The 230686-nt window shown below is 54.8% G+C and carries 210 protein-coding genes, 2 tRNA genes, 1 other RNA gene, 2 pseudogenes and 1 CRISPR repeat array (2 of these 216 cut by a window edge); of the genes and pseudogenes, 108 read left to right on the top strand and 107 right to left on the bottom strand.

All coding sequences use genetic code 11. The annotated features are described in order from the left end of the window. From ACEPPP_RS01755 to ACEPPP_RS01745, 3 genes are all read left to right on the top strand, one after another. A protein-coding gene (locus ACEPPP_RS01755) for a hypothetical protein (protein WP_374089347.1) crosses the window boundary here: on the top strand, positions 1-660 show its 3' portion. 756 nt of this gene lie to the left of the window's left edge; the window shows 660 of its 1416 coding nt (coding positions 757-1416); its start codon lies off the left edge, out of view; its stop codon occupies positions 658-660. A 266-nt stretch (positions 661-926) separates the two neighbouring features. Beyond that, a complete protein-coding gene (locus tag ACEPPP_RS01750) occupies positions 927-1418 on the top strand; it encodes a hypothetical protein (protein WP_374089346.1) in 492 nt (163 codons plus the stop codon). 35 nt (positions 1419-1453) lie between these two features. Beyond that, the gene (locus ACEPPP_RS01745; RefSeq protein ID WP_374089345.1) at positions 1454-1693 is read left to right on the top strand and encodes a helix-turn-helix domain-containing protein; all 240 of its coding nucleotides are present in this window, start codon (positions 1454-1456) and stop codon (positions 1691-1693) included. Between the two features lie 132 nt (positions 1694-1825). Here ACEPPP_RS01745 and ACEPPP_RS01740 read toward each other — a convergent pair whose 3' ends face one another. Then, positions 1826-2266 carry a hypothetical protein gene (locus tag ACEPPP_RS01740; protein WP_374089344.1) on the bottom strand — a complete coding sequence of 147 codons (441 nt, stop codon included), beginning with the start codon at positions 2264-2266 and terminating at the stop codon, positions 1826-1828. 58 nt (positions 2267-2324) lie between these two features. Between ACEPPP_RS01740 and ACEPPP_RS01735 the strand changes: the two genes are divergently transcribed. Together ACEPPP_RS01735 and ACEPPP_RS01730 are read left to right on the top strand one after the other, a co-directional pair. Continuing rightward, complete coding sequence (locus ACEPPP_RS01735; protein ID WP_374089343.1) at positions 2325-2501, top strand: hypothetical protein; 177 nt, start codon at positions 2325-2327, stop codon at positions 2499-2501. A gap of 692 nt (positions 2502-3193) precedes the next feature. Continuing rightward, on the top strand, positions 3194-3919 hold the full coding sequence (locus ACEPPP_RS01730) for a DUF4405 domain-containing protein (RefSeq protein WP_374089342.1): 726 nt from the start codon (positions 3194-3196) through the stop codon (positions 3917-3919). Positions 3920-4043: 124 nt separating this feature from the next. Here the strand turns inward: ACEPPP_RS01730 and ACEPPP_RS01725 are convergent, their stop codons facing one another. The 6 genes from ACEPPP_RS01725 to ACEPPP_RS01700 all read right to left on the bottom strand — a co-directional run bounded on the left by ACEPPP_RS01725 (position 4044) and on the right by ACEPPP_RS01700 (position 14002). After that, entirely contained in the window at positions 4044-4427 is a 384-nt protein-coding gene (locus ACEPPP_RS01725) for a DUF302 domain-containing protein (RefSeq protein ID WP_374089341.1), read from the bottom strand. 80 nt (positions 4428-4507) lie between these two features. Then, entirely contained in the window at positions 4508-6985 is a 2478-nt protein-coding gene (locus ACEPPP_RS01720) for an acyl-CoA dehydrogenase (RefSeq protein WP_374089340.1), read from the bottom strand. Between the two features lie 163 nt (positions 6986-7148). Further along, a complete protein-coding gene (locus ACEPPP_RS01715) occupies positions 7149-9467 on the bottom strand; it encodes a 3-hydroxyacyl-CoA dehydrogenase NAD-binding domain-containing protein (RefSeq protein WP_374089339.1) in 2319 nt (772 codons plus the stop codon). Then, on the bottom strand, positions 9464-10603 hold the full coding sequence (locus tag ACEPPP_RS01710) for an acetyl-CoA C-acyltransferase (RefSeq protein ID WP_374089338.1): 1140 nt from the start codon (positions 10601-10603) through the stop codon (positions 9464-9466). The genes ACEPPP_RS01715 and ACEPPP_RS01710 overlap by 4 nt, the downstream gene beginning before the upstream one ends. 112 nt (positions 10604-10715) lie before the next feature. After that, positions 10716-13043: an alpha/beta fold hydrolase gene (locus ACEPPP_RS01705; protein WP_374089337.1), complete on the bottom strand. Its 2328-nt coding sequence runs from the start codon at positions 13041-13043 to the stop codon at positions 10716-10718. A 14-nt stretch (positions 13044-13057) separates the two neighbouring features. Further along, positions 13058-14002, bottom strand: a complete 945-nt coding sequence (locus ACEPPP_RS01700; protein ID WP_374089336.1) for a VacJ family lipoprotein — start codon at positions 14000-14002, stop codon at positions 13058-13060. A 138-nt stretch (positions 14003-14140) separates the two neighbouring features. Here ACEPPP_RS01700 and ACEPPP_RS01695 point away from each other — a divergent pair, with 138 nt between their 5' ends. Further along, positions 14141-16822 carry a GNAT family N-acetyltransferase gene (locus tag ACEPPP_RS01695; protein ID WP_374089335.1) on the top strand — a complete coding sequence of 894 codons (2682 nt, stop codon included), beginning with the start codon at positions 14141-14143 and terminating at the stop codon, positions 16820-16822. 132 nt (positions 16823-16954) lie between these two features. Here the strand turns inward: ACEPPP_RS01695 and ACEPPP_RS01690 are convergent, their stop codons facing one another. The 19 genes from ACEPPP_RS01690 to hslV all read right to left on the bottom strand — a co-directional run bounded on the left by ACEPPP_RS01690 (position 16955) and on the right by hslV (position 41609). Then, a complete protein-coding gene (locus tag ACEPPP_RS01690) occupies positions 16955-17350 on the bottom strand; it encodes a bacteriohemerythrin (protein ID WP_374089334.1) in 396 nt (131 codons plus the stop codon). A gap of 163 nt (positions 17351-17513) precedes the next feature. Next, positions 17514-19322: an ATP-binding protein gene (locus ACEPPP_RS01685; RefSeq protein WP_374089333.1), complete on the bottom strand. Its 1809-nt coding sequence runs from the start codon at positions 19320-19322 to the stop codon at positions 17514-17516. 14 nt (positions 19323-19336) lie between these two features. Next, the gene (locus tag ACEPPP_RS01680; RefSeq protein WP_374089332.1) at positions 19337-20038 is read right to left on the bottom strand and encodes a response regulator; all 702 of its coding nucleotides are present in this window, start codon (positions 20036-20038) and stop codon (positions 19337-19339) included. Between the two features lie 106 nt (positions 20039-20144). Then, the gene (locus ACEPPP_RS01675; RefSeq protein ID WP_374089331.1) at positions 20145-25280 is read right to left on the bottom strand and encodes an AAA family ATPase; all 5136 of its coding nucleotides are present in this window, start codon (positions 25278-25280) and stop codon (positions 20145-20147) included. 142 nt (positions 25281-25422) lie between these two features. Then, positions 25423-26115: a hypothetical protein gene (locus tag ACEPPP_RS01670; RefSeq protein WP_374089330.1), complete on the bottom strand. Its 693-nt coding sequence runs from the start codon at positions 26113-26115 to the stop codon at positions 25423-25425. A 163-nt stretch (positions 26116-26278) separates the two neighbouring features. Then, positions 26279-26662: a hypothetical protein gene (locus tag ACEPPP_RS01665; protein WP_374089329.1), complete on the bottom strand. Its 384-nt coding sequence runs from the start codon at positions 26660-26662 to the stop codon at positions 26279-26281. Positions 26663-26966: 304 nt separating this feature from the next. Then, positions 26967-27578, bottom strand: coding sequence for a response regulator transcription factor (locus ACEPPP_RS01660; protein ID WP_374089328.1), 612 nt, complete (start codon positions 27576-27578; stop codon positions 26967-26969). After that, entirely contained in the window at positions 27575-29815 is a 2241-nt protein-coding gene (locus ACEPPP_RS01655) for a PAS domain S-box protein (RefSeq protein ID WP_374089327.1), read from the bottom strand. The genes ACEPPP_RS01660 and ACEPPP_RS01655 overlap by 4 nt, the downstream gene beginning before the upstream one ends. 402 nt (positions 29816-30217) lie before the next feature. Then, positions 30218-31030, bottom strand: a complete 813-nt coding sequence (gene dapB, locus ACEPPP_RS01650) for a 4-hydroxy-tetrahydrodipicolinate reductase (protein ID WP_374089326.1) — start codon at positions 31028-31030, stop codon at positions 30218-30220. Between the two features lie 5 nt (positions 31031-31035). Next, on the bottom strand, positions 31036-32169 hold the full coding sequence (gene dnaJ, locus ACEPPP_RS01645; protein WP_374089325.1) for a molecular chaperone DnaJ: 1134 nt from the start codon (positions 32167-32169) through the stop codon (positions 31036-31038). A 123-nt stretch (positions 32170-32292) separates the two neighbouring features. Then, on the bottom strand, positions 32293-34221 hold the full coding sequence (dnaK, locus tag ACEPPP_RS01640) for a molecular chaperone DnaK (RefSeq protein ID WP_374089324.1): 1929 nt from the start codon (positions 34219-34221) through the stop codon (positions 32293-32295). A 72-nt stretch (positions 34222-34293) separates the two neighbouring features. Next, positions 34294-34932 (bottom strand): nucleotide exchange factor GrpE, encoded by a 639-nt coding sequence (gene grpE / locus ACEPPP_RS01635; RefSeq protein ID WP_374089323.1) that lies wholly within the window; start codon positions 34930-34932, stop codon positions 34294-34296. Positions 34933-34996: 64 nt separating this feature from the next. After that, entirely contained in the window at positions 34997-36052 is a 1056-nt protein-coding gene (hrcA, locus tag ACEPPP_RS01630; protein ID WP_374089322.1) for a heat-inducible transcriptional repressor HrcA, read from the bottom strand. A gap of 235 nt (positions 36053-36287) precedes the next feature. Continuing rightward, complete coding sequence (ubiB, locus tag ACEPPP_RS01625; RefSeq protein ID WP_374089321.1) at positions 36288-37838, bottom strand: ubiquinone biosynthesis regulatory protein kinase UbiB; 1551 nt, start codon at positions 37836-37838, stop codon at positions 36288-36290. Positions 37839-37878: 40 nt separating this feature from the next. Further along, complete coding sequence (locus ACEPPP_RS01620; protein WP_374089320.1) at positions 37879-38514, bottom strand: SCP2 domain-containing protein; 636 nt, start codon at positions 38512-38514, stop codon at positions 37879-37881. 1 nt (position 38515) lies between these two features. Continuing rightward, entirely contained in the window at positions 38516-39265 is a 750-nt protein-coding gene (gene ubiE, locus ACEPPP_RS01615) for a bifunctional demethylmenaquinone methyltransferase/2-methoxy-6-polyprenyl-1,4-benzoquinol methylase UbiE (protein ID WP_374089319.1), read from the bottom strand. A gap of 3 nt (positions 39266-39268) precedes the next feature. Further along, positions 39269-39661, bottom strand: a complete 393-nt coding sequence (locus ACEPPP_RS01610; RefSeq protein ID WP_374089318.1) for a gamma-butyrobetaine hydroxylase-like domain-containing protein — start codon at positions 39659-39661, stop codon at positions 39269-39271. Positions 39662-39731: 70 nt separating this feature from the next. Next, the gene (gene hslU / locus ACEPPP_RS01605) at positions 39732-41057 is read right to left on the bottom strand and encodes an ATP-dependent protease ATPase subunit HslU (RefSeq protein ID WP_374089317.1); all 1326 of its coding nucleotides are present in this window, start codon (positions 41055-41057) and stop codon (positions 39732-39734) included. A 3-nt stretch (positions 41058-41060) separates the two neighbouring features. After that, positions 41061-41609, bottom strand: a complete 549-nt coding sequence (gene hslV, locus ACEPPP_RS01600) for an ATP-dependent protease subunit HslV (protein WP_374089316.1) — start codon at positions 41607-41609, stop codon at positions 41061-41063. A gap of 162 nt (positions 41610-41771) precedes the next feature. Here hslV and ACEPPP_RS01595 point away from each other — a divergent pair, with 162 nt between their 5' ends. Then, positions 41772-42410 (top strand): DUF4126 domain-containing protein, encoded by a 639-nt coding sequence (locus ACEPPP_RS01595; protein ID WP_374089315.1) that lies wholly within the window; start codon positions 41772-41774, stop codon positions 42408-42410. An 83-nt stretch (positions 42411-42493) separates the two neighbouring features. Then, positions 42494-43594 carry an autotransporter strand-loop-strand O-heptosyltransferase gene (locus ACEPPP_RS01590; RefSeq protein ID WP_374089314.1) on the top strand — a complete coding sequence of 367 codons (1101 nt, stop codon included), beginning with the start codon at positions 42494-42496 and terminating at the stop codon, positions 43592-43594. Between the two features lie 80 nt (positions 43595-43674). Here ACEPPP_RS01590 and ACEPPP_RS01585 read toward each other — a convergent pair whose 3' ends face one another. After that, entirely contained in the window at positions 43675-43995 is a 321-nt protein-coding gene (locus tag ACEPPP_RS01585) for a hypothetical protein (protein WP_374089313.1), read from the bottom strand. Between ACEPPP_RS01585 and ACEPPP_RS01580 the strand changes: the two genes are divergently transcribed. Beyond that, on the top strand, positions 43982-44308 hold the full coding sequence (locus tag ACEPPP_RS01580; RefSeq protein WP_374089312.1) for a hypothetical protein: 327 nt from the start codon (positions 43982-43984) through the stop codon (positions 44306-44308). The two genes, ACEPPP_RS01585 and ACEPPP_RS01580, sit on opposite strands and share 14 nt — an antisense overlap. A gap of 107 nt (positions 44309-44415) precedes the next feature. On the opposite strand, the gene ACEPPP_RS01575 is transcribed toward ACEPPP_RS01580, so the two are convergent. Further along, positions 44416-45060 (bottom strand): cytochrome b/b6 domain-containing protein, encoded by a 645-nt coding sequence (locus ACEPPP_RS01575; protein ID WP_374089311.1) that lies wholly within the window; start codon positions 45058-45060, stop codon positions 44416-44418. Between the two features lie 376 nt (positions 45061-45436). On the opposite strand from ACEPPP_RS01575, the gene ACEPPP_RS01570 reads away from it, so the two are divergent. From ACEPPP_RS01570 to ACEPPP_RS01555, 4 genes are all read left to right on the top strand, one after another. After that, complete coding sequence (locus ACEPPP_RS01570) at positions 45437-46177, top strand: TorF family putative porin (protein ID WP_374089310.1); 741 nt, start codon at positions 45437-45439, stop codon at positions 46175-46177. A 148-nt stretch (positions 46178-46325) separates the two neighbouring features. Next, a complete protein-coding gene (locus tag ACEPPP_RS01565) occupies positions 46326-46874 on the top strand; it encodes an RNA polymerase sigma factor (protein WP_374089309.1) in 549 nt (182 codons plus the stop codon). Next, positions 46861-47580 carry a hypothetical protein gene (locus ACEPPP_RS01560; RefSeq protein ID WP_374089308.1) on the top strand — a complete coding sequence of 240 codons (720 nt, stop codon included), beginning with the start codon at positions 46861-46863 and terminating at the stop codon, positions 47578-47580. The genes ACEPPP_RS01565 and ACEPPP_RS01560 overlap by 14 nt, the downstream gene beginning before the upstream one ends. Next, a complete protein-coding gene (locus ACEPPP_RS01555) occupies positions 47577-48908 on the top strand; it encodes a S8 family serine peptidase (RefSeq protein WP_374089307.1) in 1332 nt (443 codons plus the stop codon). Before ACEPPP_RS01560 ends, ACEPPP_RS01555 begins: the two co-directional genes overlap by 4 nt. 4 nt (positions 48909-48912) lie before the next feature. Here ACEPPP_RS01555 and ACEPPP_RS01550 read toward each other — a convergent pair whose 3' ends face one another. Next, entirely contained in the window at positions 48913-50256 is a 1344-nt protein-coding gene (locus tag ACEPPP_RS01550; protein WP_374089306.1) for an ATP-binding protein, read from the bottom strand. Then, the gene (locus ACEPPP_RS01545; protein ID WP_374089305.1) at positions 50253-50924 is read right to left on the bottom strand and encodes a response regulator; all 672 of its coding nucleotides are present in this window, start codon (positions 50922-50924) and stop codon (positions 50253-50255) included. The genes ACEPPP_RS01550 and ACEPPP_RS01545 overlap by 4 nt, the downstream gene beginning before the upstream one ends. A 366-nt stretch (positions 50925-51290) precedes the next feature. On the opposite strand from ACEPPP_RS01545, the gene ACEPPP_RS01540 reads away from it, so the two are divergent. Then, complete coding sequence (locus ACEPPP_RS01540; RefSeq protein ID WP_374089304.1) at positions 51291-52649, top strand: hypothetical protein; 1359 nt, start codon at positions 51291-51293, stop codon at positions 52647-52649. Positions 52650-52682: 33 nt separating this feature from the next. After that, positions 52683-53777 (top strand): hypothetical protein, encoded by a 1095-nt coding sequence (locus tag ACEPPP_RS01535; RefSeq protein ID WP_374089303.1) that lies wholly within the window; start codon positions 52683-52685, stop codon positions 53775-53777. A gap of 346 nt (positions 53778-54123) precedes the next feature. Here ACEPPP_RS01535 and ACEPPP_RS01530 read toward each other — a convergent pair whose 3' ends face one another. Continuing rightward, entirely contained in the window at positions 54124-54435 is a 312-nt protein-coding gene (locus ACEPPP_RS01530; RefSeq protein ID WP_374089302.1) for a hypothetical protein, read from the bottom strand. Positions 54436-54801: 366 nt separating this feature from the next. Between ACEPPP_RS01530 and cas1f the strand changes: the two genes are divergently transcribed. From cas1f to cas6f, 6 genes are read left to right on the top strand one after another with little or no spacing between them, the layout of a single operon-like run. Further along, a complete protein-coding gene (gene cas1f, locus ACEPPP_RS01525) occupies positions 54802-55743 on the top strand; it encodes a type I-F CRISPR-associated endonuclease Cas1f (RefSeq protein ID WP_374089301.1) in 942 nt (313 codons plus the stop codon). 2 nt (positions 55744-55745) lie between these two features. Then, positions 55746-59066, top strand: coding sequence for a type I-F CRISPR-associated helicase Cas3f (gene cas3f / locus ACEPPP_RS01520; RefSeq protein ID WP_374089300.1), 3321 nt, complete (start codon positions 55746-55748; stop codon positions 59064-59066). A 12-nt stretch (positions 59067-59078) separates the two neighbouring features. Next, positions 59079-60479 (top strand): type I-F CRISPR-associated protein Csy1, encoded by a 1401-nt coding sequence (locus ACEPPP_RS01515; protein ID WP_374089299.1) that lies wholly within the window; start codon positions 59079-59081, stop codon positions 60477-60479. Next, positions 60476-61399 (top strand): type I-F CRISPR-associated protein Csy2, encoded by a 924-nt coding sequence (csy2, locus tag ACEPPP_RS01510; protein WP_374089298.1) that lies wholly within the window; start codon positions 60476-60478, stop codon positions 61397-61399. Before ACEPPP_RS01515 ends, csy2 begins: the two co-directional genes overlap by 4 nt. A gap of 3 nt (positions 61400-61402) precedes the next feature. Further along, entirely contained in the window at positions 61403-62419 is a 1017-nt protein-coding gene (gene csy3, locus ACEPPP_RS01505; RefSeq protein WP_374089297.1) for a type I-F CRISPR-associated protein Csy3, read from the top strand. A 3-nt stretch (positions 62420-62422) separates the two neighbouring features. Then, positions 62423-63007 carry a type I-F CRISPR-associated endoribonuclease Cas6/Csy4 gene (cas6f, locus tag ACEPPP_RS01500; protein WP_374089296.1) on the top strand — a complete coding sequence of 195 codons (585 nt, stop codon included), beginning with the start codon at positions 62423-62425 and terminating at the stop codon, positions 63005-63007. Between the two features lie 131 nt (positions 63008-63138). Then, a CRISPR array of direct repeats spans positions 63139-65329; the repeat unit is 28 nt; unit sequence GTTCGCTGCCGCGCAGGCAGCTTAGAAA. A gap of 131 nt (positions 65330-65460) precedes the next feature. On the opposite strand, the gene sufT is transcribed toward cas6f, so the two are convergent. From sufT to ACEPPP_RS01475, 5 genes are all read right to left on the bottom strand, one after another. Beyond that, positions 65461-66009, bottom strand: a complete 549-nt coding sequence (gene sufT / locus ACEPPP_RS01495) for a putative Fe-S cluster assembly protein SufT (RefSeq protein ID WP_374089295.1) — start codon at positions 66007-66009, stop codon at positions 65461-65463. 8 nt (positions 66010-66017) lie between these two features. Further along, a complete protein-coding gene (locus ACEPPP_RS01490; RefSeq protein WP_374089294.1) occupies positions 66018-66746 on the bottom strand; it encodes an SDR family NAD(P)-dependent oxidoreductase in 729 nt (242 codons plus the stop codon). Further along, entirely contained in the window at positions 66737-67387 is a 651-nt protein-coding gene (locus ACEPPP_RS01485; protein WP_374090863.1) for an HAD family hydrolase, read from the bottom strand. Before ACEPPP_RS01485 ends, ACEPPP_RS01490 begins: the two co-directional genes overlap by 10 nt. A 23-nt stretch (positions 67388-67410) precedes the next feature. Further along, the gene (ubiG, locus tag ACEPPP_RS01480; RefSeq protein ID WP_374089293.1) at positions 67411-68118 is read right to left on the bottom strand and encodes a bifunctional 2-polyprenyl-6-hydroxyphenol methylase/3-demethylubiquinol 3-O-methyltransferase UbiG; all 708 of its coding nucleotides are present in this window, start codon (positions 68116-68118) and stop codon (positions 67411-67413) included. 169 nt (positions 68119-68287) lie between these two features. Continuing rightward, complete coding sequence (locus ACEPPP_RS01475; RefSeq protein WP_374089292.1) at positions 68288-69598, bottom strand: TRZ/ATZ family hydrolase; 1311 nt, start codon at positions 69596-69598, stop codon at positions 68288-68290. A 59-nt stretch (positions 69599-69657) separates the two neighbouring features. Between ACEPPP_RS01475 and mtnA the strand changes: the two genes are divergently transcribed. Together mtnA and cysZ are read left to right on the top strand one after the other, a co-directional pair. Further along, entirely contained in the window at positions 69658-70698 is a 1041-nt protein-coding gene (gene mtnA / locus ACEPPP_RS01470) for an S-methyl-5-thioribose-1-phosphate isomerase (RefSeq protein ID WP_374089291.1), read from the top strand. Between the two features lie 29 nt (positions 70699-70727). After that, positions 70728-71456 carry a sulfate transporter CysZ gene (gene cysZ / locus ACEPPP_RS01465; RefSeq protein WP_374089290.1) on the top strand — a complete coding sequence of 243 codons (729 nt, stop codon included), beginning with the start codon at positions 70728-70730 and terminating at the stop codon, positions 71454-71456. Between the two features lie 53 nt (positions 71457-71509). On the opposite strand, the gene ACEPPP_RS01460 is transcribed toward cysZ, so the two are convergent. Both ACEPPP_RS01460 and ACEPPP_RS01455 read right to left on the bottom strand, forming a co-directional pair. Further along, positions 71510-71824, bottom strand: coding sequence for an H-NS family nucleoid-associated regulatory protein (locus ACEPPP_RS01460; RefSeq protein WP_374089289.1), 315 nt, complete (start codon positions 71822-71824; stop codon positions 71510-71512). A 613-nt stretch (positions 71825-72437) separates the two neighbouring features. After that, complete coding sequence (locus ACEPPP_RS01455; RefSeq protein ID WP_374089288.1) at positions 72438-72998, bottom strand: DUF2914 domain-containing protein; 561 nt, start codon at positions 72996-72998, stop codon at positions 72438-72440. A gap of 298 nt (positions 72999-73296) precedes the next feature. On the opposite strand from ACEPPP_RS01455, the gene ACEPPP_RS01450 reads away from it, so the two are divergent. The 4 genes from ACEPPP_RS01450 to ACEPPP_RS01435 are packed head-to-tail and all read left to right on the top strand — an operon-like array spanning position 73297 to position 79586. Then, positions 73297-76128 (top strand): 2-oxoglutarate dehydrogenase E1 component, encoded by a 2832-nt coding sequence (locus ACEPPP_RS01450; protein ID WP_374089287.1) that lies wholly within the window; start codon positions 73297-73299, stop codon positions 76126-76128. Position 76129: 1 nt separating this feature from the next. Then, entirely contained in the window at positions 76130-77359 is a 1230-nt protein-coding gene (gene odhB, locus ACEPPP_RS01445; protein WP_374089286.1) for a 2-oxoglutarate dehydrogenase complex dihydrolipoyllysine-residue succinyltransferase, read from the top strand. A 1-nt stretch (position 77360) separates the two neighbouring features. Further along, positions 77361-78806, top strand: coding sequence for a dihydrolipoyl dehydrogenase (lpdA, locus tag ACEPPP_RS01440; RefSeq protein ID WP_374089285.1), 1446 nt, complete (start codon positions 77361-77363; stop codon positions 78804-78806). Between the two features lie 12 nt (positions 78807-78818). Further along, positions 78819-79586 (top strand): hypothetical protein, encoded by a 768-nt coding sequence (locus ACEPPP_RS01435; protein WP_374089284.1) that lies wholly within the window; start codon positions 78819-78821, stop codon positions 79584-79586. Between the two features lie 451 nt (positions 79587-80037). On the opposite strand, the gene ACEPPP_RS01430 is transcribed toward ACEPPP_RS01435, so the two are convergent. From ACEPPP_RS01430 to ACEPPP_RS01420, 3 genes are read right to left on the bottom strand one after another with little or no spacing between them, the layout of a single operon-like run. After that, entirely contained in the window at positions 80038-80907 is an 870-nt protein-coding gene (locus tag ACEPPP_RS01430) for a class I SAM-dependent methyltransferase (RefSeq protein ID WP_374089283.1), read from the bottom strand. Beyond that, complete coding sequence (gene glgP, locus ACEPPP_RS01425) at positions 80895-83414, bottom strand: alpha-glucan family phosphorylase (RefSeq protein ID WP_374089282.1); 2520 nt, start codon at positions 83412-83414, stop codon at positions 80895-80897. The genes ACEPPP_RS01430 and glgP overlap by 13 nt, the downstream gene beginning before the upstream one ends. A gap of 6 nt (positions 83415-83420) precedes the next feature. Continuing rightward, positions 83421-85850: a Lon protease family protein gene (locus tag ACEPPP_RS01420; protein WP_374089281.1), complete on the bottom strand. Its 2430-nt coding sequence runs from the start codon at positions 85848-85850 to the stop codon at positions 83421-83423. Positions 85851-86041: 191 nt separating this feature from the next. On the opposite strand from ACEPPP_RS01420, the gene ACEPPP_RS01415 reads away from it, so the two are divergent. From ACEPPP_RS01415 to ACEPPP_RS01405, 3 genes are all read left to right on the top strand, one after another. Continuing rightward, positions 86042-86989 carry a DnaJ C-terminal domain-containing protein gene (locus ACEPPP_RS01415; RefSeq protein WP_374089280.1) on the top strand — a complete coding sequence of 316 codons (948 nt, stop codon included), beginning with the start codon at positions 86042-86044 and terminating at the stop codon, positions 86987-86989. Then, positions 86986-87288: a chaperone modulator CbpM gene (locus tag ACEPPP_RS01410; protein ID WP_374089279.1), complete on the top strand. Its 303-nt coding sequence runs from the start codon at positions 86986-86988 to the stop codon at positions 87286-87288. Before ACEPPP_RS01415 ends, ACEPPP_RS01410 begins: the two co-directional genes overlap by 4 nt. Positions 87289-87475: 187 nt before the next feature. Then, on the top strand, positions 87476-87838 hold the full coding sequence (locus tag ACEPPP_RS01405) for a hypothetical protein (protein ID WP_374089278.1): 363 nt from the start codon (positions 87476-87478) through the stop codon (positions 87836-87838). A 275-nt stretch (positions 87839-88113) separates the two neighbouring features. Here ACEPPP_RS01405 and ACEPPP_RS01400 read toward each other — a convergent pair whose 3' ends face one another. Beyond that, positions 88114-89874: a DEAD/DEAH box helicase gene (locus ACEPPP_RS01400; protein WP_374089277.1), complete on the bottom strand. Its 1761-nt coding sequence runs from the start codon at positions 89872-89874 to the stop codon at positions 88114-88116. A gap of 199 nt (positions 89875-90073) precedes the next feature. Between ACEPPP_RS01400 and dapA the strand changes: the two genes are divergently transcribed. The 4 genes from dapA to ACEPPP_RS01380 all read left to right on the top strand — a co-directional run bounded on the left by dapA (position 90074) and on the right by ACEPPP_RS01380 (position 96272). Then, positions 90074-90949, top strand: coding sequence for a 4-hydroxy-tetrahydrodipicolinate synthase (gene dapA, locus ACEPPP_RS01395; RefSeq protein WP_374089276.1), 876 nt, complete (start codon positions 90074-90076; stop codon positions 90947-90949). Between the two features lie 6 nt (positions 90950-90955). Continuing rightward, the gene (gene bamC / locus ACEPPP_RS01390; protein ID WP_374089275.1) at positions 90956-91744 is read left to right on the top strand and encodes an outer membrane protein assembly factor BamC; all 789 of its coding nucleotides are present in this window, start codon (positions 90956-90958) and stop codon (positions 91742-91744) included. Between the two features lie 114 nt (positions 91745-91858). After that, complete coding sequence (gene purL / locus ACEPPP_RS01385; protein WP_374089274.1) at positions 91859-95740, top strand: phosphoribosylformylglycinamidine synthase; 3882 nt, start codon at positions 91859-91861, stop codon at positions 95738-95740. A gap of 82 nt (positions 95741-95822) precedes the next feature. Further along, positions 95823-96272, top strand: a complete 450-nt coding sequence (locus tag ACEPPP_RS01380; protein WP_374089273.1) for a hypothetical protein — start codon at positions 95823-95825, stop codon at positions 96270-96272. Here the strand turns inward: ACEPPP_RS01380 and ACEPPP_RS01375 are convergent. The 3 genes from ACEPPP_RS01375 to ACEPPP_RS01365 all read right to left on the bottom strand — a co-directional run bounded on the left by ACEPPP_RS01375 (position 96214) and on the right by ACEPPP_RS01365 (position 98937). Next, positions 96214-96897: a sulfite oxidase heme-binding subunit YedZ gene (locus tag ACEPPP_RS01375; RefSeq protein WP_374089272.1), complete on the bottom strand. Its 684-nt coding sequence runs from the start codon at positions 96895-96897 to the stop codon at positions 96214-96216. The two genes, ACEPPP_RS01380 and ACEPPP_RS01375, sit on opposite strands and share 59 nt — an antisense overlap. 5 nt (positions 96898-96902) lie before the next feature. Further along, positions 96903-97832, bottom strand: coding sequence for a protein-methionine-sulfoxide reductase catalytic subunit MsrP (gene msrP / locus ACEPPP_RS01370; RefSeq protein ID WP_374089270.1), 930 nt, complete (start codon positions 97830-97832; stop codon positions 96903-96905). Between the two features lie 208 nt (positions 97833-98040). Continuing rightward, entirely contained in the window at positions 98041-98937 is an 897-nt protein-coding gene (locus ACEPPP_RS01365; RefSeq protein ID WP_374089268.1) for a hypothetical protein, read from the bottom strand. Positions 98938-99249: 312 nt separating this feature from the next. Here ACEPPP_RS01365 and ACEPPP_RS01360 point away from each other — a divergent pair, with 312 nt between their 5' ends. Both ACEPPP_RS01360 and ACEPPP_RS01355 read left to right on the top strand, forming a co-directional pair. Beyond that, complete coding sequence (locus ACEPPP_RS01360; protein WP_374089267.1) at positions 99250-99462, top strand: hypothetical protein; 213 nt, start codon at positions 99250-99252, stop codon at positions 99460-99462. Further along, positions 99459-100364, top strand: a complete 906-nt coding sequence (locus tag ACEPPP_RS01355) for a hypothetical protein (protein ID WP_374089266.1) — start codon at positions 99459-99461, stop codon at positions 100362-100364. Before ACEPPP_RS01360 ends, ACEPPP_RS01355 begins: the two co-directional genes overlap by 4 nt. 119 nt (positions 100365-100483) lie before the next feature. Here ACEPPP_RS01355 and ACEPPP_RS01350 read toward each other — a convergent pair whose 3' ends face one another. The 17 genes from ACEPPP_RS01350 to ACEPPP_RS01270 form a co-directional block, all read right to left on the bottom strand. Further along, a complete protein-coding gene (locus ACEPPP_RS01350; protein WP_374089265.1) occupies positions 100484-102250 on the bottom strand; it encodes a PKD domain-containing protein in 1767 nt (588 codons plus the stop codon). A 518-nt stretch (positions 102251-102768) separates the two neighbouring features. Continuing rightward, positions 102769-104055: an esterase gene (locus ACEPPP_RS01345; RefSeq protein WP_374089264.1), complete on the bottom strand. Its 1287-nt coding sequence runs from the start codon at positions 104053-104055 to the stop codon at positions 102769-102771. A gap of 223 nt (positions 104056-104278) precedes the next feature. Then, positions 104279-105733, bottom strand: coding sequence for an NADH-quinone oxidoreductase subunit N (locus ACEPPP_RS01340; RefSeq protein WP_374089263.1), 1455 nt, complete (start codon positions 105731-105733; stop codon positions 104279-104281). Then, positions 105733-107229 (bottom strand): NADH-quinone oxidoreductase subunit M, encoded by a 1497-nt coding sequence (gene nuoM / locus ACEPPP_RS01335; protein ID WP_374089262.1) that lies wholly within the window; start codon positions 107227-107229, stop codon positions 105733-105735. The genes ACEPPP_RS01340 and nuoM overlap by 1 nt, the downstream gene beginning before the upstream one ends. Next, entirely contained in the window at positions 107226-109061 is a 1836-nt protein-coding gene (gene nuoL, locus ACEPPP_RS01330) for an NADH-quinone oxidoreductase subunit L (protein ID WP_374089261.1), read from the bottom strand. Before nuoL ends, nuoM begins: the two co-directional genes overlap by 4 nt. A gap of 9 nt (positions 109062-109070) precedes the next feature. After that, the gene (gene nuoK, locus ACEPPP_RS01325) at positions 109071-109379 is read right to left on the bottom strand and encodes an NADH-quinone oxidoreductase subunit NuoK (RefSeq protein ID WP_374089260.1); all 309 of its coding nucleotides are present in this window, start codon (positions 109377-109379) and stop codon (positions 109071-109073) included. Further along, a complete protein-coding gene (gene nuoJ / locus ACEPPP_RS01320; protein WP_374090862.1) occupies positions 109376-109894 on the bottom strand; it encodes an NADH-quinone oxidoreductase subunit J in 519 nt (172 codons plus the stop codon). The genes nuoK and nuoJ overlap by 4 nt, the downstream gene beginning before the upstream one ends. A gap of 11 nt (positions 109895-109905) precedes the next feature. Then, positions 109906-110421, bottom strand: a complete 516-nt coding sequence (gene nuoI / locus ACEPPP_RS01315; RefSeq protein ID WP_374089259.1) for an NADH-quinone oxidoreductase subunit NuoI — start codon at positions 110419-110421, stop codon at positions 109906-109908. Between the two features lie 22 nt (positions 110422-110443). Beyond that, a complete protein-coding gene (nuoH, locus tag ACEPPP_RS01310; RefSeq protein WP_374089258.1) occupies positions 110444-111400 on the bottom strand; it encodes an NADH-quinone oxidoreductase subunit NuoH in 957 nt (318 codons plus the stop codon). Continuing rightward, positions 111400-114105, bottom strand: a complete 2706-nt coding sequence (gene nuoG, locus ACEPPP_RS01305; protein WP_374089257.1) for an NADH-quinone oxidoreductase subunit NuoG — start codon at positions 114103-114105, stop codon at positions 111400-111402. The genes nuoH and nuoG overlap by 1 nt, the downstream gene beginning before the upstream one ends. Then, positions 114105-115397: an NADH-quinone oxidoreductase subunit NuoF gene (gene nuoF / locus ACEPPP_RS01300; protein WP_374089256.1), complete on the bottom strand. Its 1293-nt coding sequence runs from the start codon at positions 115395-115397 to the stop codon at positions 114105-114107. The genes nuoG and nuoF overlap by 1 nt, the downstream gene beginning before the upstream one ends. 15 nt (positions 115398-115412) lie before the next feature. After that, on the bottom strand, positions 115413-115901 hold the full coding sequence (nuoE, locus tag ACEPPP_RS01295; protein WP_374089255.1) for an NADH-quinone oxidoreductase subunit NuoE: 489 nt from the start codon (positions 115899-115901) through the stop codon (positions 115413-115415). A 1-nt stretch (position 115902) separates the two neighbouring features. Then, positions 115903-117669, bottom strand: a complete 1767-nt coding sequence (nuoC, locus tag ACEPPP_RS01290) for an NADH-quinone oxidoreductase subunit C/D (RefSeq protein WP_374089254.1) — start codon at positions 117667-117669, stop codon at positions 115903-115905. 33 nt (positions 117670-117702) lie between these two features. Continuing rightward, the gene (locus tag ACEPPP_RS01285; RefSeq protein WP_374089253.1) at positions 117703-118344 is read right to left on the bottom strand and encodes an NADH-quinone oxidoreductase subunit B; all 642 of its coding nucleotides are present in this window, start codon (positions 118342-118344) and stop codon (positions 117703-117705) included. A gap of 9 nt (positions 118345-118353) precedes the next feature. Beyond that, positions 118354-118767, bottom strand: a complete 414-nt coding sequence (locus ACEPPP_RS01280) for an NADH-quinone oxidoreductase subunit A (RefSeq protein WP_374089252.1) — start codon at positions 118765-118767, stop codon at positions 118354-118356. Between the two features lie 200 nt (positions 118768-118967). Beyond that, complete coding sequence (locus tag ACEPPP_RS01275; protein ID WP_374089251.1) at positions 118968-119861, bottom strand: ribose-phosphate diphosphokinase; 894 nt, start codon at positions 119859-119861, stop codon at positions 118968-118970. A gap of 4 nt (positions 119862-119865) precedes the next feature. Beyond that, positions 119866-121401, bottom strand: coding sequence for a thymidine phosphorylase family protein (locus ACEPPP_RS01270; RefSeq protein ID WP_374089250.1), 1536 nt, complete (start codon positions 121399-121401; stop codon positions 119866-119868). Positions 121402-121592: 191 nt separating this feature from the next. On the opposite strand from ACEPPP_RS01270, the gene ACEPPP_RS01265 reads away from it, so the two are divergent. The 3 genes from ACEPPP_RS01265 (at position 121593) to ACEPPP_RS01255 (ending at position 123620) form a co-directional block, all read left to right on the top strand. After that, a complete protein-coding gene (locus ACEPPP_RS01265) occupies positions 121593-122180 on the top strand; it encodes a DNA-3-methyladenine glycosylase I (protein WP_374089249.1) in 588 nt (195 codons plus the stop codon). 6 nt (positions 122181-122186) lie between these two features. After that, positions 122187-122627, top strand: coding sequence for a VOC family protein (locus ACEPPP_RS01260; protein WP_374089248.1), 441 nt, complete (start codon positions 122187-122189; stop codon positions 122625-122627). Between the two features lie 393 nt (positions 122628-123020). After that, on the top strand, positions 123021-123620 hold the full coding sequence (locus ACEPPP_RS01255; protein WP_374089247.1) for an XRE family transcriptional regulator: 600 nt from the start codon (positions 123021-123023) through the stop codon (positions 123618-123620). 339 nt (positions 123621-123959) lie between these two features. Here the strand turns inward: ACEPPP_RS01255 and ACEPPP_RS01250 are convergent, their stop codons facing one another. Then, complete coding sequence (locus ACEPPP_RS01250; protein WP_374089246.1) at positions 123960-124340, bottom strand: hypothetical protein; 381 nt, start codon at positions 124338-124340, stop codon at positions 123960-123962. A gap of 167 nt (positions 124341-124507) precedes the next feature. Next, positions 124508-125752 carry a hypothetical protein gene (locus tag ACEPPP_RS01245; protein WP_374089245.1) on the bottom strand — a complete coding sequence of 415 codons (1245 nt, stop codon included), beginning with the start codon at positions 125750-125752 and terminating at the stop codon, positions 124508-124510. 91 nt (positions 125753-125843) lie between these two features. On the opposite strand from ACEPPP_RS01245, the gene ACEPPP_RS01240 reads away from it, so the two are divergent. Continuing rightward, positions 125844-127247, top strand: a complete 1404-nt coding sequence (locus tag ACEPPP_RS01240) for a TolC family outer membrane protein (protein WP_374089244.1) — start codon at positions 125844-125846, stop codon at positions 127245-127247. Between the two features lie 3 nt (positions 127248-127250). On the opposite strand, the gene ACEPPP_RS01235 is transcribed toward ACEPPP_RS01240, so the two are convergent. Together ACEPPP_RS01235 and ACEPPP_RS01230 are read right to left on the bottom strand one after the other, a co-directional pair. Continuing rightward, positions 127251-128276: a zinc-dependent alcohol dehydrogenase family protein gene (locus ACEPPP_RS01235; protein WP_374089243.1), complete on the bottom strand. Its 1026-nt coding sequence runs from the start codon at positions 128274-128276 to the stop codon at positions 127251-127253. Between the two features lie 76 nt (positions 128277-128352). Further along, positions 128353-128874, bottom strand: coding sequence for an Hsp20/alpha crystallin family protein (locus tag ACEPPP_RS01230; RefSeq protein ID WP_374089242.1), 522 nt, complete (start codon positions 128872-128874; stop codon positions 128353-128355). Between the two features lie 147 nt (positions 128875-129021). Here ACEPPP_RS01230 and ACEPPP_RS01225 point away from each other — a divergent pair, with 147 nt between their 5' ends. The 10 genes from ACEPPP_RS01225 to ACEPPP_RS01180 all read left to right on the top strand — a co-directional run bounded on the left by ACEPPP_RS01225 (position 129022) and on the right by ACEPPP_RS01180 (position 137262). Then, a complete protein-coding gene (locus ACEPPP_RS01225) occupies positions 129022-130599 on the top strand; it encodes an AAA family ATPase (protein ID WP_374089241.1) in 1578 nt (525 codons plus the stop codon). Positions 130600-130833: 234 nt separating this feature from the next. Next, positions 130834-130986 carry a hypothetical protein gene (locus tag ACEPPP_RS01220; protein WP_374089240.1) on the top strand — a complete coding sequence of 51 codons (153 nt, stop codon included), beginning with the start codon at positions 130834-130836 and terminating at the stop codon, positions 130984-130986. A gap of 9 nt (positions 130987-130995) precedes the next feature. Then, on the top strand, positions 130996-131523 hold the full coding sequence (locus tag ACEPPP_RS01215) for a cytochrome C oxidase subunit II (RefSeq protein ID WP_374089239.1): 528 nt from the start codon (positions 130996-130998) through the stop codon (positions 131521-131523). Beyond that, complete coding sequence (locus ACEPPP_RS01210) at positions 131516-133138, top strand: b(o/a)3-type cytochrome-c oxidase subunit 1 (protein WP_374089238.1); 1623 nt, start codon at positions 131516-131518, stop codon at positions 133136-133138. Before ACEPPP_RS01215 ends, ACEPPP_RS01210 begins: the two co-directional genes overlap by 8 nt. Positions 133139-133140: 2 nt before the next feature. Then, a complete protein-coding gene (locus tag ACEPPP_RS01205) occupies positions 133141-133785 on the top strand; it encodes a cytochrome c (protein WP_374089237.1) in 645 nt (214 codons plus the stop codon). Positions 133786-133921: 136 nt separating this feature from the next. Next, positions 133922-134218, top strand: coding sequence for an antibiotic biosynthesis monooxygenase (locus ACEPPP_RS01200; protein ID WP_374089236.1), 297 nt, complete (start codon positions 133922-133924; stop codon positions 134216-134218). A gap of 78 nt (positions 134219-134296) precedes the next feature. Continuing rightward, positions 134297-134593, top strand: a complete 297-nt coding sequence (locus ACEPPP_RS01195) for an antibiotic biosynthesis monooxygenase (protein ID WP_374089236.1) — start codon at positions 134297-134299, stop codon at positions 134591-134593. Between the two features lie 5 nt (positions 134594-134598). Further along, on the top strand, positions 134599-135792 hold the full coding sequence (locus ACEPPP_RS01190; protein ID WP_374089235.1) for an iron-containing alcohol dehydrogenase: 1194 nt from the start codon (positions 134599-134601) through the stop codon (positions 135790-135792). Between the two features lie 245 nt (positions 135793-136037). After that, positions 136038-136562 (top strand): helix-turn-helix domain-containing protein, encoded by a 525-nt coding sequence (locus ACEPPP_RS01185; protein WP_374088053.1) that lies wholly within the window; start codon positions 136038-136040, stop codon positions 136560-136562. Further along, positions 136501-137262 (top strand): transposase, encoded by a 762-nt coding sequence (locus tag ACEPPP_RS01180; RefSeq protein ID WP_374089234.1) that lies wholly within the window; start codon positions 136501-136503, stop codon positions 137260-137262. The genes ACEPPP_RS01185 and ACEPPP_RS01180 overlap by 62 nt, the downstream gene beginning before the upstream one ends. Positions 137263-137293: 31 nt before the next feature. Here ACEPPP_RS01180 and ACEPPP_RS01175 read toward each other — a convergent pair whose 3' ends face one another. Both ACEPPP_RS01175 and aqpZ read right to left on the bottom strand, forming a co-directional pair. Further along, complete coding sequence (locus ACEPPP_RS01175) at positions 137294-139414, bottom strand: hypothetical protein (RefSeq protein WP_374089233.1); 2121 nt, start codon at positions 139412-139414, stop codon at positions 137294-137296. Between the two features lie 136 nt (positions 139415-139550). Next, complete coding sequence (aqpZ, locus tag ACEPPP_RS01170; RefSeq protein ID WP_374089232.1) at positions 139551-140240, bottom strand: aquaporin Z; 690 nt, start codon at positions 140238-140240, stop codon at positions 139551-139553. A gap of 378 nt (positions 140241-140618) precedes the next feature. On the opposite strand from aqpZ, the gene ACEPPP_RS01165 reads away from it, so the two are divergent. From ACEPPP_RS01165 to ACEPPP_RS01155, 3 genes are read left to right on the top strand one after another with little or no spacing between them, the layout of a single operon-like run. Further along, positions 140619-141308 carry a TIGR04283 family arsenosugar biosynthesis glycosyltransferase gene (locus ACEPPP_RS01165; protein WP_374089231.1) on the top strand — a complete coding sequence of 230 codons (690 nt, stop codon included), beginning with the start codon at positions 140619-140621 and terminating at the stop codon, positions 141306-141308. Beyond that, the gene (locus tag ACEPPP_RS01160; protein ID WP_374089230.1) at positions 141296-142087 is read left to right on the top strand and encodes a sterol desaturase family protein; all 792 of its coding nucleotides are present in this window, start codon (positions 141296-141298) and stop codon (positions 142085-142087) included. The genes ACEPPP_RS01165 and ACEPPP_RS01160 overlap by 13 nt, the downstream gene beginning before the upstream one ends. Further along, the gene (locus ACEPPP_RS01155; protein ID WP_374089229.1) at positions 142088-142729 is read left to right on the top strand and encodes a TIGR04282 family arsenosugar biosynthesis glycosyltransferase; all 642 of its coding nucleotides are present in this window, start codon (positions 142088-142090) and stop codon (positions 142727-142729) included. It begins immediately after the preceding gene. An 11-nt stretch (positions 142730-142740) separates the two neighbouring features. Here ACEPPP_RS01155 and ACEPPP_RS01150 read toward each other — a convergent pair whose 3' ends face one another. Both ACEPPP_RS01150 and ACEPPP_RS01145 read right to left on the bottom strand, forming a co-directional pair. Continuing rightward, a complete protein-coding gene (locus ACEPPP_RS01150) occupies positions 142741-143427 on the bottom strand; it encodes a metallophosphoesterase (RefSeq protein ID WP_374089228.1) in 687 nt (228 codons plus the stop codon). 401 nt (positions 143428-143828) lie between these two features. Next, positions 143829-144943, bottom strand: a pseudogene (locus ACEPPP_RS01145) (IS110 family transposase). Positions 144944-145076: 133 nt separating this feature from the next. On the opposite strand from ACEPPP_RS01145, the gene glmM reads away from it, so the two are divergent. Further along, positions 145077-146453, top strand: a complete 1377-nt coding sequence (gene glmM, locus ACEPPP_RS01140; RefSeq protein ID WP_374089227.1) for a phosphoglucosamine mutase — start codon at positions 145077-145079, stop codon at positions 146451-146453. An 18-nt stretch (positions 146454-146471) separates the two neighbouring features. Here glmM and ACEPPP_RS01135 read toward each other — a convergent pair whose 3' ends face one another. The 3 genes from ACEPPP_RS01135 to grxD all read right to left on the bottom strand — a co-directional run bounded on the left by ACEPPP_RS01135 (position 146472) and on the right by grxD (position 150133). Continuing rightward, a complete protein-coding gene (locus tag ACEPPP_RS01135) occupies positions 146472-147602 on the bottom strand; it encodes an SIS domain-containing protein (RefSeq protein WP_374089226.1) in 1131 nt (376 codons plus the stop codon). Positions 147603-147743: 141 nt separating this feature from the next. Continuing rightward, on the bottom strand, positions 147744-149639 hold the full coding sequence (locus ACEPPP_RS01130; protein WP_374089225.1) for a cytochrome c peroxidase: 1896 nt from the start codon (positions 149637-149639) through the stop codon (positions 147744-147746). Between the two features lie 170 nt (positions 149640-149809). Next, entirely contained in the window at positions 149810-150133 is a 324-nt protein-coding gene (gene grxD, locus ACEPPP_RS01125; protein ID WP_374089224.1) for a Grx4 family monothiol glutaredoxin, read from the bottom strand. Positions 150134-150306: 173 nt separating this feature from the next. On the opposite strand from grxD, the gene ACEPPP_RS01120 reads away from it, so the two are divergent. The 8 genes from ACEPPP_RS01120 to cpdA all read left to right on the top strand — a co-directional run bounded on the left by ACEPPP_RS01120 (position 150307) and on the right by cpdA (position 157791). Next, on the top strand, positions 150307-151494 hold the full coding sequence (locus ACEPPP_RS01120; RefSeq protein WP_374089223.1) for an acetylornithine transaminase: 1188 nt from the start codon (positions 150307-150309) through the stop codon (positions 151492-151494). Next, positions 151491-152393, top strand: a complete 903-nt coding sequence (argF, locus tag ACEPPP_RS01115) for an ornithine carbamoyltransferase (RefSeq protein WP_374089222.1) — start codon at positions 151491-151493, stop codon at positions 152391-152393. The genes ACEPPP_RS01120 and argF overlap by 4 nt, the downstream gene beginning before the upstream one ends. 38 nt (positions 152394-152431) lie before the next feature. Then, on the top strand, positions 152432-153106 hold the full coding sequence (locus tag ACEPPP_RS01110; protein WP_374089221.1) for a TIGR04211 family SH3 domain-containing protein: 675 nt from the start codon (positions 152432-152434) through the stop codon (positions 153104-153106). An 84-nt stretch (positions 153107-153190) separates the two neighbouring features. Beyond that, positions 153191-154888, top strand: a complete 1698-nt coding sequence (gene ilvD, locus ACEPPP_RS01105; protein WP_374089220.1) for a dihydroxy-acid dehydratase — start codon at positions 153191-153193, stop codon at positions 154886-154888. A 253-nt stretch (positions 154889-155141) separates the two neighbouring features. Then, positions 155142-155366, top strand: coding sequence for an addiction module protein (locus ACEPPP_RS01100; protein ID WP_374089219.1), 225 nt, complete (start codon positions 155142-155144; stop codon positions 155364-155366). Then, positions 155363-155653, top strand: a complete 291-nt coding sequence (locus ACEPPP_RS01095; RefSeq protein ID WP_374089218.1) for a type II toxin-antitoxin system RelE/ParE family toxin — start codon at positions 155363-155365, stop codon at positions 155651-155653. The genes ACEPPP_RS01100 and ACEPPP_RS01095 overlap by 4 nt, the downstream gene beginning before the upstream one ends. Positions 155654-155675: 22 nt before the next feature. After that, entirely contained in the window at positions 155676-156992 is a 1317-nt protein-coding gene (gene argA / locus ACEPPP_RS01090; protein WP_374089217.1) for an amino-acid N-acetyltransferase, read from the top strand. Between the two features lie 7 nt (positions 156993-156999). Continuing rightward, positions 157000-157791: a 3',5'-cyclic-AMP phosphodiesterase gene (gene cpdA, locus ACEPPP_RS01085; protein WP_374089216.1), complete on the top strand. Its 792-nt coding sequence runs from the start codon at positions 157000-157002 to the stop codon at positions 157789-157791. A gap of 5 nt (positions 157792-157796) precedes the next feature. Here the strand turns inward: cpdA and ACEPPP_RS01080 are convergent, their stop codons facing one another. Further along, complete coding sequence (locus ACEPPP_RS01080) at positions 157797-158378, bottom strand: RNA pyrophosphohydrolase (RefSeq protein WP_374089215.1); 582 nt, start codon at positions 158376-158378, stop codon at positions 157797-157799. 152 nt (positions 158379-158530) lie between these two features. Here ACEPPP_RS01080 and ACEPPP_RS01075 point away from each other — a divergent pair, with 152 nt between their 5' ends. Beyond that, entirely contained in the window at positions 158531-159217 is a 687-nt protein-coding gene (locus tag ACEPPP_RS01075; RefSeq protein WP_374089214.1) for an HAD family hydrolase, read from the top strand. A 15-nt stretch (positions 159218-159232) separates the two neighbouring features. Further along, a complete protein-coding gene (locus ACEPPP_RS01070) occupies positions 159233-160333 on the top strand; it encodes a transglycosylase SLT domain-containing protein (protein ID WP_374089213.1) in 1101 nt (366 codons plus the stop codon). Positions 160334-160681: 348 nt separating this feature from the next. On the opposite strand, the gene ACEPPP_RS01065 is transcribed toward ACEPPP_RS01070, so the two are convergent. The 3 genes from ACEPPP_RS01065 to ACEPPP_RS01055 all read right to left on the bottom strand — a co-directional run bounded on the left by ACEPPP_RS01065 (position 160682) and on the right by ACEPPP_RS01055 (position 165403). Beyond that, positions 160682-163687 (bottom strand): Tn3 family transposase, encoded by a 3006-nt coding sequence (locus tag ACEPPP_RS01065; protein ID WP_374089212.1) that lies wholly within the window; start codon positions 163685-163687, stop codon positions 160682-160684. A gap of 14 nt (positions 163688-163701) precedes the next feature. Then, positions 163702-164283: a recombinase family protein gene (locus ACEPPP_RS01060; protein ID WP_374090861.1), complete on the bottom strand. Its 582-nt coding sequence runs from the start codon at positions 164281-164283 to the stop codon at positions 163702-163704. Positions 164284-164686: 403 nt separating this feature from the next. Further along, positions 164687-165403, bottom strand: a complete 717-nt coding sequence (locus tag ACEPPP_RS01055; protein ID WP_374089211.1) for a DUF2490 domain-containing protein — start codon at positions 165401-165403, stop codon at positions 164687-164689. 388 nt (positions 165404-165791) lie between these two features. Between ACEPPP_RS01055 and ACEPPP_RS01050 the strand changes: the two genes are divergently transcribed. The 6 genes from ACEPPP_RS01050 (at position 165792) to ACEPPP_RS01025 (ending at position 173583) form a co-directional block, all read left to right on the top strand. After that, entirely contained in the window at positions 165792-166802 is a 1011-nt protein-coding gene (locus tag ACEPPP_RS01050; RefSeq protein ID WP_374089210.1) for a sodium:calcium antiporter, read from the top strand. A gap of 123 nt (positions 166803-166925) precedes the next feature. Then, positions 166926-168101 (top strand): cation:proton antiporter, encoded by a 1176-nt coding sequence (locus tag ACEPPP_RS01045; RefSeq protein ID WP_374089209.1) that lies wholly within the window; start codon positions 166926-166928, stop codon positions 168099-168101. A gap of 401 nt (positions 168102-168502) precedes the next feature. After that, entirely contained in the window at positions 168503-168865 is a 363-nt protein-coding gene (locus tag ACEPPP_RS01040; protein ID WP_374089208.1) for an STAS/SEC14 domain-containing protein, read from the top strand. Positions 168866-168941: 76 nt separating this feature from the next. Further along, complete coding sequence (locus ACEPPP_RS01035; RefSeq protein WP_374089207.1) at positions 168942-171566, top strand: plasma-membrane proton-efflux P-type ATPase; 2625 nt, start codon at positions 168942-168944, stop codon at positions 171564-171566. A gap of 54 nt (positions 171567-171620) precedes the next feature. Then, complete coding sequence (locus ACEPPP_RS01030) at positions 171621-172910, top strand: chloride channel protein (RefSeq protein WP_374089206.1); 1290 nt, start codon at positions 171621-171623, stop codon at positions 172908-172910. Positions 172911-173382: 472 nt separating this feature from the next. Beyond that, positions 173383-173583, top strand: a complete 201-nt coding sequence (locus ACEPPP_RS01025) for a hypothetical protein (RefSeq protein ID WP_374089205.1) — start codon at positions 173383-173385, stop codon at positions 173581-173583. An 11-nt stretch (positions 173584-173594) separates the two neighbouring features. On the opposite strand, the gene ACEPPP_RS01020 is transcribed toward ACEPPP_RS01025, so the two are convergent. Continuing rightward, entirely contained in the window at positions 173595-173795 is a 201-nt protein-coding gene (locus ACEPPP_RS01020; RefSeq protein ID WP_374089204.1) for a hypothetical protein, read from the bottom strand. A gap of 96 nt (positions 173796-173891) precedes the next feature. Between ACEPPP_RS01020 and ACEPPP_RS01015 the strand changes: the two genes are divergently transcribed. Continuing rightward, complete coding sequence (locus tag ACEPPP_RS01015; RefSeq protein WP_374089203.1) at positions 173892-174293, top strand: MerR family transcriptional regulator; 402 nt, start codon at positions 173892-173894, stop codon at positions 174291-174293. 596 nt (positions 174294-174889) lie between these two features. Here the strand turns inward: ACEPPP_RS01015 and ACEPPP_RS01010 are convergent. Further along, positions 174890-175126 carry a hypothetical protein gene (locus ACEPPP_RS01010; protein ID WP_374089202.1) on the bottom strand — a complete coding sequence of 79 codons (237 nt, stop codon included), beginning with the start codon at positions 175124-175126 and terminating at the stop codon, positions 174890-174892. 436 nt (positions 175127-175562) lie between these two features. Here ACEPPP_RS01010 and ACEPPP_RS01005 point away from each other — a divergent pair, with 436 nt between their 5' ends. From ACEPPP_RS01005 to ACEPPP_RS00990, 4 genes are all read left to right on the top strand, one after another. Then, positions 175563-175943: a hypothetical protein gene (locus ACEPPP_RS01005; protein WP_374089201.1), complete on the top strand. Its 381-nt coding sequence runs from the start codon at positions 175563-175565 to the stop codon at positions 175941-175943. A 79-nt stretch (positions 175944-176022) separates the two neighbouring features. Then, complete coding sequence (locus ACEPPP_RS01000; protein ID WP_374089200.1) at positions 176023-177345, top strand: hypothetical protein; 1323 nt, start codon at positions 176023-176025, stop codon at positions 177343-177345. Positions 177346-177356: 11 nt separating this feature from the next. Beyond that, entirely contained in the window at positions 177357-178565 is a 1209-nt protein-coding gene (locus tag ACEPPP_RS00995) for a hypothetical protein (protein ID WP_374089199.1), read from the top strand. Then, positions 178562-179989, top strand: coding sequence for a lipopolysaccharide biosynthesis protein (locus ACEPPP_RS00990; protein WP_374089198.1), 1428 nt, complete (start codon positions 178562-178564; stop codon positions 179987-179989). Before ACEPPP_RS00995 ends, ACEPPP_RS00990 begins: the two co-directional genes overlap by 4 nt. An 85-nt stretch (positions 179990-180074) precedes the next feature. On the opposite strand, the pseudogene ACEPPP_RS00985 reads toward ACEPPP_RS00990, so the two are convergent. Continuing rightward, positions 180075-180431: pseudogene (locus ACEPPP_RS00985) on the bottom strand (IS701 family transposase); the annotation flags it as partial. 873 nt (positions 180432-181304) lie between these two features. Here ACEPPP_RS00985 and ACEPPP_RS00980 point away from each other — a divergent pair. Next, a complete protein-coding gene (locus tag ACEPPP_RS00980; protein ID WP_374089197.1) occupies positions 181305-182330 on the top strand; it encodes an NAD-dependent epimerase/dehydratase family protein in 1026 nt (341 codons plus the stop codon). A gap of 744 nt (positions 182331-183074) precedes the next feature. Here ACEPPP_RS00980 and ACEPPP_RS00975 read toward each other — a convergent pair. After that, positions 183075-183165, bottom strand: a tRNA-Ser gene (locus tag ACEPPP_RS00975). A gap of 368 nt (positions 183166-183533) precedes the next feature. Here ACEPPP_RS00975 and ACEPPP_RS00970 point away from each other — a divergent pair. The 3 genes from ACEPPP_RS00970 (at position 183534) to ACEPPP_RS00960 (ending at position 187055) form a co-directional block, all read left to right on the top strand. Next, positions 183534-185684: an adenosylcobalamin-dependent ribonucleoside-diphosphate reductase gene (locus ACEPPP_RS00970; protein ID WP_374089196.1), complete on the top strand. Its 2151-nt coding sequence runs from the start codon at positions 183534-183536 to the stop codon at positions 185682-185684. A 14-nt stretch (positions 185685-185698) separates the two neighbouring features. After that, positions 185699-186385, top strand: a complete 687-nt coding sequence (locus ACEPPP_RS00965) for an NrdJb (protein ID WP_374089195.1) — start codon at positions 185699-185701, stop codon at positions 186383-186385. 97 nt (positions 186386-186482) lie between these two features. Next, positions 186483-187055 carry a hypothetical protein gene (locus tag ACEPPP_RS00960; protein WP_374089194.1) on the top strand — a complete coding sequence of 191 codons (573 nt, stop codon included), beginning with the start codon at positions 186483-186485 and terminating at the stop codon, positions 187053-187055. Between the two features lie 158 nt (positions 187056-187213). Here ACEPPP_RS00960 and ACEPPP_RS00955 read toward each other — a convergent pair whose 3' ends face one another. The 4 genes from ACEPPP_RS00955 to ACEPPP_RS00940 form a co-directional block, all read right to left on the bottom strand. Further along, positions 187214-187744 carry a transposase gene (locus tag ACEPPP_RS00955; RefSeq protein WP_374089193.1) on the bottom strand — a complete coding sequence of 177 codons (531 nt, stop codon included), beginning with the start codon at positions 187742-187744 and terminating at the stop codon, positions 187214-187216. Between the two features lie 38 nt (positions 187745-187782). Further along, positions 187783-188529: a DUF4410 domain-containing protein gene (locus ACEPPP_RS00950; protein ID WP_374089192.1), complete on the bottom strand. Its 747-nt coding sequence runs from the start codon at positions 188527-188529 to the stop codon at positions 187783-187785. Positions 188530-188734: 205 nt separating this feature from the next. Beyond that, on the bottom strand, positions 188735-189598 hold the full coding sequence (locus tag ACEPPP_RS00945) for a class I SAM-dependent methyltransferase (RefSeq protein WP_374089191.1): 864 nt from the start codon (positions 189596-189598) through the stop codon (positions 188735-188737). Between the two features lie 39 nt (positions 189599-189637). Then, on the bottom strand, positions 189638-189877 hold the full coding sequence (locus ACEPPP_RS00940) for a hypothetical protein (protein WP_374089190.1): 240 nt from the start codon (positions 189875-189877) through the stop codon (positions 189638-189640). A gap of 67 nt (positions 189878-189944) precedes the next feature. On the opposite strand from ACEPPP_RS00940, the gene ACEPPP_RS00935 reads away from it, so the two are divergent. Next, positions 189945-190439, top strand: coding sequence for a DUF421 domain-containing protein (locus ACEPPP_RS00935; protein WP_374089189.1), 495 nt, complete (start codon positions 189945-189947; stop codon positions 190437-190439). Positions 190440-190595: 156 nt separating this feature from the next. On the opposite strand, the gene ACEPPP_RS00930 is transcribed toward ACEPPP_RS00935, so the two are convergent. Further along, a complete protein-coding gene (locus tag ACEPPP_RS00930) occupies positions 190596-190766 on the bottom strand; it encodes a hypothetical protein (RefSeq protein WP_374089188.1) in 171 nt (56 codons plus the stop codon). A gap of 209 nt (positions 190767-190975) precedes the next feature. Beyond that, the gene (locus tag ACEPPP_RS00925; RefSeq protein ID WP_374089187.1) at positions 190976-192625 is read right to left on the bottom strand and encodes an FAD-dependent oxidoreductase; all 1650 of its coding nucleotides are present in this window, start codon (positions 192623-192625) and stop codon (positions 190976-190978) included. Between the two features lie 368 nt (positions 192626-192993). On the opposite strand from ACEPPP_RS00925, the gene fae reads away from it, so the two are divergent. From fae to ACEPPP_RS00890, 7 genes are all read left to right on the top strand, one after another. Continuing rightward, positions 192994-193506 carry a formaldehyde-activating enzyme gene (gene fae, locus ACEPPP_RS00920; RefSeq protein WP_374090860.1) on the top strand — a complete coding sequence of 171 codons (513 nt, stop codon included), beginning with the start codon at positions 192994-192996 and terminating at the stop codon, positions 193504-193506. 154 nt (positions 193507-193660) lie between these two features. After that, positions 193661-194134: a hypothetical protein gene (locus tag ACEPPP_RS00915; RefSeq protein WP_374089186.1), complete on the top strand. Its 474-nt coding sequence runs from the start codon at positions 193661-193663 to the stop codon at positions 194132-194134. A 419-nt stretch (positions 194135-194553) separates the two neighbouring features. Continuing rightward, positions 194554-195036, top strand: a complete 483-nt coding sequence (locus tag ACEPPP_RS00910) for an ion channel (protein ID WP_374089185.1) — start codon at positions 194554-194556, stop codon at positions 195034-195036. Between the two features lie 167 nt (positions 195037-195203). Then, a complete protein-coding gene (locus tag ACEPPP_RS00905) occupies positions 195204-196658 on the top strand; it encodes an IS66 family transposase (protein ID WP_374089184.1) in 1455 nt (484 codons plus the stop codon). Between the two features lie 81 nt (positions 196659-196739). Then, a complete protein-coding gene (locus tag ACEPPP_RS00900) occupies positions 196740-197111 on the top strand; it encodes a DUF167 domain-containing protein (RefSeq protein WP_374089183.1) in 372 nt (123 codons plus the stop codon). Between the two features lie 16 nt (positions 197112-197127). After that, the gene (locus ACEPPP_RS00895; protein ID WP_374089182.1) at positions 197128-197451 is read left to right on the top strand and encodes an EthD family reductase; all 324 of its coding nucleotides are present in this window, start codon (positions 197128-197130) and stop codon (positions 197449-197451) included. 464 nt (positions 197452-197915) lie between these two features. After that, positions 197916-198623: a hypothetical protein gene (locus ACEPPP_RS00890; protein ID WP_374089181.1), complete on the top strand. Its 708-nt coding sequence runs from the start codon at positions 197916-197918 to the stop codon at positions 198621-198623. A gap of 216 nt (positions 198624-198839) precedes the next feature. Here ACEPPP_RS00890 and ACEPPP_RS00885 read toward each other — a convergent pair whose 3' ends face one another. Further along, positions 198840-199463, bottom strand: a complete 624-nt coding sequence (locus ACEPPP_RS00885) for a hypothetical protein (RefSeq protein ID WP_374089180.1) — start codon at positions 199461-199463, stop codon at positions 198840-198842. 185 nt (positions 199464-199648) lie between these two features. Here ACEPPP_RS00885 and ACEPPP_RS00880 point away from each other — a divergent pair, with 185 nt between their 5' ends. The 3 genes from ACEPPP_RS00880 (at position 199649) to ACEPPP_RS00870 (ending at position 201353) form a co-directional block, all read left to right on the top strand. Further along, complete coding sequence (locus ACEPPP_RS00880; protein WP_374089179.1) at positions 199649-200161, top strand: hypothetical protein; 513 nt, start codon at positions 199649-199651, stop codon at positions 200159-200161. 144 nt (positions 200162-200305) lie between these two features. Beyond that, positions 200306-200950: a hypothetical protein gene (locus ACEPPP_RS00875; protein WP_374089178.1), complete on the top strand. Its 645-nt coding sequence runs from the start codon at positions 200306-200308 to the stop codon at positions 200948-200950. Positions 200951-200975: 25 nt separating this feature from the next. Beyond that, positions 200976-201353, top strand: a complete 378-nt coding sequence (locus ACEPPP_RS00870; protein ID WP_374089177.1) for a rhodanese-like domain-containing protein — start codon at positions 200976-200978, stop codon at positions 201351-201353. A gap of 3 nt (positions 201354-201356) precedes the next feature. Here the strand turns inward: ACEPPP_RS00870 and ACEPPP_RS00865 are convergent, their stop codons facing one another. The 5 genes from ACEPPP_RS00865 to ACEPPP_RS00845 all read right to left on the bottom strand — a co-directional run bounded on the left by ACEPPP_RS00865 (position 201357) and on the right by ACEPPP_RS00845 (position 205968). After that, complete coding sequence (locus ACEPPP_RS00865) at positions 201357-201881, bottom strand: nucleoside triphosphate pyrophosphohydrolase family protein (protein ID WP_374089176.1); 525 nt, start codon at positions 201879-201881, stop codon at positions 201357-201359. 102 nt (positions 201882-201983) lie between these two features. Beyond that, complete coding sequence (locus ACEPPP_RS00860; RefSeq protein ID WP_374089175.1) at positions 201984-202319, bottom strand: DUF4359 domain-containing protein; 336 nt, start codon at positions 202317-202319, stop codon at positions 201984-201986. A gap of 73 nt (positions 202320-202392) precedes the next feature. Beyond that, entirely contained in the window at positions 202393-203409 is a 1017-nt protein-coding gene (locus ACEPPP_RS00855) for an agmatine deiminase family protein (protein WP_374089174.1), read from the bottom strand. After that, positions 203406-205085, bottom strand: coding sequence for a DNA repair protein RecN (recN, locus tag ACEPPP_RS00850; protein WP_374089173.1), 1680 nt, complete (start codon positions 205083-205085; stop codon positions 203406-203408). The genes ACEPPP_RS00855 and recN overlap by 4 nt, the downstream gene beginning before the upstream one ends. A 7-nt stretch (positions 205086-205092) precedes the next feature. Next, positions 205093-205968: an NAD(+) kinase gene (locus ACEPPP_RS00845; RefSeq protein ID WP_374089172.1), complete on the bottom strand. Its 876-nt coding sequence runs from the start codon at positions 205966-205968 to the stop codon at positions 205093-205095. Between the two features lie 150 nt (positions 205969-206118). On the opposite strand from ACEPPP_RS00845, the gene ACEPPP_RS00840 reads away from it, so the two are divergent. From ACEPPP_RS00840 to ACEPPP_RS00815, 6 genes are all read left to right on the top strand, one after another. After that, complete coding sequence (locus ACEPPP_RS00840; RefSeq protein WP_374089171.1) at positions 206119-207294, top strand: phosphoglycerate kinase; 1176 nt, start codon at positions 206119-206121, stop codon at positions 207292-207294. A 264-nt stretch (positions 207295-207558) separates the two neighbouring features. Further along, positions 207559-207798, top strand: a complete 240-nt coding sequence (rpoZ, locus tag ACEPPP_RS00835; protein ID WP_374089170.1) for a DNA-directed RNA polymerase subunit omega — start codon at positions 207559-207561, stop codon at positions 207796-207798. A gap of 9 nt (positions 207799-207807) precedes the next feature. Continuing rightward, positions 207808-209976 (top strand): bifunctional (p)ppGpp synthetase/guanosine-3',5'-bis(diphosphate) 3'-pyrophosphohydrolase, encoded by a 2169-nt coding sequence (locus ACEPPP_RS00830; RefSeq protein ID WP_374089169.1) that lies wholly within the window; start codon positions 207808-207810, stop codon positions 209974-209976. Positions 209977-210101: 125 nt separating this feature from the next. Further along, positions 210102-210506 carry a RidA family protein gene (locus tag ACEPPP_RS00825; RefSeq protein ID WP_374089168.1) on the top strand — a complete coding sequence of 135 codons (405 nt, stop codon included), beginning with the start codon at positions 210102-210104 and terminating at the stop codon, positions 210504-210506. A gap of 11 nt (positions 210507-210517) precedes the next feature. Further along, positions 210518-212599: an ATP-dependent DNA helicase RecG gene (gene recG, locus ACEPPP_RS00820; RefSeq protein ID WP_374090859.1), complete on the top strand. Its 2082-nt coding sequence runs from the start codon at positions 210518-210520 to the stop codon at positions 212597-212599. A 6-nt stretch (positions 212600-212605) separates the two neighbouring features. Beyond that, positions 212606-213169 carry a chorismate lyase gene (locus tag ACEPPP_RS00815; protein ID WP_374089167.1) on the top strand — a complete coding sequence of 188 codons (564 nt, stop codon included), beginning with the start codon at positions 212606-212608 and terminating at the stop codon, positions 213167-213169. A 1-nt stretch (position 213170) separates the two neighbouring features. Here ACEPPP_RS00815 and ACEPPP_RS00810 read toward each other — a convergent pair whose 3' ends face one another. Beyond that, positions 213171-213995 carry a thermonuclease family protein gene (locus tag ACEPPP_RS00810; protein ID WP_374089166.1) on the bottom strand — a complete coding sequence of 275 codons (825 nt, stop codon included), beginning with the start codon at positions 213993-213995 and terminating at the stop codon, positions 213171-213173. 96 nt (positions 213996-214091) lie between these two features. Here ACEPPP_RS00810 and dtd point away from each other — a divergent pair, with 96 nt between their 5' ends. Continuing rightward, on the top strand, positions 214092-214532 hold the full coding sequence (dtd, locus tag ACEPPP_RS00805; protein ID WP_374089165.1) for a D-aminoacyl-tRNA deacylase: 441 nt from the start codon (positions 214092-214094) through the stop codon (positions 214530-214532). A 1-nt stretch (position 214533) separates the two neighbouring features. On the opposite strand, the gene ACEPPP_RS00800 is transcribed toward dtd, so the two are convergent. Next, on the bottom strand, positions 214534-214671 hold the full coding sequence (locus ACEPPP_RS00800; RefSeq protein ID WP_374089164.1) for a hypothetical protein: 138 nt from the start codon (positions 214669-214671) through the stop codon (positions 214534-214536). Between the two features lie 88 nt (positions 214672-214759). Between ACEPPP_RS00800 and rraA the strand changes: the two genes are divergently transcribed. Genes rraA through ACEPPP_RS00785 form a run of 3 tightly spaced genes read left to right on the top strand, consistent with a single transcriptional unit; the run spans position 214760 to position 216631 of the window. Continuing rightward, positions 214760-215245: a ribonuclease E activity regulator RraA gene (gene rraA, locus ACEPPP_RS00795; protein WP_374089163.1), complete on the top strand. Its 486-nt coding sequence runs from the start codon at positions 214760-214762 to the stop codon at positions 215243-215245. A gap of 36 nt (positions 215246-215281) precedes the next feature. Next, on the top strand, positions 215282-216232 hold the full coding sequence (ispH, locus tag ACEPPP_RS00790; protein WP_374089162.1) for a 4-hydroxy-3-methylbut-2-enyl diphosphate reductase: 951 nt from the start codon (positions 215282-215284) through the stop codon (positions 216230-216232). Continuing rightward, complete coding sequence (locus ACEPPP_RS00785) at positions 216233-216631, top strand: RNA-binding S4 domain-containing protein (RefSeq protein ID WP_374089161.1); 399 nt, start codon at positions 216233-216235, stop codon at positions 216629-216631. A gap of 219 nt (positions 216632-216850) precedes the next feature. On the opposite strand, the gene ACEPPP_RS00780 is transcribed toward ACEPPP_RS00785, so the two are convergent. Further along, positions 216851-217273, bottom strand: coding sequence for a helix-turn-helix domain-containing protein (locus ACEPPP_RS00780; RefSeq protein WP_374089160.1), 423 nt, complete (start codon positions 217271-217273; stop codon positions 216851-216853). A 136-nt stretch (positions 217274-217409) separates the two neighbouring features. Between ACEPPP_RS00780 and tmpT the strand changes: the two genes are divergently transcribed. The 4 genes from tmpT (at position 217410) to ACEPPP_RS00760 (ending at position 219999) form a co-directional block, all read left to right on the top strand. Further along, positions 217410-218054, top strand: a complete 645-nt coding sequence (tmpT, locus tag ACEPPP_RS00775) for a thiopurine S-methyltransferase (RefSeq protein WP_374089159.1) — start codon at positions 217410-217412, stop codon at positions 218052-218054. After that, positions 218051-218812, top strand: coding sequence for a helix-turn-helix transcriptional regulator (locus ACEPPP_RS00770; protein ID WP_374089158.1), 762 nt, complete (start codon positions 218051-218053; stop codon positions 218810-218812). Before tmpT ends, ACEPPP_RS00770 begins: the two co-directional genes overlap by 4 nt. Before the next feature lie 77 nt (positions 218813-218889). Further along, positions 218890-219351 carry an isoprenylcysteine carboxylmethyltransferase family protein gene (locus ACEPPP_RS00765; RefSeq protein WP_374089157.1) on the top strand — a complete coding sequence of 154 codons (462 nt, stop codon included), beginning with the start codon at positions 218890-218892 and terminating at the stop codon, positions 219349-219351. Positions 219352-219492: 141 nt separating this feature from the next. Then, positions 219493-219999 (top strand): hypothetical protein, encoded by a 507-nt coding sequence (locus ACEPPP_RS00760; protein ID WP_374089156.1) that lies wholly within the window; start codon positions 219493-219495, stop codon positions 219997-219999. Between the two features lie 85 nt (positions 220000-220084). Here ACEPPP_RS00760 and ACEPPP_RS00755 read toward each other — a convergent pair whose 3' ends face one another. Continuing rightward, positions 220085-220846, bottom strand: coding sequence for a transposase (locus ACEPPP_RS00755; protein WP_374088051.1), 762 nt, complete (start codon positions 220844-220846; stop codon positions 220085-220087). Next, positions 220785-221309, bottom strand: a complete 525-nt coding sequence (locus ACEPPP_RS00750; RefSeq protein ID WP_374088053.1) for a helix-turn-helix domain-containing protein — start codon at positions 221307-221309, stop codon at positions 220785-220787. Before ACEPPP_RS00750 ends, ACEPPP_RS00755 begins: the two co-directional genes overlap by 62 nt. Before the next feature lie 346 nt (positions 221310-221655). On the opposite strand from ACEPPP_RS00750, the gene ACEPPP_RS00745 reads away from it, so the two are divergent. Next, on the top strand, positions 221656-221949 hold the full coding sequence (locus tag ACEPPP_RS00745; RefSeq protein WP_374089155.1) for a DJ-1/PfpI family protein: 294 nt from the start codon (positions 221656-221658) through the stop codon (positions 221947-221949). A 409-nt stretch (positions 221950-222358) separates the two neighbouring features. Here the strand turns inward: ACEPPP_RS00745 and ACEPPP_RS00740 are convergent, their stop codons facing one another. From ACEPPP_RS00740 to ACEPPP_RS00725, 4 genes are all read right to left on the bottom strand, one after another. After that, on the bottom strand, positions 222359-222715 hold the full coding sequence (locus ACEPPP_RS00740; RefSeq protein WP_374089154.1) for a hypothetical protein: 357 nt from the start codon (positions 222713-222715) through the stop codon (positions 222359-222361). A 367-nt stretch (positions 222716-223082) separates the two neighbouring features. Continuing rightward, complete coding sequence (locus tag ACEPPP_RS00735) at positions 223083-223415, bottom strand: TusE/DsrC/DsvC family sulfur relay protein (RefSeq protein ID WP_374089153.1); 333 nt, start codon at positions 223413-223415, stop codon at positions 223083-223085. Next, positions 223406-223696 carry a sulfurtransferase complex subunit TusB gene (gene tusB, locus ACEPPP_RS00730; protein ID WP_374089152.1) on the bottom strand — a complete coding sequence of 97 codons (291 nt, stop codon included), beginning with the start codon at positions 223694-223696 and terminating at the stop codon, positions 223406-223408. The genes ACEPPP_RS00735 and tusB overlap by 10 nt, the downstream gene beginning before the upstream one ends. Continuing rightward, the gene (locus ACEPPP_RS00725) at positions 223696-224016 is read right to left on the bottom strand and encodes a multidrug efflux SMR transporter (protein WP_374089151.1); all 321 of its coding nucleotides are present in this window, start codon (positions 224014-224016) and stop codon (positions 223696-223698) included. The genes tusB and ACEPPP_RS00725 overlap by 1 nt, the downstream gene beginning before the upstream one ends. 114 nt (positions 224017-224130) lie before the next feature. Here ACEPPP_RS00725 and ACEPPP_RS00720 point away from each other — a divergent pair, with 114 nt between their 5' ends. After that, positions 224131-225063, top strand: a complete 933-nt coding sequence (locus ACEPPP_RS00720) for a histone deacetylase family protein (protein WP_374089150.1) — start codon at positions 224131-224133, stop codon at positions 225061-225063. Between the two features lie 42 nt (positions 225064-225105). On the opposite strand, the gene ACEPPP_RS00715 is transcribed toward ACEPPP_RS00720, so the two are convergent. From ACEPPP_RS00715 to ACEPPP_RS00705, 3 genes are all read right to left on the bottom strand, one after another. Next, positions 225106-225444: a hypothetical protein gene (locus tag ACEPPP_RS00715; protein ID WP_374089149.1), complete on the bottom strand. Its 339-nt coding sequence runs from the start codon at positions 225442-225444 to the stop codon at positions 225106-225108. Beyond that, on the bottom strand, positions 225441-226859 hold the full coding sequence (locus tag ACEPPP_RS00710; RefSeq protein WP_374089148.1) for a sodium:solute symporter family protein: 1419 nt from the start codon (positions 226857-226859) through the stop codon (positions 225441-225443). Before ACEPPP_RS00710 ends, ACEPPP_RS00715 begins: the two co-directional genes overlap by 4 nt. Positions 226860-227054: 195 nt before the next feature. Continuing rightward, positions 227055-228575: a CHAD domain-containing protein gene (locus ACEPPP_RS00705; protein ID WP_374089147.1), complete on the bottom strand. Its 1521-nt coding sequence runs from the start codon at positions 228573-228575 to the stop codon at positions 227055-227057. Positions 228576-228763: 188 nt separating this feature from the next. Here ACEPPP_RS00705 and ACEPPP_RS00700 point away from each other — a divergent pair, with 188 nt between their 5' ends. Beyond that, a complete protein-coding gene (locus tag ACEPPP_RS00700; protein ID WP_374089146.1) occupies positions 228764-229267 on the top strand; it encodes a histidine phosphatase family protein in 504 nt (167 codons plus the stop codon). 65 nt (positions 229268-229332) lie between these two features. On the opposite strand, the gene ACEPPP_RS00695 is transcribed toward ACEPPP_RS00700, so the two are convergent. After that, positions 229333-229409 (bottom strand) — tRNA-Asp (locus ACEPPP_RS00695). Between the two features lie 330 nt (positions 229410-229739). Here ACEPPP_RS00695 and ssrA point away from each other — a divergent pair. Continuing rightward, positions 229740-230132, top strand: a transfer-messenger RNA (tmRNA) gene (gene ssrA, locus ACEPPP_RS00690). Positions 230133-230307: 175 nt separating this feature from the next. On the opposite strand, the gene ACEPPP_RS00685 is transcribed toward ssrA, so the two are convergent. Further along, positions 230308-230686 carry the final stretch of a hypothetical protein gene (locus ACEPPP_RS00685; RefSeq protein ID WP_374089145.1) on the bottom strand. The gene runs 482 nt beyond the window's last position, so the window shows 379 of its 861 coding nt (coding positions 483-861); the start codon falls outside the window, past its right edge — the gene reads right to left on this strand; its stop codon occupies positions 230308-230310.

Below are 230686 nucleotides of genomic sequence, written 5' to 3'. Positions count from 1 at the left end.
GGCAAGGTCGTAAGCAAGGAAATTTCAGATGTTTACCCTTCGCCGGACGGTAAAGGCTTTGTGTTCAATGTCAGAACCGTAATTGACAAGGGCGGCAAGAAACTCGTTGATGAAGGACCAATGACGCAGTATCGATCATCGAGCCCGGCAGACGACCAGATTAGGGTTGTAGGCGTAGATCAGATTATCCAGCGCATCGAAGGCTATGATGCTATCGGCAAGGTGCTTGAATCCAATCCTGACTTTGTACGCGCGGTTAATGGCGTCGTCGGCAGCCAAGCAAAGGATGGAAAAAAGGACATCACCAAAGTGAAGGTGCCGGTCTACGATTCAAATGGAATGCCCGCTGGGGATAAGGAGGTTCTGTATAACGGGCAGTCATTCATCGATCCCGAAAAGCAGATGAAGGCGCAGGAGGATCAAGCCGAGGCGGCAAAGTGGGCGGCCAATGCGCCGAGTTTGGACGAGAGGCGCAGAAAGGCGGAGTACGTTCTAAATAACCGCAGTCAGTTCAAGGACAGGCCGGATATTATTCAGGCAGCCGAGGCGGCGATGCGGGCGGCCAATATGCCGCAGCGACCAGCGGCACAGTCTAGCCCGCATTTTGCGAATAAGCCTGATCTTTCGCCGGTTCTTGCGAATGTGATGCGCGGCCGGTGAGGAAACCCGCCAGCAATGAAAAGCCCGGAATACCTGGGCTTTTCGTTCGAAAACGGTCAGGGTTCAGCCGCAACGATTGCGGAAAATATTGTGAATACATTTCACGAATAGAAAAAAATTGCGAGGCGAATTCAATCATCGCAAATTTTGAGCGCGGATAGGTTGTGAATCAGATTCACATGACCAAATTCATAATGACATGATCCATCAAACGCTTCAGAATTCAGCCGTCTTGCAACAGCAAGGCCGGGCGTCGAAACCCGATTGTGTACAAGGCGAGAAAGACGCCGCAACCTTGCGGCTTTTTTGTGCGCGTCAGAAACTGCGCGGCGGTTCGTCGTGCAAAAAGTTTATGGCGGACTGTTTGGGCAGCGTTCGGCGCTGGCCGGTTCCTTGTACCCGGCTTTTCGACCCCATGCAGTCCGCCACCCTATACAGTCGAAAAGGTAGGTGGCGGTTTATCCATTCAAAACAAGAAAAATACCATGACATTACCTGCTAACAATCCGTTTAAACATCGTTTCGATTTAGCGCAAGCCCATGACCATATCGCGCTTCAGGATGCGTTTAACGCTATGGCCGGCCGCGCTCAAGGCGTCTTGCTGCTGTTATCTTCACATTTCGAAGGGGAAAGCAGGATAAACGACGAAACAATCTTAAACAGTATCGATGCGGTTTTTCATGACATCAACGATATGAAAGCGGCAATAAGAGCGCACTTTGAAGCCGTCAAGGTAATCAACGGCGCGGCACAGTGAGTAACCCTACCAGATCCACGGAGCCCGGCAGTCAAATGAACCAGCAGGAAATAAAGGTGAAACTCTTGCTCAATAAAGCCGAAGCCAGCGCCGCGCTATCCGTGAGTGTGAGAACGCTTGAGAAGATGACCAACGATGGTATCATCAAGCCGGTTAAAGTTGGTGGCCGTGTACTTTTTAGAGTGTCCGACCTTGAGTCATTTGTTGAATCCTTGGGCGATGGCTCCGCGAAGGAAGAGAAAAAACCGCGCGGCCGGCCAAGATTGGCGGTTTAGGTTAAAGCGCAAGACCCGAAGAGAACCGGCCCTTAGGCCGGTTTTTTTATGCCTAATGATCGATACGTAAGAAACGGAAACTGTGCCGGATTATTCTCCATAGGTGATATGGATACTTGAGCTTTTTCAGGATCATGAATTAGAGTCCGTATACTTGTCTAAACAGGCTTTCCTGATAAGGTAAGCCGCTTGGGTATTATTTACCCCTTTCATGTTTTCAAGAATGCAGTCGTTATAATTGCCCCGTCCAAAAATTAACCATGAGATTAGAGCAACAAATGCGGCTGCCACTAACGCCTTAACTGCTTTTGATTGAGGCAAAAAACCTCTAAAAAATTGGGGTGTGCGTTTATCGTCATCAGTTTGATTGGCCGAATAGTTGGTGCGCCTAAAGCCGCCACCAAGAAAAACAATGGAGCCAATGCTTATTATTGACGCGATAAAAGCCGCCTGAAAGGCTTTTTCACCTGCCGTGTTGACAGTTGGTACGTCTGCAAGAGCAAGAGCGATTACCGAAGTCATGAACCAAGTTGAAAAAAAACCGATTACTATCCCGGTCTTGTGGAGTTTCATTGCTCTTATACATATTCCGCATATTGCATAAGTGATAATCGCTGACGGCAATACTCTCATGAGCAATGAAACAAATAACATGGAACACCTCAAAGACAGAAAAAACATACCTTATGCCCTAGGTGGCTTCATTGTCAATTTAAGTTGTGTTCGTCATTGTTCCTTGGCGGGATTTGGAGAGGGCGATCTGGCGCAACGATTGCGGGGGATTCAAAAATTATTAAATGCTCGCTAAGCAATAACAGTTTGACGGTATTATTGACGGTATTTGCCTTATGCTGTTATTATTTTAAGTTATAAATCAATATTATAAGGCTTAATTCGAGTCAGACCATCGCACCAATTCAAGGTTCTTAGCGAACCGACAAAGTATAAAAAACCCGCAAGCCGCAAGGCTTAGCGGGTTTTTTATTGTCCAGCGCTGTAGGGCATGATGTCATCTACCGCTAACTAGCCTGTAGCCTTGTAGGGTGCGCACCGCGCACCATTCAATAAATCCGAACGGCGGAATATTCGAGCGATTCTAAAGCATTTCGACAGATAATGTATTCCAGTTGCCAAGGGTTCTGGAGTAATTTGGCATCGAAAAGGGGCGCGGTGCGCCCCCTACACAGCTGCAGAATAAAACAATTCATCATCGATTAACAGCCTAATCAATTCAGTTGAGCCTTGTAGGGTGCGCACCGCGCACCATTCAATAAATCCGAACGGCGGAATATTCGAGCGATTCTAAAGCATTTCGACAGATAATGTATTCCAGTTGCCAAGGGTTCTGGAGTGATTTGGCATCGAAAAGGGGCGCGGTGCGCCCCCTACGCGGCTTGGGTAGCAATACGGCCGACTGACCATGGACTCACCGATGCTGTCGGCGGGCAGCGTTGAGACCCGCTTGCAAATGAAGACGACACAATACCAAATGAGGGCATCATGAAGCGCACGGCATTGAATCTGTTGATCGACTTTTTGGCGGCATCCTGCTTTATCGGGATGATCGCAACTGGTTACATCCTGCATTTTCCGTTGCCCCCAGGCACCAACAAGTCCCTGGTTCTGTGGGGATTGATCCGGCATCAGTGGGGCGAGGTGCATTTCTGGATCAGTCTTGCGCTGCTCATCGTTTTGCTGATCCATCTGGTGTTGCACTGGCAGTGGGTGGTCAGCGTGGTTGCGCGGCAATTCGGCGCGGCGAATGCCTGCCAGGTCCGATCTTTTCGGAGCGGCATGATCACGCTGCTGATTGTGAGTGCAATCGTGGGAATGTTTGCCTGGCTGGCTGAGGTTTCCGTCAAACCGCGGGACGTTCCCTGCTGTCCGCCCTCGAAAGCGGCCGTTTCGATAACGCAGGATCCTGCCGCCAAAGCCAAGCCGGCTCAGGTCAGTTTCGAGAAAGACGTCTATCCGATTCTGGAAGTTTCATGTCTTCGTTGCCATGGCCCGGGCATGGCGCAGGGCGGCTTTCGGATTGACCGCAAGGAAGATTTTTTGGGGAAGAACGGCAAAAAAGCCTGGGTGATTCCTGGCAACAGCCAAGAGAGCCCTTTGCTCGGCATGCTTTCCGATCCGAAAGCCGGCGGTGCGCTCGCGGCTAGCCACAGGCTATCCGAACGCGAGCTTAACATCTTGCGCAATTGGATCGACGCCGGCGCCGAATAAGGTTTGGTTGGCAATATTCTTATAATAAAGTCTGCCTTCCACCGCCGGGTTCGTCCAACAACCGGTTCAGATTGTGGTTCGCTTCGCTCACACAATCTAACCTTATTCGTTAAGTGGCGAGCCCTCACTTCGCCTCGTCAACCATTTGCTTGGTTTTTTCCTCAACTTCTGTGGCAATTTGCGCCAATGCGGCATCCTGGGATAACGCCGAAAGCATTTCGGCCGGCTTGATCAGGCCGATCTTCGTTTTACCTTTTTCCGTGAACACCGAGATACGACACGGTAGCGCCATGTTGAGACGCATATCGGTTGACAGAACCTTCGCAGCCTGCCCCGGATTGCAGACCTCGAAAATCTTGCACTGCTCATCAAATGAAATGCCTTTACTGCGGAGGGTGGTTCCTAAGTCGTGGACATGCAGCACCCCGAAACCGTGCCGTTTAACCGCTGAATCAAGGTCCACCGATGCCTGTTCGAATGATTTGCCGGTCTCAACAATGTAGTACATAAGTTACCTCCACTTTTTTTATTATTAGACAACCTTATGACGCAAAACATTCGCTGACGTTAATGCGCCCGATGACGATGTCAGGAGCGCTTAACGCCGGTCAGCTCTTCCGGACTGAAATCGTCGACCGTGATCGCCGCGAGTCTGGCCTGATTGGCTTTGTCGATCAAATCGGCTTCCTGCTGCGTGATAACGCTTTTCGCCAGGGCTTCAGATACCAATTGGGACGGATCGCCTTTGGTCAGCAGCTTTTGTTTTTGCGCCTTCTTGATTTTGGCTTCGATCGGCGCCGCGGCGAGCACCGCTTTAAAGGCGACCTCGATCCGCCCGGTTGCATCGTCCGGTTTATCGTTGATATAGATGCCGTGCGTCAGGCGGTCGCGAACCGGGCTGTCGGCCAGCAGTAGAGAGGCGCATTGGTGAATCAGGTTGTCGTCGGGGGGATTGCAGGGCTTGCCGAGCGGGAAGGCGATCGCACTCAAAAACGCTGCCAAAGGCCGCATGGGCCGTCTCGAGAAGAGCGCGCGCAAAACCCAAATACCCTGCGGCATCGGCAGTTTCCTGAGGATCGCCAGCAAGGATTGCTGTGACTGGTACAGGGTCTGCTGGCACGCCCAGTGCAACAAAGGCAGATCTTCCTTTAGAGAGCCCTGATTCTGGTAATGCTTCAACACACACGAACACAGATACAGATTGCTCAGCGCATCGGCGAAATGTCCGGAGATCCTTTCCTTGCGCTTCAGTGCGCCGCCCAATGTCAAGAGCGCAATATCGGCGAGCACGGCAAAGCCGGCGCTGAGCCGCGCAATTTGGCGGAAATAGGGGCGGGTATTTTCGTCACCAGGCACTTGAATGAAGCGTGCATTGGTCAGTCGCATCCAATAGCTGGTGGCATAGTTGCGCATGAAAAAGCCGATGTGTTCGAAGAAAACCTGATCGAATTGCTTCAGAGCCAGTTCGGCATCGGTCTGGCTCAACGCGGCCATTTCCTTCTGGATATAGGGGTGGCAGCGGATCGCGCCCTGGCCGAAGATCATCATTGTGCGGGTCAGGATGTTCGCGCCCTCGACCGTGATGCTGACCGGTATCACCTGGTACAGGCGGCCGAGATAGTTGCGGGGGCCCATGCAGATGCCGGAGCCGCCCTGAATGTCCATGCCGTCGTTGATCACCTTGCGCATCCTTTCGGTCAGTTCGTATTTCAGGATCGCCGAGATCACCGAGGGTTTTTCGCCCTGATCCAGCGCGGCGCAGGTGACCTTGCGCGCGGCGTCGAGGATATAGGTCTGGCCCGCCATGTGCGCGAGCGGTTCCTCGATGCCTTCGAATTCGCCGATCGGCACGTTGAACTGTTTGCGGATGCGCGCATAGGCGCCGGTATTGCGGCTGGTGAATTTGGCGCCGCCGACGCTGAGTGCGGGCAGCGAGATCGCGCGGCCGGTCGCGAGGCATTGCACCAGCATTTTCCAGCCGTTGCCGACCTGATCGACACCGCCGATGATCCAGTCCATCGGAATGAACACGTCCTTGCCCCAGTTCGGGCCGTTCTGGAACGCCGAATCCAGCGGAAAATGGCGCCGGCCGATCGACACGCCGGGCGTGTCGGTCGGAATCAGCGCGACCGTGATGCCGATAGCCTCCTTATCGCCGAGCAGGTGGTCGGGATCGTAAAGTTTGAAGGCGAGGCCGAGCACGGTTGCGACAGGGCCTAAGGTGATATAGCGCTTTTCCCAGTTCAGGCGAATGCCGAGCGTCTTCTTGCCTTCGAAATCACCGTAGCAGACCACGCCGGTGTCGGGCATTGCGCCCGCATCGCTGCCTGCGTGCGGGCCGGTCAAGGCGAAGGCCGGGATTTCCTCGCCCTTGGCCAGGCGCGGCAGATAATGATTCTTTTGCGCTTCGGTACCGTAGGCGAGCAGCAGTTTGGCGGGCCCCAGCGAGTTCGGCACCATCACGGTCACCGCGGCGGTCGAACTGCGGCTCGATAGCTTCATCACGATTTCGGAGTGCGCCATTTCGGAAAATTCGAGGCCGCCGTATTGCTCCGGGATGATGATGCCGCAAAATTTTTGCTGTTTGATATAGTCCCAGACTTCCTTCGGCAAATCCATCCGGTTGCGGGTGATGTCCCAGTCGTTCAGCATCGCGCAGAGCGTTTCGACCGGGCCGTCGATGAATGCCTGTTCCTCGGCGGAAAGCTTCGCAGGAGGCAGATCCAGCAGCACTTTCCATTCGGGTTTGCCGGAGAACAGTTCCGCATCCCACCAGACCGTGCCGGCTTCGAGCGCTTCCCTTTCGGTCTGCGACATCGGCGGCAAGGCGCTCTTCATCAGCTTGAACATCGGCCGGCTGATCAGCCGCAGACGCAGGCTATCGATGTTCAACGGCATGAAGATGAGCAGGAATGCGGCCCAGAGGCCCTGGCTGAAAGAGTCTAGGTCATGGGTTACCAGATAGGCGGCGAGCCAGAGGCCGATCAATCCTGTCGTGAGTCGCAACGACATTCGGTGGTAACTGGCCGTCAAAACGATCAGGATGAATGTGATAAGCCAGAGCATGATGTTTCTCCTAACATTTGAATGGAGCGCCCATGCCTCATTTTCATGGTGGTTGCCATGCGAGTCAAAGAGCTAACGGTGGGGGCGACGCCCACGTCGCGTATCGAGGCTTTAATCGCGACGTGGGCGCGCTCCCACGAGGGCCTACATTACGCGAGGTTGGCTAATTCCTCAGCGGTTTTCCGGTCTTCAGCATGTGGTCGAGCCTGGCCAGCGTGCCCGGCTGTTTGACCAGTTCGACGAAGGCTTCGCATTCGAGCGCGAGGACGGCCTCTTCGGTCAGAGGCTGGGTGATATCCGTATCGCCGCCGCTCAGCACCCTAGCCAATTGGCCGAGCACCACGAGATCGTAGTCGGTGGCCTTGCCGAGCACATGGTAGGCCTTGACGCCCATGTTCAGCATCACCCGGGCGGTTTTGCCGGGCAACGGATACACGGCCGGCTGCGGCGCGGCATAGTTTTCGGCCAACGCCAACGCCTTCGCTTTCGCATCGGAGAGCAGGCGCAGTTTGTTCATCGTGATGCCGTCGTTCCTGCCCAGATAGAGCAATTCTTTCGCCTCGATCGCCGATTTCGACACGGTCGCGAGGCTGATCGTCTGAAACGCCTTCACGACCGGCGGAATCGGGCCACCCGGCCTTTTCGGCAAGGTCAGCCAGCGGCGTAGATATTCCTTGCAGCCGCCCCAGCCCGGAATCAGGCCGACGCCGACTTCGACCAGCCCCATGTAAAGCTCGGCATGGGCCTGGATCGCATCGCAGTGCAGCAGGATTTCGCAGCCGCCTCCGAGCGCCAGGCCGCTGGGAGCTGCGACGACCGGAAACGGCGCGTATTTCAAGGCCAGATAGGTCTGCTGGCCGGTCGTGATCAACCGGGCGACGCCGGCCCAGTCGTTGTGATCAATCGCGTGCATCAACAGGCCCAGATTCGCGCCGGCCGAGAAATTCTCGCCTTCGTTGTGTATCACCAGCGCCTTGAACCCGCCTTGCACCTTGTCGATGCTTTGCCGGATCAATTCCATGATCTCCATGTCGAGCGTGTTCATCTTGCTGTGGAATTCGAGACAGGCGACGCCGTCGCCCGCATCCCAGAGGCTGGCCGAACGGTTCTGCAACACCGGCGCGCCGCGCAGTTTGACGTCGGAGAGCAACTCGACTCCTTCGGCTCGCTTCACCGGATGATAAGCGCCGTCAAAACCGGTGCAATGCAGTTTGCCGGCCTCGGCTTTGTAGAGCGGTTGTTTACTTGCCAACAGCGCCGGCGCCGGCAGCTTTTCGGACTGCAGTTTGTCGACGAACCCCGCGACGCCGATCCGATCGAGCAATTCGAACGGGCCGAATTTCCAGTTATAGCCGTCGCGCATCGCCGCATCGATCGCGGTGATGTCGTCGCTGATTTCGGGCGCGAGGCTCGCCGCATAACCGAGCGTCTTCGCCATCACCCGCCAGGCAAAGACAGCGGCCGGATCGGCGCTCGATAAGAGAGCCTGGAAGCCTTGTTTTTGCGCTTCGACCAGCGCGCTCAAGTCGGGCTTCTGGGAAGGCGCGTAATTTCCAGTTTTCAGATCGATCGATTCCTTGACCTTGCCGCCATCCTGCTTGTTCAGGCGGTAGAAGCCGCCTTTGCCCTTGCGGCCGGTATAGCCCTCCGAGATCATCTTTTGCACGAGAGACGGCAACGCGCCGAGCCGATGAAAGGCATCGTCCGGCGGCAGGGCCTGGGTCATGCTGGTCAGGATGTGTGGAATCAGGTCGAGGCCGACCAGATCGAGCAGGCCGAAGATGCCGGTTTTCGGAATCCCGAAAGGCAGCGAGATCGCCGCATCGGCCTGTTCGACGGTCAATCCCAGCTCGATTGCTTCATGCAGGCCGCAAAGCGTCCAGTAGATGCCGATCCGGTTGCCGATGAAGCCGGGGGTGTCGTGGCAGGTGACGCAGTTTTTGCCGAGACTCTGATCGGCGAAGCGGCTGACCGCTGCGAGCACGTCAGGACGCGTATCCGGGCTCGAAACCAGTTCCAAAAGGCGCATGTAGCGCGGCGGATTGAAAAAATGGCTGATCAGAAAACGCTGCCGGAAGCTTGCGGGCAGGTCCTTGACCAAGAGGCTGAGGGGCAGGGTGGAGGTGTTCGTGGATATGATGCAGTCGGGCCGGCATACCGCATCGAGTTTTTGATACAGCGATTTTTTGATGCCAGGATGTTCGACCACCGCCTCGATTACCCAGTCTACCTCGGCCAGTTTCGCCAGATCGTCCTCGATATTGCCCGGCGTGATCAATCGCACATTGTCCTTGTGCATGAACGGGGCGGGGTCGGCCTTCAGCAGTTTTTCGATCGCGGCTTTCGCGATCACCGAGCGATCCCCGGCATTTTCCGGCACGATGTCTAGCAGCATCACCTTGCAGCCGGCATTCGCGATATGGGCGGCGATGCTGGCGCCCATCACGCCGGCGCCGATCACGGCAACCTGTTGAATGTTCATCTGATCGCCTCCAGTATCGTCGCGATGCCTTGGCCGCCGCCGATGCATTGGGTCGCGAGCGCATAGCGCTTGCCTTCGCGATACAAAAGGCTGGCCGCCTTGCCGGTGATCCGGGCGCCGGTCGCGCCGAGCGGGTGACCCAAGGCGATCGCGCCGCCGTCAATATTGACCTTGTGCATCGGCACCGGCATCGCTTTCAGAACCGCCAGCGCCTGGGCGGCGAAGGCTTCGTTCAGTTCGACGATGTCGATGTCGTCGAGATCGAGCCGCGCGCGCTGCAGGGCTTTATGGGTGGCGGAAACCGGGCCGATGCCCATGATTTCGGGCGCGCATCCCGACACTGCGATCGCTTTGATGCGCGCGAATTTCGGCAGATCGTGCGCATCGGCGTACTCTTCGTTGCAAACCAGCACCGCCGCCGCGCCGTCGGTCAACGGCGATGACGTGCCGGCGGTGACGGTGCCGTTGGCCTGAAATGCCGGCGCCAATTGCGCCAGGGATGCCGCATTCGAATCGGGGCGCAGGCAGCCGTCCTGATCGACAGGGCCGAGCGGCGTCGTGATCGGAATGATCTCATCGGCAAAAAGATTTTGCAGTTGCGCGGTATAGGTTTTTTGCTGGCTCAACAGCGCGAAGGCTTCCTGTTCTTCGCGCGAAAGATGGTATTGCCTGGCCAGATTCTCGGCCGTATCGCCCATGCTGATATAAGCCTCCGGATATTTTTCATAGAGAACTGGATTCGGCATGTAGTTGAAACCGCCCATCGGTATCCTGGTCATCGATTCGACGCCCGCGCAGATGAAGGCTTCGCCGGCATTCAGTTGAATCGCGCCGGCGGCGATATGGATCGCCTGCATCGACGAGCCGCAGAAACGGTTGACCGTTGCGCCGGCCACGGTGACCGGCAGTCCGGCCAGTTGCCCGATCAGCCGGGCGACATTCATGCCTTGTTCGCCCTCGGGAAAGGCGCAGCCCAGAAGCAGATCTTCGATGTCGTGGGGGTCGATGCCGGTTTTGGCGATCAATCCCTTAATCACCTGGGCGGCAATGTCGTCGGGCCTGACTCTTGCCAGAAAACCCTTGTTTGCCGGGGTAAATGGCGACCGGCAATAGCCGGAGATAACCACATTTTTCATAAACCTGACTCCTGTTTCATTCATGAGATTGCTTTGCGGCCGGGCGAAGACACGGCGGCAAAAAGGGTAGGGCACGGAATGGGTTGATAGGCGCTATGCGGTTTTTTGCTCGCTAACTCCTGCTTTGTGCTGTTCGACTGATTGGGCGGGTGTTTGTTTCATTCACGCAATGGCGGATGAATTCATCGTTAAGATGCCAGGCGCCGTCGATATTTTCCATGATCACGCCATGGCGGTCGGACTTCAATATCTTCAACTGTTTATCCGGCGTTCTCAGTTTATTCATCAATTCCGGCGCGCTTTTGACCGAAACGACCGGGTCGTGATCGCCCTGCATCAATAAGACCGGCAGTTTGATCTTGGGCAGGAACTCGTCCATTTGTTGGATCAACAGCCGCAGTTCGTACAAGCCTCTGACCGGCACATGCCGGTAATTGACGCGAGGATGTTCGGAGATATTCTCAAAAAACGGTTTGACGCCTTCATAAGAGGATACCCAGTCCACGAATCTGTTCGTGCCGTGCAAGAGCGGCACCAGCATGAAGGACGAATTGATGAATTTTAGCGGCACCGCGGCGGCGCTGACGCCGAGGATTTCCGGATGATTTTCGGCGGCGAGTTTCAGCGCTAGCGCACCGCCGGTCGAAAAGCCGGTCACCACGATTTGCCGGCAATGCGCCTTAAGAATTTCGAAGCCTTGCCTGACCGATGCGTACCAGTCTTCCCGGCTTTGGTCGCGCAACGCATAAGGCGACGAGCCGTGCCCTTTCAGCCTGACGCCCATGACCGTATAGCCCTGCTGCGCGAGGTGATCGCCATAGCCTTTCATTTCGGCCGGGCTGGCGAGCAGGCCATGAATCAGCAATACGCCGATGCCGTTGTCCTCGACCGGTTGCAGAAAAAACGGCGACGGGTCTTCGGAGGCGGTTTCGTGGTCGTTTATGTCATCGTAAATCGGTTTGGTGTAGTTGTGCAGTTCCCATTTCAGATCCATCAGTTCGTCTTCGAATTGCCAGGCGGCGATGGCTTCCGGAGCGATCGTATCGCACTCGTCCAGCGCCTTGATCATTGTCTTGCTGACCGCGGCGATCGGTTCGGCTTCGTTGTGGTAAACTGCGATCAGGTTTTCGAGCCGGATCAGATCGAAATCATGTTCCTCGAGCAGTTTCGGTAAAAATCGGTAATAATCGCGGTCTTCCTCGATCAAATCGGTAGATTTGGCGATTTCGATGAAATGTTCGAAGCTTTTGTTGGTGCCGATTTGCAGATTACTGTAATAATTCGGATTCAAAAGGCTCCGGTGCAGATGAATCGACGTATTTTTCTGTAACGTTTTTACGCCGATATAGAGCGCGTTATAAAAAAACTGCCGCTCGAGCGACCGCATGCCGTTTTCAATGCAATGCATGATCAAGGTCGAGGCCAGATGGCTCAGATTGATCGTGACGTTCTCGTAGATCTCCTCCATGTACTGGTTGCGCGTTTCATTCGCGCTCTTTTTCAAATATGCCCCGAGCAACTTGTGTTTCCAGTTTTTCGGCCTGCTCGGCAGCGCAAAAATATCGTCGAGCGAATCCAGTTCGGGCGCGACCTTTTTTTGCAGCAAGCGGGTGCGCCAGTCCCAAGTAGCCAGCGGATTGACCGTTTCGCCCATCCGGATATCCATGTCGGTATTGCGGAAGATGATATTGCCTTCGACCAAAAGCTCCTCGGTCTGGCGCATCGACAGGCCGTTCGAAAACAATTCGACACTGGTCAGTAGCAAGTTTTCGGAAGAGCGGATCGGGTAAAAAGTGATATTGGCAGGGACGATCAGTGTCGGCTTCAGCGCGGAGGTCAAGAGCTGATCGAGGCTGTCGAGTTTCAGTTCTTCCTTCCAGCGCAGCAGCTGCGCGTGATTCTTGTTTTGGTAGGCGGTGCGGACCATGTCCTTGAAAATCTCCACGCCCTGCGCCAATACCGCGGCGCCGGTGTGATGCTTGCGGCGTTCGCCGGTAATTCTGGAATACACGCTGTAATGGCCCTTCACGTCCATCACCCGGTGGTCCTTGACCATGCCGCCTTCCGGAAAGATGATCACCTTGCGGCCGCGCAGAATCTGCGCGGCCAGCAATTGAAACAAGCGCGGGTGATTATGAGGAAACACGCCGACATTGCCCAGATAGCGGGCCAACACATTGTCTTCCTTGAAAAACTCACCGGAGGCGATCGCGCAGCAATAAGCGCCGGACTGTTCGAAGATCAAAAATTGCGGGATGAAGGTTTCGAAACGCGAAAAATGATTGAACAGGAAGATGTCGCCCTTTTCGACCTGTTCATCCGCGTGCAGCTTCATTTTGACGCTGAGCAATTTACGCACTTGATTGAAAATCTTGACCGACCGGTAGTAAAGTCCGGTGTCGATGTCGTTCCAGTTTTCAGGGTAGGACGGTTTGCTCATGGCTTTGCACCTTGTTATTCCGGCGGCGACAATTCCAGTAATCGCCGCGATCGGTTCACGACCGGCGCGGGGCCAGAGTTATCGTTTTGGCGGCCCAAGTCGTTGCCGCCCTGCGTAACCGGCGGCAATCCTGTGTCAGTGCCGGTGGGGGGGGAGGCTTGCGGGGCGCTGACCGGATTTTGCGTACTTTCGGTATTGCCGGTGAGGAGTTCGTCTATGTCGACCTCGTCGTCTTTCTGTTCCGGCGGGTTGCCGTCATAAACCAGATATTCGCGGTTTTGCTGGTAGGCATTTTTGATGAAATCGTAACGGTCGACCGAGGCTTCATCGACAATTTTTTCGGAAGTCAGCAAATCGGCGCGGGTATCGGTGACCTCAACCGCTTTCGCTCCGGTAATCGCCGCACCGACCGCGGCGCTGCTTCCGAACGAGATATAAGTCAAGGGATTCAGCAAGGCATCGCCGAGCAGGCCGACCGCATCGCGCGGCGAACTCGGGCCTAACAACGGCAATACCAGATAATTGCCGGAAGGCACGCCCCAGAAACCCAGGGTCTGGCCAAAGTCTTCATTGTGTTTGGGCAGATCCAGCCTGGATGCGACATCGATAAATCCGCCGACGCCGGCGGTCGTATTGATCAGGAAACGGCTGAGGTCCATGCCGCCTTGCAGCATTTTGAGCTGGAACAAATCGTTCAGCGTGACGCCGATATCGGTGATGTTGCCGAAAAAGTTGGTGATCCCTTGATCGACCGGTTCCGGCACATATTTTTGATAACCCTTCGCGACCGGTTTGATCACCGCCTTGTCCAGACTGTCGTTAAAGCCGTGAACGCTGCGGTTCCAGCCCTCCCACTCATCCTTGGGTTGGGTCGGTTCGGAGGCGCAGCCGCCCAGCAAGATGCCAATGACCAGATTGCCGAGCAGCACGGAATTCAACATCAATTTGTTTTGAAACATAAATTCTCTTATTGTGCGTATTATTTTGATTGATGCATTTTAACTCAGTATAGCGCTTTAGCGGCAATCGAAAACGCGTATTGCACCATTTCAATGCTAAAATTTTTCCCACTCATAGATTTTTACTGCCGGAGCATCATGGGGCCTCATTATCTCAGCCGTTTTTTCTCACCCCGATCGGTCGCGATTGTCGGCGCCTCGGAGCGCCCGGACAGTGTCGGCCACCGACTCTTGCTGAACATGCAGGAGGCGGGGTTCAAGGGCGGCATTTTTCCGGTCAACCTGAAACACGAAATCTTGCTCGGCTATAAGGTTTACCGAGACATCAATTCGATTCCGGAAGATCTCGATCTGGCCGTGATTGCGGTCCCGGCGGCCGCGGTGCCGGCCGTCATGCGGCAATGCGGTGAAAAAGGCGTCAGTAGCGTGATCATCATCAGCGCCGGCTTTGGTGAGCTGGGCGCGGAAGGCAAGCGCCTGCAGGATGAGATTCTGGACATTGCGCACCGCTACGGCATCCGGATAATCGGCCCGAATTGCCTCGGCGTGATTCGCCCGAGCGGCCATTTTAATGCGACCTTCGGCGAGGGCCCGGTCAAGGACGGCAATCTGGCGCTGTTGTCGCAATCGGGCGCGGTCTGCACCGCGATTCTGGACTGGGCGCAAGCCAACGACATCGGCTTTTCGACGGTCGTGTCGATGGGCGGCGCGGCCGACATCGATTTCGGCGAAGTGCTGGATTATCTGGCGCTGGATACCAAAACCACCGGCATCCTGATGTATGTCGAAGGCATCCGCGACGCGCGCCGCTTTCTGAGCGGACTTCGGGTCGCGGCGCGTCTGAAGCCGGTGATTCTGATCAAGTCCGGTCGCCATGAGGCTGGTTGCAAGGCCGCGATGTCGCACACCGGCGCGATGGTCGGCGGCGACGATGTGTTCGATGCGGCGATCGAGCGGGCCGGCGTGGTCAGGGTTTACAGCATCGCCGAACTGTTCTCGGCCGCGCGCATACTGGCGAACAATTATCTGGTCAAACAGGCGCGTTTGGCGATCATCACCAACGCCGGCGGACCCGGCGTGATGAGCACCGACCGCGCCGGCGATGTCGGCGTGACCATGGCCGAACTTAGCCCGGCGAGTATCGATGCCTTGAACCAGGCGCTGCCGGCGCACTGGTCGCACGGCAATCCGATCGACATTCTCGGCGATGCGACCGCCGAGCGCTATCGGAAGGCGCTCGAAGTCTGCTTGCAGGATCCGAATGTGGACGGCGTGCTGGTGATTCTGACGCCGCAGGCGATGACGCATCCGACGCAAATCGCGCAATGCGTGATCGAGGCGGCCAAAACCTGCAGCAAGCCGGTGCTCGCTTCCTGGACCGGCGGCGCCAAGGTCAAGGAGGGCAGGGCGCTGTTTGAAAACAGCCGGGTCGCGCATTTCGACACGCCCGAAGTCGCGGTCGATGCGTTTTCGTTTCTGGCGACCTATCACCACAATCAGATCCTGCTCAAACAGATTCCTTCAGTTTCCGAAGAACTGCGCGCGCCGGATGTGGAAGGCGCGCGCCTGATCATCGAGCGGGTCTTGTCCGAAGGACGGCAGGTGTTGACGACCCAGGAATCGAAAGCGATTCTGGCCGCGTTCCACATTCCGGTTACGCAAACGATCAAGGTCTCCAACGCGAAGGACGCGATGATCGCGGCCGAGTCGATGGGCTTCCCGGTCGTATTGAAGGTGAACATGGCCGAGTTCAGCCATAAAACCGACATCGGCGGCGTCAGGCTGAACATACGCAGTGTGCAGGAAGTATCGCACCTTTATGCCGAAATGGAAGCAGCGATTCGCAAGAAGCATCCGGAAGTCAGCGACATCGTGATGACGGTCGAGCCGATGTACGGCTCGCAGAGCGGCCGCGAATTGATGCTCGGCGTGATTCGCGATCCGGTGTTTGGGCCGGCGATCAGTTTTGGCCTGGGCGGCACCCTGGTCGAAATCTTACGCGACAAGGCGGTCGCGCTGCCGCCGTTGAATGCCTACATGGCCGAGCAGATCATCGCGAAAACGAAGGCCGCGAAATATCTGGCCGCATTCCGGCAATTGCCGCCCGCGCACGGCAAAGCACTGGTCGAAGTCTTGTTGAATATTTCGGTGATGGTCAGCGAACTGCCGGAAATCCTCGAACTCGACATCAATCCGTTGATTGCGGACGAAAACGGTGTGATGGCGGTCGATGCCCGAATCAAGGCGCAACTCTCGCATCAATTGATGCCGTATGCGCACATGGCGATTCATCCTTATCCGCATGAATGGGTCGAGCATTACCAACTGGCCAACGGCATGGGCATCACGATCCGGCCGATTCGTCCGGAAGACGGCGATCTGGAAAAGGATTTCGTGCACCGCCTGTCAGGACGCAGCAAATATTTCCGGTTCATGCAGGCGCTGCAGGAACTGACGCCGGAAATGATCGTGCGTTTCACGCAGATAGACTACGACAGAGAAATGGCGTTTATCGCGGTTTCCGAGCAAGATACCCCGCCAAAGGAATACGGCGTCGGCCGCTACATCGTGAACCCGGACGGCCAGTCGGTCGAATTTGCCTTGGTCGTATCCGATGACTCCCAGTGCATGGGCATCGGCACCCGCCTGATGAAAACCCTGATGCGCACCGCCAAATTCAAAGGCATTGCGTTTATCGAAGGCGAAGTGTTAGCCGTGAACAAGCCGATGCTGTCATTCGTCAGCAAGCTCGGCTTCAGCATCGAAAAAATTCCCGGTGATAACGAGGTCGTGCGCGTGATCAAGGATTTACGGCAATAAGAGGTCTGTCAGGTAGGATGCCGTCCTCCCTCTCCATATCAAGGAGAGGGCCGGGGTGAGGTTGAAAACAATGGGATTGCTTTGCCGGGGTGGAGGCCTTTTATGCCTCCACTCAGGTTGCTTGTTGAGTTTTTACTTCAAAACGACCGAATAACCTTTGTCAAAGGTCGGGATGTGCTGATCCAGCCAGGTTTTGACCATCTGGCCGACTTCTTCGGTGACTTCGGCTTGCCCTGCGTGAAACTTTTTCTGCAAATCCGCGCAGATGTTGACCAGCGCATCATGCTCCGCCTTATGCGCGGCAAAGCCCGCATAATTTGCCGCCGTCATTTCTTTTTCCTCATGCGCAAAATGATCGACCACATACGCGATCAAGTCATCGAGCTGCGAACCCACTGCCGAACGTTCGGCGCCCCCCGTCGCCAGGTCGTACAGTTTGTTCAACTTGCCGAACAAAATTTGGTGTTCTTCGTCAGCAAAGCCTACGTTGGTGCCGAATTGGGCTGCTGTCCAGGTAATTAAAGCCATGATATTTCTCCTCTGTTTTTTGTTATTATTAACCGCACAAATATTATGGTTTTGCTGGAGGCAAAAAGCAACAATTTTTTTATGGTTTTTATCCGGAGGAAGATTATCGCGTAAATTGGTCCGAGACGAATCCTGTTTATTTGCAGGGATAGCTCGGCAGCGGTTAATTCAGCTTGTTTGCAAATTTCGGCTCCAGCAGGTTGCATAACGTAGTTAAATTCAATGGCTTGACCAGATGATGATCGAAACCCGCCTCCTGCGAACGGGTTAAGTCCTCCGCCTGCCCATAGCCGCTTACTGCTATCAGCAGAAGATCGCTCCCATTGGGCAGGCGCCTGATGCATTGAGCCACTTGATAGCCATTCTCTCCGGGCATGCCAATGTCCAGCAGCACCACATCGGGATGAAATGTGTCGATCAGCGTTATGGCCTGCTTACCAGAATCAGCCATCTTGACTTCGTAGCCATTCAGCTCCAGAAGGAGGGCTGTACTCTTCCTTACGTCGGCATCATCGTCCACCACCAGCACCCGCATGCCGGCGTTAGGCGATGGCGTTGGGGTCTCGGAGACAGGACAGGGGGGCGCTTCGATAATCGTCGGTAACCGGACGCTGAAGGTGGAGCCAAGTCCAGCGCCAGGGCTTGATGCCGTTACCCGTCCGCCGTGCATTTCCACTAGCTGCTTGACTAAAGTCAGCCCGATGCCGAGTCCGCCCTGAGATCGCTCCAGGGTACGCGAGCCCTGTTGGAACAGGTCGAAAATCGTCGGCAACAGTTCCGCCGAGATACCCGTGCCGTTGTCCCGCACCTCGATCTCAACTTCGGCCCCGAGCAGTTGGACATTAACCTCGATTCGACCTTTTTCCAAAGAGTATTTGCTCGCATTGTCGAGTAGGTTAAGTAACACTTGAGACAGGCGTACGGAATCGGCCTCCAACAGTATCGGTTGTTCAGGCAGACGAACATCGAGATGTTGTTGTTTGGCCAAGATGAAGCCACGCGCCGTCTCCAAGACTGCCTTAATCACTTCTACAAGGTCGAGCCTTTCTTTCTTCAGTGAAATTTTTCCCTGCACGATACGGGAAACATCCAGTAGATCGTCCACAAGGTGCGTGAGGTGCTTCACTTGCCGCTTGATGATTTCGGTCGCCCAGCCGAGCCGCGGATCTTCCTGCTTCAGCCTATCCAAAATATGGGCGGCGTTGTTGATGGGAGTCAGCGGGTTTCTCAGTTCGTGAGCCAGCATGGCGAGGAATTCATCCTTACGCTGGCTGGCCTCGCGCAAGGCAGCCTTGACCTGTTTGCTAGCTGAGATATCACGGCTCACGGTGGCAAAACCGGCTGGCTCGCCGGTGCTGTCTTTAATGAAGAACACGTTGTAGAGCATCCAGATCTCGGCGCCGCTCTTGAAATGACGGAACCTGATTTCCACATCAGCATGACCCTCGCGTACAACGCGCGGGAAGAATTCATCCAGGATGAAGCGCTGATCTTCGGGGAAGAAAAATTCCTGGACCGGCGTTCGAACGCCCTGCTCCAGGCTGTCGAGGCCGACCAGGCGCATACCGGCTTCGTTGATGTAGAAGGGGGCAAGGTTCATGTCGCACATGCCGATGAACTCCATGCTGTTGTCGGCCAGCGAAACGAACTTTTGCCGTTCGAGCTCAATGTGCTTGCGCTCGGTAATGTCGCGCAGGGCGATGACGTAGCCGGGTTGCCCGTCCCATTCCAGCGGCGCGGAACGCATTTCTGCCCAGGCGAGGCCATTCGGACGGATCAGATTAATGTCCTGATAACTATTTTTATCAGGATTGACTGGAATCGCCAGCGATTGACCGACTATCGGGCTGCGTGCCAGCAGTTTTTCGGCAGCTTGGTTGGCATAGAGCACAACGCCCTGACTATCTACCACCAACACGCCGTCGGTGATAGTGCCGAGAACCAGGTCGAGCTTGGAACGATGAGTGGTCATGGTCGATAAGTTTGTTAAACGATGATGGTTTGTACGCCGACTCCTTTAGCCTCGGTGGTAATGGCCGCGATGACTGAAGGCACCCGCGACAGGTCGCCGAGCAGTTTCAGCACGGGTTCCGGCACATCGCGCACCAGCATCGGCGTTGCAAACACGTCTTTTTCCAGCGCTTTTTCCGGCATGCCCAGTACTTCGACGACATCTAAAACCCAGTGTCCGGGCTCGTAAAGTTTGGCGAGCGCAACGGTAATCTGTTCGACCAGACGGCGGGTTTCGCTGTTCAACGAGACCACGTAGAGGGTTAGAACCAGTTTGTGCGGCGTTGCGCGCCGTGCTTCCTGAGGAAGGGCGTTACGGGCAATCTGGGCGATATTACGAATTTGGTCGGAAGACAGCGGCTTGCTGGCCAGTTCGAACTCAACCCCTTCCTCATGGATGACTTTCAGTTGCTCCATATATTCGGTGGCAAAGGCGGTGACGATATAAATATTCAGCGTTTCGTCAGTGGCTTTCAGACGGCGCAAGGTTTCCACGCCATCCATGCCGGGCATGCGCAGGTCGAGAAAAATCAGGTCTGGACGTTCGGCGAGGGCCATTTCAATGCCTTGCAAACCGTTCTCGGCTTCGCGAACCGAGAAGTTGTCATTTTCCAGAATCAGTTTGAAAGCGCTGCGTACCGCAGGGTCGTCGTCTATTACCAGAATTTTGCTTGCCATATAGCGTGTCTCTTGTGTATTGGAATTTAAATGCTCAAGCATGGGGAAATCTTAGCCGCAAACAAAGCCGCCGTGTCCAAGTCGTGTGTAGTGGGGATTTGAAGGCTCAACCGCGGGGGAATCGTAGTCGCATGCAGCAGCCGTGTCCATGTAAACTCTCTACCTGTATATTGCCTCCGATATCCTGAACCAGACGACGGATAACCGACAAGCCCAGACCGGTCCCTTTTCCAGGAGGTTTGGTGGTAAAAAACGGATCGAAAATTTTGGGTTGCACATCTTGCGGGATGCCGGGGCCATTATCGATTACGCTCAATTCTAACATCCCCTCGATAGGCCTAACGATGATTTTGATTTGTGGTTGCCGGACGTCGGCTAGCGCGTCGCGGGCGTTAAGGAGTAGATTGACCAGAATCTGCTGCAAACTGTCGGCGCTACAGCGGATGGCCGGCAGATCATCGGCGGCATCGACCTCGACAGCGATGCTGTCTTTGCTCAATTCGCCTTCCAGCAGCAACAGCGTTTGCTTGATTACCTCCGCAAGCTTGCTGTTGCCGCTTGGGGTCGACCGGGTGTGGACAAATACCAGCATGTTGCTGACAATCTTCTTGATGCGGTGGATTTGCTGTAGCGCCTGATCGAGAATCTCCTTTGATTTTTTATCGGTGCTTCTGTCCGCGGCGAATTCGACAAAATTCATCACTCCCATAAGCGGGTTGTTGATCTCATGCGCCACACCGCCGACCAGCGTCCCCAATGCCGAAAGTTTTTCCATCTGTAGCATGTGTTCCTGGTTTTTTTGGAGTTGTATGTAGGCCAGTCGGGTTTGTTCCAGGAGGCGGGCGTTTTCCAAGGAAATCGCAGCCTGGGCGGTCAATAGTTCGGTCATATCGGTTTTTTCGGCAGTAAAGACACCGGCAGACAGCCGATTCTCCAGATAGAGCAGGCCGATCAGCTCGTTTTGTTTGATGATCGGCAGGCACAGTACCGACCGCAGCCTGAGTGCCTGTACATCCGGGGTACTCTGAAACTCGCCTTCGGTCATCGCATCATGCAGTAACACTTTTTTACGCGTGCGCAGCACGTAATTGACGATGGCTCGGCTGATGCTGCCGTGGGATTGGTTAAGGCTGAGAGACTGGTGGTTGATGATATGTTTTTTGCCGACATGGCTTTCGGCCGCGACCCGCAGTTCATCCGTCTCCTTGATCAACAGGTAGCCGTGCTGAGCACCCGAGCTTTCCAGCACCACGCTCATGATTTTTTGCATGAGCCGATTCAGATCGACTTCTGCCGACAAGGCCAGCGCCGATTTCATCAGATAATTGAAGTCAAGATTCGGCAGAGTCGCCGGCGCGTCGTGGGCAACGGTCTTTTCGGTGCGAACTGTGTTATCAGGGGCAGTGTAAGGGTGACGCTGCTGCAACAGTGCGTTTTTGCGATCGGCGCGGCACAACCGGTACATGTGGCGTGCCGCACCGTAATAAAGTTCGGCATCGCCTAGATTTCCGACGGCCATCACCTCGGCCAAGGCTTCATATAAATGACCGGTGAGCAGGACGTAGTTTTGTGCCTGGGCGATCGCGATAGCATCCAAATACAAGTTACGGGCGTCGCGCATTTGGTTTTGAGCGCGGGCGATCTCGGCATGAATAAAGGCTAGAAAGGGTTTCAGCAGCGGCCCGAGACGGGCCCAGGTTTCCAGTTCGGCCAAGAGCGGTGCGATTTCCGCTTCAAGCGCCGGCCAGTCGGCGCCCTCCGGCCAACGCAGGCGATTGACGATACGGAAGGCATACCAGAGGCGTTTCAGTACGTTATCGGTCAGACCGTGCAGATAGCGTTCCACCGTTTGCAAAGACACGGCCGCCGCCGCGTAATCGCCCAGATAATGCTGAGCGAAACCCAGCAGGGCAAAATAACTTCCGGAAGTGGCGACATAATTGTCGGCTTCCCAGCGTACCAGTGTTTCGGTCATATCCACCGGCTGGTAATCGGGTTTCATCGGTGCCACCCAGCCGGCCAGCACGGCTTCGGCAAGGCCGACCGAAAAAGACAGCTGGTTCTTGCGAGAGAAGTGCAGGCATTCTTCGGCAGCTTCTTCAACCAGACGCAGATTTTTGCCCTGTACCTGCAAATTCCACATCAACGGTCCATAGGACAGGCCGGCGTTATATAAATCGCCGCAATTCTTGCCGCACTGTATGGCTTTGTGGCAGTAATCGGCGATCTCGGCCGGATGACTGCGCGAATGCATATTGCACCAGACAATGCCATTCATGCCTCGGGTAGCGCCGAAGGTGTTGGGATGTTTTGCACAGAGGTCGTGGGCCATATCCTGGTACAGGAATGCCTGCTCGAACCTGCCCTGTTCGCCGAGGTTGAGGCCCATGATCGAAAACGAATAAATCACTGATTCGTCCATGCCGCCGTGCAGGCAATGCAAGGTAGATTGCGCCGCTGACAGATACAGCTGCGGCACCAGTCCGGACATATAGAGGTCGGGGATTAGCTCGCTGTAGAATGCCAGCTCGATCTTGCTTTTGCGGTCCTGGGTAAAAGGCATATGCAAAATAGTCGACCAGACATCCTCTTGCTGTTCGATTTCCGCCATTAAAGACAACATCTGCTGTTTGGCAATCTCGGGTTGTTCGGGAATTGACTTGTCGAAATAGGCAAGGCCGCGGTTGGCGGTCGCTATGGCCTTGTTGAAATTGCCGAATGAGGACAATGACGTGGTCTGTTCCGCCAGGGCTTCGGCTTTGTCCAGATCGCTGACGGCATGTTCGATGAGATAGTTGATCAGCACTTCCGATCTTTCGTAACGGCCACACATCAGCTCGGTCTTGGCCAGACGCTGGTAAATGCGAAAAGTCAGATCGTAAGCCTGGTGCCAGCAATCGTCCGGCAGATAGTCGTGGGCTTTCTGAAAAAAATCATTGGCGGCATCGCCGGCCAGGGCATCCAGTGCCTTGTTGCCGGCATGGAAGTTGATATTGGCCAGCCGATACGCCAGTTCCTGATCCATGTCCGCCGGACGGCCCAGATTGAGGTGGGCGGCAATGGTAAACAGGTTGTCAAGGGTTTTCAGAGGGGTTCCTGCCGGCACCCCCTGCAGCAGTCGGTTGCCGATGCGCCAGTGGATGGCAGGCTTTACCCCGGGATCGACCTGGCGCAGCACCGCTTCCTGAACCCGATCGTGGACGAACTGCAGATCGGATTTGTTTTCCAGCAGCATGCCCAGGTTCAGTACCGGCTTCAGATCTTCAAACAGTTGTTCGATGCGGATATCCAGCACCAGTGCGACATCTTCGGCACTGAAACGGTTGCCCATACAGGCGCAGTGGTCGAGGATATACAGGGTTTTGAAGGGCAGCTTGCCCACCTTGGAACTGAACAATTCCACCACCGAGGTCGGCATCTGGGTGTCGCGAATCCGCTTGATGTCCCAGTGCCAGTGATGTTCGTCGTCGGTATTCAGCAATTCCTCGTTATACAGCCAGGCCAGGCTTTCGCTGACGAACAGCGGGTTGCCTTCGGTGAGGTGGGCGATAAATTCTGCCAGGTTGGCCGTGGCCTCCAGCGAGGAATCGAGGATATAGGCCACCATCTCGTGACAGTCGGCGTCGGTCAGGGCCTCTACGCGAACTTCCGCGAACGGGCTGTCGGTTTCCTGAATCCTGCGGATCAGCTTACTGAGCGGATGGCTGTTGTCGACTTCATTATGCCGATAGGCGCCCAGGAAAAACAGGAAGGGATGCTCGTGATGGTTGTCGAACAGGTTTTGCAGAAAATCGAATGTTGCGCTGTCGCACCATTGCAGGTCATCGATAAACAGCACCAGCGGATTGTCCTCGCTGGCCAGACAGGCCAGAAATCGGCCGAACAAGTTATTAAAACGGTTGCGGGCTTCCACTGGCGGCAGATGTGGCACTTCCGGCTGTCGGCCGATGATGAATTCCAGTTCCGGCAACACATCGATGATGACGCTGCCGTTGTTTTCCACGACATCGAGTATTTTGGCCCGCCACTGCCGAACCTGACTATCGCTTTCGGTCAAAAAGATGCAGATCAGATTGCGCAGGGCCTGAATCAGAGAACTGTAGGGGATGTTTTTCTGGTATTGGTCGAATTTGCCGGAGGTGAAGTAGCCGCGATTTTTGACGAGGGGTTTTTGCAACTCTTGAATGAGTCGGGTTTTGCCGATGCCAGACAGACCGGAAATAAATACCGAGCGAAATTTGCCGCTGATGACCTCATTGTATTGTTGTTGTATCAGTTGGCTTTCGGCCTGACGGCCCACCATTTTCGAAATAAAGATGACCCGGCGGCTGCGATCGTGCTGACCGACGGTAAATACCGATACGCTGCCCGTGTCGGCGTATTCTTGCTTGCATCGGCTCAGGTCGGCCAGCAAGCCCTGGGCGCTTTGATAACGCTTTTCCGGCTGTTTGACGGTGAGTTTGGCAATAATATCGGCCAAGGCTTGGGGAATCTGTGGCTTGAACTGATTGACTTTAGGCGTTTCCTCGGCCAGGTGCGAGTGAATCAGTTCCAGCGGATCACTGGAAAAAAACGGCAGCTGGCCGGTCAGTAATTCATAGAATACTATCCCTAATGAATACAAATCGGTGGAAAAATCGACTCTATAGTTGATGCGGCCAGTCTGTTCCGGCGAGGTGTAGGCCAAGGTGTGGCGTACAAATTCCGGGTCGTAGATAAAATGGCTGACATCACGAATGTCGAGCGGTGTGATGAAATCGGTCAGTCGCAGGGTCAGTGTCCCCGGTTGTAGCAGAATGTTGTGGGGCTTGATGCCGCCGTGGGTAATACCGGCATCGTGTACCGCTTGCAGCGTACCGGCCAGTGTGCAGGCCAGCGTAAAAAAATCGTTGAGATCGAGTTTGTCTTGCTGTTTCGTCCAACAATTCAGCGGTTGTCCGGCAAACCAGGGCTGAACGATAAAGTGCTGGGTGTCATAGGACTCCAGGGCGATCGGAGTAGAAACCCGCGGATCGTGCAGCACTTTTAGGCGTTCAATTTTCTGGCGCAAATGCCGGGACTGGTCGTCCCAGCTCGACAGCAGTTTCAGCAGTTTGATGATCAACGGCTGGTCAGGGACGTGTTTGTGGTAGCCCTTGAATACCACGGCCTGCAAGCTTTCTCCCAGTTTTTCGGTAACGATGTAGTTGCCCAGTTTAGGCGCGCTTTGCAGTTGATTTTCTTTTGTTGTTGTATCGATCAATTGAGATATGCTCTATCGAACGCAGGGTGATGCCGAGCATGGTAAAGTAAAATTCAGGCCAAAACCAGAGGATTCGCGAGGAGGTCTTAATAAGGGATGAGATTAAACAAACGTCAGAAATGTTTCATACGTCAGAAATGTTTCATAGGCTTTGCGAAGTAGCTGTCCGGCGGACGCCGGATTCAATTGCGTCAATAATGTCATTGCATTCAATCACATTATTCTCATTCGCCAAAATAAAGTCAGCCAACGCTGTAATTGCGAGCCAATTCGGCCGCTCACTCACAAAATTGAATGCCGCCAAAAATAACTCGGTCATTTTTATTTCCCTCAACTCATCACTGTCGATAAAGCACTCAAGATACTCGTTGACAATCTCCAAATCGGATGAGCCGCCATAATACTGCAGTGCATTGACATTCACCAATTCCGGGCTAATGGGTTCATTGTCACGCAGCGCGACATATCTAGCTTCGGCTAAAGGCCCAGCGAGTAGATTGATGATATCGGCTTCGAAGGCATGTTGATAAGTATGCTTTTGTGCAGGTGAAAAATCTTTGGTGGCCTCATCAAGCGATGAGGGCAGGGTATGAATTAAGCGACCGCCTACTACTTTAGCGATATAGTGAGCAGAGGCTTTGCCTAAAAAATCGGATGATTTAACTATATTATTCAACGGATTGATAAAAATCTGAAAACAAATCGGCGGCAGTCCTTTTTGCTGGTTACCAAGATAAATAGCGCTTGCATGTCCTGCTTCATGGATAGCTATTTTCCTGCTCACTTCTTGAAGGATTGGCTTGGTTGTATTTTTTAAATTGTGGTCACGGTTCATGGAGTATCCAATTAATAAAGTAAACGGCCGAAACAGCTGCCTGTATTATCAAAGGGAAAGATAAAACAAGATAAGTAATGAGTGATGTTTCAGAGCAAAATTAAACTCTTCAGAATTTTAAGTTGCTTTATTTGGGTGGGTTAATCAGTTATTCTGTTTGGCTTTAAGCCGCAACCGCTTTGCTTAGCTTTTGCGGCTTTACCAGATGTAGCCTTTGCGAATCGGCTTTCTTCACTTCCATTGAGGTAACGTTCAACGCGGCAACAGACGATAACTCGGCTGATTCTGTCAAAACGAGTTCCTTCTCCTTGTGCATCCACTCGAGGGCTTCTTGCGCCTCCTTGCGTAATTTGAACGGTCCATGAAATACAGCGTGATCGTTAAATCGTCTTACCCGAATTTGTTCTGGCCAGTTGACGACATAATAGCCGGGCACCAAGGCCTGTCCATGGCTGGAGCAATACTTTCGCTGGTAAGACTCCGCGTCGACGAGCCAGAAATCACGTATGACTGCGACAATCTCGAAAATATCGTAATCCGCATCCATAGAGTAGTTCCCCTTGTAATTGAATTAATCAAAACCGGATGCAACCTATACAGGATGATCCACAACTCAGGAAAAGCAACTCGAGGTACCCCCGACCTAGCTAAAAAGAGCATTCGATCTTAACGATCAGCCAAATCCTTTATTTTTGGGGGCACATTTGGAGGAGTGAGCTTCGCCATTGGGGTACATTAAAACGGATATTGGTGCGCGATGAAATACGCGCGTGCGCGTACGTAGGATCACGTATTCAATTCCGGCTAAGGAAATAATGGCAAGATCAGGATCAGCAAGCTCAGGACTTGAGTCAGGGGGGGAAATTGCAGGCTTTGCACAGGCGAGCCAGTTCCAGGGGATTAGTGGTGCCTGTTTTTTTTAAGATCCGGGCACGGTGAATTTCGACGGTACGATAGCTGATGCCAAGTTGCCGGGCGATTTCCTTATTGGGATGGCCCGCCACAACCAAAGACATGATTTCCATTTCGCGGGAGGTAAGACCGTATTGGCTCATACAGAGCGCTTGTTCCGCCGTCTGTTCGTGTATCTGAGTTTCGTGCTGCAGCACTGCTTGTATCCGTTCGATCAACAGGTCCCTTGGAACCGGCTTCGTCAGAAAATCGACCGCTCCCGCCTTGATCGCGCGGACCGTCATAGGAATATCACCAAAAGCGGTGAGAAAAATAATCGGCAAGTGTATTTTGCGGCGGATGAGTTCGGCTTGCAATTCGTCACCGTTCAAGCCCGGCAAGTTGATGTCGAGCAGCAGGCAGCCGGGCTGGCCCGGGCAATAGTTTTGCAGAAAGTCCTCTGCACTCTCGAAAGTCTGGTAAGCAAAACCTGCGGTTTCCATAATCAGTCCAAGACTATGGCGTACCGGATACTCGTCATCGACAATAAAAACACAGAATTGAGTGCTCATGTCACGAAAGGTAAGGTAAAGTGGACACTGATACCGATGTCTGCGTTTTGCTCAGCCCACATTTTTCCTCCGTGAGCTTCGATCAAGGCGCGGCTGATAGCCATGTCCATACCTAAACCTTGGGGTTTGGTCGTGTAGAAGGGTTGGAACATGTTTTTCAAGGTGGCGATATCCGTCACGCATTTTCCGCCGTCACGCACCGTCACCTGCGCCATGGCCGGGGTGTCATCGGTGCTATGTGTGGTTACCGTGATCGTTCCTGCGCTTATTCCACTTTCCTGCATGGATTCGAGGCCATTGCGGAACAAGTTGACCAGTACCTTTTCGAGTTGCAGACTGTTGCCCTTAACCGGCGGCAAGCCCGCTGCGAGCTCCAGTTCTATGTTAAAAGCCTCTAAATGTCCGTCCGCCTTGACTAGATCGAGTGCTTCCTGGGCCAAATAATTGATATCTATCGACTCACTGAGGGTCTCGTCTTTATGCAATACCGTCATTAATTGCCGTATAACGTCCCCGGCGCGCTGTGCTTGCTGGGCGCAAATTTCCACAAGAGGAGAGAGCTTTTCCGGATTTTGGTTGCCGGATCGCAGCATATGTAAAACCACTTCGGAATAAGATGAGATCGCAGCAAGTGGCTGGTGCAGTTCGTGAGCTATGGCGGCCGCCGTCTGGGTGACAACACATAACCGGACCGATTGCTCCATCTTATCGCGTCGCTCTCTCAATTCCTTTTGTTTCTTGTAGTCGGTAATGTCTAAATTTATTCCCAGCATACGCAAGGGGCGGTTATGTTGGTCGCGCAATAATCCGCCGCGAGAGTGAATCCAGCGGTACAAGCCATCTTTGTGACGCAGGCGGAACTCCAATTCGAAGACGGGCAGAAGGCCAGCGATATAGTTCTCAATTGCCGCCAATACCAATGCCCGGTCGTCGGGATGCAGGCGGCTTTCCCATTCTTCCCATCGGTTGAGCAATTCGTTCTCATCAAAGCCGATTTGCCGCTTCCATTCAGGCGATAAGTAGACTGTACTCGTATTCAGATCCCAGTCCCAATACCCCGCTTTCACCTCTTCGATGACAAGGGCGAGTCGCTTCTGGGCAGTGCGCAATTCTTCCTCGGCTGTCCGGCGCGCCGTGATATCCTCGCAGGAAATAATAATACCACCGATCCCTCCTACTTGATTTGTCCAAGGATAAGCGGCCCAACGCAACCAATGCCGGCTTCCGTCCGCTTGGATCCATAAGTCGTCGTCGTTTTTCAGAAACTCCCCTGCTTGTGCTTTAACATGAATCTCTCTCCACTCGGCGGAGATATCAGGATTAACCAAATAGTGGTTATGATCCGTGAGATCATCGTACCCTCGTCCAAACTCTTCGATCCAGCGTCGGCTAGTGACCAAATAGTTCATTTCACGGTCGAACATCGCAATGCTGAGGGGGGCCTGCTCGATGAAGGTCCGAAGCTGAGCTTGGCTCTTCGTTAACGAGTCTTCGAATCGTTTTAGCTCCGTAACATCCCGCAGGATGGCGGTAAACGATTTCTCGCCATTTATCTCGCACTGGGAAATGGTCGCCTCGAGAGGGAACTCTTCGCCATTGGCGCGTAGGCCCGAAATAGAAGCCGACTCACCCATTTTACGGCTGGTGACGCCGAAATTCCCGAAAGCGCGAATATGCGCGTCATGAGCGGCACGAAAGCGTTCGGGAATAAACCTTTCGATAGGTCTCCCGATGGCTTCCTCCGCCGTGCAACCGAACATTTTTTCCGCCGCCGCGTTGAATAGAGTAATACGTTGATCGGCAGCGATTGTGATAATCGCATCCAAAGCCGATTCGACAATCCCGGCATAGCGCTGCCGGCTTTCCTGTAACGCAGCAGTCGACCTCCGATGGAAACTAGTCGTGGCGATCATAACGGCAGAAACAAAGCAAAATCCAGCGTTTAAAATCAATAAATCGTAAGCGCCTGTCCTGGCTGGAAACAAAACAAGGGCATTCACTGCGATCAAGGATAAAGCCATCGCGAGAATACCCGGGTTAGGTCCTAGCCAGAAAGCGGTCTGGATAATCGCGAAAAAAAATAACAAGAACGCTACCCGTTCGCCGATCACCGGAATGGTGTGGGTCGCTATAGCGGCGATCGCGACTGCCAGCACTGCCAATCCGTAGCGCAACCCATAAGGTTGCGCGTCAAAATAAAGGATAACCGATTGAGTTTTGAATCGCGTAAAGTTCATCCGGTATTGCCGTCAATGCTTAAAATGCTCCAAAGAAATCATGAAACATAAACCATATGATAAAACATTCAACTATTAATTCCGCACTGCAAGATAAAACATAATAGCTAACCCGATACGGTCTTGGATTGATGTTAATTCAGTGTGCCGAACTCCAATGGCTGACTAAATCTTGGCATTCGGCAAGGAATTGATCCCTGTGAACACAGGGATCATGGCGACAATAAAGCATAATAGCCGCTATCTCGGAGATCGAGGAAGCCACTAAAATTGGATAGGGACAGTCTGCGTAAAACTGTCCATAAAGTTGAAAAGGCAATTCTAACAACAGCCCTTATTTCGCGGGCTATAGACGTCCACAGGGTGTCCCTATCACCCGTGTCGTCGAAGAAGACTTCGGCTTCAGCCGAGCGCTTTCAAGCCCAAGACGTCCTGCATGTCATAGAGGCCGTTCGGTTTGTCCTTCAGCCACAACGCCGCGCGCACCGCGCCGTTCGCGAAGGTCATCCGGCTGGTCGCCTTGTGGGTGATTTCGACGCGTTCGCCGTCGTCCGCAAACATCACGGTATGATCGCCGACGATGTCGCCCGCGCGAATCGTCGAAAAACCGATCGTCTTGCGCTCGCGCGCGCCGGTATGGCCCTCGCGGCCGTAGATCGCGCAGTCTTTCAGGTCGCGGTCCAGCGTCGCCGCGATCACTTCGCCCATTCTGAGCGCGGTGCCGGACGGCGCGTCGACCTTGTGGCGGTGATGCGCTTCGATGATTTCGATGTCGCTGTCGTCGCCCATCACGCGCGCGGTCATTTCGAGCAGTTTCAGCGACAGGTTCACGCCGACGCTCATGTTCGGCGACAACACGATCGCGACATCCCGGGCGGCTTGCTCGATCGTCCGTTTTTGTTCCGGCGTATAGCCTGTCGTGCCGATTACGATCTTTTTGCCGGCCGCCCGGCATTGTTCGATCAGCGTCATCGAGGTGTCGGGGCGGGTGAAGTCGATCAGAACATCGAATTTATCGAGCACCGCCGACAAGTCGTCGACCACCTGCACGCCGATCGTGCCGAGCCCCGCCAATTCGCCTGCATCCTTGCCGACCGCTGTACTTTCGGGGCGCGATACCGCGGCGGTAAATTCGGCATGGGCCGCCGCATCGGCCGCCTTGACCAAACATGAACCCATGCGGCCGGAGACGCCCGCTACTGCAATTCGAAGCATTTCGCTCATCCTGTCAATTTATCGAAAAAATTTTTCACGCCGTCCATGAACGAATGCTCCTGCGGACTGTGATGCTTGCCGCCGCCCATCAGCGATTCATTCAGCTGCGCGATCAGGTCTTTTTGTTCCTTGGTCAGATGCACCGGAGTTTCGACCTGTACCCGGCACAACAAATCGCCGACCGGGCCGCCGCGCACCGGCTTGACCCCTTTGCCGCGCAGGCGGAACAGCTTGCCGGTTTGGGTTTCGGCCGGAATTTTCAGGCTGACCTTACCGTCCAGGGTCGGCACTTCCAGGTCGCCGCCGAGGCAGGCGGTCGGGAAACTGATCGGCACTTCGCAATACAGATTGGCGCCGTCGCGGGTGAAGATCGAATGCTCCTTCACCTGAATCTGCACATACAGATCGCCCGGTGGTCCTCCCATCTCGCCGGCTTCGCCTTCGCCGGACAGGCGAATACGGTCGCCGGTATCGACGCCGGCCGGAATCTTGGCCGACAGCGTTTTGGTATCCTGCACGCGGCCCTGGCCGTAGCATTTGCCGCACGGATCCTTGATCTGCTTGCCGGTGCCGCGGCAGGTCGGGCAGGTTTGCTGCACCGCAAAGAAGCCTTGCTGCATCCGGACCTGGCCGTGGCCATGACAGGTCGAGCAGATCACCGGCGAGGAACCTTTCTTGGCGCCGCTGCCGGAACATTCGCCGCAGGTCGTCAGCACCTGCACGCGAATCTTCGCTTCGGTGCCGGCGACCGCTTCCTCGAGCGTCAACTCCAGATTGTAGCGCAGGTCGGAGCCGCGCTGCGCGCCGCCGCGTTGTCTGCCGCCGCCGAAAATATCGCCGAACATGTCGCCGAAGACGTCGCTGAAACTGTCCGGGCCGAAGCCGCCGTGACGGCCGCCGCCCATCGACGAATCGACGCCGGCATGGCCGAACTGGTCGTAGGCCGCGCGTTTTTTCGCATCGGACAGGATCTCGTAGGCTTCCTTGATCTGCTTGAATTTGGCTTCGGCCTGTTCGGGATTGTCCTTGTTGCGGTCAGGATGATACTTCATCGCCATCTTGCGATAGCTTTTCTTGATTTCTTCATCGCTGGCGTTCTTGTCCACACCGAGAAGCTTGTAATAATCTTCTTTTGCCATGTGTTGTTATTAATGGGCTTTAAACAAAATTGCAGGAACAGACAATTGCCGGTTCCTGCAAAGATTAATGACGCTAGCAAGGGGATAAGCGCTAACGCGAATCCCCCCGCGATGTGTCAGCCTTTAGCCTTTCTTGTCGTCCTTGACTTCTTCAAATTCCGCATCGACGACGCCGTCATCGGCATGGCTCGAGGCGGAATGTGCGCCGGCATGCTCGCCGCCTTCGGCTGCGCCTTTTTGCGCATAGACGCGCTCGGCCAGTTTGCCTGACAGTTCGGTCAGGTCGTTGGTCTTGCTTTCGATCTCTGACTTGCTGTCGCCTTTGCAGGCTTCTTTCAGTGCTTCGATCGCTTTTTCGATCGCGGCTTTTTCGTCGCTGCCGACCTGGTCGCCCAGTTCCTTGATCGACTTTTCGGTCGCATGGATCAGGCCGTCCGCATGGTTGCGCGCGCCGACCAGTTCGGTCAGTTTACGGTCTTCCTCGGCATGCGCTTCGGCGTCCTTGATCATGCGTTCGACTTCGGCGTCGGACAGACCGCTGGACGCCTTGATCACGATCGATTGCTTCTTGCCCGTCGCCTTGTCTTTCGCCGAGACGTTCAAGATACCGTTCGCGTCGATGTCGAAAGATACTTCGATTTGCGGAATGCCGCGCGGCGCCGGCGGAATGTCGCTCAGGTCGAAACGGCCCAGCGATTTGTTCGCGGAAGCGACTTCACGCTCGCCCTGCAACACATGCACGGTGACCGCGGTTTGGTTGTCGTCGGCGGTCGAGAACACTTGCGACGCATTGGTCGGAATCGTGGTGTTTTTCTCGATCAGCTTGGTCATCACGCCGCCCAGGGTTTCGATGCCCAGAGACAATGGAATCACGTCGAGCAGCAATACGTCCTTGACTTCGCCGCCGAGAACGCCGGCCTGGATCGCCGCGCCGAGCGCGACCGCTTCGTCAGGGTTCACGTCTTTACGCGGTTCCTTGCCGAAAATGGTCTTGACCATTTCCTGCACCTTCGGCATCCGGGTTTGGCCGCCGACCAGGATCACGTCGTCGATTTCGGAGGCTTTGAGGCCTGCGTCTTTCAGCGCGATTTCGCAAGGGCTCTTGGTCTTCAGGATCAAATCCTCGACCAGCGATTCGAGCTTCGCGCGGGTCAGTTTCACGTTCAAGTGCTTCGGCCCGGTCGCATCGGCGGTGATATACGGCAGATTCACGTCGGTTTGCTGGGATGAAGACAGCTCGATCTTGGCTTTTTCGGCCGCTTCTTTCAGACGTTGCAGAGCCAGCGGATCGTTGTGCAGATCGACGCCGCTTTCTTTCTTGAACTCGGTCGCCAGATATTCGATGATGCGTGCGTCGAAGTCTTCGCCGCCGAGGAAGGTGTCGCCGTTGGTCGACAACACTTCGAACTGGTGCTCGCCTTCGATTTCGGCGATTTCGATGATCGAAATATCGAAGGTACCGCCGCCGAGGTCATAGACCGCGATCTTGGTGTCGCCTTTCGGTTTGTCCATGCCGAAAGCCAGCGCCGATGCGGTCGGTTCGTTGATGATACGCTTGACTTCGAGGCCTGCGATACGGCCGGCGTCCTTGGTCGCCTGACGTTGGGAGTCGTTGAAGTAAGCCGGCACGGTGATCACCGCTTCTTTGACTTCTTCACCCAAATACGCTTCGGCGTCTTTTTTCAGCTTCATCAATACGCGTGCGGAGATTTCCGGCGCCGCCATTTTTTTGCCGTGTACCTCGACCCAGGCGTCGCCGTTCTCGGCTTCGACGATCTTATAGGGCACCATGTGGATGTCTTTTTGGACGACATCGTCCTTGAAACGGCGGCCGATCAGACGCTTGATCGCGAACAATGTATTCTTGGGATTGGTGACCGCCTGACGTTTGGCCGATTGGCCGACCAGGACTTCGTCGTCGCTGGTGAAGGCGATGATCGACGGCGTGGTGCGTGCGCCTTCGCTGTTTTCGATCACTTTCGCGACGCCGTTTTCGAGTACCGCGACGCAAGAGTTGGTTGTACCTAAATCGATGCCGATAATTTTAGCCATTGAATGCTCCAGACTTGAATTTGTTTATTAGGGTTGAATTTGTTCTTGTATATGGGGCCTGTTTATTCGAGTTCAAGCCTGTTCGTCGATAATCGGGGGATTCTCTACCGGTTTTTGCGGTGCCTTCGCGACCACCACCATCGCCGGACGCAGCAGGCGCCCGTTCAACAGATAGCCTTTTTGGAAGACGTTCACGACCGTATTCGGTGCGGCGCCTTCGATTTCCTGCACCATCATCGCCTGATGCTGTTCGGCATTGAAAGGCTGGCCCAGCGGGTCGATCGCTTCGATGTTGAATTTGTCGAACACCGCTTCGAACTGTTTCAAGGTCAGTTCGCTGCCTTCGCGGAATTTTTGCACTTCCGGGCTGTCGCCGGTCGCGGCCTGCAAGCCCAACACGAGGCTGTCCAGCACCGGCAACAGGGCTTTCGCGAAATTTTCCAGCGCAAATTTGTGCGCGCTTTCGAGGTCGCGCTGCGTTCTTTTACGCAGGTTATCCATCTCGGCGACCGTTCTGACCGCCTTGTCCCAATTTTCCTGCGCCTTCTTCTCGGCTTCGGCCAGTTTGACCTGCAATTGTTCTATCGTCGGCCCCTCTTGCTCGGTCTGTGCCACTTCCGGCGCTTCGTTTTCCGCAGCGGCCTGGTTTTCGGTGTTTTCCTGCGCCTCGGCCTGTACTTGGGCTTCGGCGTTTTCCTGATTGTTACTCATGCAAAAATTTTCCTGAAAAATAATTAGTCACGCGCATGGTTGCGCACCCAAATCATCATGGTTGTTATGATGGGGATGCGGATTTCGGATTCAAGGCGGCGCTCAACAATTTTGCGGTCACATCGACATACGGAATGATTTTTTCGTACGCCATCCGCGTCGGCCCGATCACCCCGAGTACGCCGACCACTTCGTCGCTGACCGAATAGGAGGCGGTAACCAGGCTGCAATGATCGAAGGCCTGATAGCCGGACTCCTCGCCGATGAAGATCTGCACGCCGTCGGCCTTCATGCATTGATCGAGCAGATGGATCACGCCCTGTTTCTGGCTGAACGCTTCGAACAGGCTCCGCAGGCGGTCGCGGTCGGACAATTCGGAAAAGCCCATCAGATTGGTTTCGCCGCTCAGCACGAAATCTTCTTTCTTGTCGTCAGGGTCGAACGCCAGTTGTGCGATCTGGATCGCATCGAGCATCAACTGGTTCATCTGTTCGCGGTCGTCCTGCAGTTCCTGCAGCACCGCATCGCGCACGGACGCCAGGCTGCGGCCCGAATAGATCGAATTCAGATAATTGGCCGCCTGCTGCAATTCGGCGGGGCTGAACAGGCGCGAGGTGTGAATGATCTTGTTATGCACTTCCTGTTCATTGGTCACGAAGATCACCAGCACGCGCGAATGCGACAAGGGCAGGAATTCGACATGGCGCAGAAACAACGTCTCGCGCTTCGGCAGGGTCACGACGCCGGCCATCTGGGTCAGTTCGGAGAGCAGCCGCGAAGCCGTGCCGAGCGCCTGACTCTGATCGTCGATCGCGGACAGGCTTTCCTGCAGGCGGTTTACTTCGCGTATTTCCAACGGTTTGACCGTCAGCAGACTGTCGACGAATAGCCGGTAACCGCTGACCGTCGGCACCCGGCCCGCGGACGTATGCGGCGAATGGATCAGACCCAGGTCTTCGAGGTCGGCCATTACGTTGCGAATCGTGGCCGGGCTCAGCTTCAAATCGGAATCTTTCGACAGCACGCGCGACCCGACAGGCTGCCCGTCGCTGATATAACGCTCGATCAGGGTCTTCAATAACTGCAACGAGCGTTCATTTAATGGATGCGGATGACTCACACTAACCTCTAACGGAAATCGTTTTTAGCACTCTATTGAGGCGAGTGCCAACAAGGCAAATTAGCAGTTAGACTGTGAGTTGTCAACCGGGATGTGCGCGCCTGCCGCTGCAACGCCTGCGGCGGTGCGGTTCGCGCTATTCTGAAAAAAGACAGGGATGGGGACTGCCGGTCTTAGGCTGAATTTCGCTGGGCGGCGCCAGCGAAATTCAGCCGATTGCCAAGAGGGTGTGAGGTTAGCCGAAAAAGATCGCCGCGCTGATCAATGCCGCGCTGACGAGGATCATCCACTGCGTGGATTGATGATTGGCTTCGATCTGCTTGCGCAGTTCCGCCAGTTCGCGGGTTTGCGCCTCGCTGGTCTGTTTCGCGTAGGCGGCATTGTCGAGCGCCTTGTACAGCAGCGACGGCACTTCGGGAAGTTGCTGGGCGAGTTCCGGGAAGTGTGCCATCAGCTGATTCAGTTTGGCTTTCGGCCCCATTCGTTCCTGGAACCATTTTTCGAGGAAGGGCTTCGCGGTTTGCCATAAATCCAGTTCCGGATAGAGCTGGCGGCCCAGGCCTTCGATGTTCAGCAAGGTTTTCTGCAACAGTACCAGCTGCGGTTGCACATGCATGTCGAAGCGGCGCGCGGTCTGGAACAGGCGCAGCAAGAGCTGGCCGAACGAGATGTCGCGCAGCGGTTTTTCGAAGATCGGTTCGCAGACGCCGCGGATCGCCGATTCGAATTCCTCGATCCGGGTCGAACTCGGTACCCAGCCCGATTCGACGTGCATCCGCGCGACCTTGCGGTAATCTCGATTGAAAAACGCCAGGAAGTTTTCGGCCAGATAATGCTGGTCGGACAACGACAAGGAACCGACGATGCCGAAATCGACCGCGATGTATTTGGCCGGCAGGTCGACGAAAATATTGCCGGGATGCATGTCGGCATGGAAAAAATTGTCTCGGAACACCTGCGTGAAGAAGATCTCGACGCCGCGCTCGGCCAGCAATTTGAAGTCGGCGCCGCCGGCCTTCAATTGTTCGATCTCGCCGACCGGGATGCCTTTGATCCTTTCCATCACCATCACCTTCTGCCGGGACAGCGGCCAATGGATTTCAGGCACATAGATGATGTCCGAGTTTTCGAAGTTGCGCCGCAGTTTGGCCGCGTTCGCCGCTTCCCGGACCAGATCGAGTTCGTCGAGCGTGGTTTTTTCGAATTCGGCGACCACTTCGAGCGCCCTGAGGCGACGCGCGTCCGACCAGAAGCGTTCGGCGAAGCGGGCCAGTTCATAGAGCAGCGCAATATCGGAATGAATGCGGTCCTCGATGTCGGGACGCAGCACCTTGACCACGACGTCTTCGCCGCTGGGCAGCCGGGCGGTGTGCACCTGCGCGACCGAGGCCGAAGCCAGCGGCGTCGGATCGAAGTCGGCGAACGCCTCGTCGATCGGCATGCCGAGTTCCTGCTCGATGATCCGGCGGGCGACCTCGTTCGGGAACGGCGGCACCCGGTCCTGCAGTTTGACCAGTTCGTCGGCGATGTCGTCCGGCAGCAGGTCCTTGCGGGTGGACAGCGCCTGGCCGAATTTGACATAGATCGGCCCGAGGTCCTCAAGCGTCTTGCGGATGCGCACGCCGCGCGGTTCGTTGCGCCTTCTGAGCCAGTAATAAGGCGACAGCGCGGCCAGGAAGCGGACAGGACGGAACAGGTGCGTTTTCAGCACGATTTCATCGAGGCCGTGAAACACCAGGACCCAATTGATATGGATCAAGCGGAATAAGATTCTAGGATTGATCACGTTCAGTTAGTCGCGGTCAGGTGAGGGCGCAGGCTCGGCATCATTCGCTTTGCGCAAGGGGCTTCCGGGTTAAGGCGGCTTCGAGGCGTTCGATTCGGCTGTTCAGACGGTCGAAATCGGCGCGCAGTTCATCGACATGGCGATAAAAAATATCGGCTTCGGGATTTGCCGGCAGATCGCGCGTTTCTTCCTGCAGAAATTCGCTCAAATTCAGTTCGAAAGATTTGATCGATTGCTTCGTCCAGCCGAAACCTTTGCGAAAAAGATTACCGATTTGATGCGCGATCACGTCGCCGGTAAATTGCGACAGTTTTTCTTCGAGATCGATGTTCAGTTTGTCGAACAAGGCCTGGAATTTGCGCCCGGTCGACACGTCGCCTTCGATCTTGACTTCGCCAGAGAACACCGAACGCATCGGCTTGGCGCTGACTCCCATCAGGCCCAATGACCACAGCGACCCTGTGATCCGGGTGTCGGGCTCTCTGGGGTAGGCATCCAGTACTTGGATCGCGTCCGTCGTCGGGCACAGATACAGCGTTTCGCCGAACGGTTCGACGGTCAGTCCGATCACCTTGCCGGCGAGCGGCGACAGCAATTCGCCGACGTCCAGGTCCAGCCTGATATAGCGGTTCAGCGCGTTTTCGAGCGCGACGGTCAACAACGGTTTGAGCGCCATCTCAGATCTTGTAGCCGCGATGCACCGCGACGATGCCTTGCGTCATGTTGTAAAACTCGCAGCGTTCGAAGCCGGCGTTTTCCATCATCGCCTTCAGTTCGGTCTGCTTCGGGTGCATCCTGATCGACTCGGCCAGGTAACGGTAGCTGTCTTCGTCCTTCGCGACGAGCTTGCCGATTTTAGGCAGCAGGCTGAACGAATAGAAGTCGTAAACCTTTTCGGTGATCGGGTCGATCGGATGCGAAAATTCGAGCACCAGGCAGCGGCCGCCGGGTTTCAGCACGCGATGCATCGAGCGTAAGGCGGCGTCCTTGTCGGTCACGTTGCGGAGGCCGAAGCCGATGATCACGCAGTCGAAGGTATTGTCCTCGAACGGCAGGCATTCGGCATTCACCTGCGCATAGTCGATGTTGCCGGACAGGCCGCGGTCGATCAGGCGGTTGCGGCCGGTGCGCAGCATTTCCGAGTTGATGTCGGCGAGCACGACCAGGCCGTCCTTGCCGACGCGTTTTTCGAGTAGTGTGGTCAAATCGCCGGTGCCGCCAGCCAGGTCGAGCACTTTTTCGCCGCTGCGGACATTGCAAAGCTGGATCGCAATCCGTTTCCAGATGCGGTGAATGCCGAGCGACATCAGGTCGTTCATGATGTCGTATTTTTCGGCGACCGAGTCGAAAACGCCGCGTACCAGTTTGACCTTGTCTTCGGTCGCGACTTCCTTGAAGCCGAAATGGGTCGTTTTGTGATGAGTCATAATTTATTGTAAATGTTGGGGTTCCAGGCGTTGGTACCCGGCTGCCTTAAGGCGTTCCAGGTAGCTGGTCCACAGGCTGTCGTATTCGGCGCCGAGTTGGTAGAGCAGGTCCCAGGTGTAAATGCCGCTGTTATGGCCGTCGCTGAACACCGGGCAGATCGCATAATTGCCGATCGGATGTATCTCCCTGATCGTGACATTTTCCTTGCCGGTCTGCAGGATTTCCTGTCCGGGCGCATGGCCTAGGGCTTCCGCGGACGGCGTGTAGACGCGCAGATATTCGCAGGGCAGCATGAAGTCCTTGCCGTCATCGAAGTGGATTTCCAGAATCCTGGAAACCTGATGCAGTTTGATTTCGGTCGGCAGCGCGTTGCAGGGGTGGGTATGGAGGCGCATAGTCAGTCAGACGAAAGGTGAAGGGGGACGCAAGACAGCAGGTTTTCGCCCGCCGCCTTGAGTCTCATGCCTACAAGATATACCGGCTCAAATCCTCGTCGTGGACGAATTCGCCCAGGTGGCGATCGACATAAGCCGCATCGATCACGACGTTCTTTTCGAGCAGGTCCGGGGCGTTGAACGAAATCTCTTCGAGCAAACGCTCCAGGATCGTATGCAGACGCCGGGCGCCGATGTTTTCGGTTTTTTCGTTGACTTCCCATCCGAGTTCGGCGATCCTTCGGATGCCGTCGGTCGCAAAGCTCAGATTGACGCCTTCGGTCGCCAAAAGCGCCGAATATTGTTCGGTCAGCGAGGCATCCGGCTCGGTCAGGATACGGAAAAAGTCGTCGGCGGACAAGGCCTCGAGTTCGACCCGGATCGGGAAACGGCCTTGCAGTTCCGGAATCAGGTCCGACGGCTTGGTCAGATGGAACGCGCCGGAGGCGATGAACAGGATATGATCGGTCTTGATCGCGCCATACTTCGTGCTGACCGTGCTGCCCTCGACGATCGGCAACAGATCGCGCTGCACGCCTTCGCGCGAGACTTCGCCGCCCGAACCGCCGCTATCGGAGCGCTTGCAGATCTTGTCGATTTCATCGAGAAACACGATGCCGTTCTGCTCGACCGCCTCGACCGCCTTCACCTTGATCTCCTCGTCGTTGACCAGGCGTGCGGCTTCCTCTTCCTGCAAGACCTTGAAGGCTTGCTTGATCTTCATCTTGCGGCTGCGCGTCCGTCCGGTGCCCATGTTCTGGAACAGGCCCTGCAACTGATTGGTCATCTCTTCCATGCCCGGAGGCGCCATGATCTCGACGCCCATCGGCGCGAGCTGCACGTCGATTTCGATGTCCTTGTCGTCGAGGTCGCCTTCGCGCAGTTTCTTGCGCATCTTTTGCCGGGTCGATTCGTGCGATTCCGAGCGCATGCCGCCGTCCGCCTCGGGCAGCAGCAGGTCGAGAATCCTGTCCTCGGCCGCGTCATACGCCTTGATCTGCACCTTTTCCATCTCGGACTGGCGCATCATCTTGACCGCGGTATCGGCCAGGTCGCGGATGATCGATTCGACGTCGCGGCCGACATAGCCGACTTCGGTGAATTTGGTCGCCTCGATCTTGATGAACGGCGCATTCGCAAGGCGTGCCAGACGGCGCGCGATTTCGGTCTTGCCGACGCCGGTCGGGCCGATCATCAGGATATTTTTCGGGGTGATTTCCTCGCGCAACGAGGCGTCGACCTGCTGCCGGCGCCAACGGTTGCGCAGCGCGATCGCGACCGAGCGTTTCGCATTCGCTTGGCCGACGATGTGCTTGTCCAGTTCGTGGACGATTTCTTTGGGGGTCATTTGGGTCATGCTTTACTCGTTCGGTTCCGCGTCCAGTTCTTCGATGCGCAAGTTGTGATTTGTATAAATGCAGATGTCGGCCGCGATCGTCAGCGCTTTTTCGACGATCTCGCGGGCGCTCAACTCGGTATTTTCGAGCAAGGCGCGCGCGGCGGCCTGCGCGAAGGCGCCGCCGGAGCCGATCGCCATCAGATCCAGTTCGGGTTCGATCACGTCGCCGTTGCCGGAGATGATCAACGAGGTTTTCGCGTCCGCGATCGTCAGCATCGCTTCCATGCGCCTGAGGGTGCGGTCGGTGCGCCAGTCTTTCGCCATTTCGACCGCCGCGCGCATCAGATGGCCGCGATGTTTTTCGAGTTTGCCTTCGAAATGCTCGAACAAGGTAAAGGCGTCCGCGGTCGAACCGGCAAAACCGGCGATCACCTTGTCATGATACAGCCGGCGCACCTTGCGGGCATTGCCTTTCATGACCGTATTGCCCAGGGTCACTTGGCCGTCTCCGCCGATCACGACCTTGTTGCCGCGGCGCACGGATAATATGGTGGTTCCTCTCAAATTCACGTTTAAAATCCAAAGTTAAAACGGTGGGGTAATGGCATCCATTTTACATGGTCTGAAGCCTGTATGCGCGAAAAAATGCCGGCAGGTCGATGCGGATTTATTAAGTCGGCATTCATGGCGCTATGCTACCATCGCCGAATCAATCATCCTGGAGGTGCCTTTATGGACGCACTGAATCAAATATCGACGACGCTGGCGTTGACGATGGGCCTGGCGTGGGCTAGCGGCATCAATCTTTATGCGACCCTCTTGACGCTCGGCTTTCTCGCGAACAGCGGTAATATCGCGCTGCCGCCGGATTTGCAGATCGTCGCGAATCCGGCCGTGATGCTCGCCGCCGGTTTGATGTATTGCGTCGAGTTCTTTGCCGATAAGACGCCGGGCGTCGATACCGGCTGGGATGCGATCCACACCTTCATCCGCATCCCGGCCGGCGCGATGCTGGCGGCCGGCGCGGTCGGCGAGCTGAACCCGGCCGTCGAACTCGCCGCCGCGATCGTCGGCGGCGGCCTCGCGGCCGGCTCGCATATGACCAAGGCCGGCAGCCGCGTGCTGATCAACACCTCGCCGGAACCGTTCAGCAACTGGATGGCGTCGATCGGCGAAGACGTGGCGGTGATCACCGGCGTCTGGGCCGCGGTCCAGCATCCGTTCTTTTTTCTGATCGCGTTGGCGCTGTTTATTGGCTTGATGATCTGGCTGTTGCCGAGGCTATGGGCCGGCATCAAGAAGGTTTTTCGGGCGATCGCGGGGTTTTTCGGGGGAGGGGCGCCGGATTCCAGTGCGAGTCCGCCTCGATAGATTCAGCGTCAACAGATTCGCGCAATATGTCCACATTTAAATCCGACTCATCGCTGCCGGCACAATGCATGGAGGCTGCAGAAATGTTTCATTGCAACTTTATCGACGGCGCCTATCTGGAAATTGCCGGCGAGGGGAGCGAACACTATCGAGTGTTGATCGAGGACCTTGACGATCCGGCGCTCGCGATGCAATGCGAGCTTGCCGCCGGCGGTTGGGTGCGAACGCCGCACCGCTATTTTGTGCGCTGGCGAGTCGATGTGTATCGGCAAAGCGATAACGAACTCGTGTACCGGCATGTCTTCGATTGCACCGGCAAACGCGTCTATATCGCTTTTGAGTCGGGCTCGCTGGGCGATACGCTGGCTTGGCTGCCGGCGGTGGAGGCGTTCCGCGAACGGCACGGCTGCCGGGTGATTTGTTCGACATTTTTAAACGGGTTGTTCAAGGACAATTACCCGGATATCGAATTCGTCGAACCGGGAGAAACGGCCCACGATCTTTATGCGATGTATCGGATCGGTTTGTTTTATAAGGAAGACGGCGCGTACGATTACGGCAAAAACCCCTCGGATTTTCGCGAACAACCGCTGGCCCAGCCGGCTTTCGATATTTTGGGTCTGCCGTTTCGTGAAATCAAACCGCTGATCAAGATCCCCGATTTGCCGAGTCCGTTGGATAAGCCCTATGTCTGTATCGGCTTACACGCCACGTGCCAGGCAAAATACTGGAACAATCCCAAAGGCTGGGATGAGGTCGTGCGCTTTCTGCGCTACAAGGGTTACACGGTCGTATTGTTGTCAAAAGAAGGCAGGGAATACAGGGGCAACAGGGTTCCGCAAGGCGTCAAATGCCTGGAAGAAGGGCCTTTGGAGACGGTGATCAACTATCTCCGGCATGCGAAACTATTTATCGGCGTCGGCAGCGGATTGAGCTGGCTTGCCTGGGCAAGCGGCTGCAAAACCTGTCTGATCAGCGGCTTTTCGTACCCTTATACGGAGATGCAGGACTGTATCCGGATTTTTCCGGACGGAAACGTCTGCAGCGGTTGTTTCAACCGTCATCGTCTGGACGCCAGCGATTGGGACTGGTGTCCAGACCATCGCGGGACGCCCCGCAGGTTCGAGTGCACCCGCCGTATCAGCGGACGTCGGGTCATCGAAGCCATTTCATCCTTTGTTTAAGCCTCGCCTATTCGGCTGCGGTTTAACTGCGTAAAAAATCGCGCCCTCGCCGGGGCGCGATTTTTTACGATTTGCCGGCGTCAGTCGCCCTTCTGCGCAGTGCCTTTGACCAGAGGCAGTGGCATGAAGACGGTGGGTGTTGCGCCGTTCCCCGCCAAATACGCGTTGCAAACCACCTTGGACGTGGTGCCGGTGACAGAGGCAGCGCCCGGCGGATTCACAGGTCCGGTCAGCAGAATGATCGACTCCCCGGTGATGCTGCCGATATCGCCCGTCGCAATCGTCGCCGTTTCGCCCGCGTCGACGACCACGGTGCCATTGTCGGGCGTATTGTCATTCACGCGTGCGCCTCCTGCCGAAAAGATTTCGACGCGCAAGAGGGCGGATTTGGATTTTTCCATATTCGTACAGGTAAAAGCGGTTTCCAGTCCTGATCCTGATATGACCCCGCTGACCGTAAAGGCTCTTTTACATTTGCCGGAAGAGCCAGAAGACGAGCATGCAGAGCTGGATGAAGCCGAAACGCTTGAAGAGCCTGACGAACTGGCCGAATTACCGTCATCGGCGCCATTCTTTGCAAATGCCGGGGACGCTACCGTCAGACTGCCTACCAATAAAATGGCCAATTCTTTGTGTTTGGTTGTTTTCATCGTGTTACCTTCGTTGAGTTGTTCGGATATATTTAAGACAGCTTTCGACGCATCGGGTCTGTAAGCTTCGGTTAATAAATTCCAGACTCTCGAAAAAAGGTTCAAGCGGCGTGAAAAATTTTTGGAGGCGCCTATTTTGCGAGGAATCCCAGGCATTCCAGTGACTGCGGTTTATTGCCGGTTTTTATTGCCCGTCAGCATGGCTTTAATCAGATTCTCCTTGTGCAGCCGGCTGGACAGGATCACGCCGAACACATGCAGGGCAATCAGCAGCAACATCAGGTTCGTGGTGGCTTCGTGGATTTCTTCCCAGAATTCCTCATCGGCCTCGTTGGGCTTTTGCTCGCGATCTTCGTCGCCCTCGTCTTCATCTCCATCTTCGGCATAAGCTGCGGCAATCGGCGCCAATTCGATAGACTCAACGCCGGCAAACGGGCCTTTGCCTTCTTCGATCGCATAGACTTTGAGTCCGCTGAGGGTGACGGCGAACAAGGTCAACAAGAGCGCAATGACCATCCAGCCGCCGAGCGGGTTGTGTCCAAGATAATGTTGCGGATGACCGGCGCGGAGGTCTTTGACGTATTGGCAAACCATGGCCGGAGAGCGGACAAAATCGCTGAAGCGCGCGTATTTGCTGCCGACGAAGCCCCAGATCAGCCGGAAAATGATCAGGCCGAGGACGGTGTAGCCGGAATAGATGTGCCAGGAATTTTCTTCCTCGCTGGTCAGATAAGCGACAATGAAGCTGATGACCAGCGACCAGTGAAAGAGGCGAATCAGAATGTCCCAGACTCGCACGGTGGTTTGATTGTTCATTGGAGTTTCCTCGTAATAGTCGGTTGATCGGGATTGGGGGGTAATTTACATTGCCAATATGAAACCAAGCTGAATGATTGATTCTGTAGACTTATTTTGTTAGCCAGCCTAAGGTATATCGTTGTACATTGTAGCCTCGGCAACCGCAATCAGGCTTAAGAACCCCAAAAACGTCCTTTCCAGGCAAAAAAAAACGCGGCCGTTAACCGTGACGGCCGCGTGCTTGCTGGGGGGCAGAAAAATTTTAAAAGCTTTAGTTACTGAATTCCTGCGGCTCGAAAAAAGGTTCATGTCAGTCATTCGATGACGCAAATAAAATTCACCGCACGGTTGAAGCTTTACTCATAAAAAACGAAGGGTTTGGTATACTTTCGGCATGGACATCCCCTACACCCTACCCGGATTTCTGCGATTGCCCACTGCGGCGATCCTCTTGTTCCACTTCCAGCATGCGGGCGCGGATGTGCATGCATCGGTGACGGCGATGAGCGAGTACATCGGCAAAGGCTATTCCAAGAGCGCCGGCGATTTTTCCGGACAAGCCAATCTCGATTATCAGCATGATTCCGGCTTTTATGCGGGCGCCAATACAGCCTACGTCAATTTTGGCGACAGCAACTCCGATGCCGCCCGTGTCGAAATCACTCCCTATGCCGGCTGGACTTTCAAATTGTCGGATGACTGGAGGTTTGACGGTCAATGGTCGCGGTATCTCTACGACGGGAAAATTTTCGGCCAGTCGTCCGACTACAATGACATGAGCCTGTTTGTGCATTTCCGGGACGTGCTGAGCGCCAGCGTTTCCTTCTCCGAGGATTATTATCAACGCGGGCATGCCGCCGCGAATTACGAACTGACCGGGCGCTGCCCGGTCACCGACTTTCTGGAGTTTTCCGGCGGCGTCGGTTACACGCAAGCGAGGCAAGCCTTGGAATACGATTATTTGTATTGGAATGCCGGGGTGAGCGGGTTTTACAAGTTTGTCACCCTGGATTTGCGCTACGTGCATGCGGTGGATACGGCCAACAACGCGAATACGAGGGACGATAATCACTCGGATTACTACCCGCCGCCCATCGCCCCGACTTTTTTGTTCAGCATTTCCGCCGGCTTTTAAGATCCGATTGACTTTTTTTCAAACCATTGAACCTTTTTCGTCTGCATTGCAATAAATCGGTAAACACTACCGGCGGCGATGCATGTATTCAGGTAAGCCATTGAACAGCGAAAATCCAACAAACTCGGAAAACCCTGATGCCGAGCTGATGAATTTGATCGTCCAGGGGAGCGAGCAGGCATTCGAGCGGCTTTACGGCCGGTTTTACAGCCGTTTGTTCCGTTTCGTTGCGCGCATGACGCGCCGGCCCGAGCTGATCGAGGAAATCATTAACGATACCCTGTATGTGGTTTGGGATAAGGCGTCCACCTATAACGGGCAATGCCGGTTGTCGACCTGGATATTCGGCATTGCCTTCAACAAGGCGCGGCAGTCGTTGCGCAACGCGGCTCAGGACGGCATGGTATGGCTTGACGATATGGAAGACGATGCGTGGGTGCAGCCGATTGAAGACGGCGGACCGCTGCAAATCGAATTGGACAACTGGCTGGAATTTGCGATGGGCTGTCTTTCGGCCGAGCAGCGTGCCGTGATCGAACTGACCTACTACCAGGAACTTCATTACAGCGAAATTGCCGAATTGCTGGGGTGTTCGGAAAATACGGTTAAAACGAGAATGCACTATGCGCGCAAAAAACTGGCCGCCTTTTTGAACGACAAAGGGCATGAATCAGGATCATCCGATGAAAGACGATAACTTCAATCCTTACACCGCACATCGCGACATCATGTTGTTGTTGCCGTGGTACATCAATAAAACCCTGGGCGATGCCGAGCTGAAGACGGTCGAAAATCACCTGAGGGTCTGTCTGACCTGCAGACGCGAACTCGTCGAACAGCAAAAGCTGTCCATGGCGGTAAAACAGGCCGATACCCTCGACGCGGCCGCCCAGGCTTCTTTCTCCCGCTTGCAGGCGCGCATCCATCGGCGCGGCGATAGTGGAGAGCAGACACCGCTCAAAGTCGACGCGCGTTCGCCCAGGCTGAAGGGACAGCGAAAGTTCGGCTTCACGATGCAGGGCTTTCCGTATCAGGCGATTGCGGCGCTGGGGCTTTGCCTCTTGCTGATCCCCGCTTATTTGATCGTGAATCGGGAATTTGAAAGCAACTACCGGACCCTCGCCAATTCCGAAATCCCTGCGGCGCATGCGAATGAAATTCGGGTCGTGTTTTCGGAAAGCGCCGATAGCGAACAAAGACAGTCGGTGGTCGACTCGATTGCCGGAGACATCGTCGAAGGCCCCAATGCGATGGGGGTTTATCTGATCCGTCTGAAACAGGTGCAAGCCGCGGGGCAAGTTCTCGACACCCTGGCGTCGCTCAGAAAAAATTCGCAAGTCATTTTTGCCGAGCCGGCGTATGCGTTATCGTCCGCGCTCTCGGCCGAGGGAAAAGCGCAATGAAACTGGGGTGGCTATTGTTGTGCTTTGCGAGTCTCTCGTTTGCCGCCGAACAGGGCGGCGTGACACCCGCCGCCTCTGCATTTCCCGAACAATTCAGCCCGGCCGAGGCGGAGCGCATGATACTGGTCGGTTTTGCCGATCAGTCCATCGAGCGTACTTCCGCCCCGATGCCGCTGTCCGGGTACCGCCGCCGCGGCGACTACCAGAGCTCCACCTGGAGCCGGCGGACATCCGCGCAAATCGCCGAGGACTATCATTTGCAGAAGCTCGAAGAATGGCCGATGACCGAGGTCGGCGTGCAATGCGTGGTCTACAAAGTCCTGAGCGCCGGCCCGATTGCTGACACGCTGGCGCGGATGGCCAAGGACAGCCGGATCAAAATCGTGCAAAAGATGCATTGGTTTCAAACGCAGGGTCGGCACGAATACAACGACCCGTATTTCAAGCTGCAGTCCAATCTGCACACGATGCAACTCGACCGCGTGCACGATCTGGCTACCGGACGTAACGTCACGATCGGGATGATCGACACCGGCGTCGATGCGGAACACCCAGATCTCTCCGGGCAAATCAGCCGGCAGGAAAATTTCGCGTCCATAGTTTCGCCGGAATTTGCGGGCGACATCCACGGCACCGCGGTGGCGGGCGTGATGATCGCCCGGAAAGACAATGGCGTCGGCATCGCCGGCATCGCGCCCGACGCCAGTCTGGTGGCGCTGAAAGCCTGCTGGCCGGCGAAAGCCGATGCGATGGCGGCGGTATGCAACAGCTACACGCTGGCGCTGGCGGTCAATACGGCGATCAAAGCGGGTGTCGACATTTTGAATATGAGCCTGACCGGTCCCAAAGACCCTTTGCTGGAATTGCTGTTGAACAAGGCGATCGAGCAAGGGATTATCGTCGTGGCGGCCGATGCGGGAGAGCAGGCACAGGATAATTTCCCGGCCACGCTTAACCAGGTGATTCCGGTCCAGACTTTATCCCGCACCAAGGATACCGTGGACAATCCGGACGGGAGGGTGGAGGCGTCCGCGGAAAATGTGCTGACCACGTTGCCGCACGGCGCCTATGATTTCATTTCCGGCAGTTCGATCGCGGCGGCGGAAGTCTCGGGCATTGTCGCGTTATTGCTGGAATTGAAGCCCGGGCTGAGCCCGCAGAACATCAAGTCGCTTTTGCTAAAATCCCAGCAAGAATTATCTCTGCAACTTACTGATGCCGATCAGACCCGTGGGTTTTCCGGCATCAATGCGAACCATGCGGTGGCCTCACTCTGCAAAAACGAGAACTGTGCGGATGAAAGATTTGCCTTCACGTGGGGCAAATAAACGCTTAGGGTTTTGAACTTGACTCTGCGGGCAACAGAACCGCTTTCGCGCAAAATCCCCCCAAGTCTTTCGAGCGGCTGAGCAATAGCTTCCCGCCATATTGCTCCACGATCAGTTTGGCGATCGATAGGCCCAGCCCATGGCCGTTGACCGACTCATCCAGGCGCGTGCCGCGCTGCATCAAGGTTTCGAGAGAGGATTCTTCGACGCCCGGCCCGTCATCCTCGATGATCAAGTGGATCGCCTGATTGCATTCGAGTGTAATGCTGACCGTGGACTTGGCCCATTTGCAGGCGTTGTCGAGCAGATTGCCGGCCAGTTCCAGCATATCTTCCCGGTCGACCGGCAGCATGCAGGCTGGCTGGGCGGAAAAGCGGATAGCCAGATTTTTCTCCCGGTACATTTTTTTCAGCACCTGGATCAAGGCCGGGATTTCCTGATGCATGTCGAATCTTGCCGCGGCCGGGCCCGCGCCTGCCAGGCGCGCGCGTTTCAGTACGCGGTCCATCAAGCGCTGCATATGGGTGGTTTGCGCGGTCAAAATTTCGCTGAGCTCGGGATGCTGCCGGAAGGCGTCTTCGCGGGGCAGTTGTTGGAGCACCGTCAGCGGTGTCTTCAGCGCATGGGCCAGGTCGGCGAGGGCGTTGCGCTTGCGCTGCAGGCGTTGATCGAGCACCGTCAATAAGCGGTTGAACTCGCCGACCAGGGCGGAGACTTCCAGCGGCACATCGGTGTCGATCTGGCTCAGCTCGCCGCGTTCCAAGGCTCTCAGCTGTGTTTGCAGACGCGTCAGCGAGCGAAAGCTCCTGCGCAGGATCACGATTTGCACGCACACCAACACCAACAGCAAGACGGCCGCAATCATCGAAAATCGTCGTTGAAATGCATCGATCAGCAGGAAGGTCGGCGACAAGTCTTCGGCGATCGCGACCGTGATCGGGCGGCCGTCTTTCTGATAGCCGAAGGCCATGATCAGCAGGGGCTGTTGCCGAGGGCCATTCAAATAAATTCGCTGGCGGCTTCCTGTTGCGACCGTGGGTATGGCCAAATGGTCTTCTCCCAACGAAGGCGATTTGATGATTTGCCGGCCGCTGGCGACCCAGTAGTATTGGCCGGAATGAAGTCTCGCATAGACCGGCTCCATTCCGGTGTCGTTCAGGGCGATGGTTGCCGGGCTGTCGGCATGAACACCGGCTAGTATGGCTTCCGCGTCATGTTCGAGGTGTTCGGCGACGTTATCTTCGGCCAGTTGCCGGATCGAGAGCCGGGTTTGCCACCATAACAGGGAGACCGCACAAACGAGGCTGATAAACAGCGCGATCCCCAGGCGCAGTTGCAGCGATTTCATGGCAGTTCTTCCTTGAAAACGTAACCCTGGCCGCGGCGGGTTTCGAAGCGGTCCTTGCCGAGTTTGCGGCGCAGATGGTTGATATACACCTCGATCACATTGCTGTCCTTGTCCGAATCGAAGTCGTAAAGCTGGTCGTTCAGCGTGGATTTGCTGATCACCTGGCCGCGGTGCAGCAGAAAATAGCGCAGCAGTTTGAATTCGACGCCGGTTAAATCGATGCGTTCGCCGTTTTCGGTAATCACTTGCTGATGGTCTTCATCCAGCGTCAAACCGCCGACATGCAGCTGATGGCCGCCGGGCAACTGATGAAAGCGGTGCAACAGCGCGTTGATCCGGGCCAACAGTTCCTCGATATGGAAGGGCTTGGCCAGATAATCGTCGGCGCCGGCCTTGAAGCCATCGACCTTTTCGTACCAGGCGTCGCGCGCGGTCAGGATCAACACCGGCAGGGCATTTTGCTGCGCTCGCCAGTTTTGCAGCACGGTAATGCCGCTGCGCTGCGGCAAGCCGAGATCGAGTATCGCCAGCTCGTAAACCGCTTCGTTGCCGAGATATTCGCCTTCCACCCCGTCGTGCGACACATCGACCGCGTACCCGGCTTTTTCCAGATTTTTTTTCAGAAGCCGGGCCAGGTCCCGATCATCTTCCACCAACAACAGGCGCATCAAAATATCTTCCGGAGCTCATTTAAAACCGAAGTTTACCATGACTGGGAGCCCATAGGACCTGCCTGGGTTTACTTTTGAGTCGGCGCCGCAGCATCCGTCCGGCACAAACATCCAGCGAATCCCTTTCTTTGCGATAACGGCCCGGACATAAAACTTACGCTTTTTAAGGTTTATTTTATCTTAAGGTCGTATAAACCACGTAAACCGGAACCTTCCAGTCCGTTGATTAGAAAGCGAACCGGCATTATTTTTGTAAGCGTGGGGGTTATATTGGTGAGAAAGAAATCGTTGGATAAGACAAGCCGCCACGTCGGCTCTGCCGTGGGCCATGCGGCGCTTTCTTTAGTGCTTGTGAGTGCTCCCGTGGCCCCGGTACTGGCGGCGGCAAGCGGCTGGTCGGGGGCGACCGCGATCTCGCCGGTGGGCCAACCCGATCCGACCCGAGGTTCGCAATTGAACGATGTGGCGGTGAATGCAAGCGGGCAGGCCTTGGCCGCCTGGGATCAATACCGCTATGACATTGGCGGTGGCGCGACGATCGGCGTTGCGGTGCAAACGGGCGGCCGCTGGGGTTCGCCGTTGACCATCTCAGACAACACCGGATTTTCGATGGGGCCCAAAGTGGCTGTCGGTACGGACGGCACGATGGCGGTTTCGTGGACTTACCAGGATGCGGCGACCGCCACCAACCCGCTGCAGAAAATCCAGGTCGCGGTGATGAGGCCGGGAGGTCCTCAAAATTGGACAAGATACGAACTGGCCAGTGCTCCGGTCGGCGGCGTTGCGATCACGCCGCCGGTACCCGTGGCCATTGATAAGGACGGCAACGTGACCGCCGCCTGGACCCTGTGGGATGGTGCGCGCCACGTAGTGCAGGCCGGGACGCTGCGAAAGAACAGCTCTTCCTGGGACAAAACGGTGCTTTCCGGATCGACTGACGACGGACTTTATTTGAGTCTCGCCGTCAACGCAGATGGCGATGCGGCGGTTGCTTATTCGTTGTCGCCCTATACCGGTTACGTTAGCGGGACCGGCGTCGAATATGTTTATCGGAGCAGGTCTAGCTCAGCATGGTCAGCGCCGGTGCGGATATCCGAAACCATGCCATCGAGTCAGGGCTACATCACGGGCCCGCAAGTCGCACTCGATGCGGCGGGTCTGGCGACCGTCGTCTATATGGGGTATGGCCTTGAGGCGACACGCCAGGACTCTTCGGGCGTGTGGACATCGCCGGCATCCATCATCGAATCGATTGTTTTAGGGGCATCTTACTTGAGCCCGGACCTTGCGGTTGATGCGCGCGGTAATGCTGTCGTCGCGGTTTCAATCTTTGACCCGACACCCGGTGTCGACAGAGCTTCCGTCTGGGTTAGCCGGGGCTCTCTCGATCGCACCTGGAGCCAGGCTGAGCGCCTTACTGATCCAACGGTCCCCGTCGACGCCTACGCCACCCAGGTTGCCATTTCGCCGAATGGCAACCTGGCATTGGTTGGCTGGATCGATCATTACCATGGCGTTGCGCAAGTCTCGAAATTGACCGGCAACCTTTGGGGCAAAGCGACCACGATCGGCAAATCGACCGCCTTTTCTTCTTTCCAGGAAGTTTTGGCTCTGGATGCGGGATCCGATACCGATCCGCTTAAAACCCAGGCCCAAGCCCGGGCGATCTGGAAGTCGGCAAAATCCGGCACCCAAATCTACGCCTCCGGATACAGCCAATAACCAATGCGACGTCAATACTCGGATTCAACATCAATGAAAAACTGGAATATTATGAAAAATAGACTCTTGACCGCCACGGCGGCGACCCTGCTCACGGGGCTTGTGGGACCCACCCATGCCGCCGGATTTACCGCGCAATCGATAAACTCCCCGGGACCGGCCATCCGCATGAACGGCAATGACGCCGTAACGGGTTATTTCGTCGCCAAGTGCTCGACGATCAACGGATATGAGAGGTTCACCTATTGCTACAATGCCCCCTGGCTGTTCGACGGCAAGGGCGTCACCAAGCTGACCAGTAAGTTTGGCAGCACCGCGAACGCGCAGGCGGTGGCCATCAATGACTCGCTCGAACTGGTCGGCGCCGATGTCAATGGGGCTTGGTTTTATTCCGGTGGCACCGTCACCCGTCCGGGCGGTACCAACACTCGGCTCTTTGCGGTCAACAATAATCACGTGGCCGTGGGGATGTCCACAATCTCTGGGGCTTACCAGCCTGTCACTTACACGAACAACGCTAGCCTAGCATCTGCCAATCTACCCGGAAAGACCGCGGTCGACATCAATGACGCGGGCATGGTCACCGGCTGGTATACGTACACGAACCCTAGCAATGTCCAGGTCCAGAAGAGCTTCGTCGCGGATGGCGTTGATGTGATCGATATCCCCAATCTGACGGATAATTCCGGCGCTGACATTAACTGCCGGCCAGTGCGCATCAGCCAAGTCAATGCGGCAACCGGCCAGGTCTGGGTGGCGGGCAATTGCGCGGGAAATCGCACTTTCCTCTATGAGCACACTCACCGCAGCCTGATTGAACTGAGCTACCCCGGCAGCAGCAACCTGAGCGTCGTGTCGGTCAATAGCCAGGGCGTAGCGGTCGGCACCGCTGTCAAGCCGGGCGCCTTTGCGCCCGATGGCTATACCGCCATCCTGTGGCCGGCGGGCAGCACCGTGAACACGATCCCCATCGATCTGAACGCGAACCAGGCTTTCGCCCCCGCATCAGCAAACGGAGTCGCCTGGAATGTGCACTCGACCGATATCAACGATGCCGGTACGGTCTTGACCGGCTACAACGACATCAGCGGTAATTTCTACACGTTCCTGCTGCATCCAGCTCCTTAATGGTGGAGTCATCCTATTATGAAGATCATGTCCTCTACATTCCAGCGCAGGGCCGATGCTATGCTGCTTGAGCGCATCCGAATTGTTCGCGAAGGGTAGACGCTCGCACGAGTTTTGCTGCCCGTGACTCGTTATCGATCGCTACGGATCTATGATCCCGAATGCGGGTAAAAATGGGGTCGGTTTCAGGTTTTTGAGACTTGCTTTAGTCAAAAAACATGAAAACGTTGCCTAATAAATATTTCCGGCGTGGATTGGTTCTTAAAACGAGGAGCGAGCGCTACGCTACGCTCCTCGCTGAGTTCTACGGCAGCGGGTTTTGATATGGCTCATGACCATTCCTGCGTCAATGATTTCCCTGATTCCATTCCATAATTTTCTGAACGAAAGCGCCGGGATTGCTTTTCCTGACGCCCTCATCTCCAAGCCCCATATAATCTCTTACCAGGTGGATGAGAAAGACTTCGATATCTTCCCGTGAATAGTCATGTTCCAACAGTTTAAGCGTTGACATGACAAACTCATCGTATTCATCCTGAATGCCTTCACAGGCAACGCCTAGAGGGTTCCAATCGTTCCAAAACTGGCGAATCTCGTACCAACGCTGTACTCCCAGAGAATACGGATCGAGATTGCGTTCTATTTGAGTCGTAGACATGGCGGCACCTTATTAAGAATAAATTAAGGAATGATCATTAATAAGGTAGTTCGGATTTTTGAATTGGCAAGTATTAAAAATCTGTCGCATTTGATTTCACCATAGTCGGAGCGAATCCACGTGTTCGCGTGCAAAGCCGGCGCTAACATGGGAAAATAATCTGGACAGAACCGGCACGCTAACATTTGCGGCAGGTCTTTGCGTGCATAGCTGAAGGCAAATGACTTTCGCAACTCAAAGACTGCGCTGTGTTAATGCAAGATATCCCAACAGGGGGGGCGCATGGGTCGAGTCAACAGAACTGGTGGATTAGTCATCTGAATAGAACTGAAAAAATTATGGTAATCGCATAAGGATTTGAAGTTGATGGAGCAATTAACAGACTTAAAAGCAATCTTACACTCCAAACGGGCCAACATTTATTACCTGGAAAAATGCCGGGTGATGCAAAAAGACGGCCGGGTTCTCTACCTGACAGAGTCCAAGGACGAGAATCTCTACTGGAACATCCCCATAGCCAATACCACGGTCATCCTGCTCGGCACCGGCACCTCCATCACCCAAGCGGCGATGCGCATGCTGGCCAGCGCCGGCGTGCTGGTCGGCTTTTGCGGAGGCGGCGGCACGCCGTTGTTCTCAGGCAGCGAAATCGAATGGCTAACGCCGCAAAGCGAATACCGGCCCACCGAATACATTCAGGGCTGGCTTAAATTCTGGTTCGACGACGCCCAACGCCTGGCCGTCGGCAAAGCCTTCCAGCAAGCCCGCATTGAATACATCCGGCGTGTCTGGGACAAAGACCGGGAACTCAAAGCGGAGAACATCTTCATCGACGATAGCGCCATAACCGGCGCCTTGGACAATTATGCCAATAACATCGAAGCCGCCGAAAAAGTCGGCGATCTGCTGCAACGCGAAGCCCTGCTGACCAAACAGCTCTACCGCTACGCCGCCAAAACCACCCAGCAAAGCGAGTTTACCCGCGATCATCAAGCCACCGATCTTGCCAACGGCTTTTTGAACCACGGCAACTACCTGGCCTATGGCCTGGCCGCCACCACGTTGTGGGTGTTGGGCATCCCGCACGGCTTTGCGGTCATGCACGGTAAAACCCGGCGCGGCGCCTTGGTGTTCGATGTCGCCGACCTCGTCAAAGATGCCATCATCCTGCCCTGGGCGTTTATCAGCGCCAAGGAAAAGACCAGCGAGCAGGAATTTCGCCAGCAATGCCTCCAGAAATTCACCGAACACAAGGCCTTGGATTTCATGTTCGAGCAAGTCAAACAGCAAGCATTGCGGGAGTCCTAGCCATGATGGTGACTTTCGTCAGCCAATGCCAGAAAAAAGCCCTCAACCGCACCCGCCGCGTTCTCGACGCCTTCGCCAACCGCATCGGCGACAACACCTGGCAGACCGTGATTACCGAAGACGGCTTGATCGCCGTCAAAACCCTGCTGCGCAAAACCGCGACCAAAAATACCGCCGTGGCCTGTCATTGGATACGGTCCAGAAGCCGGAGCGAGTTGGTTTGGATTGTGGGGAATCGGAAGCGGTTTAATGCCGAAGGGATAGTGCCGGTGAATAGCACTCAGAAAAACTTGATGAATAGCCAATGGGAGAATGATTGGCAATATTTGCCTGCTATTAAAGCCTTGGTGGCGATTGCGGCATTGCTGCATGATTGGGGCAAAGCTACGGCACTATTTCAAAGCAAGCTTAAAGCCTCTTCCAAACTGGGCGATCCATTACGCCATGAATGGATTTCCTGTTTGCTATTAAACGCTCTGGTTCAGCATGCCGGAGATACGGATGAAGGCTGGTTGCAGTTGTTGGCTGGCGGAGAACTCAACGAGCAAGCACTAAAACAGGTTGTTATCGGTAACAACCCCAAGCCATTAGACGCTATACCTCCTATTGCTCAGCTGGTGGGATGGCTTATTCTGACCCACCACCGTTTGCCTTATCGGGATGATCCAAAGGAGGAAGCAGGACAAACTAGAGAAAGCCGGCAAAGAATGCTGAAAAGCATCACTTCGGCTTGGAATTATCAAAATAAAAACGACGATGAAAAAAGACTAAAAGCATGTTTCGAGTTTCCCGAAGGCCTACTTAGCCAGTCAACTCCATGGCTCAAGCGACTCAAAAAATGGTCGGTTAAATTACTGCAAACCCAGCCGCAAATCCAGCAACTAATGGATAACGGCGCTTACCGACTGCTGCTTCATCATGCCCGACTCAGCTTGATGCTGGGCGATCACTACTATTCCTCTTGCGATGCCGATAAGATCTGGAACAGCGAGATTTCGCTCTTCGCCAACACCGACAAGCAACGCAATCTCAAGCAAAAATTGGATGAGCATTTGGTTCATGTCAGCGATCATGCCTTGCATATCAGCCAAACCATGTCGCGGTTTACCACCGATATGGCTGCGGCTTACGACATAAAAAATCTAAAACAGAAAAGCCCTAAAGGCTACGAATGGCAAGACAAAGTCGTTGAAAAAATCACAGGCTTTAAAAACCAACAGCAGGCGTTTAACGATAAAGGCTATGGTTGGTTTGTTGTCAATATGGCCAGTACAGGATGCGGTAAAACCGTTGCCAACGCCAAAGTCATGAGGGCGTTATCCAGCGATGGCGAAAGTTTGCGCTTTATCTTAGCGCTGGGTTTGCGCACCTTGACTTTGCAAACCGGCGATGAATACCGAGATCGTATCGGTCTGAAAAGCGACGAACTGGCGGTTTTAATCGGTTCGTCAGCCGTCAAAGAGCTGCACGAAAAAGCCAGACAGCAACACGAAGAGCAGCCGACCTATGAAGAATCGGGTTCCGAGTCGATGGAAACATTGTTGGAAGAAGATTTGGATTACGCCGAGGCACCCACCGCCGAATTTCTGGATGCGGTGTTTCCGAAACAAAACCCCAAGCTGGCCGAGAAAAACAAAGCCTTTCTGTACAAGCCGGTTTTAGCTTGCACCATAGACCATATCATTGCGGCAACAGAAACCATCCGCGGCGGCAAATACATTTTGCCCTGTTTGCGCTTGCTGTCTTCCGACTTGGTGATTGATGAAGTCGATGATTTTGACGGCAAGGATTTAATCGCCATTGGCCGCTTGATTCATCTGGCCGGCATGTTGGGGCGCAAGGTGATGATTTCATCCGCTACGATTCCGCCGGCATTAGCCGAAGGGTTTTTCAACGCCTATCAGGCAGGCTGGACGCTACACAGTCATTTTAAGGAAGCTCATCCGCATATCGCCTGTGCCTGGGTCGATGAATTTGGCACTGAGGTTCACAGCCTGGAGAAAAACGACGCAATATTACGCTGCCAAAACTACCGGGAGCATCATCGACAATTCATCGTCAAACGGGTAGCCAATTTGCAAAAGCAACCCGTCAAGCGCAAAGCCTATATTGTCCGTTGCGACGATTTGTTAGCAGAGAAAACCGATCAAGCCTCTCTACAACTGCACTATTTTGAAAAGATCAAACAAACGGCTATCGAACTACACCAACAACACTATACGGTTGACGAAAAAACCGGTAAGCAGGTGTCTTTCGGTGTCATTCGCATAGCGAATATCCCTCCCTGTATAGAACTAAGCCACTTTTTACTTCAGGCCGATTGGGGCGAGGCGATGGCGCCCAAAATCATGGCTTACCACAGTCGGCAAGTTCTGCTGTTGCGCCATCAACAAGAACAACATTTGGATGCGGTGCTAAAGCGTAAAGAGCAACCTGGCGCTATGCCGGATGCATTTAACAATCCGGTTATTCGAGAGCATCTTGCCACAACGGCAGCACAGCATGTGCTATTCATCCTGGTAGCAACGCCGGTAGAAGAAGTAGGACGAGACCATGATTTTGATTGGGCGGTTATCGAGCCGTCCTCCTATCGTTCGATTATCCAGCTTGCAGGTCGTGTACGCCGCCACCGGCAAGCCGGCGTCGATCAGCACAATATCTCGATCATGCAATATAACCTGAGAGCGTTACGTCACGAAGGCAAACCGGCTTATTGCCGCCCAGGCTATGAAGTTAATAGCTTAAGGCTGGTTTCGCACGATTTGTGTCAGTTGGTCGATGAGGCGGCGTTAAATGCCGCTATCAACGCCATTCCCCGGATACAGCAACCCGAAAACCTGCGACCCAAACATCAATTGGCAGACCTGGAGCATCAGGCCATGCATAACAGCCTGACCCAATACCAAGACAAAGGCCCGCAAGGGTTACAAGCATGGCTAAGTGAATGTTGGTGGCTAACGGCTGTGCCGCAACAGCTAAACCGTTTCCGTGAAAGCAATCCCGATATAACGCTGTATTTGGTTTGGCAGGATGGTAAGGCGGTATTTTGTGAAAAAAACGAGCGTGGCGAGTTTATTCCGCGTGAGCAGATCAACCACATTCAGCGGGCAAAGCCAATCGCAGAGGTGTTGCGCCGCAAGTTATGGCTGGAAAGAAGCTATGAAACCGGGCTTCGTCAGCTACTGGATAGCGGTTACGAAGAAACACAAGACGAGAGAATTATGGAAATAAAATCCAGGCGGTTTGGAGAAATCACAATACCTGATAGGGATAACCAATCTCTGGTTTATTCAGATCAGTTTGGGATATTTTCCCTAAAGTAAAGGTAAAAGCAGATGAGTGAAATAATTAATGTAATAAACCAGTTTTTGCATGATCAAAGGGCGGATTTCTTAGACAAGAAAGTAGCTCAAGAAACTAGAGACAAAAGAGCAAAATATAACCAATTTCTTGAAAAATCAAAAAATACTGAATCTGATAATGAAAAGTTGGCACAAGAAAAACAGAAGTTAGATGAGGCAATTTCTAAAGCTGTAGCTAAATTTCAACCTGAAGCAGATTCAAAATATGAGATTAATAGGTGGTTTTATGATGTGTCTAGCAAAGCAAGGCCAAATGTAACCACACATCCGGCAAAATTCACAAATCCAAAAGTTAAAGATGCGTCCTCTTTTCTTTTTTACGGTGAACACAAGGACGATGGTTATTTAAAAACAGGCAATGCCCGCCTTGAGGTAAAGGTTGATGTTTCTGGCAATGCGGCCACAAATACACTAATTTTCGAGCTGTATACCTTGTTGGAGATAGCTTTAAAAGATGGTAGCCAGTTAATTGATATTTTCTTGAATGACTCTGTTGAGATAATTGAATTTATTGAAAAGATTAATATTGAATACGATAAATTTAAGGACCTATGTTTATCAGTGTTTTATGGTGAAGATAGGCAGCAAGCAACACATGAGCTTATTAGACAGGTTTACTTTCCGGTTCAGGCTGAGAGCGAAGATTATCATTTACTCTCTGTAGTAACTCCTTCAATGTTGTTGTTCGAGGTAAAAAATCGCATCGATGGTTTTAACCACAAGTTTGAAGGGCTGCCAATCAGAGCGTTAAAAAAAGATAATAAGTTTCACCCTGATGGATTCGATGAGGTGTTTGGTTTAACAGAAATTGGCTTTAGTCATAATGAATTTACCAAGATGGGTAATGTTAGCTATCTGAATGTTAGGAATAAAGGCATAGCTTATTTATTGCCAAGCATACCGTCTGAAATAAAATGGCGAGAAATACGTTTGCCAAAACAGGATTTTTTTAGAAATAGTTTGCGTATTAAGAAATTTGAAGAGAGTTTTCAAACGCTGCATAATTTAATTGGCTTAGAAGTAAATAATGTTCATATCCGCGATGGTATCAGAAACACGCTCAAATTCATTATTGATCAAGTGCTACAAAGCGCATTTAAAATCAGAGCTTATGATGTTGGTTGGTCTAACAGAACTCATTATCTATCGTTGCCGCTTGCCCAACGCATTTGGCTAGATGATGCTTACTTTGAGCAAAGAGAAAGTCAACACGACTGGATTGATGAGATTGCTGGCAGTTTTGGGCATTGGATAATCCATGCCTATGAATATTCATTTAAAGACATACATATCAAGCTCAGTGACGACGAGTTAAAACACATTCGTGGTGTTGCAGAAGAAGCGATCAGTAGTGACCGGGAGTTTTTCAAATGAGACGATTTTTATTACTGCCGCACATCAAAATCCACAACGCCAACGCCATTAGCAGCCCCTACACCATCGGCTTTCCGGCGATGTCTGCATGGCTGGGCGCCGTGCATGCGTTGCAGCGGCATTTGCATCGACAGAGTTTGCGCGATGTGCAACTTACCGGTGTGGCGGTGAGCTGTCATCAGTTCGATTTACAGACCTACAAAGGGCCGGGCGATTTTGTCCATTCTATTGTCGGCACATCTAATCCTTTAGATTACAAGCCTACTAAGGAGAAGCCTAAAAATGCTGAACGCCCGGCTTTTGTCGAAGAAGCCCGTTGCCACTTGGAAGTATCGCTTTTGGTCGAATATCAAGGGCTCGATAGCGATGACCTGGACCAGTTTATAAACGTGGTCAATACCCAATTGATGCGCATGAAATTCGCCGGGGGCGATGTGTTATCTGTTAAACCCGTTGAGACGCTTGCGGTTGATGAAGACAACGATCAAGACATCAAACGAACGCTAACAAAACTGATGCTGGGTCATGTGCTGATCGAGCGCCGCGACTTGATGGTGCAAACCATGCAGGAAGAGGGCAAAGACGCATTGGACGCCTTGCTCGACCACCTGAAAGTCATGCACCGAGCCAGTCAGGATGATGATGGCAAGGTGACCTGGACGAGCACCCGCAAAACGCCGGGTTGGCTGGTGCCGATTGCCACCGGCTTTCAGGGCATTTCAGAGCTTGTAACCGCCAAACATCAACGCGATACCCAAACGCCGCACCGCTTTGCCGAAAGCGTGGTTACGCTTGGCGAATTTGTCATGCCTTACCGCATCAAGGCCTTGGACGACATGCTCTGGCAATACCGTGTCGACGCCGAACAGAATTTGTACCTTTGCCAAACCCTTACAACCGCAAATACCCTCGGAGATTAACAAATGGCGATTAAAAACGATGCAACCGTATTGGCTTTCGAGAAAAAATTAGTGCCTTCGGATGGTTACTTATACGGAACTCACTGGCATGAACGCCGCACATCCAATTCAACGCCCTTGAAACTGATTGAAAAATCGGTACGCGGCACGATTTCAAATCGCTTGAAGCCGGCTGTCCAAAATGACCCATTGAAACTCAACGCCGAAGTCGAAAAACCCAATCTGCAAAAAGTGGATGCGTGCGCCCTCGGTGAGGATCAAGACACGCTGCACCTTTCTTTCACGCTTAAAGTATTGGGCGGCGTCGATAAACCCTCTGCCAGCAATGGACCCAATTTTAACGCGTCCTATCCGAAAGTGGCGCAAGCGTATATCGAACAAGAAGGCTTTAACGAACTGGCAAAACGCTACGCCAGCAACATTGCCAATGGCCGCTATTTGTGGCGTAACCGCGTCGGGGCGGAAAAAATTGAAGTCGTTGTGAATACCGGTGACGACAGTCCCTTAACCTTCGATGCGAAACAGTTTTCGTTACGTAACTTCGACTCTTCCAATCCGGAGCTGCAAACCCTGACAAACAAAATTGCCGATGCCCTAAGCGGTAAATTGCCGTATTTGCTCATCACGGTAGATGCCTACGCCTTGGTCGGTAAAGCCCAAGAAGTCTATCCCAGCGAAGAATTGGTGTTGGATAAAGGCAAAGGCGACAAAAGCAAAATTTTGTATCAGGTAAACGACGTTGCCGCCATGCATTCGCAAAAAATCGGCAACGCAATACGCACCATTGACACCTGGTATCCCGATTTTGACGAAGCGCAAATTGGCCCAATTGCCATAGAGCCTTACGGTGCCGTGACCAATTTAGGTAAAGCTTTCCGCAGCCCAAAAGAAAAAGCCGATTTTTACACGCTGTTCGATCGATTTGCCTTGGGCGAAAAACTGGCTGACAAAAACCAGGAACACTACGTCATGGCGGTGTTAGTCCGCGGCGGCGTATTCGGGCAAAGCGGCAAGGATTAGGCTATGCGCTTTTATCGTGAAATTACGTTACTGCCAAACCCCGAGGTCAATCTCAACTTCCTGTGGTCCAAAGTCTTCCAACAAATCCACCTAGGACTCGTGGAAATGCAGGATGATCGGAAACAGGTGCCGATTGGGGTTGGCTTTCCCGAATATGTGACAGGTGAAAAAAATAGCGCGCTGGGCGGTAAGTGCCGACTGTTTGCTCAAGACGAAGCCACGCTGGATCGGTTTGACGCCGCAAAGTGGCTGGATCGGCTGAGCGATTACGTGCATTGCACGCGCATTCGCCCGGTGCCGGAGAAGCTTGCGGGTTACGCGGTTTACCAACGCCAGCAACCCAAAACCAACAAAGAGCGTTTGGCCCGCCGTTATGCGGTTCGGCATAAGGTAAGCTACGACGAGGCTTTGCGGCACTATGGAGACATGGCTCCGATTCGCATTCCCACGCCATATATTCGTCTGAAAAGCTTGAGCAGCGAGCAAACTTTTTGTTTATGGATTAAAAAAACCTTGGTCTCGGAATCCTCGGGTGCCTGTTTCAGCAGTTACGGCCTAAGCGCCACGACCGCTGTCCCGGAATTTTGACCCAATTTTTTGCGCTCTTTAAAAATGTGATAAAAATCAGTTAGTTGCGTGATGCGGTTTTCGGGATGGGTAAATCGGGTTAAATCCTTTTGAAACCGCTACGCAACTGGCTTCGAAGTTCTTTATAATCAGTTCGCTGCCGCGCAGGCAGCTTAGAAAGCTAACAGGCACGGAACTGTACAGTTATTATGGTTCGCTGCCGCGCAGGCAGCTTAGAAAATAGCGCAAGCCTATGACCGGACTGCAACGCTGTTCGCTGCCGCGCAGGCAGCTTAGAAATGTCGATGAAATCACACAGGGAAAGATTGCGCGTTCGCTGCCGCGCAGGCAGCTTAGAAAATTGCAAAAAATCTTAACATAGAGTTAAAAAAGTTCGCTGCCGCGCAGGCAGCTTAGAAAGAGGAACTTATGTCGCGCGATATACCAAAAACGTTCGCTGCCGCGCAGGCAGCTTAGAAATGTTGTCGAATCTATATAGTATTCGAGCAGGAGTTCGCTGCCGCGCAGGCAGCTTAGAAATACTCGATTCATTTAGCCAAAAAATCCCCGACGTTCGCTGCCGCGCAGGCAGCTTAGAAATCCAGGAATATCAAACTAACGCCAGAGACGGCGTTCGCTGCCGCGCAGGCAGCTTAGAAAATCATCCACTATTCCGCCAGTATTTCTCGGTGGTTCGCTGCCGCGCAGGCAGCTTAGAAAGCCGCACCTGATTTGCTTGAAGCTCTTGATGACGTTCGCTGCCGCGCAGGCAGCTTAGAAAAGTATGAGCTGAGAAAAAAATAGATAGGAGATGTTCGCTGCCGCGCAGGCAGCTTAGAAAGCCCTCAATGCATATATTACGGAATTGAATATAGTTCGCTGCCGCGCAGGCAGCTTAGAAAAGCGCACGTTGACGGTATAGACGCGCACCACAGTTCGCTGCCGCGCAGGCAGCTTAGAAAAAACCAAAAGGAAAACTTGATTCTGGAATGGTGTTCGCTGCCGCGCAGGCAGCTTAGAAATTCCGATATTGCGTGATCACCAACGCGATGCTGTTCGCTGCCGCGCAGGCAGCTTAGAAATGTCCGATGATTTCCTCCGCCAATGTGCGAGCGTTCGCTGCCGCGCAGGCAGCTTAGAAAGATAACGCGAGGCCAGCAGCAGTAATCGCCGCGTTCGCTGCCGCGCAGGCAGCTTAGAAAAATATCAAATGCTACTTTAGTATTAACATCAGGTTCGCTGCCGCGCAGGCAGCTTAGAAATGAAATAACCATTTCTCTCCATGCCGTTTTATGTTCGCTGCCGCGCAGGCAGCTTAGAAATCAGTCCTGTTCGTGTGTCCAACTATCGATTTGTTCGCTGCCGCGCAGGCAGCTTAGAAAATGAACAGGCATTTTTCAGCGCCTGAAACCATGTTCGCTGCCGCGCAGGCAGCTTAGAAAAACTCAAAGCCAGAAACCGACCTTGACTTCGCGTTCGCTGCCGCGCAGGCAGCTTAGAAAAATTGAGAGGCGCATAAGATCAATAGAGAAACGTTCGCTGCCGCGCAGGCAGCTTAGAAAGAATGGATTCGCTACCTCGTTCGTCGTGAACTGTTCGCTGCCGCGCAGGCAGCTTAGAAAATAACCGGCTCGGCTTTGACAGGGATGTATTCGTTCGCTGCCGCGCAGGCAGCTTAGAAATTCATCGTATGTCCCTGAGATGGAAACGCCATGTTCGCTGCCGCGCAGGCAGCTTAGAAATTGCGCGCCTTGTTGCCGCCGGCCCTGACCTTGTTCGCTGCCGCGCAGGCAGCTTAGAAAATCGCGGTAGTGCCCACCAGGTCGCCAAGCGCGTTCGCTGCCGCGCAGGCAGCTTAGAAATGGTCCAAACCTTTGCGCGTGGACGAGATGGCGTTCGCTGCCGCGCAGGCAGCTTAGAAAAATCCTAAAGTAGTATTCGCATAAATTCCCGAGTTCGCTGCCGCGCAGGCAGCTTAGAAAAAACGCCGGCGGATGATGTTTCGTGTCGCCCAGTTCGCTGCCGCGCAGGCAGCTTAGAAATCAAATGATATTTTGACTCGTGATGCCATACTGTTCGCTGCCGCGCAGGCAGCTTAGAAAGTCGTCCGTGCCGCGGTAGTTTTCCCAGGTGAGTTCGCTGCCGCGCAGGCAGCTTAGAAAAGACAGAACATGCTAAAGGATCGACTGTCGAAGTTCGCTGCCGCGCAGGCAGCTTAGAAATTCAGCGTCAGCACGTCGCGCTTGACGCGCCGGTTCGCTGCCGCGCAGGCAGCTTTGAAACGTGCGGGTATTTTTTTGCCAAAATAATGCGTTGTTCGCTGCCGCGCAGGCAGCTTTGAAAAGATTGATCAAAGCCTTCTTTGCCGGACTGGTTTTGTAAACCCGTCCGTATCGTTTCAAGTCATCGCTTAGCAAAGATGCCGATCGCACGCTAAGCGCACAACTGGGAGCGATGCGAAAATACTGTCTGAATTAATACAGTCCTAACTGCAACTGCGCGACCTCCGACATCATCTCGCGAGACCAAGGCGGGTCGAGCACGATTTCGACGATCACATGATCGACGCCGGGCAGGGCGCGGATGCACTTTTCGACATCGCTCTGGATCACAGGTCCCATGCCGCAGCCGGGCGCGGTCAAGGTCATGCGGACGTGCACGTCGTTCAAGTGGTCATCGACCTGGGTGACCTTGCAGGAATACACCAATCCCAGATCGACGATGTTGACCGGAATCTCGGGATCGTAAACCGTCTTCATCACTTCCCAGCAGTTTTTCTCGACCGCCTCGGGACTGGTGTCGGAAACCAGCGTATGCAGTTCGTGGGTTTCCTTGCCGAGCGCGTCGGCGTCGCTGCCGGCGATCCGCACCATGTGGCCGAACTCGGTCACGACCGTGTAATTGTTGCCGAGCGACTGGTGAATCACGACCGTTTCGCCCTTTTTCAGGGTGTCGGGAACGCCGTCCGGTATCGTAATGATGTTGACGTCGCGGGTTAGGACAAAGGCTTCTCGTTCAGACATAAAGGTGGTTAGAGATGAAAAGTCCGCGCATCGATGATCTGGCCGTTCACGCCGATGCTTTGCGGGCCGAAAAGATAAAGGTAAACCGGCGCGAGAGATTCCATGGAAGGCAGCCTGCTGTTGTCGACGCCCGGATAGGCTTTTTTGTGCAGCGGCGAATCGACGGGGCCGGGGACCATGATATTGACCCGGATTTTGCCGAAGGCCTCGACTTCCTCGGCCAGTATGTGCGCCAGGCCTTCCACCGCGCATTTGGACACGCCGTAGACGCCGGAATAGGCCGGCGTGTTGCGGGCGGAGGAGTCGGAGGTGAACACGATCGCCGCGTACTCGCTTTTTTGCAGCACCGGCAACAACACCCGGCAGAGCAGGAACGGGCCGTTCAGATTTACGTTCAACGCATGGCCCCATTCCTTGGTGCCGAGCAGCGACAGCGGCGTGAAGCCGCTGAATTCGACCGCCGAATGCAGGATGCCTTGCAGCGAGCCGTATTTTTCCTCGATCCGATCGGCCAGTTCCTGAAAGTCGTTCTCGGTCGCGCCGGCCAGGTCGAACGGATACAGGATCGGTTCGGGCGCGCCGGCCTCGACGATCTGGTCATAAACCGCTTCGAGCTTCGGCAGCTTGTTGTCGAGCAGGATCACATGCGCGCCGTGCTTGGCCAGGGCCAACGCGGCGGTCGCGCCGAGGCCGCCGCCCGCGCCGGTAATCAGAATCACTTGTTTGCTCAGCGGCATAGATGCGCTCCTATCCAGTCGGTAATTTGCAGGGGCGATTCGATCACCGCGTCCGCGCCCCAGGTTTCCGGCAGGTCGCCGGGCTTCAGGTAGCCGTAACGCGCGGCCAGCGTCTTCATGTTCGCGTTTTTGCCGGCCGCGATGTCGTGGCTGGCATCGCCGACATAGACGCAGTGCCTGGGTTCGACGCCGGCCTGCCTGCAGGCGGCCAGCATCGGTTCGGGGTGCGGTTTTTCGAAAGCGGTCGTGTCGCCGCTGACGATGCAGGCGGCCCGGTCGGTCAGCTTCAATGCCGCCATCAACGGATTCGTGAAGCGTTGGCGCTTATTCGTCACCACGCCCCATTTCAGGCCTTGCGTCTCGATCTTGTCCAGGGTGTCTTCGATGCCGGCAAAAAACACTGAGTGATCGGCGATATGATTTTCATAGCAATCGAGCATCGTGGCGAGCAAGGCTTCCTCGGTGTGTTTATCGACGGGCGTAGTCAGGCTGGCTTTGATCATCGCGCGCGAACCGAAAGAAATGAACGGCTTGACCGCAATCGGGCTGGCCTCGGCAAATCCGTGCTGAACCAGGGCGCTATTCAGGCAGCGCAACAGGTCCGGTGCGGTATCGACCAGCGTGCCGTCCAGATCGAACATGACGCAGCGAAGTCCCACGGCGCTTACTCGGGACGCCGGAAGGCGGCGATATAGTTCACGTCGATGTCCTTGCCGAGACTGAAGCGCTTGCTGAACGGATTGTATTCGATGCCGACCATGCCTTGCAGTTCGAGGCCCGCGTTGCGTGCCGACTGGCACAGCTCGGACGGCTTGATGAAGGTGTTGTAGTCGTGCGTGCCTTTCGGCAGCATGTTCAGCACGTGTTCGGCGGCGAAGATCGCCAGCAGATAGGCTTTCGGCTTGCGGTTCAGGGTCGAGAAAAACACCATGCCGCCCGGTTTGACCAGCGCCGCGCAGGCATTGATGATCGCACCGGGATCGGGCACGTGTTCGAGCATTTCCATGCAGGTCACATGGTCGAAGCCGGCCGGCTGCTGCGCGGCCAGGTCTTCTGCGCTGATCTTCCGGTACTGCGCGCGCACGCCGGACTCCAGTCCGTGCAGATCGGCGATGTCGATCAATTCTTCGCTGAGGTCGATGCCGAGCGCTTCCGCGCCTTCTTTGGCCAGGCCTTCGGTCAGAATGCCGCCGCCGCAGCCGACATCGACGATGCGCGAGCCGGCAATGGTGACGAAGCGCTGGATGAACTGAATCCTAAGCGGATTGATGTCGTGCAGGGTTTTGAGTTCGCCCTGCGGGTCCCACCAGCGCTCGGCTTTCGAGCCGAATTTGTTGATTTCGTGCTGATGCACGTTGTTTGAAGCAGTCATAAACGGTCGGATGATGGCTATAGTTTAGTATTTTACTAGGTTAATAATTTTGGGCAAATCAATTTGTTGGGCGCGCATTTAAACTCCCTCTCCCTCCGGGAGAGGGTTGGGGTGAGGGGGAATAAGGGAAAAAGCCTTATTTTGATACCCTCGGCAATAGCTCTTGCATTCAAGCGCTTAGCCGCTGCCGCCACTGGCCGATTTTTTCGGTCAATGCGGCGAGATCGATCGTGGTCAGCTCGCGGTGTTTCAACAGGCGTTTGCCGGCGACCCAGACATCGCTGACCTGACGGCGGCTGGCCGCATAGACGATCTGCGAAACCGGGCAATACAGGGGCTGGGTTTCGAGTTCGCTCAAATCGACCGCGATCACGTCGGCCGCCTTGCCGATTTCGAGCGAGCCGGTTTCCCGGTCGATGCCGATCGCCTTGGCGCCGTTGATCGTCGCCATCTTCAAGGCCGTCATCGCGGGCAGGGCGCTGGCATCGTTCGCGACCGCCTTCGCCAGCAGCGCGGCGGTGCGCATTTCGCCGAATAGATCGAGATCGTTGTTGCTGGCCGCGCCGTCGGTGCCGAGCGCGACGTTGACGCGGCGGGCGAGGAGTTCCGCGACCGGACAGAAGCCGCTGGCCAGTTTCAGGTTCGACTCGGGGCAATGCACGACATGCGCGCCGCCGTCCCGGAGCAGGTCCATTTCTTCGCCGGTCAGTTGCGTCATGTGCACCGCCATCAGCGACGGCGTAATCAGGCCCAGTTCATGCAGGCGCTGCAGCGGCCGCATGCCGGTTTTGGCCTGTTCCTGTTCGACTTCGTGCCGGGTTTCGTGCACATGCATGTGCACCGGCAATTCCAGTTCGTCCGCGAACATGCGGATTTTCTTGAGCGGTGCGTCCGAAACCGTATAAGGCGCATGCGGCGCGAACGCGGTCGTAATCAGCGGTTCGTGGCGCAATTGATCGTGCAGGGCGAGGCCTTTTTCGATATAGGCGTCGCCGTTTTCGGCCCAGACGGTCGGAAAATCGACCACGATCAGGCCGATGCTGGCGCGGATGCCGTGCAGGATCGCCTGTTGCGCCGCGACCTCCGGGAAGAAATACATGTCCTGAAAACAGGTCGTGCCGCCGCGGATCATTTCGGCGATCGCAAGCTCCGTTCCGTCCCTGACGAAGGCTTCGCTGACCCAGCGCTGTTCGAGCGGCCAGATATGATGCTGCAACCAGTCCATCAGATGCAGGTCGTCCGCGATGCCGCGGAGCAGCGTCATCGCGGCGTGCGTATGGCAGTTGATCAGGCCCGGCAGCAGCGCATGATCGGCGAGCTCTTCGACATGCGTCGCGGTGTATTTTTGCCTGGCCAGTTCGGTCGGCAACAGGTCGACGATCCTGCCGCCGTCGATCGCCAGGCTGTGGTGTTCGTAGGTTACGGATTCGGGTTCAACGGGTATAATCCAGCGCGCGTGGATCAGGGTATCGACTTGCATGAGTGTTCCTTGGATCGAGCCTGGAATTATAACTTTTTACCAACCTATTTGACCAAATAATGACGAAACAAATGAGATTATCTGTCGAAGCCTTGAAATGGACCGGCGCTAAATTGCAGGTTCTGGATCAAAGAAAGGTGCCTGAGCAGATCGTTTATCAGGATTTTGACTCGGCCGCAGGCGTCAGCGAGGCGATCGCCTCGATGCGGGTGCGCGGCGCGCCGGCGATCGGCATTGCCGCGGCCTATGGCGTGGTATTGTCGGTGATGAAACATACCGGCGAAAAGACGCCGGATTGGCGGGCCAGGGTCGATGCCGACATCGACATGCTGGCCAAATCGCGGCCGACCGCGGTCAATCTGTTTTGGGCGTTGAACCGGATGAAAGCGGTGCTCGATGCCTCTCCGGCCGAACCGTTGGCGGCGGTTGCAGCCGAGGCCGAGCTTATCCATGCGGACGACATCGCCGCGAACCGGGCGATGGGTGAGCGCGGCGCGGATCTGATCGGCGGCGTCAAGGGCGTTTTGACGCACTGCAATGCCGGCGCCCTGGCGACCGGCGGCTACGGCACCGCGCTGAGCGTGATCCGCAGCCTGTACGCCCGCCAGCCAGTCAAGGTCTTTGCCGGCGAAACGCGGCCCTGGCTGCAAGGCGCGCGCCTGACCGTCTGGGAATTGTCGCAGGACGGCATTCCTGCGACCCTGATCGCCGATTCGGCGGCGGCCTGGCTGATGCGCTCCGGCGCGATCGATTGGGTCATCGTCGGCGCGGACCGGATTGCGGCGAACGGCGATGCGGCGAACAAGATCGGCACGTATGCGTTGGCGGTGTTGGCCAGGCAGCACGGCGTCAAGTTCATGGTGGTCGCGCCGAATTCGACGATCGACTGGACGATCGCGGACGGCAGCCGCATCGAAATTGAAGAACGCGATCCGGCGGAGTTGTTGCCGGCCTGCTACCGCGAGCAGGAGACGCTGGTCAAGGCCTGGAATCCGGTTTTCGACGTGACGCCGGCGGACCTGATCAGCGCGATCGTGACCGAAAGCGGCGTGGTATTGAATCCGTCCGCAGAAAGCATGGCACGGTTGAAAATAGCTTAATGCGCATTTAAATCCTGGGAGTATTGCTGATGGTATTCATTCAAAAGGGGAATAATCCGTTACTGGCGGTCAAGGCTTTCGTGCAAGGAATCGGCCTGCTGGGTAATCCGAAATTGCGAAAATTTGTCCTCATTCCGGTTTTGATTAATTTTTTAGTGTATGGCGTCGCCTTCGCGCTCGGTTATCTGTATCTTGCCGATATCATCGACCAATTCATTCCGGGGTGGCTGCAATGGCTGCGCTGGATATTATGGCCGCTGTTTTTTATCAGTTTCTTTATCGCCGGTTTCTTTACCTTTACGGTGCTGGCCAATTTAATCGCGGCACCTTTTTACGGCATGCTGTCGGCGGCGGCGCTGGCGCTACTCAGCGGAGAGTCGGCAACGATTACCGAGGCTCCCTGGCCAAAGGTAATTAAGGCCGAATTGAATCGGGCGGCCTATTTGGGAAGCCGCGCCATACCGCTAGTGATATTGTCGATCATTCCGGGCATTAATGTGCTCGCGCCGGTATTATGGGCACTATTCGGCGCCTGGGGCATGGCTTTGGAATATTTGGCTTATCCGCTTGAGAATGCCGGTATCCTGTTTTCCGAGCAACGCAAGTTGATCGGCGGCGTCCGGTGGGGGGCTTTGAGTTTTGGCGGGCTGGCGGCAGCGGGATTGGCTTTGCCGCTGATTAATATCATCGTGGCACCGGCGGCCGTCATTGCTGCGACGATCTATGTGCGTGAAATCGAGACTGATAACGCGCGGTGAAGCATTGAGGCGGCCCGAGGCCGCCTCAATGGATCAAGATTAAACGAAGCCGTTTAAACTTTAAACTCGGAGCTGTCGTGACCCTGGTCGATCAGGGTGCGCAGCCATTTCGGCATCATGCCGCGGCCGGTCCAGATTTTATCGGGATCATTCGGATGGCGATATTTGACCGGCACTTTAACGCCTCTGCGAGGCGATTTCTTATCGATTTCGGTAATTTCTACCGAAACATCGATCGAAGCTGCCAGTTCTTTAATCTGGGCAATAACTTCCTTGCGATGATTCACAAGTTTATTTTTTAATGCCTTCTCGGCATTGTCGATAACGGTTTGTAATTCGTTCAAAGAAAGATTCTGATAATCAGTCATATTTTTATGGGCTTGAAATTAACGAGCGGTGAATTATAACATAGTTAATAACAGATTTTAAATACCCTATTAGGTATTTTAAGGGTGTCAATAACGCCGGTCATCAGTATTTATTTAGAAAACTTGACCGTTCTCGATACCAATGACTCTTTTTGGTGTTACTTTGTTCAATATTAATGCTAGGCGAGTAGAGCGTGGAGGGTTATTATTCGACAAACGAAATTTCTGTATGGAGTGCATCGCTTAATTATTTAAGCTGGTATTAATGTTGTTATGCTAAGAAATCTGGGCGACTACATGGATGCCACATTTAAAGAAAGTGTCTAAGCCAGCAGAGAGAGCCAACACGCAGACCAATGCGATGGAGGGTGAAATCAAATACGGCTAGGCAGCCGGAATTTCATCGAGCGTCCAGTGGCTATGCTGAGATATTGGATTTGAATAAGGCTATATAAGGATATCGATTAAGCGGGAAGGATTCAAAGTCGATATAGTCACGACCACGATCAGGTTTTTACAAAGCCACCGGTAATACTGCAACGCGTCAATGGACAGCACTCGATAGCCGCTCCAAAAGAAAAATGCGCTTGATTGTCAATGCGGGGGAATAGGTTTATTGCGCGGATACGGTGAATTGCATTTCATTCATCAGGCCGCCTTGATCATCGACCGTGCGTACCGACCAAAGCCCCACGTCTTCCGGGCCTAACTGCCGTTGGCTGGAGGTGCGCCATCTTGACGCTGAGATTGCCATCGGATGGCGCAGAACCAGCTGACCGTCCTTGCGCCATTCGTGAAACAGGGTCTGATCCGTCTTGCCCCTGACTTCGATAAAATAATGCACCAGAACCGGCTGTGCACGGCTGACGCTGACGGTGGCGCCGATCAGATCGGCTGGCTCTTTGTCGATGATGCGGTAGGCAAGCACCGCTCGGCGGACTCTGCCGCCCTGACTCGCTTTGGCGGGCTCCGGCGGCGATTGCTTGGCCTCGATTGTGGTGCTGGCCGCATCGGGAGTCGAAGCCGCGACGGGCGTCTCCTCCAGTTTGGCTGCGCCGGCGGGAGCGGCCTGCACGGGCGCTTCGATTTGGCCTGAAGCCGCTGCATTCCGCGCGTTGTCGGTATCACGTGATGTACCGCGCAAAACAAAGAACAGCGCTGCCAGCAATAGCATCAGAACGGCTAACGCGCTAACTATTCTTTTGATATTCCATTCTGTTATCATTCGCGGCTGAGATGCCGGAGATTCCGCTCCGGTATTGGTGGGCGTGTATTTGACTTTGATTACGATGTTTTTCGAGTCTGTCATACGTTTTATCGATCGGGCTTTGAGCTAAACTGTTTTCCGGGTCCTGCGCTTGCTTTTTTAGTTAGCAAAGACCGCGCATGCTGGTAATATACCATTACGCTCTCTCGCGCGAATAGTTATCTGGACCGACAGACATTTACGCTCTTCCCATCAGGACACCGTCATGGCCTCGCTGCTTGAAAAATTCCGGGAAACTTCCTCGCTGTACGGAAGCAACGCCTGGTTCATCGAAGATTTATACGAACGATATTTGAAAGACCCGGAATCGGTCGATCCCGATTGGCGACAGCGTTTTCGTGCGCTGCAGAACGGCGGCGGTTATGAAACGCCGCACAGCCCGATCGTCGAGCGTTTTGCCGAACTGGCGTTGAAATCGCAGGGCCGGCTCGCGCAATTGCAGGGCTTCACCGAGGAAAGCGTCAAGAAGCAGGCGGCCGTGGCGCGGCTGATCAATCATTACCGGGTGCGCGGCCATCAAATCGCGAATAACAATCCGCTCGGCGCGATGATGCCGCAGCCGCAGCCGCCCGACCTGGACCCGGGCTTTTACGGTCTTTCCGAGCCGGATATGGACACCTGGTTCGACACCGGCATTTTGCACGGCGTCGATCGCCTGCCGCTGCGCGAGATCATCGCGAATTTGAAAGAGATTTATTGCGGCAGTATCGGCTCCGAATATATGCATATCGCCGATACGCCGACGCGGCGCTGGCTGATCAGCCGGATGGAAAATGCGAAGGGCAATCTGACTCTGGATCCTGAAAAACAGCGCTGGGTGTTGAAACTTTTGACCGCGGCCGAAGGCATCGAAGTCTATCTGCATAACAAATTCGTGGGCCAGAAACGCTTTTCGCTCGAAGGCGGCGAGTCGCTGATCCCGGTGCTCGACGAGTTGATCATGGGCTGCAGCACCCGGGGCGTCAACGAAATCGTGATCGGCATGGCGCATCGCGGCCGCTTGAACGTGCTGGTCAATATTCTCGGCAAGAGCCCCGCGCAGTTGTTCGACGAATTCGCCGGCAACTGGGCATCCACGCCGGGCGTCAGTTCAGGCGACGTCAAATATCACATGGGTTTTTCGTCCGACATCGACACGCCGACAGGGCCTGTGCATTTGACGCTGGCCTTCAATCCGTCGCACCTGGAGATCATCAATCCGGTCGTCGAGGGATCGGTTAGGGCGCGTCAGGACCGCGCCGGCATCGACGGCAAGGAATCGGTCATTCCGGTCTTGATCCACGGCGATGCGGCGTTTTCGGGGCAGGGCATCGTGATGGAAACGCTGAACATGTCGCAGACGCGCGCGTTCGAAACCGGGGGTACGATCCATATCGTGATCAACAATCAGATAGGCTTTACGACCAGCAATCCGAAAGACTCCCGTTCGACGCTGTATTGCACCGACATTGCCAGCATGATTCAGGCGCCGGTATTTCATGTGAATGGCGACGACCCCGAAGCGGTGGTCTTCGTCAGCAAGCTGGCGCTCGATTACCGGATGACCTTCAAGAAGGATGTGGTGATCGATCTGATCTGCTACCGGCGCCTGGGCCATAACGAGGCGGACGAGCCGGCGGCGACGCAGCCGATGATGTACAAAAAGATCCGCGGCCTCAAAAGCACGAGAACCTTGTACGCCGAGAAATTGATTGCCGAAGGCGTTTTGACTGCCGAACAAGCGGCGGCGATGGTCACCGACTATCAGCGCATGCTGGACGAAGGCTTGGTGGTGTCACGGCCATTGTCGCAAAATCCGAAATATTCCTATACCCATCAATGGAATCATTTTCATGGCCGGGATTGGGAGGTGCCGGGCGATACGGCCGTCTCGCTCGACCGCTTGCGTTATTGCAATGACCGGATGCTGCGCCTGCCGGCCGGATTCGAACTGCATGCGCGCGTCGCCAAGGTAATGGATAACCGCCGCAAGATGGCCGCCGGCGCGTTGCCGCTGGACTGGGGGTTCGCGGAAAATATGGCTTATGCGACGCTGCTGATGGAAAAATATCATGTGCGGCTGACCGGACAGGACGTCGGCCGGGGCACCTTCGTGCACCGGCATGCGGTGCTGCATAACCAGCAGAAGCGGGAAGAATATATTCCGCTGCGCCATCTCGACAAGGATCAGGGGCGCGCCGATATTTACGATTCACTGTTGTCCGAAGCCGGCGTGTTAGGCTTTGAATACGGCTACAGCACTACGATGCCCAATACGCTGACGATATGGGAGGCACAATTCGGCGATTTCGCGAACGGAGCCCAGGTCCTGATCGATCAATTCATCAGTTCCGGCGAAACCAAGTGGGGCCGTTTGTGCGGCCTGGTGCTGCTGCTGCCGCACGGCTTTGAAGGCCAAGGCCCCGAACATTCGTCCGCGCGGCTGGAGCGTTATCTGCAACTGTGCGCCGAGCACAACATGCAGGTCTGCACGCCGACGACCCCCGCGCAAATCTTTCATCTGCTGCGCCGTCAGATGGTCCGGCCTTACCGGAAACCGTTGATCGTGATGAGCCCTAAAAGCCTGCTCCGGCACAAGCTCGCGGTGTCGACGCTGGAAGATCTGACCGGCGGCCATTTCCAGACCATCATCGGCGAAGTGGACGACATCGATCCGAATAAGGTGACCCGCTTCGTGCTCTGTGCGGGCAAGGTGTATTACGACCTGCTCGAAGCGCGCCGCGAGGCCGGTCTGCAACATGTCGCGATCGCCCGTATCGAACAGCTTTACCCGTTTCCGAATGACCAGTTCAAGGCGGAGCTGGCCAAGTATCCGAACCTGAAGGAGTTTGTCTGGTGCCAGGAGGAGCCGAAAAACCAGGGCGTCTGGTATCAATCGAACCATCACTTCCACGACAACCTGGCGCCGCATATCCGCGTCAGCTACAGCGGGCGCGAGGCGTCCGCGGCGCCGGCGGTCGGAAGTTTTTACGTTCATATCAAGCAACAAAAAGCCGTCGTCGATTCGGCTTTGTACGGTAACCCAGCAGGAAATTAATATGAGCATTGAAGTCTTAGTCCCCAATTTACCGGAATCGGTCGCCGACGCCACCTTGATCAATTGGCACAAGAAGCCTGGCGACACGGTCGCCAGAAATGAAAATCTGGTCGATCTGGAAACCGACAAGGTCGTGCTCGAAGTCCCGGCTCCAGAGTCCGGCGTATTGGCCAGTATCCTGAAGGAAGACGGTTCGGTGGTGACCGCCGGCGACGTGTTGGCAGTGATCGAAGCGGCCGGAAGCACTGCCGCTGCCGCACCCGCCGAAACGTCCGCAAAGCCTGCGGAAGCGCAGCATGAGGCGGAGATGCCATTGAGCCCATCGGTCAGGCGCCTCTTGCATGAAACGACGCTGAACCCTCAGGAGATTGCCGGCACCGGCAAGAGCGGCCGCATCACCAAATCGGACGTGCTCGACCATCTGAAAAAACAAAGCGTTCAGGAAACCGAGCCGACCGAACAGAAGGCTCCCGTTGCGCCGGAGCCGCCGCAACCGAAAGCGGCCGAGCGCAGCGTCGGCGTTTCGAATCTGCGCCCCGAACAGCGGGTGCCGATGACCCGGCTGCGCGCGAAAGTCGCCGAACGTCTGTTGCAGGCGCAGCAAAACGCGGCGATGTTGACTACGTTCAACGAAGTGAACATGCAGAGCGTGATCGATCTGCGCAACCAGTACAAGACCCGCTTCGAACAAAAACACAATGCCAAACTCGGCTTCATGTCGTTCTTCGTGAAGGCGTCGATCGAGGCACTGAAGAAATTTCCGGCAATCAATGCCTCGATCGACGGCAATGACATCATCTATCACGGTTACTACGACATCGGCATCGCGGTCTCGACGCCGCGCGGCTTGATCGTGCCGGTGCTGCGCGACGCCGATCAACTCGATTTTGCCGGCATCGAAAAAACCATCGCCGATTTCGGCGAGAAGGCGCGTTCGGGCACCTTGACCTATGAGGACCTGCAAGGGGGGACCTTTACGATCACCAACGGCGGCATATTCGGCTCGATGCTGTCGACGCCGATTCTGAATCCACCGCAATGCGCGATTCTCGGCATGCATGCGATCAAGGAGCGTCCGGTCGTCGAGAACGGCCAAATCGTGATTAGGCCGATCATGTATCTGGCGCTGTCTTACGATCACCGTCTGGTGGACGGCAGGGAAGCGGTGCAGTTTTTAGTCACGATCAAGGAGTGTCTGGAGTCGCCGGCCCACTTACTACTGAACATTTAATATGCCGAAATTACTAGCGAAATACGATGTAATCATCATCGGGGCGGGTCCGGCCGGCTACGTCAGCGCGGTGCGCTGCGGCCAGCTGGGATTGAAAACGGCCTGCATCGATAGTTTGAGCGACAAATTCGGCCGGCCGAGTCTGGGCGGGGCTTATCTGAATGCCGGCTGCGTCGCGTCGATGGCGCTGCTCGAGTCGGCAAAGTTATATCATGCGCTGACCGTCGATTTGGCGCAGCACGGCATCCGCGCCGAAAATATCGCGCTCGATGTCGGGCAGATGATCCGTCGCAAGGATCGGATCGTTGCGGAAATTAACAGCCACATCGCCGGCTTGTTCAGCCATCACAAGATCGATCATATTCATGCCCGGGCCAGATTGCTGCAGGCCGGCCATGTCGAAGTCGTCCCGGTGGACGGCGGCGCGCCGTCCTGTCTGATCGCCGATCACATTATTCTGGCGACCGGTTCGGCGCCTTTGGAATTGCCTTTCGCGCCGATCGACCACGAGTACATTATCGATACCAGCGACGCGTTGAACCTCGATTCGGTGCCGAAACGCCTGGCGATCATCGGCGCCGGCATCAAGGGGCTCGAAATCGCCAGCATATGGAACCGGCTGGGTTCCGAGGTGATATTGCTTGAAGCGCAGGAAAGTTTCTTGAACCTGCCGGATCAGCAAATCTCGCGCGAAGCCTACGCCATTTTCACCGGGCAGGGCATGGAAATGCGTCTCGGCGCGCGCGTGATTTCGGCCAAGAAGGGCAATCAAGAGGTCATGATCAAATATCAGGATCATGAAGGCTCCCATGCACTTAGCGTTGATCGCCTGATCGTCGCGATCGGCCGCAAGCCCAGCTCCGAGGGGCTGGCGGCGCCCGAGGCCGACCTCTTGCTCGACGATTCGGGTTATGTGCATGTCGATGAAAATTGCCGCACCAACCTACCCGGCGTCTATGCGATCGGCGATCTGACGCTGCTCGGCCCGATGCTCGCGCACAAAGGCATCGAGGAGGGCGTTTTCGTGGCCGAGCAAATTGCGGGTCTGCAGTCGATGATCAACTACGATCTCTTGCCGAGCGTGGTTTATACCGAACCCGAGATTGCCTGGGTCGGGCAGACCGAGCAGACATTGCGGGGGCTCGGCGAACCGTTGAAGATCGGCGTGTTTCCGTTCAGCGCCTCGTCGAGAGCGCTGGCCATCGGGCGCAGCGAAGGTCTGGTCAAGATCATCGCGCATGCCGAAACCGACAGGATTCTTGGCGTGCACATGATCGGCGCGGGAGCTTCCGAACTGATCGCCGAGGCGGTGCTGGCGATGGAGTTCTCGGCCAGCAGCGAAGACCTGGCGAGAACGATCCATGCGCACCCGACGTTATCCGAAGCGCTCTACGAAGGCGCGTTGGCGTTAAGAAAAATGGCGCTGCATTTGCCGATGGGCAAGTGACGCAGGACTCCGATGGTATGGTCATCCGTTCTCGAGACACTTTTTAGACGGCTATTCTGGTTCAGCGCCTTGGCGCTGGCTTTACTGTACGGTTACAAGGACAGGTTGCCAGAGCCTTCCTATTACGCCGTCGACGACTTGCAGGCACCCTTGCAGGAGCCGACTGCCGTCTCTCCCTTTACGGCCGAAGTGAACGGCCAGTACTACACGATTACGCCCAAATTTTCCTATCAACTCGACGGCGTCGTGGTCAGCCTGCATGATGCGGATCAACTGAACGACATCTGGCATCACGGCAGCTGGCAGGACTTTTTGAACCTGCGCGACTTATGCGTGATCTGGGGCGAAAATGTGCAGTCGGGCGTTTATCATAGGATTCAGTTTCATAACGATACCTGGACCTGCTGGGCTTCCTGGCCCGACAGCGAAACCGGCAACCTGTTTAAAATGGACGCGTTGTCGAACAATCACTTGCTCGCCGACCAGGAGCAGGTGAAAGCCGCGCTGATGCAGGCCGAACCCGGCGACCACATCCACCTCTCCGGCCTGCTCGCCGAATACGCCAATCCCGGCAATGGCTTCCACCGCAGCACCAGCACCATCCGGGAAGACACCGGTAACGGCGCCTGTGAGACGATTTACGTGAACGAATTCATGATCGTCAACAAGGCCAACCGCAAATTGCGCCGGCTTTTTACGCTCGCAAAATGGCTGGCGCTCGGCTCGGGCATCGGCTTTTTGATTATGCTGCCGATTGCCCCTTTTAGAATCAGGCGTTGAGCGGTCTAGCGCATTTTCGATGGCCTCGGTCAGCGAGGGAACTGTTATTTATACATATTTTATATTATATGATAATAGATTCTTGGTAATTTCTCATTGTATCGGGCTGCTGTTTCAGATAGATAATCAAAGCCGCTTGGGTTTTTTGAAAATCCGCCATAAGGGTCATCAATCTGGCGGTCCATAGCTATTTTTAGACATGAGACTGCGTGCGGTAAGAGGAATTATCTGTCAAAACTTATAACTAATATCTGATAATAGAAGCTCTTGTTGGTATAATCCTGTATGGCGATCATTTCTATGAGGTGTACATGGATGACTACAAGTGGGGCAGTTTCAGCATTGGTCTCCACAAACGAAAAAGTATCAGGTCGGAGCAACCCTTGGGTTCTTTGGGGTAAGAAACAGCTCAGGAAGAAAAAAAGATAATTTGGTAGGGCATTAGATACCGTTATAAAGAGTGGCCGGCTTTTTGAAACGCATAAATCTGATAGGTAATCAGCCGGAGCCGGCTGAGCAGTTCCAGTGCCGAAGTCTCGATCATCGCGAATCCGTTAAAAAATGAGGCCTGCCACGCCAATTTCCGGATATACGCGTAAGTGGGCAGGGTATTGACGGTAATATCCCGTTCGACCAGAATTTTGAAGCCGGAGTCATCGGCCAGACGGCGATAGTCCTCGCGCGTATATTGCACATTGCACCTGCCGTAAAATCCCCGGCTCAGCCGCTCCGGCAGCCTGATTTTGGTGAACGGCACAATGATCGGCTCCGGAATGAAATCGGAGAGCGCCAACGTGCCGCCCGGCTTCAATACACGGCGTGCTTCACGAAAAAACGCCTCGCGGCCCGGAAAATGAAAGATGCATTCGACCGCGAGCACCACATCGAAGCTGTGATCTGTAAACGGCAGCTTGCAGGCATCACCCTCGACGAATTCGATTAAGTTGCTGGAGCACGGGACGACCTGGGTGCGGGCGCGTTGCAACTGGCGCGGGTCCAGGTTCAAACCGGTCAACCGCATCTCGGTGTAATGTTCGTTGATGTGAGCGATCGTGCCGCCGAAGCCGCAGCCGGCGTCCAGCACGCGCAAGCCGTTTTTCATTAGGCCCGCCAGGCACATTTCCTTGCTAAGATTTTCCGCTGCCTCGGCAAAATCGGCTCCGGTCGCATCGGCCTGGTGCGGATTTTCCCAATAGCCCCAATGTACGTGCCGTCCGAAGCCTTGTTCGACCGCCGCATTGCCCTCATGCAGCAGTTTCAGCAGATTGTCGAAATAGGGCAGGTTGACGGTTTTGCGCCTATCCAAACTCACTTGATCCATAATATATGTTGAGTCTCGATCGGCACCTGACAGCCTGGATGGCGGGGGATGATGCGGGGGGTGTAATCCTTAAGTGGACGGATGGCGGGAATCGTGAGGCTGTACACATATCCGTTGACCGCGCCAGGAATCGGGTGATCGATCGGGATCGGATGGATGGCTTGCTGAATGTCGACGGTCGGCTCCGAGAACAATTGCACCTCGACATCATCGGCGGTCAGATCACCGAGATAAATATGCAGCTTGAATAGCTGCTGTGCGCCCTGGTCTTCGGCCTGCACCTGCGCGACATGGATTTTCGGCCAGAAATCATACAGATGCTGTTGCCATTGTGTCAGCTTTTTGCCAAGCTCGCCTTGTTTCGCGGCCCGTTCGTGGTAATGCGTGGCCAGCGGCAGGTAGAAACGTTCGGTATATTCCCGCACCATCCGGTTGGCCGAAAAATACGGCGTCAGCTTGGTCATGCTGGCGCGCATTTTCTTTGTCCAGCGTTCGGGAATGCCGTTATCGTTGCGCTCGTAAAAGGCCGGCACGATGTCTTCCTCGAGCAGACGGTAAAGCATCTCCGCTTGTTCCTGATCGCTGTGCCCGTCTTCATTGCCGTTCAACGACCAACCGACTTCGGGGGTATAGGCCTCGGCCCACCAGCCGTCCAGTTCCGATACATTCAGGCCGCCGTTGACCAGAATCTTCATGCCGCTGGTGCCGCAGGCTTCCCAGGGACGTTTCGGCGTATTGATCCATAAATCGACGCCTTGCACCAAAAATTCCGCAGTGATCATGTCGTAATCACTCAAAAACACCGCCCGTTCTCGAATATCGGGGCGGCGCATGAATTGGTGCCATGCCTTGATCAATTGTTGACCCGGCAGATCGGCAGGGTGCGCCTTGCCGGAAATGACCAGTTGCACGGGCCTCTCAGGATGGCACAGGATGCGGGCCAGCCGGTCGGGATCGGTCAACAGCAGGTTAGGGCGTTTGTAGGTCGCAAAGCGGCGCGCGAAGCCGATCGTCATCACATTCGGATCGAACACGCGCAGCACGCGTTTTTCGAGTTCTTTCTCGGTTAAATTGCTGTGAATGTTCAATTCGCGGTTGTATTCGTCGCGCACGAAATGGACCAGTCGTGCCCGGTTCTTCGCGCGCATCTGCCAGAGTTCCTGGTCTGCGACCCGATTGAAATTCTGGCCGAGCATCTCGGGATCGCAGAACCAGCGGCCCTTACCGCACAGGTGGGTCCATAATTCGTCCGCATCCTTCGAATCCCAGGCCGGCACGTGCACGCCGTTGGTCACATTCGTAATCGGGATGTCATGGCGCGACCAGTTCGGAAACAGCGGGCTGAAAATGTCCCGGCTGACTTCCGCATGTAGGCGGCTGACGCCGTTGACCGCCGCGCTGCCGCGTATCGCCAGATAAGCCATGTTGAACGGCGCGGCAGGATCGGTGTTGCCGGGCGCCCGGCCGAGACTCAACAGCGTCGCCACGCTGATATCGAGTTCTTTCGCATACAGGCCCAGTTGATTGTTGACCAGTTCCGGACTGAAGCGATCGAAGCCGGCCTCGACCGGCGTATGCGTAGTAAACAGATTGCCGGCGCGGGTAATCGTCAAGGCGGTCGCAAAATCGAGTTCTTTCTCGCGCATCAGGTCGCGGGCGCGTTCCAGGACGACCAGTGCCGCATGGCCTTCATTCAGATGGCAGACGTCGGGTGTGATGCCTAAAGCTTGCAGGACACGCCAGCCGCCGATGCCGAGCAGGATTTCCTGCGCCAGCCTGTGGCTGGAGCCGCCGCCGTAGAGTTCTGTTGTGATGCAGCGATCGACGGGATGATTGATCGGATCGTTCGTGTCGAGCAAATACAACTCGATCCGGCCGATTTGCGCCTGCCAGACCCTGACCCACAGTTGATAGGGCGTCAACAGCTTGATGCGCAGCCATTCGCCGTTCGCATCGCGCACCGGCGTGACCGGCAGGTCGCTGGTATTACTCGACGGATAGAGCGCAATCTGATTGCCGTCCGAATCGAAATCCTGGCGAAAATAGCCGTTTTGATACAGAAGGCCGACACCGACCAAGGGCAAACCTAAATCGCTGGCTGCTTTCAAGTGATCTCCGGCCAGGAGCCCCAGGCCGCCGGAATAAATCGGCAACGCCTCGCTGAGGCCGAACTCCATGCTGAAGTAAGCGATCTTCTTCAGCGCGGCTTGCTGTTCGTAATGGTGCTGAAACCAGCGATTTTCGGACAAGGCGAGCCGGTGCGCGGACACGATCGTGCGCAGTTTCTGGCAAAAACCCGGGTTCTCGGAGAGTGTTTCGAGGTGCGCATGCGACACCGATTGCAATACCAGCCAGGGGTTGCGGGTCAGCTTCCATAATTCATCATCCAGTTCGGACCAGATTTCATCGGCGCCGTGCGCCCAGGTGTAACTGCAATCGCCGGCCAGTTCGGCCAGGCCGTCAAGTTTTTTGGCCAAGTCGGGCCGAAAGAATCCGCTTGCTTTCATGATACTTTACTTCTCCGAGGATTGGTCGCCTGTTGTGATGTCATCCGACGATTGTGATTTGCTGAACTCTTTTTTGATCGTCGTAAATTGCTGCAATTGCGCATCGACCTTCGCATTGAACGATGCGGGCGGAAAGCCGCCTCCAGCGTCGGCTTCGCCGGCTTCGATGCCGGTCAAAATTTCCAGCGCCTGATCGACGGTCGCTACCGCATAAATCGAAAACTGTTTGGTCTGGGCCGCATGCACCACATCCCAACGCAGCATCAGGTGTTTTAGGTTGCTGGCCGGGATGATCACGCCTTGCGTGCCGGTCAGGCCCTTGGCGGCGCAAATGTCGAAAAAGCCTTCGATTTTTTCATTGACGCCGCCGATCGGTTGTACCTGGCCGAGCTGATCGACCGAACCGGTGATCGCGAGGTCCTGCCTGAGCGGCACCCGCGCCAGCGAGGACAGAATCGCGCAGAGTTCAGCCAGCGATGCGCTGTCGCCTTCGACTTCGCCGTAGGTTTGCTCGAAGACCAGGCTGGCGGCCATCGAAAACGGGCTTTTCCTGGCATATTTGGCGGCGATGAAACTCGACAGGATCAGCACGCCTTTCGAATGCAGCGCGCCGCCGAGTTCGGTTTCGCGCATGATGTCGACGATCTTGCCGCTGCCGAGGCGCGTCGTCGCGGTGATCCTGGAAGGCTGGCCGAACATGAAATCGCCGAGTTGCAGCACCGACAAGCCGTTGATCTGGCCGACGACGCTGCCTTCGGTGTTGACCAACAGGATGCCGCGCAGGATGTTTTCGTACAGTTTTTCGCGTATCTTGTCGAGGCGCTTGGTCTTGTGGTCGATCGCCTGCTGCACGTCACTGTTGGTGATCTCGGTATGGCCGTTACTGCTGGCCCAGTAATCGGATTCGGTCAAAAGGTCCGTGATGCTGCGCAAATGGGTCAGCAGTTTCTCCGTATCGCCGGTCATGCGTGAGCTGTGCTCGATGATCCGGGCGACCGCATGGCGGCTGAGCGGCCTGAGTTTTTCGCGGCGCGCGAGCGTCGCCAACAGGCGCGCATAGTCGGGCGTCTTGGTTTCCCGGGAGACCGTATCGTCGAAATCGGCCGCGATCTTGAAAAGGTCATGAAACTCGGGATCGTAGGCGCTCAATAAATAATAAAACAGCGGTTCGCCGATCAGGATCACTTTGACGTCGAGCGGAATCGGCTCGGGTTCGAGCGCCGAGGTACTGATCAGGCTCAGCGCGCGTTCGAGCGATTCGATCCGGATTTCGCCCATTTGCAGGGTTCTTTTCAGGCTTTCCCAGGCATAGGGCTGGAACAGCAGTTTTTGCGTGTCGAGGATCAGATATCCGCCGTTGGCTTTGTGCAAGGCACCGGGCTTGATCATCGTAAAGTCGGTCACCAGGGAGCCCATGAAGGCCTGATGATCGATCCGCCCGACCAAATTGCTGTAATTCGGATTTTGTTCAAAAATGACCGGTGCGGACTTCTTATGACTCAGATCGACCATCAGATTGACCTGATAGCGTTTGAACGGATTCTGTTCCTGCGGAAACTCCATGAACGAGATCACTTTCTCGGAATGCGGCACGAAATCGCGGATATGATCGATGATGTCCTTTTTAATATCCTTCAGATACGACATGATTGCGTCCTGCTTGGCGTATTTTGCGAGCAGATCGTCGATCGAATGATTGACCGCGAGTTCGGCGACCTCGCGGTTCAGCGCCTGCAGTTTGCGCTTGGTTTCCTTGCGCCAGTGCGGAAACTTTTTCAAGAGGTTCTGCAGGCGATCCTGAAACTCGAAAATCGTGTCTTGAATCTGGTGCTGCTTGTCCTTGTCGAATTTATTGAATTCTTCAGGGCTGATCGGCTGCTCCTTGTCGTCGGAAGGCACGAAGGCATAACCGGTCGGCGTTTCGGTCAGGATGATGTGCGCCTCGGCGGCCTGGTCGCGTAATTGACTGAGCTGGTCGATTTCATGTTGGCGGGACTTGCTTTCCAGTTCGCCGACCCGTGAGCGGTATTCATCGCCGTCGAATGCGGCCGGTATCGCGATGCTGAGTTCGTCGACCAACTTGTCCATGTCTGCCTGGAAGATTCGGCCTTGTCCGGGAGCGAGCTTGATTGCTCTCGGTTTGGCCGGCTGGTTGAAATTATTCACATAACACCAATCGGCCGGAATCGGTTGCCGGCTGGCTTCGTGTTCGGCCAGTTGCAATACCGAGGTCAGTTTACCGGTGCCGGAGGGGGCCATCGCAAATACGTTATAACCCTTCTTGGCGATCCGGATGCCGATCTTCAGCGATTCTATCGCGCGTTCCTGGCCGACCGCGAGGTCAATATCTTCCAGTTCATCGGTCGAGGCGAAGGTCAAATCAGAAATATCACAAGGCTTGTAGAGTTGGGAAGGATCGAGAGGTGTTATTTTCATTAGTATGACTCAGTCAATGGGGCATTATGATTAAATTCACTGAATACGGCGTTTTGGTGCTGTGTTTATTTTACCCGAGACCGATGATTAACGCGTGTTATCCTGCGGATAAAGACAATAAGTTTTCAATATAGTTTTGCCGGTTTAGGATTATCATAAAGAATTCGAATTTTTCACCCAGTGCCGATCCGATGGAATATAAAGATTACTACAAGATCATGGGCGTCGAACGCAAGGCGACACCGGAGGAGATCAAAAGAGCATACCGCAAGCTGGCCCGCAAATACCATCCCGACGTGAGCAAGGAGAGGGATGCGGAAGCCAAATTCAAGGAAGTCGGCGAGGCTTATGAGGTGTTGAAAGACCCGAAAAAACGCGCGGCCTATGACAGGATCGGCCAGAACTGGCGGGAAGGCCAACCCTTTACGCCGCCGCCCGACTGGCAGCGCGAATTCGATTTCGGCAAGGGGTTTAGCGGCGGTCGAGCTACCGGTTTCAGCGACTTTTTCGAAACCTTGTTCGGCGGTTTTGCCTCACAAGAGGGCGTGTTTCATCGCGGCTTTCAGGGCCGGGGCGAAGACCAGCACGCGCGCATCCTGATCGATCTGGAAGACGCGTATCACGGCGGCGTGAGGATGATTGCGCTGAATATGCCGGAGATCGATGGGCAGGGGCGCATCGTATCGAACCAGAAAACGTTGAACATCAAAATTCCGCGCGGGATTCAGGCCGGCCAGCGCATCCGCCTGAGCGGCCAGGGCATGCCGGGGATGCAGGGCGGGCAGAGCGGCGATTTGTACCTCGAGGTCGAGTTCAACAAACACCGGTTGTTTCATGCCAAGGGCAAGGATATTGCTATCGAACTGCCGGTAACGCCCTGGGAGGCGGCCCTGGGCGCGACGGTGCCGGTGCCGACGCTGGGAGGGAAGGTCGAAGTCAAAATCCCGCCCGGTTCGCAGTCGGGATCGCAGTTGCGCTTAAAAGGGCGCGGCCTGCCAGCCGCGACGCCGGGCGATCAGTTCGTCACCTTGAAAATCGTCACGCCGCCCGCCGCCAGCGCGGAGGCAAAAGCCTTGTATCAAAAAATGGCTGAGCTGATGCCGATGAATCCGCGCTTAGACATGGGGATAGACGGATGAAAAAAGAATTGTGGGTGATTACAGGAGTGGTTCTGGATGAAACGATCCAGTTTTCGCTGCTGGAGCTTTGCGAGTATGCCAAAACCAGCCAGGAGCAGGTGATCGAAATGGTCGAGGAAGGCATCCTGGAGCCCGATGGGGCTTCGGTACATAGCTGGCGTTTCGACACCAAAGCGCTGAAACGTCTGCAGATTGCGATGCGCTTGCAGCAGGATCTGGGCGTGAATCTTCCGGGCATCGCGCTGGTGCTGGATTTGCTTGAGGAAATGGATGCGTTGCGGCAAATGCAGGGACGATGACGAGTAAAAGTCTAAGTTTGATCTGATATGTTTAGAAATAAGTTTATAGGTATTTATACGTATTGCGTGTTTGGTTTATGTAGGGTAATTTTCTGAAAGACTAATTAGTTAATGTGTTTAATAAATGCAGTTGTTTTTAATAATATATTAACGACAGCGCCCGGAAATTACAGCAGAGGATTTATTTATGAGTATTATCAAAAACACCGCGTTAATTTTATCACTGGCTTTCTCTTTAGGCGCAATCAGCGGTATTGCTAATGCGGAAGAAGCCGCCAAAAGTTCAGTTCACAGCCCAAATCAAGCCATTATGCATATTGAAAAGGCTAAAGTCGAAATCATGCATAACGATTTCGTGCCGCCCAGCGAACATTTAAAAGCGGCGCGCGCGGAATCCGAGAAAGTAACGGGAGATCCGGACATCGTCAAAAAGGCCACTGAAAGCCTCATTGAAGCACAAATCAAAGTAAAAGACGGCGACCTGAAAGGCGCTACAGATGAGATGAACAAGGCGTTAGAGTTGTATAAATCACTAAAATCGGAACAGTAGAATCATCCGGATTAGAAGATCGGTTAAGGTTGACAACTAATGCCGAAGCTGTAAACCCGCCTTGCGACCCTAATTGAACCAAAACCATGTTGGGCAACGGCTTTATTGTTGCTCAACATTTCACGGCTGATATATGACTTAGGCGCAAGTTCTCAGTCATGTAGGTTGTGGGCGGCGGCTCTGTCGTTGCTCGACATTTCCGCGCTCGATAACAGTTGCAATAACCGAATCCGAAAGGGCTTGATATTCCGGCCGAATGCCAAGCCCTGAGTCCTTTAATCCTGATGGGCTGACTTGCCTTTTTTCGAGGTCGATGACATGCGTTTTTTGCTCTTCGCAACCTTTTTCGCTTCCGCCGAGGGTTTGGTGGAGTCGCCGAGCTTCGAGATGTTCAATCGCTGACCCGCGACCCGCACATTCTTCAATTCCTGGAACAGTTCCTTCGGCATGCCGGACGGCAGTTCGACCGTGCTGTAATCGTCCTCGATCTTGATCCGCGCGATATGTTCGCCGTCCAATCCGGTTTCGTTAGCGATCGCGCCGACGATGTTGCCGGGCTTTACGCCGTGTCTGTGGCCGACTTCGATCCGGTACGTTTCCATTTCGATGCCGGACACGGTATCGGCGCGCTTGCCCTTGCGCTCGCGTTTCGGGCTCTCATCGGAGCGCGGCGCGAAATCGTCCCGGTGTTCCTTCGGTTTTTTCGGCGGCTGCTGCATCAAGAGCGGTACGTCGCCCTGAACCAGCTTGGCCAGTGCGGCGGCAATTTCGAGTGCGCTGACATTGTGTTCCACCTGGTATTGCTCGAGCAGTTGGCTGTAGAAGCTCAATTCCTCGGCCGCCAGCGTATCGGTGATGTTCTGCTTGAAACGCGCGATGCGCTTGTTGTTGATCACTTCGGTCGAAGGCAGGTCCATCTGCTCGACCTTTTGCTTGGTCGCTTTTTCGATGTTGCCGAGCAGTTTCCGCTCGCGCGGCGCGACAAACAGGATCGCATCACCGGTACGGCCCGCGCGGCCGGTTCGGCCGATACGGTGAACGTAGGATTCGGTGTCATACGGGATGTCGTAGTTGACTACGTGGGTGATCCGGTCCACGTCCAAGCCGCGCGCGGCCACGTCTGTCGCGATCAGGATGTCCAGTTTGCCGGACTTAAGATTCGCGATCGCGCGCTCGCGCAGTGCCTGCGACATGTCGCCGTTGATCGCGGCGGCCGAAAAGCCGCGCGCTTCGAGTCTTTCGGCCAATTCGACGGTCGCGGTTTTGGTTCTGACGAAAATGATCATGCCGTCGAAGGTTTCGGCTTCGAGGATGCGGGTCAGGGCGTCCAGTTTGTGCAGGCCGCTGACCACCCAAAAGCGCTGGCGGATGTTTTCGGCCGAGGCGGTGGTGACCTTGATCGTGACTTGTTCGGGATCGGTCAGGTATGTTTGTGCGATCTTGCGGATCTGCATCGGCATTGTCGCCGAAAACAGCGCGATCTGGCGGTTTTTCGGGGTTTGTTCGAGGATCCATTCGACATCGTCGATAAAGCCCATGCGCAGCATTTCGTCCGCTTCATCGAGCACCAGCACGCTCAAATTATCCAGTTTCAGTGTGCCGCGCCGCATGTGATCCATCACCCGGCCCGGCGTGCCGACGACCACGTGAGCGCCGCGGTTGAGCTGCCGCAATTGCGAACTATAATCCTGACCGCCGTAAATCGGCAGCACATGAAAGCCTTTCAGATGCGCCGCATAGCGTTGAAACGCTTCGGCGACCTGGATTGCTAGTTCACGGGTCGGCGCGAGCACCAACACCTGCGGGTCTTTTTGTCTGAGGTCGATGCGAGAGAGGATCGGCAATGCGAACGCGGCGGTTTTGCCGGTGCCGGTTTGCGCCTGTCCGAGTACATCCTTGCCTTGCAGCATGAAGGGGATCACTTGCGCCTGAATCGGCGAGGGATTTTCATAACCGACATCCTCCAGCGCTTTTAGCACCGGCTCGATAAGCGCTAAATCCTGGAATGAGGGTGATGAAGGAACAGCTTGGGTCATGAATTTACCTGTACAAGGAGAGGGGCGTTGCCGCCAAGAAATGTCTATATAACCGCTCATTCTATAACAATTTTTAACGACTTGCAGCATTTCAATGCTTTGCGTCTTTGGCGGCGCCGATAATTACCAGCTGAGTTTTACTGATTTGCTTGGTATAATGGGAAAATATTCATAATATCCATATTTACCGAGGGAGTTCATGATTCAAGGTAGTATCGTAGCGCTGGTCACACCGATGTTTGAAAACGGTGAGGTTGACAAGGAAAGCCTGAAAAAATTAGTCGAGTTTCATATCGAGGAGGGCACCGATGCGCTCGTGGCGGTCGGCACCACCGGCGAATCGGCAACCCTGAATGAAGACGAGCATTGCGATGTGATGGCCTCGGTGGTCGCCTATGTTGGCGGGCGCATTCCGGTGATTGCCGGCACCGGCGCCAATTCGACGACCGAAGCGATTCATCTGACCCTGCGTGCGAAAGAGCTCGGCGCCGATGCCTGTCTGCTGGTCACGCCTTACTATAACAAGCCGACTCAGGAAGGTTTGTTTCTGCATTACCGGGCGATCAACGATGCGGTCGATATTCCGCAAATCCTTTACAACGTGCCCGGCAGGACCGCCTGCGACATGTTGCCGGAAACGGTCGGTCGCCTGTCCAAACTCAAAAACATCGTCGGCGTCAAAGAAGCGACCGGCGACTTGTCCCGCGTCAAAAAAATCCGCGATCTGTGCGGCGACGATTTCGCGCTTTATACCGGCGACGATGCGACCAGCCGCGAATTTTGCCTGCTGGGTGGCAACGGCAGCATCACCGTGACCGGCAACGTCGCGCCGAAACTGGTCCATCAAATGCTCGCGGCCGCAATGGCCGGCGATGCCGAAACCGCGCTGGCGATCGACGAGAAGTTGGCCGGCCTGCATAAAGCCTTGTTCATCCAGTCCAATCCGATCCCGGTCAAATGGGCGGTTGCCGAAATGGGTATGATGCCACGCGGCATTCGCCTGCCATTGACCTGGCTGACCCCGGATTGCTTTGAGACCGTGCGCGCCGCGATGCGTGAGGCTGGAGTCATTTAACCCACGATGAACCATCGTAGAAAGCAACTCTTACTGATCACGGCGGCTACGCTGAATCTTTCGGCGTGCGGCTATATCCAGAGCCTGTTTCCGGACAAGGAAAAGGACTACCAATACACGACTGAAATCCCGCCGTTGGTTTTGCCCGATGACTTGAAAGCCGGCGCTGCCGCCGATGCCGTCGAAGAGCCTTCGTTGCAGCACGCCGAAGCGGTAAAAGAGGGAAGTCAGCCGGCCTCAGCCGAAACCGAGCCGCAGGAGAAGGCTCCGGAAGATGCGGCTAAGGGCACTGAAACGGCCGGCGCGGAAGCCAAGAGCGAGCAACCTGAAGCCCAGTCCGAAGCATCCGGACAAGCCGCTCCGGAAGAGCCGCCTGAAGTCAAGGCAGAAAAAAAGGACGCCCAACAGGAAGGCACGCCGGTCGAACTGGTGCGTTTTTCGGACGGCGAGCGCCGCCTCAGAATCGCGAGTTCGCCTGACAAGGCTTGGCACTTGGTCAGCAAGGCGCTGAGCCGCAATTCGATCGAGGTGACCCAGCGCGATCAGACGCAGAAGCTGTTTTTTGTGCAATACGATCCCGAGGCGAGAAAAGCCGAGGACGGGTCGCTGCTGGATGAGGCGATCTTCCTGTTCAAGGGATTCGAGACGAGAGAAAAGGCATATTTGCTGAAGTTGATCGCTGTCGACGACAAGACCGACCTCGCGATCACCGACAAGGACTGGAATCCGGTGCCCGATGATGAGGCCGCAGTCAAGTTGTTACGGCTGTTGGGCGGCACCATTCAAGGTAAATAGGATTCGCTTTACGGGTCTTTTATTATGGCTTCGGGCCCGTTTCCGTGAAAATTTCTTTCAAGGGTGGATGCGCTAGGCTTTCCAACCGACTTTTAAATTTCATTTTATCGATTCATGTTAATTATCCCAGGTCCTGTTGCACTTTCCGACTTCCGTATCACCAAACTGCTGGCCGATTTAAAGGCGCTTGAACCGCAGATTCAATCCGTGTCGGCGCGCTTCGTGCATTTCGTCGATCAGCAAGGCGATTTGGAGAACTGCGAACACAGCATTCTGAAGCAACTGTTGGATTACGGTTCAGGCCCCGCCGAAGCGTCCGACTCTGACGTTCGTCTGCTGGTCGTGCCGCGCCCCGGCACGATCTCGCCGTGGTCCAGCAAGGCGACCGAAATCGCGCAGCGCTGCGGCCTTGCCGCGGTTAACCGGATCGAACGGGGCATCGAATATACTCTGCAAGTCGCGACGTCCTTGACCGAGGCGACACAACGGCAATTGGCGGCCTTGCTGCATGACCGGATGACGCAGAGCGTATGCTACGGCAACACCATCCCAGATTTATTCAGCCACCACGAACCGCAGCCACTGCAGCGCGTCGCGATCATCGAACAGGGGAAACCGGCATTGCTGCAAGCGAATCAGACCCTGGGCCTGGCCTTGTCGGACGATGAAATCGACTATCTGGTGTCCGCTTTCGAAGGCCTGGGCCGGAATCCGACCGATGTCGAACTGATGATGTTTGCGCAGGCGAACTCCGAGCATTGCCGTCACAAGATCTTCAATGCGAACTGGACGATCGACGGTGTCCAGGAAGGCAGGACCCTGTTCGGCATGATCCGCAATACGACCCAGCAACATCCGGACGGCATCCTGTCGGCCTACAGCGATAACGCCTCGGTCATCGAGGGTTTCAACAACCGAGTCTTCCGCCGCGATCCAGTGACAGGTCTTTACGATTATATCGAGGAAGACGCGCATATCCTGATGAAGGTCGAAACGCACAACCATCCGACCGCGATTTCGCCGCATCCGGGCGCCGCGACCGGCTCAGGCGGCGAGATTCGCGACGAAGGCGCGACCGGCCGTGGCTCGACCCCGAAAGCCGGCCTGACCGGTTTTTCGGTGTCGCACCTGAAAATTCCGGGCTTTCAGCAGCCGTGGGAAGAAGACCACGGCAAGCCGTCCAGGATCGCGTCGGCATTGGACATCATGCTCGAAGGCCCGATCGGCGGTGCCGCCTTCAACAACGAATTCGGCCGGCCGAATCTGGCCGGCTATTTCCGCAGCTACGAACAACTGGCGCCGGGCGCGGATAAAAACAGCTATCGCGGCTATCACAAGCCGATCATGATCGCCGGCGGCCTGGGCTCGATCCGGCCGATGCTGGTCAACAAGCAGCCGATACCGGCGGGCTCGCTGATCATCATCCTCGGGGGGCCCGCGATGCTGATCGGGCTCGGCGGCGGCGCGGCTTCGTCATTGGCCTCAGGCGAAAGCTCCGAGGACCTCGATTTCGCCTCGGTGCAACGCGAAAACCCGGAAATGCAGCGCCGCTGTCAGGAAGTGATCAACCACTGCAACGCGCTGGGCGAGGATTCTCCGATCGTCTCGATTCACGACATCGGCGCGGGCGGGCTGTCGAACGCGGTGCCCGAAATCATCCACGATTGCGAGCGCGGCGGCCGTTTCGAACTGCGCCAAGTGAATAACGCGGACATCGGCATGTCGCCGATGCAGATCTGGTGCAACGAGGCGCAGGAGCGCTATGTGGTCGCGATCAAGCCCGAATCGCTGGAGCAATTTCAGGCCTTCTGCGAACGCGAGCATTGCCTGTATGCGGTGATCGGTGTCGCGACCCAGGAAGAGCAACTGCGGCTCGAAGACAATCTGCTCGGCGAGGCGCCGGTCGATCTGCCGATGTCGGTCTTGTTCGGCAAGCCGCCCAGGATGCACCGCGACGTGCAGCGGCAGCAGGCCGCTTTGCAGGCGGTCGATCTGAGCGGCATCGAAATCGGTGAAGCCGTCAAGCGTGTGCTGTCTTTCCCGGCGGTCGCAGACAAAAGCTTTCTGATTCATATCGGCGATCGTTCGGTGACCGGTTTAGTCGCCCGCGACCAGATGGTCGGACCCTGGCAGGTGCCGGTCGCCGATGTCGCGGTTACCGCCTCCGGCTTTCATGCCCGGACCGGCGAGGCGATGGCGATGGGCGAGCGGACGCCGCTGGCCGTGATCGATGCGCCGGCTTCCGGCCGCATGGCGATCGGGGAGGCGATCACGAATATCGCGGCCGCGCCGATCGCTAAGATTAGCGACATCAAACTGTCCGCGAACTGGATGGCCGCGGCCGGTTTTCCGGGCGAAGATGCGGCCTTGTTCGACACGGTCGAGGCGGTCGGCATGGAGCTGTGTCCTGCCTTGGGCATCGCGATTCCGGTCGGCAAGGATTCGTTGTCGATGAAAACGGTGTGGAAGGACGGTGACGGCGAAAAAACGATGACCGCGCCGTTGTCGCTGATCATTACCGCGTTTGCGCCGGTCACCGACATCGAGAGGACCTTGACGCCGCAGTTGTGCTGCAATCATCATGGCACCGTGTTGATCTTGATCGATCTCGGCCAAGGTCAAAACCGCCTCGGCGGTTCGGTCCTGGCGCAGGTTTACCGGCAGCTCGGGGACACGTGTCCGGACCTTGACGATCCGTCTTTATTGAAAGCGTTTTTCGCGGCGATTCAAAGCCTGAACGCTCAAGGCAAGCTCTTGGCCTATCATGACCGCGCCGACGGCGGCCTCCTGTCCACGGTCGCGGAAATGATCTTTGCCGGCCGTCTGGGTGCCGAATTGATTCTGGATAATCACGGCGCGTTGCTGCCGGCCTTGTTCAACGAAGAATTGGGCGCGGTGATTCAGGTCAGAGCCAGCGAAGCGGACGACGTGCTCGCCATCCTGAAACAGGCAGGTCTGGGCGATGCGAGCCGCATCATCGGCCGCGTCGTCGAACACCAACAACTGACCGTAATCCATGACGGCCGCGTCGCGTATAACGCCACGCGCGCCGACATGCAGTCGCAGTGGTCCGAGCTCAGCTATAGAATGCAGGCGCTGCGCGATAACCCGGACTGCGCGAAACAACAGTTCGAACGCATTCGGGACGACAACGATCCGGGGCTGAACGTGAAGTTGACATTCGATCCGAATCAGGATGTCGCCGCGCCTTTCATCGCTACCTCGGCGAAACCGAAAGTCGCGATCCTCAGGGAGCAGGGCGTCAACGGCCATGTCGAGATGGCGGCCGCGTTCGACCGGGCCGGCTTCGCGAGCATCGACGTGCACATGAGCGACATTATCTCGGGCCGCGTCGATTTGTCCGTTTTCAAGGGCCTCGTCGCCTGCGGCGGTTTCTCCTACGGCGACGTGCTCGGCGCGGGCGGCGGCTGGGCCAAGTCGATCCTGTTCAATCCCCGCGCGCGCGATCAATTCGAAGCGTTTTTCAACCGGCAGGATACTTTCGGCCTGGGCGTCTGCAACGGCTGCCAAATGATGTCCGGCTTGAAGGAGATCATCCCCGGCGCCGAATTGTGGCCGCGCTTCCTGCGCAACCGTTCCGAGCAATTCGAGGCACGGGTCGCCTTGGTCGAGGTGCAGCCGTCGCCGTCGATCTTTTTCAGCGGCATGGCGGGGTCGAGAATGCCGGTCGCGATCGCGCACGGCGAAGGCCGCGCCGAATTCGCGACCGGTCATGCGAAGGCGCTCGCGGCGCAAATCGTCGCCTTGTCCTATGTCGACAACACCGGCGCCTTGACCGAAAGCTTTCCGGCCAATCCGAACGGATCCCCGCTCGGCATTACCGGCCTGACCACCACGGATGGCCGCTTCACGATCATGATGCCGCATCCCGAACGCTGCTTCAGAACGGTCCAAAACTCCTGGCATCCGGACGACTGGAACGAATACGGCGCCTGGATGCGGATATTCAGGAACGCCAGGGCCAATGTCGGTTAAAATGCGGCTGGTTGGGTCATGATTTAATTAGGGTCGCGGCGGCCGTTCGGCCGCCTTGCTCCATTCGATTCGGGAGAGAGTTATGGATGCTTCAGCTAAGGGGAACTATCTAAAGATTCTGGGACTGACAGTTTTGGCGGTCATCGTGTTTTTCCCTGATGTCGTTTTCGATTTGACCACCACTACGCTGCATTACTTGTTCGAATGGTTCCTCGAACTCTCCCATCTTTTGTTCGAGGGGCTCGAATCGATACTGGATCATCTGATCGAGGGCCTGTTCGAGACCAATTTGCACTCGACACAAACGATCGTGTTTTATATCTTGGTGGCGATCGCTGCCTATCCCTTGTATTGGCTGGGGCGTTATTTCTATCGCAGCTTTCGCCGATGCCAAGCCGCATGGCAGCACTTCTGGTCCGAGCATCCATTCAACCCGATTGAGTATTGGCGGGGCCTTACCTTTTTTGAAAAAATCAAACTGGTCTTGATTCCTTCGGTGTTGGTTTATCTGTACGCGATGTTTTTCGTTTGACCGGCGTAAAGACCGGTTTCGTAGCGCCGATGAGCCGATAGAGTATTCGGATGCCGAACAAAACCGCCAGCAGTACCGCGAATATCAAGGGATTCGTCAGGTCTTTCTTGACCAGCCAGGCATAATGCACCACGCCGCCGATCGCGCTCAGATAAACCAGGCGATGCAGCCAGCGCCAGCGTTTGCCGCCCAGGCGTTTGATCATGCGGTCGGTCGAGGTCAGCGCCAACGGGATCATCAACACAAAGGCCGGGAAGCCGACCGTAATGTAGGGGCGTTTGACGATGTCGGCGGCGATCGCCTCCCAGTCGAAAAACTGGTCCAGAATCAGATAAGTCAAAAAATGCAGGCTGCCGTAAAAGAAGGCAAAGAGCCCAAGCATTCGCCGTATCCTGATCGGCCAGTTCCATTTGAACAGCAGCCGGAGCGGCGTCGCCGTCAGCGACACCCACAGTAGGGTCAATGTCCAATAGCCGGTGGTCCGGGTGATTTTTTCGATCGGATTCGCGCCCAACGCGTCGAGGCAAGCGCCGATCGCCAGCTTGATTGCAGGCAGCAGCGCCAGAAAAAATACCCCGGTTTTTATCCAGGCCAAGCGCTTATCGTGCAAGTTTTTACGCGCCATGGGTTTTAGAAATATTTTTTCAGATCCATGCCGGCATACAGCTGTGCGACCTGTTCGGCATAACCGTTAAACGGCAATGTCGGGCGTTTGAAGAATTCGCCGATACGACGTTCCTTGGCCTGGCTCCAGCGGGCATGATCCACTTCCGGATTGACGTTCGAATAAAAGCCGTACTCGTTGGGGTTGGCTTGGGTCCAGCTGGATACGGGTTGGTTTTCGACGAGACGGATTTTCACGATCGACTTGGCGCTTTTGAAGCCGTATTTCCAGGGCACTACGATCCGTACCGGCGCGCCATTCTGCTTGGGCAGAACTTCGCCGTACAGGCCAACCGTCAGTAAGGTTAAAGGATGCATCGCCTCATCGATGCGCAAGCCTTCCTTGTAAGGCCAGTTCAGCACCGAAGTGCGCTGCCCCGGCATTTGCTCGGGATCGTGCAGGCTGATGAATTCAACGAACTTCGCCTTGCCGGTCGGCTCGACCCGCTTGATCAGTTCGGCTAAGGGAAATCCGATCCACGGCACCACCATCGACCAGGCTTCGACGCAGCGCAGCCGGTAAATCCGCTCTTCCAAAGGCGCCATCTTCAGGATCTGATCGATGTCGAAAGTCATCGGTTTATGCACTTCGCCTTCGATCGTAATCGTCCACGGCCGCGTTTTCAAGCTGCCGGCATAGGCGGCAGGATCGTCTTTGCCGGTGCCGAATTCATAAAAATTGTTGTATTGCGTGACCTTGTCGTACGGCGTCAGTTCTTCCTTGGCGGCGAAATTTGAAGACTTGGCAGTCGCGAGTTTTTCGCCGGCGAACAGTTCTCCCGGCCACAGTGCTGCGGCGGCTACTGCCGCAGTCAGCTGCATGAACTGCCGCCGAGCCTGATAGATGTCGCGTGGAGTAATCTCTGAGGGCTTTATTTTGGGCGTCGGGTAGGTCATTGCGTTAGTCTCCTACGGTTTGGGATTGACTCATTGTAGCGAGATGCCGTTATAGATCAATCAATTTCCGCGAGGGCCGGAGAATTATTTAGTTATTCGACTGTGCGTCTTCCATAATATTCCGATGGGATTCAGTTCGTGGGAGTAGGAAGGGAGGAACCAGGCCCAGACAAGTCGCCCCAACCACTGCCGAGCTGGCAAAAATGCGCTATTTACGGTGCTTAGGCAATAATCGATAAAGATCCAGCAAAGGTAAATAAGGTTCGCTTTCGATGGTGATATTGCGCTTTGCCAGTCGGCACTCTTTCGCAGCAGGTTCATCCGGCAGCAACGTTTTGGGCGGCAGCGGGCGATCCGGCGTGGACACATAAAAAATGGGCGTGTGGGCGTAGCGCTGAATGCGTTTCTCTACACCGTCCTGATTGGTGCATAGGTTGACTCGCCGATGGATACTTTCCGGGAAAACCTGTACCAAGCATTCATCGTTAATCGCATGAAAGCGCTCGATCTCGTGATAAATCGCGTCATTTTCAGCCAGAGACCGCTGCAACAGTTTATCCAGACGGGCCTGAACTTGTGTCCGGTCCAGCTTCGTGGTTTTTCGGTACCGATTCCAGAAAAAACCGGCCGACAGCACGGGGCAGGGGAGTGCGGTAAATTTTCGGCACGCTTGCCGGCGATTGAAGCGAGGATAACCCAGGCGGGCCATGGCGCGTTTGGATAAGCGATAACCGTCGTCATCCTCCTCGTTGTCTGATAAATCAAGCTCATTTTCTAGAGAATCCATCTTCATCAGTTGTTTATGCAGCAGATCCCGCTGCTCGTTCACCCGTTCAATCGCCATATAGGTGCTCATCGAGCAGGAAGCCAGTCCGTTGAATTGGATAGTAGATCCAGGTTCCTGACCATCGTCACTGTAAGACCAGTTCAGTACGATGCTTTTCAACATATTCCGAGTCGCGGCATGATCCCCTTCTACCTGCTGAATCCAGGCAGGATAAGCGGTATCCGCATCGAGGCAGGCAACCAATTCATTATGCGCATCTTTATACGCCGTGAAAACGGTGAGTAATTCGGCCTTTAATTCGGATTCTTTAGACGACATAGCATTCTCCGGAGGGAAAAATTATTTGTCGTTATTATAATATTATCAGATAATAGAGTCTATTATTGAGGGACTAAATTTTCCGATCCTCGGCATGATTGCAGTGTATTTCAGTAAGTAAGAAAGCAGTTGAATCGGCTTCAACCTAAAAGTATCCAGCAAAGTGTTGACAGGGTTTGCGGGATGATAAAATGTAGGGTAGGAGATCCCATTAGCTTTGTTAAAGCGGGGAAGGGCGCGAATTTTTTTGAAGTTCCGCAATCAACGTAGCATAATGCACACCCCTGAAATACCTAGCACCTGGAGACGCATATGCCGCCTTGGCTTATCTTTGTCATCCTGCTTGTTTTGTTTGCCATGTCATCCAAAGACAAGGATATTCGGCAAGCGGAGAAACGTGCGACTGAAGGATACCGCCACAATGCCGCCGCGGCGCAAAAAGCGCGCAAGGATAGGCTCGATCAATGCGGTGATCGTTGCAAGGACATCAAGAATGATTACACGACACCCGTCGCTAACGAATGAATAAACAATCCTCTCTTTGGATTCTGCTGGCCATGATGGCCAGCGCCTTGACCGGTTGCGCGCTTTACGAACCGCAATCTGACCTGAAGGACGGCTTTGATTACTCCGCCCCCATTCCCCAAGCGATTAATCCGAAAACCAGCGCTAATGTGAATGCGAAAGATTGGATCTCCTGTAACGTCCAACCTGCAGGAAGCCTGATGCGTTCCGTGAAAAAGAAGGTATTGACCAGCTTTTGGAAAACCACCTGTGCGCAAAGCGACAACTGCGGCTGCATCGACGGCTTGGCAGACGGCAGCGGATTTGCACGCTGGTGTGACTCTACAACATTGTGCACACCGAACGACAGCGCGTTTTATGGCGCGGCCACCGGCCTGCTGAATCAGGGCCGATTTGCCGCTATTGAAGGCAAAATCCTGGTCACACTGAATACGAAACGCGGCCTTTACGACGGTGCAATCAACGGCGACGGCAGCTATGCCGCCGGCATGTTGACGCAACTATCCAGTGGAGAAAGATTTATAGGCTTGCTGGCCGGGGAGGACGGCCGCTATCTGAGCGGCGTTTTATACAAAGACGGTAAAGTGATCGTCGCCGACCGATTCGACGGCGCGAAACCTCTGGGTCGCGTGCTGACGACCGATGCGGACGGTAACTTTGCCGAGAGCGAGTGCGATGCAAAAACCTGCCGTGAAGTCAACCGCAGTCAGAACAGCCTGATCGCCGACTTGTTCAAACTCGTGAGCGAAAACAAGGCGCAAGACATCGCGACGCGGCGGGTTCTCTCCCTGATAGGCCGGGAAGCGATCCTGACGCATCCGGCAGTTCGGGCTTTCGATGCATTGAGCATGGCGTCGGAGATCGTCGAACTCGTGCAGAAGCGTAATCCGCAAGCCCATTAGATTTCCGTATCGTCTGCTATGGATCGCTATTATCCAATTGACGGGAGGATGCTTGGCTTTGCTGGCCAACTTTGGCCGTTATCCGAAAGCGTCGGCTGAACGGATTGCGCAATGAAAATTCACACATGCCCATCCCTTGATGTCTTGGCATAGGCCTGGCAATCTTCCAGGGATTTGGCTGTGGACTTGCTACCCTTGATCACCTGCGTAAACATCTTCTGGCCGGACAAGCCGCCGGGGTCGGTCACGGTCAGTTTCACGGTGTAACTTCCCGGCGCACAGTAAGCGTGTTCATGGTTCTTTTCGGTCGAAGTGAAACCGTCGCCAAACTCCCATACATAAGACAGCGCATCGCCATCCACATCGCCGCTGCCTTCGCTCGAAAACAGGACGGAGAATTTAGGCCTCTTCGGGACTTTACTGCCTGAAGCCCGGGCTACCGGCGCGTCGTTCACGCCACGGGTATCCAATCCCAACCAGTAAGCATCGCCAACCTGATGCGTCTTGCAATCGGCGGATTTCTTTGTCGTCGGCTTGCCTGCAATCGTATGCGTGAGTAGGCTTTGGCCTGTCAGGCCGGTGGTCGTATTCGTCACGAACAATCTGGCCCGGTAAGTGCCCGGAGAGCAATAAACATGCTCATGGTACTTTTGATCCGAGGAAAAACCATCGCCAAAATCCCAAAGGTAGGTTAACGCCGCGTTATCAGAATCAACCGAGCCGTCGCCAGAGAAACGGAATGTATATTTGGATTTTCCTTTTTGCCTTGAAACGGAAGCCTTGGCGGTCGGCGGCGGCACCGCAACATGGCCGGTAATGAAATATTGGCCGAGACTGCCGTAATCGGAATAGGCGGTCACAAAATTGCCAACCCCTTCAACGGCTAACAGGTAATGACCCGGCTGAAGCGACGTGGTAATCTCGGCATCGGTGCCGATTTGCGAATCGCTTTCGGCTATGTTATTGCCGTACCAATCATACAAGACAAGCTTGATATCCAGATTGGTTCCGCGCCGATCCGGCGAATAAAATGCTTCCCATGCGGGTGTTGCTAGCAGGTTGATCGAGCCGGCCGCATCCAACATGAAGTAATCCACATCGTCGCGGGTTCCTATAATGCCCTTGTTATACGGTATCGTATTATTCGGGTCTGTTTCCGGGGTGGTGGACTGGATGCTGCCATCTGAAGCGATAACCAAAGGCGTAATGCCGTCATGGTCGTCGGGGCGATAGCCGAGTTTTTCGGCGATGATGGCGGTGTCGTCCTGGGTTTGCGTGGCGCCCGGGTAGTCGCCGTTACTCCATTCGGTGACGTTCTTGTTATAACCCGATCCCATGATGGGCGCCCAGGAAGACTCCCCCCAGCCGCTGCCCGCGTAATAGTCCTGATGGGAACCACCATCCGAGTAACCGTCATGCGCAAGACCCAAATTGTGCCCCATTTCATGCGAAGCGATCAGCGCGATATTCGCCGGTTCCAGACCCGTAGCGTTGTAATACACGAATGCGGGCGAATAATAGCTGGCATAATCGCTTTTACCCCAGACATCGACAGCCGACGCGCCGGAAGCTTGCTGGTATGCCGGCATCGCGACGCCATTGCTATCGACATCGCTCGTAATCAGGATGGTTCCGGTAGTCGGGCCGAGCACAGACGGCTCTTCGGTGGTCACGTCCACATCGAACGGGGCGAAGTCTTCGGCAACTTGGTGCCAAATCTCGGCGATTTGGCTTAATTCCGTCAGACTAAAATGCGCAATGTCGTTATCGGAAGTAAACGCCTTGGCCTTTAACACCGTGTTTTTAGGATAATCGCTGTTCCAGGTTGTGCCGGCAATATCGCGCCCGTTGAAATCCAGGTAAATCACGTTCTTTGAGTCAGGCAAGCTATGCAAAGCAAAGACATCAGACTCGGTAATGGTGGTGTTTGCCGATGATGCAGCGCTCGGCTGAGCAACTGCTGATGAAGTATCCGGCGCTTCGAATAGATCAGCGTAAAACACATCCCCCTGATTGTTAGTGTGAAGATGCGCTAAATCCAACTCAGTAAAGGAGATATTGTCAAGGTTTCCCAACGTCCTGTGTCTAACATGATCGGGAAGTCCCGACAGCCTATCCCGAAACCGGCCTGCGGGAAGATCACGCAGCTGGACATGCGATCCACGATTGAAATGCTTGACCGGTGGCTTTGATGCGGCGGGTAATGGCGTAACGAGAATGGTACCCAAGAGGGTAAATAAGACTGATTTTTTGCTGTCCATAGTGCGATTGAATTTGAACAGTGCGAGGTAAGGCTCAAAGCGCCGGCCAGAATGCCCGGCACATTCCGACCTCGCATGAGTCTAACGCCTGTTTATTGCATTCTGAAGAATAAGTTAACGCGGCATGGCTAAAACTTTCTGCTTCAATCCTCCGTCGACAGCCCGATCAGCAAGCGGATAAATTCCATCACCTTTTCGTTGAACACGTCGTTGTGATCCGCGATGATGTCTTCATCGACCCGGATATTCAGATAAGGGTTTTGCGGATTGGTCCTGCTCAGGTGCGTCAGCACGGTGGAGCCGTATTGCGTGGAACCGCCCGGCGTTTGCGTGCTCCAGAGGCTTTTCATGTTGTCATAGCTTGCGATCTGCAGGTTTTTTTCCTTGTCCAAAGACGTCAAGTTATGGCTGATCAATGGCAGATAATGGCCAACCGTATTGCGGTCGGCTTCGCCTTCATCCAGTGCGAGCGGATGTTTGCAGTCGTTGCGTTCGATATCGTGATGGGTTTCGAAAAAAGTCGAGAACACGCGGCCCAACGGAAACAGGGTACCGGTAGCGACGTCGGCTTCCGAGGTCAAAATCGCCAGACGCGGCACTTGCTGCGGAAAGTAACTGCAACGCGCCTGGGCCAGATCGTAAAAGGGCGCATAACGCAGCGCTTCGAACGCCGGATTCAGCAACACGACCAAATCGCCGAAACCTTTGGCGGTATCGGTAAAGCCTTTGCCTTCCTGACTGTCGACGAAGCGGCTGGCCAGGATTTGCGAGGTCGCGCTGTACACGACCGCGCCGCCGAAGCTGTGGCCGATCACAACCAGCCGGCTTTTGATCGGCGGCATCATCGAATTGCGCACATTCGCGATTTCCTCCAGCTTGACCAAGAGTTCGCTGACGCCGAGATAGCCGACATCCTGCGCGGTGCTTTTACGATCCCAGAAGGTCAGATAGTTGAACGGCGGCACGTCGATCGATTCGCCGCGCCATCCGACATAGACGCCGGCAATTTTGCGGGCAGGGCGCTTCAGCTCCTTGCTGCGCCGGCTTTCGATCGCGCTGAGTTTGGCGAGATTGTCCTTGAAACTTTCGATATTCGGATCACCGGGGCGGGCGTTGTGATGCCAGCCGTGCACGAAGACGTTCAGTAAGATGCTTTCTTCGGCGGCTTTTTTGTAGAGGGTATCGAGCAGAGCCTGCATCTGTTTGCGGTCGCGCAGTTGACCTTGATCGTCGATCTCGACAAAGCCCAGCGTGTATTCATTGTCCTGGTCCGTATTGTAAAGATGCAGCGAGTTTTTCTCGCACGCATTGCCTGGTGAAACGCTACACGGTTCGTAAATGCTCCGGTATATCTCGTTCGATGCGCAGCCGGTCAGTAAGGCGCTTGCGCACAGCAAGGCCTGCAACGGCATCATTTTTATCAGGCTCATGAGCATCTCCGGGGAATTAGAAAAGGGCTTTTGCAAAGTCAAGAGTCTAACAGCCGTAATTATCTCGGTCAATATGCGTTCAGAATCGCCTTGACCGCATCGGCCAGCAAGCCTAAAAGCGGATAATGTTTATTTGTTTGGAATGGCAATTCTGGACGGTTGCTCAAAGAGGATGATAAGCAACAAGCCAGTGCTCCATTCAATGTCAGGCGGCAATAAGCGCTTATCTCATCGAAATAGCTATCGACTGAATGCGATCGATTAGGTGTCCGGGAAGAATGCCGAACCAGACCAGCAGCAGGCTTAAGGCGGCGAGTATTACGGTAGACAACCATTCACGGGATTTTGGGGTGGATTCAGACATCACCTCTTCACTACTATTCATCGACATCTCGACAATGATCCTAACGTAGTAGTAGAGTCCAAGGCCGCTGCCGATGATGACACTAGCCAGCAAGCTCCACAGTCGGCCATCGGCGCCGCTGGTGAAAACATAGAATTTACCGATGAATCCGGCGGTGAGTGGAATGCCAGCCAGCGATAACAACATCAGCGTAAACGTTCCGGCCAGCCACGGACGTCGCCAAAACAGACCGCGCAAGATTGTGACATCACCTGCCTCTTGTTGCGGCGTGGACAGTACCGAAACGACCCCGAAGGCGCCGATCGTGGTAATGAAATAGGCAACCAAATAAAATGCGGCAGATTCGATAACTAGTGGCCTCGCAATGCTGGCACCGGCAATCAAGGCTACCAAGAGATAGCCCATGTGCGCGATCGACGAATAGGCTAACAAGCGCTTGATATTCTTTTGCAGCAATGCCTGCAAATTTCCCACTAAGATGGAAAACATCGCGATGAAACTGAACACGGTCAGCAAAGGAGCGTAACGGTAGCTGCCGGTGGTCACCCATAAACGTAAGAGCAGGACGAAAACAGCGCCTTTCGAGACGGTCGCGATAAACGCGGTTACCGGCGCCGGAGAGCCTTCGTAGACATCCGGCGTCCACAAATGAAACGGGGCCAACGATAGCTTGAAACCGAGCCCTGCCGCGATCAGAATAACGCCGCTCAGCATTACGAAATTTAGGGGGCGGTGGGCGTCGATGAAGTCTTCAATGCCGATGAAGTCGAGCTCGCCGCTTTCGGCATAGAGCAAGGCAATGCCCATCAGCAGGAAGGCCGAAGACACGCCGGACAAGACCAGGTATTTGATCGCCGCCTCGAGCGGACGAGGCCGATTGACCGGATAGCCGATCAGCGTGAAAAGCGAAATGCTGAGTATTTCAAGACCCAAAAACATAGCCGCAAAATGGCTGCTGGCGGCCAGCACCGACCCGCCCAAGAGCGCGGTTAACAATAGCAACGGGAGTTCTTCGTTTTCTCCTTCGCGCTGCTTGAAATAATCGTGGCACAGGCCCAGCACCGCCAGGCCTGCCAACAGCAACAAGGCGACAAAGAACAAGGCGTAATGGTCTATGTTCAGCAATGGAATCGCCTGGAGAGACGATTTATGCCAGGCAGGGCCAATCAAAAGTAGGGACAACACGATGCCGAAGCCTGCGATCCCGTTGACAAGGAAGTAATTCCGCCGGATAGCGATCGCGAGCATGAGGGTGACGGCCGTGACGGTCATCGCTATCAAAGGCGCCAGAACGATCAGCGAATCAAGATCCATCAGGGTTCCCTTGCATTAAGGTATAGAACCGTTTGCCGCAGCGCCGGCGCCGAAACATCCAATACGGACTGGGGATGCAGGCCAAGCCAAACCGAGACAAAGACCAGTACACCCAGCGACGCCAACTCACGGAAACCGCAATCGGTCAGTGGCTGCCGGTTTTGCCAGGGGCCGTGGCACGCTTTCTGGATGATGACCAGCGCATAGACGGGCGCCAGGATTAACGCAAAGGCGGCCACGGAGGTGACTATCGGATTCACTTTAAAGGCGCCCAGGAGCACCAGAAATTCGCCGACGAAATTGCCGAGTCCCGGGAGCCCCAGCGTCGCCATCACAAAGAATAGCATGAACGACGACAGCCTAGGTACTGCCTGCCACAGCCCGCCCATATCCCCAAATTCACGACTATGCAGACGCTGCTGCAGAAAACCCGCGACCATGAACAAGGCGCCGGCGCTGAGCCCGTGCGCGAGCATCGTGACGACCGCCCCTTGTATCGCAAGAAGATTCCAGGAAAAGACGCCTAGCAGGACGAAGCCCATGTGACTGACGCTGGTGTAGGCGACCAGCCGTTTGATATCGGACTGAGCATAAGCCATCATTGCGGCATAAAGCACACTGACCGCGCCGAGCGTCATCGCAATCGGGGCAAACCGGTGCGCGGCGTCCGGAAACAGCGGGATCACGAAACGCAGCAGGCCGTAGGCACCGGTCTTCAGTAGCACGCCGGCCAGGATCACGCTGCCGCCGGTGGGCGCCTGCGTATGCGCATCCGGAAGCCAGGTATGGAAAGGCACGGCGGGCAGCTTGACCGTAAAGGCGATCAGAAAGCCGAGCATCAGCCAATCGGCGAGATCGGGGGCAAGCGGGACATTCAGCAAGGCGAAATAATCGAACGAAAAGGCGCCGCTACGGTGATAGTTGACCAGCACCAGTACGATGATCGAAAGCAGCATCAGGAGGCTGCTGACTTGCGTGAAAATCACAAATTTGATTGCAGCGTAAGTCCGGTTTTCATGTCCCCAGATGCTGATCAGAAAATACATCGGGATGATCATCACCTCCCAGAACAAAAAGAAGAGGAAGAGGTCGACCGCCAGAAACACCCCGACAGTACCGGCCAGGCAGGCTAGTAGGTTGAAGTAGAAGAACCCTGTCCGCTTGCCGATCTCGGTCCAGGAACAACTGGCCGCCATTGATCCGAGTAGGATCGTCAGCGCTATCAGAAGCTGGCTCAAGCCGTCGGTAGCCAGGTGGAAACCGATGCCGAAGCGGGGAATCCAGGGCAGATCGACTTCGGCCAACCATGCCGCGGACCTGCCAGGAAGCGGGGTTTCCGCGGCGTGGTTGCCGGAAAATTGGGAGGCGGCCAGTAGCGCTTCCAAGGCGAGTGTGGCGATGGCGGTCCAGCGCGGCGCATTCGGATGCCAGCGTTCCGAAATCCAGGCGGCGAATCCGCCTACCGCGAGAACGGCGATCAATGCGGACAAGATCATGACAAGAGCCCTATCGCGATCACGACGACCGCACCCCATGCCATCGACGAGGCATACCAGCGGATGCGTCCGGTTTGCGTGGCGCTGGCCAGCCGGTGCAATTGCAGGCTGAGCCAGGCAATGCCGCGATACAGCTTGTCGAACACGTCGTCTTTATTCAGAGCCGCGAGGATTTTAAATGGCCGGATCAGCACGGCGCCGTAAATCGCGTCGAGGTCCCAGCCGGTCAAAAACAAGCGACTTATCCGCCTGGTCCACTGTAACTCGATAACATGGGGTGCAGAAAACGTGCCGGTCAGATAGAACAATACCGCGATCGCCGCGCCGAGAATCGGTGCCGCCAGGGTGATGAATGAAATGAACGAAGAAGCGTGCCTAGACGTTGGCTCAGGCAACGCCGGAAATACCGACTCCAAGGGGATTTGCAGCAGTCCGCCACACAGCGCCAAAACGCTCAGCAGCACGAGAGGAATGCTCATGCGTCCGCCGATTTTCCTTTCGATCTCCCGCGCTGGCTTGCCGAAAAACACCACAAATACCAGACGAAAGCTGTAGATGCCGGTGATCAAAGCGCCCAGGCAGCCCGCTCCCCACAAGATAGGGGAGGTTTCGTAGGCGGCCAGTAAAATTTCGTGCTTGCTGTAAAATCCGGAGGTAAAAGGCAGCGCGGTCAGCGCGGCGCTGCCGATCACAAAACTCCAAAAGGCGAGCGGCATCGCTTTGCGCAGACCGCCCATCCTGAAAATGTCATGTTCGTGGTGAAAACTGAAGATCACCGCGCCGGCCGCGAGGAACAACAAGGCCTTGAAGAAGGCATGAGTCAGCAGGTGAAAAACCGCCGCGGACCAGGCGCCGACACCCAGGGCGAGAAACATGTAGCCGATCTGGCTGATCGTCGAATAGGCCAGGATGCGTTTGATGTCGGTCTGCACGAGGCCCGAACAGCCCGCCATCAATAGCGTAACCGCGCCAATCAAAGCGACCGCGCCCTGCACCGGAGGCGCCAGCACGAATAAGGCATGGGTGCGGGCAATCAGATAGACCCCGGCGGTGACCATCGTGGCGGCATGGATCAGCGCGCTGACTGGCGTGGGGCCTGCCATCGCATCCGGCAGCCAGGTCTGCAAGGGCAGCTGCGCGGATTTGCCGACCGCGCCGCCCAAAATCAGCGCCGCCGCGACGATCGGCAACACGGCACCGGTTGTCCATTGGCTCTGGACCCGGCCCATCAGCGACTGGATATCGAGCGTATGCAACTCGGTAAACAGCAGGAACAGTCCCAAGGCGAGCGCAGTGTCGCCGATGCGGGTCATCACGAAGGCCTTGCGCGCGGCATAGCCGTTGGTCGGATTCTGATACCAGAAGCCGATCAGCAGATAGCTGCCGAGGCCCACGCCTTCCCAGCCCAGGTAAAGCAGCAGCAGACTGTCCGCGAGCACCAGCACCAGCATCGCCGCGACGAACAGATTCATATAGGCGAAAAAACGCGCATAATCCGCGTCCTCTTCCATGAATTCGGCCGCGTACAGATGAATCAGAAAGCCGACGCCGGTCACGACGAACAGCATCGTGAGTGACAACGCGTCGAGGTAAAAGCCGAACGGAATCGACAAATCACCCGATACGATCCACGAGCCCAAGGTCAGACGATAGGGGGCCATCGGCCCTTGCAGAAATTCGAAACCGAGCAGCGCCACCAGCACTGCCGAAATCCCGACACTGCCGGCGCCGATCCAGGCGACATGGAAATTAGACAAGCGCCGGCCGTAAAATACCAGGAGCAGAAATCCCAGCAGCGGAACGATCGGTACCCAGCCCAGCAAGTCAAACACGGTCGTCTCCTAGCCCTGCATCTGATTGATCGAATCGGCGTCCAGCGTTTTGAAGCGATGGAAAATCTGCAGCGCCAGGCCGAGGCCGATACCCACTTCCGCCGCGGCCAAGGTCAAGACCAGCAAAAATAGGATTTGGCCGTCCGCCTGTCCCCATTTTGATCCTGCCACGATAAACGCGAGGCCCGTCGCATTCAGCATCACTTCGAGCGACATCAGGATCATGATCAGATTGCGGCGCGCCAATACCCCGATCAAGCCGAGCACGAACAAGAGGCCAGACAGCATCAGCCCCATTTCGGCGGGAATCGCGCTCATGGCTCCCCCCCAGGTCTGGACATTTTCAATCTCGGTTTGCCGAGATGATAAGCCCCGACCAGACCGGCCAGCAGTAGGATCGAGGCCAGTTCAACCGCGATCAGATAAGGTCCGTATAACGCCATGCCGACCTGGCTGGCGCTGACCGCATGGCCGGTTTCGGCGCTGCCGCCCCGGGCGATGATCAGAACCATTTCGGCGAACAGAATCAGGGCCAACAGCGACGGGCCCATCCAGGTCCCGGGCGCAAGCCAGGCACGTTCCTGGGCTATCGTTTTATGTCCCTGATTCAGCATCATGATCACGAAAACGAAAAGTACCATGATCGCGCCCGCGTAAATGATCACTTCCAGCACGGCGGCAAAATAGGCGCCCATCAGGAAGAAAATCACGCCGACGGCCAGCAGCGACAGAATCAGATACAACAGTCCATGAACCGCATTGAGCCGCGTAATCATCATGATCGTCGCGAAGAGGGCGACCGCGGATGCGATATAAAACAGGATCAACGTCATCATGCTCTCCTTCAAGGCAGCAGTGTTTTTACATCGACAGGCGGAGATTCGTTTTCGGCCTGACCCTTGGTTTTGCCAAAGATCGTCATGCCGGCGACCCGGTAAAAATTGTAATCATGATATTTTCCGGTGCCGTCGATCAGCAGATGCTGTTTCTCATAAACCATGTTCTGCCGGTCGTATTCGCACATCTCGAAATCCGGCGTCAGCTGGATCGCGCAGGTCGGGCAGGCTTCCTCGCAAAATCCGCACATGATGCAGCGGGAAAAATTGATCCGGAAAAATTCGGGATACCAGCGGCCATGCTCGTCTTCGGTTTTCTGCAATGCGATACAATCGACCGGGCAGGCGACCGCGCAAAGGTTGCAGGCCACGCAACGCTCTTCGCCGTCCGGGTCGCGGGTCAACACGATGCGGCCGCGATAGCGGGGGGACAAAGCCGGTTTTTGCTCCGGGTATTCGACCGTATCCGCCTTGACGAAGGTATGTTTTAACACTTCCCACAATGATCGCAATTGACTCAACATTGTCTTTTCCTCATTTCGCTTGTTATCCCGACGACGCCAGCACCACCGCGCCGGTCGCAACCAGGTTCAAGAGCCCCGCCGGCAACAGGATTTTCCAGCCGAAGGCCATCAGCTGATCGTAGCGCGGGCGCGGCAGCGCGCCGCGAATCAGAATAAAAAACACCACGCCGATGCCGGTTTTCAGACAAAACCAGACTAAAGGCGGCAGCCATGGCCCCAGCCAGCCGCCGAAAAAAAGCGTGGCGATGATCGCCGAACTCAAGATGATCGCTACATACTCGCCGACAAAAAACATCCCGAATTTCATGCCGGAGTATTCGGTATGAAAACCCGCCACCAGTTCCTGTTCGGCTTCGGGCAAGTCGAGAGGCGCGCGTCGGCTCTCGGCGATCACCGCAATCAGGAAGATGATGAAGCCGAAAAATTGCGGTACGACAAACCAGCATCCGCGCTGGGCCTCGACGATTTCCCGCAAATTGAACGTACCGGACTGCATCACGACGCCCATGATCGAAATGCCCATGAAGACTTCGTAGCTGACCGTCTGCGCCGCGGCGCGCAGGCCGCCGAGCAGCGAGTATTTATTGTTGGAAGCGTAGCCGGCCAGCACGACGCTGTACACGGACAAAGAAGACAGCGCCAGGAAATAAAGCAGCCCAAAATTGAAGTCGATGATGCCGATGCCGGGTGTGAAAGGAATCACCGCGAATCCGAGCAGCATGGTGATGAACACGATGGTGGGCGCGAGCACAAACACCCCTTTGTCCGCAAAAGGCGGAATCCAGTCCTCCTTAAAAAACATCTTGATCATGTCCGCGGCCACCTGCATCAGCCCCAAGGGTCCGACCCGATTCGGCCCGAGCCTATCCTGCCAGATCGCGAGTAGACGCCGCTCCACCCAGATCAGCATCGCCGCGACAAAAATCACCGAGGCCAGAATGCCGACGATATCGCTTGCTTGACCGAGTTCAGCGTTCATCAGCGAATCTCCGTATCGGGCGATTGTTCGGCCCCCACTTTTTTCAGCACAACCCGGGCGCCGTTTTTTAAGGGGAGACATTGCGGCAGACCGGCCGTGACGCCGAGAAAGCCGGGAGACAATGTAGCCTCAATGCGCACAGGACTTATCACTAAAGGCAATCCCTTGGGATCGTTGATCTCGACTGGATCGCCGCCGCATACGCCCAAAGTTTGGGCATCCTCGCGATTGATTAAAACGCAAAATGCGGGAAGCCGTTCAACGATCGGCTGCGAATGCAGGCTGAGCTCTTCGCTGCCAAAAATGTTCGGCAAAAGGACGACCCGCCAAAGCCCGGGTTCCTGTTTTGGGGGCGATGGAATTTCCTTAAACCAGGGCAGCGTTCCCGAGGCTTCAATCAAGCGGATGCCGGCATCGCCGCCACGCAGATGTCCGCCGATTTGATCCTGGAACTTATTGACCGACTGATTGGAATTCCAGCCCGGCGCCCAGATCACCGGCAATACAGACGGCTGAACATGGACTGTGTCGCCTTCCATCGAAAAAGCGAACGCCGTTTCGGTGTCCTGCGGCTGGCCGGGTTCGCTGACCTTGATGTCGGCATGCATCGCGGTGCGCCCGCTGTAGCGGTGCGGTTGCCGCGGGATTTTAGCGCCGATGGGCTGGGCATTTCGAAGCGGCGCGAGGCGGTCTAACCAGGCAAGACCCGGAATTGATGCCGCGCAGGCCAAAGCCAGATCCTGAAAATGGCGCCACTGAGGGTTCTCGATCGCCTGGATAAGCCATTGCCAACTGGCCTGTACCGGTCCTTCCGCCGGGTAAACCGGAAAATATCGCTGAGCCCGTCCTTCATTGCTGACGACGGTGCCTTCGGATTCGGCAAATGTTGCGGCGGGCAACAACAATTCGACTTTGGTGGCCGTGTCGTTAGCAAAACTGTCGATCGCCACGACATGGCTAGCGGCGCTAAAGAACGAATCCAGTTGCGGCATCGGCGCGCGCCGATACAGGTCGTTCTCGAGAATCACCACCGTATCGGCCGAACCGTCGTGCACGCGCGCGAAAACCTCATGCAGTCGTTTGCCGCCGATCATCGCCAAGCCCAAGCTGTTCGCTTCGGGCAGCGTAAAGACCAAGCCTTTGTCCCGAGCCGGCAGCGCCCTCGCGATATTGTACGCCGCCTGAATGACCGCCTGGCTCGCCAAGCTCGTTCCAGTGACAAGCAGAGGCCGTTTTGCCTGCATTAATTGGGCGGCTATCGTGGAAGCCTGCGCCCGTTCCGCATCGCCAAGGTCGTGGGGAAGGGGGGATTCCTGATCTAGGTAATGGGCGATCGCGAAGCCAAAGCGGGCGATCGCATCCGGACTGCCGTGAAAGGTAGAAGTGGCGACATCATCGAGACGCGTGGCGCAGAGGCTCGCGATGAAAAGCGGGCTTCGCGCCTGATCCTGCAACTGCCGGACGGCGGCATCCAGCCAGTGAGGGATTTTCAATTGGCGGGCTCGTTCGAATGTGGCGTTGCGTACCGCCTGCCGCAGTGATAGAGCGAGACGCGGCGCGCTGTGCGTGACGTCTTCTCCCAAAATCAATACCGCATCGGCCTGTTCGGTTTCGTGTAGGGAAGGGGTATGGATGCCGCCGTGAATCATGATATTCAGAATTGTATCGAGCAGCGTGTGCTCGGTGTCGTCAAACCCCAGATAGAAATTGTCCTCGCCGACCAGGGAGCGCAGCGCGAAATTCGCTTCCAGGGAAGCGCGCGGCGATCCGATGCCGATCACTCCCTTGGGTGATTTCAGCAGCGTTCGAAAATGCGTTGTCGCGGCTTCGGAAATGGCGGCGGTTTGATCCGCAATCCGTGGAGCACGAAGGCGGAGGGCACTGTTCACGAAGCCGTAGCCGAAGCGACCGCGGTCACAGAGAAAATAGCCGTTCACCTCGCCGTGATAGCGGTTGACGATCCGCCGCAATTCGCCGTAGCGCTCCCCCGGCGCGGTGTTGCAGCCCAGGCTGCAATGCACGCAGACCGAAGGCGCGGTCTGTAAATCCCATTTGCGCGCGTAATGCGCGCTGAAGGTTTTGTCGGTAAAGACGCCGGTAGGACAGACTTCGACCAGATTGCCGCTAAATTCGCTGTCCAGCGCACCGTCTTCGAAGCGGCCGAAATACACGTTGTTATGGATACCCAGGACCTGGAGGTCATCGCCGCCGGCATAGTCGTTATAGAAACGGACGCAGCGGTAGCAGGCGATGCAGCGGTTCATTTCGTGATTGATAAACGGGCCGAGATCCTGGTTATGATGGGTGCGCTTTCGGCCTCGGTAGCGGCGTACGGTGTGACCTGTCATCACCGTCATATCCTGCAGATGACATTCGCCGCCTTCCTCGCATACCGGACAGTCGTGCGGATGATGGGTCATCAGGAGTTCGAGGTTGTCGCTGCGGAATTGCCGGGCCTGCTCGGAATCTATAGAAATACGCATCGCATCGGCGACCGGCGTCATGCACGCCATCACCAGGCGTCCGCGCTGATCCTCCGCATCCTTATACTGAATCACCGCGCACTGCCGGCAGGCGCCGGCCGATCCCAGCGCCGGATGCCAGCAAAAATAAGGCAGATCGAGTCCCAAAGACAAACAGGCTGCGAGCAGATTGTCGCCGTCCTGAACGTCGTAAGTGCTACCGTCGATTTCGATGCGGGCCATCAGCCGGACTCCAGGATCGTATTGCCGCAGCAAATGTAGCGCTCAAAATCCGCGCGGAAATATTTCAGTGCGCTTTGCAAAGGCTCCATAGCGCCCGGAGCCAAGGCGCAAAAAGTATTGCCGGGCCCCAGCATCCGCGTTAAGCCGGCTAGCGTATCGAGATCTTCGAGCCGTCCGCGTCCCTCTATGATGTCTTTCAACAGGGTGACCGTCCACGGCAAGCCGTCCCGGCACGGCGTGCACCAGCCGCACGATTCCTGCGCAAAGAATTGTTCAAGATTCAGCACCATTTGCACCGGGCAGGTCTGGTCATCGAGCACGATGATCGTGCCGGTGCCCATGCGGCTTCCGGCCTTCGCAACCGCATCGTACTCCATCGGCACGTCGAGATGTTCGGGCAGCAGGAAATCGGTCGAGGCGCCTCCGGGCAGAAAGCCGCGCATCTTATAGCCATCCTGCATGCCGCCGGCATGGTCTTCCAGTATTTCGCGGATCGGCGTGCCCATCGGCAACTCCCAGAGGCCCGGACGCTTGACCCGCCCGCTCGCGCCGAACAGTTTGGTTCCCTTGTCCTCGCCGCGTCCGAGGCTGCGATACCATTCGACGCCGTAATGCAGAATATGCGGCACGTTGCACAAGGTTTCGACATTGTTGACCACCGTCGGCTTGCCCCACAGGCCGCTGACCACAGCGAAGGGCGGTTTGGGGCGCGGAGTGGCGCGTTTGCCTTCCAAGGCATTCAAGAGCGCCGACTCCTCGCCACAGATGTAGCGGCCGGCGCTGGTGTGCAGATGAATCTGCAGACTGAAATCGGAATGGAGTAAATGCTCGCCGACATAGCCCTGGGTGCGGGCTTCCTCTAGGGCGTGGGTCAGTCTTTCGGCCGCCAGGTGGTATTCGCCGCGCAGAAAGATATAGGCGGTTTGCGCCTGAATCGCGTAGGCGGCGATCGCGATGCCTTCGAGCAATTGATGCGGGTCTTTTTCGAGTAGGAGCCTGTCCTTGAACGTCCCGGGTTCCATTTCATCGCCGTTGACGACCAGATAGTGGGTCGGGTTTCTGTCAGCGTCGTTCGGCTCCGGCATCGGAACGAGGCTCCATTTCAGGCCGGTGTTGAAGCCTGCGCCGCCCCGGCCTCTGAGTCCTGCGTCCCTGACCCATTGCTGGACTTCTTTCGGCTGTAGATTATTGATCGCATGGGCGAGTCCCTGGTAGCCGCCGGTTTTCAGATAATCCGAGAGCGTGGCGAAAGGGCGATCCGCTTTGATGTTTTGAGTTAAGGGTCTGTCCATTCTATCCATCGCGCTTTATTCCCCGAAAATCTGCTGCACCGCATGTTCGGCGAGATCCACTATCAGCTGATCGCCGACCATCGCCACCGGTGCGTGATCGCAGGCGCCGAGACAGACGATCGGTAAAATCGTGTACTCGCCATCGTGTGACATTTCGCCGAGTTCGACGTTCAAATGCCGGCACAGACGTTCGCGCACCTGTTCGGCGCCCAGCATCCAGCAGGTCACGCTGTTGCAGAGATGGATCACGGTCCTGCCGACGGGCTGGCGATAGATCAGGTTGTAAAAGGTCGCGACGCCTTCCAGTTCTGCCGGTGAAGCATCCAGCAGTGCGGAGACGGCGACCAGGCACTCGTCGGAAACCCAGCCGCGGTGTTTTTGAACGATCTTCAGCGCCTCGATCGAAACGGCAGACTTGTCTTCATAGTGGCTCATTTCGCGGTGAATCTCGTCGATTTCGGCGGCACTTAACCCTGCAAACGGTTGGTTTGTTGATTCCTGCATGTCAGCGGTCCACGTCAGCCATCACAAAATCGATGCTGGCCAGTATCGCGATCAGGTCGGCGACCATCATGCCCCGGCACAGCATCGGTATCATTTGCAAATGCGCGAAAGAAGGCGTTCGGATGCGGGTGCGGTAGGACATGCCGCCGCCGTCGCTGGTCAGGTAATAGGCGTTCAAGCCCTTGGTCGCCTCGACGGTCACGCAGGCCTCTCCGGCCGGTACGACAGGCCCCCAGCTCACGTTCAGAAAGTGTTGAATCAGCGTTTCGATATCGTGCAGTGTGCGCGTCTTCGGCGGCGGCGTGGTCAGCGGGTGATCGGCCTTATAGGGGCCTTCGGGCATGTTGTCCAGGCATTGCCTGATAATCCTGACGCTCTGGCGCATCTCCTCGACCCGCACCGCGCAGCGGTCGTAGCAGTCGCCATGCTCCGCGGTCGGTATTTCGAATTCGTAGTGTTGGTAGCCCGAGTACGGCCGGGCCTTCCGGTAATCCCAAGCCAGGCCGGTCGCGCGCAGTCCCGCGCCGGTCGCGCTCCAGGCTATCGCTTCCTCGGTCGAATAAGCGCCGACGCCCTGCGTCCGGCGTTTGATCGTGCTGTTCTGCATGACCAGTTTGTCGTAATCGTCCAGCCGACCCGGCAGATAATCGACAAACTCACGAATCCGTCTATCCCATCCCTTGGGCAAATCCATCGCGACACCGCCGATCCTAAAATAGCTGGAATGCATCCTCGCGCCGCTGATCGATTCGACAATATCGAAGACCTTTTCGCGGTCGATAAACATGTAAAAAATCGGCGACATCTGGCCGATGTCCTGGGCAAAGGTGCCGTAGAACAAAAGATGGCTGGCCAGCCGGTACAGTTCGGCGATCATGACCCGAATCACCTCGGCCCGCTCCGGGACTTTGATGCCGGCCAGTTTCTCGACGGCCAGCACGTAGGGCAGGTTGTTCATCGAGCCGCCCAGGTAATCGATCCGGTCCGTGTAAGGGATATAGGTATGCCAGGACTGGCGTTCACTCATTTTTTCGGCGCCGCGGTGATGATAGCCGATGTCCGGCAACGCGTTGACGATTTCTTCGCCGTCCAGTTGCAGGGCGATGCGGAAAGCGCCGTGAACGCTCGGATGATTCGGGCCCATGTTCAGGAACATGAAGTCGGTGTCTTCGCTGCGCCGGCTCATGCCCCAGTCCTCGGGAACGAAACGCAAGGCGTTTTGCTCGATGTCCTGGCGTTCATCGGGAAGGCCGAAAGGTTCCCTTTCGGTCGCGCGGGCGTAATGATCCTTGCGCAACGGATGGCCCTCCCAGGTCGGCGGCATGATGATGCGGCGAAGATGCGGATGGCCTTCGAAGACGATGCCGAACAGGTCCCAGACCTCGCGTTCGTACCAGTTCGCCGAAGGCCAGAGGCCGCAGACCGTCGGCAGGGCCAGGTCATCCTCGCTGAGGGCGACTTTCAGGCGGATGTCCTCGTTGCGGGTAAATGACAGCAGATGATAGATGACCGTGAAGTCGCTCTCCGGCAGTCCGTGGCGGTGAACACGCTGGCGCTCGTCGACGGCGGTCAGGTCGAACAGCATCTGATAAGGGGAGGGGTGGCGCTTTAAATAGTCGAGAACGGCGCGCAGTTGCAGCCGGGGAATCCACAGGGTCGTAATGCCGTCGGCGGTCGGTTGAACAATTAGGTCGGCGATACGCAAGCGCTCGGCAAGTTCCTGCGCAATGTCCTGAGGATGGTCAATTGGGCCTGGATTAGCGATCACTGTTATCCCCAAGGCGTCGTTGATTTCGGCCGGCTAGAGCTCGTCGGGGCTTCTTAACTCCCGAGTGCGCATCCTGTCCTCGGTCAGAAGGTCGCGATAGCTCGGTTTTTCGGCCGGTTTGACGACGGCTTGGTCGCCGACGGTCCAGCTCAGAGGGCGCCTTTCCTGACCTATCGCCTGTTGCAGCAGCATCAGTCCCTGCAGCAGCGCCTCGGGGCGGGGCGGGCAGCCCGGCACATACACATCGACCGGCAGAAATTTGTCCACGCCCTGCACGACGCTGTAGATATCGTACATGCCGCCGGAGTTCGCGCAGGAGCCCATCGAAATCACCCAGCGCGGCTCCAGCATCTGGTCATACAGGCGTTTGACGACCGGCGCCATTTTGCGGAAAACGGTGCCCGAGATCACGATCAAATCGGCCTGGCGGGGTGAAGCGCGGATCACTTCGGAGCCGAAGCGGGCAATGTCGTGACGGCTGGTGAAGGCGGTCGCCATTTCGACATAACAGCAGGAAAGCCCGAAATTAAACGGCCAGACCGAATTGGCCTGGCCCCAGGCGACCATGTCTTCGAGCTTGGCGAGCAGGAAGTTCTGGCGCAGGACGTCTTCATTGGCGTGCGCCCCCGGTTGCGGGGCAGGATCGTCGTTGGCGCGGGTCAGAGTCCAATGCATGCATATCCCCTAGGGCCTGTTGACGGGAGCATCGCGGCGTTGCCGGCGGGTCCGCCAGTCGAGCGCGCCGATCGCGGCGAGGTAAATCAGTGTCGCGATCAGGATGCCGATAAACATCGATGCTTCGAAAAAGCCCATCCAGCCTGCCTGCTTCACCGCCACGGACCAGGCAAACAGAAAGACGGTCTCCATATCGAAGATCACAAAAAAAATTGCCATCAGAAAGAAGTGCACCGAAAAACGAATATGCACATCGCCTGTTGGGACGATGCCGGATTCGAAAGGCTCGTCGGCAGCCTGCGCGCGGTGTCTTTGTCCGAGAAGATAAGCGCCGCCCAGCATCGCGGCAGTAATCAAGAGTATCGCCCCGAAATAAATGATCAGCGGGAGAAGATTGGCGGCAGGACTGACTTCGGCATTCATTCAGAACCCTCATCTTACCGTGAATGAGAAGGAGACCGGCCGATTTTAAGTCCACGAAATTCGAATCAATTCGGCTTTCGATCAGAGATAATTCAGACAGTCTCTATGTGGGGCTTAAAACACCCATGCCCCAATCGTTTTATTCGCTTGTTGTGACAAAACAATTCGGCAATCGTTCGCAGATTTTTGTACTTTTGAATTCATCCCACGCCATGCCCGGTCAGCATCGCCTTGACCGCATCGGCCAACAAGGCATCGAGCCGGATGCAGGAGGTCGCATGGTCGATGCTGTCGGTGCTCCAGAGCGCCTGGATGCCGGCCTCTTGAATCACGCGCTCGGCATCCGCGCAAAACAGCGCATGAGTCACGACCGCATGAATCTCATCCGCGCCTTTGGCCTTTAACAATTCGGCGGCCTTGGCCAGCGTGCGTCCGGTGCTGGCCATGTCGTCGACGATCACGACCGGTTGGTGGCGGTAATCGGCATCCGGCAGCGTCAGCGTGACCTCAGTGTCGCCGAGCCTGACTTTTTCCGCGACCTGAAATGAAAAACCGGTCATCTTAGCAAGCGTCGCCACCCATTGCCTCGATTCGCTATCGGGCCCCAGCAACAGCGCGGTATCGAGCTGCTGTTTGAGAAAATCCGCGATCGCGGCCGTGGCATTCAGGCTAATTGCATGCTCGAGCGGGATCGCCTGTTGCAGCCGGTCGATCCGGTGCAGGTGCGGGTCGACCGTGATCACAGCGTCGAACAAGTCGGCCATCAACCGGCCGATGTGACGTTGGCTGACCGCGACACCCGGCCGGTTCGCAAAGTCCTGGCGCATGTAGCACAGATAGGGCGCGATCAGCGTCAAGCGCTTTGCGCCAAGTTCTCTTGCGGTTCTGGCAGATAGCAACAATTCGATCAGCTTGTCGTTCGGCTGGTTCAGGCTGCGGCAAATCAGCACATGTTCGGGCAAAGCGGGGGGCAGGGCGATGAAACTTTCGCCGTCCGGAAAATGATGCACATCGACTTCGGCCAACGGCAGGCCGAGGCGGGTCGCCAGGCGGCGCGCCTGCCGCAGATAGTCTGAAAAGGCCAGAATCAGCATCGCTCTAAAAGGCCATCAGCGGCTTGAGTAAGTCGACACTATCGCCCAAGGTGTAGCCGTGGTTTTGGGCGGCCAGATCCTTAGCAAAGGTGAAATCGGCCGGAAACTCGGCATGAATGCGGTACAACACATCGCCTTTTTTGACCGGGTTGCCCAATTTTTTGAGCAGATCGACGCCGGCCCGTTTCATCATCGGCGCGCCGGCCATCCGGGCGATTTTGGCCATCTGCAGATTGTCGATTTCGGTCACGATGCCGTCGTTTTGCGCAACCACCTCATGACAAAGCGAGCCCGGCGTTAAATCGATCGGTTTCGAACCCTGAGCCTGGATAATCTCGTTCATTTTCGCACAGGCCCGGCCCGATTCGAGAATATCGCGTGCAATCGCATAGCCCTGACCGCCGCGCACGTCGGGGTCGAATTCGATGATGCGGCCGGCCAAGTGCAAGGATTTTTGGCGCAAATCCTCTGGTGCGCCAGGATCGTTTTGCAGCACCAGCATCACATCGCGCGCCTCCAGCGCCGGACCGATGCCGCGCCCGATCGGCTGGCGTCCGTCGGTGATCATCACTTCCAGGTGCAGGTTGAGCCGGTCGCCGACGAATTCGAACAGCTTGCGCAATGCGAGCGCCTGCCGCATTTGCCTCACTTTCGCGGAAGGACCGACAGGTATATCGATCAAAAGATGCGTCGAGCCGGCAGCCAGCTTTTTGGACAAGATCGACGCAACCAATTGACTCTGCGAATCGATGCTTAACGGACGCTCAACCGCGATCAGCATGTCATCGACCGGCGCGAGCCGGGCCGTGCCGCCCCAGGCCAGACAACCGCGTTCGCGGCGCACGATGTCATGCAGTTGCTCGGGATTCAGATTGACTTCGCATAACATTTCCATCGTATCGGAGGTGCCGGCCGGCGAGGTGATCGCCCGGCTCGATGTTTTCGGTATCAGCATGCCATGCGCGGCGACGATCGGCACGACCAGCATCGAGGTCCGGTTGCCGGGAATACCGCCGATGCAATGCTTGTCGGCCACCAAGGGCTCATCCCAGTCGATCCGGTCTCCGGATTGAAGCATTGCGCGGGTCAAATAGAGCAGCTCGTCGCGATCCAGGCTATTCTGTCCGGTCGCGACCAGAAAAGCGGCAATTTCCATTTTCGAATAGCGGCTTTCGACGATGTCATTGCATATGCTATTGAAATCGGCCTGATCGAGCCTCTCTCCGTTGATCTTGCGGCGCACAGCATCCATCGATTTGGGCGGTTCGGCATGATTGATCGTGACCAGGCAGCCTTCTTCGCAGCTGAATTGTTCGAAAGCCTGTTCCGACAAGCCGAGCTCTCCGGGCTGCACGATCGACGCATCATCGACCACGTTCAGCACCGCCAATACCTTGGTGTCATCCAAACTGACCTGAATCTTCGACAGCGCCTGAAAACCCTCCGCGCGGTAAATGCCGCATTCGCGGTGCATATAGGCGACGTTTTCATGATAGGTATCGATCGCGGTTCGGCGAAGTTGCAGGGTGTCGGTACTCATGGCAGTTGTTATTGTTAGCGTTTGCCGATCATGCGATTAATCCGGCCTATTGTCAACTAGCCGGCTTTACAGGCAAGCCATGGAATGGCATAGTAAACTATTGGCCGGTAGACTCAATGGCGCCGAGGGCAGGGAGCTGCAAATCCGCGCCGGATGAGAGTTTACGGAAAACAGAGAACACATCGATATTTATGAGCAAATGCAGTTGGGCGCTGAGCAGCCCGCAAATGGAAAACTATCACGACGCCGAATGGGGCGTGCCGGTGCATGACGATCGGCTGTTGTTTGAGTTTCTGGTATTGGAAGGTGCGCAGGCAGGGCTGAGCTGGTCGACGGTTTTAAGCAAGCGCGAAAATTATCGGAAGGCGTTCGATCATTTCGATCCCGAAAGCGTGGCTCGCTACGACGAGCGGAAAATTGTAGAACTGCTGCAAAATCCTGGCATCATCCGCAACCGGTTGAAAGTTCAGGCCGCCGTGGCCAATGCCAAGGCTTTTCTGGCCGTGCAGGAAGTCTTCGGCAGCTTCGACGCCTATATCTGGCGTTTTGTCGACGGCGCTCCGGTAGTGAATCACTGGCGGTCGCTTGAGCAAATGCCGGTCTCGACGCGGGTGTCCGAAATCCTCAGCCGCGACCTGAAAAAGCGCGGCTTCAAGTTTGTCGGCAGTACGATCTGTTATGCCCACATGCAGGCGACCGGCATGGTCAACGATCACACGGTCGATTGTTTCCGGCATGCCGAAATCATCAATCAATATCCATCGCTAGAGGAGGAGTAAGTCACCATGCGTTTTTTACACACGATGATTCGAGTTCGCGATCTGGAAGAATCGCTCGATTTTTTCTGCAATAAACTGGGGCTGATCGAAGGCAGAAGGCTGGATCACGAGGCCGGCCGCTTTACGCTGGTTTACCTGCACGCGCCCAAAGACGCCAAACAATCCAAAGAAATGCAGTCCCCGGAAATCGAACTGACCTTCAATTGGGACCCGGAAGACTATACCGGCGGACGCAACTTCGGCCATTTGGCGTTTGAAGTCGACAACATTTACGCAACCTGCCAAAAGCTGATGGATGCCGGCATCTTGATCAACCGGCCGCCGCGCGACGGCCACATGGCGTTCACTCGTTCGCCGGACCAGATTTCGATCGAATTGTTACAAAAAGACGGCCCACTGCCACCGCAGGAGCCTTGGCTTTCGATGGCGAATAGCGGAAGTTGGTGATAGGCAAGTGGGCATTGATTGCTCATTTATTGGGTGAGTGCTCCGCTTCTGTCGATTCCGCCGATTTGGTCATCCGTCGCGATTGCCGAAAGTACGGCGAACCCAAACCTAAACCAGAACCTCAAATCCCTCAAAATGCTTTGGTTGCAACTGCATCGCAACTTGTCCCTTTAGGTGCCGGCGGCAAATAGCCGCGCTTAGCTTGCGGTGCGCGGCTTTGCCGCCGGCATGAATATTTTAAAAAGGGAAAACGTATCATTTAGCAAACCCCGTGCCAATAATAAAATTAGCCATATTTACATTTAAAAAAGTCAAATCTATTTTTTTCTCCACCGCAAAACCCATGCCAAAATATATTTTGTAAATTATATCAAAACTGATATAATTTAACCCATGAAACAGATAACCTTCCTTGGCGACTCCCTGGCTCGATTACGTGACTTTCCGGCTGACGTTCGTCAGGATGCCGGCTTTCAACTCGATAAACTCCAGCGCGGTCGACAGCCCGACGACTTCAAGCCGATGCCGGTCATAGGGCAGGGCGTCGAAGAGCTTCGTATCGTCGATGAATCCGGCGCTTTCCGCGTCATCTATTACGCCCGCCGGCCCGAATCCGTCTATGTCCTTCATACTTTCCAGAAAAAGACCCAGACGACCGCCAAGCGTGACATTGACCTTGCCGCCAAACGATACATCGACCTTATGAGGGCCACAATGACCAACCAAACCTTTGTCAGCGTCTTTGACGCTATCGCCGACACGCCGGCGCAATCCGCCAGTCTCCAGGCTCGTGCCGAGCTGATGCAGCAGATTACTGACATCATTCAAGCCAACGCCTGGACACAAACCGAAGCCGCCCAGCATTGCGGAATCACCCAACCGAGAATGAACGACCTGCTCAATGGCAAGCTGTCTAAATTCTCTCTCGACGCGCTTTTCAACATTGCAGCTGCCCTAGGCCGTCGCGTTCATATAACTCTTGAAGCCGCTTGATGTTTTGAGCGTCTGTCCGGCCGAACACCGATAAAAAACGCTTCGGATGTGAGCCGGCCTGGGGCATTTTGCTTTTCTTTTTTCGTCTTGCCGGTCGGCATGATCTCGATGTGGAGAGTCCACATTATAACCAGTGGACTCTTGTGTCATAGTGACAATTTAAAGAGGGTCAAAAGTAGACTTAAGCTCATGATCTATAAAAGAAAAGTGACGTTTTCGAAGAAAACGTCACTCTACATTAAAAGTCAGCGGCCAAGCCGAAGGTGAGGGCTCTGATAAGATTTTGATATTTAAAGAGAAAAATAAATTTGACTAAAAACTGATCATTTTGGCGGGAACCTAGAAAAACAGCCGATTTTCGGCAGGGCGTCCACAAGCTTTTCCACAAAAATTGTGGATAACTCGCGCCACGTTTTGATCCTCTCCAGTTCGTTCTGGAGTGCGTAAAGTTCCTGTTAGCTCTAAAATCCTTTTCGGCGTCCAACGTCGATTCTTGAACCGTAAAACGCCGCGACTGAATAGCCAATCGTCCCAGTCTTCGTGGCCTACGTGTTTACGATCCCACAAGAGCAAAAGCTTCTCGGCCATCGCCGGCGCGCCTTCCTTGTCCCATTGCCGAATCTCTTCGACGGGCACGCCGATCAATTCGGCCGCTCGATCTTCGTTCAGGCCCGCGATATGGAACCGGGTCTGATAAAAGCTCGATTTCTTTTTCGCCATGTTTCAATGCCTCAAAAAGCTTTACGATAGCTGAACCCGCTTTGGCTATGATTAACTTAAAGACTTCGCATAATGTATATTATGTTAAATTAAGTAGTATGCGAAATATCCCGACGCCCTCTTTGCTGCCGTTCCAACGCAAAGACGCAGGAACGGCGAGATTCTAATCAATCCACCATTTCAGTCCACCGACAGCGCTCCTTGACCAGCTTGTCGGTTTTTTGGTTGCCGATACCTTTCGCGATCAACGCAATCACGCGGTCGTCGGTATCGTATCCGACATGCGCATCCAAGGGGTTGGCGAATTTGCCGAGTCCGAAGGCATCCATAATAGTGGCGACATTGATGTTGATGTTGGTTACGTCGATGCAAAGCCGCGAATCCAGGTATTTTTCGACAAAACCGTGCGGGATCGCATAACTCAACAAATCGTTCGGGTCGCTGAACGCGATGATCGGCGTTTTGGACAGCAGGCGCTCCTGATATTTGTCTCCCGTGGCATCGCAATACGCGTGTTTTTGATTCGCGACGTCCGGCAATTTTCGTCCCAATTGCAGCATCGGCAATTGATTGGACATCATGTAGATCGGAATCTCCTTGTTTTTCAAGGCTTCACGGAAACCTACATCGCGCTCATTGATCAATGACGCGATGCGCTGCATGCCGTCGATGGTGATGCGGCTGCCGAGGCTATGCGAGATGACCGCGTATTCATCGTTACGGACATTCTGGGCCAGTGCGGTATCTTTAAACGAGCAGGACTGCTGAACATCGTCCGGCAAGCTGCTCCAGCCATCGCGAGCCATCCAACAGAAAGCCTGGGCGAAAGACACCAGAATGTCTTCCCTGCTTTCGCCAAGGTAAATGATTGGATCGGGGCCGGTGTCGTTCGAAAATTTCTTCAACAGATCGTTGACTTCCGCGCGTCGAAACGAATATTCTCCGGAATTGTCGTATGCCAGCACTTCTTTTTGCGGCGCGGTGATCTTCGACCAGGTCAATTCATAAAACAGTAACTCATTTTTTCTATCCTTACTGAGCAAACGGTGGATGCGCAAATTGCCGAGATTTTTGCTGGCATCGGTCCGGCTGGTCAGCGTGATGTTTTTCGGATGCGCGGACTGGGCGGTCAGGTCGAGCTTTTGCGCGAGCTTTTCCAGAAATTGCGTTGCATAACCCGGCAGATGGTCGCCGACGCCATGCACCATCAGCACTTTCATTTTTCCATGGGTATTGTCGAGATGCGGCGCAAGACCTGCAAACGGCTTGCCCCAGATTTCGCAGGCACGGGTATCGACTGACTCCTGTTTTTCCAGAAAAGCCTCGACCATGCCCTTCCCCAGGCTGGCGGCGCAACCGCTCAGTAAAATTGCGCTGCAAGGTAAAATGAGGATGTTCAATAATCGTTTCATCGGTTATAGTGGTGGCGATAAGGGATGCAGAAATACTATCATTTAGCCCTTAAAATTGATACGGAACTCAACTTTTGAGTTATACAGGATTATGATCAGGCACTTCGCTAATCGATTAACAGGATTGATTGTTGTCTTCTTATTCGCCATCCCCCCTCTCCAGGCTCAGAACCTCTCCGAAATTGTTGATCTTGCACTGCAGAACGATCCCAATCTGAAAAAGGTGGAAGCCGAAAGGTTGGCCCGCGGTGAATCGAAAGACCAGAGTCTGGCCCGTTTTCTTCCGGTCGTCACGGCAACAGCGACTTCGAAAAAGGAATTTCTGCACAATCAAAAGGCAAAAGCGATTGTCATCCCCTCCGGCAATATCGGCATTCCCGCCTTCAATTTAGCGGGCAATCTGGTCGACCAGGATTTCTGGAGCCATACCTTCGATTTGAATTTTACCCAGCCCGTATTCCATTGGGATCACTGGGTGCAATTAAGTCAATCCGAAAATGTGATTGCACAGGCCGAAGCCAATTTGGCAGCCGAAATCCAGAACCTGTTGCTGAAAACGACGACAGCTTATTTCGACATCTTGTCGGCCCGGGATAATCTGGAATTTACGATGGCCGAAAAAGAAGCGATCGCTAGGCAACTCGAACAAGCAAAACAACGCTTCGAGGTCGGCATCATTCCGATTACCGATGTGAATGAGGCGCAGGCGGCATTCGATCAAGCCTATGCGAATGAAATCGAAGCGGCAAACCAGCTCGACAACAAGAATGAAGCTTTGAAGGAGATCATCGGCGACCACGATGTCGTGCTCGACCTTCTGGGCGAGGAATTGCCGCTGAAAAAGCCCGAGCCAGCCGATATCAACCAATGGAGCGATAGCGCGGAAGCGAGCAATCTCGGCGTGATCGCCGCTTACAATCAGACCGAAGCGGCGCGCAAGGCGATCGAGATTCAACGCAGCGACCACTTGCCGCAATTGGATATTGTTGCCTCTTACGAGAAGTCGGACGTGAACAGTTCGTTTGGTTTTCGCGGGGAAAATGAGAGTGTCGGCATGCGCTTGAACGTGCCTCTGTTCGAGGGCGGCGCGGTCAATTCACGGACGCGGCAGGCGCAATATGAATACGATGCCGCCAAGGAAAACCTGAATGCGATCAAACGCTCGATCACCCGGCAGGTCAAGGACGCCTATCGCGGCGTGGTGAGCAATATCAGCCGTGTGGAGGCCCTCAAAACTGCGGTCGCCTCATCGGAAGCCTCGCTGGAAGCGTCCCAGGCAGGCCTTGAAGTCGGCACGCGCACGATGGTCGAGGTGCTGAGCGAGCAAAGAAATCTGTACCGATCCAAACGGGATTATTCCAGGGCGCGTTATGATTATTTGATCAACAGTATCCGATTGAAACAATTGGCCAGCAATTTGACCCGTGAAGATCTGGTTCAAATCAGCCGTTTGTTGCAGCCCGGCCAGCCGCCGGAGCAAAAGCCCGCACCGTAATCATCAGGCAATCTGCAAGACCTTCGCGCCGCGAATGTTGCCGGCCTTCAAGTCGACCAGCGCCCGGTTCGCATCGCTCAACGGATAGCGCTGAACTTCCGGCTGCATCCGCATGGCCGCCGCGAGCTCCAGAAACTCGCTCACATCGCGGCGGGTGATGTTGGCGACGCTTTTGATTTCTTTTTCAAGCCACAAGTGCTTTGGATAATCCAGTTCCAGCAATTTGTGCTTGTCGTCCTCCTTCCGAATCGCGTTGATGACCAGCCTTCCGCCGGCTTCGAGATTCGCCAAGGCATGCACGATCGGCGCCCAGGCCGGTGTGGTGTCGATGATCGCATCCAGCTTGTGCGGCGCGAGTTGATCGCTCTCCCCGGCCCATGCCGCGCCCAGTTCGAGCGCAAAACGCCGCTCTTCGGCGCTACGGGCAAACACATAGACTTCGCTGTTGGGATATTGGTGACGCGCCATCTTCAGCACCAGATGGCCGGAGGCGCCGAATCCGGTCAGGCCGAGGCGCGCGCCGTCCCGAATCTGGGTCAAGCGCAATGAGCGGTAACCGATGGCGCCGGCGCATAGCAAGGGCGCGGCTTCCGCATCGCTGAACGCCGAAGGTATCGGATAAACGAAGTGCTCGGGTACGGTCATCAGTTCGGCATAGCCGCCGTTGGCATCCCGCCCGGTGGCGATGAAATCGGTACACAGATTCTCATTGCCCGCACGACAAAACTTGCATTTGCCGCAGGCCGAAAAAATCCATGCCACCCCTACTCTGTCGCCGAGCGCGACCGAAGTGACTCGATCGCCGATTGCAACGACCCGCCCGACCACTTGATGCCCCGGAATCACCGGCAAACGTGGCGGCGGCGTTCGTCCTTCGATTTCATCGAGCTCGGTATGACATACACCGCAGACCGAGACTTGAATCAACACGCCGTGATCGTCAGGCACCGGATCCGGCATCTCGACCAACGTGAGCGGACGCGGATTGCCAGCCAGCTTGCTAAGATGGGTTAAGACCATCGCTTTCATGATCGCTTATGCCAGACGGAGGGCAATTTCAATCGCCGGCAGAGGTCAGCGATTGAACCGCGCCCAACCCGCACGATTATTTGATCTCGATACTCTTCCGCTTGGTCTTTTCCAGCTTGGGCAGCGCGATTTCGAGAATGCCGTCCTTGAACGAAGCCTTCGCCTTATCCGAATCGACCTGCGCCGGCAGCGTCAGGGTTCTTTGGAATTCGCCGCGGCTGATCTCGCGCCGGTAATATTCGCCGCTCTCCTTTTTTTCTTCCTTCTTGGAGGACGCCTTGATCGTGATCGTCTGATTGCTCAGCGTCACGTCGAGATCCTCTTTTTTGACGCCGGGCAGCGCCGCATGGACTTTGAGTTCGTCATCGGTCTCGATGATGTCGACCTTCGGCATCTCGATGCCCGCAGGAAACTGCATTGCCGGAAATCTCGGAAATTTGAGATCGAAAGGATGCAGCCAGCGCCGCGACAGCATGTCGTCGAACCAGCGGTCCAGATCGTCAAAAGGCATCAAGCCGCGCGCGCTTTCACTATCGGATGCCTTGCTGATGATGTCTTTGCTGGCTTTATTTTCTTTGTTTTCTTTTTCTTCTTTCATATCCGTTACCTGATGTGATAAGACAATAGATCAACACGTTCGAAAAAAGACGATCCGGCGGTTGGTCAAAAACCAATGGACAGCCTATTTTTTCTAACGGTAAAGTAGCCTATTCCGCCGCACAATCCTATTCGTAAAAATACCTAAATGACCTTGACAAAAACCGAGCCGACACCGCCGAATCCCGGATCAACGCTGATTCAGCATTTGCTGTCGCCGCAGGCCTATCCGCATCCGGTTACCGCCGTGCGCTTGATCGAAACGCACATTTCCTGGGTGCTGCTGACAGGCGACTTTGCGTATAAAATCAAAAAACCGGTCAACTTCGGCTTTCTGGACTTTTCGACGCTGGAACTGCGCCGCCAATACTGCCAGGAAGAGCTGCGCCTGAACCGGCGGCTGGCCGAGGACTGGTATTTGGGCGTCGTAGCAATTACCGGCTCGCTTGAACAACCCCATATCGAGGGAGACGGCGAGGCGATCGAATACGCGGTCAAGATGCGGCAATTTCCGACCGGATTGACCTTGAAGGACCGGGTCAAATGCGGGCAAGTCGATCGGACGGAAATCGATCAGATTACCGATCTGCTCGCCGATTTTCATGCGCATATCGCGAAGGCCGAAGCCGCTTCGCACTATGGCGGCAGCGCGGACATCAAACACTGGTTTGAGGAAAACTTTGCGCATCTGCGGCCCAGGTTGAAGGATGATAGGCAACTGAAACAACTGCAAGCAATCGAAGACGGGGGACAGGTGGAGTGGCTATTGAAAGCCGGCCTGATGGAAGACCGCAAACGCGCAGGCTTCGTGCGGGAATGCCATGGCGACATGCACCTTGGCAACATGACCTCGATCGACGGTCAAATCATCCTCTTCGACTGCATCGAATTCAATCCGATGCTGCGCTGGATCGACGTGGTCAGCGAAGTGGCTTTCCTGATCATCGACTTGCTGCACTTCAATCTGGACGCCCTCGCCTACCGTTTTCTGAACCGGTACCTGCAACGTACCGGCGATTATCAGGGCGTGGCGCTGCTGCGCTACTATCTGGTCTACCGCGCCTTGGTGCTGGCCAAGGTCAGTTTATTGCGTTCCGAGCAACAGCACGATCCGGCGCTTTTAGAGCAAAATCTCGCCGAATACCGTGTCTATGCCAATCTGGCCGAACGCTTTACCCAGCCTTCCAAACCGATGCTGTTGATCACGCACGGCTTTTCAGGTTCAGGCAAGTCTTATCACGCCGTCCGGCTTGCCGAACGGATCGGCGCGGTGCAGCTGCGCTCGGACATCGAACGCAAGCGCCTCTATGGTTTCAGCGCCGAGCAAAACACCGGCAGCACGACCGGCGGCGGCATCTACAGCGAGGAGGCGACGCAACTCACCTACGACCGGCTCGCCGCCGAGGCCAAAACCGTGCTCGAAGCCGGCTTTACGGTGATCGTCGATGCGACTTTTTTGAAAACCGCACAGCGGAAGCAATTTTGGCAATTGGCAAGCGAGTGCGGCGTTCCGTTTCGGATCCTGGATTTTCAGGTGCCCGATTCGGTATTGATTCAGCGTATTTTGCAGCGACAACATCAGGATGCTTCCGAAGCGACGCTGGCCGTTTTGCAGCGGCAGCAGCAAAACGCTGAACCCTTGCACCCTGAAGAGCAGGCACTGACGTCAACGATCGACTTCGACAACGAACAGGCCATCGCCTGGACATTTTCTCAGCTGACCTAGCTTGCAAGGATTGGGATATGGTTTATTTCCTGGCATTTAACAATAAAAAAACATAGCCAGATCATTCATTTAACATAGTTCAATAAAATTCAGCGGAATTTAATACGCTCAAAATCTGACAAAAGCTATTGGTGTCAGCAGGTTCCGTGTAAGATAAAAGCATTACGAAGCGTATTGAAAATCCGAGCATTTCGGTCGGTTTATCTCTTTCCAACCCTCTTGAGGCAGCAGCTTATGAGCAAGTTAAGCGAAGAAGAGCGACAAAAAATTCTGGCCAGTTCACCGGTCGGCACCTGGGCCTTGATGCTGACCGTCGGCGGCGCGATGGCGCTGGCCTGGCTGTTCATGTATTACGGCGTATTTCTGCCGCGCGGCCCGATAGGTTGAGGAGGCGACATGCATATAGATCCACTGGAAAAAAAATGGGCGGCAATCGCGCTCGGTATTGCAGGGCTCTTTGTGACGGTGATTCTGGCGTCGGCACTTTTTCACGGCATCCATGCGCCGAGTCATGTCGAAACGATCGACTCGGCTTCCCTGCATTTGAGTGCTGAGTTTGCCGAGGACAAGCTCGGCATCGAGGAAGGCGCCAACGGCAATATCACGGTACGGATCGTCGCGGGCCGTTACGGTTTTTACCCGCAAGACATCGTGCTGCCGACCGAGACGCCGTTGACGTTTCGGCTGGTCAGCCAGGATGTGATTCACGGCGTACACATCCCGATGACGAACATGAGCACGATGATCGTGCCTGGCTATGTCGCCGAGGTCAAGACCGTGCTGCATCATCCGGGCGCCTATCCCTTGCTTTGTAACGAATATTGCGGCATGGGCCATGCGCACATGTGGAACAATATCAAGGTGATCAGCAAGGCGCAGTGGGATGCGCTCAAACATCCTCAAGGAGACGCGAGCCATGAATAATGCAATTGAAAAAAAACTGGCACTGACCCATTTCTGGGTCGCCTTCGGCGCTTTCGCGCTGGCCTGCCTGATGGGCATCTATCAGGTGATCGAGCGCTCGGGCTTCATCGGCTGGATACAATCGCGCGAAGTCTATTACGCCTCGACCAGTACGCACGGGGTGTTGATGGCGTTCGTGCTGACCACCTTTTTCATCATGGGCTTCGGCTATTATGTCGCGACGACCACGCTGAAACTGCCGGTCTGGAACAAGACCTTCGCCTGGGCCGGATTCTGGGTCTCATTGACCGGCGTCGTGTTGGCCGCCCTGCCCTTGTTGAGCGGCGCCGCCTCGGTGCTGTTCACGTTCTATCCGCCGATGCAGGCGCATGTGCTGTTCTATATCGGCGCGACATTATTGGTCGTCGGCTCCTGGTTCTGGTGCGTGTCGATGATTGTGATGTACATGCAGTGGAAAAAAGCCAATCCGGATCAGCCGGTGCCGCTCGCGATGTTCGCGACCGCCGCGAATGCGATTTTGTGGCTCTGGACCAGCGCCGGCGTCGCGGCCGAAGTGTTGTTCCAGCTGATCCCATGGGCGCTCGGCTGGGTCGATACGATCGATGCGGGACTCGCGCGCACCCTGTTCGCCTGGACTTTGCATCCGATCGTGTATTTTTGGCTGATTCCGGCCTATACCGCGTTTTACTGCCTGGTGCCGAAACAGGCGGGTGGCTACGTGTTCAGCGACGAGATGGCGCGCGCGGCATTCATCCTGCTGGTCGTGTTCAGTCTGCCGATCGGCTTTCACCATTTGTACATGGACCCGGAACAAGCCAGCGGCTGGAAACTCTTGCATGCGGTCGGCACCTTCGTGGTGACTTTGCCGACCTTCATTACCGGCTTCACGGTGATCGCATCGCTCGAAATCGCCGGCCGTTTGAACGGCGGCAAAGGCCTGTTCGGCTGGATCGGCTCGCTGCCGTGGACCAATCACTTGGTGCTGGCGATCATCCTTAGCCTTTTGATGCTGATCTTCGGCGGCTTCGGCGGACTGATCAACGCCAGTTATGCGATGAATGCAATGATCCATAACACCGCCTGGGTTTCGGGCCACTTCCACCTGATCTTCGGCGGCACCACGATCATCATGTATTTCGGCATCGCCTACTATTTCTGGCCGGTGTTGACCGGCAAGCCGTTGTTTTCGAACAATCTGGCGTTGATCCAGCTGTGGACCTGGTTCATCGGCATGGTGATCCTGACCACGCCCTGGCACATCCTCGGCCTGCTCGGCCAGCCGCGGCGGATCGACAAGGTCAATTACAACAATTTGCTGACCTTATCCTGGGAGCCTTACGAAATCACGATGATCTTCGGCGGCCTGATCCTGGTCGGATCGGCGGGGCTTTTGATCTACAACCTCGCGAAGACCCAGTTTCATGTGACCGAGACCTATGAAGGCGAAGTCGAATATGCAGAGCCGATCCATCCGGTCACAGCGCTGCCGGCCTATCTGAACAGCTTTTCGATGTGGAACTGGGTGATCGCCGCGTTCATGCTGATCGCCTTCGGTTATCCGATCGCGCAGTTCTTTTTGATGAAAACCTACGGTTCCAGCCCTTGGGGATACTGAGTATGAACAGACTATTGCTCTCTCTGATTTTGGCGGCGCCGGTATTGGCAGGCGCCGCGCCTTCATCCCAGGTCGCCTGGACCGCGGAACAATTGAATTTCGTCAAAGCCGGCAATGCGCAGAAAGGCCAGGCATTGGCCACCTCCTGCGCTTCCTGCCACGGCGACATCGGCGACAGCGCAACGCCGGCCTTCCCATCGCTGGCCGGACAATTGCCGACGTATTTGTTCAAGCAATTGCAGGATTATGCGGACGGCAGTCGTGACAATCCGCTCATGAGCGGCATCGCGAAGGGCCTCAGCAAGCAGGACATGGCCGATCTGGCCGCCTGGTTTGCCTCCCAGCCCGCATCTTCCGAGGCCTCCGGCTCGGCGGACCTCAAACAGGCCGAAACCCTGGTCACCCGAGGCGACAACGAGCGCCTGCTCGTCCCTTGCGAAGTCTGCCACGGCAACGACGGCGAAGGCCAGAAACTGGACATTCCGGCGCTGGCCGGACAGAAAGCCGAATACCTGAGCGCAACCTTGAATGCCTTCAAGGACGGCAGCCGTCACAACGATGTTTACGGCAAAATGCGGCTGATCGCGAAAACGCTGACCGAAAAGGAAATCGAAGAACTGGGCGCTTATTATCAAAGTTTGAAATAGCCTTGCCGCAAATCCCGTGCGATGGATGCGTCTCGGATGCATCCATCGCATGGGCATCCTGCCGTAAATTCGGCCCGATCGAACCGACCGCGTGCAGTATAATGATGACCTATCCACTGTTGTTTAGGCAAAAATCATGCACGTTACCCTGGTCCACGTTCAAGTCAAACCCGAGCACATCGACGATTTTATTACCGCCACCCGGCTGAACCACGAAGCTTCCATTCAGGAGGCTGGCAACCGCCGTTTCGATGTGCTGCAATCGCCCGAGAATTCCGCTCAGTTTATCCTGTACGAAGCCTATACATCCGCCGAGGATGCGGCCCTGCACAAAGAAACCGCGCATTATTTGGCCTGGCGCGACAGGGTCGCGGACTGGATGGCCGCACCGCGTCAAGGCATACGTTACGAAGGCCTGTTTCCGAAGGGGTAAATGCCGTAAATTCGGCCCGATCGAACCGACCGCGTGCAGTATAATGATGACCTATCCACTGTTGTTTAGGCAAAAATCATGCACGTTACCCTGGTCCACGTTCAAGTCAAACCCGAGCACATCGACGATTTTATTACCGCCACCCGGCTGAACCACGAAGCTTCCATTCAGGAGGCTGGCAACCGCCGTTTCGATGTGCTGCAATCGCCCGAGAATTCCGCTCAGTTTATCCTGTACGAAGCCTATACATCCGCCGAGGATGCGGCCCTGCACAAAGAAACCGCGCATTATTTGGCCTGGCGCGACAGGGTCGCGGACTGGATGGCCGCACCGCGTCAAGGCATACGTTACGAAGGCCTGTTTCCGAAGGGGTAAATCGTATGCAGTTTTCTCCTTTCTCAATCTCGCGCCTGCCACGCATCAACTATGGCAGGGGCCGTATCAACGAGGTTCCGGCGCTGGCGGCAGCCTATGGCCGCACCGCCTTGCTGGTGACCGGCAAACAGTCATTCTGCGCGACGCCGCGCTGGCAGGTTTTTACTGGGGCGCTGGAGGCGAAGGGCCTGCGCTGGCTGCACTTTACCGTTTCTGGCGAGCCGTCTCCGATGGGGGTCGATGCCGCGGTGAGCCGCTTTCGCGGTGAGGGCGTCGATGTGGTGATCGCGATCGGCGGCGGCAGCGTGCTCGATGCGGCCAAGGCGGTCGCAGGGCTCCTGCCGCACGGCAATTCGGTGATGGATCATCTGGAAGGCGTCGGCAAGAATGTCCCCTACCGCGGCCCGAGCACGCCCTTCATCGCGGTGCCGACGACCGCGGGAACCGGCAGCGAGGCGACCAAAAACTCGGTGCTGAGCGTCCAGGGGCCTGAAGGCTTCAAGAAGTCGTTCCGCGACGAGTGTCTGATCCCCGAATACGCGGTGATCGATCCCGACCTGCTCGCGAGTTGCCCGCGCGAACTGATCGCGGCCGACGGCATGGATGCGTTCACGCAACTGCTGGAATCCTATGTTTCGATCAAAGCCAACCCGTTCACCGACGCCCTGGCCTGGAGCGGAATGACGGCCTTCAAGGCAGGCTTTTTCGCGGCCTGGGAGGGCATCGAGCCGGAGGCCGGTGATGGCCGAGCCGCGATGGCTTATGCGGCCCTGCTCTCCGGCATCACGCTGGCGCAGGTAGGGCTGGGATCGGTACACGGGCTGGCATCGCCCTTGGGCGCTTATTTTCCGATCCCGCACGGAGTGGTCTGCGGCACCCTGGTCGCCGCGGCGACAGCAGTCAACATCGAGGCGATGCAGGCGCGCGAACCGAATCATCCGGCCTTGGCCAAGTATGCGGAAGTCGGGCGGCTGTTGACCGGGCGGAACGAAATAGACGACGCGGAAGCCCGTGCGGCGTTGATCGCACTGCTGGCCGAATGGAGCGATAGACTGCAACTGCCGCGCCTTCATCGCTACGGCATCGGCGCGGAGGATTTCCCGCTGATCGTCGCGAACAGCCGCGGCAGCAGCATGCTGACCAATCCGATCGTGCTGACCGATGCGGAAATCGAGGAAGTTTTGGTCGAGCGGCTTTAGAGAAAGATCGAGGTCCCCAACATAGGGAGACTGCGAAAGTATTCATGGATTGGAGTGAAAAAACATGTTTTTTCACTCCGCACCTTTGCAAAAACAATGACTTGAAGATTAAAAAGATTAGTCGTGCATTTTCCGAATTCTTTCACAGTCTTTAGGCGTTGGGAACCTACAAATGCCTGACTAGTACTACAAACCTAAAAAATGAAGGATAATAGCAAGCCCGAAAATCATCCCGCAAGGAAGCGATGCGCCCACTCACTCCGCTTATTTTGACGCAAGCCCAACAATCGACGCTGGAAGCCATTGTTCGAAGTCGGCAACTGCCGCACAGTTTAGTGCAGCGGGCGCGCATCGTCTTAAATGCGGGAGCCGGCCGTCGCAACAAGGCCAGCGCGCAGGGTCTGAACATCAAGGAAGAGACGGTCGGTTTGTGGCGTCGTCGTTGGCTGTCGGCCCAAGAGGCGCTGGCTGCCTGCGAAGATGATCCCGAACGTTTACGCCGGCAGATCGAGACGATTCTGGCGGATGCGGAACGTCCGGGTGCACCACAGACCTTCAGCGCCGAACAGGTCTGCCAACTGCTGGCGTTGGCTTGTGAAACGCCGCCTTCACCCTTGACGCATTGGACGCGCAAAGATTTGGCACGGGAAGCCGTTAAGCAAGGCATTGTCGACCGTATCTCAGCGACCAGTATTGGTCGTTTTTTAAATGCAGGGTCAGCTAAAGCCGCATCGAACGCGCTATTGGCTGAATCCCACCATCGACGATGAAGCCACCTTCCAGGTCAACGTCGAAGCGGTATGCGACCTGTATCGGCAAGCCCCGGCGCTGCATGCGCAAGGCATTCACGTGATCAGCATCGATGAAAAAACCGGCATTCAGGCCCTGGAGCGCATTCACCCCGCACAGCCCATGCAACCCGGACAGCCGGAACGGATCGAGTACGAATACCGGCGCCACGGCACCCAAGCCCTGATTGCCAACTTCGAGGTGGCAACAGGCAAGGTCATTGCGCCCACTGTTCAGGACACACAAACAGAAGCTGACTTTGTCGCCCACGTGCAGCAAACCGTCGCCACAGACCCTCAGGGGCAATGGCTGTTTGTGGCCGATCAGTTGAACACCCATAAATCCGCGACGCTGGTGGAATGGATCGCCAAAGCCTGCGGAATTGACGAGGACTTGGGCGTGAAAGGGGAACGCGGAGTACTACGGGATATGAACTCCCGCGCGGCTTTTTTGCAGGACGAAAGCCATCGCATTCGCTTTGTTTATACGCCCAAGCATTGCTCGTGGCTGAATCAGATCGAGATTTGGTTTGGCATTCTATCCCGTCGCTTGCTCAAACGGGCAAGCTTCACCTCGAGAGCAGATTTGAAAGGACGTATTTTTCAGTTTATCGATTTCTTCAATGAAACCCTCGCTAAGCCTTTTCGCTGGACTTATACCGGAAGGCCTCTGGTGGTTTAAAAATTATTCGGAGAATTTCCGGTGCGTTGTACTAGGGAAGCGACAGCGCGTTGCACATCTGCGCCGTCAACCGGAGCCCCAATTCCCGGTACGCCTCGACCTGGGTCTCATCGAAAAACTGGTCGTTCGTGGACTGGTTCGGAAACTCTTCATGCTGGGCGCGATAGCTGTAGATCTGTGCCGGCAAATCCTTGACCAGGGTCGCCCTGACGATATACAGCGTGCCCTGTTTGGCGGGTTCGCCCCCGTGGGCCGGGTAATGGATCGTGCCTTTGTCGTAGCCCATTCTCGAAAAACCGAAACGTTTGGCATAAACGCTTTCCCCATCCGATCCCGGCATCAGCCCCTCCAGTTCGTCATTGAATGTGACCGTGACGCCGAAATCGACGTTGATGCGCACCAACACGCTGCCGATATCGTCGAGGGTAAACTTGGGGTCGGCGCCGGCAGAGGAAAAATAGATCGTATCGACGCGTCGCCGTATCAATTCATACAGCCCGGTATTGTCGAAGTGGCCGCCGTCGGTCAGTTCCAGATAGCCGACGTTTTCTCTGAGGTCCTGTCCCAAAAGCCCTTGAAAAAAGCCGGGATAAAAGAAGTTCGGGCGCTTGTTCATGTCCGACAAGACTTTTCGCCAGCCGGTCACCGCGGGATTCTGGACCCAAAAACCGAGGCGGATATTCCAAAACGCCAGCAGAAACGCCACCAGCCGGTTGCGGGTGGCGCCCTGTCCGGAGTTTGCCGCATTCGGATTCAGCGCCGCGCCCGAGATCGAAACCGCCGTCGCCAGCGTCATCTCGCCGCCGGACAGGCGGGACATCGGATAAAATCCGATCGCGTCGCCGCCGCAATACAGATGCGACATGATGAAATTGTCGCCGGCGCGGCCTCGGTATTTGGGGTTGTTCGAATCGACCAACACCGTATTCGCATTGATGATGTGATAGGGTCCCCACTGATCCGGACCCGAGACATCTGAAAAGAAAGCCACATCGGCCTGGGTCGCCAGTTCCCAGTGGTTGTTGCCAACTGCCGCAGGATTCGGCATGAAGGCTTCCATCAGCCGGTCACGGTCCATTCGGCCGATGCCGAACAGGTTCAGATTGACGAACCATCCGCTCAACACGACACCGAGGATGACCACCCCGTAAAGCCATTGCTTATCGGACAGCCCCCAATCCTGAGCAATCTGATAGCCGATCGCTAGGATGCCGATGATCAACAGCAGCGCAGTGAGCAGAATCCGGATTTCGGTCATCGGGCCTTTGCCGGCTTCCGTGCCTTTTTTCTGTTGGAAAAACTCGAAGATCGACCCGATCACGCCGAACAGCGCCGGTACTGAAGTTGACATGTATGCCATTCCAGCCAATTGGTCATCGATAAATTTATCGATGATCGGCAACAAGGCCAACAAGCCGAAGGCAAACGCTAGGAAAATGAACTTGCCCTGGGCGCGCTGAAACCAGAAGCGACCTCGGTACCCGCGTTCCTCGGTGCCCAATTTGCGCCAGGTCATCCAGGCGTACATAAAGCTGGTGACACCGAAGAGCAGCACCATGGACAGCGCGGCTTGCGCGAACAGCGATGCCGGCTGCCAATGGCTCAAATACGGCAGCATCCAGGGCATAGGCTGAAACAGTTGAAGTTTGAAGCAGAGGAAAAAGAGGCTGACGATGACCGCCAAATACACCGAGGCCGCAAGCGTCATGTTACGCAAGAGGACACCCAACAATGACAAGGACGACAGCCCGTCCGGCAACAGATAATTGCCGTGTTGCCGCAGGTAATTCAAGGGTGAATGGGCGGCGTCCTGCCCAGGATCGTTTTCGGAAGCGAAGGGAAAGCTCCAGGACGAACCGCTGCGTTTGTTCAAGTAATTGAACCAGGTCAGCGACGAACCGATATAGCCGCCGCCGGAGACGGTCGATAAATAATCCACATGGCGCAGGACGTTAGATTTGTTCAAGCCCTGCAAGACCCCCAGAGCAAACGAAGCGGAACGGATGCCCCCGCCGCTGATCGCAATACCGGTGATTTTCTTGGCCTCATCGCCCTGCCGATTATCACCCCGGTTCAGTCGTTGATTGTTGATGACGTTCAACTCATCCTGTTGAACTTGCGCAAAATGGGTTGCGGATCGCTCATTTGTCATACTTTCCCCGTACATAAAAGATGATCTTATAGTTATTATTGAGTATGGGAGCTTCTCAAATCGTCCTCTCGCCAAGGCGACTTAGAGAAGCATCCCTGATGTAAAACGGATTGCTAAAGCGGGCAAGTTTAAGGCTTCAATCCTCCCCCTCGGCGATCAATCGATAAATGAAAGCGCCCAGAAGCGCACCCGAGATCGGCGCGACCCAGAACAGCCAAAGCTGTCCCAATGCCCAGTCTCCGGCATAAACCGCAACGCCGAGGCTTCTGGCCGGGTTAACGGATGTGTTGGTGACCGGTATGCTGATCAAATGGATCAGCGTCAGCCCCAAACCGATCGCGATAGGCGCAAACCCTAGTGGCGCGCGGCGGTCGGTCGCGCCCAGGATAATCAGTAAAAACATCATCGTCATGACGACTTCGGTCACTAAGGCCGCCAATAACGAATAACCACCCGGCGAATGTTCGCCGTAGCCATTCGCCGCAAATCCGGCAGTGGGATCGAAGCCGGCTTTGCCGCTCGCGATCAGATACAGGATGCCGCCGCCGACCAGTCCGCCCGCTACCTGAGCCAGAATATAAGGCAACAGTTGGTTCGCCGGAAAGCGTCCGCCCGCCCACAAGCCGATCGACACGGCCGGATTCAGATGGCAACCGGAAATATGGCCGATCGCGTAAGCCATGGTCAACACCGTGAGTCCGAACGCGAATGCTACCCCCAGCAAACCGATGCCCACATTCGGAAATGCGGCCGCTAATACCGCGCTGCCACATCCGCCGAGAACCAGCCAAAAAGTACCAAAAAACTCAGCGCCAATTTGTTTCATGTTCCTTCTCCTGCAACGTATGTTAAGAAAATAAGGTCGGACGGCACGGATGTGCGCCTACCTTTACTTTGTTTCCTAACCGTAACGAACCCAAAGACCCATAGCGGACAAGCACAAACAAAATAAGAACAAATGAATAACGGACAATTTCAGGGCTTCAAGCTCTAGGCAACCGCGAATTCCCTGCGAACGGTTAATGAAATAAAATCAATTACCTCGCCTTTATTTTTCAACAATGACGAGGCAATATAGACAGGCCTCAGGAAACTGTCAATTGCTTTCCTGACTTTCGCTGTTAAGTCGGGAATGATAAAAATTGACTCGCCGCGCTATCGCTTTGAGAATAGTAAACCCTCATTGTTTAGAGCCCGAGACCTTATGCATTTTTCGATCATCATCCCGGTACTGAATGAAGCGCTAACGCTGCCCTCTTGCCTGGAGGCGTTGCAGCCCTTGCGGCATCGGGCCGAAATCATCGTCGCCGACGGCGGCAGCCGCGATGCGACGGTGGCGATCGCGGAAGGTCTGGCCGACCGGCTCGTCCGAACGCCTAAGGGCCGCGCCGTGCAGATGAACGCCGGTGCTCGGCTCGCGAAGGGCGACATCTTGCTGTTTTTGCATGCCGATACGGTTTTACCGGATAATGCCTTGCTGCTGATCGAACAACGACTCGCGCGCGGAGGGCAATGGGGGCGTTTCGATATCCGCCTGCGCGGCCGGCCGGTGTCGCTGAAGGTCATCGCCTGCATGATGAACTGGCGCTCGCGCCTGACCGGCATCGCGACGGGCGATCAGGTCATTTTTGTGAGCAGGCAGGCTTTTTTCGGCGTGGGCGGCTATCCCGAGATCTCCTTGATGGAAGACATCGCCTTATCCCAATTGCTCAAAGCCATCGGCCCGCCGCTCTGTCTGCGCGCGAAGGCCACCAGTTCGGGCCGGCGCTGGGAGACATTCGGCGTCCTCAGAACGATTTTGCTGATGTGGTCATTGCGTCTGCGCTATTTTTTCGGCGCCGACCCGGCCGAATTGGCGGAACTTTATCAAAGAGGTCAATTTTGGAAACCCTAATCCGTTTATCCGCCGCCGTCGGTATTTTTTTGCTGATGATAGGCTGGGAATTCTGGCGTCCTCGGCGCGTATTGAAACTGCCTCGCGCGCAGCGTTGGCCGATCAATCTGGGCCTGGCCGCGCTGAATATGATCCTGATGCGCGCGAGCCTCGGCGGCTTGGGATATCTTGCCGCGGTCCATGCGCAAACGCAGGGCTGGGGTTTGTTGGCTCTGGCCCCCTTGCCCTCTTGGCTGGCGATTGCCGCCACCCTGTTGCTGCTGGATTTCGCGATCTACGCCCAGCATATTCTGATGCACAAATGGCCGCTGCTGTGGCGCCTGCATCAGGTGCATCACACCGATCTCGAATTCGATGCGACGACCGCGGTGCGTTTTCATCCCTTCGAAATCGTGTTGTCGATGCTTTACAAGGTGTTTTGGATTCTGCTGATCGGCGCCGATCCATTGGCGGTGATCGCCTTCGAGATCATCCTGAACGGCGCGGCGACCTTCAATCACAGCAATGTCGCGATCCAGCCCACGCTCGATCAAAAACTGCGCTGGCTGATCATCACGCCGGACATGCACCGGATTCATCACTCGACCCGGCGCGCTGAAATGGACAGCAATTACGGTTTTTCGATTTCACTCTGGGACCGGCTGTGCGGCACCTATGTCGCCGACCCGAAAGAACCTCAGATCAGCATGTCCATCGGTCTGGCCGCTTACCGGAAGCCGGAAGAACTGGGCTTTCTCCGCCTGTTGCGGCTGCCCTTCAAGACCTTACACCGAGACTGAATGGCTATCGACTATCAATACCCGCATGCCGTTTTGCTGATTTTTTGCAAAACTCCTCTGCTCGGTCAGGTCAAGACCCGGCTGATGTCCGAATTGAACGCGGAAGAAGCCTTGGCCGCGCATCTGGAGCTGAGCCGGCGCATCTTGCGCCTGGCGACAAAGAATCGTCTCTGCCCGGTTGAACTCTGGTGCGCCCCAACGCTTGAGCATCCGTTTTTTGCCGAAGCGGCACGCACTTACGGCGTGCGCCTGTGTGAACAACAAGGACGGGACTTGGGCGAACGCATGCATTATGCCCTAATCCGCGCGCTTTGCCGGTATCGCTGCGCGGTGTTGATCGGCAGTGATTGCCCCTCCCTGACGGAGGATGACCTTGAAGCGGCGATTAACGCATTGGATAAGGCCGCTGATGCCGTCTTCTCCCCCGCGGAAGACGGCGGTTATGTGTTGGTCGGGCTAAACCGGCCGCAGCCGGAATTGTTTGCGGCGATGCCGTGGGGAACCTCGGCCGTAATGGAAGTTACGAGGGCGCGGCTGGCGGCGCTCGGGGAGCGGCATGTCGAGTTGAAGCCGCAATGGGATGTCGATACCGCGGAAGATTTCGCGCGTTACCGAAAGCTGATCAATGCCTCCGAGGACTAAGCCGCCTGCGATCACTCATCGTCGACATCGACCAAATTGCCCGCCAAATCGGACACGGTCTGATCGGCGACGCCGACGACGCGGATATGCCTCCGAATCGTGTTCGAATAATTTTCGTGCAGATGGCCATGAAAAATGTTTCTGGCGCCCATCGCCGCCGCCAAATCGCCGATCGCGGCAAAGCCGAAGCGGTGCGAAGAAGGCGCTTCATGGGTAACCAGAATGTCGGCTTTCAGGCCTTTCAACGCCTCAAACTCATCATGCCAGATTGCCGACTGGTACTTTAAGGACAGGCTATCGTCGCGCGGTCCGGGTTTCTGGCTGTTCAGGAAATGGCGCTTGTTGATCCACTTCGGCCTCCCGGGCGGATACCAGACTCTGCCTAAAAAAATGCCGCCGAGTCCGGCGATACGGACTCCCGCGATTTCCTGGACGCGAAGATGCAGGCTGTTATCGGCCAGCGAGGAGTGAAACAGATTGTGGTATTTTCCGGGCGACTGGAAGTCATGATTGCCGGCAATCCACCAAATCTCGGTCAGGCCGATGATCGGCTCCAGATAACATTCCAAAGGCCGCTCCAAATCATAGTCACCGAGCAGTACGACCGCTTCCGGACGGCATTTACGCACGGCCTTGATCAGCGGCTCAAAATTTCCATGCGGATCGCCGGCAAATAGGATTCGGTGATTGGAGTTCATAAGGTCGGATCGAGTTGTCTGTACCGGTAGTGGAAATCGTCAAATAGTACCATTAAACGGGTCTCGTAAACTATATACTGCAATCGAACGACTTGCGGTCGCGGCGATCAAATGCCAATTCAATATCCAAAATAAATCCTGATATGTATTGACCTGTCAATATCTAAAAACAATTTTTCAAATGCATCATCCAGTGTGTGGGTAGCAGAACGGGCGGTTTGCCGACGGTTGATCAGTCTGATATGCGCGGGTTGGTTACCGCATGACAACCGATTCGTCGGGGAGCTGCCTCGCTCTAAGTTCGAGGGTCATCCCGTTGCCGGGCGCCTCCTAGGATTACCGAGGATTCTCCCACCGTTGCCCCTTCTGCTACCGACACACTGCATCATGGCGAGTACTCCTTACGCGCGGGCCGTTGCCGGCGCTAGCGTTTGCCCAATCGCCCAGATAAACCCTGCCAGCTCACGGGCGATAGCGGTACAGACCTGCACCTTCAACTTACCCCGCGCCGCCAACAGCCGGTAACGCCCACACAAGCGGGTTTGCGCTTTCCAGGCGATATCTTGCACCGCGTCCGAGGCTTTCTCGGCCGGCGCTGCAAGACCGCCGTCTTGCGGGCCGGGAAGCGATAACACCAGGCCGCTTCCACCAGCACCCGCCGCACATGACCATTGCCGGTCTTGGTGATGCCGCCGCGCGATTTGCTGCCGCCGCTGGAATATTCGCTCGGCACCACGCCCAAATACGCCATCAGTTGTGGCGCGCTGGCGAAACGCTTCAAGTCGCCGATTTCGGCCACGAGGGTGGTCGCGGTCAACAGATTCACCCCGCGCAAGGCCATCAAGCCCTGAATCACCGGCCAGAATACCGATTCGGCTGCCGTGCTGGCGATCTGTTGGTCAAGCGTATCGACCCGTTTGTTCAGGGTCTTGACCGTATCGATGTATTCCTGAAACACGATCTGCTGTACCGGATGCGCCAGTTTCACCGTTTCCAGCCAGCGATAATGCGCTTGCGTCCAGCGGCTTTGGCCAGCATAGCGCTGGCCGTGCCGCAGCAGAAACGCCAGCAAACGCTGTTTGGCTTGCCGTTGCAGATGCTTCAGGTCTTCCCGGGCCCGCGTCAAATCACGCAACGCTTCCTGGGCTGTATCCGGCACCCACACCGCCGTCAACTCGCCGGCTCGATGCAACCGGGCCAGCATCAAACTATCGCGGCGGTCGGTTTTGACCCGGTCGCCGGCCTTCTTCGGTATCAGCGACGGCGCCACCACTTGGCAATCCCAACCTTGCTCCGTCAATTGCCGATGGATGCCGTAACCACAAGGCCCCGCTTCGTAGCAAAACGATAGCGCCGCATCGCCTTTTCTGAGCTGCTTGATCAGTTTGTCTAGTGCGGCCGGCGTGTTGGCTATCTCGCCGTGATAACGAACTTCACCCCCTTCGGCTTCCGCCACCGCTACCGCGATCGTTTCCTTGTGTACATCCAATCCTACATATTTGTTAAACTTCTTCATGACCTACCCCCTCAATTTCGGCTCTGAGCCGATGGTTTTATGAAACCCCAAGCTTAACCCGTGCGCTTGAGGTGTGGTAGGTCAATACATGATGTCTATAATGATTATCGGATAACCACATCGGTATCAAACCATGTCGACGACAGCGCAAAAAATCAAATTATTCGGCACCGATGGCATACGCGGCAAGGCCAACCAATTTCCGATGCAGCCCGACCTCGTGGTCAAGATCGGCCAGGCGATTGGCATCATTTTAAAAAGTCAGGCGCCGCCCCACTCCACACCCAAAGTGGTGATCGGCAAGGATACCCGCCTATCCGGTTATATGCTCGAAATGGCCCTGACCTCGGGACTCTTGGCCACCGGTATCCAGGTGCAATTGGTCGGCCCATTGCCGACGCCCGGCGTCAGTTTTATCACCCGCAATATGCGCGCCGCGGTCGGCATCGTCATTTCGGCGAGCCATAATCCTTTCTACGATAACGGCATCAAAATTTTCGGGCCTGATGGTTACAAAATTCCGGACGCGATGGAGGAAGCCATCGAACGACTGGTCGGCGCAGACGATTTTGAACCCCATCTCGCGCAGCTCGAACATATCGGCAGAAGCTGGCGCATCGACGACGCCCAGGGACGCTATATCGTCTATGTCAAAAACACCCTACCCCATCAATATACGCTCGACGGCTTGCGCATCGTACTCGATACCGCCAACGGCGCGGCCTATAAAATCGCGCCCGCGGTATTTTCCGAGCTTGGCGCGGAAGTGATCCACATCGGCAACACGCCCAATGGCATCAACATCAACGGCGAATGCGGCGCTTTGCACCCCGACGTGATTGCCGATGCGGTGTTAAAGTATCGCGCCGACGTGGGGATCAGCCTGGACGGCGACGCCGATCGGGTCGTGATGGTCGACGAAACCGGCAATGTGATGAACGGCGACCATATCATGGGAGTTTGCGCGCTGAACATGAAGAAAAAAGGCACGCTGCGCAATAACACCTTGGTCGTCACGCACATGAGCAACTACGGTTTGGAAAAAACCCTGCGTGAAAACGGCATCGATGTGGTCAGAGTCGATGTTGGGGATAAAAACGTCGTCGACGAAATGCGCCGCCTGAACGCCTCATTGGGCGGCGAGCAGTCCGGTCATGTGATCCATCTTGACCATTCAACCACCGGCGACGGCTGTATCGCCGCATTGAACGTGCTGGCGGTCATGCTGGAAACCGGCATGAATGTCAGTGAACTGAATCGAGTCATCACGGACATTCCGCAGCAACACATCAACGTGAAGGTCGGCAAGAAAAGCAGTCTCGACCAAATCCCGGGGTATTCGGAACTGATAAAGCGCATTGAAACCCAATTGAATGGGAAAGGCCGGACTTTGGTCAGATTTTCGGGAACAGAACCGCTGCTGCGTGTTCTGGTGGAAGGCAATGATAAGACGCAAATCTGTCAGTTCGCCGAAGAAATCGCCGAGCTGTTGAAAAAGGCACTCGGCTGATAAAAGACCTATCGTCAGTTATTTGATGCCCATTTTCTTGGTGGCAATATGTTCCGGCATCATGAAATTGACCGACTCCTCGCCGGTCAAGCCGCGCATCGCTGCCAGCGTACACACCAGGGTATGGCCTATGCACAAGTGAGCGGTCTGTACCCTCGTGCTCGAAGGGCCTTCCGGTTTGGCGCTGCTTTTGATGATCACGTCCGCATTGGCGCCGAGCGGCGTATCCTTGTTTTCGGTCAGCGCAATCGTTTTAGCCCCCTTGATCCTTGCAAGGCGCAAGGCTTCATAGACAAAACCGGTCCCGCCCGAGGCGGAAACGCCGATCACTACGTCATTCGGCGAGGCCATGCTGACTACATAGCGCGCCAATCCGCCCTCCTCCTCGGCCACACCCTTGGCGAATGAAACCGGATTGGCCTGACTCATCGCATTGGTGACCGGCAAACAGGTGATGCCGGTCTCGTAAAATTGGCCCGCAATCTCTTCTGCCACCAGCGCCGACGCGCCGGCTCCGGTAATCACAATCTTGCCGCCCTGGGCAATGCAATCGGCGAGCAGTTCCAGCGCGGATAGGAAGCCTGCCTTGGCCGAACGGATTGACGACAGAATGCCTTCGGCCTCCTGGCGCAAGGCATGTTCGAACATCAGATCGGGTTGATCGAGCCCGGTGAAATCGTAACCGACCATGAACGGCCTGTTTACATCGATCAATTGACCGACCGAGTCGATCAATACCCGGTTACCCCAGTCATGCTCTTCAAATTCCAGGGTGGTTCCCGGCATATTCGAAATCTTCAGCGCCTTGCCGGTCAAATGCGCGATCAAGCTGGTTTTTCCGGTGTTGAAAATCCCCAGCACCGAGATCCTCGCCTGCTCCGGAAAGGTCTTTTTCAGCGACTCGCTCAGATGATCGGTATTCTGCCGGGTCAACAGTGACATTGGCATGACCTTGCAGCCCAGTTCGGCTTCGAGTTGACTGAACTCGTCGGGATTGACCAGATCCATTTTGTTGCCGAGCACGACGTGCGGCAGGTTGTTTTTTTGTATCGCTTCAAGAAAGATTTTACTGGTAGGGATCTGCGGATCGAAAGCATTGACCATCAGGATGGCGCCGGTAGCGCCAATGCTTTCAAACGAAGTCATCATTTTTTTGGATACGCGAGTGCCCATGGTCTTTCGAATGCTCTCTAACAATTAATCTATTGATATTCTAATGGATTAATTCTAGTGCCGGGACGGAATGCCGGCTATTGGTAGAAATACCAATAGCCGGGGGACAGGCTTCCTTTAGTGCGTATCGCCGATCGGTGCGGCATAGGCATCGCCGACCAGATCGGGAACATTGGATCCGGTCAGGCTCTGTAAAAATGCGACCAACGCCGAAACCTCATCGCTGCTCAACTGCAATGGCTTGATCAAGGGGTCCAAATTTTCATTCGGCTGGCCGCCCCGATTATAAAATTGCACGACCTCCTCGAGTGTTTGCAGGCTGCCGTCATGCATGTAAGGCGAGGTCAGACTACTGTTGCGCAGCGACGGCGTTTTATATTTCCAGCGGTCTTGGGGATTTTGGGTGACTTCGTAGCGGCCAAGATCGTTACTCTTCGTTTCCGAAACCGTCGCCACTACCTCGCGGTCAAGCTCGACAAACTGGCCAGGCGCAATCTGCACCCGGCGCTTTTCGTTCGCGCCTTGCATCGCTCCGCTATAACCGATGCCGGTATTATGAAAAGCGTTGTCGGTGAATAAGGCAAACTTGGAGGTAAGCGTATGACACTCGGAACAGTGCGCCTTGCCGGTAAATAATTTAAAGCCCTGCTGCGCCTGTTCATCCAGCGCTTTTTTGTCCTGGCCGTAATACCAGCGATCGAAGGGCGAAGCGGCCGAATTCAAGGTGCGTTCGTAGCTGGCGATCGCGTTGCCGACCGTCTCCATGCTCGCCCCTTTGCCGAAGGCTTTTCGAAACAGACCTTTGTAGTCGGGGCTTTGCGCCAGGGTATCGAGCACATAACCGATCGACGGATTCGCCATCTCGTTGTGTGCCAACAAGGGCCCCCAGACCTGCTGTTCGAGCGTCGTTTCGCGGCCATCGTGGAATAAGGTTCGCATGTAAGCGACATTATAAAGCGTCGGAGAATTGCGCCGGACGCTGCGCCCCTCGACGCCGACCGCCGTCGCCATCTCGTTGCTGGTGAAACCCTGCTCGGGTATATGGCACATCGCGCAGGAAAAGGTCTTGTTCAGCGACAGTCGGCGGTCATAGAACAGTTTTCGGCCCAGGCTGATTTTGGCGGCGGTCAACGGATTGTCACCCGGGACCGGCACGCGCGGCAAGCCTAACATCGGCTTCCGGGCGAGCGCCAGAAGATCGATTGCCTTGCCCTGACGCTCCTTCATCGCGGTCGAATGGGTCTCGTAATCGCCGCTTTCATAATGCGATTTGTCATCGCCCGCTTGGTACAATGCCGGCTTGCCGGCCGCTGCCTGCTGCACAGCCCTCTTCGGTTCGGCGGTCAGCAGGGTTCGGATGTCATTGACCAGCGTATCCGCGTGCAAAAAAGAGACGCTGTAAATATTACGGATGCGTTTATTCGTATCGATCAAATAAACCCTCAGCACGTGCGTAAACGTGCCGGTGCTTTTGCCTTCGGCGTCATAAACCTTCTGCACCGTATGCCGGTAGCCGTCCAGGATAGGCTTGAGGTCGGCTTCGGAGCGCGTGGTCAAAAAATGCCATTCGATGCCCGGCGCTTGCAATGACTCGCCGTATTTCGCCATCATTTCCGGCGTGTCGTGTTCGGGATTGAAGCTGAGCGTGATCAGCCGCAGCTTGGCCGCGATGTCCGTTTCTTTGGCTAAACGTTGTTTGATCTTATGCAGCACGGCGGTCGCCAGCGGACAGCCGTTCACATCGTTGCAGGTCGAATAAACGAAGCTGAGCAACACGATCTTGTCGCCCAGCAGATCATGCAATTTGATCGCCTTGCCGTGGCTGTCCAGCACGTTGCCGTCGGCGGCCTCGCCCAAGGGCGGCAATTGGTAAGTGCCGGGCTCCGGCAAAGCGAATTGCAGATTGCCATAACCCGGCGCAAGCGGCGGCTGATCAGCCGCATGCAGATCGGCAACCACCACCAACAGCAGGAAGACAAATAAGCCCTGTATTCTGCTTGCCCCGAATTTCATGCACTTTCCTTTACAAACACTCAGCACGGCGGATTCGTGACCCGACGCCGGCTTGGTCAACTCAGACGGAAACGGGTTGAAGATGACGCCGGTAAAAAGGCGGGAACAGAGCCCCGGTCAGATTCTGCCGAACCGCCGGGACTTTGCTGGGAATGAATAAAGCCTGAAACTTATTCAGCAACGGAAGCGACGGCGTCGAGCATTTTAGCCAGTTCGCCCTTTTGATATAAGTCGGTCATGATGTCGCAGCCGCCGACCAGTTCGCCCGCGATATAAAGCTGCGGATAGGTCGGCCAATTCGAATAGCTTTTCAACGCCTCCCGCAGTTCGGGATCTTCAAAAATATTCACATAAGCATATTTGGCGCCGCAGGCGTCCAGAATTTGCACGGCTTGGCCGGAAAATCCGCATTGCGGAAAATCGGGCGAGCCTTTCATGTACAGGACTACGGGATTGGATTCCAGCTGGGATTTGATTCTTTCAATCACACTCATGTTGATAACACTCAAAATAAAGAAAACGGTCTGATTCTAGCAAGATTATGCGTATTAAAAAAGCAAATCTTTAAGCCGCTACTTGCCTGATAGTCAATAGAAATTTATAATCGAGCCTTTTTTTTCTGCCGGCCGCGATCAGCGCCGGTTTTTCTCGTTTACAGGCGAATGAAATGAGCAGTCACATCATGCCAACTTATGGGCGCTTACCGGTGACCTTCGCGCGCGGCGACGGCGCGTGGTTATGGGACACCGACGGCAAGCGCTATCTGGACGCCTTGTCCGGCATCGCGGTTTGCAGCCTGGGTCATGCGCACCCGGCCGTACACCGCGCGATCTGTAAACAGAGTGAGACCCTCTTGCACACATCGAACGTTTACGGCATCGCGGTGCAGGAAACTCTGGCCTCCAAGCTCGCCGAATTGAGCGGCATGGACAACGTGTTTTTTTGCAATTCCGGCGCCGAAGCGAACGAAGCCGCGATCAAGATCGCGCGCAAATACGGCCACAGTCTGGGCATCGATGTTCCTCGGATCATCGTGATGGAAAAAAGTTTCCACGGACGCACCTTGGCTACCTTGAGTGCGACCGGCAATCCGAAAGTCCAACAAGGTTTCGAGCCCTTGGTCGAAGGTTTCATCCGCGTGCCTTATAACGATGTCGCGGCGATCGAACGGGCCCTGGTCGATAATGACGGCGTGGTCGCGATCCTGGTCGAACCGGTGCAGGGCGAAGGCGGCGTGAATGTGCCGGCGGCCGATTATCTGAACCGGATACGCGCCATTTGCGACCAGCATAATCTTTTGATGATGCTCGATGAAATCCAGACCGGCGTCGGCCGCACCGGCAAATTTCTCGCCTTCCAGCACAATGGCATCCTGCCCGATGTGGTCACGCTCGCGAAAGCCCTGGGCAACGGCGTGCCGATCGGTGCCTGTCTCGCGCGCGGCAAGGCCGCAGAGGTATTGACCGCGGGCAACCACGGCTCGACCTTCGGCGGCAACCTGCTTGCCTGCAGCGCGGCCCTGGCCGTCTTGGAAACACTGGAGCAGGAAAACCTGATCGCAAAGGCTGAGAAGCAAGGCCGCGCGATCCATGCAGCGTTGAGCGAAGGCCTGAGCGACGTTCCCGGCATCGTCGACATTCGCCACAAAGGCATGATGATCGGCATCGAACTGGATCGGCCTTGCGGCGAACTGGTCTCAATGGCCCTTAAGCAGGGCTTGTTGATCAATGTGACCAACGAAAAAACGATTCGCCTGCTGCCGCCATTGATCTTCGACGATGCGCAGATCGAACTGCTCACCGCCACCTTATCCGGTCTTATCAAAGACTACACTGCACAAGATGTAACACTATGAAAGTCAGACATTTCATCAGCTTGCTCGACATTACCGGCTATGAGTTCCGGAAACTGATCAATCGGGCGATCGAACTCAAAAAAAATCGCGCCTCCGATTATCGCCCGATGCAGGGCAAGGTGCTCGCGATGATTTTCGAAAAATCGTCGACCCGTACGCGGGTATCGTTCGAGGCCGGCATGGCGCAATTCGGCGGCAGTTCTATGTTTTTGTCGCCAAGGGATACGCAACTGGGCCGCGGCGAGCCGATCGAAGACAGCGCCCGCGTCATCTCCAGCATGGTCGACTGCGTGATGCTTCGCACCCACAGTCACGAGATGGTGACGACCTTCGCGTTGAACTCCCGGGTGCCGGTGATCAACGGCCTGACCGATGAGCAGCATCCCTGCCAATTGCTGGCCGACATGCAGACCTATTTCGAAAAGCGCGGCGACATCAAGGGCAAAACGGTCGCCTGGATCGGCGATGGCAACAACATGTGCCATTCCTACATCCATGCCGCGATGCTGCTCGACTTTCGTCTGCATATCGCCTGCCCGGACGGCTACCTGCCAGATCAGGCCATCGTCCAAGCGGCCGGCGATCATGTGCAGTTTTTCGCGGCGCCGATCGATGCGGCCCGTGATGCCGACCTGTTGGTCACAGACGTCTGGGCCAGCATGGGGCAGGAAGAAGAACAAAAATTGCGCGAAGTGGCGTTCAAGGACTATCAGATCACGGCCGAAATGATGCGCGCCGCGAAGCCCGATGCGCTGTTCATGCACTGCTTGCCCGCGCACCGCGGCGAGGAAGTCGCGGCCGAGGTGATCGATGGACCGCAAAGCGTCATTTTCGAAGAAGCCGAAAACCGCCTGCATGCGCAAAAAGCTTTGTTGGAATTTCTCATCTGCGGAAAATAACGTTAAAATTGCGACACACCTACCCAAGAGATGCCATCGTGAAACGTCTATTCCTCTCTTCCTTGCTGGTCATCGGCGCCGTCCACGCGGCAGAGCCCAGCAAGACAGTCTATGTGACCGACACTCACATCATCGCGCTGCGTAGCGAGGAAAGCAACAAAGGCGCCGTGGTACGCTCGCTGGAGACGGGCACACCGTTGACCGTGCTCGAGATCAGTAAGAAAAGCGGCTATACCCGTGTTCGCCTGCAAGACGGCACCGAGGGTTATATCCTGACCCACAACACGATGAAAGAACCGCCAAGCCGGACGCAACTGGAAACGGCCACCAAGGAAAGCACCACGCTAAAAGCCGAAAATGCGGCGCTGAAACTCGAACTGATCAAACTGAAACAGTTTCTGACGCCCGGCTCCACTCTCGAACAATCCTTGACCAAGGAACGCGACCAGCTGGCGCGCGAACTCAGCGATCTCAAAAAAACCTCGACCGAAGCGATCCGCATCAAGACAGAACGGGACGACTATCAGGAACGTTATGTGCAGATCGAAAAGGAAGTCAAGCAACTGGAGCGTGAAAACGCGGCGCTGAAGGACCGCAGCGAACAGGACTGGTTCCTCTATGGTGGCATGGTCGCCGCCGTCGGCATGCTGTTGGGCTTCATCCTGCCGAAACTGAGCTGGCGGCGCAAGTCGAGCAATTGGGATACCTTTTAATAATCATCAAACCGGCGCTTGCTCTAAAAAAAAGCGCTGCCTTTTCTTCCAAGTTTTTTTCAACATTTTTCCTGGAACTGATACATGGCCAATTCCGGCAGCGATAAAACCCGTCATTTTTCATCCCTGGTCGTCGATGGCATGGAGCGCGCGCCGAGCCGCGCGATGCTGCACGCGGTCGGCTTCACCAACGAAGACTTCCATAAGCCGCAAATCGGCATCGCCTCGACCTGGAGCATGGTGACGCCCTGCAACATGCACATCAACAGGCTGGCCGACGATGCGGCGCGCGGCGTCAATCAAGCCAATGGCAAGGCGGTGATCTTCAACACGATCACGATTTCCGACGGCATCTCGATGGGCACCGAAGGCATGAAATATTCGCTGGTGTCGCGCGAAGTGATCGCCGATTCGATCGAAACGGTGACCGGTTGCCAGGGCTTCGACGGCATCGTCGCGATCGGCGGCTGCGACAAGAACATGCCCGGCTGCATGATCGCCTTGTCGCGATTGAATCGTCCTGCCATCTTCGTCTATGGCGGCACGATTCTGCCGGGCTGCCACAAAGACAAGAAGCTCGACGTCGTGTCGGTCTTCGAAGCGGTCGGCGCGCGCGCGAACAACAAGATCGACGACGCGGAACTGGCCGAAATCGAGGCGAAAGCGATTCCGGGCGCCGGCTCCTGCGGCGGCATGTACACCGCGAACACGATGGCCTCCGCGATCGAAGCGTTGGGCATGAGCCTGCCGAACAGTTCCGCGCAGGCGGCGGTTTCCGATGACAAACGTCTCGACTGCGAACGCGCGGGCGCGGCGGTATTGGAATTGCTGAAAAAAGACATCAAGCCGCGCGACATCATGACCAAGGCCGCGTTCGAAAACGCGATCACGGTCGTCATCGCGCTCGGCGGCTCGACCAATGCGGTCCTGCATCTTCTGGCGATGGCGAATGCGACCGGCGTCGACCTGAGCCTGGACGATTTCACCCGCATCGGCAAGCACGTGCCGATGGTCGCCGACCTGAAACCGAGCGGCCACTACTCAATGGCCGAACTGATCGAAATCGGCGGCATTCAGCCGTTGATGAAGGAACTCTTGGACCGCGGCCTCTTGCACGGCGACTGTCTGACCGTGACCGGCAAGACGCTGGCCGAAAATCTGGCTGACGTGAAGCCATACCCCGAAGGTCAGGACATGATTCGCCCTCTGGATCAGCCGATCAAAAAAGACAGCCACTTGGTCGTCTTGTACGGCAACCTCGCCCCCGAAGGCGCGGTCGCGAAAATCACCGGCAAGGAAGGCCTGGTATTCACCGGCAAGGCGAAAGTCTTCGACGCCGAGGAACAGGCCTTGCAGGCGATTCTGAACGGAGACATCGTCAAGGGCGACGTGATCGTGATCCGCTATGAAGGTCCGAAAGGCGGCCCGGGCATGCGCGAAATGCTGTCGCCGACTTCGGCGGTAATGGGCAAGGGGCTCGGCAAGGACGTCGCCCTGATCACCGACGGCCGTTTCTCCGGCGGCACCCACGGCTTCGTGGTCGGCCACATCACCCCGGAAGCCTATACCGGCGGCGCGCTGGCGATCGTGCAAAATGGTGATCAAATCACGATCGACGCGGAAACCAATGAGTTGACGCTGCATGTGAATGAACACGAAATCGCTCGCCGTTTCGACAAATGGAAGCAGCCGGCGCCGCGTTACACCCGTGGCGTGTTGGCGAAATATGCGAAATTGGTCAGCTCGGCATCGAAAGGCGCGGTGACGGATAATTTGGACTGAGTATAAGGTACGCTCCATCTTGAGGTTGGGCAACGGCTTTATCGTTGCCCAACATCATATTTCTATTGGGCTACGTACCTCAGCCCGCGTAGCTCCGATTAGCGTAATCGGACTCACTTTGTTAAACAAGGGCCGTAGATACTATTAGGCGACATCCGTAACCCAGCACATCTAGGCCGCGAATGCTGGGTTAAGCTATCGCTAACCCAATCTACAAAATATCCAAATAACCTCAAAAGAATGGAGGTCATTTATGAATATCGAAACAATTACCGAGCAAGCGCTAAAACTTGCGCCGGCAGCGAGAGCCTACATTGCCGAAATCTTGCTGGAAAGCTTGGATTATGAAGAAGATTTTCTGGTTTCGGAAGCCTGGCAGCAAGAAATACAAAAACGCTGTCGAGAAATAGATTCCAATCCGTCGCTACTTGTTGACGGCGAGCAATTTATGGCCGATCTCAAACAACGTTATTTATGAAGTTTTTCTTCCATCCTCAAGCTCGAACGGAATTGGAACAAACTGTCATATTTTATAAACAACAGCAAGCGGGGCTGGAAAAACGATTTATTGAAGCCGTGGAAGATGCCATTAGCAGAGCATGCCGTAATCCATTGTTGTATCGAAAAATAGATGTCAACATCAGGAAATGTCGGCTATTGCATTTTCCCTATGCGATTATTTTTCGCACGCGACCCGAACGAATTGAAATAATCGCCGTGATGCACTTGAGAAAAGAACCCAATTATTGGCAATCACGAAAGTAACTATCAATAAACCCGACCCTTCATGTTACCCAACCAATCCTTCGTCAACTGGTTCAGAGATTCATCGCCCTACATCCACGCGCATCGCAACAAAACCTTCGTGATCAATTTCGGCGGCGAGGCGCTGCTGGACCCGGACTTCGATCATCTGGTGCACGACTTTGCGTTGCTGAAGAGCCTCGGCATTCGTCTGGTGCTGGTGCACGGCATTCGCCCACAGATCGACGAACGCCTGAAAAAACTGGACGCCCCTTCCCTGTTTCACAATAACCTTCGGATCACCAGCGATCTGGCTTTGCAATGCGTGAAGGAGGCGGCTGGCACCGCGCGGGTCGAGATCGAGGCGCTGCTGTCGCTGGGCCTGGCGAATACGCCGATGGCGGGTTACGGCCTCCGGGTCGCCTCCGGCAATTTCGTGACCGCCAAACCGATCGGCGTGATCGATGGGGTCGACTATGGCCATACCGGCGAAGTGCGGCGCATCGATGGCGCGGCGATCGCGCAGCAGCTCGATCAGGATGCTGTCGTGCTGATCTCGCCGATCGGCTATTCGCCGAGCGGCGAGGTTTTCAATCTGTCCGCCGAACAGGTCGCCACCCAGGTTGCGATCGCGTTGAAGGCCGAGAAACTGATTCTGCTGACCGAGCAAGGTTTTCAGGACCCAGGCAGCGGCAAGCAGATCCAGCAGATGACGACGCTCGAAGCCGGCGCGTTTTTGCAGCAGCACCCAGACCTTCCGATTATCGCCAGCCTGCCGTTGAAAGCCGCTATTCAATCATCGAACGCGGGCGTCAGCCGGGTGCATCTGATCGACCGCACGACCGACGGCGCTTTATTGCTCGAATTGTTTACCCGCAACGGCGTCGGCACGCTGATCAGCGCGACGCCGTTCGAAGAATTGCGGCAGGCGACGTTGAACGACATCGGCGGCATCCTGGAACTGATCAAGCCGCTCGAACAGCAAGGCATTCTGGCCAAACGTTCGCGCGAAAAAATCGAGATGGAAATCGCCGACTACATCATTATCGAACGCGACGGCTTGATTATCGGCTGCACCGCATTGCATCGGGATGAACTGAGCCAAAGCGGCGTGATCGCCTGCCTGGCCGTGCATGCCGATTATCAGGGCGCTTCCAGGGGGAACCGGCTGATGGAATATTCTTATGCTAAGGCGAAGCGTTCCGGGCTGCAAAAGATCTATGCCTTGTCGACGCAAACGATGCACTGGTTTATCGAACGGGGATTCACCCCGACGGATTTGCACAGCCTGCCGGATTCGCTGAAGCGTCTTTATAATCCGCAGCGGAACTCCAAAATTCTCTTCAAGACGGTCGACTGAAGCCCTGATGCCTGAGTATTCGATCCTGCAAATTTCCGACTTGCATGTTCTCCCTCTCCTTGGCGAGACGATGCTCGGCGTCGATACGGAATATTATTTTCACAAGGTTCTTGACCATGCCTTCGCGGCCAATCCAAAAATCGATTTGATCCTGGCTACCGGCGACCTGGCGCAACATCCGACGATCGCCAGTTATCAGCGCATCGCCCAAAAACTGCAAACTTACGGTATTCCCTGCATCTGTCTGCCGGGCAATCATGATGACCTCGCGCAGATGCAGAGCGCTTTGAATGTGGATCAGATCAGCTGCAACAAACAGACATTCATCGGCAACTGGCAGATCATCGCGTTGAACAGCCAAATACCCGGCAAACCCGGCGGCCGACTGGAAAAACAGGAATTGGACTTTCTGGAAGCGTGTTTGCGCACTTATCCGGATCGGCATGCGCTGATTGCGGTGCACCATCATTGTCAAACGATCGCCAGCCCCTGGCTCGATGCGATGATGATAAAAAACAGTGAGGAATTTCTTGCCGTGCTGCGCCGCTACCCAAGGGTCAAGGCGGTCACCTGCGGCCATATACACCAGGTGATGGATAAGCAGGTTGATGCGATACGCCTCTTCAGCGCACCCTCGACCTGCTTTCAGTTCGAGCCGGGAAGCATGGGATTCAGCGTAGTCGATACCGCGCCCGGCTACCGGATGATACGCCTGCAACGGGACGGTGGCCTAAAAACCGCCGTTTACCGCTTGCCGGAAGCGCTCAGCGGTTTACAGTCGAAAGCCGGCCCCTATTGAAGCCGTTATGCCCTCGCCCTGGCTTTTCTGTATTTGGGTCGCCGGCTGCTTTTGGGCGGTCTGGTGGTCTGCAACTCCTTGACCGTTTTGCTTGCCGCCTCGACCGGCATCCCTTCGGTCGCCAGAACCTCGCTGAGTTCGGTCATCGCGCGCTGATATACCTTGCGCTTGAAGTAAACGACATCCTTCAGCGGCTCCCAGTAATCGACCCAACGCCAACTGTCGAATTCCGGCTTGGGGCAATGGTCGAAACGCACGTTCGATTCATGCGTAACCAGCCGTAAAATAAACCAAATCTGTTTTTGTCCGATGCAAACGGGTAACGTGTTTTTGCGAATGTAACGTTCGGGCAGTTTATATCTTAACCAGTAACGGGTGCGCCCCAGCACCTGAACATGCTGCTGCTGCAAGCCGGTCTCTTCCCACAATTCACGATACATCGCCGTTTCTGGATCTTCATCATGATTGATTCCGCCTTGAGGAAACTGCCAAGCATTCATCCCCATCCGTTTTGCCCAAAACACGCGACCCTCGTCATTGCAAAGGATGATCCCGACATTGGGCCGGTATCCTTTCGAGTCTATCATGTCAAAACCTTGTTGTTTGCCTTGCCTTCTCCCCGATGTGTGTATGATAAAATTGCGGGGATGGCGAGGCAGTTAAATTAATACCTCATTGAACCATAAAATCAACCGAGTTTCCATAGGCGACGAGCCTTTTATTTATTGACAGGATAGCCGTGAGTTTAGCAATTTTCGATTTGGACAATACCCTGATAGCCGACGACAGCGACTATTTATGGGGGCAATTTTTGGTGGACCGGGGCATCGTCGACAAGGACGCCTATGAGCAGGCAAACGCCAAGTTTTACGACGACTATAAACACGGTACCCTGAACATCGTTGAGTTCCTGCAATTTTCGCTGCGCCCCTTGTCCCTGCATGCGCCAGAACAACTGCATCGATGGCGCGCCGAATTTATCGAGGACATCATTCGTCCGTTGCTCTTGCAACCGGCCCTCGAACTGGTCGAAAAACATAAAAAGCGCGGCGACACGCTGTTGGTGATCACCGCGACCAACCGTTTCGTGACCGAACCGATCGTCAAATTGTTCGGCATCGACAACCTGCTCGCAACCACGCCGGAATTCAAGGACGGACGCTATACCGGCGCTTTCGTCGGCCTGCCCTGCTTTCGGGAAGGCAAGGTTGCTTACCTGGAAAACTGGCTGCAAAGTTCGAACGAATCGCTGCAAAACAGCTGGTTTTACAGCGATTCGCATAACGACCTGCCCCTGCTGAGCAAGGTCGAAAATCCGATCGCGGTCGATCCCGACGATACCCTACGGCAACACGCCGAATCGGCAAAATGGCCTATCATTAGTCTACGCAACGGCGTGTGTCCCGCCGATCATTTACACAAATGACCCGATAGATCATTCATGGATAAACAGGAAAGCCTCCCCGAAGCCGAGATAGATCCGCCCAAGCCGAAGCGGAAATCGACGTCAGCTAAGAAAGGCACCTCGAAATCCCGAAAAAAGAAAAAAGCGCCGCCGCCCCCCGGTTATTTGCAACGCAAGCTGGCGATGCTCGCGGTCGAAATGATCAGCCTCGCGAGCGTCGCGATTTCGCTGATTATCGTGTTGATCGGGTATTCCGCCGACCGCTTCACCGGCACCAGTTTTTTCGGCAGCTTGTTGCCGTTCGCTTTCGGCATCTTGCTGCTGGTGCTGCTGGCGCTGGTGTCTCTGCTCGGCTGGTGGCGATTGCGCCAATGGTTGGATTTGAAGGCGGAGTTCCTATCGCCGTTGGTCGCCGCCAGTCTGGCCATCATTATCGGCTGGTTTACCGTACAGGATAATTTCGCGTTGGCCTATGGGCGTTTTCGCACGCTGGTCGGCGGCAAGGAAGAAGCCGGGCGCGTGACCTTGGCGCATCAGATCTATGCCGCTTACCGGCGTTACGGCACCAAGGACTTGCAAAAAATGCTGGATCGGGCCAAGAGATTTACGCCCGCGATCGAGGCCGCGGCCGAGGCTTTCGATGTCGACGTGAATATTCTGCACGGCATTGCCGCGGCCGAATCCTCGTTCCTGCCGAAAGACAGCGCCGACGGCGGGCGTGGTCTGTTTCAGATCACACAAGTGCCGAAAGCGACCCTCGAAGAAGCCGCCGATCAGTTGCAGGTCGACAAATTGGACTTGCAGAATCCCAAGCACAATGCCTTTGTCGCCGCCGCGACGCTCAAGCATTATCTGGACGAAATGCATGAAGACCTGTTTTTGGCGCTGCTGGCCTACAACATCGGCCCCGCCAACGGCGGCTTGCGTTTCATCATGAACCAATACCACGCCTCGGACTTCACGACCATCCAGCCTTACTTACAGGAAAAGCCGCGTGGCTATCCGGTACGGGTCTTGTCTCATGCGCTGGCCTTCCGGATTTGGCGCGAGGAAGGCAAACTGCTCGCCTATGAAGAAGGCCGGAACGCCCTCCACATTCAACATATCGGCATACCGGGTTTGCATGGCGATTTATAACACACAGAAATTGCGAGCCGAAATACTGGGAGCCAGAAAATCCTACTAAAAATTTTGGCGGATTGAAGGCTATTAAGATGGATGATCCAGAAAGTAGTTTTTGAGTTGGGTTTGGTAGGTAGTTTGGAGTAGAAGGCTATTGTGGTTATATGCTAACAAGAATCTATTATATGATAATAGTTATATTGATCTTGGTATTTTTTGTTGCCTAACTTGGCCAGATCGTACATTCTCTGAAGAGAAATCTTCCCCCGTAGAAAATCAAATGCCGAAGCCCACTGTTTGAGGATGACCGCAAGGATTCGTGCGAAAATGGGCAATAGCGGATAAGATCATGTGATTTTTTTCCTATAGCGCCATTTCCTCATGATTCGCCAGATCAAGTCGTACATCGTAGTCTATTGGCCCCACCTCACTGTCCCGTAATTCGTACATACCGAATCGACTGGGGTGCTGCCGATACGGACTCAACGCCCGTAAAATGTCTGGCGTCAATGCCATACCCTCATCCTGCATTTCCTTCAGCGCTTCCGTCATGCTCTTACAATTGTGGAAGATCAGCAGATTGGCGATCAGATGATTATATTTGATGACTTTCAGTTGCTCGTCCCGTACATTTTCCTGAATCAAGTCAGAAGCAAAGTAGACCCACTGGGCGAACTTGTTAAAACTCTCGCATCGATTTGTTGCGCTCTGGATGAGGCGTCGCAATTCTTCGCTATTCACGTATTCCAGGAGAAAGCAGGTGCGGACAACCCGGCCCAGTTCCCGAAATGCGTAATATAATTTGTTTTTCCGACTGGCAGTGCCGAGCTTACGCAGGATCGTCGACGGCGCGATGCGGCCAGCCTTGATTGACAGCGCAATCTGTAACATATCCGGTAGATGCCGGGCAATCAACGCCCAATTGACATTGTCCTTGGTGAACAACTCGCCAATATGGTTATAACTTGCTTCTGATGTGGGCTTGTAGCACTTCAAATCTTTCCAGTTTCGGATACGCGGCATCAATTTGATGCCCAACAGATAGGCAAGACCGAATACTGGCGTACTTTGCGCTTGGGTATCGCCGTGCAGCGTATCCGGTTGGATGTCGGACTTGTTTTTGGTCAGCCCGTCCAGAATATAGATCGCCTCCCATACGCCGCACGGAATAAAATGCGAGAACAGGGCTATGTAAGTGTCACTGACATGGTAGTACGCGACACCACCCCAGCTACCGTAACGGATGTGGTACTCCGACAGCAGATTGTTTTCGTAGAGATCCCACTTGGTGCCGTCGGCACCGGCACGTGTTGCATCTCCCCAAAGCTTGGGAAGCCAGAAGCGATTATAGGCGTTGATCACTTCGCATATTGTTGCTTCGAGTTTTTCGGTCGTCACATGCCGTTGATTGACGAATGTTATCTGTCTGTCGCTGACACCGGACACGCTCTTTGCAACCTGCGTCGGCCCGAGTCCTGTGCCATAGGCGAATGTTGTGAGTATTTGCCGCCGCTCCTCGTCTTCCAGTTTGCTTTCATGTCCGCTTAATGGCCCAAAGAACCTCCCCCAGTTCAGCCATCGCATCGTATCGCCAAGCACATCGAGCATCGATAGGTCGAGTGCTTGTAATTTTTGGGTCAATGCTTCTTCGACAACCCGAAACCCTTTGGGATCGGGCTTCCTGGTAAGCCTTGCCAGTACCGGACGGCCATTGACGATATTGAAATAGGTGTTGCTCAGGTAATCTCGGTCAACCGCATGGGCGGCATCAAGGAGCTGAGTACGCACATGGTCGACGAACGATGGGCTTTCAACCGGTAGGCCGACCAGTTCCCCATACTCCGCTAAAGCCGCGTTACACGCCTCCATGGACAGCAGCTGCTCGCGCGAATCCGAGTAGGTCTCGCTGCCTGAAACACAGATGTCGGCAGATTTCAGTTCCTGAACCAATTGCCGGCAGACGCACACCTCGAAGTGCCGGCGGTTCACCCGACTGAGCTCCGCTTTGTCGTCATTTTCGCCGGTAACGAGTTTCCACCATTTCGCCGGCACCCAATCCAGGTCTTGCGGCGTTAGGACTGCTTCGCTCTTGCCATCCAATGTAAGCCAGTCGGTATGGCGACGGTGGTTAGCCAAAACGAAGGCCAAGGCACGTTCAAAGCTTTTATCCTGACTGGTAGCCACCCAGCGCAGCTTGGCCAGAATGCGGAACAGTTCTCCGCGACGGACTTTGAAGTAGCGCCACATGAAGCGACACTCGTTCTTGCCGCCAAATTCAGAGTGGACCCGCGAGAACTCGCATAAATCGGGACGCGCAGTGACCAGCTGACGCGCGATCGCTATCTGATCGCCTACCGGTTGGTCTGACTGTAGCAGGGTATCGAGTTGGGCGAAGCGGCGCAGAATTTCATCGGTTTTATCCTGATTGGCCGTCAGGTACTGTTCGAGTTCTGCATCCGCCAGATGCTGGGCTTTCATCATCTGCTTGCAGAACATATCGCACAGATCATCGGTCACCCGTGCTAATTGTCGCTCGATCAAAGCCAATGAAGCGGTATAGCGTTTTTTCACTTCCATGTCAGCCATGCTGGCTGCATCCAGGCTGAGGCCTTCCAGGGATAATTGATGCCGTTTGACAATCGGGATATTCCGCAACAATTCTTGATTGCCCGCCAGGGCAGAGAGTTGGTCGTAGCGCGTTAGTAGTTCCCGCAACCCGTGAATGGTCACCTTGGGCGCATCGAGTTTGATCTCGTTCCACGGGCTGGTTCGGCAACTATCGCCAACCAGAAACAGGGCGTCAAGTGCAGAGCGGTCGACATCGCTCAAGCGATCATAGACATCCCGAAACAGCGTCTGATAGGTGGCTGCCCGCTGATCCTTGGCTTCGCGTAACAACGTCCCAAAAGCGGGCAGTTCGTAACGATGCTTCACCAGCATCTCAATTCCGACGTTGACGATGTCCGCCAAGTCGTCCTTGGTCAGCGCGGCGTCAGCCAACGCTTGGCATAACAACCCGTGCGCTTCGCTATCAAACGGGCTAACGTTCAAATAGCCACGGATAAGACTGACATGGGTTTTCCGCGAGCGTGAGATGTCGTAGCGCTTCAGCGCCTCCCGGTCTACGGGTATCCCTTCGATTTTCGCCAGATGATCAATGATGGCGTCAGGGATTTGATCCGATGTCACAAAGTGGCCCAGACGCTGAAAGGTCTTCAAGGTGAGAAGAAAACCAAATCGGGTACTCTGGCCCCGCACAACAGTTGCGCAAAATTCACACTCTTCAGGTGTGGGGGAATACCATCGCTCCAATTCGCCGGCATTAAAACTGGTTTTTAGACGGGGATAGGCAGTATCGCTCGCTTGCATGGCGGGAACTAAATTTATTGATGACCAGCAGGCCAGCCAATTCGTGCGAGAGTTTCGATCAGTGTGGTTCGTTTGACGCCAAAGTTGCGGCACACAGCCGCCTTGGACATACCGCCCTTTAATGCGGTGGTAATCGCTTCCAGTTTTTCACCGACAATGGCGGGTGGTCGCCCGCCGGTCCGTCCACGCCTCTTGGCGGCCGCCAATCCAGCAACGACCCTTTCTTTTGTCAATGCTCTTTCATACTGGGCCAGTGCCCCGAATACATGAAACAATAATTCGCCGGAGGGTGTCGTGGTATCCATGCCCTCAGTGAGTGAACGGAAAGCGACCTGATTTTCTTTCAGTGCATTGACGATGGATAACAGGTGCGACAACGAACGTCCAAGCCTATCCAGCTTCCAGACCACCAGAACGTCACCCGGCTGAACGAATGCCAGTGCTTTCGCTAATCCAGGCCGATCATCTTTAGCACCGGAAGCATGATCTTCAAATAAATGCCGACTATCGACGCCTGCCGCCATCAGCGCATCGCGCTGAAGATCGGTTGTCTGGCGATCCGAGTCGGACGATACCCGCATATAACCGACAAGCATTGTACGAAAAACCCATAATAAGTGATTTGCGTATAGTACATCATTACGACAGTGTTTTTCGTACATTTTATGAGGTGGTTTGAGCGGCAATGACGGTACTTTATCGAACCCACCGGAAAACAAGTGTTTTACGACAGGTCGGCAATGACCAATAAGCCTGTGTATTTTCAGAAGACGAGTACTGAAAATATCAGAAGTCGATTGCACTACTGAGATTTCAGGTAATTAGGATTGGGAAATACCAAGCCGACTGGCAAAAAACGACCCAGGCTGCCGTTCACTAATCTTTATGGCGATTGACTGGTTTTTTATTCATTGCTGCCGTAAAGTAAGGATAAGTCCCGAAAGGCTTTGGTAGAGCGATCTTTAGCTGACTCTCCACAAGGCGCAACCGGTTTACGGACTAAAAACTAAAACGTAAGTTGGCTTGTAAATTGTGTGTGAACAGATCGTTACCGGTTTTATTGGAAACGTATTGCCCCATGTAACCTAAATCCACTCCCATTTTAGGCGTGAATTGATAACTTAATCCGCTGAAAACACGGTTCTCGGTAAAGCCCTGCTTACCCCAATCTGTTTGATTCAAATAGAACATAACTTCATCGCCGGCATAGACGCTTAAGCCCTTCATAAAGGGTAAAGGATGACTGATTTGCAATAATTGTCTGGGACGGTAACCTTCATTACCGGTGGTTTGGTTAATCCGATCTTCCATACGGGTTCGGCTCATGAGTTTGAAATCACCTAAATCCTGTTTCCAGACAAAATCTACATAAGGACGGCTCTCCTGAAAGGCAGTCTTGTTTAGCGGATGAAGCCAATCATGTGTATAACCTAGCCACAGCGATGCGTTATTGTTTATTTGATAGCCGACTTGGCTGAATAACAGATTTTCGGAATACCTTGATCCACTGGGCGAATCTTCGCGGGTACGGCTTTGATCCATGATGAGCCAATTAAATTTGTTGAGGCTGGGCGACAAAGCTGTAAAATCCCCTTGCAACGTAGCCGAGCCCCATACGCCGAACATGTTATTTGTGCCGTCGTCAGCGGCAAAACTGGAAAGCGGTTGAGTCAGTAATAAAGGGCCTAAAACCACAGTAGCTTTAAATTTGGTCATAAAAGAATTCCAAAACTATGTTGATGCAACTATTTTTATGAAAAATAAGGCATATAATGTGCCAATTCATAAGCTTATGATTTTTATATTTAATTCATTATCACCGAGAAATTTAGAAAGTATAAACGGTTGAAAAAACCAACTTGCGCTGGTTCTGTGGCGAGTAATAGAGCGCGAATGATTCACCCGGCTTGCTTATTGCGTCGTAACGCTTCGTCGGAGCCCTGTGTCAATCAGCGACGGGAGTTGAAGGCAAACTGTGTGTGCTTTCCCTATTTGGGAGGCCCCCGGCTAGCATGGGCGTCATTTTAAATTTTGTCTTGAACATGCCTACACGAGCCGAGTTGGACTCGCGGCATATTAATTGCATGATCAACATAGGGACCGGATGTCACATTGGCTTTTATTGCTTGAGTTTGCCAGTTTAGCGTTGGTCATCGGAATCGCTGGCTATTTTCTCGCCCTCTATGGCGATGTCATTGCCGAAAAGACCGGCTTGGGCGGAAGCTGGGTGGGCTTTTCCATGCTGGCGACAGTGACCTCCTTGCCGGAATTGGTAACGGGTATTAGCTCGGTAACGTATGTTGGTGTTCCGGATATAGCATTGGGCGATGCCTTGGGCAGCTGCGTGTTCAATCTGCTGCTGATCGTGATGTTGGATTTTATGCACCGAGGTTCTTCGGTTTACACCCGAGCCAGTCAGGGTCACATCCTCTCGGCTGGGTTTGGTGTGGTATTGCTCGGATTCGTGGCGTTTAACATCCTATTGTATCGAAACGGATTCCGTTTGAGTTTGTGGCATATCGGGCTGTATGCCCCGATCATAGTACTGTTTTATATCGTGTCCATGCGCACGGTGTTTCGTTTCGAAAAAGCTCAGCACCTGGAGGCCGTGGAAGAAATTGCCGAGCGTCACCCTAAAATGAGTTTGGCAAAGGCAATTGCTTTTTATTGTGTCGCCGCGGCCGTGGTCATTGCCGCAGGTATCCGTCTGCCATTGACGGCCGACCATGTCGCCCAGGCCATGGATTGGCAGCGTAGTTTCGTGGGCACGGTATTCGTGGCCTTGGCGACTTCGATGCCTGAAGTAGCGGTGACGTTCTCGGCTTTCAGAATCGGCGCCCTGGACATGGCCATCAGCGACCTGTTCGGCAGCAACCTGTTTAATCTGGTCATCATTGCCCTGGATGATGTCGCTTATGTTAAAGGTCCCCTACTTGCCGATGTTTCGTCTGCGCATCTGATTTCAGCACAGTCGGCCATCATGATGACCGGTGTTGCCATTGTTGGTCTGTTGTATCGGCCAAACACTCGTCTGTTCAAGACGGTGGGCTGGGTCAGCTTGTTCATATTCAGTATTTTCATACTGAATATATCTGTGCTGTATTTGCAACATTAAGTCAATATTTGGCCCGAGCATATTTAGTTAGTTAAAAATACCGAAAAATATTGGTCTATGATTGCTTTCTCATTTAAACTCAGATCCACGCGATAATAGTAAAACCCACAACGGAGCTCATCTATGGAAGCCTATCCTTCTGAACTTCTGCTGATCGCCTTTGTTGCGATGCTTGCACCGCTCCTTGCCGAGTTGCCCACTGGTTTTCGCTTACCTGTTGTGGTTATTGAAATCATTTTGGGGATAACGATCGGCCCTCAAATGTTCCACCTCGCCAGTCCGGATGGCATGATCGGTACACTCGGAGAACTCGGCTTGGCTTTTCTACTGTTCATGGTCGGGCTTGAGATCGATTTCGACAAGATTCGCGGCAGACCCTTGTCCTTGGCGGTAGGCGGTTGGTTTCTGTCGTTCTTCGTGGCTATGGTTTGCATGTATTTTTTCCACGCGATAGGATTGATTCAAACTCCGCCTTTATTGGCGGCAGTCGCTTTGTCCACCACAGCCTTGGGCGTACTGGCACCCATTTTGCGTGACCGGGGAGAGTTGGACTCCGCCTTTGGGACCTATATGGTTGCAGCCGCTGCAGCGGGTGAGTTCGGTCCTTTGATAATCATTTCGCTTTTACTTATCCCCACGCATGACTCCTTTCTACATGGGCTGTTCATGGTGACTTTTATCATCATCGCTTTTGTCGCTGCGAATATTGCCCTTAATGCGCGTTCATCACGGATGATTGAAATCATGACGCGCACGATGCAAAGCAGCGGTCAGCTTCCTGTAAGAATTTGTATTCTGCTTCAGATTCTGTTCGTCTCGCTCGCCGCCAAATTCGGCTTAAATATTGTAATGGGCGCATTTGCGGCAGGTATGGTGGCTGGACTCGTCATTAAAGGAAAAGCGGGAGAACCACTCCGGCAAAAGCTGGATGCAATCGGTTATGGCTTTCTGATACCCATATTCTTCATTGTCGCCGGCATGAAGTTCGAAGTCAGCGCCTTATGGTCGGCCCCACTGGCACCCGTCCAAGTAGTGCTTTTGTTGGGTTTGCTGCTATTGGTCCGGGGTGCCCCGGTGTTTTTATACAAGAAGGATTTGGATGCCGACGAGCAGATACCCTTCGCGTTTTATTCCGCCACAGGCCTGCCTTTGATCGTTATCATCAGCGAAATAGGCGTTTCCGCCGGGCTGATGTCGCCCGACAGGGCAACGATACTGGTGTGTGCGGGTATGCTTTCGGTCTTGCTCTTCCCTGTCTTAGCCGTGAAGCTGCGGGGGAAATTCAGTTTGACTTGGTGAATCTTCACTTTAAATAGGGCCATAGGATACGCACGTGGGAAGTGCCATCCAACGCCTGCATAGCTAGATTGCCGCCGCTAGTGGAGTTTGGACTGCTGGTTCAGGTATTGGCAATGGGTGCGTTGTTGCTGTTTTTGGTGAACCTGATCAGCATAAACCGATCCGGGGTGGTCACTCTTCTAGTGCAGGGTATTCATCCGGCAACCTGGTGGGAGAAAGATCAAGCTTAGAAAGCCGCCTATACCACAATCTGTCTGTGGGCAGCGTTGTTGGCGGTACTGGTCATCCGGATATTGCTGTTTCAATAGGACTACGTTTGCTCGCGGTAAAGGAACCTTTCCTCGACGTGGCACTCCCACGCCGTAATGTTCATAACCTGAATCGAATCAAAGGAGTCCAAAATGACCATTCAACTCAATGAAGAAAACGGCGGCAAGGTGCTCGTCGTTCACGTCAGCGGGAAGCTGGTAAAGGTGGATTACGAGCAATTTGTGCCTGAGGTCGAACGGCTCGTTCGGCGGCACGGTAAGTTGCGCATGTTGTTCGATATGGCCGATTTTCACGGCTGGGAAGCCAGCGCGGCTTGGGAGGACTTCAAATTCGGCGTCGAACACTTCGCCGACATCGAACGGCTCGCGATGGTCGGGGAAAAGCAGTGGCAGCACGGCATGGCGATGCTTTGCAAGCCGTTCACGAAAGCTGAGGTTCGATACTTTGACCACGCCGATGCCTCCGAGGCGCGAAAGTGGTTGAGCGAGACGTAGCGGCTTCGGGCGGAAACGGCACGGATTCAACGCCACGGGCATGGCGATAAGTATCCCACAATGAGGCATACCGATTATGAAACCCAATACCGACCAGTCCAAGGCTACTGAACAGAAACCTGATGCGAAGGACGACCTGAAGGCCCTGCCCATGCTGGAACTGCAAGCGAAATTGGGGGCGTCGCCCGAAGGCCTCAGCCAAGCCGAGGCGCAGAAACGGCTGACTCAATATGGACCGAACGAGATTGAAGAGAATAAGGCCAATCCGTTCCTGAAATTCCTCAGCTATTTTTGGGGACCCATCCCATGGATGATCGAAGCGGCCGTGATCCTCTCGGCGGTAGATCGGCATTGGCCGGACTTTGCCATCATTCTCCTTTTGCTGGTGGCCAACGCCGTGGTCGGATTCTGGGAAGAACACCAGGCGGGCAACGCCATCGCCGCGCTGAAGGCCAAGCTGGCGATCAAGGCGAAGGTGAAACGTGATGGCAAGTGGACCAATCCGGAGGCGCGCGATTTGGTGCCGGGGGACGTGATCCTCCTGCGTTTGGGCGATATTGTGCCGGCGGATGCGCGCTTGCTGGAGGGTGACCCGGTTGAGGTGGATCAGTCCGCACTGACGGGAGAGTCGTTGCCCGTCACGCGCAAAGCCGGCGAGGCGGTGTTTTCCGGTTCGATCATCCGCACCGGCGAAATCGATGCGCTCGTGTACGCCACGGGCAAGAATACCTACTTCGGCAAAACCGCGCAACTGGTGCAGGAGGCGCAGACAGTCAGCCATTTTCAACGTGCGGTGTTGAAAATCGGCAATTACTTGATCATTCTCGCGGTGACCTTGGTGGCGGTGATTATTACTGTCGCGCTGTTCCGCGGCGACCCGATGCTCACCACGCTGCAATTTGCCCTGGTGCTGACCGTGGCTGCGATTCCCGTGGCAATGCCCACGGTATTGTCCGTGACCATGGCGGTCGGTGCGCGCTCGCTGGCAAAAAAAGAGGCGATTGTATCCCGGTTGGCGGCCATCGAGGAATTGGCGGGCGTGGACGTGCTGTGCGCGGACAAGACCGGCACTCTGACCCAGAACAAACTGACATTGGGCGACCCGTTCAATGTGGACGGCATCCCTACCGAGCAAGTCATCCTCAACGCCGCGCTGGCGTCGCGAGCGGACAACAAGGACACCATCGACCTGGCCGTGCTGGGCGCACTGACAAATCATAAGGTCCTGGACGACTATCAGGTGCTTCATTTCCAGGCGTTCGACCCGGTGCATAAGCGCACCGAAGCTACTGTCAAAAGGGCAGACGGCAAGGTGTTCAAGGTGACCAAGGGTGCGCCGCAGGTGATTCTGGCATTGTCGCTCAACGTCGGTGAAATTAAGCCTGTCGTCGAGAAAGCGATCAATGAATTTGCGGCGCGCGGCTTTCGTTCATTGGGTGTGGCTCGGGCAGATCAGGAAGGCCAATGGCAGTTTTTAGGCGTGTTGCCCCTGTTCGACCCGCCACGGGAAGAAGCCACGGCAACCATCGCGACCGCGCGGCAGATGGGCGTGAAGGTCAAGATGGTGACGGGCGATGCACTGGCCATTGCGCAGGAAACCGCCAAGAAATTAGGGATGGGGGTAAATATCCTTGATGCCGGCGGTTTCGGCGATGCCAAGCATCACGAGACGGCGCAGTTGGCGGAGTCCATCGAAAAAGCTGACGGTTTCGCCCAGGTGTTCCCCGAACACAAGTTCCACATTATTGATGTCCTGCAAAAACGCGGCCACATTGTCGGCATGACCGGCGACGGGGTCAACGACGCCCCCGCGCTGAAGAAGGCCGACTGCGGCATCGCCGTTTCCGGCGCGACGGATGCGGCACGCGCGGCGGCCTCCATAGTGCTGATGACCACCGGCCTGACGGTGATCATAGACGCAATCAAGGAGAGCCGGAAAATCTTCCAGCGCATGAACAGTTACGCCATATACCGCATCACCGAGACGCTGCGCGTGCTGTTGTTCATGACCTTGTCGATCCTGGTATTTAACTTTTACCCGGTAACCGCGGTGATGATCGTAATGCTGGCGTTGCTCAACGACGGGGCGATCCTGTCCATTGCCTATGACAATGTTCATTACAAGGATAAGCCCGAGGCCTGGAACATGCACATGGTACTGGGCGTATCCACGGTGCTTGGCGTCATCGGGGTCGTCTCCGCCTTCGGCTTGTTTTATCTCGGCGAGCGCGTTTTTCATCTTGACCGTGCGCACATCCAGACGCTGATGTATTTGAAGCTGTCCGTGGCGGGACATTTAACGATTTTCCTGACGCGCACACGCGGCCCATTCTGGTCCATACGCCCCGCGCCGATTTTATGGATAGCCGTACTCGGTACGCAAATCGTGGCGACCTTAATCGCGGTTTATGGGCTGTTCATGACCCCGCTCGGCTGGGGCTGGGTCGCCTTCGTTTGGGGCTATGCCTTGGTGTGGTTCCTATTGAACGACCGGGTGAAACTGCTTGCTTATCGGGTGTTTGATCCGACTGCCGCCCCCCTATTGGTCAAAAAGCAGATTGATGCGAAATCTGTGCCTGCCGATATGACACCCCAGATTGCCAAGCGAGCCTATGAGCTCTACGAGCAGCGGGGTCGCCAGGAAGGTCATGCAGTAAAGGACTGGGAGCAGCAGGCAGAGCGGGAAGTTCGAAAAAAATAGAGCCTGCTCATAATCAGACGCGAAAAACGCCGCATCAATGCGATCTTAAATCAGATGCCAAAACAGTCTTTTCTTTCTTTAATCGTTTGGAAGCAACGCCTGGTATTCTGGCTAGGCGCAATATTTGTCGGCTTGCTCATCGTGGCAATGACCTTGCTCAGCGAATGGGCGGCACAAACCTACCGTATCCTGTCACAGCATTATTCCTGGTTCCGTTTTGTCGCCCCGCCTTTCGGGCTGGGGTTCACTGCATGGATGACATTTCGTTTCTTTCCCGGCAGCGAACGCAGCGGCATACCACAGGTTAAAACGGCACTGGAAATTGCCGGCAACTTGGAAGCAAGAAATCAATTGATCTCCTTGAGAATCGCTTTGGGGAAACTGCTGTTACCGATCATGGGCCTGATTTCCGGGGCGTCAGTCGGTTTTGGCGGCCCCGCCGTTCACATTGGCGCATCCATCATGCTGTCACTCGGCAGGGCGGTTAAATTTCCGCCGCATTACATGGAGAAAGGGTTGATCATAGCCGGCAGCGCCGCCGGTTTTGCGGCCATGTTCAGCACCCCTTTGGCCGGCATCGTTTTTGCCGTCGAAGAAATGGGCCGAACGTTGGAAGAGCGCATTAGCAGTTTGGTTTTGACCGCGATCGTGTTTTCCGGTGTGACCGCTTATGCTTTATTGAACAGCTATATTTATTTTGAAGACGAATCGCTGCGCATGCCATGGGGACAACATTGGCTGGCTATACCGGTATGTGGAATCGCCGGCGGCTTTTTGGGTGGTTTGTTCAGCAAAATAACGATTGTAGGGGGGCGTTTACTTAAGCGTTCAGGGCTTCCCTTCGTCGTTATTGCTATTGCTTGCGGCGGCGTGATAGCCGCGTTAAATTTTTTATCCGATGGGGCAACCGTAGGCACCGGTTACCAGCAAACCAAGGCCATTTTAAACAGTACTGCCCCTCTGGGTATTTCCTTTCCATTTCTCAAAATGCTTGCCACTTGCGCAACTTTTTTCAGCGGTATACCGAGTGGAATTTTTGTGCCCTCGATTGCAACCGGTGCGGGGCTAGGTATTGATCTGGCACACTGGCTTCCGATTGCGCCTGCTTCAGTCATGATTTTGTTAACCATGACCGCTTATTTCTCGGGGATGCTACAATCGCCGCTCACGTCATTTGTGATCGTCATGGAAATGACTAACAGCCATGAAATCCTGATACCATTGATGGCTACAGCTTTTTTTGCTACCGGAACGTCAAAAATAATGAACCCGGTGCCTTTGTACCTGGCTTTATGCGATGCCTACTCTACCTTGGGCACATCCCACAATTCCGTCAAAAACTAATTTCTGTTTTTAAATAACGAACAGCAGGAGCTATCCCAGCGGCTTCGACACAATTCTATTTACTTGTCTGGTTTATATTTGGATCCGGACTCTCAGATATTTGTTTTTTAGATCCCGTGACTGACTCAAAATGGCCGACTGCTGCTATTCACGGCGGTCAGTATTGCTCATATTCAGTATGGTAAAGGCCCTCCTACAGCAGGATAAAAACGATAATTCTGAATCATAGATGCAGAAATCACATGAATTTATCTGCTATTGCCCATTTTCGCACGAATCCTTACGATCATCCTTTGACGAAATACCGAATTTACTTGATGGCGACCGAGGCTGGTAACGCCATCCGGCCCTCTGCCTGCAGCCCGGCTGGGGCTCGGTAGGACATGCATTATCTAATGCATCTGTTACAATAAAAAGAAAAAGCAGCCTGCAAGGGAACTAAGCTGCAGACGCAATAGCAGTGGGTTTTGATATGAAAAAAGCAAGGAAATCTACGAAAAATACCAATCAAACCGATTTATTCGAGCTGGTGGCGCATCTGGAGCAGTTGGAACAAATCAATTCCGAACTCTCGATGATCACATCGCTGGGTCGGCTGGAGTTAAGCACGATCGTTGAAAAGCAAATGGATTGGGTGGAGCTAGACGAGACACAGAAACAAGTAGTGTTTTGACGCCATATAGCTTATAAAACCAAATAAGCCGCCATACATATGCCGATAAAGCTGACAATGCTAAAAATTGCTTGGCGCATAATTGAAGAGTTTCTGCCGAATGAACGTGCCAGCAACATGGCAATAAAAGCGCCGGTTACCGAGAGGGCTGCAAAGTTCATGACGAAAGGCGCCATCTGCTCAATATATTCCGCAAAAGTGGGTGAAAGCATGAAGATTGTTAAGATGCTCTTTTTTCAAAAATTTATGTTTTTATAAACTCCATACGGTTATGATAAATCCCGTACCTGGATACGGAGTCAAGCGCAATGGCGCAAAATAACTTTACGATTGGTGTGCTGGCGGAAAAATCCGGAGTAACGGTCGAAACGATTCGCTATTATCAACGGCGTGGCCTGCTTGCAGAACCGGTAAAGCCGCCCGAGGGCGTTAGGCGTTACTCCGAACACAACGTGCAGCGGGTGCTGTTCATTAAACAAGGCCAAAAACTGGGTTTTTCACTCGGTGAAATTTCAGCGTTACTAAGCCTTGAGGAGGAAAGGCATTGCCGGGAAGCAAAAGAAATCGCTCTTAAAAAGCTGGATCTCATCCGAGAACGTATCGAAGGCTTGAGTGCGATGGAAACGGCTTTGTCTAATCTGGTGGAGAAATGCGGCAACACCGGGACGGCATGCCCGATCATCCAGACCCTACAAGGACGATCGGAATAGGTAATTTGTGCTTGTTTCCTACCTCGCCATCTTTATAGCGAGGCGGCTTCGATGAGTCCTTGAGGAATAGCAGAGGTAGATCCTCTGCTTCCTTGCGTTGTATTTTTGCATCGAGACCGCCCGTCCCGTTTGCAGTCGTATATCTGATGTGGGTAACATAAAGCGCAGCGATTCAACCGGCGCTGATAACGGCGAAAAGAGCGCGCTACCAAGTGTTCAAGACGATCGAACCGCCCTTTGTTATCTATGGCTAACATATGCTGTTCGACCGACAACGTAGCGAAAAGGTGCCGTGCTTGATTTATCAGAACGTCATTGTCCATTTCCCATTTGCCTAGCATCCCGCGCTTCCATTCGATGTATGCCGCTTGCATGGAGACTATCAAATCATGGTTTATATCCGCCGACATCTCCGCCCCCGCCATTCCACATAAATTTACGATTTCGATTCGCAATAAATCGCCAAGGCAATAAACTTTCAGCTAACCGGCCAAGCCCACCAAGGCCTTGATCTCTCGAATCACGCCGCGCTTATCCACGTGTTGCCTGATATTCATCGTAAAGCCAATCCAAAGCTTGAGTATATTCCCCTTCTCTTAAGTTATACTTTGGATTCCAATTATTTTCTTGAACGCTAGAAAGCTAAACCGTCGGCGCATTGACCATGCCAGACACATCTGGAAACAAATTAATTTTAGAGTTAGCCGTACAACAAATGTCGCCCCCGACTTGTTCAGCGCGCCGGTCACAAATTGCGCCAGCCCGGTCACCGCCATGCTGAGCAGCAACATGACCTCCGAAAAACCGAGTAAAATATCGATCGATACCAGCATGAATGCTCCCCTTGATGTTTACGATAGTACGCAACTCCATGGCGAGGATGGAGATTGCCGTTTTATGACTAGTAGGTATCATTAGCCGCATTGACAGAATGTAACCCCAAAAGAAACCGTCCGACAAGATTTTAATTGTAAAATCAATGACTTGTTCATTTTTGTTGTTTGATGAGTCGGGCTTATCGGGAAACGAACAAAGTGGCAGTCACCAGCTTTAACCCAAAAAGCACGATTTATTGCAAGGAATATGCAATAATCACACCTTTTATTTGCAGGCAGGGGCAACCCGCAAAGCGTTTACACCTCGTAGCCTGGACGCCTGCATCGCGGCTAACCCGAACTCAACTCTGATTGCGAAACTCAGAGAATTTTTACCGGATTGGCTGCTGCATCGCCCCTATACGCTATTCAATACCCGAAGATTCAAGATCCCGTGTTTGAACCCTTGTTAACCCAAATCATCGCGATTGCCAAAGACGCCGGCCAAGGCATCATGACCGTCTACCACCAGTCGGCCGGCAGAGTGGTTTTGATGGCCGACCAGTCGCCGTTGACCAAAGCCGACCTGATTTTGAATCAAAGCATCGTCAGCGCATTGGCCCGGCTGACGCCGAATATCCCGATTCTTTCGGAAGAGTCTATGGAATGGGATACCGCCGCCGCGCATGCGGTCGTCAACGCGACCGGCGGCAAGGTCTGCGAACTGTCCGGTGAAACGCTACGTTACAATAAGGCCGATTTGCACAATCCGGAGTTTTTCGTGTTGGGAAATTCCGACGGTGCCCTGCTCAGCGCCGTTCAGCGCTGTCTATGAATCATTGAGCCTGGGCGCAACAAATTTTGAGAGCTTGCAGCCCCATCGCCTTATCCGAGCAACCATTCACCCTTCACCCATGATCAAATTTACCAATCAATTCATCCTGATAGGCTACAAGGGTGTGCGCCTCTGTATCCGCTGCTATCGGCTGTTGCTGCGCGTATTAAGGCGGCTGGACCTGATGCTGGGCAAATTTTCGCCGCTGGCGCCCTTGCTGGACCGGTTTCCGATACCACGAGGAATGGGATATTTTCTGCCTGAAAAATTGAGCCTTGCGGATTTTTTCGGCATGCTGGAGCAAAGGAACGTGCGCTATCTCGTCTTGCGATGGCACGAGAAGTTTCCCGAAAATCCGCAGGATGGCGATATTGACCTGCTGATTCACGACGACGATATAAATCTGCTGCAAGGCCTGTTTACCGCTCGCATCACCGCAGTCGCGTTCGACATTTATACGGCCTCGGCCCAATACGGCTTCACCTACAAAAATTTACCGTATTATCCTCCGCATTTGGCCTACGAACTGCTGGCCGCGCGGCAGTGTACGCCAGCCGGCATCTTCGTGCCCTCCCCGAGGCATTATTTTTTGAGCCTTGCCTACCATACGTTGTACCACAAGATGGACGAGGCCCTGTTTACCGGGCAGAGCAACGGGCGCCATGAAAACTCGAAATATGTCGCAAAGCTCAAGGAGCTCGCCGCCTCGGCGGGTTTTAACGGTGAAATCAATTTCCCTGCGCTGGATGGCTTTTTGTTCAAAAACGGTTGGCGGCCGCCGTTCGATACACTCAGGAAGCTGCTGGCCGAAAGCCCTCGAACCGGTATCACGGCGCCCTGTCTGAATCGCGTCATCACGCCGGACCTGCTGGTGTTTGTGGTCCGGCAAGCGGCGGCGCAACGCGGGCACATCGAGGCAATAGGTGAAAAAATAAAGCGCCTGCCGCTGGAAATATTCACGATCGCCGAAATCGGCGAAGCCAACCGGCAACTGATCAAGGAGTCAATTCGAGGCGGCGAATGGGGCAGCGAGGATTTTCCCTACAACTACCCCGGCGGCCTGCCGGTCATGCTGATCGTCGCGATTGACCATGCGCCGGTGCCGGTTTCCGAGACACATAAAAAGCGCTACCCTTTCGTCAACAATGCGCATACCCTGTTGAAGCATCAGATCCGGCAGGATCTGAACGACGACAAGCGTTGTGGACAGTGGACGAATACGGTGCATTGCAGCGACGATGTGTATGAAGCACTGGATTACCTCGCCATCGCCTGCCCAGCGCAAGTGCCGGAACTTCTGCGCCAATATCCCGAATTCACCCCTTATTGGCAAGCGTTGCAGGCGTTTGGCGGTTCGGTCTCCGGCCCTAAACCCGTACTTACCGCCAGCGAAACCCCTTAGTTAGAAAGCCGATGTCGCTGATCGTATTTGCCGTATCGGAAGAAGGCCTTCGCTTACTGCCGCCGGGATTTTTGACCGGTCTGATGGAACAATACGGCCTGCATCTCGAATTTGAAAGAGTTCCCGCCCCGCATGAAGCGGAGGAATTGGCGAAGCATCTGGCACCGGAGCTGTGGCACAGCGCTTTCTGCACTGCTAAGCACTCCCGCATCGGCCTAGTGATCGGCGCCTATGATCTGGCGGTCACCCCGCCAAACTTTACCCAACGGCATTTATATCCAGGAATCGACAATGCCAGGCTGCTGTTATTTGCCTATCATTGCCAAAGAGCGATCCGCGCAAGGTTTTCCGGCCACAAATCAGGCGATATGCTTTGCTCAACCGCAAACGCAAAGGCTGCGCGCCAATGCCTCGAAAAACTCTGGCCTGAAGCACTGGCAGGGATCGAAAAGCGGATCGCGGAAGGCGAACGTGAAGTGAGCAGCCGGCATACGGTGCTGCGGGAGCTGACCCGGACCGGCATTTACGCGAAGGTTTATCTGATCGATTACCAGGGGGCTCCCGCGGTCGAAAAAATCTACCGCCCCCGCTATCGCGACAGATTGGAGCGGGAAAAAATGGCCTACGGCCAGCTGGCGGAGACGGTCGATACGATCCCAAAGGCTCTGTCGATCGACGGCAATTCCCTGATCCTGCCTTTCATCCGGCAAGCGGCGCACTATGATCCGACCGGTTGGAAACTGGTACCGGTCAAAAAAATCCGGCAGATCATTGCGGCGCTCAGGCAATTGTACGATGCGGGTTATGCGGTGATCGACGCGCATGCGGGCAACTGTATTTTCGATGCCAACGATAAATTATGGATGATCGATTTTGAATTTCTCCATCGCTATGCCGAACGTCCCGAAAGTTTTTGGCAAAGCTTTGATATCGCAGGAATTCCGCCTAATTTTGCTGGCGCAACCCCGCCCGGATCGCCGCCTTATTTAACGCGTCCCTGGCTGGAGAGTTTCGGCTTCCCCCCGCAAGCAATAGATAATGACACGGCCGTCTCGATCCATCTGCGCCGGCTTGTGTACTGGGCCGGGCGCAAAATGCCCGCCTATGGCTACCGCAAAGCCAGAACCGGCGTGCGCTTCGCATTGGCTGTCGTTTGCCTGCTGCTAAGACATTTCTCGCCGTCCTCGGCGAGACCGATCCGGCTTGAAATGCGGCCGTGAAAACCAGCGGAATCTTAAAAGCCGGCGGCGTTTATTCGATCGTCGGCATCGCTCAGTCACTGATTTGGGTTATTTTGCTGCCGGTGCATACCCATTTTCTTTCGGCCGCCGATTACGGCTTGATTTCGTTATGTACCGCGATGGTGACAGGATCGGCAACCGTCCTGGAATTCGGTTTCAGCCGGGCGGTCGTACAGTCCATTTTCAGTCACAGAACGCAGGAGCAACCCTGGCAGATCGAGCTGCTGACGCCGATCAAATTTATCCTGATCATTGCGCTGGCAATCATGTCCGCGACCGGCATCCTGGCCTGGTGCGGTTTTTTCGAATTCGATCGGCCGCTGGCGATCGTCATCACGCTGACCGTCGGCGCCGCGGTCACCTTGCCGATCATCCGCGTGTATGGCGAGGCATTAAAAATGCAGTCGCGACTGTCCGAGTATGCCAAATTGATGTCGGTGGTGCTGGCGGTAACCCTGTTTGGAAATCTAGGCCTCGTCGTCGGCTTAAAACTGGGCATCGTCGGCGTGCTTCTCGCCTTGGCAACGGCGAATTGGCTGGGAGCGATGTGGGCAGTGTTTGCGTTAACGCGAAAACTCTCCCACCGGCTGGATAAGAACGAGCTCAAACAGGCATTGGCTTACGGACTGCCGCTGGTTCCGCATTTTTCGATCGGCGCATTTTTACCGGCCATCGAGCGCAGCCTTTTGGCTTATTTCGCCGGCATACAGACCACCGGCCTGTATGCGGTCGCTTCTTCGATTGCGAATCTGTTGACAATCATCACGACATCGTTCACGACCGCGTTGCGCCCTCGCATGTTTGCCATGCTCGAAACAGCGCAGGCAAAAGATTTTTCGCTGCTGCGCAAGAAGATGGTTTTAGTCACCGCGGCGTTTATGGTCATTGCGGTGATCGGTTCGATATTGGCCGAACCTGTCATCACTCTGTTTGCGGGCAAAAATTTTTATGACGCCTGGCCGATCGTTCCCTTGCTGCTGACGCGCCAGGCGATATACGGCGCCTACCAGTACGTCGCCACGGTTTATTATTTCATCAAGTCAGGCACCAAAATGCTTTTACTCGTTTCCTGTCTGGCCGTGCTGACGCTTCTCGTGATCAGCCCCTTTGTTGTTCCTCGATTTGGCGTATTCGGCATGGCTGCCGTCTCCCTGCTTTCAGCTTGCGTGTATTTGTTTTGCGCCTCGGCAATCGCAAAACGTTTACATCCGATGCGCTGGCCGACGATGAGGTCATTCATGATCGTTTTACTTGGCTCCATGGCTCTTTCAGGGGCATATCTGCCGTTGTTCATGAATGAAACTTCGTTGATAATAATGGGTAAAACGCTCGAAGTTTCGGTTGCGCTAGCCATTTTTCTCGCAATTTTGAAGGTTTTTCACAAAATGGAAAAAACCAGTTGACCGATTGATGAATGCCAATGTCAATCGGGACTTAAACTTTTTCTAGCACTTACACATTTGTTAGCATTCCATCTTCCTGATAAGGCTTACGGATCAGCTCAAAAGCGACCGGAATAGAATCGCCTCCGCTGTGATACAGCGCATTGAGCTGGTTGATTCCCCGTACCGAACGCCCTTGGCAATGATCATAATGCCAACACATCACTTCGTTTTCGTCCGTCCAGGCTTTCTTTTGGATTGTATCGTCGAAAATCAATACGCCGTCTTCCCGCTCTATCTGCCGAACCGTCGATTTCACTTGTCCCCATAAATCTCGCGACGTATATTCGAGTTCCGATAAAAAGCGCGTGACTCGATCATGGCTCACATCTCCTTCAACCATCGCCGATAAACCGGTCGCTGTCGCTGTACCAAACGTGCTAATCAAATAGTCGGTGTATATCTCTAGGTCTGCTTTTTCATCCTGACAGCATACCGGTTTTTCATAGGTGGGTGCGTAACATCAGTTAATAAATACGAACAAGCAAGAATAGCCACTACTTTACAGACCAAGTCGACAAAGAGTGGCTTTCTGCGATGCGTTCAGCCTTTGCTACGCCCTTATCGATCCACATTAGATTTGTCTTATAAATTGGGGGATTGAAGGTTACGGGCTGTTGCTCTCTGCTGATTTATAGACACAATTTGCTGGTTATTTGCTTATATAGAAACACAGCAAATACCCTTTGCTTAAAATAAAGACGCCTTGCACTGATTCAATGAAAGATTAAGGTGACTCTGAATAAGTTACTTTCGTTCATGGTTCGACAAATTTACCACGAGCGGAATCATCAACTGACTGCTCGTCAAGAACTTGTCGAAGAACATAACCAGAGTTTCCTTAGCTCCTGTTGTTACGCTGGATTGAGAAGAGCAATGTAGCAACCTCAATTATCCTAAACTTCCGATTCCAGCGCCGCTACCTGAATAATTAACCGGATAAGCCCCTCTTTTCTTCTAGGTGCTTCAGTCGATCTAGGCATCTGCAAACGCTGTGCTCGACAGGTTTGAGCATTTTGGCACAAATAATGCTTGTATATTTATATAGCATTGCTTAATCAGCTGAATGCTTAACAGCTATCTCATCGTCATAAAGTCCCAAAACCTTATGACATATCCAAAGCGTCCGCGATCTCGGTTGGTTTTTTCCTGGACAATCAAGGTACCGATTCCTTGATTGGTCAAGGACTAAATAATGAACAATAGAAACGACAACCCCTTTCGAATCGGGGATCAGGGATTCCACTTTCGCATTTAATGGACAATCTTACACATCATGCACCAGACCATTGTAATTTTAGGCGCTACTGGTTACATAGGAAGATATTTACTGGACTCGCTTGTAACGATAAAAGATATAAGGATAAAGGTGCTTGTCAGGCCAAAACTTCAAGAAAGAAACTCCATTCAATGGCCTAAAAACGTTGAAGTCAGCCAAGGCGATCTGAATGATGTCGATTCCTTGCGCAATTTGCTCGAGCCCGGTTGTACGGTTATTAATCTGGTTTATTCATCGGAAGCCGACGAACAAGGCAATCTTGCCATGATGCAAAATTTGCTTAATGCTTGCCTGTCGTCAGGAATCGCAAGGCTTATCCACTGCAGTACCGCCGTTGTTTCCGGCCGCAACTCGGCGGATCAAATCACCGAGGCGAGTGAATGCCGGCCGATCACCGAATACGGGATCACCAAGCTCAAAATCGAACAGACGATTCTGGACGCGGCCAAGGGGCATCTAGAGGCCGTCATTCTGCGTCCGACCGCCGTTTTTGGCCCTGGAGGGAAGCAGTTGAATAAACTGAGCACCGACCTGGTTCACGGCAGTCTTTGGCGAAACTATCTAAAAACCTGCCTTTTCGGCCAGAGACGAATGAACCTGGTCTATATCGATAACGTGGTTGCAGCCATTCTGTTTCTGCTTCGATATGCAAAACCGTTCAAGGGGAGCGTATTTATTGTTTCCGACGATGCCTTTCCGAATAATAGTTTTATTGACGTCGAGCGTTTTTTAATACGTTCGTATGGCTTGCCCGATTATCCGCTGCCGCAAATTTCTCTTCCGCTAGTCGTCTTGCGTCTGCTGCTACGAGCATTGGGTAAAGACAATATCAATCCGCATTGCAACTATTCGCAAAAGAAACTTGAAGACATTGGTTTCAAGCGCCAGACGGACTTCGAAACCGGGGTATCGAATTATGCTGGCTGGTTTCTCATGCAACAAACGAAATCATCAGGAGCGCCAGCATTTTTCGCGAAAGCTGAACTGGGATCCGTCCGATTTCAGCAGCGAAAAATTAGTTAGCGGTAATTGCCTTCGGCAGCCCGCGTTCGTCCTGTGTCTATCTAAGCCTAAACATTCGACCGATCGACGAACTGCCCCCCCCCCCCACACACAGTCCCCTGCCGATCCTGAAGTACCAGCACGAACGGTCCCCAGACATGCCTGAGCAAGAGAATGCGTTCATACGTCGAGGCATGACCAGAGAAGACGCGATCAGCACGTTGGTATAGGCTGAGGTGAGATCGTCGTTTCTAGGGTAATCCTTTAAGATAAATTATTTTATCGTCAATTTTTTTGAGGTCATTGATCGAGTGACACACGGCGATTTTCCCCGTATATCTCCGTCGATTCCGAGAGCTGAAGGAAAAGACCATAGGTAACTGGATAAACATCACCGTGAGCAAGCCAAGGAATTTATCCTTTCATTCATTCCGGTCGACAGTCGTAATCGAACTGATTGAGAAGCACTACGTCAACGATAAGGTCGTCGGAGCTGTAACCCGGACATCGCGCGGAATCGGCTAAGGTTGGACCGATCAGAACTTATTTGAAACCTGAAGACCTAGAGCCCAAGTTTCATGAGAGATTGACCGGGCCTAGAAAAACCAAAGGAATAGGAGCTTTTGGCTCAGATGAGTGTTATGCCCGATGCGAACCGCAACTATTGCCGGCACATTGTCCGCCATAATCCGGCGCTTTGTGGTGGGTAAACTGGTGGACAGAAACCCAAGAAATAGCGTAAGCTATTGATTTATAATAAGACGATGGCGGAGAGACAGAGATTCGAACTCTGGGTGGGCTACAAACCCACGACGGTTTTCAAGACCGCTGCCTTAAACCACTCAGCCATCTCTCCGTGAGCCCACTATAATAACCGAATGAAATTTTATTGCAAGCCTTTCAGCGCAATTTTTTCATTCCAGGCGCAGCCGCTGCGGTAATTTTTCTCCGACTGCGGCGGCAAAAAGGCTTTTTTATCTCAGCCGCATCCGAGCTATCCCCCCTCTCCCCTTGATTCTAAAAGCCTTTTTTAAGGTTTCGATTTTTTCAGTCTCGGCGTTTTCTAAATTTGTATTCTTTTTGCTTTTAAGCACTATATGTTGTGTTAATATAATCGCAACAACCCACATATAGACATTTGACCAGCAATCCACCTACCACCTAACTTGCTGATTTAATGTTATTTTACGCCTTATTCACCCACGACTTAAAAGAGAGATCGCCATGACAGCACTTCTTCATGTCATCCCCAACACCGTGACCGAAATTCCTTTTCAGGATGCCTCGCTCGACATCTGGGACACCAAATACCGCCTGAAAACGAAGGAAGGGACGGCAATCGATGCGAGCATGGACGAGACCTATCAACGGGTCGCGAAAGCCTTGTCCGAAGTCGAAGTCGGCAAGCCGAAGCAGGAAAAATATTATAAGGAATTCCTGTGGGCATTGCGTCAGGGCGCAATCCCGGCCGGCCGGATCGTGTCGAATGCGGGCGCTTTGGAACACAAGCCGGCGACCTCGACGATCAACTGCACCGTCTCCGGCACCATCGGCGATTCGATGGACGACATTCTGGCCAAGGTGCATGAGGCCGGGCTGACTTTGAAGGCCGGCTGCGGCATCGGCTACGAATTTTCTACCCTGCGCCCGAAAAACGCCTATGTCTCCGGCGCCGGCGCTTATACTTCGGGGCCTTTGTCGTTCATGGACATCTACGACAAGATGTGCTTCACCGTCTCCTCCGCCGGCGGCCGCCGCGGCGCGCAAATGGCGACCTTCGATGTCGGCCACCCCGACGTGGTCGAATTCATCCGCGCCAAGCGCGAGGACGGCCGTCTGCGCCAGTTCAACCTCTCGCTCCTGATCACCAAGGAATTTGTCGAAGCGGTCAAAAACGACAAGCCCTGGCCGTTATCGTTTCCGGTCACCGAGAAAGAAGTCAAGACCGACAAGCTGGATTTGAGCGACAGCAAACAGATCCTCTGGCGCGACCTGCCCGGCAAGGACGGCTACATCGTGAACAATGACGGCCTGGTCGCCTGCCGGATCACCAAGACGATGCCGGCGCGCCGTTTGTGGGACATCATCATGAGCTCGACTTATGATTATGCCGAACCCGGCTTCATCCTGATCGACAAGGTCAACGAGATGAACAACAACTGGTTCTGCGAAAACATCCGCGCGACCAATCCCTGCGGCGAACAGCCCCTGCCCCCTTACGGCAGCTGCCTGCTCGGTTCGATCAACCTGACCCGTTTCGTGGTCAAGCCGTTCACCGGCGAGGCGCATTTCGATTGGGACACTTACCGCAAGACCGTGCGTATCTTTACCCGCATGCTCGACAACGTGGTCGAAATCAACGGCCTGCCCCTGTCCAAGCAGCGCGATGAAATTTTCAGCAAGCGCCGCCACGGCATGGGCTACCTCGGCCTCGGTTCGACCGTCACCCTGCTCGGCATGAAATACGGCGACGCCGAATCGCTGCGCTTTACCGAAGAAGTGACCAAAGTGCTGGCCGTCGAAGGCTGGAAGGAAGGCCTGGCGCTGGCGAAGGAAAAAGGCCCCGCGCCGATCATGGAACAGACGTTCAAGGTGACCGGCGAAATGCTGCACAAGCGCCCGGAAATGATCGCGGACGGTTACAAGATCGGCGACACGATTCCCGGCAAGGTTCTGCACGCGAAATACAGCCGCTACATGCAGCAACTGGCCGAAGTCGAACCCGGCCTGGTCGCCGAAATCGCGCAAACCGGCTGCCGCTTCACCCATCACAGCTCGATCGCGCCGACCGGCACCATTTCGCTGTCGCTCGCGAACAACGCCAGCAACGGCATCGAGCCGAGCTTCGCGCACCACTATTCGCGCAACGTGATCCGCGCCGGCAAGAAATCGAAGGAAAAGGTCGACGTGTATTCGTTCGAGCTGTTGGCCTACCGCGAGATGGTCAACCCGGACGCGATGCCGTACAGCGACGATCCGAGCCAGCAACTGCCGGATTATTTCATCGCCGCCGACGACGTCACGCCGAAGCAGCATGTCGACATTCAGGCCGCCGCGCAAAAGTGGATCGATTCGTCGATCTCGAAAACCGCGAACGTGCCGACCGCCTACCCTTACGAGGATTTCAAGTCGATCTACGAATATGCGTATGAAAAAGGCCTGAAAGGCTGCACGACCTTCCGCTTCAATCCGGAAGTGTTCCAGGGCGTGTTGGTCAAGGACAAGGACCTCGAAAACACCACCTACCAGTTCACGCTCGAAGACGGCCATGTGGTTGAATTCAAAGGCAACGAGGAAGTCGAATACGACGGCGAGACCCACACCGCCGCGAATCTGTTCGACGCGTTGAAAGAAGGCTACTACGGCAAGTTTTGATTGAGGAACCCGACATGACACATAAAATCAGCAAAAAAATCGTCGGCTACAAAGTGCTGACCCAGGAAGACAAAGCCGCCGCCGAACAGATCGCGGTCGAAACCAAGCAGCAAGCCCTCGAACGCATGCACGAAAACGTCGAGCGTCCGGAAGTGCTGGTCGGCTCGACCTACAAGATCAAGACCCCGCAGTCGGAGCATGCGCTGTACATCACGATCAACGACATCATCCTGAACCAGGGCACCGAACACGAAGAGCGCCGCCCCTACGAAATCTTCATCAACTCGAAGAACATGGAGCATTTCCAGTGGGTACTGGCGCTGACGCGGGTTATCTCAGCGGTGTTCCGGAAAGGCGGCGACGCCATCTTCCTGGTCGAGGAATTGAAAGCGGTGTTCGATCCGCGCGGCGGCTATTTCAAGAAAGGCGGCGTGTTCATGCCGTCGCTGGTCGCCGAAATCGGCCATGCGATCGAAGCGCACTTGAAGCACATCGGCATGATCAAGCCGGAAGCGATGACCGACCATCAGAAAAAGCTGCTCGACGAGAAACGCCGCGAGTTCGAAGCGCTGCACGGAACGTCCGAAGGCCAGGCGTTTCCCGAAAAGGCTGTGCTCTGCAATAAATGCAGCACCAAGGCGATGGTGATGATGGATGGGTGTATGACTTGTTTGAATTGTGGGGAGAGTAAGTGCGGGTGAGAGGACAGCACAGACTTATCGATAAGTTTGTCCGTTTATCATGAAAAAATGAGTGATATACCGATCTGTTTAATATCTTGTTATATTTACTTAAGCAATGTTCAAGTATCTCTACCTGACAGAAATCGAATGGGCTGACACCTGGATCGGAGGAGGATTAATTCCCATCAAGCTGGCAAGCACCTACTTGCATCCAGAGAGGAATGGCGTTCTTACTCCAGATGAAAATCTAATTCACAAATCCAACGTTGATATTCGAAGTCTATCGCCCGGAATTCACTTAGATAATATCAAGAACCTCAATATGTCTAATGTTGTAATTAACGGTAGGCGTGTCCCGGACATCCAAAATGCCTCTTACTACAAAGAAGACGGCCTGATTTTATCGTTCTGCGACAGTGAAAACGCCGCCATAGCAGAGAGACTCGGAAAAAAATGTTGCGTTAGGGTATCAAAGCTTAAGGAGCTCAAAAAAGCAATTGACTCTCAGCTGGGTGTGAAAGGCACAATGGGTCCCTGCCAATATACAACCGATCATCAACGAAACCATTTTTTAAAATCCGTTGAAGACGCTTGGCAAGAAGAGTTTCGAATGTTGTGGAAATTCCCAGAAAATGTCAGCGTTACAATTCCAGGCGGTCATGCAAAGCTCGTGGCAAAGTATACGTAAATATAACCAGCCATGTAAGGTACGCACCGCGTACCTTTTTGGGGCTTGATTCACCGGAACGCTTTGAAACTGGTACGCAGAGCTATAGGATGGGCTGAGGCACGAAGCCCATCAATCGCGAACGATGGGCTTCCTTCGTCAGCCCATCCTATCAATCTCTATTCTCCTGCCTCAAAATCAAACTTGCCGTTGTGACCCCATGTCTCTGGGTAAACGCCAAGCCTTACATAATGATGAAAACTTGAATAAGGCCAATCCGCCACCTGCTTTACAATGCCATGTTTTACCGGATTCCAATGGATATAATCGACATGCCGGTTGAAATCTTCCTGATCCGTGATCAGATGAGTCCAGAATCGGCGCTGCCATATTCCCCGCTCTCTTTTGCTCATGCGACTCGCCGAAATGCGCTCGCCCTTTTCAAGGGAACGGGAAAACTGCCCCTTAAGCAAGTTCCAACGAATGGAATAATCCGTGTCAACCTCGGGTAACGTCCATATGCAATGTAAATGATCCGGCATAACCACAATCGCATTGATATCAAACGGATGCCTTTGTTTGACCTTACGAAATGCCTGTCGCAGCGGGTCTATTTTGTCGACTAACAAAGTATTGCGTTTCCGCTCTGCGAGATTGACCGTAAAAAACCATGTGGCGCCTGGCGCGTAAACTCGACGATATTGGGTCATTGAAAACTTCCTGCTGCAACTGATTTTCTTTCCTTATTTCACTTGCCGCTTTCAGCCTGCTCCTTGAATTTTTGGGTGTGTTTCAGGATCTCGGCGACAATTTGCTCGGCGGTTTTGTCGATATCCTTCTCCGAGGCATTTTTTTCCAACACAAATTTGGCCGCAGCCACATAGGGGTTCATGGTCACCACGGCGCCAGGCATTTTTTTAGCAGACTTCATGGTGCCGAATACGAGAAAAGGCGACTTGGGGTTGGCTCTGGCCAGATTGCTGACCGCCACCTGGGCTTCCATACTGGTCGCGCCCCGACCAAAACCAATGGTGGCGCGCTTGATGCGGTTGCCTTGGCCCACCTCGGTGAATACCCCTTGGATTAACCAGCCCTCGCGCGGCAGCGATTGTCGGGGGGATAGGCGCTGCGCCGCCAACCCCTTATTGATGAGGTGCTTGATCAGGCTTCGACTCATCGTATCGATGATCTTCTTAGCCTGTTCTTCAGGGTCTGCATGCGCCATGGGATGCGGCAGCCGTTGCCCTATCGGACTTTGGCGGCGTTTGGGTAAAATGCCGCGAACGCCTTGATCGACTTCGACTTTCTCGGCTTCGAGGGCAAAGTCGCTGACATATAGGGTTTTGGGCACGCCAGCCGGCCATGGGCCTTTAATCTCCTCATCGATGACTTCAACTGCTCCGAGCACCGAATCGCGTTTGGTTTGGCAGCCTGTAATCCATGCTATGCAGATGATTAAACAAACAAGATGGGCAGTGAAATTTCGGTATGCCATAGCTGTCCTCGGTTTTTGGGGTAGGCTGAAAAAAGCCTTTAAGACTTTTTCGCGTATTTTTGCACACGAGCCGACAGCGGCAAATTAAAAAGTATTTTTGCAGGACCGTTGGGTGGGTCTGCAATCCGCCGGGAACGGAGATTATATCGACTTCGGCCTCAATGAGGATTGCTCGATCTAATTAACTATTGAGCGAAGACCGGCCTTATCCGTTCGAAAGCGAAAGCAGCACCGAGGCGGTCGGCAGATACCAATAAAGCCGGCCGTTCTGGGGCACGCAACCGCCCTGCACGTACTGGATCATGTCCGCCTGTAGCCAAGCGGGCAATTGAGTGAACTCGAGCTGCATGCAGAATGAAATGAATTCGGCCAACTGTGGCGCCGCGGAAGGCTCGAACAGGCCGGTGAGATCGATCGGCGTCGGCAGGATGCGTACCTGGGGCTCGGCGCCGTACGACCGCAGCCCCTGCACCAATTCGTGACTGCTGATGGCGTTATTCTGGAGCATCGGCGTGGTGCGTTCGATGAAGGGCTCGAACAACGGGAACATGGCGTGAACACCGTAGGGCCCGCCGAGAAACGCCAGGGCCGCCCCGCCGCTCACCAACGCCGAGACAGCATGCAACATGTGCAAGGCCGGGTCGGGCATCCAATAGAGGCTGTGGGAGAACAGTGCCAGGTCGAACTCCTTCGACAGCGGCGTATCCAGGGTGAACGGTCGGGCTTGGATGTCATGATCAATTTCCAATTCGGCGACCGTCGCCAAAAGGCATTCGACATGCCGAGGATTGGGCTCGAATGCGACGTAGCGCCCAGGTCGTATGCTTCCGGCGCGCTCCGACCAACTGCGAATTAAAAGACCCGTGCCGGCCCCGATGTCGAGCAGGCGGAAACCGTCGCGCAGGAACTGGGTCACCCGAACCAGTTCGTCGAGCATCTGCGGATACTCCAGCGAGTGTTCCACGAACACCGCGAAGGTTTCGGCATAACGGCGCGGATTAAGGGAGGGGACAGCGATTTTCTGCATGATGATGAAGCCTTCCGGTTGACCGGCCATGAAATGAGCCATCGATCAGCGCCGGGTATTTTCCAATAACCGCAGCAGACATTAAGGATAGGAAATACAATGGGCATAACTGACCGTTTCAGGGGCGATGATGCCTCTCGGGTGAACCGCTGTCAAGCGATCAGCATCGCGGTATTGAAGGTATGGCATAATATTTGTTGCAACCACAGCTATAGGACCGTAGGAGGATTCGCGCCGGCATTCCGCCGGAAACGGACTCATGCTTCGGAATGGCGGATTGCCTTCGGCGAATCCGTCCACGTCCTGGTATTTTTTTGCCATGTATTTGCTTGCTTCGTCCCGTTAGCTCGATGTTAGGCATCAGAAGACCAAATCAGGAGATATAAATATGCATGAAATAGATTGGACTTCAATCTTCAGTCCAACTTTAAGTCTGATAGAGATAGTGATAAGAGGTACGATCATCTATCTCGTGTTATTTTTCTTTTTGCGTCTTCTTCGCCGTGATACAGGTTCTATCGGAATAGCAGATCTGCTTGTGGTGGTGCTGATAGCAGATGCTGCCCAAAATGCTTTGGGCAGTAAATATGAGTCGATCACGGAAGGAATAGTACTTGTCGGAACAATTTTTTTCTGGAACTATGCCCTGGATTGGTTGGCGTATAAATTCCCTGCGTTTCAAGGATTAGTCAGACCGAAGCCACTTTTATTGATAGAGAATGGTGTGTTAATGCGGCGAAACTTGCAGAAGGAAATGATAACGAAAGAAGAGCTCATGAGCCAATTAAGAGAGCAAGGAATCGAAGAAATTACAGAGGTAAAGGAGTGCTACTTGGAAGGTGACGGGAAAATAAGTATTGTTGCCAAGTCAGGAAGAACTTAAAGACTAGGTCTGCAGGGCCGATTCGTGCCAGCAACCCGCCGGGAACGGAGACAGGCTTCGATATGGCGGCTTGCCTTCGGCGAATCCGCCCTACAGCTCTTAACATTCCATTTTGCCAAGCCTAAAACGGAAATGGTTGAGGCAGCCTTGCGCGCGCTATTCGACCTGTTCCGATTCGTCCAAGGTGCCGGCCGCCACTTCGTGTAGCAACGGTTCCCATATATGCGTCGACGTCGCATCGAGCAGCATGACGTCAGCACGCCCCGGTTTGCCGAGTTTGCGGCCCAATTTGGTCGCGAGCTCCAAACCGGATGCGCCGCTGCCCAAGATGACGTTTTGTGTTTTGCGTTATCTAACTCCGCACAACCGTTTTCCAACCCTGTCGAATGGCGGACGTTTATCGAATCGGGCTTGACCGTAGTTGAGTTTACGGCACGCCTTTGTTCGCCATTGCCGCCGCTACGGCAATGGCGAACAAAGGTTAAATGTCGCCTGTTCTTAAGTGCCCGGCAAAAACCCTGCTTGTCACGACGCGATCATTGCAACGGGCAGTTGGCGTTGAAATTGCCGTCCTGGTTGAACGGAATATAAGCCAGCGAGCCGTTAACCAAGTCTACCGACGAACAATTCAGAGGTGCCTGCAAATAAGCAGTGATGCGCGCGTTATGCTGAGGCGCGTTGGAATAGTTATAGTTCAACGAATTAATCGCAGACTTCAACGCGCCATCGACCCAGCCCGACCGGTTCGGGTTGTAAGACTCGCCGATCAGCGATACTTTTTCACCGGACAGCGGCTCTACGGCCCAAACGGCGACTCTCGCATTGGTTATTGTCGTCGGGCCTTTCAACCAATACCAGGCAGCGGGCCAGTCTTGATAAGCGGTTTGCTGGATTTGATCGACCGACAACTGCGCAGCGACTTCGGGAAATACGATTTTATATTCGCGTATGATTTCTTCGTTGATGCCCGCAAGACCTTTTTTCTTGTACAACCTTGCCCAAAACTCGACGCACGCCTTATCGTCGTTATAAACCGAACGCGTGACCATTTGGTTTTTATGATAAGGGGTATGACCGAACTCCATCGCGTTGAAACACAATAGCTCTCCTGCTACGCCATCCTTCGTCGCCCAGGCCCGGTCGAGCGTACCGCCGCCTTCGGCCTGCGTGCCGTCCCACCAGGCATTTTTCCACCAGTTGTCGACGGAAATGACCCGAATGCCCTTGATCGCTTTAAACTCCGGTTGCGCTTTGATGCGCGCGGCAATGCTGCCGCCGACTTTTTTGAAAGGTTCCGCCGGCACGGCAATGATCACGCTGTTCGCGCTCACGGCATAATGGGCCGATTTCAATTTGTATTGCGATTTTGCTTTACCGATCGAACGCACCGGTTCGGAAGTGAACGCCCTCGCGCCGTTGGCAACCGCGCTGTTCATCATTCCTTTGACAAAGCTGGACATCCCGCCTTCCGGATAAGTCGGATTGCAGCAAGCGTCCCAATCCTCGGTCAGAAAACCAATATAGCTGAGCGCATCGATATTGTTTTCAAAGTCGCCCCGAAAACGGAAACCGTCGGTCAAAAATTGAAAACCTTCAGGCGTTAATACGTCCTTCAACCATAACGTGTTGTTGCGGTACTGCTTGGGAGCGGGCGTGTATTTCGGATTGAGCAATGCGTGATAATAGGCGTCGTTGTAACAGCCGTTATAATTGGCATCGCCGTCGCAATTCCATGCGGTGGAGCTGTCGGGATACTGACCATCGACATAGCCGGAAGCCGGGTCCGGAAATTCGGCGTTCGGCACAGGCGCTTGATACAACTTGGGATCCTGTAAAAAGCTATTGACGTCACCGGTGACATGCCCTTTGGCAAAGACCCGTTGCGACCCGTACGGCACTTTATAATTGCCGGTTTGCTGCGTCAAATCGAAACCCAATTCTTTTGCTAAATTGAATAATAAATTTTGCGTTTCCTGTACCCGTAACGCACCGACTCCGAAAACGCCTTTGCCGTTGGGCGCCTCGACGTCTTTGACGCGCCCCCCGAAATAATCGTTGGCTTCGAATAAACACACTCGGTCGTGCAACACAGGTGCAAGCCTGTATAGCGAATATACGCCGGAAGGACCGCCGCCGACGATGGCGACGTCGCATTCAAGTTCCTGCTGCGCTTTTGCATGAAGCATTCCCGAGATCATTAACCCTGCAATTAACGCAATACCTCTACACTTCTTATCGGCCCACATACCTTTCCCCTAGGCGAGTTGAAAATGGAGCATTATTTTATGCCTCTGCATGGCCTATGTGTCAATCGAATCGTTATTTAGAAATAACTTGTAAGATGGGCAGAGAAATTTCGGTATGCCATAGCTGTCCTCAGCTGTCCTCGGTTTTTGGGGGTTGGCTGGAAGCGGCACATTAAAAATGTACTTCTGCAGGACCGTTGGGTGGATCAGCGCCAGCAATCCGGCCTGGATTTTCTAGGTAAGGGAATTATTAAGTCAGGCGTTTGTCTTTTGATTTGAGGTTTTTTATAGGAGAAACCAACATGAAAATGCCAAAAATCGATAAAGTAATGGTGGGCGAAGCTCTGGTCGGTGAAGGTAATGAGATGGCTCACGTTGATTTGGTGATGGGGCCGCGCGGCAGCGCCGCGGAAATTGCGTTTTGTAACACGCTGACCAATCAGAAACGGGGCGATAATGCCTTACTGGCGCTGGTCGCGCCCAATCTTATGGCTAAGCCCAATACTTTACTGTTCAACAAAGTTGAAATGAAAAACGAGAAGCAGGTAAATCAGATGTTTGGACCTGCAGAACGCGGCGTGGCGAAGGCCGTGGTCGATAGCGTCAAAGAGGGAGTCATACCGATAGAAGAAGCCGACGATGTATTTATCTGCGTGGGTATCTATATTCACTGGGATGCCCAGGACAATAATAAAATCCAGGATTGGAACTATGAAGCCACAAAGCTGGCGATCAAACGAGCAGTCGAAGGAAAACCGACGCCTGTCGAAGTGATTTCCCAAGAAGACGTGATGCATCATCCACTTGCAGCACACGATTAAAGCGGAAATCGGGCAAGAGAGATTGCTTACAGCATACGATGCAATTCTTGCAAACTAACAAAGCCTCATCAATGGCTTTTATCAAAAGAACAGAGCAGAGACTCGGCAGCGGTAGTCTCTTCAACTGATTATTCGCTGCCTTGTAGGAGGTAATATGTGGACCAAATTGATTGATATCGTCGAAACTAGATGGCACGAAAGCCTGACTCCAAAACAAAATTTAGCGAAAGCCATTAATACTCTTTATGGGGCTATGTTCAACTGCCATATCGCTTTTCAGTATTTCGAGAATGACCAAAATGAGCAGAATTTTGCTAATTTTGCCTTTGCTGTCGATGGAATGATTTCAACGCTCAAGAACTTACACCCCACATTGAAAATCTTTGATCAAGAGCTCGCTGATCGTTTGAACAATTATGCTATGGGCTCAGACCGGATCGCCGCCATGAGTAATCCACGGGATCTTGTAAAGTCTCAAATCAGATTTCTCAGGGAGCTAGTTGATGAGGAATCCAACATTATTGGACTTCCAGAAGAAAATTTCACGGCATTTAGGGGCGCCAAAGATCAGTTGAGCAAATTCATTAGCACACATCTCACGATGTCTGAAATTTTTGAGCAGCCATAAAATGACCTTGCCCAATCAAGCGGACAATCGACTAGGAAAGTAATTCCTAAACCGAGAGGGCGGATTCGCGTTAGCAATCCGCCGAGAAAGGATACATGCTTCGAAATGGCGGATTGTCTTCGGCGAATCCGCCCTACCCTGTTATTTTTTTGCCATGAAGCCTACGCATCGCGTGCCTTTTGTGGCCTGATTCAACGACACTTTTGAAAGTGACAGGCGAAGCGTAACCTGATCTTTACACATGAAATATGCCAGGCTGCCAGTTCGATCTGCGTTATCATGTCTAAACGCATATGCAAAAACTCAGTAAGGCAGATTTGCTCTAGCGATAATCCGGGAACGGGCTCAGGCTTCGAAAAGGCAGGTTGCTAACGCAGAGTCCCCCTGTTAAATTGTTAAATCTTTATAGGAAGTTTTCAATGTCCAACTTCGATCTTTACGGCAACGCGTTCAAATGGCTTGTTAGCCTCAAGGACAACTTATTGAAAGTCAAGATTCTTGAATATATCATTATCATTGCAGCCAGCACCGCGCTCATTTTCGGTTTTGCCGTATTCCTGGTCGATCCTAATATTCATTCGTTGGGCGACGGTATCTGGTACGCCTGGGTTTCGATGGCGCACGTCGGCTATGGCGACGTTGTACCGACATCGTTCTTGGGGCGATTGCTGGGAGCAATCCTGATATTTTTTGGACTCGGCATGTTTGCAGTCTTTACCGCGAGCTTTTCCGCCGCGCTGATCGGCAGAAATTTAGGCTCTTTCAGGGAGGAAATGAGCAACGTCGAAAAAGAAACACGCGATATCGAACGCGAAGAAAGCCAGGTATTGAAAGAATTGGTCCGTCTACATCAGCGTCTTGATCAACTGGAATCCAGACTCAACGAAAACAAGAAAGATTAAGTCCGTAAAGCGGATTCGCGTTGGCAATCCACCGGAAACGGGCGCAGACTTCGAAAAAGGCGGATTGCCTTCGACGAATCCGCCCTGCCCTGCTATTTTTTTACCATGAAGCATAGTAACCGTTCACGCCCTTGCCAAAGCCCGGCCGCTTGTTAGAAAATTGCGATATGTCAAAACTCGTTATCGATCTCAGTCAACCGGCGCCAGTCCCGCAGAGCCTCGAAGAAGCGCAGCAGCTCATTGCCGCGCTGTGGCAGCTTTTGGTCGAACTGCAAAAACGGCAAGCGGAGCTGGAAGAGCAGCTCAATACGCATTCGGAGAACTCCTCAAAGCCGCCGTCGCAAGACAGCCCCAAGCAACGCGCAGAGCGGCCGTCGAAAAAACCGACCGGGCGTGCGAAAGGCGCGCAGCCGGGGCATGGCAAGCACGAACGCGCTTTGCTGGATGCCTCAGCGGTGGATCGGATCGAACATTATTATCCGCAGAGCCAGTGTGCTTGCGGCGGCGAGGTCGTCATGGACGGCTATCGCCGACATCAAGTTTTCGACTTGCCGGAAGTGCGTTACCAAGTGGTCGAGCACCGTTGTTATAGCGGGTGTTGCAGACAGTGCAAGGCGCGTCATCGCGCGGCCTTGCCGGACGACGTGCCGAGCGGGCAAATGGGCCCCGGCTTGATCGCCTGGATCAGTCTGCTGAACAGCCAATACCACTTGAGTCTGCGTCAACTCGAGAGCCTGTTGGCGGAGCAGTGGCAGCTGGATTTCAGCTTGGGCGCGATCAGCGAAGCCCAAGCGCCGGTGATCGACTGGCTGTTGCCCGTCTACCAACAGATTGGCGACCAGGTGCGTGACGCGGGCTTGGCTCACGCCGATGAAACCAGCCATTTTCGCGGGAAGAGCCGCTACTGGCTGTGGTCATTGAGCACGCCGCAGGCGGCTTATTTTATGACCCATTATTCGCGCGGCAAACAGGCGGCCCGGGAACTGTTGGGCGATTTCGACGGCATTCTGGTCACCGACCGGCACGGCGCTTACAACGATTATGACGCCGACCGGCATCAGTACTGCTGGGCACACATCATCCGCAACCTGGAGAAAATCTCCGGACGTTCGGGACAAGCCGGGGAAGACGGCACTTACCTGTTGCGCCTGGCCCGCCTGGTGGTGCACTGCGGCAAGCGCTGGCAGCACAGCGGTTGCCAATCCTTGCTGTACCGAAGGCGTTTGCAGCGCTTACGCCAACATTTTCAAGCCACCCTGGAACGCACCGCAACGACCCATGGCGATACGCGCACCGGCCACGCCTGTCGCAAGCTTTTGCGCGACAGCCCACGGCTGTGGACGTTTTTGAAATATCAAGGCGTGCCGATGACGAACAACGCTGCGGAGCAAAGTCTGCGACCGTATGTCATTTGGCGGAAAATCAGCTTCTTCACGCAATCACATCGGGGCAATCAGTTTCGGCCGATGATGTTGTCCCTGATTGAGACGTGCAAGCGGCTCAAGGTCAATGTCTATCAGACCCTGCGGACGGTTTGCTGGCAAGGGGTGATGGAGGGGCATGTCTCCTTCCGGTTGCCATTCCCAGCTTTAGCTTGCTTGCCTTCGGCTTCGGGGGCGTGAACGGTTACTGAAGCATACGCGTCGCGTCCTGCGGGACCAACTCAGTCCCTCCGGATATTTAACCTGGACTCCCCCAACTCCGTGGCAAAACCGAAAAAAACAAAATCAAAGTCTGAAGCAACATCCGAAGGCAACTCGGGGCGCAAAGGGTTGGTAATCGATTCTTTTTGCGCCTGGGATGGCGACATCCTGGTGCTGAATATTCTCGGCACGCCGAGCGCAAACAAGGATGCCATCGGCAAGCCCAAAGGCCATCAACTCAAGGTGAGCGTCACCGCCGCGCCGGTTGGCGGCCGGGCAACCGACCATATGGTTCGATTCCTGGCAAAAGAATTTGGGGTGACGGCCAATGATATTGAAGTGGTGTTCGGACGATTCAATGTCAATAAGCAATTACGCATTAAATCGCCGAAGCAACTGCCATCCGTGATCAACAAGCATTTATCCCAATAAAACACAGACCGCAACAATGATAAAAATCAGCATCCTCTACCCAAACAATCCGGGCAGCCGGTTCGATTTGAGATACTATGTCGAAACGCACATGCCGATGTCCATTGAGCTCTTGGGCGCGCATCCAGGCTTCAAAGGGGTTTCCGTGGAACAGGGCCTCGGCGGCCTCATTCCAGGCAGCGAAGCCGCCTATGTCGCGATGTGCCATTTCCTGTTCGACACGTTGGAAGACTTCATCGCGGCTTTCACGCCTCACGCCGCCCTGCTCCAGGGCGATATACCGAACTACACCGATATCGAGCCGGTAATTCAATTTAATGAAGTGTTGATTTCTCGGTAGCTGTTTATCAAGCATGGTATTCATCCTATTCGCCCTACCCTAAATATAATTGATTGGGAGAAAGCCTGTCTCAATTAGGCTCTATTATCAGATGATAGACAATATTATTCTCTTCCAAATAGGGAATGCCATCTTTGTTGTCTCAAAGAATCTGAATTGAAAGCCTAATTACGCACCGTTTTCACGGTGCTTAAGGAGGTGCATTACGCGCTGATCCGCTCTACCCTTTATCATTTGTCTTTGACTATAGGGGATACGCATTGCCTTAAAAGATTCTATTATCAGGTAATATTATGGTTTCCAAAATAAGCGGTTGCCAATCCCGCCTGGATTTACCTTAATACTTTTAAGGTTGAATTTAACTTCACAAGATAAATTAAATTTTATAGGGAAATAATGCTGGGCTTTACCGCCTCGGCTTCGCGGTTCCATTGAATACTTTTCCATAAAAAGCGTATATGAGTATGAAAAGCAAAAAAATCTTATCCTCGGGAATAGCCGCGTTTGTGGCTGTTATGGCGCTAGACGCGTCGGTTTGGGCGGCGACTACCGAACAAGTCGGAGCAAGCGGCAAAACATACGCATCAAGCGTGGTGAAATGTGCCGCCGACCCCGCTAACCCAGACACAAGCGAATTATCGCCGGTAGTAGAAGCTGGCCTGTATAACCCGCCAATTAAGGCGAGCGCCAGCGTGTCGCTCAACCAAAACCCAATAGCAACTGTCACAACCGCTAATCCGGCCGCCAATGTATGGCTCGCCGATGGTGAAAACAAGGTAGTTGTGGCGCTAAGTAAAAAAACCGCAGATAGCTATGCGTTCAACGTACAGCCAGGTATGTGTGACCTTCCAGACACCTCTGGCAATACGTTCAGCGCCGACGGCACACTCGAATACGCCGCAAGTGGTAAGTCATACGCGACCGTGACACCCGGTTGTGCGTTGAATCCAGCCACCGGGCTGGCACAACCGTATGTCCACCTGTTCGATAATGGCAATTACATACTCAATGTTTCCGTCAATGGCGTCGCGCTGACACAACTCAGTTCAACCCGTCCCCATACGCCAGTCTTTCTGAGCGCCGGCCCGAATGTTATCTCGGCTGCCAACGGCTATGTATCCATCGACTATTATGTCCGCGACGGTGGTGATGGCACCTGTACATTGCCGTAGCAGGATCTTAAGTCCGCAAGGCGGATTCGCGTTAGCAATCCGCCGGGAACGGGGTCAGGCTTCGAAATGGCGGATTGCCTTCGGCGAAATCCGGCCTACCTTCTTTTACCCCAGTGGGATACGCATAAGCACCATAGGCTGATCTGCGGGCAGAAGTCCGTCAATCACGACCGCTTAACTTAATGCTCGTTGCAGTGCATGGAAACTATGAGCGAATTAATCTTCAATGCCCCCCTGCTGCACATATCCCAATGATTCAAGCGCAGCAGAGTATCTGGCCAGAGCAGCATCGAATGATTCCCCGGCGTGATTGCTCTTCAAGGTACCGGCAGAGTCAAAACTAACATTCCAGCCACCCCACGTAAGAGTCGCCTCCCCCGTACTATCGGAATAGGCAATACTGCTACCGACATGTCCGTGCATGACTTTCGGAAAAGGAATGGTAACCTTGCTGTTCGCGGCGCTGTTCACTGTTAACATAGCATTCTCACCATGAAAGTAAGCGCGGTCCCCAGCCACCCCGGCGTTGATCTCGTTTTGCAATGGCGTGCGCGCTATGGCAGTGAAATCACCTTTTGCTCCCCTAACATGCACAAAATGCGGATCAATCAACGGCTCAACCTTGTAGGATTTAACCCCGTTCGCCGACGAGTAATGGATCACGGATGCCTGAACGTTTTGATAATCAACGATGAGGATTTGCTTCTTTGTCAGAAAGCCGCCATGACCTTCGCCGGTGAAAGCATCGGTGCGTGTCCCTTTGTAAATGATCAGATCCGCCGCGGCAAGCGTCGGCGTCAGTAGTGTTGCTGCGAGGAGAAGACGAAAAACAATTTTCATAAAAAAATTTAACAAGTATTTGAGAAATTCAAGATTAATTTAATAAAAGCTAGCAACCACCGTAGGTGGTCTTCATATATCCTGAACAATCCATCCGAAATTTGCAACCTGAAGCCTATAATATCGGCGAAAAGACTAAAATTAAACACACACCAATACATTTGCAGATGGCAAAGAGGAAATTTATGGCATTGACGCGCTTAGCACCGCTAACACTCGTTATCACCTTCGCTTCGGCGCCTGCCGGCGCACTTGATATCACCGGAACATGGAGCGGTAAATTCACTTGCTCTAACTTCGACGGCCTTACCTACAACACGGTAAGCGATAAGAAGCAAACCCTGTATATCAGCCAGTATGGAGAGAATGTCTCTGTTGAATGGGTCGACGAGGCTAATAATACTACGGTAACTTATTTTACGGGCTCCGTGATCGCCCACCAGAACAAGCCCTCCTCCAAGGGCCAGGTGGCCTTAGCCGATTGCTCGACCGGTCCCGAACTCAACGCCTATTTTTCCGAGATTGCCAAACTAAGCGCAAGCGTAAATCTCAATACCGGTACGGGCACACTGACGGGAACATCGATCTATAGCATTCCTGACTCTCCGGAGGCCATGAAAACAGTAGGCCAATGCAAGTGGAATTTCAAGCGGGTCAACCCCCAAGATCCTCAAGTGACTGCAGGCTGCCCGGGATAGGATAAAGCCGTATTTAGCGATCCGCCGGCAACAGCCACAGGCTTCGAAACGGCTGATTGCCTTCGCGACCCTCCGGTTAGTTTCAAACGCTTTCAAAGGCGATTAATCTATTCAAGCCCTATTCGCTATAATGAGGTTGTTGTCATGAATCAAGCCAATACGAACATCAAGCGGATGCCATGGTGCCTAATCATCATGATGTTATCCGGATGCGCGCAGCAATCCTTGCCGCGTCCGGTGACCGACGCGACCGAGCGCTATTTCGGAACGGGTTATTCATTGTTGCCGCCGCAGGGTAATGACTGGCACTTTCTTGAGCAAAGCCCTAACCTCACCGTCTTTGGCAAAGCGCTGTCCGCACAAAGAAAAAAATTGATGCATACTTTTGTTGCCACGGTTATGGTGATGCAGCCGGAAATCAAGAAAGTTAATTTTGCGGCCGAGTTTCCGAAAGCGCAGGAAGAACTGTTTCGAGCGCAATTGAATAGGGAGGGATTTCGCCTCCTTAGCCTTCAGTCGGCCCCTTACGGCCTTCCTGGCAGCTATTGCTCCCGCTATGATTTGGAACAAGAAGAACGGAATAATCCCTATACGCCCGGCATCGTTTTTAATATCACGGTGCACGGTTTCGTTTGCCTCGACGCATCGTCCGAATTTATGATCGACGCCTCCTATTCCGAAAGAAGGCCGCAGGGCAGCGCGGCGGCGCTCGATGATAAACTGAAAGGGGAAGCGGAAGGCTTTCTAAGAAATATCGCGGTGTCGCCGCTTCGACAAAGCAAAGATTGATTTTATGAACGACAAAACGACCCTAATGAAAAAATCCTGTGCCGTTATCGCGATGCTTGTCTGCGTTGCGGGATGCAATTTCCAAAAACCGGACTATGTCAAAACGATATCCGCTGACGAATTAAACCGGACCATGCAAAATGCCGATATTTTGCTGGTTGACGTGCACACGCCCCAGCAGCGGCACATCATGGGCACCGACCTTTTCATTCCCTACGACGACGTCGCGAAATACCAGGACAAACTGCCCCAAGATAAAAACACACCGATCTACCTCTATTGCGAAGGCGGCCCGATGGGCAATGCGGCGGCGAGATCGCTTTATGAATTGGGTTACCGTAACTTATTCAATCTGGAAGGCGGCGCCAAGGCCTGGAGAAAGGCGGGGCTTGCTTTTGAATGAGCGTCACTCATAAAGGCAATCGCTCAAATCGGGCAGCTTGGTCCAGTCGACTTCGCCCCGATTTTCGACACCTTGCCCGTAAGCTGTCCCCGTTTCCATTTGATGCAGGTGAAACGCGCTGAACGCCTTGTCGAAATCCGCATTCAAGAAGCTGCCGGTTAATTGCGCCGTGACGCAATACAGCTCAGAATAATCTTTGCAGTGTCCTGAGGAGCAGGCATGGATGCGTTCGCTGATCACTCGCATCAGCGACAGCACCGTGCCGTCATGCCGCCAGAATACCGGCTGCTCGTCCACCTCGAATTCGCAGCCTTGCTGAGCGATCGCATTCAAGCCCAGATAGACCAAAGCGGTCAGCCGGGTCAGAATTTCGGCCATGTCGCCCTGTTTGATCGCCAGCAGCGCCTGCTTGCCCGCCTCCATCAACCAGGCCTGCCGCATCACGATAGCCATGTCGGAAATATGGCCTTCCGCCGGAAAGCCGAATTTTGCGCGGTATTCTCTGACTGATTGCAAATGTTTGTTCATGACCGCTCCTCGCCTGAATGAGGGCTTTATGCTGCCGCAAAGCGCTGAAATAGAGGATACAACTGTAGACCTACGACTTCGAGCGGCTGAGGATGGTTCATTTTATGGGGATTGAAGTGCCTGATCCTTGAAAACCTGGTCTTCGGTCAGGTAAAAATGATTCACAAGGCCGATCGCGCGGATATGGCTGTTGCCGATCACGGTATCGTAGGCGCTGAAAATAATATAATCCTTTCGTTCCGTTTGCTGGACCATCAGCCTGGACGCTACCCCGCCCAGCACGGAGCCGATCATGCCTTGAAGCGGATCTTTGGCTTGCCCGGCTTTATCGAGAATGCGCTGATTGATGAATTGGTCATAGCTGTCCATGCTCGGATTGGTATAGGCCAGAAATCCGAGGAAAGCGAGCAGGATCAGGGTTGAAGCCAGCAATTTCATGAGACTCTCCCAAAAAGACAGGACGGCAAACGGATGAGCGTTTGCCGTCGATAAAGCATTGACAGATCAACGCCTATTTAAATACGCCGGCCGGAAACTGCATCGTCATGCAATGCAGGCTGCCGTACTGATGCACCAGAGGCCGGCAGGGCGTCGGGATGATCTTGTGCTCGGGGAAACAGCCGGCCAGACGTTCCAACGCCACCGCATCCATAGGGTCGTCGTAGACCGGCACCATCACCGCCTGATTGATGATCAGGAAGTTCGAGTAATTGGCCGGCAGTTGGCGGCCGTCTTCGTCGAAGAGCGCTTTCGGCAATGGCAGGGGAACCAATCGATACGGCTTGTTGCCGCGCGTGCGCAGTGCCTGCAGCTGGTTTTCCATATTTTTCAGACTGTCGTATTGCGGATTGGTTTCGTCATCCGATGCGGTATAGGCGATCGTATCAAAGCTGCAAAACCGCGCCAATGTGTCGATATGTGCGTCGGTGTCGTCGCCGGGCAGGTTCGGCTGATCGATCCAGAACACACGGGCTGCGCCGAAGCTCAGGCCGAGCTGGCGCGCGATCTCGTGTTTGCTGAGCTCCTTGTTGCGGTTTGGATTCAGCAGGCACTGGCGGGTCGTCATGATCGTATCCCTGCCGTCGCTTTCGACGCTGCCGCCTTCGAGGATGAAGTCGATATCGAGACTTCTGACGCCTTCGAAAGCCGGTGACGCCAGCAGTTTTTGATTCAGCGCATTGTCGTCGTCGTGCGGATATTTCTCGCCCCAGCCGTTGAAGCGCAGATTCAACAGCAGCGGCTTGCCGTCTTCCTCGACGGTCAGGAACACCGTGTCGCGGACCCAGATGTCGTTGACCTTCGCGTGGATGAAGACGATGTTGTCGTTGCTTTCGATCAGTCCGCGGATGCGGCTTTCGTGCTCCTGATCGCGGCAGACGATGAACAGCTTTTCATATTGACTGATCGTTTCGGCGATGAAATGGTAAGAGGTCTCGACTTCTTCGAGATGAATGAAATCGCCGGTCTCATGCGGCCAGGCGATCAAAACGGCGGATTGGGGTTCCCATTCGGCTGGAAAGCGGATCATTGGTGTGAGTTTCCTAAGGTTAGCATTTCCCTGGCGTGCGCCAGGGTGTTGTCGGTAAGATTGACGCCGCCCAGCATGCGGGCGACTTCGAGCACGCGTTCCTCGTCTTCGAGCACGCGCACGGTCGATGAGGTGATGTCGGTCTGCTGGTTTTTCGCGACGAACAGATGGTGATGCGCTTGCGCGGCGACCTGCGGCAGATGCGTCACGCACATGACCTGGCGGTTATGGCTCAGGCTTCTGAGCTTCTGGCCGACGATCTCGGCGATGCCGCCGCCGATGCCCGAATCGACCTCGTCGAAGATCATCGTCGGCGTGGTCTTGTCGCTCGACGTGGTGACCTGAATCGCGAGACTGATCCGCGCCAGCTCGCCGCCCGATGCGACCTTCGCCAGCGGCTTCGGCGGCATGCCGGGATTCGCGCTGACCAGAAACTCGATCTTGTCGAGGCCGTTCGTTTTCGGTTCGTTGCCGTCGAGTCCTGTCAATTCGACCCGGAATTCGCCTTGCGGCATGCCGAGTTCCTTGATCATCCCCGAAATCTGCTGGCCGAGCCGGGTCGCCGCCTGCCCGCGTTTTTCGCTCAGCTCGGCGGCCAGTTGCCGGTATTGATCGAGAAATTTCGCCACATCCGCTTCGAGCGTTCCTATCCTTTCTTCGCTGTGCGTCAGATTGTCGAGTTCGTGCGCGAGCTTTTGCGCCAGTTCCGGCAGTTCCTCGGGCGCGACATGATGCTTCCGGCTCAGGCTCTGGATCACGCCGATCTGGTTTTCGAGGTCTTCCAGGCGTTTCGGATCGGCTTCCTGCGACTCCAGAAAGCGGCGCAGTTCCAGCGCGGCTTCCTCGATCTGAATCTGCGCTTCCGAGAGCAGCGAGCAGACGCTGTTCAGTTCCGTCGCGAAGCGGGACAGATGATTCAGTTCGTTCACGCAGTGACCGAGCATCCGGATCACCGATACCTGATCGTTTTCATACAGCACATCGATCTGCTGCTGGCCCGCGCTGAGAATCTGGCCGAGATTGGCCAGTTTGCTGTGTTCGTCGGACAAGGCCTGATAATCGAAATGCGCCAGATCGAGCTGGCTCAGCTCGTCCAGTTGGTACCGCAGCAGTTCCTCGCGCTCGCTGTGATCGAGACTGGCTTTCTTCAGCGCGGCCAGTTCCCGGTGCGCCTGATGCCATTGCCGGTATGACGCATTCAACCGGTCGAGCAAGGGCTGGTTTTTCGCGAACGCATCGAGCAGGCGGCGTTGTTCGTCCGCGCCGAGCAGCCGCAGATGCGCGTGCTGGCCGTGAATCTCGACCAGTTTTTCGCTGAGTTCCTGAAGCGATTGCAGGGTGACCGGACGGTTGTTGATGTAAGCCTTCGAGCGGCCGTCTTCGTTCACGACCCGGCGGATCAGGCAATGCTCGCCGTCATCGAGTTCGTTTTCGACCAGCCAGTCGCGCGCGAGCGGCGCATCGCCGAGATCGAATTCGAGGTTGATTTCGGCGCGCTTCGCTTCCGGGCGCACATAGCCGGAATCGGCGCGGTCGCCGAGCGCAAGCCCGAGCGCAGTCAACAGGATCGACTTGCCGGCCCCGGTTTCGCCGGTCAACACCGACATGCCTTTTTCAAGATCGAGATCGAGCGCCTTCACGACGGCCAGATCGATAATAGTCAAATTCAACAGCATGGGGCTCTCAACCGTTGCTCCAGTTCAATTTTGTGCGGAGGACCTGGAAAAAATCATGATCTTCCGGGTGCAGAATTTTAATCGGTTTCGGGTCTTTCTTGATCAGAATCCTGTCGCTGATCAACACGTCAGGGATCTGCAAATGATCGCAGGTGACCAGGGCCTGAATCTGCTTGGTCTGGCAGAAGCTCAGTTCGATCTCGGCGCCGCCTTCGATCACGATCGGCCGATTCGACATCGTGTGCGGATTCAACGGCACCAGCACCAAGGCATTCAGCGACGGCGACAGAATCGGCCCGCCCGCGGACAGCGCATAAGCGGTCGAGCCGGTCGGCGTCGAAATGATCAGGCCGTCGGAACGCTGCGAATTCAGGAACACGCCGTCGATTTGGGTCACGATCTCGATCATGCTCGGCGTGATCCAGCGGTGCACCGCGACTTCGTTCAGCGCGATCTCTTCGTGAATGACCTGACCTTCGCGGATGATCTTCGCGCGCAGGAAATAGCGTTCTTCTGCCTTGTAATGGCCCTGCAGGGTCGCTTCGAGGCGTGCCGGCAATTCATCCGGCGAAATATCGACCAGAAAGCCCACCCGGCCGAGATTGACCCCGATCAGCGGGATGCCGTAATTCACGATCGCGCGCGCGGCAGACAGAAAGGTGCCGTCGCCGCCGACCGCGATGACCAGGTCGCAATGCCGGCCGATTTGCTCCGTCGCCACCGCCACGGCGGCCTTGCCGCGAATAAATTCGGCGCTGTCCGCGGCGATGATCACCCGATAACCCGCCTGGAGCAAATACTCGTAAATCAGCGCCAAGGTCCCGGCAATGCTGGGATCGCTGGGTTTGCCGATGATGCCGATGGTGTCGAAGGAAGTCCGCATTGCAGGAAGATTGCCGGTAAAGCAGGCGATTATACAAAAAAATCGTTGCGACACTCGCGTTATGCAAGAATTAATGCAAACAAGACGAATACGCCCCCGATATTTTATAATAATCCGATTCGCCACCTACTTAAACGAAGAGAGAGTAATATGTCAGTAAAAAGAATGGCTGATCTGGACTTGTCCGGCAAACGCGTATTGATTCGTCAGGATTTGAACGTACCGGTCAAGAACGGCAAAGTCACCAGCGATATCCGCATTCAAGCCAGCGTGCCGACCATCGTAGAGGCCTTGGAGAAAGGCGCGGCGGTAATGCTGATGTCGCATCTCGGCCGTCCTGAAGAAGGCGTCTATGATGAAGCGTCCTCGTTGAAGCCGGTTGCAGAACGCCTGGCCGAACTGCTCGGCAAGCCGGTGCGCCTCGAAAAAGACTGGATCGACGGCATAGAGATTCAACCCGGCGAAGTCGTGTTGTGCGAAAACGTCCGCTTCAATGCCGGCGAAGGCAAGAACAAGGACGAACTGGGCCAAAAGATGGCCGCGCTCTGCGACGTGTTCGTGATGGATGCATTCGGCACCGCGCACCGCGCGCAAGCCTCGACGCACAGCGTCGCGAAGTTCGCCAAGGTCGCCTGCGCAGGCCCGCTCTTGGCCAGCGAACTCGATGCGCTGGGCCGGGCGCTCGAAACCCCGGCCAAACCGCTGGTCGCGATCGTCGGCGGCTCGAAGGTTTCGACCAAACTGACCGTGTTGAAAACATTGTCCGAAAAAGTCGATCAATTGATCGTCGGCGGCGGCATCGCGAACACCTTCATCGCGGCGGCCGGCTTCCCGGTCGGCAAATCGCTGTATGAACCCGACCTGATCGGCGAAGCCAAGCAACTGATCGCGCTGGCCAAGCAAAACGGCTCCGACATTCCGGTTCCCGTCGACGTGGTCTGCGCGAAGGAATTCTCCGAAACCGCGGAAGCGACCGTCAAAAAAGTCAGCGAAGTGGCCGAAGACGACCTGATCATGGACATCGGGCCTGAAACCGCGAAGCAGTACGCCGAGATTTTGACTTCCGCCAAAACGATCGTCTGGAACGGCCCGGTCGGCGTGTTCGAATTCGACCAGTTCGGCGGCGGCACCAAGGCTCTGGCCGAAGCGATCGCAGAGTCCCCTGCGTTCTCCATCGCCGGCGGCGGCGATACGCTGGCCGCGATCGACAAATACGGCATCAGCGACAAAGTGTCCTACACCTCGACCGGCGGCGGCGCTTTCCTGGAATTCCTCGAAGGCAAGGAATTGCCGGCCGTTGCGATTTTGAAAACGCGCGGCGAATAAACGCTTCGTACTTTGCTGTACCCGCATCACCCGGCCTTATTCCCAGTAGATACGAAGGCGGGGTGATGCTCAACCGCATGCACAGCCTCGGTGCACGATCGAGGCTGTCCTATCATTAAACGTTCAATATTGCTAATATTCCATTATTGCTAATATAATGGCTGCAAGCGTTTTGTAACGCACTGATCAAAAAAGAAAGAAACCCATTGTCGTTCGCTCTGGTCAAACAGCCAGACCGATTGACATCAACACTTAAGGATACCGATGGCCAGAGTTACGATTGAAGATTGTTTGGAACATGTCGAAAACCGCTTTAAGCTGGTGTTGCTCGCGGCAACGCGCGCGCGCCAACTTGCGCGCGGTGCGGACGAATTTGTGCCGCGCGGCAAGGACAAGGACACCGTCGTCGCCCTGCGCGAAATCGCGGCGGGCCATGTCACGCCGGCCAATGTGAATGCCCTGCACCGCTCTACCGAGCACCACGATCCTAATCCGATCTTCTGAACCTGACTTATGTTGGACATAGCCGATCCGATCGAACTCGAACGCCCCCAGGACAAACTGGTCCGGCGTTTGTGCGAGATCCTGAACGGCTATCTCGAACCGCCGCAAATCGACGAATGCGTCCGCGCCTATGAATTCGGCGCCTCGGCGCATTCGGGCCAATTCCGCCGAAGCGGCGAAGCCTATATTTGCCACCCGGTCGCGGTCGCGATCAGCCTCGCCGAAATGCGCATGGACGCCAACTGCATCATGGCGGCGATCCTGCATGACGTAATCGAAGACACCCCGATCAGCAAGGCCGAACTGGCCAGCCAGTTCACGCCGGAAGTCGCCGAACTGGTCGATGGCGTGACCAAACTGACCAAGATCGACGGCATCTCGCGCGCCGAAGCGCAGGCCGAAAACGTCCGCAAGATGTTCATGGCGATGACCCGGGATTTGCGGATCATCATGGTCAAGCTCGCCGACCGCCTGCACAACATGCAAACCCTCGGCGTGATGCCGCCGGAAAAGAAACGGCGCATCGCGAAAGAAACCCTGGACATCTACGCGCCGCTGGCCAACCGCCTGGGCATGAACAATATCCAGCAGCACCTCGAATGCCTGAGCTTCGAAGCGATGTACCCGCGGCGTTATGCGATTCTGAAAGCCGCGGTCAAGAAAACGCGCGGCAACGGACTCAAAACGATCAATACGGTCGAGAACGCGATCAAGAGCCGGATGCATCAGGCGGGCATCGTTTGCGAAGTGTCCGGACGCGAAAAAAATCTGTACAGCATTTACACCAAAATGCGGCTGAAAAAAATCTCGCTGCCGGATATTTTCGATGTGTATGCTTTCCGCATCTGCGTCGACGACATCGACAACTGCTACCGGACGATCGGCGTCGTGCATTCGCTCTACAACCCGAAACCGGGCCGTTTCAAGGATTATATCGCACTGCCGAAGGCGAACGGCTACCAGTCGCTGCATACGACCTTGGTCGGCCCCGGCGGCGTACCGGTCGAGATTCAGATCCGCACGCACGAAATGCACCGCATGGCCGAATCGGGCATCGCCGCGCACTGGCTGTACAAGTCCGACGACGAAAAAAACGAAAAATTCCAGAAACGCGCGCACGAATGGCTGAAGGATTTGCTCGAAATCCAGAAATCGGCCGGCGATTCGCTCGAATTCATCGAAAACCTGAAGGTCGATCTGTTTCCGCAGGAAGTCTTCGTGTTCACCCCGAAAGGCAACATCGTCAAGGTGCCGCGCGGCTCGACCGTGGTCGATTTCGCCTATGCGGTGCACACCGACATCGGCAATCAATGCATTTCCGCGCGTATCGACAAGCAACTGGCGCCGCTGCAAACCAAGCTCGAAAACGGCGTCACGGTCGACATCATTACCGCCTCCTGGGCGCGGCCGAACCCGTTGTGGCTGAACTTTGTGATTACCGCGAAAGCCCGCTCCAGCATCCGCGGCTACCTGAAAAATTTCAACCGCAAGGAAGCGATCATGCTGGGCCGCCGCCTGCTCGAAAAAGAATTGCAGGCCATGGATCTGCATCTCGAACAGATCGACGAAGCAAGGATTCAGGCACTGCTCAAAGTCACCGCCAAAGCGTCTCTGGACGACCTGCTCGAGGACATCGGCCTCGGCAACAAGATGCCGTTCCTGGTCGCCAAACGGATTGCCCAGGACGACGTCCACGGCGCGGTCAAACTGGAAGAAACCCATCATGCCCGCGTCGCGCCGCTGATCATTAAGGGCACCGAAGGCATGATCATCACGCTGGCCAAATGCTGCCGGCCGATTCCGGGCGATTCGATCATCGGCTTTTACAATCCGGGCAAGGGCATCGTCGTGCATCATCATGAATGCCACAACAGCAACGATACCCGGAAAAAACAGGCCAACTGGCTCGATGTCGAATGGAGCCAGGATTTGACCACCGAGTTTCCGGCCGAATTGCGCCTCGAAGTGCTGAACCGCACCGGCGTGCTGGCGACGATTCTGGGCGCGATTTCCGAGATGCATTCGAACATCGAAAACGTCAGCGTCGTCGATCAGGACGAAAAGGTATGCGTCGACCTGATTACGCTCAGCGTGAAGAACCGCGTGCATCTGGCCGAGATCATGCGCAGACTGAAGAAATTGCCTATCGTGGTCAAAATCGAACGCGTCAGGGCCTGATAGCCGCATCGACCTCAAGTTAACAATGGCTGGGCCACTTTAACCACCTGAAGCGACTCTCAAATCGCCCCCGCAATCATGGTAAGATAGCCCGATTCCAACCGTATTTGTTCGTACTATCCATCATGATCAAAGAAATCATCAGCACCGACAAAGCCCCCCAGGCGATTGGCACCTATTCGCAAGCGGTCAGAGTGGACCGCACCGTGTACCTGTCCGGGCAAATCCCGTTGTCGCCGGAGACGATGACCCTCGTCGACGGCGATATCAGGGCCCAGGTCGTCCAGGTCTTCGAAAACCTGGGCGCGGTCATCGAGGCGGCGGGTGGCAACTTTGCCGATGTCGTCAAACTGAATGTTTACCTGACCGACCTGGGACACTTCCCGATCGTCAATGAAGTGATGGGGCAGTATTTTCAGGAACCTTACCCCGCGCGCGCCGCGATCGGCATCGCCGCCTTGCCGAAAGGCGCACTGGTCGAAATCGACGGCATCGTCTGCCTGCCGCCGCAGGAATATCCGGCGTCCTGAAGTCCTGAATGATGAACCGGCTGCAGCAACCGGTTTCCGCGCTCGCGGGGATCGGCGCGCAAACCGCGCGGCGCTTCGAAAAACTCGGCATCCGCGTGATTCAGGACCTCTTGTTCCACCTGCCGGTGCGTTATGAAGACCGCACCCGTCTGACGCCGATCGGCTCGCTCGCCGCCGGCATGACCGCGATGATCGCCGGCAGGGTCGAATTCGCGGACGTCCTGCCGCGCGGACGCAAGAGCCTGATCGTCCGGATTGCCGACGACACCGGCTTCATCTCGCTGAAATTTTTCCATTACTCGGCCAATCAGTTCCATGCCTTCGCGCCCGGTGTCCTGGTCAGCTGCTTCGGCGAAGCGCGCTACGGCTACGCCGGCCTGGAGATGACGCACCCCGATTACCAGATCGTCGCCGATGCGGAGCATTTCGCGCTCGACACCCGCCTGACGCCGGTCTATCCGTTGACCGAAGGACTGAGCCAAAACGCGATCAGGAAGGCGGTCAAACAGGCGCTCGCGCTGTGCACGCACGACAGCCGCCTGTTGACCGACTGGCTTCCCGAGCGGCTGTTGCGACAGCTGCGCTTTCCCGCCTTGCAGCAGGCGATTCAAACCCTGCACACGCCCGGCGAGCCTGGCGCCTCTGTCGCGCTGCAAAACGGCAGCCATCCGGCATTGAAACGGCTCGCGTTCGAAGAATTGCTGACCCACTATCTGAGCCTCAGACGGGCCAAAGGCGTTAACCAATCCTGCGAGGCGCCGATCCTGGCCGGCGACCCGGTCGCCGCCGACCACTTCATCCGCCGTCTGCCCTTCCCGTTGACCACTGCCCAGCGCCGCGTGATCGGCGAAATCGCGGACAATTGCCGCAAACCGCAGCCGATGATGCGGCTCGTGCAAGGCGATGTCGGCTCCGGCAAGACGGTCGTGGCGGCCTATGCGGCGCTGCTCGCGATCAGCTCGGGTTATCAGGCCGCGGTGATGGCGCCGACCGAACTCCTGGCCGAACAGCATTACCGGAACTTCAGCCAGTGGTTCAGCCATTTCGAAACCAAGGTCGTGCTGTTGACCGGCCAGTTGAAAGGCAAACAACGCAGCGAGATCCTCGCCGCGCTGAAAGACGGCTCGGCGCCGATCGCAATCGGCACGCACGCCTTGTTTCAGGACGGCGTCGAGTTCGATCGGCTCGGCCTGTGCGTGATCGACGAACAGCACCGCTTCGGCGTGCACCAGCGCCTCGCGCTGCGCGAAAAAGGCCACCAGTCCGGCCTCCGGCCGCATCAGCTGGTGATGACCGCGACGCCGATTCCGCGCACCCTGGCGATGCTGCAATATTCCGACCTCGATATTTCGGTGATCGACGAACTGCCGCCCGGACGCAAACCGATCGTGACCAGCGTGATTCCGGCCGACCGCCGCGGCGAGGTGATCGCCAGAATCTCGGGCTGGGTCGCGCAAAAAAAACAGGCCTATTGGGTCTGCACCCTGATCGAGGAGTCGGAAGCGCTGCAATGCGAGGCGGCCGAAAAAACCGCCGAACTCCTGGCCGAAGCACTGCCTTCCGTGCGGGTCGCGCTGATCCACGGCCGCATGAAAGCGGCCGAAAAAGACGCGATCATGCAGGCCTTCAAACAGCATCAAGTCGACCTCTTGGTCGCGACCACCGTGATCGAGGTCGGCGTCGATGTGCCGAACGCCGGACTGATGATCATCGAAAACCCGGAGCGGCTCGGCCTGTCGCAATTGCATCAGTTGCGCGGACGCGTCGGCCGCGGCGACAGCGACAGCTATTGCCTGTTGATGTACCAGGCACCGTTATCGGAGATGGCGCGCCAAAGGCTCGGCATCCTGCGCGACAGCAACGACGGCTTCGTGATCGCGGAGAAGGATTTGGAGCTGCGCGGCCCCGGCGAAGTGCTCGGCACGCGCCAAACCGGCGCGGTGCATTTCAAGATCGCCGATTTGTCCAGGGATGCCGATTTGCTGGATAATATCCAGCAAATCGGCGAACAGTTCTTCAGGGAAGCTCCGGACGCCATCCAGCCCCTGTGCGACCGCTGGCTCGGGGCCTCCACCGCTTACGCCGAGGTTTAATCCCGTTTGCCGACCCAAAGCCTGTTATTGACCCGCGAACCCACCTGGCGCGAAAACCGTCCCGGCCTCCGCCACACCCTGCCCGAAAGCGTGGCCTCCTGGACTTTCGAAACCGGCTCGCTGACCCGGCGCCTGCGCGGCCATTACGGCACGGCGGTCAAGGTCAAGATGCTTTATCACCGCTGGCTGACGCCTTTCCTGAGCGAGCGCAAACTGCTGAATCAACCGGAACACCGTTATTGCCTGACCCGCGAAGTGATGCTGCACGCGGACGGCGTACCGCTGATCCTGGCCCGCACGATCCTGCCGGAAGCGACGATCCGGTGCGCGCACCGGAATCTCTCGCATCTCGGCACCCGCCCGCTCGGCGAAGTGATTTTTTCATATCCGGATCTCGAACGAAGGGAACTCCAGGTCGCGCGGCTGAAACCGGCCGACTGGAGCCAGGCCGCATTGGAATGGGGCGCGATCCAGGCGCCGGTCTGGGGCCGAAGAACCGTTTATGCGATCATGCAGCAGCCGCTCTTGGTCAACGAGTTTTTCATGCCGGGGGCGCTGGCGATCGCTTGAATCAATTCCGCGGTTCCAACACGACAGCGCTCGGATGGCGGACCAGCATCGAATAACCGCCCTTGTTTTTGTTCAGCCAGCCGCGCACCTCGACCGCTTGCCCCAGATAACGGCTTAAATCCGGGAACAGAGGCAATGCCATTTTTTCGATCCTGACTTCAAACTGGTCGGAAAATTTCAGATACACGAACTTCCGACTGCTGCGCACATCTGCGATCCGGCCGGTGATCCTGGTCCAGCCCGGATGGCCGGAAGCAGGCAAACGCTCGACCGGGATCGGATCGTATTCCGGCCGGCCCCAAATCCCCAGACGCCTGTTTTGGGCGCCCTGCTCGGCCTTGACCAGCTTCAGGGCATAGAGCAGATTCGGCGGATAGATATTGACCGCCGCCAGGCCCTGTTCGACCAGCTGCAGGTTGATATGCTCATTCTGCTCGGTAAACACATGCGCGAGCGTCCTGCCGTATTTGTCGGCCGCTTCGGCATCCATCTCCAGCCGGACCTTGCGGTTTTGCAGCTTGTCGCTCAACCAGCGCTTCGCCGCCTCGCCGCCCGCCTGCTCCGGCTGATTGCGATGCGCGATCTCCGGCGTATTGACGCCGAGCAGCCTGACCTTGCGCCCGTCTTCGAGCACCAGCGTATCGCCGTCGAACACTTTTTTGACGGTGTAGTAGCCGTAGCCCGGCTTGATGTCGAGCACTTTCGCCGAAGCGGCCTGCGGACGGTCGGAATAATGCGCGCTGCCGGCGCTGTCCCGCCAGCCGTAAATATCCGCGTTGGCCCCATAGGCCAAATTGAACAATAAAAGCGCTAAAATACGCCGCATGAATTTCCTCAACAGGCGAAAAGAACAGGCGTCCGAAACCGCCCAGACAGTGACAAACCCTCGCTTATTTTAGCCCATCCATCTGAAGACTCACCCATGATCACCATCATCCAGCGCGTCACGACCGCCCATGTCGCGGTCGACAATCACATCATCGGCAAGATCGCTACCGGCATCATGGCGCTGGTCGCGGTCGAAAAGGAAGACGGCGAAAAACACGCCGAGCGCCTGCTCGAACGCATCATCAATTACCGGATTTTTCCGGACGAGGCGGGAAAGATGAACCTGAGCCTCAAAGACATCGACGGCGGCCTGCTCTTGGTGCCGCAGTTTACCTTGGCCGCGGATACGCAAAAAGGCAACCGACCGAGCTTCACCTCGGCCGCGCCGCCCGAACACGGCCAGAAGCTGTTCGGCTATCTGCAAGAGAGGGCGCTGACCGTCTACCCCTCCGTACAATTCGGCCGCTTCGGCGCGGACATGCAGGTGGCGCTGGTCAACGACGGCCCGGTCACGTTTACGCTGCGTTCACACTAAATCACCAATCGTCGTCCTCGTCTTGGTAAGGCTGGGATTTGATATGATCGGGAATTTTCGGAATCTTCGCCGAACGCAATAACAGCAATGCGCCGCCCAAGACGAACAGCAGCGCGACAACGAATAGTATGATCCACATAAGATAACCCTTGTATTTAGTTGCCTCCAGGCTTCCGATAGACTATAACATAGCCCGTACCGAAACAAAGCCGACCGGAGTTTACTTGATGACCTTTGCCACCGCCCGCCTCTGCGACGCCCATGCTCAGGAGGCGCATTTCCAGATCGTCGAACCGCTGTTCAAGTCCTACGGCGCGCATCCCGTATTTTGGGGACGCATCAGCACCTTGAAAGCCTTCGAAGACAATGTGCAGATCAAAACCGTCTTGCAGGAAAAAGCCGAAGGCCGCGTGTTGGTCGTCGACGGCGGCGGCTCGCACCGCTGCGCATTGATCGACATTGAGCTGGCCAAACTTGCGGTCGATAACGGCTGGCAGGGATTGCTGATCTACGGCTGCGTCCGCGACACCGCGCTGCTCGCGGAACTCCCGATCGGCATCCGCGCGCTGCATGCGCATCCCTTGCAGAGCCATCAGAGAAACCAAGGCGACCATGATCTGCCGATCACTTTTGCCGGCGTCAATTTCAAAAAAGATCATTTTTTATACGCCGATCATGATGGAATCGTCGTCTCGGACCGATTGTTGAGTTAAAATAACCCGATATTTACCCACTACATAAGTCAAGATATGCAAATCGTACTCGCTAACCCCCGTGGATTCTGCGCCGGCGTCGACCGGGCCATCGAAATCGTCGATCAGGCGCTCGAAACCTTCGGCGCGCCGATCTATGTGCGCCACGAAGTCGTGCACAACCGCACCGTCGTCGACGGACTGAAAGCGAAAGGCGCTGTATTCATCGAAGATTTAAACGACGTGCCGGTCGGCTCGTATCTGGTTTTCAGCGCCCACGGCGTTTCCAAGCAGGTGCAGAAGGAAGCCGAGGAACGGCAACTGACCGTATTCGACGCGACCTGCCCGCTGGTCACCAAGGTGCACATCCAGGTCGCCAAACATGCCAAATCGGACCGCGAAGTGATCCTGATCGGCCACGCCGGTCATCCGGAAGTCGAAGGCACGATGGGCCAATATGAAAAATGCACCGAAAACGGCGGCATTTATCTGGTCGAAACGCCGGAAGACGTCGAGAATCTGCATGTAAACAACCCGGACAATCTGGCCTATGTCACGCAAACGACGCTGTCGATGACCGACACCAAGATCATGGTCGATGCGTTGAAGGCGCGCTTCACCGGCATCAAGGAACAGAAAAAGGACGATATCTGCTATGCGACGCAAAACCGCCAGGATGCGGTGCAGGACATGGCCAAAAAGGCCGATGTGATTCTGGTCGTCGGCTCGCCGAACAGTTCGAACTCTAACCGCCTGCGCGAAATCGCCGAACAGCTCGGCAAGCCGGCCTATCTGATCGATACTGCGCACGACATGAAACAGGAATGGTTCGAGGGTATCGACGTGGTCGGCGTGACCGCCGGCGCCTCCGCGCCGGAAGTGCTGGTGCAGGAAGTGATCAACCAGCTGAAACAATGGGGCGGCAAGTCGACGGCCGAACTGCCGGGCATCGAAGAAAAAGTCGTGTTCTCCTTGCCGAAAGAACTGAAAAAACACATGGTGCAATAATTGCCGGCCGAACTCGACTCGATCCGCCTCGATAAATGGCTGTGGGCCGCGCGATTTTTCAAAACGCGCGGCCTCGCCCAGGAAGCGATCGCCGGCGGCAAGGTGCATGTGAATGAGCAACGCGTAAAGCCCGGCAAGGAAGTGAAGCCGGGCATGCGTTTGTCGATCACCAAGGACAACCTGCACTGGGAACTCACGATCACCGCGCTCTCCGCGCAGCGCCGCCCCGCCAAGGATGCCGTGCTGCTGTACGAAGAAGATCCCGAAAGCCACGCCAAACGCCAGCAACAAATCATCGACGAGCGCGAAAGGCGCGCGTTGATGCCGCACAACGGCCCGGAGCACCGTCCGAACAAAAAGGAACGACGGATGATCCACCGTTTCAAGCAGGATTATTGAAACCGCCCCGTAGGATTCAACCCGAAAGAACTCATTATCAGGGGTGGCTGCCAACGTAAAAAAACCCGCCGCCGGCACGCAGAACGCCATAACAAAACACCCTATCAAAATAAAATGTATGGCCACTCCTTTGCCATATCACTTTTCGCCGCTGGTTATGGCGAGCTGTATGTATATCGACAGGTATTTAGATTCGGCTTCCTTACTTTTCTGCATGCCTCACTTAAATTTGTTTTCCTTCAATTTATTTGGCTGCCTAAACCGATTCTTACCAGCAACACGGAGGAGACGAAGAAATTTTGGACATTCAAAATGGTTTGGCGCATTGCAGACCGCTGCATGACGGAGTCCATCTCGCATAGAGGTCAGTTCTTTAATTTTTCTGTCCAACTCATCTGCCTTAGCCAAAAGCAGCGTTCTATTGATGTCAGGCCCTTCAGGCGTAATCATCGCACCAATTTCATCTAGCGAGAAACCAGCGCTACGCCCCAATGATATTAAAGCCAGTCGCTCTATGACATTGGCGCTGAATAAACGTCGTAAACCTAAGCGACCGGTTGACCGGATCAATCCTTTCTCTTCATAAAATCGTAACGTTGAGGCGGGTAATCCAGTTGCCTTTGCAACCGCAGTTATATCCATTATTTCACCTGTCGTAATTTAAGACTTGACTTCAAGTTGACTTGAACTTTTATCCTAGCCCTGAACACGCCTTGTTGCAACACTGAAGCATTAAATTTGTGGTGATTTTTATAATTGAATAATTTAAGGAGTCGATATGGAAGCAAGTTTCTGGCAGCAAAAATGGGAGCGCGGTGAGATTGCGTTTCATGAAAGCGAAGCCAACCCGTTTTTGGTAGCCCATTTTGAAAAATTAAATCTGACAAAAGGCTGTCTTGTGTTCCTGCCGTTGTGCGGCAAGACCCGTGATTTTTCCTGGTTGCTTGCCTGCGGTTATCGAGTAGTTGGTGCAGAATTGAGCGAACTAGCCGTTAACGAGTTGTTTAAGGAACTTGGCTTAGAGCCGCAAATCTCTAAAACCGGGAAATTGGTCCGCTACAGCGCTAAAGATATAGACATATTCGTGGGCGATATTTTCGATGTGTCTGCCGAATATCTTGGAGCCATAAGCGCGATATACGATCGCGCTGCTTTAGTCGCCCTGCCTTCCGGCATACGAGAGCGTTATACCTCACATCTGATAAATATAACTTGCACAGCGCCTCAGTTACTGATCTCTTATGAATACGATCAACTGCTGATGGATGGCCCTCCGTTTTCTGTTAACGAGAGCGAAGTAAAGCGACACTATGGTGATACCTACCAATTACAGTTTGTTGAAAGCAAGAGTGTCGCGGGCGGCTTGAAGGGAAAAGTTGCATCAACTGAGACCGCCTGGCTGCTTCGGAGTAGTATTAAATGATGACGACAGGAACCGGGCGTATCGTGCTTTGGCGCGGAGGGAGTCTGTGGATCGGTCGAGCTGGAGAGCCCACGGATTTTCATTCCCATCATGCAGTCCAGATTACGTTGTCGTTCTCCGAAGGCGGGGTGCGATTCAGACACCCCGGTGGAAACTGGAATACCTATAAAGCGGCAATCATCGCTGCGCACCAGCCTCATGCGTTCGAAGCACGCGGCGAGTTTGTTGCGATGATCTTTGTTGAGCCGGAGTCACGCGAGGGACGGGCGCTACACCAGATATGTCTCGGTGAGGGGATCTCGTCGCTTACCTATGAAACGCTTGAGCTTGAACTTGCAGCTCTCGCCGCCTCCTACAAGGGGGCCGTCCACGATTCAGAACTCGTCATCTGCGCACGTTTCGTGATTACCAAACTTGCCGCAATGAGCACGGTTCAGGTGGTACAGCTGGATAAGCGGATTGAACAAGCCTTGGAACTACTGCATGAGCGTATCGGTGAAACGGTTCCTCTCGCCGAGATTGCCGATGCCACCTGCCTTTCTCCCGATCGCTTTCGCCATCTCTTCATCGAGCAAACAGGGATGCGGTATCGGCCCTACGTGCTGTGGCTGCGCATCGAAGTCGCGCTCACTACATTCGCGTCTGGCAAAAATCTGACCGAGGCCTCGCACGCCGGCGGATTTGCAGACTCCGCGCATTTTTCGCGGACGTTCAAGCGCATGTTCGGGATTGCGCCTTCCAGCTTCCAGCGCGAATAGCCGTTTCGTTCAAGCCGTAGCTGATTTGAGCCCGTAGACTAGGCTCCGCATCAACTCAATTTGACAGGAAACATCTCATGAACGCTCTTGAACACAGAATTCCACCCGTCGCTTTGTCACTTTTCATTGCAGGCGCAATGTGGCTTGCATCAGTGCAGTTTCCGGTTATGTCCTTCGCCATACCCGGGCGTCTTTTCATATCGATTGCATTGTACGGTATTGGCATCGTCTTCGCTGTTGCAGGCGTCATTGCATTTCGTGCGGCCAAGACAACGGTTAATCCAACGCGACCGGGTGCCGCGTCTACCTTGGTTAGTTCGGGCATCTATCGTTTCAGTCGGAACCCCATGTATGTCGGCTTCTTATTTGCGCTAGGTAGCTGGGCATTCTTTCTTGCGCATGCCCTGGGATTTATCCTCTTGCCTGCGTTTGTTATCTATATGAATCGCTTTCAAATTTCATCCGAGGAAAGAGCGCTGTCTTCAAAGTTCGGCAAACATTTCGACACCTACACGCAGTCCGTTCCGAGATGGCTATAAGACATGACTTGGCAGTCAACATGTTGCGCTACGCGTCTCTTAGCACACTGCCGAGATCGTCATCCGGGAGACACATATCCTTTCATTACAGCGGACCTTCGATTGCCGCTCAGTTAAAGCATTAGATAGCAGGAGCCAAAAATGGAGTATCTCGCAGGTATTGTTATCGCCTTAGTTGTTTCGTTGTTCGCTACACTTGTCGGTTTTGACAAAGAACGTAGCTTCTACCCAACTGTGTTGGTAGTGGTTGCATCCTACTATGGTTTATTTGCGGTGATGGGCGGCTCGCTTCAGGCTGTCGTCAGCGAGTCAGTCGTTATGGCCGTGTTTTTAGGTGCCACCGTTCTTGGCTTCAAACGCAATTTGTGGTTTGTCGTTGCTGCGTTGGTCACCCATGGCCTATTTGATTTCTTTCACGGCCATCTCATTTCCAATCCAGGCGTTCCTAGTTGGTGGCCAATGTTTTGCCTGACCTACGATGTGGGGGGCAGCCATATATCTCGCCTATCTTTTGCGGCATGCAAGAGTCATTGCCAATGCGCGTTGACAGGGCGCTCAAAAGGCCCCGTCACCTGGGTGGGTTACGCCATCTGTGCACATCCGAGGCATATTCGAGCAATCCAGAAGGCGCCAATGGGGCACAAATAGCCGCGTAGATTCAGGTGCTGGCGTTGTCGGTTACGCCCCTTGCATTTTAACTAGTACAACGCACCGGAAATTCTCCGAATAATTTTTAAACCACCAGAGGCCTTCCGGTATAAGTCCAGCGAAAAGGCTTAGCGAGGGTTTCATTGAAGAAATCGATAAACTGAAAAATACGTCCTTTCAAATCTGCTCTCGAGGTGAAGCTTGCCCGTTTGAGCAAGCGACGGGATAGAATGCCAAACCAAATCTCGATCTGATTCAGCCACGAGCAATGCTTGGGCGTATAAACAAAGCGAATGCGATGGCTTTCGTCCTGCAAAAAAGCCGCGCGGGAGTTCATATCCCGTAGTACTCCGCGTTCCCCTTTCACGCCCAAGTCCTCGTCAATTCCGCAGGCTTTGGCGATCCATTCCACCAGCGTCGCGGATTTATGGGTGTTCAACTGATCGGCCACAAACAGCCATTGCCCCTGAGGGTCTGTGGCGACGGTTTGCTGCACGTGGGCGACAAAGTCAGCTTCTGTTCGTGTGTCCTGAACAGTGGGCGCAATGACCTTGCCTGTTGCCACCTCGAAGTTGGCAATCAGGGCTTGGGTGCCGTGGCGCCGGTATTCGTACTCGATCCGTTCCGGCTGTCCGGGTTGCATGGGCTGTGCGGGGTGAATGCGCTCCAGGGCCTGAATGCCGGTTTTTTCATCGATGCTGATCACGTGAATGCCTTGCGCATGCAGCGCCGGGGCTTGCCGATACAGGTCGCATACCGCTTCGACGTTGACCTGGAAGGTGGCTTCATCGTCGATGGTGGGATTCAGCCAATAGCGCGTTCGATGCGGCTTTAGCTGACCCTGCATTTAAAAAACGACCAATACTGGTCGCTGAGATACGGTCGACAATGCCTTGCTTAACGGCTTCCCGTGCCAAATCTTTGCGCGTCCAATGCGTCAAGGGTGAAGGCGGCGTTTCACAAGCCAACGCCAGCAGTTGGCAGACCTGTTCGGCGCTGAAGGTCTGTGGTGCACCCGGACGTTCCGCATCCGCCAGAATCGTCTCGATCTGCCGGCGTAAACGTTCGGGATCATCTTCGCAGGCAGCCAGCGCCTCTTGGGCCGACAGCCAACGACGACGCCACAAACCGACCGTCTCTTCCTTGATGTTCAGACCCTGCGCGCTGGCCTTGTTGCGACGGCCGGCTCCCGCATTTAAGACGATGCGCGCCCGCTGCACTAAACTGTGCGGCAGTTGCCGACTTCGAACAATGGCTTCCAGCGTCGATTGTTGGGCTTGCGTCAAAATAAGCGGAGTGAGTGGGCGCATCGCTTCCTTGCGGGATGATTTTCGGGCTTGCTATTATCCTTCATTTTTTAGGTTTGTAGTACTAGCGAATTTTTTTCGCTGTACGTCAATCAATGATTGAGGAAAACAAATGAAGTGTTCCGCTTTGATGAAAATTACCAGTTTCGCGATAGTGCTGCTTACAGCGTCAGCGAACTACACGCGATCATGCTAGGGCGCAGATTCCACTCATGCGAACATCGCTGAACAGACGAAGAACTCGCTCACCCTTCCGGCGCCGAAAGACCGGCGTGCGCGTCCGCTGGTCGTCGTACTTGCCGACAATGCCGGCACAGAAACCACGGATTTTGTCATCCCTTACGGGGTCTTGAAGGAGTCCGGCGCAGCCGATGTGGTGACGGTTTCGACTGAGCCGGGTACGGTTGAGCTGATGCCTGCGCTACGGATACGCGCGGATATGACGATAGGGCAATTCGACGAATCAACCCCGGCCGGAGCCGACATTCTGATTGTTCCCGCCATGGATAGAGCGGAAAATCCGGTACTGCTCGACTGGGTGCGAGCCCAGTCCGAAAAGGGCGCGACAGTGGTGTCGATTTGTGAGGGCGCACGAGTTATCGCGCATGCAGGCCTCGAAGGCAAAGCGGCGACCACGCATTAGTCGGGTTTGGAGGAAATTGCCGAAGCATTTCCTGGTACAACATGGGTGCACAACCAACGTTTCGCGCAAATCGGGGTCACAAATCGGGGTCAGGCCTTACATTTGATATTACCCCCCTCTTTTCAGCTTGTTTTACTACCCAACTCACAGTGCCCAACTCAAAAGGGCTAAAGACTCAGACAGACTTTGCAGTTAAGCATCAATAGCTACATTGACAAGCAGGTATCGGTTCTATTGCTGTCACTGATGGTTGAAACGCAGTCGTCAAAAATTGGCCGAACCTACTCTGTCAGAATCAAAGAACAATAATGGTTTATAGAGACCATCAGTTAGAGAGTGTTAATTTTCAACCGGTTTTCCATAAACAAAAAACCAGCTGGAAAGTCTGCCGTTGAACTGCTCTAAACTTTTATTCGGCTAACAGGGCTTCAATAGCGGCCTTCGCATTACATTGAGCGATGGCTTCGGCGAGTTGTGTGTTATTTAGTTGATGCTTGATTGCTGTAACACTATGCCAATCAAATGTTTGGTATTCCTTTTGAGCAAAGGTAGCGATTTGGCATTTCTTAACCGGAGAATTATCGAATGGCATTTTTGAGTCTGGACTCAAAGATGCCATTCCTTCGGAGCTTGGCGCATAGATTAAAAAATTGCCTTTCATTGCCAGGACCGCGCGATATTGATTTGCCGTGGTGAAATACAAATCGCCAACTGCAATCTCTGATTCTTTCAGCCAAAGATTTTTATTTTTCTTGTTTTTTTTCATTCAGAATTTAAGCTCAAATGAGTTGATGTTTACCGAGTCACATGTTGCCAGATAAGATGCTGCGGGCCGAGGTCAAGGTCATGGCTAAGCGCATACCTTTATACACAACTCAGTCATTCCGGCATGGATTGCCTGCATCCACGACTGCATGGATGCAGGAGGTAGAGCAACGCAGGAGCAGTTGCCGAGGCCACAGGGACGTTTTAGGCTTACCATCCCTGGCCCTGGATACCCGCTTCCCGGCGGGTATGACGGCATTTATGTATAAGGGCATGGGCTAAGCGCCGCATCGCCCAACCGGGTATGGTACAATTGCTCTCTATTTTCTTCGCGCCTTGCCTTTTCGCCTTACCAAGCCTTCAGGAGACTACAAACAGGTGGGCGGTTTCGGCAGCCCCGCCAGTTTGCAGGCATATTTCAAGGGCCCGTCCGGAAACAATTGATGCAGATAGCGGCTATTGCCCTTATCCTCGCCGAGCGCCTTCGCGATCGCCTTCGTAAACACGCGCGCATTCGGCAGATGCTTGAACTGCCGGTAATAATCCCGGATAAAGTGGATGATTTCCCAATGCGCGGCGCTCAGCTCGATCCGGTTCGCCTCGGCCAGCTTTTCCGCGACCGCCTCGCTCCAATCGGCCGTATTGACCAGAAAACCCTGATCGGTCGTCGCCAACACCCCATCGTTCATCTTCAATTCCATGATTGAATCAAGGGGTGCGCGACGGTCAGCTCGACCAGCCCGGTATAATCGATCACTTCGATGCCCTCTACGATTTGATCGGCCTCGATGCCGCGGATCATCAAATCGGCGGACAACGCATATAAGTGGTGGTCGGCCAACATCCCTGTCAGACGACCGCTTAACTGGCCGTTGCGCAAAATTCCCAGCACCGCGCTTTCCAGAAACACGATGCTGCTGCCGGAATCGATCCGCTCCAATACCGCCGCGGCAATCGGCGAAGCCGAAATCAGATGCAGCATTAATGGCTTTCGGTCAATTTAAGCCCGATGATGCCCATGATCACCAGAGAAATCGACATGATCCGGCAGACATCGGCCGACTCCTTGAACAAAATAATGCCCAATACCGCGATGCCGACGGCGCCCATGCCGGTCCAGACCGCATAAGCGGTGCCCAGCGGCAAGGTCTTGATCGCAAGCATCAGCAGGTAAAAACTGCACAAGCCGGCGACGCAAGTCACGACACTCGGCCACAATTTGGTAAAGCCTTCGTTCAGTTTCAGGCTCAACGCAAAAATAATCTCCGCAATTCCCGCGGAAAACAACAATATCCAGGCCATTCGGCGCCTCTTGCTTTATTTTGATAAAAACCGTTATTCTACATGAGTGAATGACTGCGATGAAGTCCTGCACCGTCACGGCTGCACCGCTTTGCAGACTACCGAGGCCTTATTATGACGACACTCTATTATTGCCACGAAGACTTTCTGAAGCACCAGCCGCATTTCAGTCACCCGGAATCGCCGGATCGCCTGCGCAGTATCGAACGAGCGTTGCAGGCGCCCGAGTTCGCCACGCTGGTCAGAAAATCGCCGCCGCTGGGCCCCGCGCAAAAGGATCAGGCGCGGCTGATCCACAGCCAGGCGCATATCGATAGGGTGTTACGCCCGATTGCCGAAGACAGCCATCAATACATCGATGCGGACACCTATCTCTCGCACGGCAGCGCGAACGCGGCCTTGCGCGCGGTCGGCGCGGTCTGCGACGCGGTCGATCAGGTGATGGCCGGCAAGGCCGACAATGCCTTCTGCGCGGTGCGCCCGCCCGGCCATCATGCCGAGCCGAATCGCGCGATGGGCTTCTGTCTCTTGAACAATATCGCGATCGGCGCCGAATATGCAAGGACACGGCACCACCTGCGGCGCGTCGCGATCGTCGATTTCGACGTGCATCACGGCAACGGCACACAGGCCGCGTTCGCCCATCAGGCCGAGGTGCTCTATGTATCGACGCACCAGATGCCGCATTATCCGGGCACCGGCCACCCGAGCGAGACCGGCGTCGGCAATATCGTGAATATTCCGCTGATGGCCGGCACCGAGGGCGCCGAATTCCGCCACAAGATCGTTACGCTCGCCCTGCCCGCCTTGCGCCAGTTCAAGCCCGAATTGCTGCTGGTTTCGGCAGGCTTCGACGCGCATAAGGACGACCCGCTCGCGGACATTGAATTGGTCGAGGAGGATTATCGCTGGATCACCGAGGAGTTGACCGGCATCGCAGCCGAATTCTGCGGCAAACGGCTGATTTCGGCTTTGGAAGGCGGCTACAACCTGGAAGCCCTGGCAAGCAGCGTTGCCGCGCATGTCGGGGCTTTGCTGCGAGCCTGAAAACAAGCGCCGGACGGGATGAATACCTCGCCTGTCGATGTTTTATACGGACTGCACAAGGCTCCTGACCCGAACACCAATCTCAATCGGGTTTGCATCCGCCTCGATACAGACCGATACATGCCCCCCGTCTGTCGGAAGCACGAACTGAAAGAAGTTGCCATAGCGCACGATCAGGTAATCCAGGCCGCCGCAGTCGATGTTGCCGCGCTGCGACGCCAGTGTCAGCAAGGTTGGATTCACCAACATTTCCTCATACTTATCGCTTTCGGAACTGCTGGCCCCCTCCGTATTGGCCTTGGCTCGCGACTGCAGGTCGCCATGCTTGTAGACCGCGACGTAGCGAATACTCTCGGACAATCCGAAAATAGTGTCAATCATCGATCACTCCGCAACCACGCTCTTATAAGACCCGCCTGCATATTTCCCGCGCGCATGCTTTCCCAACTTCCCACCAGAAGATAGCTTGCAAAAGCGACCGACAACGAAACCAGATAAGGCGTTGCCAGATCCAGTACATGATGCCCGACGATCCAGGTCAGCATGCCGGCTGCCAGCGTGACCCCGGCGCTGATCACGCCGCCGAACGATGTGAACAAACCGAAGATCACCACCGTAAAGATGCCGGCGCTGCCGAAAGCGGACGCTTCTTCGACCAGGGTATAGACCCGGCCGGCGTTCAGGGCCAGCGCAAAGGCGACGATGCCGCTCGCCAACACCATCAGCCGGGCGATTTTGACCTTCGCCTCGTCGTTGCCGATTTTCAGCATCGGCACGATCAGGTTGTGCGACAGCAATGCCGAGGCGGCCAGCAAGGCGCTGTCCACGGTCGACAGGATCGCCGAAATCAGCGCGCCGGCAAAGATGATATAAAAAAACGTGTGCAGATATTTTTGCGCCAAGTTCGGCAAAATTTGCTCGGGCTCATTCAGCCCCGGCAGCAACTGGATGCCGAACAAGCCGATCGTGACCGGAATCAGGCCGACCGCGAGATACAGGAGGCCGCCGTAAACGCAGGAACGCCGGGCGACTTCGGGAGAGCGGCTGGCCAGCACGCGCGCGACCAGTTCCTGCGACAGCACCGAGCCGCAGATCGGAATTGCCCATTGCTCCAGCGTTTCGAGCCCCGGCTTTGCGGAAGTTCCGAAAAACCCGAGACGTTCGGGTTCGATGCGCGCGACCGAAGCCTCGATGCCGCCGCCCGCCTCCAGCACCAGAACCAACAGCAGCAACAGACCGATGATCAGCGCGACGCCCTGCACCGCATCGGTCACCACATCGGCCAGCAGGCCGCCGTACATCGTATAGACGATCACGACCAGCGCCGCGGCCGCAATCGCGATCTCGACTTCTAGCCCCGATGCCGAGGACAGCACCTGCCCGAACGCGCGCACCTGCGCCGCGGCCCACATGATCGAGGTCGGCGCGATCAACAGCACCGCAAAGTTTTGAATTTTGGCCGAATAGCGCTGCGTGAAAAGATCGGCCAGCGTGGTCAGGTTGCGCCGCCACAGATGCGTCGCGAACACCAGCCCCATCAGGACCAGGCACAGGGTATAACCGAACGGATCGACCGTCGCGCCCGACAGCCCGTTTTCATAGACCGATCCTGCCGCACCGATACAGGTTTCGGCCCCGAACCAGGTCGCGAACACGCTCAGACTCGCCATGCCGACGCCAAGGCTGCGCCCCGCCAGCAAATAATCGTCTTCGCTGGCGATCCTGCGCGAACAATACACGCCGACCAGCAGTTGCAGCAGGATGTAAACGATGATGCCGATCAGGACGGTATTCATAAGCCAACGACACAGAAGCCAGGGAAAACCGTTTATTGTAATCGAGAGGACCGAAAACCGGGAGGGTCCATGAAGCAAAGTGGGAGCGGTTTGCAACCGCGATTCAGAAGGAGGGATCGGTTTGCAACCGCGACTCAGGCTGCATGGGCCGGCCCCGGTCGCGCTTAAAAAGCGCTCCCACAGGGTGAAGGCGTCCTAACGATGCGTCGCAAACAACGACTTGAACAAGGCGTGGTTCTTCGCCATCGCGAACTCTTCGAATGCCGGCTGGTAATGCCTGCGGGCGCGCGCTTTTTGCGCCGCAAGTTGACGTATCAGCTCGTCCAGGGCATTGATGGTCGGCGAAGGCAGCGCATTCTCTTTGTCCTTGGCGCATTGATCGATAAAGTCCATCTGCACATCGAAGTCCTGAAAGTCGCCGAGTACATCCTGCAACCCTTTGAGCTGCTTGATCAGCTTTTTGATTTGTAGCTTGGGATACAGACTCTGGAAAAACTCGATCAGATAGCGCAATTTCTTACAGGTCTTGCGCAGTTCGTGTAAATCCCCTGGTGCCGAATTCACCGTAATCGCGCCGCCTTCTTCCAGGATGCGGCGGTAGGTCTTCCAAATCCGACGGTCGGCCAGGGTTTTGATGTCCATGTGGCTCATTTTCGCCAATTTCGGGTAGGCCTGGCTTTTCAGGCATTGCTCCCATTCGACCAACGCTTTCCGGAATTTCGGGGACCGCAGCTTATCGGCCAGATCCTGTTGATTTTTCAGCTTCTTTTCCTGCAACAAAGTCAAAAACGGCTCGAGATCGGCATGTAAATCCGCAGGCAACTGCTGTTTGTAGGTTTCGAATTTAGCCAGGTACACATCGAGATCGCGCGTCGGCGTGGTGACCTGACCCAGCCAGGAGAAAAAGTCCGCAAAATAGGCGTTGACATCGCTCGGCAGCACGCCCTTCAACTGGCTGAGGCCGGTACGGGTTCGGCGCACGGCGACCCGGAAATCGTGCAGGAACTCGGCATCCAGATCGGCAATCACGCCCTGCTCGTTCGCCTTGATCGTTTTCAGCAAGGTACCGAAGATCAATTTGCCGGCCAGATCGGAGCGCATGACCGGATCGAGGACGATTTTAAGCTTGGACGAGTAATCGTTCGGCTTGCGGCCTTCCAGGCCCAACGCCAGTTCCAGCACCGGACGATCGAGCACCCGGATGCCGAGTTCCTCGGTCAAAGCCGCGGCGATCTGTTCGGCGGTTTTCAGATACCCCCTGACCGTCTGAAACGACAGCTGGCCGTTCAACAGGTCATAGTCTTCGAGCAACAGCCGCAAGATGATGTGCTGGTCTTGATTGCGCAGCAACAGATGATAGGCTTCGTATTCGAGCGTGCAAACCGGCAGCAACGCGCGCTGGTCCAGATACGATTCCAGCGTGGTGCGCACCTTGCCCGCTTTGAAGCGGCTGTTCCGCGAAGGCGCTTCGGAGGTTTCCAGCGTCGCAAACACCCGGCCGTTCTGCAAATTTTTCAGCACCAGATCGGAAGTCGTTTTGGAGCGGTTAAATTCGCACAAAATGCCGTTCTGGTACAGGCGCCAATCAAAGCTGTCATAATAGGTGCGCAGGCAATACTCCTGCAAAACCAGCTGCACGTCGGCAAACCTGCCGAGAGACTCCATCAGTTTATCGACGGTCAGGCCCACGGGTAGTTCGAATCGTAAGTCCATCATTGCCTAATCGTTTCCGGAAACAGTTTTGAGATAAAATGCATAAATCCCTTATACTGCCAGCTCTCTATGACAGTTTAATGACGCCGCCAGCGATAGGCAAACGTGCAAACCGAGCCGGCATAACCGATCATTAGACCTTAAATAACCGATAAGATTGCAAGAATAAATATTTTAAAAGGTAAAAACCGATGAGAGAATTATGGTTACTGCGTCATGGCAAATCGGACCGCGAGGTATCGTGTGCCGATATCGACCGTCCATTGAAACCGCGCGGCAGACGCGCTGCGCAACGCCTTGGCGAATGGTTGCATGAGCAACACTCGCGTCCGGATTTGATCATCACCTCGCCTGCCCGCCGCGCGCTGAACACCGCGCAACTGGTCTCCGACGCACTCGATTTGCATGAGCAACCGACACAGGAGCCCCGCCTCTACTTCCAGGGCACCGAAGCCATCAAAAACGTGCTGGCAGAATGTCCGGCCACGACAAAACGCATCCTGTTGGTCGGACACAATCCTGACTTCGAAGAACTTTTGACGGATCTGGTCGGAGAAGACAATCTGCCCGACACCGAAAAACTGTTGCCGACAGCCGCCCTGGCAAGACTCGAAATGCCCGATGACTGGAATGAACTGGAAACGAATTGCGCCAAGCTGATCGAGATCCTCTATCCCAAGACGTTGCCGGAATAAAAATGACAGCCTAACAGAAAAAAAGGAGAGGGGGAGCAAAATGCTCACCCAATGAAGAAGAGAGATGGCGGAGCGGACGGGGCTCGAACCCGCGACCCCCGGCGTGACAGGCCGGTATTCTAACCAACTGAACTACCGCTCCGCGTTAGAAGGAGCGCATTCTACAGCATTCCCGAGATTCGTCAAGCAGTTTATTACAAATTTATCATGTGGGAGCGCTTTTTAAGCGCGAACGAGGGAGTCCTGCGAAGTCGCGGTTGCAAACCGCTCCCACCTCGCATCGATTCATTCAAGAAGGCTATAGGGATATTTTGTCTTATGATGTATAATGCCGCTTTACGGTGCTTCCGGCTTTGCCTTGACGTTTTGCAAGAGCGTAACGCAATCGGAAAAAATCCCGTTAAAAGAAAATTTTTCAAGAAGTTGAATTTTTTGAAAAAAACCATATCTTATTGATATGTAAAACAGTTAAGGGGGCGACCTGGCTTCGACGTGGGTAGCGAAACCTTAAGTGCATGCCGAGGACTGTACACCTCGTAAAACCTACAGAAAAAAAGTATTCGCAAACGACGAAAACTACTCAATGGCTCTCGCTGCCTAAAAACAGCCTCCATTCCTCTGACTGTTTGTGCTTATGCGGGCAGAGTTCTTAATGTCCTTCGGGACAAACGGGACGCTCAGAGGTCATTCACATAAGATCGCGCCAAAATCCGTCCGGTGTGGCGGCGCTAAAACCTTACGGAATCGCTGACAGTTTTCTTGGCCCGACGGGTAGCTGGCAGTTAAATCAAAAGCGCGGGACAAGCATGTAGACCTTACGGCGGAGTACTTGCGGACGCGGGTTCAATTCCCGCCGCCTCCACCAATTCAAAATTCATTGATTATCAATGAAGTCCAAAAACCCGCAAGCCGCACGGTTTAGCGGGTTTTTTATTGCCCGCCGAAATACGCCAATCTTGCCCGATCCCTAACGCATTTCCTGGAAGCCAGGTGACAGACCATGTTGCCCCTCCCTGCTAACAACCTAACAACTGAATTATTTATTTTTGTTTGCTCGGAACTACGGTCAAGTTGTAGGTGATGTCCAGACTGAATAAGAAATCCATGTCGGGAGTAACCCCAGGAACGAAATAGTCCCCGCCGAACTTGATGACATGCTCCCCAACCGGTAGCGGCGCCACCATCAGATACATACCGTCTGAGACAGCCCCCGGCGGCGGGAGGGGCCCGGCAATGTGGAAGCCCTGAGCTTCGAAAAGGTTGTCACCCGATGGCAAAAAGTATGTAAACAAGGGCGACTTTACGCGGTATAAGGTAGTGCGCGCGTCCTCCAAGCCGTTTACTGATCGACCGTCGATGCTGCAATACAGGTTATTGACGTAACCGCTTTCGAAGCCAAAGGCAGCGAATTCGCGCAAT

The organism is Methylomicrobium lacus, from assembly GCF_041897535.1.
Classification (GTDB): Bacteria; Pseudomonadota; Gammaproteobacteria; order Methylococcales; family Methylomonadaceae; genus Methylomicrobium; species Methylomicrobium lacus_A.
The sequence above is the reverse complement of the archived record's forward strand: the minus strand, read 5'-3'. Positions and strand labels throughout refer to the sequence as shown.

Bases quoted from the DNA above. Each gene is read 5' to 3' on its own strand.
- ACEPPP_RS01745 (WP_374089345.1), top strand. From the start codon at position 1,454: ATGAACCAGCAGGAAATAAAGGTGAAACTCTTGCTCAATAAAGCCGAA.
- ACEPPP_RS01740 (WP_374089344.1), bottom strand. From the start codon at position 2,266: ATGAAACTCCACAAGACCGGGATAGTAATCGGTTTTTTTTCAACTTGG.
- ACEPPP_RS01735 (WP_374089343.1), top strand. From the start codon at position 2,325: ATGAGCAATGAAACAAATAACATGGAACACCTCAAAGACAGAAAAAAC.
- ACEPPP_RS01730 (WP_374089342.1), top strand. From the start codon at position 3,194: ATGAAGCGCACGGCATTGAATCTGTTGATCGACTTTTTGGCGGCATCC.
- ACEPPP_RS01725 (WP_374089341.1), bottom strand. From the start codon at position 4,427: ATGTACTACATTGTTGAGACCGGCAAATCATTCGAACAGGCATCGGTG.
- ACEPPP_RS01720 (WP_374089340.1), bottom strand. From the start codon at position 6,985: ATGCTCTGGCTTATCACATTCATCCTGATCGTTTTGACGGCCAGTTAC.
- ACEPPP_RS01715 (WP_374089339.1), bottom strand. From the start codon at position 9,467: ATGAACATTCAACAGGTTGCCGTGATCGGCGCCGGCGTGATGGGCGCC.
- ACEPPP_RS01710 (WP_374089338.1), bottom strand. From the start codon at position 10,603: ATGAAAAATGTGGTTATCTCCGGCTATTGCCGGTCGCCATTTACCCCG.
- ACEPPP_RS01705 (WP_374089337.1), bottom strand. From the start codon at position 13,043: ATGAGCAAACCGTCCTACCCTGAAAACTGGAACGACATCGACACCGGA.
- ACEPPP_RS01700 (WP_374089336.1), bottom strand. From the start codon at position 14,002: ATGTTTCAAAACAAATTGATGTTGAATTCCGTGCTGCTCGGCAATCTG.
- ACEPPP_RS01695 (WP_374089335.1), top strand. From the start codon at position 14,141: ATGGGGCCTCATTATCTCAGCCGTTTTTTCTCACCCCGATCGGTCGCG.
- ACEPPP_RS01690 (WP_374089334.1), bottom strand. From the start codon at position 17,350: ATGGCTTTAATTACCTGGACAGCAGCCCAATTCGGCACCAACGTAGGC.
- ACEPPP_RS01685 (WP_374089333.1), bottom strand. From the start codon at position 19,322: ATGACCACTCATCGTTCCAAGCTCGACCTGGTTCTCGGCACTATCACC.
- ACEPPP_RS01680 (WP_374089332.1), bottom strand. From the start codon at position 20,038: ATGGCAAGCAAAATTCTGGTAATAGACGACGACCCTGCGGTACGCAGC.
- ACEPPP_RS01670 (WP_374089330.1), bottom strand. From the start codon at position 26,115: ATGAACCGTGACCACAATTTAAAAAATACAACCAAGCCAATCCTTCAA.
- ACEPPP_RS01665 (WP_374089329.1), bottom strand. From the start codon at position 26,662: ATGGATGCGGATTACGATATTTTCGAGATTGTCGCAGTCATACGTGAT.
- ACEPPP_RS01660 (WP_374089328.1), bottom strand. From the start codon at position 27,578: ATGAGCACTCAATTCTGTGTTTTTATTGTCGATGACGAGTATCCGGTA.
- ACEPPP_RS01655 (WP_374089327.1), bottom strand. From the start codon at position 29,815: ATGAACTTTACGCGATTCAAAACTCAATCGGTTATCCTTTATTTTGAC.
- dapB (WP_374089326.1), bottom strand. From the start codon at position 31,030: ATGCTTCGAATTGCAGTAGCGGGCGTCTCCGGCCGCATGGGTTCATGT.
- dnaJ (WP_374089325.1), bottom strand. From the start codon at position 32,169: ATGGCAAAAGAAGATTATTACAAGCTTCTCGGTGTGGACAAGAACGCC.
- dnaK (WP_374089324.1), bottom strand. From the start codon at position 34,221: ATGGCTAAAATTATCGGCATCGATTTAGGTACAACCAACTCTTGCGTC.
- grpE (WP_374089323.1), bottom strand. From the start codon at position 34,932: ATGAGTAACAATCAGGAAAACGCCGAAGCCCAAGTACAGGCCGAGGCG.
- ACEPPP_RS01620 (WP_374089320.1), bottom strand. From the start codon at position 38,514: ATGGCGCTCAAACCGTTGTTGACCGTCGCGCTCGAAAACGCGCTGAAC.
- ubiE (WP_374089319.1), bottom strand. From the start codon at position 39,265: ATGACTCATCACAAAACGACCCATTTCGGCTTCAAGGAAGTCGCGACC.
- ACEPPP_RS01610 (WP_374089318.1), bottom strand. From the start codon at position 39,661: ATGCGCCTCCATACCCACCCCTGCAACGCGCTGCCGACCGAAATCAAA.
- hslU (WP_374089317.1), bottom strand. From the start codon at position 41,057: ATGACCCAAATGACCCCCAAAGAAATCGTCCACGAACTGGACAAGCAC.
- ACEPPP_RS01595 (WP_374089315.1), top strand. From the start codon at position 41,772: ATGGACGCACTGAATCAAATATCGACGACGCTGGCGTTGACGATGGGC.
- ACEPPP_RS01590 (WP_374089314.1), top strand. From the start codon at position 42,494: ATGTTTCATTGCAACTTTATCGACGGCGCCTATCTGGAAATTGCCGGC.
- ACEPPP_RS01585 (WP_374089313.1), bottom strand. From the start codon at position 43,995: ATGGAAAAATCCAAATCCGCCCTCTTGCGCGTCGAAATCTTTTCGGCA.
- ACEPPP_RS01575 (WP_374089311.1), bottom strand. From the start codon at position 45,060: ATGAACAATCAAACCACCGTGCGAGTCTGGGACATTCTGATTCGCCTC.
- ACEPPP_RS01570 (WP_374089310.1), top strand. From the start codon at position 45,437: ATGGACATCCCCTACACCCTACCCGGATTTCTGCGATTGCCCACTGCG.
- ACEPPP_RS01565 (WP_374089309.1), top strand. From the start codon at position 46,326: ATGAATTTGATCGTCCAGGGGAGCGAGCAGGCATTCGAGCGGCTTTAC.
- ACEPPP_RS01560 (WP_374089308.1), top strand. From the start codon at position 46,861: ATGAAAGACGATAACTTCAATCCTTACACCGCACATCGCGACATCATG.
- ACEPPP_RS01555 (WP_374089307.1), top strand. From the start codon at position 47,577: ATGAAACTGGGGTGGCTATTGTTGTGCTTTGCGAGTCTCTCGTTTGCC.
- ACEPPP_RS01550 (WP_374089306.1), bottom strand. From the start codon at position 50,256: ATGAAATCGCTGCAACTGCGCCTGGGGATCGCGCTGTTTATCAGCCTC.
- ACEPPP_RS01545 (WP_374089305.1), bottom strand. From the start codon at position 50,924: ATGCGCCTGTTGTTGGTGGAAGATGATCGGGACCTGGCCCGGCTTCTG.
- ACEPPP_RS01535 (WP_374089303.1), top strand. From the start codon at position 52,683: ATGAAAAACTGGAATATTATGAAAAATAGACTCTTGACCGCCACGGCG.
- ACEPPP_RS01530 (WP_374089302.1), bottom strand. From the start codon at position 54,435: ATGTCTACGACTCAAATAGAACGCAATCTCGATCCGTATTCTCTGGGA.
- cas1f (WP_374089301.1), top strand. From the start codon at position 54,802: ATGGAGCAATTAACAGACTTAAAAGCAATCTTACACTCCAAACGGGCC.
- cas3f (WP_374089300.1), top strand. From the start codon at position 55,746: ATGATGGTGACTTTCGTCAGCCAATGCCAGAAAAAAGCCCTCAACCGC.
- ACEPPP_RS01515 (WP_374089299.1), top strand. From the start codon at position 59,079: ATGAGTGAAATAATTAATGTAATAAACCAGTTTTTGCATGATCAAAGG.
- csy2 (WP_374089298.1), top strand. From the start codon at position 60,476: ATGAGACGATTTTTATTACTGCCGCACATCAAAATCCACAACGCCAAC.
- csy3 (WP_374089297.1), top strand. From the start codon at position 61,403: ATGGCGATTAAAAACGATGCAACCGTATTGGCTTTCGAGAAAAAATTA.
- cas6f (WP_374089296.1), top strand. From the start codon at position 62,423: ATGCGCTTTTATCGTGAAATTACGTTACTGCCAAACCCCGAGGTCAAT.
- sufT (WP_374089295.1), bottom strand. From the start codon at position 66,009: ATGTCTGAACGAGAAGCCTTTGTCCTAACCCGCGACGTCAACATCATT.
- ACEPPP_RS01490 (WP_374089294.1), bottom strand. From the start codon at position 66,746: ATGCCGCTGAGCAAACAAGTGATTCTGATTACCGGCGCGGGCGGCGGC.
- ACEPPP_RS01485 (WP_374090863.1), bottom strand. From the start codon at position 67,387: ATGTTCGATCTGGACGGCACGCTGGTCGATACCGCACCGGACCTGTTG.
- ubiG (WP_374089293.1), bottom strand. From the start codon at position 68,118: ATGACTGCTTCAAACAACGTGCATCAGCACGAAATCAACAAATTCGGC.
- ACEPPP_RS01475 (WP_374089292.1), bottom strand. From the start codon at position 69,598: ATGCAAGTCGATACCCTGATCCACGCGCGCTGGATTATACCCGTTGAA.
- mtnA (WP_374089291.1), top strand. From the start codon at position 69,658: ATGACGAAACAAATGAGATTATCTGTCGAAGCCTTGAAATGGACCGGC.
- cysZ (WP_374089290.1), top strand. From the start codon at position 70,728: ATGGTATTCATTCAAAAGGGGAATAATCCGTTACTGGCGGTCAAGGCT.
- ACEPPP_RS01460 (WP_374089289.1), bottom strand. From the start codon at position 71,824: ATGACTGATTATCAGAATCTTTCTTTGAACGAATTACAAACCGTTATC.
- ACEPPP_RS01455 (WP_374089288.1), bottom strand. From the start codon at position 72,998: ATGCTATTGCTGGCAGCGCTGTTCTTTGTTTTGCGCGGTACATCACGT.
- ACEPPP_RS01450 (WP_374089287.1), top strand. From the start codon at position 73,297: ATGGCCTCGCTGCTTGAAAAATTCCGGGAAACTTCCTCGCTGTACGGA.
- odhB (WP_374089286.1), top strand. From the start codon at position 76,130: ATGAGCATTGAAGTCTTAGTCCCCAATTTACCGGAATCGGTCGCCGAC.
- lpdA (WP_374089285.1), top strand. From the start codon at position 77,361: ATGCCGAAATTACTAGCGAAATACGATGTAATCATCATCGGGGCGGGT.
- ACEPPP_RS01435 (WP_374089284.1), top strand. From the start codon at position 78,819: ATGGTATGGTCATCCGTTCTCGAGACACTTTTTAGACGGCTATTCTGG.
- ACEPPP_RS01430 (WP_374089283.1), bottom strand. From the start codon at position 80,907: ATGGATCAAGTGAGTTTGGATAGGCGCAAAACCGTCAACCTGCCCTAT.
- glgP (WP_374089282.1), bottom strand. From the start codon at position 83,414: ATGAAAGCAAGCGGATTCTTTCGGCCCGACTTGGCCAAAAAACTTGAC.
- ACEPPP_RS01420 (WP_374089281.1), bottom strand. From the start codon at position 85,850: ATGAAAATAACACCTCTCGATCCTTCCCAACTCTACAAGCCTTGTGAT.
- ACEPPP_RS01415 (WP_374089280.1), top strand. From the start codon at position 86,042: ATGGAATATAAAGATTACTACAAGATCATGGGCGTCGAACGCAAGGCG.
- ACEPPP_RS01410 (WP_374089279.1), top strand. From the start codon at position 86,986: ATGAAAAAAGAATTGTGGGTGATTACAGGAGTGGTTCTGGATGAAACG.
- ACEPPP_RS01405 (WP_374089278.1), top strand. From the start codon at position 87,476: ATGAGTATTATCAAAAACACCGCGTTAATTTTATCACTGGCTTTCTCT.
- ACEPPP_RS01400 (WP_374089277.1), bottom strand. From the start codon at position 89,874: ATGACCCAAGCTGTTCCTTCATCACCCTCATTCCAGGATTTAGCGCTT.
- dapA (WP_374089276.1), top strand. From the start codon at position 90,074: ATGATTCAAGGTAGTATCGTAGCGCTGGTCACACCGATGTTTGAAAAC.
- bamC (WP_374089275.1), top strand. From the start codon at position 90,956: ATGAACCATCGTAGAAAGCAACTCTTACTGATCACGGCGGCTACGCTG.
- purL (WP_374089274.1), top strand. From the start codon at position 91,859: ATGTTAATTATCCCAGGTCCTGTTGCACTTTCCGACTTCCGTATCACC.
- ACEPPP_RS01380 (WP_374089273.1), top strand. From the start codon at position 95,823: ATGGATGCTTCAGCTAAGGGGAACTATCTAAAGATTCTGGGACTGACA.
- ACEPPP_RS01375 (WP_374089272.1), bottom strand. From the start codon at position 96,897: ATGGCGCGTAAAAACTTGCACGATAAGCGCTTGGCCTGGATAAAAACC.
- msrP (WP_374089270.1), bottom strand. From the start codon at position 97,832: ATGACCTACCCGACGCCCAAAATAAAGCCCTCAGAGATTACTCCACGC.
- ACEPPP_RS01365 (WP_374089268.1), bottom strand. From the start codon at position 98,937: ATGTCGTCTAAAGAATCCGAATTAAAGGCCGAATTACTCACCGTTTTC.
- ACEPPP_RS01360 (WP_374089267.1), top strand. From the start codon at position 99,250: ATGCCGCCTTGGCTTATCTTTGTCATCCTGCTTGTTTTGTTTGCCATG.
- ACEPPP_RS01355 (WP_374089266.1), top strand. From the start codon at position 99,459: ATGAATAAACAATCCTCTCTTTGGATTCTGCTGGCCATGATGGCCAGC.
- ACEPPP_RS01345 (WP_374089264.1), bottom strand. From the start codon at position 104,055: ATGAGCCTGATAAAAATGATGCCGTTGCAGGCCTTGCTGTGCGCAAGC.
- ACEPPP_RS01340 (WP_374089263.1), bottom strand. From the start codon at position 105,733: ATGGATCTTGATTCGCTGATCGTTCTGGCGCCTTTGATAGCGATGACC.
- nuoM (WP_374089262.1), bottom strand. From the start codon at position 107,229: ATGATCTTGTCCGCATTGATCGCCGTTCTCGCGGTAGGCGGATTCGCC.
- nuoK (WP_374089260.1), bottom strand. From the start codon at position 109,379: ATGAGCGCGATTCCCGCCGAAATGGGGCTGATGCTGTCTGGCCTCTTG.
- nuoJ (WP_374090862.1), bottom strand. From the start codon at position 109,894: ATGACGTTGATCCTGTTTTATATCGCATCCGCGGTCGCCCTCTTCGCG.
- nuoI (WP_374089259.1), bottom strand. From the start codon at position 110,421: ATGTTGAGTCAATTGCGATCATTGTGGGAAGTGTTAAAACATACCTTC.
- nuoH (WP_374089258.1), bottom strand. From the start codon at position 111,400: ATGAACGCTGAACTCGGTCAAGCAAGCGATATCGTCGGCATTCTGGCC.
- nuoG (WP_374089257.1), bottom strand. From the start codon at position 114,105: ATGGCCCGCATCGAAATCGACGGTAGCACTTACGACGTTCAGGACGGC.
- nuoF (WP_374089256.1), bottom strand. From the start codon at position 115,397: ATGGACAGACCCTTAACTCAAAACATCAAAGCGGATCGCCCTTTCGCC.
- nuoE (WP_374089255.1), bottom strand. From the start codon at position 115,901: ATGCAGGAATCAACAAACCAACCGTTTGCAGGGTTAAGTGCCGCCGAA.
- ACEPPP_RS01285 (WP_374089253.1), bottom strand. From the start codon at position 118,344: ATGCATTGGACTCTGACCCGCGCCAACGACGATCCTGCCCCGCAACCG.
- ACEPPP_RS01280 (WP_374089252.1), bottom strand. From the start codon at position 118,767: ATGAATGCCGAAGTCAGTCCTGCCGCCAATCTTCTCCCGCTGATCATT.
- ACEPPP_RS01275 (WP_374089251.1), bottom strand. From the start codon at position 119,861: ATGCTGATTCTGGCCTTTTCAGACTATCTGCGGCAGGCGCGCCGCCTG.
- ACEPPP_RS01270 (WP_374089250.1), bottom strand. From the start codon at position 121,401: ATGAGTACCGACACCCTGCAACTTCGCCGAACCGCGATCGATACCTAT.
- ACEPPP_RS01265 (WP_374089249.1), top strand. From the start codon at position 121,593: ATGAGCAAATGCAGTTGGGCGCTGAGCAGCCCGCAAATGGAAAACTAT.
- ACEPPP_RS01260 (WP_374089248.1), top strand. From the start codon at position 122,187: ATGCGTTTTTTACACACGATGATTCGAGTTCGCGATCTGGAAGAATCG.
- ACEPPP_RS01255 (WP_374089247.1), top strand. From the start codon at position 123,021: ATGAAACAGATAACCTTCCTTGGCGACTCCCTGGCTCGATTACGTGAC.
- ACEPPP_RS01250 (WP_374089246.1), bottom strand. From the start codon at position 124,340: ATGGCGAAAAAGAAATCGAGCTTTTATCAGACCCGGTTCCATATCGCG.
- ACEPPP_RS01245 (WP_374089245.1), bottom strand. From the start codon at position 125,752: ATGAAACGATTATTGAACATCCTCATTTTACCTTGCAGCGCAATTTTA.
- ACEPPP_RS01240 (WP_374089244.1), top strand. From the start codon at position 125,844: ATGATCAGGCACTTCGCTAATCGATTAACAGGATTGATTGTTGTCTTC.
- ACEPPP_RS01235 (WP_374089243.1), bottom strand. From the start codon at position 128,276: ATGAAAGCGATGGTCTTAACCCATCTTAGCAAGCTGGCTGGCAATCCG.
- ACEPPP_RS01230 (WP_374089242.1), bottom strand. From the start codon at position 128,874: ATGAAAGAAGAAAAAGAAAACAAAGAAAATAAAGCCAGCAAAGACATC.
- ACEPPP_RS01225 (WP_374089241.1), top strand. From the start codon at position 129,022: ATGACCTTGACAAAAACCGAGCCGACACCGCCGAATCCCGGATCAACG.
- ACEPPP_RS01220 (WP_374089240.1), top strand. From the start codon at position 130,834: ATGAGCAAGTTAAGCGAAGAAGAGCGACAAAAAATTCTGGCCAGTTCA.
- ACEPPP_RS01215 (WP_374089239.1), top strand. From the start codon at position 130,996: ATGCATATAGATCCACTGGAAAAAAAATGGGCGGCAATCGCGCTCGGT.
- ACEPPP_RS01210 (WP_374089238.1), top strand. From the start codon at position 131,516: ATGAATAATGCAATTGAAAAAAAACTGGCACTGACCCATTTCTGGGTC.
- ACEPPP_RS01205 (WP_374089237.1), top strand. From the start codon at position 133,141: ATGAACAGACTATTGCTCTCTCTGATTTTGGCGGCGCCGGTATTGGCA.
- ACEPPP_RS01200 (WP_374089236.1), top strand. From the start codon at position 133,922: ATGCACGTTACCCTGGTCCACGTTCAAGTCAAACCCGAGCACATCGAC.
- ACEPPP_RS01195 (WP_374089236.1), top strand. From the start codon at position 134,297: ATGCACGTTACCCTGGTCCACGTTCAAGTCAAACCCGAGCACATCGAC.
- ACEPPP_RS01190 (WP_374089235.1), top strand. From the start codon at position 134,599: ATGCAGTTTTCTCCTTTCTCAATCTCGCGCCTGCCACGCATCAACTAT.
- ACEPPP_RS01185 (WP_374088053.1), top strand. From the start codon at position 136,038: ATGCGCCCACTCACTCCGCTTATTTTGACGCAAGCCCAACAATCGACG.
- ACEPPP_RS01180 (WP_374089234.1), top strand. From the start codon at position 136,501: ATGCAGGGTCAGCTAAAGCCGCATCGAACGCGCTATTGGCTGAATCCC.
- ACEPPP_RS01175 (WP_374089233.1), bottom strand. From the start codon at position 139,414: ATGACAAATGAGCGATCCGCAACCCATTTTGCGCAAGTTCAACAGGAT.
- aqpZ (WP_374089232.1), bottom strand. From the start codon at position 140,240: ATGAAACAAATTGGCGCTGAGTTTTTTGGTACTTTTTGGCTGGTTCTC.
- ACEPPP_RS01165 (WP_374089231.1), top strand. From the start codon at position 140,619: ATGCATTTTTCGATCATCATCCCGGTACTGAATGAAGCGCTAACGCTG.
- ACEPPP_RS01155 (WP_374089229.1), top strand. From the start codon at position 142,088: ATGGCTATCGACTATCAATACCCGCATGCCGTTTTGCTGATTTTTTGC.
- ACEPPP_RS01150 (WP_374089228.1), bottom strand. From the start codon at position 143,427: ATGAACTCCAATCACCGAATCCTATTTGCCGGCGATCCGCATGGAAAT.
- glmM (WP_374089227.1), top strand. From the start codon at position 145,077: ATGTCGACGACAGCGCAAAAAATCAAATTATTCGGCACCGATGGCATA.
- ACEPPP_RS01135 (WP_374089226.1), bottom strand. From the start codon at position 147,602: ATGATGACTTCGTTTGAAAGCATTGGCGCTACCGGCGCCATCCTGATG.
- ACEPPP_RS01130 (WP_374089225.1), bottom strand. From the start codon at position 149,639: ATGAAATTCGGGGCAAGCAGAATACAGGGCTTATTTGTCTTCCTGCTG.
- grxD (WP_374089224.1), bottom strand. From the start codon at position 150,133: ATGAGTGTGATTGAAAGAATCAAATCCCAGCTGGAATCCAATCCCGTA.
- ACEPPP_RS01120 (WP_374089223.1), top strand. From the start codon at position 150,307: ATGAGCAGTCACATCATGCCAACTTATGGGCGCTTACCGGTGACCTTC.
- argF (WP_374089222.1), top strand. From the start codon at position 151,491: ATGAAAGTCAGACATTTCATCAGCTTGCTCGACATTACCGGCTATGAG.
- ilvD (WP_374089220.1), top strand. From the start codon at position 153,191: ATGGCCAATTCCGGCAGCGATAAAACCCGTCATTTTTCATCCCTGGTC.
- ACEPPP_RS01100 (WP_374089219.1), top strand. From the start codon at position 155,142: ATGAATATCGAAACAATTACCGAGCAAGCGCTAAAACTTGCGCCGGCA.
- ACEPPP_RS01095 (WP_374089218.1), top strand. From the start codon at position 155,363: ATGAAGTTTTTCTTCCATCCTCAAGCTCGAACGGAATTGGAACAAACT.
- argA (WP_374089217.1), top strand. From the start codon at position 155,676: ATGTTACCCAACCAATCCTTCGTCAACTGGTTCAGAGATTCATCGCCC.
- cpdA (WP_374089216.1), top strand. From the start codon at position 157,000: ATGCCTGAGTATTCGATCCTGCAAATTTCCGACTTGCATGTTCTCCCT.
- ACEPPP_RS01080 (WP_374089215.1), bottom strand. From the start codon at position 158,378: ATGATAGACTCGAAAGGATACCGGCCCAATGTCGGGATCATCCTTTGC.
- ACEPPP_RS01070 (WP_374089213.1), top strand. From the start codon at position 159,233: ATGGATAAACAGGAAAGCCTCCCCGAAGCCGAGATAGATCCGCCCAAG.
- ACEPPP_RS01065 (WP_374089212.1), bottom strand. From the start codon at position 163,687: ATGCAAGCGAGCGATACTGCCTATCCCCGTCTAAAAACCAGTTTTAAT.
- ACEPPP_RS01060 (WP_374090861.1), bottom strand. From the start codon at position 164,283: ATGCTTGTCGGTTATATGCGGGTATCGTCCGACTCGGATCGCCAGACA.
- ACEPPP_RS01055 (WP_374089211.1), bottom strand. From the start codon at position 165,403: ATGACCAAATTTAAAGCTACTGTGGTTTTAGGCCCTTTATTACTGACT.
- ACEPPP_RS01050 (WP_374089210.1), top strand. From the start codon at position 165,792: ATGTCACATTGGCTTTTATTGCTTGAGTTTGCCAGTTTAGCGTTGGTC.
- ACEPPP_RS01045 (WP_374089209.1), top strand. From the start codon at position 166,926: ATGGAAGCCTATCCTTCTGAACTTCTGCTGATCGCCTTTGTTGCGATG.
- ACEPPP_RS01040 (WP_374089208.1), top strand. From the start codon at position 168,503: ATGACCATTCAACTCAATGAAGAAAACGGCGGCAAGGTGCTCGTCGTT.
- ACEPPP_RS01035 (WP_374089207.1), top strand. From the start codon at position 168,942: ATGAAACCCAATACCGACCAGTCCAAGGCTACTGAACAGAAACCTGAT.
- ACEPPP_RS01030 (WP_374089206.1), top strand. From the start codon at position 171,621: ATGCCAAAACAGTCTTTTCTTTCTTTAATCGTTTGGAAGCAACGCCTG.
- ACEPPP_RS01025 (WP_374089205.1), top strand. From the start codon at position 173,383: ATGAAAAAAGCAAGGAAATCTACGAAAAATACCAATCAAACCGATTTA.
- ACEPPP_RS01020 (WP_374089204.1), bottom strand. From the start codon at position 173,795: ATGCTTTCACCCACTTTTGCGGAATATATTGAGCAGATGGCGCCTTTC.
- ACEPPP_RS01015 (WP_374089203.1), top strand. From the start codon at position 173,892: ATGGCGCAAAATAACTTTACGATTGGTGTGCTGGCGGAAAAATCCGGA.
- ACEPPP_RS01010 (WP_374089202.1), bottom strand. From the start codon at position 175,126: ATGCTGGTATCGATCGATATTTTACTCGGTTTTTCGGAGGTCATGTTG.
- ACEPPP_RS01000 (WP_374089200.1), top strand. From the start codon at position 176,023: ATGATCAAATTTACCAATCAATTCATCCTGATAGGCTACAAGGGTGTG.
- ACEPPP_RS00995 (WP_374089199.1), top strand. From the start codon at position 177,357: ATGTCGCTGATCGTATTTGCCGTATCGGAAGAAGGCCTTCGCTTACTG.
- ACEPPP_RS00980 (WP_374089197.1), top strand. From the start codon at position 181,305: ATGCACCAGACCATTGTAATTTTAGGCGCTACTGGTTACATAGGAAGA.
- ACEPPP_RS00970 (WP_374089196.1), top strand. From the start codon at position 183,534: ATGACAGCACTTCTTCATGTCATCCCCAACACCGTGACCGAAATTCCT.
- ACEPPP_RS00965 (WP_374089195.1), top strand. From the start codon at position 185,699: ATGACACATAAAATCAGCAAAAAAATCGTCGGCTACAAAGTGCTGACC.
- ACEPPP_RS00960 (WP_374089194.1), top strand. From the start codon at position 186,483: ATGTTCAAGTATCTCTACCTGACAGAAATCGAATGGGCTGACACCTGG.
- ACEPPP_RS00955 (WP_374089193.1), bottom strand. From the start codon at position 187,744: ATGACCCAATATCGTCGAGTTTACGCGCCAGGCGCCACATGGTTTTTT.
- ACEPPP_RS00950 (WP_374089192.1), bottom strand. From the start codon at position 188,529: ATGGCATACCGAAATTTCACTGCCCATCTTGTTTGTTTAATCATCTGC.
- ACEPPP_RS00945 (WP_374089191.1), bottom strand. From the start codon at position 189,598: ATGGCTCATTTCATGGCCGGTCAACCGGAAGGCTTCATCATCATGCAG.
- ACEPPP_RS00940 (WP_374089190.1), bottom strand. From the start codon at position 189,877: ATGGCAAAAAAATACCAGGACGTGGACGGATTCGCCGAAGGCAATCCG.
- ACEPPP_RS00935 (WP_374089189.1), top strand. From the start codon at position 189,945: ATGCATGAAATAGATTGGACTTCAATCTTCAGTCCAACTTTAAGTCTG.
- ACEPPP_RS00925 (WP_374089187.1), bottom strand. From the start codon at position 192,625: ATGCTTCATGCAAAAGCGCAGCAGGAACTTGAATGCGACGTCGCCATC.
- fae (WP_374090860.1), top strand. From the start codon at position 192,994: ATGCCAAAAATCGATAAAGTAATGGTGGGCGAAGCTCTGGTCGGTGAA.
- ACEPPP_RS00915 (WP_374089186.1), top strand. From the start codon at position 193,661: ATGTGGACCAAATTGATTGATATCGTCGAAACTAGATGGCACGAAAGC.
- ACEPPP_RS00910 (WP_374089185.1), top strand. From the start codon at position 194,554: ATGTCCAACTTCGATCTTTACGGCAACGCGTTCAAATGGCTTGTTAGC.
- ACEPPP_RS00905 (WP_374089184.1), top strand. From the start codon at position 195,204: ATGTCAAAACTCGTTATCGATCTCAGTCAACCGGCGCCAGTCCCGCAG.
- ACEPPP_RS00895 (WP_374089182.1), top strand. From the start codon at position 197,128: ATGATAAAAATCAGCATCCTCTACCCAAACAATCCGGGCAGCCGGTTC.
- ACEPPP_RS00890 (WP_374089181.1), top strand. From the start codon at position 197,916: ATGAAAAGCAAAAAAATCTTATCCTCGGGAATAGCCGCGTTTGTGGCT.
- ACEPPP_RS00885 (WP_374089180.1), bottom strand. From the start codon at position 199,463: ATGAAAATTGTTTTTCGTCTTCTCCTCGCAGCAACACTACTGACGCCG.
- ACEPPP_RS00880 (WP_374089179.1), top strand. From the start codon at position 199,649: ATGGCATTGACGCGCTTAGCACCGCTAACACTCGTTATCACCTTCGCT.
- ACEPPP_RS00875 (WP_374089178.1), top strand. From the start codon at position 200,306: ATGAATCAAGCCAATACGAACATCAAGCGGATGCCATGGTGCCTAATC.
- ACEPPP_RS00870 (WP_374089177.1), top strand. From the start codon at position 200,976: ATGAAAAAATCCTGTGCCGTTATCGCGATGCTTGTCTGCGTTGCGGGA.
- ACEPPP_RS00865 (WP_374089176.1), bottom strand. From the start codon at position 201,881: ATGAACAAACATTTGCAATCAGTCAGAGAATACCGCGCAAAATTCGGC.
- ACEPPP_RS00860 (WP_374089175.1), bottom strand. From the start codon at position 202,319: ATGAAATTGCTGGCTTCAACCCTGATCCTGCTCGCTTTCCTCGGATTT.
- ACEPPP_RS00855 (WP_374089174.1), bottom strand. From the start codon at position 203,409: ATGATCCGCTTTCCAGCCGAATGGGAACCCCAATCCGCCGTTTTGATC.
- recN (WP_374089173.1), bottom strand. From the start codon at position 205,085: ATGCTGTTGAATTTGACTATTATCGATCTGGCCGTCGTGAAGGCGCTC.
- ACEPPP_RS00845 (WP_374089172.1), bottom strand. From the start codon at position 205,968: ATGCGGACTTCCTTCGACACCATCGGCATCATCGGCAAACCCAGCGAT.
- ACEPPP_RS00840 (WP_374089171.1), top strand. From the start codon at position 206,119: ATGTCAGTAAAAAGAATGGCTGATCTGGACTTGTCCGGCAAACGCGTA.
- rpoZ (WP_374089170.1), top strand. From the start codon at position 207,559: ATGGCCAGAGTTACGATTGAAGATTGTTTGGAACATGTCGAAAACCGC.
- ACEPPP_RS00830 (WP_374089169.1), top strand. From the start codon at position 207,808: ATGTTGGACATAGCCGATCCGATCGAACTCGAACGCCCCCAGGACAAA.
- ACEPPP_RS00825 (WP_374089168.1), top strand. From the start codon at position 210,102: ATGATCAAAGAAATCATCAGCACCGACAAAGCCCCCCAGGCGATTGGC.
- recG (WP_374090859.1), top strand. From the start codon at position 210,518: ATGAACCGGCTGCAGCAACCGGTTTCCGCGCTCGCGGGGATCGGCGCG.
- ACEPPP_RS00810 (WP_374089166.1), bottom strand. From the start codon at position 213,995: ATGCGGCGTATTTTAGCGCTTTTATTGTTCAATTTGGCCTATGGGGCC.
- dtd (WP_374089165.1), top strand. From the start codon at position 214,092: ATGATCACCATCATCCAGCGCGTCACGACCGCCCATGTCGCGGTCGAC.
- ACEPPP_RS00800 (WP_374089164.1), bottom strand. From the start codon at position 214,671: ATGTGGATCATACTATTCGTTGTCGCGCTGCTGTTCGTCTTGGGCGGC.
- rraA (WP_374089163.1), top strand. From the start codon at position 214,760: ATGACCTTTGCCACCGCCCGCCTCTGCGACGCCCATGCTCAGGAGGCG.
- ispH (WP_374089162.1), top strand. From the start codon at position 215,282: ATGCAAATCGTACTCGCTAACCCCCGTGGATTCTGCGCCGGCGTCGAC.
- ACEPPP_RS00780 (WP_374089160.1), bottom strand. From the start codon at position 217,273: ATGGATATAACTGCGGTTGCAAAGGCAACTGGATTACCCGCCTCAACG.
- tmpT (WP_374089159.1), top strand. From the start codon at position 217,410: ATGGAAGCAAGTTTCTGGCAGCAAAAATGGGAGCGCGGTGAGATTGCG.
- ACEPPP_RS00770 (WP_374089158.1), top strand. From the start codon at position 218,051: ATGATGACGACAGGAACCGGGCGTATCGTGCTTTGGCGCGGAGGGAGT.
- ACEPPP_RS00765 (WP_374089157.1), top strand. From the start codon at position 218,890: ATGAACGCTCTTGAACACAGAATTCCACCCGTCGCTTTGTCACTTTTC.
- ACEPPP_RS00760 (WP_374089156.1), top strand. From the start codon at position 219,493: ATGGAGTATCTCGCAGGTATTGTTATCGCCTTAGTTGTTTCGTTGTTC.
- ACEPPP_RS00755 (WP_374088051.1), bottom strand. From the start codon at position 220,846: ATGCAGGGTCAGCTAAAGCCGCATCGAACGCGCTATTGGCTGAATCCC.
- ACEPPP_RS00750 (WP_374088053.1), bottom strand. From the start codon at position 221,309: ATGCGCCCACTCACTCCGCTTATTTTGACGCAAGCCCAACAATCGACG.
- ACEPPP_RS00740 (WP_374089154.1), bottom strand. From the start codon at position 222,715: ATGAAAAAAAACAAGAAAAATAAAAATCTTTGGCTGAAAGAATCAGAG.
- ACEPPP_RS00735 (WP_374089153.1), bottom strand. From the start codon at position 223,415: ATGGAATTGAAGATGAACGATGGGGTGTTGGCGACGACCGATCAGGGT.
- tusB (WP_374089152.1), bottom strand. From the start codon at position 223,696: ATGCTGCATCTGATTTCGGCTTCGCCGATTGCCGCGGCGGTATTGGAG.
- ACEPPP_RS00725 (WP_374089151.1), bottom strand. From the start codon at position 224,016: ATGGCCTGGATATTGTTGTTTTCCGCGGGAATTGCGGAGATTATTTTT.
- ACEPPP_RS00720 (WP_374089150.1), top strand. From the start codon at position 224,131: ATGACGACACTCTATTATTGCCACGAAGACTTTCTGAAGCACCAGCCG.
- ACEPPP_RS00715 (WP_374089149.1), bottom strand. From the start codon at position 225,444: ATGATTGACACTATTTTCGGATTGTCCGAGAGTATTCGCTACGTCGCG.
- ACEPPP_RS00710 (WP_374089148.1), bottom strand. From the start codon at position 226,859: ATGAATACCGTCCTGATCGGCATCATCGTTTACATCCTGCTGCAACTG.
- ACEPPP_RS00705 (WP_374089147.1), bottom strand. From the start codon at position 228,575: ATGATGGACTTACGATTCGAACTACCCGTGGGCCTGACCGTCGATAAA.
- ACEPPP_RS00700 (WP_374089146.1), top strand. From the start codon at position 228,764: ATGAGAGAATTATGGTTACTGCGTCATGGCAAATCGGACCGCGAGGTA.